General features: G+C 71.4%; 204 protein-coding genes, 1 tRNA gene and 2 riboswitches (2 of these 207 running past the window's edge). Of the genes, 73 read left to right on the top strand and 132 right to left on the bottom strand.

Features of this window, described 5'->3' with window-relative positions; genetic code table 11:
- Together DWB77_RS28605 and DWB77_RS28600 are read left to right on the top strand one after the other, a co-directional pair.
- A protein-coding gene (locus DWB77_RS28605; RefSeq protein ID WP_120724443.1) for a methylated-DNA--[protein]-cysteine S-methyltransferase crosses the window boundary here: on the top strand, positions 1–277 show its 3' portion. It extends 275 nt beyond the left edge of the window; 277 of the gene's 552 nt are visible here — the last part of the coding sequence; the start codon falls outside the window, past its left edge; it ends in the stop codon at positions 275–277.
- Between the two features lie 61 nt (positions 278–338).
- Positions 339–1,637 (top strand): MFS transporter, encoded by a 1,299-nt coding sequence (locus DWB77_RS28600; RefSeq protein WP_174248637.1) that lies wholly within the window; start codon positions 339–341, stop codon positions 1,635–1,637.
- Here DWB77_RS28600 and DWB77_RS28595 read toward each other — a convergent pair.
- Entirely contained in the window at positions 1,627–2,040 is a 414-nt protein-coding gene (locus tag DWB77_RS28595) for a cupin domain-containing protein (protein ID WP_246033672.1), read from the bottom strand. The genes DWB77_RS28600 and DWB77_RS28595 overlap by 11 nt on opposite strands.
- A 182-nt stretch (positions 2,041–2,222) precedes the next feature.
- On the opposite strand from DWB77_RS28595, the gene DWB77_RS28590 reads away from it, so the two are divergent.
- Positions 2,223–3,137 carry a pseudouridine-5'-phosphate glycosidase gene (locus DWB77_RS28590; RefSeq protein WP_120724439.1) on the top strand — a complete coding sequence of 305 codons (915 nt, stop codon included), beginning with the start codon at positions 2,223–2,225 and terminating at the stop codon, positions 3,135–3,137.
- The gene (locus DWB77_RS28585) at positions 3,134–4,054 is read left to right on the top strand and encodes a carbohydrate kinase family protein (RefSeq protein WP_246033671.1); all 921 of its coding nucleotides are present in this window, start codon (positions 3,134–3,136) and stop codon (positions 4,052–4,054) included. Before DWB77_RS28590 ends, DWB77_RS28585 begins: the two co-directional genes overlap by 4 nt.
- A gap of 110 nt (positions 4,055–4,164) precedes the next feature.
- On the opposite strand, the gene DWB77_RS28580 is transcribed toward DWB77_RS28585, so the two are convergent.
- The 3 genes from DWB77_RS28580 to DWB77_RS28570 form a co-directional block, all read right to left on the bottom strand.
- A complete protein-coding gene (locus DWB77_RS28580; RefSeq protein ID WP_120724437.1) occupies positions 4,165–4,827 on the bottom strand; it encodes a uridine kinase in 663 nt (220 codons plus the stop codon).
- Positions 4,828–4,973: 146 nt separating this feature from the next.
- Positions 4,974–5,782, bottom strand: a protein-coding gene (locus tag DWB77_RS28575; RefSeq protein ID WP_246033784.1) for an IS5 family transposase whose coding sequence is annotated in 2 segments (ribosomal slippage) — positions 4,974–5,434 and positions 5,434–5,782 — 810 coding nt in all. Because the reading frame shifts where the segments join, the coding sequence is not laid out codon by codon here.
- 317 nt (positions 5,783–6,099) lie between these two features.
- A complete protein-coding gene (locus tag DWB77_RS28570; RefSeq protein WP_120724435.1) occupies positions 6,100–6,831 on the bottom strand; it encodes a hypothetical protein in 732 nt (243 codons plus the stop codon).
- A gap of 82 nt (positions 6,832–6,913) precedes the next feature.
- On the opposite strand from DWB77_RS28570, the gene DWB77_RS28565 reads away from it, so the two are divergent.
- From DWB77_RS28565 to DWB77_RS28555, 3 genes are all read left to right on the top strand, one after another.
- Entirely contained in the window at positions 6,914–7,714 is an 801-nt protein-coding gene (locus DWB77_RS28565; RefSeq protein WP_120724433.1) for a DUF2293 domain-containing protein, read from the top strand.
- 71 nt (positions 7,715–7,785) lie between these two features.
- Positions 7,786–8,328, top strand: a complete 543-nt coding sequence (locus DWB77_RS28560) for a hypothetical protein (protein ID WP_120724431.1) — start codon at positions 7,786–7,788, stop codon at positions 8,326–8,328.
- Between the two features lie 201 nt (positions 8,329–8,529).
- Entirely contained in the window at positions 8,530–10,647 is a 2,118-nt protein-coding gene (locus DWB77_RS28555; RefSeq protein ID WP_174248730.1) for a TerD family protein, read from the top strand.
- A gap of 90 nt (positions 10,648–10,737) precedes the next feature.
- Here the strand turns inward: DWB77_RS28555 and DWB77_RS28550 are convergent, their stop codons facing one another.
- The 5 genes from DWB77_RS28550 to DWB77_RS28530 form a co-directional block, all read right to left on the bottom strand.
- The gene (locus DWB77_RS28550; protein ID WP_120724427.1) at positions 10,738–11,982 is read right to left on the bottom strand and encodes an SWIM zinc finger family protein; all 1,245 of its coding nucleotides are present in this window, start codon (positions 11,980–11,982) and stop codon (positions 10,738–10,740) included.
- On the bottom strand, positions 11,979–14,954 hold the full coding sequence (locus DWB77_RS28545) for a DEAD/DEAH box helicase (RefSeq protein WP_120724426.1): 2,976 nt from the start codon (positions 14,952–14,954) through the stop codon (positions 11,979–11,981). Before DWB77_RS28545 ends, DWB77_RS28550 begins: the two co-directional genes overlap by 4 nt.
- Before the next feature lie 116 nt (positions 14,955–15,070).
- On the bottom strand, positions 15,071–16,525 hold the full coding sequence (locus DWB77_RS28540) for a carboxylesterase/lipase family protein (protein ID WP_120724424.1): 1,455 nt from the start codon (positions 16,523–16,525) through the stop codon (positions 15,071–15,073).
- Positions 16,525–17,580 (bottom strand): alpha/beta fold hydrolase, encoded by a 1,056-nt coding sequence (locus tag DWB77_RS28535; RefSeq protein WP_120724422.1) that lies wholly within the window; start codon positions 17,578–17,580, stop codon positions 16,525–16,527. Before DWB77_RS28535 ends, DWB77_RS28540 begins: the two co-directional genes overlap by 1 nt.
- 10 nt (positions 17,581–17,590) lie before the next feature.
- The gene (locus tag DWB77_RS28530) at positions 17,591–18,895 is read right to left on the bottom strand and encodes an esterase/lipase family protein (protein WP_216826869.1); all 1,305 of its coding nucleotides are present in this window, start codon (positions 18,893–18,895) and stop codon (positions 17,591–17,593) included.
- Between the two features lie 271 nt (positions 18,896–19,166).
- Here DWB77_RS28530 and DWB77_RS28525 point away from each other — a divergent pair, with 271 nt between their 5' ends.
- Entirely contained in the window at positions 19,167–19,544 is a 378-nt protein-coding gene (locus DWB77_RS28525; RefSeq protein WP_120724421.1) for a hypothetical protein, read from the top strand.
- Positions 19,545–19,647: 103 nt separating this feature from the next.
- Here DWB77_RS28525 and DWB77_RS28520 read toward each other — a convergent pair whose 3' ends face one another.
- The gene (locus DWB77_RS28520) at positions 19,648–20,544 is read right to left on the bottom strand and encodes an acyltransferase domain-containing protein (RefSeq protein WP_120724419.1); all 897 of its coding nucleotides are present in this window, start codon (positions 20,542–20,544) and stop codon (positions 19,648–19,650) included.
- Positions 20,545–20,752: 208 nt separating this feature from the next.
- Between DWB77_RS28520 and DWB77_RS28515 the strand changes: the two genes are divergently transcribed.
- Positions 20,753–21,022 carry a DUF6343 family protein gene (locus tag DWB77_RS28515; RefSeq protein WP_120724417.1) on the top strand — a complete coding sequence of 90 codons (270 nt, stop codon included), beginning with the start codon at positions 20,753–20,755 and terminating at the stop codon, positions 21,020–21,022.
- Between the two features lie 63 nt (positions 21,023–21,085).
- Here DWB77_RS28515 and DWB77_RS28510 read toward each other — a convergent pair whose 3' ends face one another.
- The 4 genes from DWB77_RS28510 to DWB77_RS28495 all read right to left on the bottom strand — a co-directional run bounded on the left by DWB77_RS28510 (position 21,086) and on the right by DWB77_RS28495 (position 23,964).
- Complete coding sequence (locus DWB77_RS28510) at positions 21,086–21,457, bottom strand: tetratricopeptide repeat protein (RefSeq protein ID WP_120724415.1); 372 nt, start codon at positions 21,455–21,457, stop codon at positions 21,086–21,088.
- 95 nt (positions 21,458–21,552) lie between these two features.
- On the bottom strand, positions 21,553–21,939 hold the full coding sequence (locus DWB77_RS28505) for a DUF3592 domain-containing protein (protein ID WP_120724414.1): 387 nt from the start codon (positions 21,937–21,939) through the stop codon (positions 21,553–21,555).
- Positions 21,940–22,213: 274 nt separating this feature from the next.
- Positions 22,214–22,813 (bottom strand): dephospho-CoA kinase, encoded by a 600-nt coding sequence (gene coaE, locus DWB77_RS28500; RefSeq protein ID WP_120724412.1) that lies wholly within the window; start codon positions 22,811–22,813, stop codon positions 22,214–22,216.
- Positions 22,814–23,025: 212 nt separating this feature from the next.
- Positions 23,026–23,964: a PAC2 family protein gene (locus DWB77_RS28495; protein ID WP_120724411.1), complete on the bottom strand. Its 939-nt coding sequence runs from the start codon at positions 23,962–23,964 to the stop codon at positions 23,026–23,028.
- Positions 23,965–24,299: 335 nt separating this feature from the next.
- Here DWB77_RS28495 and DWB77_RS28490 point away from each other — a divergent pair, with 335 nt between their 5' ends.
- Positions 24,300–25,262: a right-handed parallel beta-helix repeat-containing protein gene (locus tag DWB77_RS28490; RefSeq protein ID WP_120724410.1), complete on the top strand. Its 963-nt coding sequence runs from the start codon at positions 24,300–24,302 to the stop codon at positions 25,260–25,262.
- Positions 25,263–25,359: 97 nt separating this feature from the next.
- On the opposite strand, the gene rpsA is transcribed toward DWB77_RS28490, so the two are convergent.
- Positions 25,360–26,859 carry a 30S ribosomal protein S1 gene (rpsA, locus tag DWB77_RS28485; protein ID WP_053729297.1) on the bottom strand — a complete coding sequence of 500 codons (1,500 nt, stop codon included), beginning with the start codon at positions 26,857–26,859 and terminating at the stop codon, positions 25,360–25,362.
- Positions 26,860–27,233: 374 nt separating this feature from the next.
- Between rpsA and DWB77_RS28480 the strand changes: the two genes are divergently transcribed.
- Positions 27,234–28,073: a class I SAM-dependent methyltransferase gene (locus tag DWB77_RS28480; RefSeq protein WP_120724408.1), complete on the top strand. Its 840-nt coding sequence runs from the start codon at positions 27,234–27,236 to the stop codon at positions 28,071–28,073.
- A 126-nt stretch (positions 28,074–28,199) separates the two neighbouring features.
- Positions 28,200–30,692 (top strand): ATP-dependent helicase HrpB, encoded by a 2,493-nt coding sequence (gene hrpB / locus DWB77_RS28475; protein WP_120724406.1) that lies wholly within the window; start codon positions 28,200–28,202, stop codon positions 30,690–30,692.
- A gap of 39 nt (positions 30,693–30,731) precedes the next feature.
- Here the strand turns inward: hrpB and DWB77_RS28470 are convergent, their stop codons facing one another.
- From DWB77_RS28470 to polA, 4 genes are all read right to left on the bottom strand, one after another.
- Positions 30,732–31,727 (bottom strand): DUF3068 domain-containing protein, encoded by a 996-nt coding sequence (locus DWB77_RS28470; protein WP_120724404.1) that lies wholly within the window; start codon positions 31,725–31,727, stop codon positions 30,732–30,734.
- Between the two features lie 36 nt (positions 31,728–31,763).
- Positions 31,764–31,919: an SPW_0924 family protein gene (locus DWB77_RS28465; RefSeq protein ID WP_120724403.1), complete on the bottom strand. Its 156-nt coding sequence runs from the start codon at positions 31,917–31,919 to the stop codon at positions 31,764–31,766.
- 137 nt (positions 31,920–32,056) lie between these two features.
- A complete protein-coding gene (locus DWB77_RS28460; protein ID WP_120724401.1) occupies positions 32,057–33,754 on the bottom strand; it encodes a lytic transglycosylase domain-containing protein in 1,698 nt (565 codons plus the stop codon).
- Between the two features lie 343 nt (positions 33,755–34,097).
- On the bottom strand, positions 34,098–36,809 hold the full coding sequence (gene polA / locus DWB77_RS28455; RefSeq protein WP_120724399.1) for a DNA polymerase I: 2,712 nt from the start codon (positions 36,807–36,809) through the stop codon (positions 34,098–34,100).
- A 210-nt stretch (positions 36,810–37,019) separates the two neighbouring features.
- Here polA and DWB77_RS28450 point away from each other — a divergent pair, with 210 nt between their 5' ends.
- From DWB77_RS28450 to DWB77_RS28415, 8 genes are all read left to right on the top strand, one after another.
- Positions 37,020–39,320, top strand: a complete 2,301-nt coding sequence (locus DWB77_RS28450; RefSeq protein ID WP_120724397.1) for an FdhF/YdeP family oxidoreductase — start codon at positions 37,020–37,022, stop codon at positions 39,318–39,320.
- A 79-nt stretch (positions 39,321–39,399) separates the two neighbouring features.
- The gene (locus DWB77_RS28445) at positions 39,400–39,867 is read left to right on the top strand and encodes a PaaI family thioesterase (RefSeq protein ID WP_120724395.1); all 468 of its coding nucleotides are present in this window, start codon (positions 39,400–39,402) and stop codon (positions 39,865–39,867) included.
- A gap of 235 nt (positions 39,868–40,102) precedes the next feature.
- Positions 40,103–40,555 (top strand): hypothetical protein, encoded by a 453-nt coding sequence (locus tag DWB77_RS28440; protein ID WP_162952637.1) that lies wholly within the window; start codon positions 40,103–40,105, stop codon positions 40,553–40,555.
- A 410-nt stretch (positions 40,556–40,965) separates the two neighbouring features.
- Positions 40,966–42,180, top strand: coding sequence for a branched-chain amino acid ABC transporter substrate-binding protein (locus tag DWB77_RS28435; protein ID WP_120724391.1), 1,215 nt, complete (start codon positions 40,966–40,968; stop codon positions 42,178–42,180).
- A gap of 100 nt (positions 42,181–42,280) precedes the next feature.
- Positions 42,281–43,210, top strand: a complete 930-nt coding sequence (locus DWB77_RS28430) for a branched-chain amino acid ABC transporter permease (protein ID WP_120724389.1) — start codon at positions 42,281–42,283, stop codon at positions 43,208–43,210.
- Between the two features lie 5 nt (positions 43,211–43,215).
- On the top strand, positions 43,216–45,015 hold the full coding sequence (locus DWB77_RS28425; RefSeq protein WP_120728356.1) for a branched-chain amino acid ABC transporter permease: 1,800 nt from the start codon (positions 43,216–43,218) through the stop codon (positions 45,013–45,015).
- 5 nt (positions 45,016–45,020) lie between these two features.
- The gene (locus DWB77_RS39330) at positions 45,021–45,884 is read left to right on the top strand and encodes an ABC transporter ATP-binding protein (protein ID WP_428985201.1); all 864 of its coding nucleotides are present in this window, start codon (positions 45,021–45,023) and stop codon (positions 45,882–45,884) included.
- Positions 45,881–46,597 (top strand): ABC transporter ATP-binding protein, encoded by a 717-nt coding sequence (locus DWB77_RS28415; protein WP_120724385.1) that lies wholly within the window; start codon positions 45,881–45,883, stop codon positions 46,595–46,597. The genes DWB77_RS39330 and DWB77_RS28415 overlap by 4 nt, the downstream gene beginning before the upstream one ends.
- A 75-nt stretch (positions 46,598–46,672) precedes the next feature.
- Here the strand turns inward: DWB77_RS28415 and DWB77_RS28410 are convergent, their stop codons facing one another.
- Entirely contained in the window at positions 46,673–47,326 is a 654-nt protein-coding gene (locus DWB77_RS28410; RefSeq protein ID WP_120724383.1) for an ANTAR domain-containing response regulator, read from the bottom strand.
- Positions 47,327–47,420: 94 nt separating this feature from the next.
- Between DWB77_RS28410 and DWB77_RS28405 the strand changes: the two genes are divergently transcribed.
- Positions 47,421–47,503 (top strand) — tRNA-Leu (locus DWB77_RS28405).
- A gap of 83 nt (positions 47,504–47,586) precedes the next feature.
- Complete coding sequence (locus DWB77_RS28400; protein ID WP_120724382.1) at positions 47,587–48,375, top strand: helix-turn-helix domain-containing protein; 789 nt, start codon at positions 47,587–47,589, stop codon at positions 48,373–48,375.
- Between the two features lie 55 nt (positions 48,376–48,430).
- Here the strand turns inward: DWB77_RS28400 and pyk are convergent, their stop codons facing one another.
- Both pyk and DWB77_RS28390 read right to left on the bottom strand, forming a co-directional pair.
- Positions 48,431–49,867, bottom strand: coding sequence for a pyruvate kinase (pyk, locus tag DWB77_RS28395; RefSeq protein WP_120724380.1), 1,437 nt, complete (start codon positions 49,865–49,867; stop codon positions 48,431–48,433).
- 156 nt (positions 49,868–50,023) lie between these two features.
- Entirely contained in the window at positions 50,024–50,719 is a 696-nt protein-coding gene (locus DWB77_RS28390; RefSeq protein ID WP_120724378.1) for an SIMPL domain-containing protein, read from the bottom strand.
- Between the two features lie 182 nt (positions 50,720–50,901).
- On the opposite strand from DWB77_RS28390, the gene DWB77_RS28385 reads away from it, so the two are divergent.
- Positions 50,902–52,728 (top strand): bifunctional metallophosphatase/5'-nucleotidase, encoded by a 1,827-nt coding sequence (locus DWB77_RS28385; RefSeq protein ID WP_120724376.1) that lies wholly within the window; start codon positions 50,902–50,904, stop codon positions 52,726–52,728.
- Positions 52,729–52,746: 18 nt separating this feature from the next.
- On the opposite strand, the gene DWB77_RS28380 is transcribed toward DWB77_RS28385, so the two are convergent.
- The 5 genes from DWB77_RS28380 to DWB77_RS28360 form a co-directional block, all read right to left on the bottom strand.
- Complete coding sequence (locus DWB77_RS28380; RefSeq protein ID WP_120724374.1) at positions 52,747–54,153, bottom strand: lysine N(6)-hydroxylase/L-ornithine N(5)-oxygenase family protein; 1,407 nt, start codon at positions 54,151–54,153, stop codon at positions 52,747–52,749.
- Positions 54,150–55,544, bottom strand: a complete 1,395-nt coding sequence (locus DWB77_RS28375; RefSeq protein ID WP_120724372.1) for a pyridoxal phosphate-dependent decarboxylase family protein — start codon at positions 55,542–55,544, stop codon at positions 54,150–54,152. The genes DWB77_RS28380 and DWB77_RS28375 overlap by 4 nt, the downstream gene beginning before the upstream one ends.
- Positions 55,545–55,828: 284 nt before the next feature.
- Positions 55,829–58,345: an aminopeptidase N gene (gene pepN / locus DWB77_RS28370; protein ID WP_120724370.1), complete on the bottom strand. Its 2,517-nt coding sequence runs from the start codon at positions 58,343–58,345 to the stop codon at positions 55,829–55,831.
- 88 nt (positions 58,346–58,433) lie between these two features.
- The gene (locus tag DWB77_RS28365) at positions 58,434–58,736 is read right to left on the bottom strand and encodes a chorismate mutase (protein ID WP_120724368.1); all 303 of its coding nucleotides are present in this window, start codon (positions 58,734–58,736) and stop codon (positions 58,434–58,436) included.
- Positions 58,737–58,747: 11 nt separating this feature from the next.
- Positions 58,748–59,635, bottom strand: coding sequence for a helix-turn-helix domain-containing protein (locus tag DWB77_RS28360; RefSeq protein WP_120724366.1), 888 nt, complete (start codon positions 59,633–59,635; stop codon positions 58,748–58,750).
- A gap of 127 nt (positions 59,636–59,762) precedes the next feature.
- Here DWB77_RS28360 and DWB77_RS28355 point away from each other — a divergent pair, with 127 nt between their 5' ends.
- The gene (locus DWB77_RS28355) at positions 59,763–61,556 is read left to right on the top strand and encodes a glycoside hydrolase family 35 protein (protein ID WP_120724364.1); all 1,794 of its coding nucleotides are present in this window, start codon (positions 59,763–59,765) and stop codon (positions 61,554–61,556) included.
- Between the two features lie 527 nt (positions 61,557–62,083).
- Here the strand turns inward: DWB77_RS28355 and DWB77_RS28350 are convergent.
- From DWB77_RS28350 to DWB77_RS28340, 3 genes are all read right to left on the bottom strand, one after another.
- Positions 62,084–63,232 (bottom strand): sensor histidine kinase, encoded by a 1,149-nt coding sequence (locus DWB77_RS28350; RefSeq protein WP_120724362.1) that lies wholly within the window; start codon positions 63,230–63,232, stop codon positions 62,084–62,086.
- 25 nt (positions 63,233–63,257) lie between these two features.
- Positions 63,258–63,911 carry a response regulator gene (locus DWB77_RS28345; RefSeq protein WP_120724360.1) on the bottom strand — a complete coding sequence of 218 codons (654 nt, stop codon included), beginning with the start codon at positions 63,909–63,911 and terminating at the stop codon, positions 63,258–63,260.
- 91 nt (positions 63,912–64,002) lie between these two features.
- Positions 64,003–64,788 carry a S1 family peptidase gene (locus DWB77_RS28340; protein ID WP_120724358.1) on the bottom strand — a complete coding sequence of 262 codons (786 nt, stop codon included), beginning with the start codon at positions 64,786–64,788 and terminating at the stop codon, positions 64,003–64,005.
- A 240-nt stretch (positions 64,789–65,028) separates the two neighbouring features.
- Between DWB77_RS28340 and DWB77_RS28335 the strand changes: the two genes are divergently transcribed.
- On the top strand, positions 65,029–65,922 hold the full coding sequence (locus DWB77_RS28335) for a hypothetical protein (protein WP_120724357.1): 894 nt from the start codon (positions 65,029–65,031) through the stop codon (positions 65,920–65,922).
- A gap of 90 nt (positions 65,923–66,012) precedes the next feature.
- Here the strand turns inward: DWB77_RS28335 and DWB77_RS28330 are convergent, their stop codons facing one another.
- The 3 genes from DWB77_RS28330 to DWB77_RS28320 all read right to left on the bottom strand — a co-directional run bounded on the left by DWB77_RS28330 (position 66,013) and on the right by DWB77_RS28320 (position 68,275).
- Positions 66,013–66,432, bottom strand: a complete 420-nt coding sequence (locus DWB77_RS28330) for a ribonuclease domain-containing protein (protein ID WP_120724355.1) — start codon at positions 66,430–66,432, stop codon at positions 66,013–66,015.
- A gap of 129 nt (positions 66,433–66,561) precedes the next feature.
- Positions 66,562–67,476, bottom strand: coding sequence for an SDR family oxidoreductase (locus tag DWB77_RS28325; RefSeq protein WP_120724353.1), 915 nt, complete (start codon positions 67,474–67,476; stop codon positions 66,562–66,564).
- Positions 67,477–67,504: 28 nt separating this feature from the next.
- Positions 67,505–68,275: an SDR family oxidoreductase gene (locus DWB77_RS28320; RefSeq protein ID WP_120724351.1), complete on the bottom strand. Its 771-nt coding sequence runs from the start codon at positions 68,273–68,275 to the stop codon at positions 67,505–67,507.
- A gap of 56 nt (positions 68,276–68,331) precedes the next feature.
- On the opposite strand from DWB77_RS28320, the gene DWB77_RS28315 reads away from it, so the two are divergent.
- From DWB77_RS28315 to DWB77_RS28295, 5 genes are read left to right on the top strand one after another with little or no spacing between them, the layout of a single operon-like run.
- Positions 68,332–69,111, top strand: coding sequence for an enoyl-CoA hydratase family protein (locus tag DWB77_RS28315; protein ID WP_120724349.1), 780 nt, complete (start codon positions 68,332–68,334; stop codon positions 69,109–69,111).
- A complete protein-coding gene (locus tag DWB77_RS28310; RefSeq protein ID WP_120724347.1) occupies positions 69,108–69,950 on the top strand; it encodes a CoA transferase subunit A in 843 nt (280 codons plus the stop codon). The genes DWB77_RS28315 and DWB77_RS28310 overlap by 4 nt, the downstream gene beginning before the upstream one ends.
- Positions 69,947–70,693 (top strand): CoA-transferase subunit beta, encoded by a 747-nt coding sequence (locus DWB77_RS28305; RefSeq protein ID WP_120724345.1) that lies wholly within the window; start codon positions 69,947–69,949, stop codon positions 70,691–70,693. The genes DWB77_RS28310 and DWB77_RS28305 overlap by 4 nt, the downstream gene beginning before the upstream one ends.
- A gap of 41 nt (positions 70,694–70,734) precedes the next feature.
- Positions 70,735–71,784 (top strand): NAD(P)H-dependent flavin oxidoreductase, encoded by a 1,050-nt coding sequence (locus tag DWB77_RS28300; RefSeq protein ID WP_120728355.1) that lies wholly within the window; start codon positions 70,735–70,737, stop codon positions 71,782–71,784.
- Positions 71,785–71,815: 31 nt separating this feature from the next.
- Entirely contained in the window at positions 71,816–72,769 is a 954-nt protein-coding gene (locus tag DWB77_RS28295; RefSeq protein ID WP_246033669.1) for a tyrosine-protein phosphatase, read from the top strand.
- An 18-nt stretch (positions 72,770–72,787) separates the two neighbouring features.
- Here DWB77_RS28295 and DWB77_RS28290 read toward each other — a convergent pair whose 3' ends face one another.
- The 5 genes from DWB77_RS28290 to DWB77_RS28270 all read right to left on the bottom strand — a co-directional run bounded on the left by DWB77_RS28290 (position 72,788) and on the right by DWB77_RS28270 (position 77,701).
- Positions 72,788–74,566 carry a DEAD/DEAH box helicase gene (locus DWB77_RS28290; RefSeq protein WP_428985159.1) on the bottom strand — a complete coding sequence of 593 codons (1,779 nt, stop codon included), beginning with the start codon at positions 74,564–74,566 and terminating at the stop codon, positions 72,788–72,790.
- Positions 74,567–74,687: 121 nt separating this feature from the next.
- Complete coding sequence (locus DWB77_RS28285) at positions 74,688–74,891, bottom strand: cold-shock protein (protein WP_053727847.1); 204 nt, start codon at positions 74,889–74,891, stop codon at positions 74,688–74,690.
- 204 nt (positions 74,892–75,095) lie between these two features.
- Positions 75,096–76,253 carry an acetyl-CoA C-acetyltransferase gene (locus tag DWB77_RS28280; protein WP_120724341.1) on the bottom strand — a complete coding sequence of 386 codons (1,158 nt, stop codon included), beginning with the start codon at positions 76,251–76,253 and terminating at the stop codon, positions 75,096–75,098.
- A 26-nt stretch (positions 76,254–76,279) separates the two neighbouring features.
- The gene (locus DWB77_RS28275; RefSeq protein ID WP_120724339.1) at positions 76,280–76,894 is read right to left on the bottom strand and encodes a TetR/AcrR family transcriptional regulator; all 615 of its coding nucleotides are present in this window, start codon (positions 76,892–76,894) and stop codon (positions 76,280–76,282) included.
- Between the two features lie 18 nt (positions 76,895–76,912).
- Positions 76,913–77,701 (bottom strand): SDR family oxidoreductase, encoded by a 789-nt coding sequence (locus DWB77_RS28270; RefSeq protein ID WP_120724337.1) that lies wholly within the window; start codon positions 77,699–77,701, stop codon positions 76,913–76,915.
- Between the two features lie 54 nt (positions 77,702–77,755).
- On the opposite strand from DWB77_RS28270, the gene DWB77_RS28265 reads away from it, so the two are divergent.
- Both DWB77_RS28265 and DWB77_RS28260 read left to right on the top strand, forming a co-directional pair.
- Positions 77,756–78,925 (top strand): acyl-CoA dehydrogenase family protein, encoded by a 1,170-nt coding sequence (locus tag DWB77_RS28265; protein WP_120724335.1) that lies wholly within the window; start codon positions 77,756–77,758, stop codon positions 78,923–78,925.
- Positions 78,922–79,902, top strand: a complete 981-nt coding sequence (locus DWB77_RS28260) for an acyl-CoA dehydrogenase (RefSeq protein ID WP_120724333.1) — start codon at positions 78,922–78,924, stop codon at positions 79,900–79,902. The genes DWB77_RS28265 and DWB77_RS28260 overlap by 4 nt, the downstream gene beginning before the upstream one ends.
- A 53-nt stretch (positions 79,903–79,955) precedes the next feature.
- Here the strand turns inward: DWB77_RS28260 and DWB77_RS28255 are convergent, their stop codons facing one another.
- The 7 genes from DWB77_RS28255 to DWB77_RS28225 form a co-directional block, all read right to left on the bottom strand.
- A complete protein-coding gene (locus tag DWB77_RS28255; RefSeq protein WP_120724331.1) occupies positions 79,956–80,675 on the bottom strand; it encodes an SDR family oxidoreductase in 720 nt (239 codons plus the stop codon).
- A gap of 116 nt (positions 80,676–80,791) precedes the next feature.
- Complete coding sequence (locus tag DWB77_RS28250) at positions 80,792–81,328, bottom strand: HutD/Ves family protein (RefSeq protein WP_246033668.1); 537 nt, start codon at positions 81,326–81,328, stop codon at positions 80,792–80,794.
- Positions 81,325–82,044, bottom strand: coding sequence for a vWA domain-containing protein (locus tag DWB77_RS28245; RefSeq protein WP_120724326.1), 720 nt, complete (start codon positions 82,042–82,044; stop codon positions 81,325–81,327). Before DWB77_RS28245 ends, DWB77_RS28250 begins: the two co-directional genes overlap by 4 nt.
- A 149-nt stretch (positions 82,045–82,193) precedes the next feature.
- A complete protein-coding gene (locus tag DWB77_RS28240) occupies positions 82,194–82,817 on the bottom strand; it encodes a LysE family translocator (RefSeq protein WP_120724324.1) in 624 nt (207 codons plus the stop codon).
- A 329-nt stretch (positions 82,818–83,146) separates the two neighbouring features.
- Positions 83,147–84,607, bottom strand: a complete 1,461-nt coding sequence (locus DWB77_RS28235; protein ID WP_120724322.1) for a glutamate synthase subunit beta — start codon at positions 84,605–84,607, stop codon at positions 83,147–83,149.
- Positions 84,600–89,183 (bottom strand): glutamate synthase large subunit, encoded by a 4,584-nt coding sequence (gltB, locus tag DWB77_RS28230; protein WP_120724320.1) that lies wholly within the window; start codon positions 89,181–89,183, stop codon positions 84,600–84,602. Before gltB ends, DWB77_RS28235 begins: the two co-directional genes overlap by 8 nt.
- A 375-nt stretch (positions 89,184–89,558) precedes the next feature.
- On the bottom strand, positions 89,559–90,290 hold the full coding sequence (locus tag DWB77_RS28225; protein WP_120724318.1) for a VIT1/CCC1 transporter family protein: 732 nt from the start codon (positions 90,288–90,290) through the stop codon (positions 89,559–89,561).
- Between the two features lie 213 nt (positions 90,291–90,503).
- Here DWB77_RS28225 and rbsK point away from each other — a divergent pair, with 213 nt between their 5' ends.
- A complete protein-coding gene (gene rbsK / locus DWB77_RS28220; protein WP_120724316.1) occupies positions 90,504–91,391 on the top strand; it encodes a ribokinase in 888 nt (295 codons plus the stop codon).
- Positions 91,392–92,075: 684 nt separating this feature from the next.
- On the opposite strand, the gene lgt is transcribed toward rbsK, so the two are convergent.
- From lgt to hisI, 11 genes are all read right to left on the bottom strand, one after another.
- Positions 92,076–92,996 (bottom strand): prolipoprotein diacylglyceryl transferase, encoded by a 921-nt coding sequence (gene lgt / locus DWB77_RS28215; RefSeq protein ID WP_120724314.1) that lies wholly within the window; start codon positions 92,994–92,996, stop codon positions 92,076–92,078.
- 80 nt (positions 92,997–93,076) lie between these two features.
- Positions 93,077–93,901, bottom strand: coding sequence for a DsbA family protein (locus DWB77_RS28210; protein ID WP_120724312.1), 825 nt, complete (start codon positions 93,899–93,901; stop codon positions 93,077–93,079).
- 84 nt (positions 93,902–93,985) lie between these two features.
- Positions 93,986–94,801 (bottom strand): tryptophan synthase subunit alpha, encoded by an 816-nt coding sequence (gene trpA, locus DWB77_RS28205; protein WP_120724310.1) that lies wholly within the window; start codon positions 94,799–94,801, stop codon positions 93,986–93,988.
- Positions 94,798–96,087, bottom strand: a complete 1,290-nt coding sequence (gene trpB / locus DWB77_RS28200; protein WP_120724308.1) for a tryptophan synthase subunit beta — start codon at positions 96,085–96,087, stop codon at positions 94,798–94,800. Before trpB ends, trpA begins: the two co-directional genes overlap by 4 nt.
- Positions 96,088–96,224: 137 nt before the next feature.
- The gene (gene trpM / locus DWB77_RS39655) at positions 96,225–96,395 is read right to left on the bottom strand and encodes a tryptophan biosynthesis modulator TrpM (protein ID WP_428985158.1); all 171 of its coding nucleotides are present in this window, start codon (positions 96,393–96,395) and stop codon (positions 96,225–96,227) included.
- Positions 96,396–96,402: 7 nt separating this feature from the next.
- A complete protein-coding gene (trpC, locus tag DWB77_RS28195; protein WP_120724306.1) occupies positions 96,403–97,212 on the bottom strand; it encodes an indole-3-glycerol phosphate synthase TrpC in 810 nt (269 codons plus the stop codon).
- 165 nt (positions 97,213–97,377) lie between these two features.
- Positions 97,378–97,857: a DUF2752 domain-containing protein gene (locus DWB77_RS28190; RefSeq protein ID WP_428985157.1), complete on the bottom strand. Its 480-nt coding sequence runs from the start codon at positions 97,855–97,857 to the stop codon at positions 97,378–97,380.
- 81 nt (positions 97,858–97,938) lie between these two features.
- Positions 97,939–98,208 carry an HGxxPAAW family protein gene (locus tag DWB77_RS28185; protein WP_120724303.1) on the bottom strand — a complete coding sequence of 90 codons (270 nt, stop codon included), beginning with the start codon at positions 98,206–98,208 and terminating at the stop codon, positions 97,939–97,941.
- A 154-nt stretch (positions 98,209–98,362) separates the two neighbouring features.
- Positions 98,363–99,019, bottom strand: coding sequence for a TIGR02234 family membrane protein (locus DWB77_RS28180; protein ID WP_120728351.1), 657 nt, complete (start codon positions 99,017–99,019; stop codon positions 98,363–98,365).
- Positions 99,020–99,261: 242 nt separating this feature from the next.
- Entirely contained in the window at positions 99,262–100,746 is a 1,485-nt protein-coding gene (locus DWB77_RS28175; protein WP_120724301.1) for an anthranilate synthase component I, read from the bottom strand.
- Between the two features lie 2 nt (positions 100,747–100,748).
- Positions 100,749–101,099, bottom strand: a complete 351-nt coding sequence (hisI, locus tag DWB77_RS28170; RefSeq protein WP_100574534.1) for a phosphoribosyl-AMP cyclohydrolase — start codon at positions 101,097–101,099, stop codon at positions 100,749–100,751.
- Positions 101,100–101,182: 83 nt separating this feature from the next.
- On the opposite strand from hisI, the gene DWB77_RS28165 reads away from it, so the two are divergent.
- On the top strand, positions 101,183–101,815 hold the full coding sequence (locus DWB77_RS28165) for a TIGR03085 family metal-binding protein (RefSeq protein WP_120728349.1): 633 nt from the start codon (positions 101,183–101,185) through the stop codon (positions 101,813–101,815).
- On the opposite strand, the gene DWB77_RS28160 is transcribed toward DWB77_RS28165, so the two are convergent.
- From DWB77_RS28160 to hisD, 10 genes are all read right to left on the bottom strand, one after another.
- On the bottom strand, positions 101,812–103,068 hold the full coding sequence (locus DWB77_RS28160) for an MFS transporter (protein ID WP_120724299.1): 1,257 nt from the start codon (positions 103,066–103,068) through the stop codon (positions 101,812–101,814). The genes DWB77_RS28165 and DWB77_RS28160 overlap by 4 nt on opposite strands.
- Positions 103,069–103,078: 10 nt before the next feature.
- On the bottom strand, positions 103,079–103,666 hold the full coding sequence (locus DWB77_RS28155; protein WP_120724297.1) for an ArsR/SmtB family transcription factor: 588 nt from the start codon (positions 103,664–103,666) through the stop codon (positions 103,079–103,081).
- Between the two features lie 113 nt (positions 103,667–103,779).
- Positions 103,780–104,535 (bottom strand): imidazole glycerol phosphate synthase subunit HisF, encoded by a 756-nt coding sequence (gene hisF / locus DWB77_RS28150; RefSeq protein ID WP_120724295.1) that lies wholly within the window; start codon positions 104,533–104,535, stop codon positions 103,780–103,782.
- Positions 104,532–104,933, bottom strand: a complete 402-nt coding sequence (locus tag DWB77_RS28145; RefSeq protein ID WP_120724293.1) for a RidA family protein — start codon at positions 104,931–104,933, stop codon at positions 104,532–104,534. The genes hisF and DWB77_RS28145 overlap by 4 nt, the downstream gene beginning before the upstream one ends.
- Positions 104,930–105,670 (bottom strand): bifunctional 1-(5-phosphoribosyl)-5-((5-phosphoribosylamino)methylideneamino)imidazole-4-carboxamide isomerase/phosphoribosylanthranilate isomerase PriA, encoded by a 741-nt coding sequence (priA, locus tag DWB77_RS28140; RefSeq protein ID WP_120724291.1) that lies wholly within the window; start codon positions 105,668–105,670, stop codon positions 104,930–104,932. The genes DWB77_RS28145 and priA overlap by 4 nt, the downstream gene beginning before the upstream one ends.
- Positions 105,670–106,314, bottom strand: a complete 645-nt coding sequence (gene hisH / locus DWB77_RS28135) for an imidazole glycerol phosphate synthase subunit HisH (protein ID WP_120724289.1) — start codon at positions 106,312–106,314, stop codon at positions 105,670–105,672. The genes priA and hisH overlap by 1 nt, the downstream gene beginning before the upstream one ends.
- Positions 106,311–106,475: a hypothetical protein gene (locus DWB77_RS38010; protein WP_162952636.1), complete on the bottom strand. Its 165-nt coding sequence runs from the start codon at positions 106,473–106,475 to the stop codon at positions 106,311–106,313. The genes hisH and DWB77_RS38010 overlap by 4 nt, the downstream gene beginning before the upstream one ends.
- Before the next feature lie 2 nt (positions 106,476–106,477).
- Positions 106,478–107,071, bottom strand: a complete 594-nt coding sequence (gene hisB / locus DWB77_RS28130; protein WP_120724287.1) for an imidazoleglycerol-phosphate dehydratase HisB — start codon at positions 107,069–107,071, stop codon at positions 106,478–106,480.
- On the bottom strand, positions 107,068–108,246 hold the full coding sequence (locus DWB77_RS28125; protein ID WP_246033667.1) for a histidinol-phosphate transaminase: 1,179 nt from the start codon (positions 108,244–108,246) through the stop codon (positions 107,068–107,070). Before DWB77_RS28125 ends, hisB begins: the two co-directional genes overlap by 4 nt.
- A complete protein-coding gene (gene hisD, locus DWB77_RS28120; RefSeq protein ID WP_120724285.1) occupies positions 108,243–109,574 on the bottom strand; it encodes a histidinol dehydrogenase in 1,332 nt (443 codons plus the stop codon). Before hisD ends, DWB77_RS28125 begins: the two co-directional genes overlap by 4 nt.
- 135 nt (positions 109,575–109,709) lie before the next feature.
- On the opposite strand from hisD, the gene DWB77_RS28115 reads away from it, so the two are divergent.
- The 4 genes from DWB77_RS28115 to ybaK all read left to right on the top strand — a co-directional run bounded on the left by DWB77_RS28115 (position 109,710) and on the right by ybaK (position 113,912).
- On the top strand, positions 109,710–111,314 hold the full coding sequence (locus tag DWB77_RS28115) for an oxidoreductase (protein ID WP_120724283.1): 1,605 nt from the start codon (positions 109,710–109,712) through the stop codon (positions 111,312–111,314).
- 207 nt (positions 111,315–111,521) lie between these two features.
- Positions 111,522–112,598, top strand: coding sequence for a hypothetical protein (locus DWB77_RS28110; protein ID WP_246033666.1), 1,077 nt, complete (start codon positions 111,522–111,524; stop codon positions 112,596–112,598).
- A 5-nt stretch (positions 112,599–112,603) separates the two neighbouring features.
- Positions 112,604–113,383 (top strand): LON peptidase substrate-binding domain-containing protein, encoded by a 780-nt coding sequence (locus DWB77_RS28105; protein WP_120724281.1) that lies wholly within the window; start codon positions 112,604–112,606, stop codon positions 113,381–113,383.
- A 34-nt stretch (positions 113,384–113,417) separates the two neighbouring features.
- Entirely contained in the window at positions 113,418–113,912 is a 495-nt protein-coding gene (gene ybaK / locus DWB77_RS28100) for a Cys-tRNA(Pro) deacylase (RefSeq protein WP_120724279.1), read from the top strand.
- 206 nt (positions 113,913–114,118) lie between these two features.
- Here the strand turns inward: ybaK and DWB77_RS28095 are convergent, their stop codons facing one another.
- The 3 genes from DWB77_RS28095 to DWB77_RS28085 are packed head-to-tail and all read right to left on the bottom strand — an operon-like array spanning position 114,119 to position 116,647.
- Complete coding sequence (locus tag DWB77_RS28095) at positions 114,119–114,769, bottom strand: hypothetical protein (RefSeq protein ID WP_120724278.1); 651 nt, start codon at positions 114,767–114,769, stop codon at positions 114,119–114,121.
- Positions 114,770–114,803: 34 nt separating this feature from the next.
- Positions 114,804–115,643 carry an ABC transporter permease gene (locus DWB77_RS28090; RefSeq protein ID WP_120724276.1) on the bottom strand — a complete coding sequence of 280 codons (840 nt, stop codon included), beginning with the start codon at positions 115,641–115,643 and terminating at the stop codon, positions 114,804–114,806.
- On the bottom strand, positions 115,640–116,647 hold the full coding sequence (locus DWB77_RS28085) for an ABC transporter ATP-binding protein (protein ID WP_120724274.1): 1,008 nt from the start codon (positions 116,645–116,647) through the stop codon (positions 115,640–115,642). Before DWB77_RS28085 ends, DWB77_RS28090 begins: the two co-directional genes overlap by 4 nt.
- Positions 116,648–116,979: 332 nt before the next feature.
- Here DWB77_RS28085 and DWB77_RS28080 point away from each other — a divergent pair, with 332 nt between their 5' ends.
- Positions 116,980–118,188: an IS110 family transposase gene (locus DWB77_RS28080; RefSeq protein ID WP_120720370.1), complete on the top strand. Its 1,209-nt coding sequence runs from the start codon at positions 116,980–116,982 to the stop codon at positions 118,186–118,188.
- 49 nt (positions 118,189–118,237) lie between these two features.
- On the opposite strand, the gene DWB77_RS28075 is transcribed toward DWB77_RS28080, so the two are convergent.
- A complete protein-coding gene (locus DWB77_RS28075) occupies positions 118,238–119,485 on the bottom strand; it encodes an NYN domain-containing protein (RefSeq protein ID WP_120724272.1) in 1,248 nt (415 codons plus the stop codon).
- A gap of 265 nt (positions 119,486–119,750) precedes the next feature.
- Between DWB77_RS28075 and DWB77_RS28070 the strand changes: the two genes are divergently transcribed.
- Positions 119,751–119,930, top strand: a complete 180-nt coding sequence (locus DWB77_RS28070; protein ID WP_120724270.1) for a hypothetical protein — start codon at positions 119,751–119,753, stop codon at positions 119,928–119,930.
- Between the two features lie 86 nt (positions 119,931–120,016).
- Here the strand turns inward: DWB77_RS28070 and dnaE are convergent, their stop codons facing one another.
- Positions 120,017–123,562: a DNA polymerase III subunit alpha gene (gene dnaE, locus DWB77_RS28065; RefSeq protein ID WP_174248636.1), complete on the bottom strand. Its 3,546-nt coding sequence runs from the start codon at positions 123,560–123,562 to the stop codon at positions 120,017–120,019.
- 228 nt (positions 123,563–123,790) lie between these two features.
- Here dnaE and DWB77_RS28060 point away from each other — a divergent pair, with 228 nt between their 5' ends.
- The 3 genes from DWB77_RS28060 to DWB77_RS28050 are packed head-to-tail and all read left to right on the top strand — an operon-like array spanning position 123,791 to position 126,711.
- On the top strand, positions 123,791–125,119 hold the full coding sequence (locus DWB77_RS28060) for a DUF2252 domain-containing protein (RefSeq protein WP_120724266.1): 1,329 nt from the start codon (positions 123,791–123,793) through the stop codon (positions 125,117–125,119).
- A 54-nt stretch (positions 125,120–125,173) separates the two neighbouring features.
- Positions 125,174–125,848: a hypothetical protein gene (locus DWB77_RS28055; protein WP_120724264.1), complete on the top strand. Its 675-nt coding sequence runs from the start codon at positions 125,174–125,176 to the stop codon at positions 125,846–125,848.
- 53 nt (positions 125,849–125,901) lie between these two features.
- Positions 125,902–126,711 carry a thioredoxin domain-containing protein gene (locus DWB77_RS28050; RefSeq protein ID WP_120724263.1) on the top strand — a complete coding sequence of 270 codons (810 nt, stop codon included), beginning with the start codon at positions 125,902–125,904 and terminating at the stop codon, positions 126,709–126,711.
- Positions 126,712–126,778: 67 nt separating this feature from the next.
- Here the strand turns inward: DWB77_RS28050 and DWB77_RS28045 are convergent, their stop codons facing one another.
- Positions 126,779–127,360 (bottom strand): dienelactone hydrolase family protein, encoded by a 582-nt coding sequence (locus DWB77_RS28045; protein ID WP_120724261.1) that lies wholly within the window; start codon positions 127,358–127,360, stop codon positions 126,779–126,781.
- Between the two features lie 82 nt (positions 127,361–127,442).
- On the opposite strand from DWB77_RS28045, the gene DWB77_RS28040 reads away from it, so the two are divergent.
- Positions 127,443–128,558 (top strand): mechanosensitive ion channel family protein, encoded by a 1,116-nt coding sequence (locus DWB77_RS28040; RefSeq protein WP_120724259.1) that lies wholly within the window; start codon positions 127,443–127,445, stop codon positions 128,556–128,558.
- Between the two features lie 123 nt (positions 128,559–128,681).
- Here the strand turns inward: DWB77_RS28040 and DWB77_RS28035 are convergent, their stop codons facing one another.
- The 4 genes from DWB77_RS28035 to DWB77_RS28020 form a co-directional block, all read right to left on the bottom strand.
- Positions 128,682–130,268 carry a Na+/H+ antiporter gene (locus DWB77_RS28035; RefSeq protein WP_120724257.1) on the bottom strand — a complete coding sequence of 529 codons (1,587 nt, stop codon included), beginning with the start codon at positions 130,266–130,268 and terminating at the stop codon, positions 128,682–128,684.
- 152 nt (positions 130,269–130,420) lie between these two features.
- Positions 130,421–131,362: an RluA family pseudouridine synthase gene (locus DWB77_RS28030; protein WP_120724255.1), complete on the bottom strand. Its 942-nt coding sequence runs from the start codon at positions 131,360–131,362 to the stop codon at positions 130,421–130,423.
- A 68-nt stretch (positions 131,363–131,430) separates the two neighbouring features.
- On the bottom strand, positions 131,431–131,997 hold the full coding sequence (lspA, locus tag DWB77_RS28025) for a signal peptidase II (RefSeq protein ID WP_120724253.1): 567 nt from the start codon (positions 131,995–131,997) through the stop codon (positions 131,431–131,433).
- A gap of 61 nt (positions 131,998–132,058) precedes the next feature.
- Positions 132,059–133,126 carry a TraR/DksA family transcriptional regulator gene (locus DWB77_RS28020; protein ID WP_120724251.1) on the bottom strand — a complete coding sequence of 356 codons (1,068 nt, stop codon included), beginning with the start codon at positions 133,124–133,126 and terminating at the stop codon, positions 132,059–132,061.
- A gap of 562 nt (positions 133,127–133,688) precedes the next feature.
- Between DWB77_RS28020 and ileS the strand changes: the two genes are divergently transcribed.
- Complete coding sequence (gene ileS, locus DWB77_RS28015) at positions 133,689–136,829, top strand: isoleucine--tRNA ligase (RefSeq protein WP_120724249.1); 3,141 nt, start codon at positions 133,689–133,691, stop codon at positions 136,827–136,829.
- Positions 136,830–137,688: 859 nt separating this feature from the next.
- On the opposite strand, the gene DWB77_RS28010 is transcribed toward ileS, so the two are convergent.
- From DWB77_RS28010 to rsmH, 15 genes are all read right to left on the bottom strand, one after another.
- Positions 137,689–138,906, bottom strand: coding sequence for a DivIVA domain-containing protein (locus DWB77_RS28010; protein ID WP_120724247.1), 1,218 nt, complete (start codon positions 138,904–138,906; stop codon positions 137,689–137,691).
- A gap of 49 nt (positions 138,907–138,955) precedes the next feature.
- A complete protein-coding gene (locus tag DWB77_RS28005) occupies positions 138,956–139,240 on the bottom strand; it encodes a YggT family protein (RefSeq protein ID WP_120724245.1) in 285 nt (94 codons plus the stop codon).
- A gap of 71 nt (positions 139,241–139,311) precedes the next feature.
- Entirely contained in the window at positions 139,312–139,929 is a 618-nt protein-coding gene (locus DWB77_RS28000) for a cell division protein SepF (RefSeq protein WP_120724243.1), read from the bottom strand.
- A gap of 139 nt (positions 139,930–140,068) precedes the next feature.
- Positions 140,069–140,788 carry a YggS family pyridoxal phosphate-dependent enzyme gene (locus DWB77_RS27995; RefSeq protein WP_120724242.1) on the bottom strand — a complete coding sequence of 240 codons (720 nt, stop codon included), beginning with the start codon at positions 140,786–140,788 and terminating at the stop codon, positions 140,069–140,071.
- A 6-nt stretch (positions 140,789–140,794) separates the two neighbouring features.
- Entirely contained in the window at positions 140,795–141,502 is a 708-nt protein-coding gene (gene pgeF / locus DWB77_RS27990; RefSeq protein WP_428985156.1) for a peptidoglycan editing factor PgeF, read from the bottom strand.
- A 52-nt stretch (positions 141,503–141,554) separates the two neighbouring features.
- Positions 141,555–142,763, bottom strand: a complete 1,209-nt coding sequence (ftsZ, locus tag DWB77_RS27985) for a cell division protein FtsZ (RefSeq protein ID WP_120724238.1) — start codon at positions 142,761–142,763, stop codon at positions 141,555–141,557.
- Positions 142,764–143,040: 277 nt separating this feature from the next.
- Positions 143,041–143,856 (bottom strand): cell division protein FtsQ/DivIB, encoded by an 816-nt coding sequence (locus tag DWB77_RS27980; RefSeq protein WP_120724236.1) that lies wholly within the window; start codon positions 143,854–143,856, stop codon positions 143,041–143,043.
- Positions 143,857–143,880: 24 nt separating this feature from the next.
- The gene (gene murG, locus DWB77_RS27975; protein WP_120724234.1) at positions 143,881–144,966 is read right to left on the bottom strand and encodes an undecaprenyldiphospho-muramoylpentapeptide beta-N-acetylglucosaminyltransferase; all 1,086 of its coding nucleotides are present in this window, start codon (positions 144,964–144,966) and stop codon (positions 143,881–143,883) included.
- A 6-nt stretch (positions 144,967–144,972) separates the two neighbouring features.
- A complete protein-coding gene (gene ftsW / locus DWB77_RS27970; RefSeq protein WP_120724232.1) occupies positions 144,973–146,355 on the bottom strand; it encodes a putative lipid II flippase FtsW in 1,383 nt (460 codons plus the stop codon).
- Between the two features lie 59 nt (positions 146,356–146,414).
- A complete protein-coding gene (gene murD, locus DWB77_RS27965; RefSeq protein ID WP_120724230.1) occupies positions 146,415–147,854 on the bottom strand; it encodes a UDP-N-acetylmuramoyl-L-alanine--D-glutamate ligase in 1,440 nt (479 codons plus the stop codon).
- Positions 147,836–148,906: a phospho-N-acetylmuramoyl-pentapeptide-transferase gene (gene mraY, locus DWB77_RS27960; protein WP_120724228.1), complete on the bottom strand. Its 1,071-nt coding sequence runs from the start codon at positions 148,904–148,906 to the stop codon at positions 147,836–147,838. Before mraY ends, murD begins: the two co-directional genes overlap by 19 nt.
- Complete coding sequence (locus tag DWB77_RS27955) at positions 148,903–150,309, bottom strand: UDP-N-acetylmuramoyl-tripeptide--D-alanyl-D-alanine ligase (protein ID WP_120724227.1); 1,407 nt, start codon at positions 150,307–150,309, stop codon at positions 148,903–148,905. Before DWB77_RS27955 ends, mraY begins: the two co-directional genes overlap by 4 nt.
- 4 nt (positions 150,310–150,313) lie before the next feature.
- A complete protein-coding gene (locus DWB77_RS27950; RefSeq protein WP_174248635.1) occupies positions 150,314–151,981 on the bottom strand; it encodes a UDP-N-acetylmuramoyl-L-alanyl-D-glutamate--2,6-diaminopimelate ligase in 1,668 nt (555 codons plus the stop codon).
- Positions 151,982–151,996: 15 nt separating this feature from the next.
- The gene (locus tag DWB77_RS27945) at positions 151,997–153,916 is read right to left on the bottom strand and encodes a peptidoglycan D,D-transpeptidase FtsI family protein (RefSeq protein WP_120728341.1); all 1,920 of its coding nucleotides are present in this window, start codon (positions 153,914–153,916) and stop codon (positions 151,997–151,999) included.
- Positions 153,917–154,428: 512 nt separating this feature from the next.
- The gene (rsmH, locus tag DWB77_RS27940) at positions 154,429–155,415 is read right to left on the bottom strand and encodes a 16S rRNA (cytosine(1402)-N(4))-methyltransferase RsmH (RefSeq protein WP_120724225.1); all 987 of its coding nucleotides are present in this window, start codon (positions 155,413–155,415) and stop codon (positions 154,429–154,431) included.
- 378 nt (positions 155,416–155,793) lie between these two features.
- Here rsmH and DWB77_RS27935 point away from each other — a divergent pair, with 378 nt between their 5' ends.
- From DWB77_RS27935 to DWB77_RS27920, 4 genes are all read left to right on the top strand, one after another.
- Positions 155,794–156,360 carry a beta-class carbonic anhydrase gene (locus DWB77_RS27935; protein ID WP_120724223.1) on the top strand — a complete coding sequence of 189 codons (567 nt, stop codon included), beginning with the start codon at positions 155,794–155,796 and terminating at the stop codon, positions 156,358–156,360.
- 217 nt (positions 156,361–156,577) lie between these two features.
- The gene (locus DWB77_RS27930) at positions 156,578–157,588 is read left to right on the top strand and encodes an AAA family ATPase (protein WP_120724221.1); all 1,011 of its coding nucleotides are present in this window, start codon (positions 156,578–156,580) and stop codon (positions 157,586–157,588) included.
- Positions 157,588–158,955, top strand: coding sequence for a DUF58 domain-containing protein (locus DWB77_RS27925; protein ID WP_120724220.1), 1,368 nt, complete (start codon positions 157,588–157,590; stop codon positions 158,953–158,955). The genes DWB77_RS27930 and DWB77_RS27925 overlap by 1 nt, the downstream gene beginning before the upstream one ends.
- Positions 158,952–161,360, top strand: coding sequence for a transglutaminaseTgpA domain-containing protein (locus DWB77_RS27920; RefSeq protein ID WP_120724218.1), 2,409 nt, complete (start codon positions 158,952–158,954; stop codon positions 161,358–161,360). Before DWB77_RS27925 ends, DWB77_RS27920 begins: the two co-directional genes overlap by 4 nt.
- A gap of 639 nt (positions 161,361–161,999) precedes the next feature.
- On the opposite strand, the gene DWB77_RS27915 is transcribed toward DWB77_RS27920, so the two are convergent.
- From DWB77_RS27915 to DWB77_RS27905, 3 genes are all read right to left on the bottom strand, one after another.
- Positions 162,000–162,389: a DUF3040 domain-containing protein gene (locus DWB77_RS27915; protein WP_120724216.1), complete on the bottom strand. Its 390-nt coding sequence runs from the start codon at positions 162,387–162,389 to the stop codon at positions 162,000–162,002.
- Between the two features lie 307 nt (positions 162,390–162,696).
- Complete coding sequence (locus tag DWB77_RS27910) at positions 162,697–163,455, bottom strand: class I SAM-dependent methyltransferase (protein ID WP_120724214.1); 759 nt, start codon at positions 163,453–163,455, stop codon at positions 162,697–162,699.
- A gap of 161 nt (positions 163,456–163,616) precedes the next feature.
- Positions 163,617–164,156, bottom strand: a complete 540-nt coding sequence (locus DWB77_RS27905) for an SAV_6107 family HEPN domain-containing protein (RefSeq protein ID WP_120724212.1) — start codon at positions 164,154–164,156, stop codon at positions 163,617–163,619.
- 227 nt (positions 164,157–164,383) lie between these two features.
- On the opposite strand from DWB77_RS27905, the gene DWB77_RS27900 reads away from it, so the two are divergent.
- The 5 genes from DWB77_RS27900 to DWB77_RS27880 all read left to right on the top strand — a co-directional run bounded on the left by DWB77_RS27900 (position 164,384) and on the right by DWB77_RS27880 (position 170,310).
- Positions 164,384–165,163, top strand: coding sequence for an ATP-binding cassette domain-containing protein (locus DWB77_RS27900; protein WP_246033664.1), 780 nt, complete (start codon positions 164,384–164,386; stop codon positions 165,161–165,163).
- Positions 165,135–167,219 (top strand): YhgE/Pip family protein, encoded by a 2,085-nt coding sequence (locus DWB77_RS27895; protein ID WP_120724210.1) that lies wholly within the window; start codon positions 165,135–165,137, stop codon positions 167,217–167,219. The genes DWB77_RS27900 and DWB77_RS27895 overlap by 29 nt, the downstream gene beginning before the upstream one ends.
- Before the next feature lie 11 nt (positions 167,220–167,230).
- A complete protein-coding gene (locus tag DWB77_RS27890) occupies positions 167,231–167,839 on the top strand; it encodes a TetR/AcrR family transcriptional regulator (RefSeq protein WP_120728338.1) in 609 nt (202 codons plus the stop codon).
- Between the two features lie 310 nt (positions 167,840–168,149).
- Positions 168,150–168,767: a DUF4126 domain-containing protein gene (locus DWB77_RS27885; protein ID WP_120724208.1), complete on the top strand. Its 618-nt coding sequence runs from the start codon at positions 168,150–168,152 to the stop codon at positions 168,765–168,767.
- A 31-nt stretch (positions 168,768–168,798) separates the two neighbouring features.
- The gene (locus DWB77_RS27880) at positions 168,799–170,310 is read left to right on the top strand and encodes a phytoene desaturase family protein (RefSeq protein WP_120724206.1); all 1,512 of its coding nucleotides are present in this window, start codon (positions 168,799–168,801) and stop codon (positions 170,308–170,310) included.
- Positions 170,311–170,340: 30 nt separating this feature from the next.
- Here DWB77_RS27880 and DWB77_RS27875 read toward each other — a convergent pair whose 3' ends face one another.
- The 5 genes from DWB77_RS27875 to DWB77_RS27855 form a co-directional block, all read right to left on the bottom strand.
- Entirely contained in the window at positions 170,341–171,186 is an 846-nt protein-coding gene (locus tag DWB77_RS27875) for a hypothetical protein (protein WP_120724204.1), read from the bottom strand.
- A gap of 62 nt (positions 171,187–171,248) precedes the next feature.
- Complete coding sequence (gene metF / locus DWB77_RS27870) at positions 171,249–172,166, bottom strand: methylenetetrahydrofolate reductase [NAD(P)H] (protein WP_120724202.1); 918 nt, start codon at positions 172,164–172,166, stop codon at positions 171,249–171,251.
- 111 nt (positions 172,167–172,277) lie between these two features.
- On the bottom strand, positions 172,278–172,928 hold the full coding sequence (gene thiE, locus DWB77_RS27865) for a thiamine phosphate synthase (RefSeq protein ID WP_120724200.1): 651 nt from the start codon (positions 172,926–172,928) through the stop codon (positions 172,278–172,280).
- A gap of 115 nt (positions 172,929–173,043) precedes the next feature.
- Positions 173,044–173,409, bottom strand: coding sequence for an Rv2175c family DNA-binding protein (locus DWB77_RS27860; protein WP_120724198.1), 366 nt, complete (start codon positions 173,407–173,409; stop codon positions 173,044–173,046).
- 694 nt (positions 173,410–174,103) lie between these two features.
- Positions 174,104–175,327 (bottom strand): NAD(P)/FAD-dependent oxidoreductase, encoded by a 1,224-nt coding sequence (locus DWB77_RS27855; protein WP_120724196.1) that lies wholly within the window; start codon positions 175,325–175,327, stop codon positions 174,104–174,106.
- Positions 175,328–175,446: 119 nt separating this feature from the next.
- Positions 175,447–175,559: riboswitch (TPP riboswitch) on the top strand.
- Here DWB77_RS27855 and thiO point away from each other — a divergent pair.
- The 5 genes from thiO to DWB77_RS27830 all read left to right on the top strand — a co-directional run bounded on the left by thiO (position 175,557) and on the right by DWB77_RS27830 (position 180,690).
- On the top strand, positions 175,557–176,738 hold the full coding sequence (gene thiO / locus DWB77_RS27850; protein WP_120728336.1) for a glycine oxidase ThiO: 1,182 nt from the start codon (positions 175,557–175,559) through the stop codon (positions 176,736–176,738). (Overlaps the previous riboswitch by 3 nt.)
- Positions 176,735–176,935, top strand: a complete 201-nt coding sequence (thiS, locus tag DWB77_RS27845; RefSeq protein WP_120724194.1) for a sulfur carrier protein ThiS — start codon at positions 176,735–176,737, stop codon at positions 176,933–176,935. The genes thiO and thiS overlap by 4 nt, the downstream gene beginning before the upstream one ends.
- Positions 176,936–176,937: 2 nt before the next feature.
- On the top strand, positions 176,938–177,732 hold the full coding sequence (locus DWB77_RS27840; protein ID WP_120724192.1) for a thiazole synthase: 795 nt from the start codon (positions 176,938–176,940) through the stop codon (positions 177,730–177,732).
- Between the two features lie 88 nt (positions 177,733–177,820).
- A complete protein-coding gene (pknB, locus tag DWB77_RS27835; protein ID WP_162952635.1) occupies positions 177,821–179,827 on the top strand; it encodes a Stk1 family PASTA domain-containing Ser/Thr kinase in 2,007 nt (668 codons plus the stop codon).
- Positions 179,828–179,838: 11 nt separating this feature from the next.
- The gene (locus tag DWB77_RS27830; RefSeq protein ID WP_120724188.1) at positions 179,839–180,690 is read left to right on the top strand and encodes a deoxyribonuclease IV; all 852 of its coding nucleotides are present in this window, start codon (positions 179,839–179,841) and stop codon (positions 180,688–180,690) included.
- An 18-nt stretch (positions 180,691–180,708) separates the two neighbouring features.
- Here the strand turns inward: DWB77_RS27830 and DWB77_RS27825 are convergent, their stop codons facing one another.
- Positions 180,709–181,341, bottom strand: coding sequence for a sulfite oxidase-like oxidoreductase (locus DWB77_RS27825; RefSeq protein WP_120724186.1), 633 nt, complete (start codon positions 181,339–181,341; stop codon positions 180,709–180,711).
- A 153-nt stretch (positions 181,342–181,494) separates the two neighbouring features.
- Here DWB77_RS27825 and bfr point away from each other — a divergent pair, with 153 nt between their 5' ends.
- The gene (bfr, locus tag DWB77_RS27820; RefSeq protein ID WP_120724184.1) at positions 181,495–181,974 is read left to right on the top strand and encodes a bacterioferritin; all 480 of its coding nucleotides are present in this window, start codon (positions 181,495–181,497) and stop codon (positions 181,972–181,974) included.
- A 19-nt stretch (positions 181,975–181,993) separates the two neighbouring features.
- Here bfr and DWB77_RS27815 read toward each other — a convergent pair whose 3' ends face one another.
- The gene (locus tag DWB77_RS27815; RefSeq protein ID WP_120724182.1) at positions 181,994–182,251 is read right to left on the bottom strand and encodes a (2Fe-2S)-binding protein; all 258 of its coding nucleotides are present in this window, start codon (positions 182,249–182,251) and stop codon (positions 181,994–181,996) included.
- Between the two features lie 187 nt (positions 182,252–182,438).
- Positions 182,439–183,779 (bottom strand): class II 3-deoxy-7-phosphoheptulonate synthase, encoded by a 1,341-nt coding sequence (locus DWB77_RS27810; protein ID WP_120724179.1) that lies wholly within the window; start codon positions 183,777–183,779, stop codon positions 182,439–182,441.
- A gap of 178 nt (positions 183,780–183,957) precedes the next feature.
- On the opposite strand from DWB77_RS27810, the gene DWB77_RS27805 reads away from it, so the two are divergent.
- The 3 genes from DWB77_RS27805 (at position 183,958) to DWB77_RS27795 (ending at position 188,013) form a co-directional block, all read left to right on the top strand.
- The gene (locus DWB77_RS27805; protein ID WP_246033662.1) at positions 183,958–185,949 is read left to right on the top strand and encodes an N-acetylmuramoyl-L-alanine amidase; all 1,992 of its coding nucleotides are present in this window, start codon (positions 183,958–183,960) and stop codon (positions 185,947–185,949) included.
- Between the two features lie 53 nt (positions 185,950–186,002).
- On the top strand, positions 186,003–186,059 hold the full coding sequence (locus DWB77_RS39650; protein ID WP_078516689.1) for a trp operon leader peptide: 57 nt from the start codon (positions 186,003–186,005) through the stop codon (positions 186,057–186,059).
- Positions 186,060–186,162: 103 nt separating this feature from the next.
- Complete coding sequence (locus DWB77_RS27795; protein ID WP_120724175.1) at positions 186,163–188,013, top strand: anthranilate synthase family protein; 1,851 nt, start codon at positions 186,163–186,165, stop codon at positions 188,011–188,013.
- A 23-nt stretch (positions 188,014–188,036) separates the two neighbouring features.
- Here the strand turns inward: DWB77_RS27795 and DWB77_RS27790 are convergent, their stop codons facing one another.
- The 5 genes from DWB77_RS27790 to DWB77_RS27770 all read right to left on the bottom strand — a co-directional run bounded on the left by DWB77_RS27790 (position 188,037) and on the right by DWB77_RS27770 (position 193,038).
- A complete protein-coding gene (locus tag DWB77_RS27790) occupies positions 188,037–189,035 on the bottom strand; it encodes a 2-hydroxyacid dehydrogenase (RefSeq protein ID WP_120724173.1) in 999 nt (332 codons plus the stop codon).
- A gap of 111 nt (positions 189,036–189,146) precedes the next feature.
- The gene (locus DWB77_RS27785) at positions 189,147–190,175 is read right to left on the bottom strand and encodes a 6-phosphofructokinase (protein ID WP_120724171.1); all 1,029 of its coding nucleotides are present in this window, start codon (positions 190,173–190,175) and stop codon (positions 189,147–189,149) included.
- 141 nt (positions 190,176–190,316) lie between these two features.
- Positions 190,317–191,006: a response regulator gene (locus tag DWB77_RS27780; protein ID WP_120724169.1), complete on the bottom strand. Its 690-nt coding sequence runs from the start codon at positions 191,004–191,006 to the stop codon at positions 190,317–190,319.
- On the bottom strand, positions 191,003–192,208 hold the full coding sequence (gene macS, locus DWB77_RS27775) for a MacS family sensor histidine kinase (protein WP_120724167.1): 1,206 nt from the start codon (positions 192,206–192,208) through the stop codon (positions 191,003–191,005). Before macS ends, DWB77_RS27780 begins: the two co-directional genes overlap by 4 nt.
- Positions 192,209–192,258: 50 nt before the next feature.
- Complete coding sequence (locus tag DWB77_RS27770; RefSeq protein WP_120724165.1) at positions 192,259–193,038, bottom strand: 1-acyl-sn-glycerol-3-phosphate acyltransferase; 780 nt, start codon at positions 193,036–193,038, stop codon at positions 192,259–192,261.
- 154 nt (positions 193,039–193,192) lie between these two features.
- On the opposite strand from DWB77_RS27770, the gene DWB77_RS27765 reads away from it, so the two are divergent.
- Together DWB77_RS27765 and DWB77_RS27760 are read left to right on the top strand one after the other, a co-directional pair.
- On the top strand, positions 193,193–193,972 hold the full coding sequence (locus DWB77_RS27765; protein WP_120724163.1) for an alpha/beta hydrolase: 780 nt from the start codon (positions 193,193–193,195) through the stop codon (positions 193,970–193,972).
- Positions 193,965–194,567 (top strand): hypothetical protein, encoded by a 603-nt coding sequence (locus tag DWB77_RS27760; RefSeq protein WP_120724161.1) that lies wholly within the window; start codon positions 193,965–193,967, stop codon positions 194,565–194,567. Before DWB77_RS27765 ends, DWB77_RS27760 begins: the two co-directional genes overlap by 8 nt.
- A 326-nt stretch (positions 194,568–194,893) precedes the next feature.
- Here DWB77_RS27760 and DWB77_RS27755 read toward each other — a convergent pair.
- From DWB77_RS27755 to DWB77_RS27725, 7 genes are all read right to left on the bottom strand, one after another.
- A protein-coding gene (locus DWB77_RS27755; protein WP_246033784.1) for an IS5 family transposase occupies positions 194,894–195,702 on the bottom strand; the annotation gives its coding sequence in 2 pieces (ribosomal slippage) (positions 194,894–195,354 and positions 195,354–195,702; 810 coding nt in all).
- Positions 195,703–195,995: 293 nt separating this feature from the next.
- Entirely contained in the window at positions 195,996–196,745 is a 750-nt protein-coding gene (locus DWB77_RS27750; protein WP_120724159.1) for an endonuclease/exonuclease/phosphatase family protein, read from the bottom strand.
- Between the two features lie 84 nt (positions 196,746–196,829).
- Positions 196,830–197,783: an ROK family glucokinase gene (locus tag DWB77_RS27745; protein ID WP_120724158.1), complete on the bottom strand. Its 954-nt coding sequence runs from the start codon at positions 197,781–197,783 to the stop codon at positions 196,830–196,832.
- A 129-nt stretch (positions 197,784–197,912) separates the two neighbouring features.
- On the bottom strand, positions 197,913–198,389 hold the full coding sequence (locus DWB77_RS27740; RefSeq protein ID WP_120724157.1) for a DUF5304 domain-containing protein: 477 nt from the start codon (positions 198,387–198,389) through the stop codon (positions 197,913–197,915).
- 69 nt (positions 198,390–198,458) lie between these two features.
- Positions 198,459–199,589: an ArsA family ATPase gene (locus DWB77_RS27735; RefSeq protein ID WP_120724156.1), complete on the bottom strand. Its 1,131-nt coding sequence runs from the start codon at positions 199,587–199,589 to the stop codon at positions 198,459–198,461.
- Positions 199,590–199,591: 2 nt separating this feature from the next.
- Entirely contained in the window at positions 199,592–200,071 is a 480-nt protein-coding gene (locus DWB77_RS27730; RefSeq protein ID WP_120724155.1) for an SRPBCC family protein, read from the bottom strand.
- Between the two features lie 126 nt (positions 200,072–200,197).
- Positions 200,198–200,959 (bottom strand): metallophosphoesterase family protein, encoded by a 762-nt coding sequence (locus DWB77_RS27725; protein WP_120724154.1) that lies wholly within the window; start codon positions 200,957–200,959, stop codon positions 200,198–200,200.
- Between the two features lie 275 nt (positions 200,960–201,234).
- On the opposite strand from DWB77_RS27725, the gene DWB77_RS27720 reads away from it, so the two are divergent.
- On the top strand, positions 201,235–203,031 hold the full coding sequence (locus DWB77_RS27720) for an AMP-dependent synthetase/ligase (protein WP_120724153.1): 1,797 nt from the start codon (positions 201,235–201,237) through the stop codon (positions 203,029–203,031).
- Positions 203,032–203,541: 510 nt separating this feature from the next.
- Here DWB77_RS27720 and DWB77_RS27715 read toward each other — a convergent pair.
- On the bottom strand, positions 203,542–204,684 hold the full coding sequence (locus tag DWB77_RS27715) for a glycosyltransferase family 4 protein (RefSeq protein WP_120724152.1): 1,143 nt from the start codon (positions 204,682–204,684) through the stop codon (positions 203,542–203,544).
- Positions 204,685–204,843: 159 nt separating this feature from the next.
- Between DWB77_RS27715 and DWB77_RS27710 the strand changes: the two genes are divergently transcribed.
- Positions 204,844–206,070 carry a glycosyltransferase 87 family protein gene (locus DWB77_RS27710; RefSeq protein ID WP_120728332.1) on the top strand — a complete coding sequence of 409 codons (1,227 nt, stop codon included), beginning with the start codon at positions 204,844–204,846 and terminating at the stop codon, positions 206,068–206,070.
- On the opposite strand, the gene DWB77_RS27705 is transcribed toward DWB77_RS27710, so the two are convergent.
- The gene (locus tag DWB77_RS27705; RefSeq protein WP_120724151.1) at positions 206,031–207,359 is read right to left on the bottom strand and encodes an MATE family efflux transporter; all 1,329 of its coding nucleotides are present in this window, start codon (positions 207,357–207,359) and stop codon (positions 206,031–206,033) included. The genes DWB77_RS27710 and DWB77_RS27705 overlap by 40 nt on opposite strands.
- 89 nt (positions 207,360–207,448) lie before the next feature.
- On the opposite strand from DWB77_RS27705, the gene DWB77_RS27700 reads away from it, so the two are divergent.
- Positions 207,449–207,976 (top strand): PadR family transcriptional regulator, encoded by a 528-nt coding sequence (locus DWB77_RS27700; protein WP_120724149.1) that lies wholly within the window; start codon positions 207,449–207,451, stop codon positions 207,974–207,976.
- A gap of 21 nt (positions 207,977–207,997) precedes the next feature.
- On the opposite strand, the gene DWB77_RS27695 is transcribed toward DWB77_RS27700, so the two are convergent.
- From DWB77_RS27695 to DWB77_RS27675, 5 genes are all read right to left on the bottom strand, one after another.
- Positions 207,998–209,230: a hypothetical protein gene (locus DWB77_RS27695; protein ID WP_120724147.1), complete on the bottom strand. Its 1,233-nt coding sequence runs from the start codon at positions 209,228–209,230 to the stop codon at positions 207,998–208,000.
- A gap of 16 nt (positions 209,231–209,246) precedes the next feature.
- Positions 209,247–210,275 carry an NlpC/P60 family protein gene (locus DWB77_RS27690; protein ID WP_120724145.1) on the bottom strand — a complete coding sequence of 343 codons (1,029 nt, stop codon included), beginning with the start codon at positions 210,273–210,275 and terminating at the stop codon, positions 209,247–209,249.
- A 239-nt stretch (positions 210,276–210,514) separates the two neighbouring features.
- Positions 210,515–211,540: an NlpC/P60 family protein gene (locus tag DWB77_RS27685; protein WP_120724144.1), complete on the bottom strand. Its 1,026-nt coding sequence runs from the start codon at positions 211,538–211,540 to the stop codon at positions 210,515–210,517.
- A gap of 274 nt (positions 211,541–211,814) precedes the next feature.
- The gene (locus DWB77_RS27680) at positions 211,815–213,176 is read right to left on the bottom strand and encodes an NYN domain-containing protein (RefSeq protein WP_120724142.1); all 1,362 of its coding nucleotides are present in this window, start codon (positions 213,174–213,176) and stop codon (positions 211,815–211,817) included.
- Between the two features lie 46 nt (positions 213,177–213,222).
- Positions 213,223–213,477, bottom strand: coding sequence for a hypothetical protein (locus DWB77_RS27675; protein WP_120724140.1), 255 nt, complete (start codon positions 213,475–213,477; stop codon positions 213,223–213,225).
- A gap of 157 nt (positions 213,478–213,634) precedes the next feature.
- Here DWB77_RS27675 and DWB77_RS27670 point away from each other — a divergent pair, with 157 nt between their 5' ends.
- On the top strand, positions 213,635–214,384 hold the full coding sequence (locus DWB77_RS27670) for a rhomboid family intramembrane serine protease (protein ID WP_120724138.1): 750 nt from the start codon (positions 213,635–213,637) through the stop codon (positions 214,382–214,384).
- The gene (locus DWB77_RS27665; RefSeq protein WP_053727718.1) at positions 214,381–214,662 is read left to right on the top strand and encodes an Lrp/AsnC family transcriptional regulator; all 282 of its coding nucleotides are present in this window, start codon (positions 214,381–214,383) and stop codon (positions 214,660–214,662) included. The genes DWB77_RS27670 and DWB77_RS27665 overlap by 4 nt, the downstream gene beginning before the upstream one ends.
- Before the next feature lie 563 nt (positions 214,663–215,225).
- Here DWB77_RS27665 and DWB77_RS27660 read toward each other — a convergent pair.
- The 6 genes from DWB77_RS27660 to ctaE all read right to left on the bottom strand — a co-directional run bounded on the left by DWB77_RS27660 (position 215,226) and on the right by ctaE (position 222,543).
- Positions 215,226–216,632: an aminotransferase class V-fold PLP-dependent enzyme gene (locus DWB77_RS27660; RefSeq protein WP_120724136.1), complete on the bottom strand. Its 1,407-nt coding sequence runs from the start codon at positions 216,630–216,632 to the stop codon at positions 215,226–215,228.
- A gap of 246 nt (positions 216,633–216,878) precedes the next feature.
- A riboswitch (SAM riboswitch) is annotated at positions 216,879–216,996 on the bottom strand.
- Between the two features lie 139 nt (positions 216,997–217,135).
- Positions 217,136–218,200, bottom strand: a complete 1,065-nt coding sequence (trpD, locus tag DWB77_RS27655; protein WP_120724134.1) for an anthranilate phosphoribosyltransferase — start codon at positions 218,198–218,200, stop codon at positions 217,136–217,138.
- Positions 218,201–218,379: 179 nt separating this feature from the next.
- Positions 218,380–220,005, bottom strand: a complete 1,626-nt coding sequence (qcrB, locus tag DWB77_RS27650) for a cytochrome bc1 complex cytochrome b subunit (protein ID WP_120724132.1) — start codon at positions 220,003–220,005, stop codon at positions 218,380–218,382.
- Positions 220,002–221,051 (bottom strand): cytochrome bc1 complex Rieske iron-sulfur subunit, encoded by a 1,050-nt coding sequence (gene qcrA / locus DWB77_RS27645; RefSeq protein WP_120724130.1) that lies wholly within the window; start codon positions 221,049–221,051, stop codon positions 220,002–220,004. The genes qcrB and qcrA overlap by 4 nt, the downstream gene beginning before the upstream one ends.
- A complete protein-coding gene (gene qcrC / locus DWB77_RS27640; protein ID WP_120724128.1) occupies positions 221,048–221,857 on the bottom strand; it encodes a cytochrome bc1 complex diheme cytochrome c subunit in 810 nt (269 codons plus the stop codon). Before qcrC ends, qcrA begins: the two co-directional genes overlap by 4 nt.
- 65 nt (positions 221,858–221,922) lie before the next feature.
- Complete coding sequence (ctaE, locus tag DWB77_RS27635; RefSeq protein ID WP_120724126.1) at positions 221,923–222,543, bottom strand: aa3-type cytochrome oxidase subunit III; 621 nt, start codon at positions 222,541–222,543, stop codon at positions 221,923–221,925.
- Between the two features lie 187 nt (positions 222,544–222,730).
- Between ctaE and DWB77_RS27630 the strand changes: the two genes are divergently transcribed.
- Entirely contained in the window at positions 222,731–223,132 is a 402-nt protein-coding gene (locus DWB77_RS27630) for a hypothetical protein (RefSeq protein ID WP_120724125.1), read from the top strand.
- A 2-nt stretch (positions 223,133–223,134) separates the two neighbouring features.
- Here the strand turns inward: DWB77_RS27630 and DWB77_RS27625 are convergent, their stop codons facing one another.
- From DWB77_RS27625 to ctaC, 4 genes are all read right to left on the bottom strand, one after another.
- Positions 223,135–224,388, bottom strand: a complete 1,254-nt coding sequence (locus tag DWB77_RS27625) for a L,D-transpeptidase (protein WP_120724123.1) — start codon at positions 224,386–224,388, stop codon at positions 223,135–223,137.
- Between the two features lie 114 nt (positions 224,389–224,502).
- Positions 224,503–224,901, bottom strand: coding sequence for a cytochrome c oxidase subunit 4 (locus tag DWB77_RS27620; RefSeq protein WP_120724121.1), 399 nt, complete (start codon positions 224,899–224,901; stop codon positions 224,503–224,505).
- Positions 224,898–226,640 carry an aa3-type cytochrome oxidase subunit I gene (gene ctaD / locus DWB77_RS27615; protein WP_120724119.1) on the bottom strand — a complete coding sequence of 581 codons (1,743 nt, stop codon included), beginning with the start codon at positions 226,638–226,640 and terminating at the stop codon, positions 224,898–224,900. The genes DWB77_RS27620 and ctaD overlap by 4 nt, the downstream gene beginning before the upstream one ends.
- A complete protein-coding gene (gene ctaC, locus DWB77_RS27610; RefSeq protein ID WP_428985155.1) occupies positions 226,637–227,635 on the bottom strand; it encodes an aa3-type cytochrome oxidase subunit II in 999 nt (332 codons plus the stop codon). The genes ctaD and ctaC overlap by 4 nt, the downstream gene beginning before the upstream one ends.
- Positions 227,636–227,908: 273 nt before the next feature.
- Between ctaC and DWB77_RS27605 the strand changes: the two genes are divergently transcribed.
- Entirely contained in the window at positions 227,909–229,297 is a 1,389-nt protein-coding gene (locus DWB77_RS27605) for a cysteine desulfurase/sulfurtransferase TusA family protein (protein ID WP_120724116.1), read from the top strand.
- 169 nt (positions 229,298–229,466) lie between these two features.
- Here DWB77_RS27605 and DWB77_RS27600 read toward each other — a convergent pair whose 3' ends face one another.
- Positions 229,467–230,441 carry a carbohydrate kinase family protein gene (locus DWB77_RS27600; protein ID WP_120724114.1) on the bottom strand — a complete coding sequence of 325 codons (975 nt, stop codon included), beginning with the start codon at positions 230,439–230,441 and terminating at the stop codon, positions 229,467–229,469.
- A gap of 142 nt (positions 230,442–230,583) precedes the next feature.
- On the opposite strand from DWB77_RS27600, the gene DWB77_RS27595 reads away from it, so the two are divergent.
- Positions 230,584–230,686, top strand: partial view of a hypothetical protein gene (locus tag DWB77_RS27595; protein WP_120724112.1) — the start only. The gene runs 104 nt beyond the window's last position; the window shows 103 of its 207 coding nt (coding positions 1–103); the start codon lies at positions 230,584–230,586; its stop codon lies off the right edge, out of view.

Here is a 230,686-nt window from a genome sequence, read left to right as displayed (position 1 = left end):
GCTCTCGTCCGGCTTCAACCGGCAGGTGCTGCAAGAGCTCGCCTCCGCGGTCCCGTACGGGACGGTGGTGGGGTACGGCGATCTGGCCCGCCGGGTCGGCCGGCCGGGGGCGGCGCAGGCGGTCGGCGCGGCCATGGGCTCGAACCCGCTGCCCGTGGTGGTGCCCTGCCACCGGGTGGTGGAGAGCCACGGCGGCCTGGGCGGATTCGGCGGCGGCCTGGAAACCAAGCGGGACCTGCTCGCGCTCGAAGGGGTGCTTCCGAGCCCCCTGTTCTAAGCACCGGGGTTCCTTGCGCCCGACTGTTTCCCGGCCGTACACGGGCTGGCACACTGCGCCGGTGACCACACTCCCCGACGCCACCGGAACCGGCCACGCGGCGCCCGATCCGGCGGCGCTGCCCGCGCTGCGGCGCCGCATAACCGCCGTGCTGATCGCGAGCCAGATACTCGGCGGGCTCGCGAACGCCACGGGCATCGCGCTCGCCGCCGTGCTGGCCGCCGAGGTCAGCGGCAGCCAGGCCCTGTCGGGGCTCGCCTCGGCCTCCATGGTGGCGGGGCCCGCGCTCCTCGCGATGCCGCTGGCCGCGCTGATGACCAGGCGCGGCCGCCGGCCCGGCCTGGTGCTCGCCTATCTCCTCGGGGTGGTGGGCGCCGCCGTCGTGGTCACCGGCGCGGTGCTGAAAAGCTTCCCGCTGCTGCTCTTCGGCATGGCCGTCTTCGGCGCGGGCTCCCTGGGCAACCTCCAGGCCCGGTACGCGGCCGCCGACCTCGCCGAACCGGGGCGCCGCGCCCGTGCCATCTCCACCGTCGTCTGGGCGACGACGATCGGCGCGGTGCTCGGCCCGAACATCGCCGCACCGGCCGGCCACAGCGTCACCGGCCTCGGCATACCGGCGACGGCGGGCCCGTTCGTCTGGGCGGCCGGGGTGTTCCTGCTGTCGGCCGTGCTCGTCGGCGTACTGCTGCGGCCGGACCCGCTGCTCACCGCCCGGGCCCTCGACGGCGGCGCGGCGCATCCCCCGGCGGCCCGCTCCCTGCGGGCCGGGGTCACGGCGGTCCGGGAGTCGCCACGGGCGCGCCTGGCGCTCGTCACCGTCGCCGTGTCGCACACCGCCATGGTGTCGATCATGTCGATGACGCCGGTAGCACTCACCCGGCACGGCGCGGACATCCAGCTGATCGGCCTCGTCATCAGCGTGCACATCGCGGGGATGTACGCGTTCTCGCCGGTGATGGGCTGGCTCGCCGACCGGCTCGGTCGGCTCTCCGTGATCGGTCTTGCGGCCGGACTGCTGTGCTGCGCCGCCCTGTTGGCGGGCACGGCGGGCACGAGCCACGGCCAGACCATGGCCGGCCTCTTCCTGCTCGGCCTCGGCTGGTCGGCGGGGCTCGTCTCCGGCTCGGCGCTGCTCACCGATTCGGTGCCGGGTCCCGCGCGCGCCGCCGTGCAGGGCCTGTGCGATCTGACCATGAACGTTGCGGCCGGCCTAGGCGGCCTCACGGCCGGCCTGATCGTGGCCCGCGCCGGCTACGGCTGGCTGAACGCGGCGGGCGCCGCGCTGCTGCTGCCGATGGCGGGCCTCGCCCTGTTCACCTCGCGACGGCACGGGACGCGCGAGGGCGCCGCTACAGGCTGATGTGGTAGGCCTTGCGCAGCGTTTCGTGGACGGTCCAGGTGGTGCGGTCACCGGCGCGCAGCACGCACGCGTCGCCGGGGCCGATCTCCAGGGTGTCGCCGCCTTCCACCTCGACGGTGGCGCGTCCCTCGACGACCACGAAGAGCTCATCGGCCTCGGTGTCGGTCACCACACCCGGCGTGATCTGCCAGATCCCCCGGATCTGCTTCCCGTCGGCCGACTCCCACAGCACTTTCCCGGTCACCCGCGGAGTGCCGGAGACGATCTGTGCCGGGTCGAGCGGCTCCGGCTCCAGCTCGGCGTCGCGGACGCGCACGGCGAACGAGGCGGGCCCGAGCCGCGCACTCCGATCGTGCGGTGCGGGGCTCGTGGGAGCGGCAGGGGGCTGGTCCGTGGTGCTCATGACCGGTCAATCTAGCCGCGCCCGGCCAGGACCGTGACCGACAGTGCGCCCAGGTCGGGGCGTCCCGCCACGACAGTCTGTCCAGCGCGTCTCCCCGCCCGGCTTCCGGCCCGCGAATCGGCGTGGCACGGCGCGGAGTTGAGGAACGTTTACCCGGCTTCCGCAGGTGCCAGGGATGGGGCATGCCCTTTGACGACGTATCCGCTGAGTCCACGGTGTCGGAAGAAGTACGGACGGCTCTTGACGAGGGCCGCCCGGTCGTCGCTCTGGAGTCGACGATCATCTCGCACGGCCTTCCCCGTCCGCGCAATCTGCGGGTCGCCCGCGAACTGGAGCAGTCGGTACGCGACCGGGGCGCCGTGCCCGCGACGATCGCCGTACTCGACGGACGGCCCCGGGTGGGCCTGGACAAGGCGCAGTTGGAGCGGGTGGCCACCGAGGAGCTGCGCAAGCTCGGGCACCGGGATCTGCCGATGGCGCTGGCGGCCGGGGCGAGCGGGGCCACCACCGTGTCGGCCACCGCTTTCCTGGCCGCGCGGGCGGGCCTGCGCGTCTTCGCGACCGGCGGCCTCGGTGGCGTACACCGCGAGTGGACCGAGACCCAGGACGAGTCCGCGGATCTGCGCCTGCTGGCCAGGACGCCGATCGCGGTGGTGTGCGCGGGCGTGAAGTCGATCCTCGACGTACCGGCCACGCTCCAGCGCCTGGAGACACTCGGGGTGTCCGTGGTCGGTTACGGCACGGACCGGTTCCCGGGGTTCTATCTGTCCAGCTCCGGCGAGCCCGTCGACTGGACGGTGCGCTCGCCGCAGGAGGCCGCGGATGTGCTGCGCGCCCACCGTTCGCTCGCGCTCGACTCGGCGGTGATCGTCGCCAACCCCGTACCGGAGGCGGAACAGCTCGATCCGCGGCTGCACGACACGGTGCTCGCCTCGGGTCTCGCCGCGTGCCGCGCCGCGGGCGTCACCGGTCAGGCGGTCACCCCCTTCCTGCTGCACTACCTCGTCGAGCACACGGACGGTGCTTCCCTCGAGGCGAACGTGGCGGCGGTACGCGGCAACGTCCGGCTCGCCGCGAACATCGCGGCCGCGCTGTGATCGAAGCGGGTCACGGCCGCGCGGGCGGGGGGCTTCTGGTCGTCGGGGACGTGGTCACCGATGTGGTCGCGCGCCACCGCGGCCCCCTCGCCAGCGCCACGGACACGGTCGCCGACATCCGTACGGTGCCGGGCGGCGCGGGCGCCAACGCGGCGTGCTGGGCGGCGCGTTCGGGCTGCCAGGACGTGCGGCTGCTCGCCCGGGTCGGCCGGGACGCGGCCGACTGGCACGACCTTCAGCTGCGCCGCTCCGGCGTACGCCCCTCGCTGATCCCGGACGACGACGCCCCGACCGCGACCGTGATCGCCCTGGTCGACACGGCGACGGCGGAACGCACCTTCCTCACCGACAGCGGCGCCGTCCACCGCATGTGTCCCGCGGACTGGTCACCGGCTCTCCTCGACGGCGTCGCCCATCTCCATCTGTCGGGCTATCTGTTGTTCGCCGACCAGAGTCGTCAACTAGCGCTCGCGGCACGGGAGTCAGCGCGCGAGGCGGGCGTCGGCGTGAGCCTGGATCCGGCCTCGACCGGGTTCATCACCGGCCTCGGCATCGAACGTTTTCTGGCCCTGACCGAGGGCATCGACGTGCTGCTCCCCAACGCCGACGAGGCGTCGTTCCTCACCGGTCTGCCCGAACCGGCGGACGCGGCCGCCAAGTTGAGCCGCCAGTTCCCTTGGGTGGCGGTCACGCTCGGCGCGGCCGGAGCGCTGGTGGCCACCGCCGGGGAGGTCGTCGCGAGGGTCCCAGCGTCGGAGGTGACTGCGTTGGACTCGACCGGCGCGGGCGATGCCTTCACGGGCGGCTTCCTCGCCGCCCGCCTGCGCGGCACGTCCCCCAGGGAGGCCGCCGAGGCGGGGTGCCGGGCGGGGGCGCTCGCGGTGGGGGTGGTGGGAGGGCGGCCGCCGACGGAATAGGGGGTGGTGGGAGGGCGGCCGCCGACGGAATAGGGGGTGGCGGGCGTCGGCGGAGAAGGGGTTGGCGGGCGCCGGCGGAGTAGGAGGTGGCGGGCGCCGTCCCCACGCCCTCACCCGCTCCCTCCCCCGCCCCCTGCCGCCCCCACCTGCCAGGCCGGGTGCCGAGGGTCGTCGACCCGCACCACGACGTCGGCCGTCTCGGCCGGTCGCACCTCGGCCTCGTACCGCTCGAAGGCGGGCAGCGTCCAGCGGGCGTCCTCGTCGGTCCGGCGGCGCAGCGCCGACGGTGAGAGACGCAGGTGCACGGTGAGGTCGAGCGGGAACCAGCGGCCCAGGAGCAGGGGCCCGTGCACGAGCAGCACTCCGCCCTCGGGGAGTGCCTGATAGGGGCTGCGGGTCGCCCGGTCCCTCGCCGGGTCCCACAGGTCGGGCAGGACCCGTCCCGTGCCGCCCGGCTCCAGCGGGCCGAACACCTCCCGCCACAGAGCGCCCGTGTCGAACCAGCCGTCGTAGTACGTGTACGCGTCCTGGTGGCCGTATTCGAAGCGCAGCGACGCGGGCCGCAGAAAGCCCTCGGTGGAGACGGCGAGGACGGATCGGCCCCGCAGCCGGAGCGCGTCCGCCAGGAGCCGTGCCAACGCGTCGGGCCGGGCGGCGGGGGCGCCGTCGATGCCGATGCGCAGCCAGGGGCCGCCGTCGGCCGTCTTCGTCTCCATGGCCCGTTCGGCGAGGGCGTCGGTCAGGCGTTCCCAGGTGATCGCTTCGAATCGCACGCCCCCATGATGCGCGGTGGCGGAGCGTTCGGGCCGGAAACGGGAGCGGGCCCGGAGGCGTAGCCGGCCCCCGGGCCCTGAGTGGTGCCACCGCTCCTGCACACGCCGGTCCGCTTGAGGACCCAGGTCAGTCTTAAGAAGTCATCTCATTTGGCGAGTCGGCGGTAGCAGATGAGGGTGCAGGCGATGCTGGTGAAGGCGAGGAAGTGGTCGGCCTTGCGTTCGTAGCGGCGGTGGAGTCGTCGGCAGCCGGCGAGCCAGGCCATGGTGCGTTCCACGGTCCAGCGGTGGCGGCCCAGCCGTTGCGAGGACTCGACTCCCTTGCGGGCGATGCGGTGGGTGATGCCGCGTTCGCGTAACCATTGCCGCAGGTGGGCGTAGTCGTAGCCCTTGTCGGCGTGGAGTTTGCTGGGCTTGCGGCGGCGCGGGCCGCGGCGCGAGCGGATCGGCGGGATGCCCTTCACGAGCGGGATCAGGGCCTGACTGTCGTGCAGGTTGGCCCCGGAGATTCCGACGGATATGGGCAGACCGGACCGTTCGGTGATCAGGTGGATCTTCGAGCCGTACTTGCCCCGGTCGACAGGATTCGGACCCGTCAGGTCCCCCTTTTCAGGGCCCGCATGTTCACCGAGTCGATCGCGCACCTAGACCAGTCCAGTTCGCCGCGGGCGCCGAGTTCGTCGAGGACCAGGCGGTGGAGCTTGGCCCACACTCTGGCCTTCGACCACTCCGAGAACCGCCGGTGGGCGGTCGCTCCGGACGGCCCGAACGACGCCGAAGGCAGCTGCTGCCAGGTACAACCCGACGTGGCCACGAAGACAATCGCGGCCAGCACCTCCCGGTCCCCGTGCCGACGCCGACCACCGCCCTGCGGCCTCGACGGCGCCTCCGGCACCACCCGCTGGAACAACTCCCACAACTCGTCCGGCACCAGACGCTCAACGATCCCCACCATGACTCACAGAATACCGAGTCGCCCAAATGAGATGGCTTCTAAGCCGTCGCGTCCTGCCTTTGGACCACCGCGGATCGGAGGGAACTGAACTGAAGCTCCGCGGGCCGGACTTGAACCGGCAATTCGACGCACAGGGGCCTGGGCCCGGTTGGTTCCGGCGTTCGGTGGCGGATGCTGAGTCTGGAGCGAGAGTCTGAGATTGATCGCGACCCGCTCATACGGGCCGCACCGTCACGACAAGCTTCAGTTTCAGCTTTGCGCTCCTCGCGCACCCGGCCGTGCTGACGCACGACCGGGAGTCTTGGGTTGTTGCGTACTCAGCCGAAAAGGTAGCCGAATACGGCGTCTCCGACCCTCTGGTCGGTGACGTCTATGCCATTGGCCTCCTCGCGCGCGAACTTCACGGCCTGCTGCACCTTCTCCACGCGGCCGATGAGTTCGTTGACGCGCCGGGCGGGCAGCGCACCGGAGAACTTCACGGTCGTCCAATAGCCGACCGGAACGTCCTCGTAGTACACCTCGACCTGCGCCGGGTGTTTGTCGGTGGCCTCCGCCTTGACGTGGTTGCGCGGCACCTTCTTCGTACGCAGCGTCCGTACCGGCTCGGTCTTCCAGGAGTCGGTGGAAGGGTCCTGCACCCATGACTCGGCGGCGTCGAGCACGGGCAGACGGCGCACAAAGGCATTCAGGTCCGTCAACTGCTTCTCCAGGAAGAGGAGATAGGAGACCGGCACGGCGGTCACGAGGACCCGCCCGTCGACCGTGACGTCGGCCCGCGCCTCGCAGTTCGCCCAGTCCTTGGTGGCGGTCACGTCGAACAGCCGGGTCAGCGTCTCGGCCGTGTCACGCAGCACGTCCTCCGACCTGACCTGCACCCGGGTCGACTCGGGCGGCAGCTGCTCGCCCTCCTCGTCCTTGGGCTGGTAGGTGCGCGCGATACCTGCCAGCAAGGCGGGCTTCTGCAAACCGTGTTGAGCGGCCGTCAGGTCCTGGTGGGACTTCGCCTTGATTCCCTTTTCGACTGCGATGATCTGATTGAGTTTCGCCACACGAAAGAACGTAGCAACACCAATCCGGCTTGTTCCACCGGTTATTGGGCGGGGAATCACCGAAGGGAACGGAACACCATCCTTGCAAGCCCCGGGCAAGGAGGGCAGGCCCATTCTCGTCATACAACCCCGGCGCCATCACCACTGCGCCGACTGCGACCGCTCGCCGCTGCGGGAACTCGTCCTGGTGGGTGGGTCTCCGCTCTGCCTGGACTGCGCGGACCTGGGCCATCTGGTCTTCCTGCCGCGCGGCGACACCGCCCTCACCCGGCGCGCCCGCGCGGCCAGTTCGCTGTCCGCGGTCGTGGTTCGCTTCAACCGGCGCCGTCGGCGTTATGAGCGGCAGGGCGTGTTCGTCGAGGAGGCCGCGCTCGCCGCGGCCGAGGCCGCCTGCCTGGCGGATGCCGAGGCCCGCGCCCGCCGGCGCGTCCGGGACGCCGAGCGCCGGGCGGCCGAGGACGTGCGGTTCACGGCAGCGCTGGCCGCCGAGATCCTGCGCCTTTTCCCAGGTTGTCCGCCCGCTCGGGCCCGAGACATTGCCGAGCACGCCTCGGTGCGGGGCAGCGGCAGGGTGGGGCGGTCGGCGGCGGGGCGGGCCCTGGACGAGGCGGCGGTGACGGCCGCCGTGCGGGCGTCCGTGCGCCATCTGGACACGGAGTACGACGCGCTGCTCATGGCGCGCGTGCCGCACAACCGGGCGCGGGCGCGGGTCGCCGCCGCGATCGACGCGGTCATGTCCGCCTGGGCGGCGGGCCGGGCCGACGTCTCACCGGCCGAGCCGACGCCCCGACTTCCGCAGGGCCCGCCGTGCACGGCGCCCGGGGAAGGCGGGACCGCCCATCCGCAGGCACGACGACGCCACACCGACGCACCCAGCACCTAACAACTGACGACTAACAACTAGCCATGACTGTACGGAACTTGACCGCCCTGCGGCGTGGGTATCCCTTCCGCATGACGACTGCGCCCGACCGCCCCCTGCTGCTCCTAGACGTGGACGGCCCCCTCAATCCCTACGCCGCCCGCCTGCCCCATCTGCGCGGCTACCGCACCCATCGGCTCCGCCCCTCGAACTGGCTCTCCCGCCAGGCCCCGGGTTCCCGTCCGCACCGGCGCGGCCTGCGCGTCTTCCTCAACCCCACCCATGGCCCGCTCCTGCGTTCGCTGCCCTACGACCTTGCGTGGGCCACCACCTGGATGAACGAGGCCAACGAGATGATCGCCCCCGTCATCGGCCTTCCGCCGGACCTGCCCTTCATCGCCTGGCCCGAACTGTTCGCCACCGACCCGGACGGCCTGTACTGGAAGACCAGACCCCTGCTGGCGTGGGCCGCGGGCCGACCCTTCGCCTGGGTCGACGACATGATCACCGATTTGGACGAGGCGTATGTGCGCGCCCACCATGACGCACGCGCCCTGCTGGTGCGCGTACACCCACGGCGGGGCCTGCGGGACGCCGACTTCACCAGACTGACCCACTGGGCGACGAGCGCCTAAGGGGGCGCACGCCACACCTGGTCACGCCCGGGCTGCCGTTGCCGCTCCTCGGCCTTTCCCCTTTCTCCCCGGGGGCGAGCATCTCGGCGTATAGGCTCCATTCCGCGCTCTTGGGGAGGGCATCAACTTTTCCGTGAACAGAGGGCAGTTCGGCCATGCCCGTGCAGCCCTCCATCCCGTGGGGGGACATCTATGCACGACATGGTCAAGGGCGCCAATGTGGGCCTGGCGACGCTCAGCGAGAACGCCGGATCCGTCATGGTCAGTCTGAGCTGGAGCAGCCCGAGCGGCGAGGGCGACGCCGATGTCTCCGTGCTTCTGCTCGGCACCGACGGCAAGGTCCGGGACAACGCGGACTTCTACTTCTACAACAACCCGGCCGCGGCCGACGGCACGGTGCAGCTCCTCGGGCCGGCCCCGACCGAGAACGGCAGCGAGGACCGGATCCGGCTCGACCTGACGGCATTTCCCGATGAGGTCGACCGGATCGTCATCGCGGCAAGCCGCCATCAGCGAGCGCATTTCGGTGAGTTGGAGAACATTCGCCTGACCCTGGCGGACGGTTCCGGCGAGGCCATGCTCGGCTTCTCCATCATCGACGCCGACACGGAGAGCGCGTTCGTCTTCGGTGAGATCTACCGGCGCGCGGACGCCTGGAAGTTCCGGGCCATCGGCCAGGGCTACGACTCCGGCCTGGCCGGCCTCGCCACCGACTACGGCATCGGAATCGACGAGGACGACGACCAGGACGGTCGTCAGGACACGGCGACCGGCACCCCCGACGCCGTGGACGCCGGAGGCGCCGTGGACGCCGTAGACGTCGGCAATGTCGAGACGGCGGTCGAAGTCGCCGCCGCCCCAACTGCCGCACCCGATACGCCCGTTACTGCCCAGGCCGCCGCTCGTGCGGCCGCCCTCGTGTCCGTGCCCGCTCCCCGCTCCGCCGAGCCCGCCCCGGCGGAGCCGGTCGCCGCCGGGCCCGCGCGGCGACTGCGTACGGCCAAGAAGAAGGTCACGCTACCGAAGGCGCCCAAGCCGTCGCTCGCCGAGAACGACGCGTGGCGCGGCGCCCGTCTGTTCCCCGCGTCCTCGCTCAAGAGCGACCGGGAACGCGAGATGCGGGCCACCTCCGTCCTGCTCGCCGTGATGACCCAGGTGCCAGAATTCGGGCGCCGCCTCACCGCGGGATTCGGCGCGCCCGCCGGGCGGATGGAGACCTTCACCGAGGTCACGCTCCCGCACGGCGACAGCCCGAAGCGGCCCGACGGAGTGATCCGGGTGGAGCGTGCGGGAAAGCTGTGGACGGCCCTCGTCGAAACCAAGACCAACGGCAACCCTCTCAAGGGCGAGCAGATCCAGGCGTATATGGACATCGCCGCGCGCCGGGGCTACGAAGCGGTCATCACCCTCTCCAACGACGTGGCCCTGGAGGGGAGTTCCCTGGTCGAGGTGAAGACCGACGGGCGGCGCAAGCACAAGGTCGCCCTGTGGCACCTGTCCTGGGCCGAGGTGACGCACCAGGCGCAACTCCTCATCCGGCACGAGGGCGTACGCAACGAGGCGCACGCCTGGCTCCTCCAGGAGCTGCTGCACTACCTCCAGCACGACAACTCCGGCTGCCACGGCTTCCAGAACATGGGGCCCGCCTGGGTCCCGGTGCGCAACGGGATCGACGAGGAGACCCTGTCGCCGGACGACCCGCGGGCCGTGCAGGTCGTCGAGAGCTGGGAGCGGCTGATCCGCCAGGTGTGTCTGCGGCTCGGCGGAGAGCTCGGCACCAAGGTGGTGCCCGTGCAGCGCGCCAAGCGGGGCACCGACCCGCAGTCGCGCCGCGCCGAACTGGCAAGCCGGCTCTGTGTGGACGGACAGCTGCGGGCCGAGATCCGGATCGAGGGCACGCCCGGCATCCTGGGCGTGGTCGCCGATCTGCGGATGGGGCGGCTCAGGACCTCCATCGAGATCGCCGCGCCCGAGCAGGGCTACCCGCTGAGCTGGGTGAAAAGGCTGATGAAGCAGCTCGGCGAGGCGCCGGCCGACCTGCATGTGCAGACCCTCCTCGGCGGAGAGACGGTCGGCCCGCGCGGCACCCTGGAGAAGCTGCGCCCCGAGCCGGGGGACCTGCTGCCGAAGGGTTCGGAGCGGATCACCGGGTTCCGGCTGTCGCTCTCCAAGGGCGTCGGCAGTACCCGCGGCAACGCGGAGACCGGGTTCATTCGCGGGGTGGACGCGGCTGTCGACCTGTTCCACTCCGGCGTGGTGACGCATCTGGAGCCGCCGCGTCCGGCGCAGCGTGCCACGGCCGTCACCGCATCCGTCTGACGGCCCCGGTCGGCCCCCCGGCCGCCCCTCCCGGGGGCCCCGCCCGACCGCCCCGCCCAGTCGGCCCCCTTCCAGCGGGGCGCTCCGCCGTCAGCCGCCGAGGCGGGCGGTGAGCGCCCCCACCGGGTCCGCGTCGGGGGTGCCGCGCGGCCACCAGTCGTCCCGGCCGGCGTCCGACTCGTAGCCGTACCAGAGGCCGTCGCGGCCGTAGCGGAGCTGGACGGTGGGCGTGGACAGGCGGTTGCGGTGGGGGCGGAAGCCGGGGAAGCCCGCGGCGCTCAGCGCCGGACGGGCCCGGTCGAAGGGGCCGGCCGGTGGGTCCCAGGGCGATTCGAGGACGGCGAGCGCCTCGATGCCGCCCTGGCGCCAGGCGGCCACCGCGCGGGCCAGGTCGGTGGGGGTGCGGTCGGTGGCCCGGGTCAGCGCGGTGTAGAGGGCTCGGGTGGCCGAGGTGAGGCCGGAGCCCGGGTGCGCGGCGGCGAGACGGACCGCGTCCTGCCAGGTGGTCAGCGGGGCGATCGGGTCCTGTCCGGTGGTCAGCAGGGTGTGGGCGCGGATGGCCGCCTCGGTGGCGAGGAGGTCCAGGGAGAGCGGGTCGGGGCCGCCCCGCACATCGGGGAAGGCGGGCGGGTGGCCCGGCCGGGCGGGTGTGGGGAAGGGGGGTGGGAGGGGCGGCAGCGTGCGAGGCTGGACGGCCATCCGGGCCTGGACGGTGGGGAGTTGGGGCGGCGGGGCGGGACGCTCCACCGCCATGCGGGTGGCGTTGCGCCGGGTGAGCGCGGCGAGGACTTCCTGCTCGCCCCGCCCGCGCATCAGCAACAGCACGAACGGATCCTCGTCCAGCAGGCGGGCGGCCTGATAGCAGAGCGCCGCCGCGTGCTTGCAGGGAAAACCGTCGTCGGGGCACGAGCAGTCGGGGATCAGATCGCCCGACCCGGGCAGCAGCGCCGCCTCGTCGGCCAGGGCCTGCGGCAGATCCTTGTCGAGCAGGGCCGCGATGTGGGCCGGCTCCCCGGCCGCGGTGTCGAGGAAGTCCTCCCACGCCTGCTCGGGCAGGGTGCGCAGCCGCAGCTCCGTACGGTAGGGGCGGGGCCTGGAGCCGTGGACGTAGGCGGTGATCCGGCCCGGGGTGACGGTGATCGCGTCGACCTGGCCGGCTTCGGCGTAGGCACGCCCGCGGGCGAGCCGGGCGGGGTCGAGGGCGAGGTCCTCCAGGGCCTCCACCCAGGCGTCGCCCCACCAGGTCCCGGTCCGCTCCGAGCGGGCGCCGAGCGCGGGGTAGGTACGGCGGCGGTCGTCGTGGCGCGGGGTGCGCAGAGGTGCGCGGGGGTTCACGGTGCCCTCCGCAGGGAGATCAGGTCGGCCAGTTCCCGGTCGGTGAGTTCGGTCAGGGCGCTCTCCCCGGTGCCGAGAACCGCCTCCGCCAGCCGGCGTTTTTGTTCCAGCATCTCGGCGATGCGCTCCTCCACCGTGCCCTCCGCGATCAGTCGGTGGACCTGGACCGGCTGGGTCTGACCGATGCGGTAGGCGCGGTCGGTGGCCTGTTCCTCGACCGCCGGGTTCCACCAGCGGTCGTAGTGGATGACATGGCCGGCGCGGGTGAGGTTGAGGCCGGTGCCGGCGGCCTTGAGGGACAGGATGAACACGGGGACCTCGCCGTCCTGGAAGGCGTCGACCAGCCGGTCCCGTTCGGCCACCGGCGTTGCGCCGTGCAGCAGTTGGGAGGGCACACCGCGGGCGGTGAGATGGCGGGCGAGCAGCCGGGCCATCGCGACGTACTGGGTGAAGACGAGGACCGAGCCGTCCTCACTGAGGATGGTGTCGACCAGTTCGTCGAGCAGGGCCAGCTTGCCCGAGCGGGACGCCAGGCGCGGGGCGTCCTCCTTCAGATACTGGGCGGGGTGGTTGCAGATCTGCTTCAGGGCGGTGAGCAGCTTCATGATCTGGGCGCGGCGCGCGATGCCTTCGGATGCCTCGACCGCCGCCATCACCTCGCGGACCACCGCCTCGTAGAGGGCGGCCTGTTCACGGGTCAGCGCCACCGGATGGTCGGTCTCGGTCTTGGGCGGCAGTTCGGGCACGATGCCCGGGTCGGACTTCTTGCGGCGCAGCAGGAACGGGCGCACCAGGCGGGAGAGGCGGGCCGCCGCGTCGTCGTCCTCGCCGTTCTCCACCAGGCGGGCGTGCCGGGCCCGGAACGCCTTGAGGGGGCCGAGCAGCCCGGGGGTCGTCCAGTCGAGCAGCGCCCACAGTTCGGAGAGGTTGTTCTCCACGGGGGTGCCGGTGAGGGCGACCCTGGCCGGGGCGGGGATGGTGCGCAGCGCCTTGGCGGTCGCCGAGAACGGGTTCTTGACGTGCTGCGCCTCGTCGGCGACCACCATGTTCCAGGTGTGCTCGGCCAGTTGGGGCGCGCTGCCGCGCATGGTGGCGTACGTGGTGAGGACGAAGCCGCCGGCGCTGCCCTCGAGACTTCGGCTGTTTCCGTGGAAGCGGCGCACCGGGACGCCGGGCGCGAACCGGGCGATCTCGCGTTGCCAGTTGCCGAGCAGGGAGGCCGGGCAGATGACGAGGGTGGGCTCGGTGCGGGCCCGGCGCAGATGCAGGGCGATCACGGTGATCGTCTTGCCAAGGCCCATGTCGTCGGCGAGGCAGCCGCCGAGCCCCATCGACGTCATCATGTCGAGCCAGGCCAGGCCCCGCAGTTGGTAGTCGCGCAGGGTCGCGTCCAGACCCGGTGGCTGTTCGGCCGCCGCGGGTCCCTCCAGGAGCCGGTCGCGGAGCAGGGCGAGCGCGCCGGCCGGGACCGCCTGGACGCTCTCGCCGTCGACCTCGGCGGTGCCGGTGAGCGCGACGGACAGCGCGTCCACGGGGTCGAGCAGGCCCAGGTCGCGCTTTCTGGCCTTGCGGACGAGCTCGGGGTCGGCGACGACCCACTGGTCGCGCAGCCGCACGATCGGGCGGTGGGACTCGGCGAGCACATCCATCTCGGCGTTGGTGAGGGGTTCGTCGCCGAGCGCCAACTGCCAGTTGAAGGCGAGGAGTTCTCCCGCGTCGAAGAAGGAGGTGCCGTCGGTCGCCGAGCCGGGGGCCGGCCGTACCACGGCGGTGGCGCTGAGGGTGCGGGCCAGCTCGCGGGGCCAGTGGACGGTGACGCCCGCCGCCGCCAGCCGCGCGGATGCCTCGCCGAGCAGTTCGTACAGCTCGTCCTCGGTGAGCGGCAGCACATCGGGGACGCCGCGCTCCAGGAGCAGCCCGAGCGGGGGCCAGACGCGGGCGGCGCGGCGCAGGGCGAGCAGCGCGTCGATCCGGGCGCGCGGCCCGAAGGCCTCGACTCCGCTTCCGGCGGCGGCCGTTGTGGCCCGGGAGCCGGGGTCGGGCGTGTCGTCCGACCAGAGGGCGGCAGCGTCGACGACCAGGGTGGGGTCGGCGAGGCTGTGCACCTGGACGATGGCCGAGCCCGCCCGTCGCGCCTCGCCCTCCTCCTCGGACGCCGTGTCGAACAGCTCGTAGCCGGAGAGGTCAAGACGCAGCGAGACCCGGACGCCCGCGTCCATCCCCGCTGCCGCCTCGGCGGCCCAGGCGCGGGCGGCCGGCAGGTGCTGGGCGGCGGTGGCCGCGAAGGGCGCCCCGGCGGCGTGGGCGGCGGCCGGAGTGCGCGGCAGGGTGTCGGCGACCGCGTCGAGGAAGGCCCGCACCAGGGCCTCGGGTTCCGGCAGTTGGAGTGCGCCGCGGCCGGGGACGGGCACGCCGTACGCCTCGTACGGCATGGCGGCGGCGATGGCGCGGAGCTGGGCGATGTCGTCGGCGTCGAGGGGGCCCGCGCGCCAGGCGTCGTGGTGCGTGGAGGTCAGGCCCGGCAGCAGTCTGCCGCGCGCGACGAGGTGCAGGGCGTGCAGCGCGGCGGCGCCCCAGCAGGCCGCCGCCGGGTGCGCGGCGGGGTGGTGGCGGGCTTTGACCAGCAGCGGGAGCGCTTCGGCGACCGGCAGGACGACGGCCGCGACCTTGCGGCTGCGGGCGCCCCCGCCGTGGCGGCGCACCACGGTCAGCTCGGTCACTTCGGCGCCGGGCGGCCCCTGGGGCAGCGGACCCTGGTTTGGATCCCAGAACGCGACCTTGCCCTCGCGGGGCAGCCCGGCGGGCAGGAACACCGCGGCGGCCGACACCGCGGGCCGCGGTGCGACCGGGTCGTCGTGCGGCCGCGCGGGGTTCTGGCCGGGCCCCGGCGGCCGGTGGACGTGCGCGGACCGCTCGCGGCGGGCGGGGGCTGGGCCCGAGGAGGGCGCGGGCCGGGGCTCGGGGTGCCACATCGGTGTCGGCCGGTTCACCGCCGGTCACCTCCTTCGTCCGCACGGTCGGGTCCGTCGCGTGATCCGCGACTGGTCTACGACCTTACGGGCGAGGTCTGACAATGGGCCCCACGACCTCAGCGCACTCCCTCCCACAAGGCACGTTCCTCGGCGCGGGGATCCGACTCGACCCCGCTGACGGTGTCGAAGACCCGGGTGGTGCGGGTCTCGCGGTCATACGGCGCCCAGCCGGGGTCACCCGTCTTCGCGAAGGCCACCCAGGCGCTGTGCATCGCGTCCGCGAGGGGCTGCCAGGGCTGGTCGCCGATGATCGGCGCGTAGGTGGGGTCGTCGAGCCGGTCGAAGACATACGCGAGCTCGGAGGCGTGGCAGGCGCCGAGCCGGCCGCCGACGGCCGGGGAGCGCCGGGCGAACTCGTACACATGGGTGCCGGGCACGGCCTCCGCCACGCGCAGGGCGGGGATCCGGTAGAACCAGTCGGTGGTGACCGCGTCGAACAGTTCACCCGGCGACGCGTCCGGGCGGTTGCCCGCGTACACGGGCAGCGTCTTGTCGGGGTCGAGGCCGTAGGCCGTGGTGGCCGCGCGCAGCCTGTCCTGCGACAGGACGTCCAGGCGCCGGGTCGGCACCAGGAAGAGGCGGTACTCCTCGAGGTTGCTGCCGGTCATGAAGTCCACATCGCACTCCGCCGACGGCAGCGGCAGCTCGTCCAGGACGGGCTCGAACGGCATCATGTTGAGCGCCGCCTCGCCCCACAGGGCGGGGTCCGGGCGCGCGCCGATCTCGCCGCGCAGCTCGGCCTGGGCGGGCAGCAGGGCCTCCAGGGGGACGGCGGCGAACTCCTCGGCCGTCGCCTCGATGCCCAGCTTCTCCGCGAGCCGGGCGGTGATCAGATCGGCGGAGGCCGGTCGCAGGAAGTGGTGGGCGGCGCCGCTCTGGAGGATCGCGCGGCGGAACAGGCCGCGGGCGCGCGGCATCGACAGCAGCGCGCCGATGCTCATGGCGCCCGCCGACTCGCCGAAGACGGTCACCTGGCCGGGGTCGCCGCCGAAGGCGTCGATGTTGTCGCGGACCCATTCCAGGGCGGCGATCTGGTCGAGCAGTCCGCGGTTGTCCGGCCGGTCGGGCAGCCTCAGGAAGCCGTCGGCGCCGAGCCGGTAGTTGATGCTGACGTACACCACGCCGTCGCGCGCGAAGGCGGTTCCGTCATAGCCGGAGGCCGATCCGGAGCCGTTGGCGAAGGCCCCGCCGTGGATCCACACCATCACCGGCAGGCCGCCCCCGGAGGCCGGGTGCGGCGTCCAGACGTTGAGGTTGAGGCAGTCCTCGCCCTGCGGCCCGTCGTCGGGGAGCAGGACGTCGAAGGGCGGCACGTAGGGGGCTCGGGGCACGCCCGGGCCGTAGGAGAGCGCGTTGCGTACGCCGTCCCAGGGGGTGGCGGGTCCCGGTGCGCGAAAGCGTGCCTCCCCGAAGGGGGGAGCGGCGAACGGTATGCCGAGGAAGGCGGCCACGTCATCGGTGACGAGCCGCCCTCGCACCGCGCCCTGGCGGGTCGTACGGATGGGTTCCATCAGGTGCGTGCGCCTTCCGACAGCGTTTCGAGCAGTGCCGCGCCGAATTCCCGGGGGCGTTCGACATGGACCGCATGCCCGGCTCCGGGCACCACAACCTCTCGTACCCTGCCGCCGGCCCGGGCGTAAAGGCCCAGCGCGTGGCGGGTCTGGGCGAGCATCGGCTGGGCGGGGGTGCCGTCCCAGCCGGGCACCACGCCGAGCGCGCCGAGGTGGGCGAGGTCGAAGAGGGAGGTGTCGGAGACGATGATGTCGTCCTCCCCGCGGATCCAGGTCACCGGCGGCAGGACGGGCAGGGTGTGCAGGTCGTCGAGGCGGAAGTGGGTGGGGGCGAGGCAGTTGAGCACGCCCCGGTCGCCGGGTGCCACGCCGGGCCAGGTGTCGCACACCGTGCTGTCGCCCGGATAGTGGTCGTCGCCCACATGGGTCGTCAGCATGGCGGCCACCAGTTCGTCCTCACGGGCCGGGCGCAGCGGAGGCTTGACGTAACAGGTGGCCAGGACCTGGCGGGGCGAGAGCGGGGAGTCGTCGCCCCGGTCGCCCTCGCGCAGCAGCCGGACGAAGTCCGCGTTGGCGGCGCCCCCGCCGGAACCGGCCCCGTCGGGCGAGTTGAGCTGTCCGTCCTCGCCGCGGGTGCCGCCGAATCCATAGGGCGAGACCGGGTTGACGAGGGTGAGGGAACGCACCGAGGACGGCCGGTCCCGCAGCTGCTGGAGCACCACGCCTCCCCCCAGGGACCAGCCCACCAGATGTGCGCTGCCCACATGGAGGGCGTCGAGCAGTGCCGCGAGGTCGTCCGCGTAGTCGCGCAGCCCCCGGGTCGCGTCGACGGGCAGCGGGTCGGTGCCGCCGAAACCGCGCAGGTCGACCGCGATCGCCCGGTAGCGCTCGGGCAGGTCGAGCAGGGTGTCCTGCCAGAACGCCGAGGACGAGACGTTGCCGTGGACGAACACGACGGTCTCGTCCGGGTCCTGGGGCCCCGCGCCGGGCCCGGTCTCCAGGATCTGCTGGGTGAGGCGGGCCGTGGCCACGCGGCGGGTTCGCAGAGTGCGCATCGACGGTTCCTCAGGGGAGTGCGAGCCAGGCGGCGACCTGGGCGGTGGATGTGCCGTTCCAGCCGAGTTCGAGGTGGTTGGCGTCGGCGATGGTGGCCGTGGCGCCCACGGTGGCGATCCCGGTCGTGTCCAGCGCGCTGGAGATGAAGACGACTCCGTCGCTGGGGCCCCGGTTCTCGTTGACGATGCCGATGACGTCGGGGGCGGCTCCCGCCAGCAGATAGGTGGTGACGGTCGCGGGAACCCCCGCCCGCCGCAGAGGCGCCACCAGGGAGCCGCTGTCCAGCGCTTTTTGGATGCCGTCTCCGGCGGTGTAGAAGCCCTGGCCTCCGTAGTAGGTGGTGTACCAGTCCTGGGCGCTCTGGTCGACGCCGTACACCGCGTCCCAGCGGGCCAGCATCTGGCGCTGTCCCGGGTAGTCGTCGTAGCCACCGGACGGCGTCATCGAGTACTCGGGGTGCGCGGTGTAGGTGCCGTAACAGGTCATCCTGGAGTGCGGGGACGGCGCGTTGATCTTGCCGCCGCACTCGGGCCAGATGGAGAAGTCGTGGGCCCAGCCGTGGGCGTACGGGTAGTCGTAACCGCCGTTGGGGCCGCCGAGCGTGATCAGCTTCCGTACGTCACCGGCGTAGGCCCGCCCCCAGGCGGGCTTCAGCGACGAGACATAGGCGCGGGCCGACATCTCGCCCTTGCTCCAGCCGACCAGGTCGACCTTGGCGACGCCCAGCTTGGCCTTGATGGCGGCGACCGCGTCGCCGACGGCTTGCGCCTGCATGAGGTTGTCGCCCTGTTTGTGGGCGAAGCCGATGGCGAAGACGCGCCGGCCACGGGCGGCCAGGTACTGCATCAGGCCGGTGGAGGGGCAGGACATGGCGCCGCAGCCGTAGCCGCCGGACTCCCCCGGGTTGGCCCAGGCCCGGTCCGCGGTGTCGTTGGCGCCGTGCACGAGCAGCACGGGAACGCTCTGGGCGCCGGTGTTCCAGCCGGGCGCCGAGTACAGCAGGAAGCGGTCGGAGGCCGGCCGCGCGACACCGCCGAAGTACGTCACGCGCACCCCGTCCTGGTCGCCGCGGCCGTCCGGCGGATAGCCCTCGGCGGCGCTCGCGGCGAAGCCCGTTGTGGTGTCGCGGAAGCGCTCGACCCTCTCCCAGCCGTTGGTGACGGTGCCCGCGCCGTAGCTCGCCTCCAACGACAGGTGGGCCGGGTAGGCGGTGGCCCCGGCCGCGTCAGCTACGCCGCCTCCGCCCAGCAGCCCCGCCACCACCGCCACGACGGCGGCGATCACTCCCCATCCGGCACGCTGTCCGTAACGCACGACCCGGTCCCCCCTGCCTCGGCACCACCGCGAAAGCCCGCCCCTGTCGGGTAGACGCTATGCAGCGCGTGGCTCAGCAAGTGATGTGTGCGGACCACATAAGACGGGACGATTCTGTGGAGCCTCATAAGACGAGGCGATTCTGTGGATAGTCGACGCTTCCTCGCCCGGGCGGACTAGCCGGGGCCCACACCGGATGCCGGAAGCGCGACCAGAGGGCAGGCTGACGACACAGACCGCCGCAGTCATGCCGTACAGACGAGGACCGCTCATGTCCGTGCCCGCGTCCCAGTCCCCCACCCCGACTTCGCGCCGCCGTCGCCGTCGCCGGACGCGGATCGTCGGCGGGGCGATGCTGCTGATCCTCGCCACCACGGCCTGCTCCAGCCTCGGGCGGACGGCCGTCGGCACCATCTCGTACACGATCGGACCCGAGACGTCCGTCAAGCTGACCAGCCCGAAGGTGCGGGGCTGCCACCGGCTTCCGCCGGCCGGCACGACCGAGGTCTACAACAACACCCTGGTCGACATGGTCATGTACCGGACGCCCGACTGCACCGGCAAGGACACGACGTATCTCGGCAGCAGACTCGCCAACAACACGGCACCGCGGGCCGCGCCCTGGCGCAGCTACAGCTTCGTGCACTGAGCCGGTTCACCCGGACAGGAGGAGCGGGGCCGGCCCCAGCATCTGTCGGTGGTGTGCAGCGTGACGCCCCACGGCTGCTGCCGCCCGGAGGTCCCTGCGGTTCCTACAGCTCCAGCCAGCCGTGCCCCACATACCAGTGGCCTCCGTCCAGGAGGTGCCGGGTGACGGCGCGTTGCAGGGTGGTGCGCTGCGGCAGTTCCGCCACCGGGAGTTCCCGATTGCCGAAGACGAAGCCGACGGGTTCGCCGTCGGCAGGCTCGTCGTCTTTGTGGGCGACGCGGAACAAACCCTGGAAGCGCACGATGTTGGAGTCTTCGGGAAGGTAATCGCGCAACTGCTCGTCGAGCAGCCAGGAGTGGCAGACACCCAGCCGATACCCCTCCTCGGGGAAGTGGCGCGCGAAGAACGCCTTGGCCCGGGCGATGGAGTCGGCGCACGCCCGGGGCGTCAACGGGCCCCGGAAGTCCGGGACATGGAGGTCGAGACAGCGGTCGCCGGGTTCCGCGTCGAAGCCTCCTGCCCGAATGCCCCGGCCCGTACGCTCGCCGAGCCGCGAGCGCTGGAACTGGAGCCGGCCGAGCTGGTAGATCTCACCCCGGGAGTGCAGCCGCAGCCATCCGGGCACGGTCAGCCCGCCCTTCCCGCGCCGCTTGTGGTGCAGCGCGATGTGCCGCCCTAGGTCGGCGAGCGTACGGCGGGAGACGTCGTCGGAAATGCCGCGCTCGCGGTGGTAGGCCCTGGTGTACGGCAGCGCGGCGACCGCGACATACACCGGGAACCAGCGCTCCAGATCGCCCAACCCCGCGGGCAGGGGCGGCAGTTCGGGCCGGACGTCCACGTTCCCGATGTCGTGCACGAGCGCCCGCACGGAGTCCTCCAGGAGGTCGCGCAGCGCGGGCTCGGCACTGAACCGGGGGGCCAGGGAAGTGAGTTGGTTGATGTCCTCGTGCGGCACGGCGAGGTCGAGCAGCGTCTCGGGCAGGTCGTCGGGGAGCGCCATGCGCGCCACCCTAGCCAGCGCGCCCCCTTCGCGCCGCAGGATGCGCGCCCACTTTGCGCCGCAGGATGCGCGCGGCCTTCGCGCCCCAGGGTGCGCGTCCCCCTGGTGAACGTGGCTCGCGGGCCCCGGTCAGCCGTCCCACAAAGACAACGCGGTCCGTGCTTTCACCTGCGCCCCGGCGGGTACACCCTCTATAGAGGCGATCACCATGCCGCGTACGGGTAACGAACCGATCACCGCCCGCAGTCCCCTGCGGATGCGGCTCTGGCTGAGCGTCTGGGGCCTGATCTGGGCCCTCGGCGGCACGGTCGGCTTCGCGCTGGAGGGACGGCCGGGGTGGATGGCGGCCTGCGCGGTCCTGGCTGCGGTGATCGTCGTCGATCTGTTCATGATCGTCCGCCATATCCGGCAGGGCCCCCACTATCAGCCGGGCCGAGACGTCCCGCCGTACGAGCCGCTGCGCAAACGCCGGCCGTGAGCCCCTAGCACCCCGCAGCGCACGACCCCGCGAGGCGTGCGCCGCCGGGGCCCGGGGCCCCGGCTAGTCCCCCTCCTCCTCGAAGCGCGCCGCCGCCAGATAGTCCGGCTTCGGGTCGAGGGCCGCGGCCAGGCGGAAGTGGCGTTTGGCCTGGTCGGGGCGGGCCTGGCGTTCATAGGTGCGGGCCAGGGCGAAGTGGGCGAAGGCGTTGTCCGGCTCGCGCTCCAGGACCAGCTGGAACTCCAGTTCGGCCGAGCGGAGCTGCGCCGAGGCGAAGAAGGCGCGGGCCCTGAGCAGCCGGGCCGCGGTGTTCTCGGGATGGGCCGCGATGACCGAGTCGAGGAGTTTCACGGCACCACGCGGATCCCGGGCGGCCAGGAGTTGCTCGGCCGCGCGGTAGTCGATGACGTGGGTCTCGGGAGTGCTTTCGGCCACGTGCCTGTTCCTTTCCCTCGCTGCGCGATGTCAACGCCATGCCCGGCTCCGGTATTCCGTACGCCTGTGAACGCGCTCGCGTCCGACGCCACGGCTCAGAGCGCGACCGCCGCGAGGGTCAGCCCGAGCGCCACGAGAACTCCGCCCGCCACCATGAACGCCCGGTCCAGCAAGGTGCGTTGGCGGCCGAGGAGGACGATGGTGCGTGGATCCTCCGGGTCGTAGGAGAGCCGGACGCCGACGCCCGGCGGGAGCGGCTCGCGGCGGCTCGGCGGGACGGGCGAAGGGAGTTCGAGGACGTGACCGTCGGCCGTCTCGAACTGGAGGAGAGGGCGCGTCGAGCCCTGCGGCGCCGCCTTCACGAGCGCCCACGCGGGCTCGCCCGCCCGCTCGACGCGCCGCGTCTCCCGCAGCCCGTACGCCCCGGCGAGCAGCGCCACCAAGCCGCCCATAGCCGTAAAACCCGCCAGTACGAAAAGCACGGTCGGATGCTATTCCGCACCGGCCGCGAGCGGCGGGGCGAGCCGGGGAAACCCAGCATGATGAGGGAAATCCGTACGCGTCGCTTACACCTTCCCGTCGTTACGCCCTCGCAGCGCCGGTGGGCGGCGGGGCGCCCGCCTTTGAGTCCCTGAGGGGCCCGCATATGGCTTCCGGCCCGCCCGGCATGGCGGCGCTGGGGCGAGGGTGGGCGCCTGGAATGCCCTGCGCCCCGGCCCACCCCGCCTACCTACACCTACAGCCCTACCGCCCTACCTACCGTGCGGCTCGCTCCAGCAGCGCCGCCCACACCTTGCGCACCTGCGGTTCAAGCGCTTCCAGCGGGCCGTCGTTGTCGATGACGAGGTCGGCGACGGCCAGGCGCTGGGATCGGTCGGCCTGGGCGGCCATGCGGGCGCGGGCTTCGTCGGCCGTCATGCCGCGCAGACGCACCAGGCGGTCCAGCTGGGTCTCGGGGCTCGCGTCGACGACGACCACCAGGTCGTAGAGGGCCGCCAGACCGTTCTCGGTCAGGAGGGGCACGTCGTGGATGACGACGGAATCGGGGCCGGCCGCCGATTCCAGCTCGGCGGAACGCGCGCCCACCAGCGGATGCACCAGGCCGTTGAGGGTCGCCAGCTTCTCCGGGTCGGAGAAGACGATGCCCCCCAGCCGGGGACGGTCGAGGGTGCCGTCGGCGGACAGGATCTCGGTGCCGAATGCCTCGACGACCGCCGCCAGGCCCGGAGTTCCGGGCTCGACGACCTCCCGGGCGATCCTGTCCGCATCGATCAGCACGGCTCCGTAGGAGACGAGCAGCCGTGACACTTCGCTCTTGCCGGCGCCGATACCGCCGGTCAGGCCCACCTTCAGCATGGGCGAAAGCTTAGGCGCCGACCGCTAGGGCCTGTCCGGCGGATCTTGTCTGGGACGCGGGGGGCCGGCACGCCCATCTGCGGCGTTGTCGTCGGTTGCCGACGCTCCGCGTCGCCGCCCTCCTCCGCCTTGCAGCTGGACGCACCAGCCCCCCGCTCACCAGCACCACAAAGCCAAGGCACCCGACAGCGACCAGATCCGCCGAACAGGCCCTAGGCGTCGCCCTCCCGCTCCGCGAGGAAGCGCTCGAACTCGCGGCCCAGCTCCTCCGCCGAGGGGATGTCGGCCGGCTCGGCGACGAGGTTGCCGCGCGTTTCGGCGCCCGCCACCGCGTCGTACTGGTGCTCAAGTCCCTGCACCAGGCTGACCAGTTCCTCGTCGCCCTCGCCGATCTGTCGCTCGATCTCGGTCTGGGTGCGCTGCGCCTCCGTACGGAGGGTGTGCGCAACGCTCGGCAGGACCAGGCCCGTTGCCGCGGTGACCGCCTCCAGGGCGGTCAGGGCCGCGTCCGGGTAGGAGGAACGCGCCACATAGTGCGGCACATGGGCGGCGACGCCCAGGACGTCGTGGCCGGACTCCATGAGGCGGTACTCGATCAGCGACTCGGCGCTGCCGGGCACCTGCGCCTCGTCGAACGGCGAACGGTGGCCGGGCATCAGGTCGGTGCGGTTGCCGTGCGGGGTGAGGCCGACGGGGCGGGTGTGCGGCACGCCCATCGGGATGCCGTGGAAGTTGACCGAAAGTCGCACACCGAGGCGCTCCACGATCTGGCGGACGGCGAGCGCGAAGCGCTCCCACTCCACGTCCGGCTCGGGGCCCGACATCAGCAGGAAGGGCGCGCCCGTGGCGTCCTGCACCAGGCGCACCTCCAGCGCGGGCACCTCGAAGTCGGTCCAGCGGTCGCGCCGGAACGTCAGCAGGGGGCGGCGGGCGCGGTAGTCGACGAGTCGGTCGTGGTCGAAGCGGGCAACCACCTGGTGGGGCAGTGCGTCCAGCACCTTCTCGACGATCTGCTCGCCGGTTTCACCCGCGTCGATGTAGCCGTCGAAGTGGTACAGCATGACCAGGCCCGCCGACTCCTGCGCGAGCGCCATGTCGACGACGGCGAGGCCCTTCGGCTCCCATTCGTACAAACTCTGCGGATCAAGCACGATTACCGCTCCTCCTCGTGTTCATCAGGAAGAACGACCGCCGGGACGCGAGCATTCCCGTCCTCGCCGCTTTCCCCCAAAGCGGTACTCGCCGGAGAGGGCTGAGCAACTGCTGGTGCACGGAGGCGCGCGTCACAAGCCGCTCACGACCGACGCGTCGGTCAACCCGCTTGCGGGGCAGCCGAGTTGGGCCGAGACGCCTCCCGCCGGATGCCCACTGGTCCAGACCTTGACATGCCCACACGGCCACCCTAGGTTCACCGAGCGATACGCAGTTCAGGTTCTCACCCCACATTCATGTACCAGAACATGACGTAGACGCGGAGGATCCCCCCATGCGCACTCGCCCGCTGCTTCTCGCCCTGCTGACCACCGCCCTCGCCATGGGCGCACCCGCCCTCGCCACCGCCCACGCCGATACCGCGGCGGTCATCAATGTGGCCACGGCCGCTCAGCTCAAGTCCGCCCTCACCGCGGCCAGGCCCGGCGACACGATCAAGCTGGCCGACGGCACGTACAGCGGCAACTTCAAGGCGACGACCGCCGGCACCACCTCGGCGCGGATCACGCTGGCCGGCTCGTCCAAGGCCGTGCTCACCGCAGGCGGCGGCTATGGGCTCCACCTCAACGGCGCCTCGTACTGGACCGTTCAGGGCCTGACGGTCACCGGAGGCCAGAAGGGCATCGTGATGGACACGGCCGTCGGCGTCGTCCTGGACTCCGTCACCGTGCACGGCCTCACCATGGAGGGCGTGCACTTCCGCAAGTCCAGCAAGAACGGCCTCATCAGAAACTCGCGGATCTACGACACCGGCCGGGACGGCAGCGGCATGGGCGAGGGCGTGTATGTCGGCACGGCCGGCGATCTTTCGGACCGCAGCGACCAGGTGGAGATCCGCGACAACACCATCGGACCCGGCGTCGGCGGCGAGAACGTCGACGTCAAGGAAGGCACCACCGGCACCCGCATCGTGGGCAACCACTTCGACGGCAGCGGGTTGACCAACGCCAACTTCGACGACTCCTGGGTCGACGTGAAGGGAAACGGCGTCCTGGTGGAGGGCAACACCGGGGTGCACACCCTGAACAACGGCTACGAGACCCACACCCAGCAGTCCGGGTGGGGCTGCGGCACGGTCTTCCGCGCCAACACCTCGGACCTGAGCGACTCCCCCGGCGCGCTGCGGCTCGCCGTCAACGTCACCAACTACAGCGCGGCCACCTGCCCCACGACCGTCTACAGCAGCAACACCGTCACCGGCGGCAAGGGGCTGACCAACATTCCCGTCACCCCGTAGGGGCGCGCGTTCCGTCCGGCGCCGGACATGAAGTAAGGCCCGCCCCCCAAGGGGAGCGGGCCTTACTTTCAGCTATCTACCGGCTGGGGTCGGAGCGTCAGCTCTGGCCGCCCGCCAGCTTCTCGCGCAGGGCAGCCAGCGCCTCGTCCGACGCCAGGGCGCCGGAGTTGTCGTCCGACTCCGAGGAGTACGAACCACCGGAGACGCCCGCCGGGGCACCGGCCGGAGCGGCAGCGCCCTCGGCAGCGGCGGCCTCGTCGGCCTCGCGGGACTTGATGACCTGGGCCTGGTGCTGCTCGAAGCGCGACTGCGCCTCGGCGTACTGGCCCTCCCACGCCTCGCGCTGGGTCTCGTAGCCCTCGAGCCAGTCGTTGGTCTCGGGGTCGAAGCCCTCGGGGTAGATGTAGTTGCCCTGGTCGTCGTAGGACGCGGCCATGCCGTACAGGGTCGGGTCGAACTCGACCGACGCCGGGTCGGCACCGAAGGACTCGTTGGCCTGCTTCAGGGACAGCGAGATCCGGCGACGCTCGAGGTCGATGTCGATGACCTTGACGAAGATCTCGTCGTTGACCTGGACGACCTGCTCCGGGATCTCCACGTGGCGCTCGGCCAGCTCGGAGATGTGGACCAGGCCCTCGATGCCCTCGTCGACGCGCACGAACGCACCGAACGGAACGAGCTTGGTGACCTTACCGGGGACGACCTGCCCGATCTGGTGCGTACGGGCGAACTGCTGCCACGGGTCTTCCTGCGTCGCCTTCAGCGACAGGGAGACACGCTCGCGGTCCATGTCGACGTCGAGGACCTCGACGGTGACTTCCTGGCCGACCTCGACAACCTCGGACGGGTGGTCGATGTGCTTCCAGGAGAGCTCGGAGACGTGCACGAGACCGTCGACGCCACCCAGGTCCACGAAGGCACCGAAGTTGACGATCGAGGAGACGACGCCGGAGCGGACCTGACCCTTCTGAAGGGTGGTGAGGAACGTCTGGCGAACCTCGGACTGGGTCTGCTCGAGCCAGGCGCGGCGGGACAGGACCACGTTGTTGCGGTTCTTGTCCAGCTCGATGATCTTCGCCTCGAGCTCCTTGCCCACGTAGGGCTGGAGGTCGCGGACACGACGCATCTCGACGAGAGAGGCCGGCAGGAAGCCACGGAGGCCGATGTCGAGGATGAGACCACCCTTGACGACCTCGATGACGGTACCGGTGACGATGCCGTCTTCTTCCTTGATCTTCTCGATCGTGCCCCAGGCACGCTCGTACTGAGCGCGCTTCTTGGACAGGATCAGACGGCCTTCCTTGTCCTCCTTCTGGAGAACCAGGGCCTCGATCTCGTCGCCGACCTTGACGACCTCGTTCGGGTCGACGTCGTGCTTGATCGAGAGCTCGCGGCTCGGGATCACGCCTTCGGTCTTGTAACCGATGTCGAGCAGGACCTCGTCCCGGTCGACCTTCACGATGACGCCGTCGACGATGTCGCCGTCGTTGAAGTACTTGATCGTCTCGTCGATCGCGGCGAGGAAGGCTTCCTCGTTACCGATGTCGTTGACCGCTACCTGCGGAGTGGTAGAGGTGGTCTCGGTGCTGCTCGTCATGTGGGAAAGGGCTCCGGTTACGGACAGAAAGTCGTAGGTACTGCCACGCCGAAAGCCCGTATCGCCTCTGCATAAGCCGGACAGCCTGGGAAGCGCCGATCCGGGTCGGTCCGGATGGCGCCTCGACAACCGAGGGGACATACAACAGATGGAAGCGCGCCTGCTAGGTCTGAGGTGCGCAGGCTCGCAGCGCAACTTGTAGCATACGGGGGCAGCCGGACAGGGTCAATGCGCGAAGGCGCACACCCGGGGCGGATCCCCGCAATCCCGGCACAACTAAGGTTCCCCGAGGCCCCGATGGGCCCCGCAGACCTCTTTCGAGAACCTTCGAGAACACGGGGTCGCGTTCCGCGCAAACTACAACGACGGACACGATGAGCCAAGAGATCCAAGCGTACGAGTCCGAGAACGGCTCCGATGCCGAGCCCGAGGCGACCCGGCGTACCGCCGGGGACACGGAGAGCAGCCGGGCCAGCCGGGGCTGGTGGGACCGCAACGCCGACGAGTACCAGACCGACCACGGGGCGTTCCTCGGGGACGACCGGTTCGTGTGGGGACCCGAGGGCCTGGACGAGGCGGACGTGCGGCTGCTCGGCCCGGCCGGCTCCCTCGCGGGCCTGGACGTCCTGGAGATCGGCGCGGGCGCGGCCCAGTGCTCGCGGTGGCTGGCCGCGCAGGGCGCGCGCCCGGTGGCCCTGGACCTCTCGCACCGCCAGCTCCAGCACGCGCTGCGCATCGACGGCGGCGCCTTTCCCCTGATCGAGGCGGACGCGGGTGCCCTGCCCTTCCAGGACGGCTCCTTCGATCTCGCGTGCTCGGCGTACGGCGCGGTGCCGTTCGTGGCGGACCCGGTGAAGGTCTTCCGCGAGGTCCGCCGGGTGCTGCGCCCCGGCGGGCGCTGGGTCTTCTCGGTCACCCACCCGATCCGCTGGGCCTTTCCCGACGAGCCGGGCCCCGAGGGCCTGTCCGTGGCCGCCTCCTATTTCGACCGCACTCCCTATGTCGAGCAGGACGAGAACGGTGACGCGGTCTATGTCGAGCACCACCGCACGCTGGGTGACCGGGTGCGGGACGTGGTGGCGGGCGGCTTCCGCCTGGAGGACCTGGTCGAGCCCGAGTGGCCGGCCTGGAACGCCCAGGAGTGGGGCGGCTGGTCCCCGCTGCGGGGCAATCTGATCCCCGGTACGGCCATCTTCGTGTGCGTACGGGACTGAGCTCGCGCGGCCGGCGGGCCCGCCCGGGACGGTAGCGGCCCACGCCGCCCAGCATCAGTCATACAAACGCACCGCCCCTGTGGACAGAGCGTCACGCCGCCCGGCGCGACGTACGACACTGAGCGCATGATCCGAACCGCCGCACTCGACGCCCTCCCCGTACGCGAGGCCGTGCCCGAGCTGCTCGCCGCCCTCGACGGGCACGGCACGGCCGTGCTGTGCGCCCCGCCCGGCACCGGCAAGACCACCCTCGTGCCGCTCGTCCTCGCGGGGCTGGTCGGGGGCGGCCCGGCGCGCCGGGTCATAGTCGCCGAACCCCGCCGGATCGCGGCACGGGCGGCCGCGCGCCGCATGGCGTGGCTGCTCGGCGAGCGGACGGGCGGCCGGGTCGGCTTCACCGTGCGCGGCGAGCGTTCCGTGGGCGCCGAGACCGTCGTGGAGGTCGTCACCACGGGCGTACTGCTCCAACGCCTGCAACGCGACCAGGAGTTGACCGGGGTCGACGTCGTGGTGCTCGACGAGTGCCACGAGCGCCATCTCGACGCGGACACGGTGGCCGCCTTCCTTCTCGACGTACGGGCCGCCCTGCGACCGGAGCTGCGCCTGCTCGCGGCCTCCGCGACGACGGACGCCGAGGGCTGGTCCCGGCTGCTCGGGGACGCCCCGGTGGTGCAGGCCGCGGGGGTCTCCCATCCGGTGGAGGTGGTGTGGGCGCCGCCCGCACAGCCGGTGCGGCCGCCGCACGGCATGCGGGTGGACCCGGCGCTGCTCTCGCATGTGGCCGCCACCGTGCGCCGGGCACTGGCCGAGCGGACCGGCGACGTGCTGTGCTTCCTGCCGGGGGTGGGTGAAATCGCCCGGGTGGCACGGCAGTTGGGCGAATTGGTCGGCGTCGAGGTGCTCCAGGTGCACGGCCGGGCCCCGGCCTCCGTGCAGGACGCGGTGCTCGCCGGTTCCGACGGGCGGCGAGTGGTGCTGACCACCTCGGTCGCCGAGTCCTCACTGACGGTGCCCGGGGTGCGGGTGGTCGTGGACTGCGGCCTGGCCCGCGAACCGCGCGTGGACCACGCCCGGGGCCTGGGCGCGCTGACCACGGTACGGGCCTCGCAGGCGGCCGCCCGCCAGCGAGCGGGCCGCGCCGGGCGCGAGGCACCGGGCACGGTGTACCGGTGCTGGACCGAGGCGGAGAACATCCGCCTGCCGCGCTTCCCCGCCCCCGAGATCAAGGTCGCCGACCTGGCCGCGTTCGCGCTGCAAGCCGCCTGCTGGGGCGACCCCTCGGCCGAGGGCCTCGCGCTGCTCGACCCGCCGCCGGCGGGCGCGATGGCCGCGGCCCGTTCGGTGCTGACGGCGATCGGCGCGGTCGACGACCAGGGGCGCGCCACCGACCGGGGCACCCGCATGGCCCGGCTCGGCCTGCATCCCCGGCTCGCGCGGGCCCTCCTGGACGGCGCTTCGGAGGTCGGTGCCCGCAGGGCCGCGGAGGTGGTGGCCCTGCTCAGCGAGGAGCCGCCACGGGAGTACGGGGACGACCTGGCGGCTGCCTGGCGCACCGCGCGCCGGGGCGGGGACGGGTACGCGGCGCGCTGGCTCCAGGAGGTGCGACGCCTCGCCTCGTTCGCCGGCACCCATCCCGAGCGGGGCTCGGCCGAGGCCGCCGCCGGTCTGGTCGCCGCCCTGGCGTTCCCCGAACGGGTGGCGCGGGGTCGTGGCGGCGGCTCGTTCCTGATGGCGTCCGGCACCGGCGCCGAGGTGGCGCAGGGCTCCGGGCTCGGCACGGCGGGCTGGCTCGCGGTGGCGGTCGCGGACCGGCCGGTGCAGGCGGCGTCCGCCCGGGTCCGCCTCGCGGCCGTCATCGACGAGTCGACCGCCAGGCTCGCCTCGGGGCACCGGCTGTCCGAGGGCGAGGAGGTGCACTGGGAGGACGGCGACGTCGTGGCCCGCCGGGTGGCCAGGCTCGGCGCGATCGAGCTGTCCGTACGCCCACTGAAGAACGCCGACGCCACGCTCGTGCGGGAGGCGCTGCTCGACGGCCTGGCCCGAGAAGGGCTCGGCCTGCTGCGCTGGACCCGGGACGCGCAGGGACTGCGGGAGCGGCTCGCCTTCTTGCACCGGGTGCTCGGGGAGCCGTGGCCCGATGTGGCTGACGCGGCGCTGCTCGCGCGGGCTTCCCACTGGCTGGAGCCGGAGCTGTCACGGGCACGTCGCCGGTCCGACCTCGGGCGGATCGAGGCGGGGGCCGCGCTCAACCGGCTGCTGCCGTGGGCGACCGGGGAGGCGGCCCGGCTCGACGAGCTGGCACCGGAACGCATCCAGGTCCCCAGCGGGTCACGGATACGGGTGGAGTACGGGGGTGAACAGCCGGTCCTGGCCGTCAAGTTGCAGGAGATGTTCGGCCTGGACGGCACGCCCGAGGTGGCCGGGGTGCCCGTCCTGGTCCATCTGCTCTCCCCCGCGGGGCGGCCCGCCGCCGTCACCGCCGACCTCGCGAACTTCTGGCGCGACGGATACCGCGCGGTCCGTGCCGAGCTGCGCGGGCGCTACCCCAAACACCCCTGGCCCGAGGATCCGACGGCGGCGCAGCCGACCCGGTTCACCAAGGCGCGGCTCGAACGATAGGGAGGCGATCAGGCGCAGGCGCAAGCAGTCGGGACGTGATCAGGCGAGGGCCGGGTCGAGGTGCTCGCTGACGGCGGGCGGCGGATCGCTGGGGCGGCGGGCGCGGGCCTCCAGCCAGAGGGAGAGGGCGAGCAGGGCGATACCGAGCCCGAGGAATCCCCAGGGGAGGTAGGAGGTGAGCAGCAGGATCAGGACGCGGTTCTTCTTGACCAGGTCGACGGTGTAATTGACGTAGTCGTCGCGCATCTTGACGTCGCCGGCGAACACGGTGACCTTGTCGCGGCCGCCGAGGAGGGTACCGCCGCGCATCTCCTCCTGGTTGAGCTCCTCGCCGTTGACGGGGGCGCCGGTGACCGGGTCGATCCAGAACTTCCGGGTGGTGGTGTACCAGAGGGAGGTGCCGGTGGACTTCTCCAGGGTGCTGGAGTCGATGCCGGGCAGCGGCATCTTCTTCGGGTAGGGCACCTTCGTCCACGGAATGGTCTGCTCGAAGTAGTACACGTCGAGGCCGTGGAACTTCCGGGTGCCCTGGTAGTGGATGGGCGCGGAGGTGCGGGCCTGGAAGTCGAAGTACTCGTAGTCCCGCTTCTCGGTCAGGAAGGGCCACTTGAACTCGATGCCCTTGCGCTGGACCGGGTCGCCGTCGACCATCTCGCCGGTGGCGTGGACGGGGGCCTGGGTGTGCGCGTCGAAGATGTAGCGCTCGGGGATCTGGGAGACCATCTTGCCGTCGGGGCCCTGCACATAGGCGAGGGTGTCCCACACCACCACATCACGGCCCGCGCTCTTCTCGATCTCCTTGGCCGCCTCCACATTGCCTTTGAGCGTCTGGACGACGGTCACCTTGGGGACGGTTGTGGACTGCATGGTGCCGTAGTCGATGAGGGTGGCGTTCTTCGCTTCGAGAACCGCCTCCTGGTACTGGCTGGGCGGGATCTTCGCCAGCCGGGGGAAGGCGTACCAGCGCAGCAGGGGCGACAGGGCGGCGAAGAACACGGCGAGGGCGAGCAGGACGAGACTGGCTTTGCGTCGCATGGACCTGCTCTCCCTCTCCTTGGTCTGAGTGATCTTCTACTTGGTCTGGGTGATCTTTCCCGGGGCGCTGGGCACGGTGGTGAGCAGCGGGTGGGGCGAGGTCGTGCCCTCGGGAGCGCCGATGGCCGAAACCGTCAGGACGAGGGCGAGGGCGGCGACCAGGCCGATGGCGGCGGCTATCAGGGCACGCATGCTCGGCCTCCGGGAACTGATGGACCGTCAGGAAAAGGCACCGTAGCAACGCCCGGCGCAGATGAGAACACGTCGAACAGCCCCTCTGCCGTCGTGCGGCAGAGGGGCTGCTGAGAAAGGCGCGACCGGAAGGCCGCTCAGGAGGCGGCGGCCACCTTGAGTTCGAGGGTGAGCGTGGCGCCGCCCTCGGTGGTGACGCGGAGCAGGAACGTGCCGACCTGACCGTCCGCGTACATCTTCGGCAGCATCAGGGCGCCGTTCGCGTCGGTCTTCAGGTCCTTCAGTTCACGGACCGGGTTGCCCTTGGCGTCCTTGAAGTACGGGCCCTTGTCGTTGACCTTGGGCGCGGCCTTCGAGTCGGCGCCGGCGGCCGGCGCCTGGACCATGGCCGCGGACGCCGTCACGCCGGAGGCGACCGCACCCTTGTACGTCGCCTTGAGGGACACCTGCGCGGCGAACTCGCCGCTCGCCACGGCCGTCAGCTCCTTGGCGTCGGAGCGCAGCAACGCGTCGGCCTGGCGGGCGACGACCGTCGCCTTCCACTCGATGGCGGGCAGTGAGGCCGTGGAGACGGTGGCCCGCACGGTGAACGTGCCCGTCTTCTCACCCGACGCGAGGGCCGGCGCGGTCGCGGTGCCGTCGGCCGCGGTGGTCACGGTCGCGGAGGTCGCGGCGCCGGGGAAGCGGGTGTCGGTGTCGCCGACGATCTCGAACTTCACCGACACCTTCGCCATCGCCTTGCCGGAGGCGTCCTTCACCCGCGCCGTCGGCTGCCCGGCGAACGCACCGCCGGTGAACGCCGTGAGCTCCTTGGCGCCGGTGTTCTCGAACGTCGTCGGCCGGGGCGTCGTGGGCTTCGGGGTCGTGCCACCGCCGTTGGGCTTGGTGGGCGGCACCGGGGGCTTGACCGGCGGGACGGTCGGCGTCGGGGCCGGCTTCGTGCTGGGCGGCGTCGTCGGCGTGGCCGGCGGCTGCTTGCCGATGGTCCGGGGGGTGGGGGTCTGGTCGCTGCGGCGGACGGGCAGCGAGCCCGTGCCGTCGGGGACCTCGTGGCTGCCGCGCCGGTAGAAGTCGAACCACGTCGTGACCGTGGTCAGGTACTCCTGCGACTGGTTGTAGCTGAGGATCGCCTTGTCCAGGTCGGCCTTCACCGCGAGGTCTCGGCTGCCTCCGCAGAGGTAGAAACCGGCGGCGAGGGACGCGTCGTAGACGTTGTTGGGGTCCTTGACGCCGTCCCCGTTGCCGTCCCGGCCCGAGGACGCCCACGTCGACGGGATGAACTGCATCGGGCCGACGGCCCGGTCGTGCACCTTGTCGCCGTCGTACGCGCCGCCGTCGGTGTCGGTGATGTTGGCGAACCCGGCGCCGTTGAGCACCGGGCCGAGGATCGGGGTGAGCGTCCTGCCGTTGACATCGACGCGGCCGCCATTGGCGTGCCCCGACTCGACCTTGCCGATGCCGCCGAGGAGTTGCCAGGGGAGGTGGCAGTTCGGCCGGTCCGTCGCGAGCGCGGCCTGGGCCCGCTTGTACGCGTCGAGAACCGTCGCCGGTATGCCCTGCTCGTCACCGCCGGGAAGCGTTCCGGTCGACGCGTTGGGCGGCGGCGTCGGCGACACGAGCGGCGGAAGGTCCGTGTAGTACGGCGAGTTGCCTGAGGCCGGGGCGTCGGGGGTGGACGACGGGGTCGGCGTCGCATCCGAAGCCGCCTGGTCGATCGGGCTGTTCGCGTGCACGACTCCCGGCGCCTGCGATGCGGACAGCGCCGCCACCGCCAGCGCGGCCACCGCCGTGGTTCCCGCTCCCTTACGCAGTCGTCGGCCCATGTGCGGTGCCATACGTCAAGTCCCTCCCCGTACTCGGCTGTCCGCGCTCCCCAGCGCGAGACTCACGTGACACTACGGCAACCGGGGGTTCCAGGACACCGTGGGCTGACCGGTTTTCACCGTTTCGCCATCTGCGGGTCGCCGGCCGACGGCGGGGAGAGCGGATCCGAATACCGAACGCTGATGATCGCTGACGGGATATCGGTCTCTGTCAGCTGAAGATTGAAATCACCAACCACCCAACCGCTACCGGCTAACGGCCGACTAACGCCCCACCCCGCACCCGCCCCCGGCTCCCCCGCCGTCCCCCGGCACCGCCCCGCCCCCAGGTCCCGGCGGTGCCGGACCCGCTGACCTAGTGCGCCGCCGACTCCCAGTCGTGGCCCGAGCCCACCGATACGTCCAGCGGCGCCCGGAGTTCGACCGCTCCCGCCATTTCGCGGCGCACCAGTGCCTCGACCTGCTCGCGCTCCCCCGGTGCGATCTCCAGGACGATTTCGTCGTGGACCTGGAGCAGCAGTCGGGAGGTGAGGCGGGCGTCCGTCAGGGCGCGGTCCACGTTCAGCATCGCGACCTTGACGATGTCCGCCGCCGTGCCCTGGATCGGGGCGTTGAGCGCCATCCGCTCGGCCATTTCGCGGCGCTGGCGGTTGTCGCTGTTGAGGTCCGGCAGGTAGCGGCGCCGGCCCAGCATCGTCTCCGTGTAGCCCGTGGCGCGGGCCTCTTCGACGGCGCGCTGCAAATAGTCGCGTACGCCGCCGAAGCGCTCGAAGAAGGTGTCCATCAGGCCGCGCGCCTCGCCCGCCTCGATGTTCAGCTGCTGCGAGAGGCCGAAGGCGGACAGGCCGTACGCCAGGCCGTACGACATGGCCTTGATCTTGCGTCGCATCTCCGGGTCGACCTGGGTCTTGGAGACGCCGAAGACCTGGGAGGCGACCGTGGTGTGGAGGTCCTCGCCCGAGGCGAACGCCTCGATGAGGCCGGCGTCCTCGGAGAGGTGGGCCATCACGCGCAGTTCGATCTGGCTGTAGTCGGCGGTGAGCAGCGACTCGTAGCCCTCGCCGACGACGAAGCCGCGCCTGATCGCCCGGCCCTCGTCGGTGCGGACGGGGATGTTCTGCAAGTTGGGGTCGGTGGAGGACAGGCGTCCGGTCGCGGCGACGGTCTGGTTGAACGTGGTGTGGATGCGGCCGTCCGCGGCGATCGTCTTGATCAGGCCCTCGACGGTGACCCGCAGCTTCGCCTGCTCGCGGTGGCGCAGCATGATGACGGGCAGTTCGTGCTCGGTCTGGGCGGCCAGCCAGGCCAGCGCGTCGGCGTCCGTGGTGTAGCCGGTCTTGGTCTTCTTCGTCTTGGGCAGGGCCAGTTCACCGAAGAGGACTTCTTGGAGCTGCTTGGGCGAGCCGAGGTTGAACTCGTGGCCGACCGAGGCGTGTGCCTCCTTCACGGCCTGCTGCACGGCGCCGGCGAACTGCTGCTCCATCGCTTCCAGATGGGCGCGGTCGGCGGCGATGCCGTACCGCTCCATGCGGGCGAGCAGGAGGGAGGTGGGCAGTTCCACGTCGTGCAGCAGGTCCGTCGCGCCGACCTCCTTGAGGCGCTCGGTGAAGGCGGCGCCCAGGTCGAGCACGGCTCGCGCCTGCGTCATGAGGGCGGCCGCCTCGGCCTCGTCGTCCGCGCCGAAGGCGAGCTGCCCGTCGGCGGCGCCGGCCGGGGCCAGCTCGCGCCCGAGGTACTCCACCGACAGGGCGTCCAGCGCGAAGGAGCGGCGGCCGGGCTTGACCAGGTAGGCGGCGAGCGCGGTGTCCATGGCGACGCCGGCGATGCTCCAGCCGTGTTCGGGGAAGACCCGCATCGCGGCCTTGGCGTTGTGCATGATCTTCGGTTGGGCGGGGTCCGCGATCCAGGCGGCGAAGGCCTGTTCGTCGGCCGCGTCGATCAGCGCGGGGTCGAACCAGCCGGCCGCGCCGTCCGCCGCGGCGAGCGCGATCTCGGTGACGCTTCCGGAGCCCAGTGCCCAGGTGTCGACGGTGGCCATGCCCAGGGGCTGTCCGCCGTGTTCGGCCAGCCAGGGCGCGAGCTCTCCGGCGCCGAGGACCGTGCCGTCGACCTCCACCCCGGCGGCCGGGGCGGGGGCCTGGGCCTCGCCGGCGCCCGGGTCGACGGCGAGGAGCCGCTCGCGCAGTGAGGGGTTGCGGATCTCCAGGACGTCGAGGACGCCGGTGACCGCGCTTCGGTCGTACGGGGCGCGCTCCAGCTCCGCCGGGCCCTTGGGCAGCTCGACGTCCTTGATCATTTCGGTGAGACGGCGGTTGAGCTTCACCGCGTCCAGATGGTCGCGGAGGTTCTGTCCGGCCTTGCCCTTGACCTCTTCGGCGCGCTCCACGAGCTCCGCGAACGAACCGAACTGGTTGATCCACTTCGCGGCGGTCTTCTCGCCGACGCCGGGGATGCCCGGCAGGTTGTCGGAGGGGTCGCCGCGCAGCGCCGCGAAGTCGGGGTACTGCTGCGGGGTCAGGCCGTACTTCTCCTCGACCTTCTCCGGGGTGAACCGGGTCAGCTCGGAGACGCCCTTGGTGGGGTAGAGGACGGTGACGTGGTCGGAGACCAGCTGGAAGGAGTCCCGGTCGCCGGTGACGATCAGGACCTCGAAGCCGGCGGCCTCGGCCTGGGTGGCCAGGGTGGCGATGATGTCGTCGGCCTCGAAGCCGTCGGTGGCGAACCGGTCGACGTGCATCGCGTCGAGCAGCTCGCCGATCAGCTCGACCTGGCCCTTGAACTCGTCCGGGGTCTTCGACCGGTTCGCCTTGTAGTCGGGGAACTCGGTGGAGCGCCACGTCTTGCGGGACACGTCGAACGCGACCGCGAAGTGGGTGGGCGCCTCGTCACGCAGGGTGTTCGCCAACATGGACATGAAGCCGTAGACCGCGTTGGTCGGCTGGCCCGTCGCGGTCGTGAAGTTCTCCGCGGGCAGCGCGAAGAACGCCCGGTACGCCAGGGAGTGGCCGTCCATGAGGAGCAGGCGCGGTCGGTTGTCCGGGGTCTTCTTCGATGCTGTCTCAGCCATGACCCCGATCCTGCCACGCCCCACTGACAATCCCCGCCAGTCCCCGCCCGCCCCCGGTCCGCCCCGGGCCCGCCCCCGGGTCTGACCCCGCGTCCACCGCGCGCCCGCCCCGCGCCCGCCCCGGCCGGGGCGTGGGCCGCACGGCTGTCGGTGCGGCGTGACAGGATCGAAGGCGTACGCATCTCGTGTTCGCTCGAAGGGGAGCAGCGCATGGCCAGCAAGCCGCCCGCAGGTGATCCGGTTCAGGACGCGCCGCAGGTCGAGGCGCCCAAGCACGCCGCCGCCGGCCTCCCCGCCATCGGTCACACACTGCTCATGGCCCAGCAGCAGATGGGGCTGCGCCGCACGGCGCGGACGCTGCTGAAGGTCAACCAGAAGGACGGCTTCGACTGTCCGGGCTGCGCCTGGCCCGAGGGCGACAAGCGGCACACCGCGGAGTTCTGTGAGAACGGGGCGAAGGCCGTCGCCGAGGAGGCGACGCTGCGCCGGGTCACACCCGACTTCTTCGCCGCGCACCCGCTCGCCGACCTCGCCACCCGCAGCGGGTACTGGCTGGGTCAGCAGGGCCGGATCACCCAGCCCATGTATCTGCCGCCGGGCACCGACCGGTACGAGGCGATCACCTGGGAGCGGGCCTTCGAGATCATCGCCGAGGAGCTGAACGCGCTGGCCTCCCCCGACGAGGCCCTCTTCTACACCTCGGGCCGCACCAGCAACGAGGCGGCGTTCCTGCTTCAGCTCTTCGCGCGCGAGTTCGGCACCAACAACCTGCCGGACTGCTCCAACATGTGCCATGAGTCGTCGGGTTCGGCGCTCACCGAGACCTTGGGCGTCGGCAAGGGCAGCGTCTCCCTGGAGGACCTCCACCAGGCCGACCTGATCGTGGTCGCCGGGCAGAACCCGGGCACCAACCACCCCCGGATGCTGTCCGCCCTGGAGAAGGCGAAGTCCGCCGGAGCGAAGATCATCTCGGTGAATCCGCTGCCGGAGGCGGGTCTGGAGAAGTTCAAGAACCCGCAGACACCCCAGGGCATGATCAAGGGCGCCGCCCTCACCGACCTGTTCCTCCAGATCCGCATCGGCGGCGACCAGGCCCTCTTCCGCCTCCTGAACAAGCTGATCGTGGAGACCGAGGGCGCCGTCGACGAGCTGTTCGTGCGCGAACACACCCATGGATACGAGGAGTTCAGGGCCGCGGCCCTCGAGGCCGACTGGGACAGCACCCTCGCCGCGACCGGCCTGACCCGCGCCGAGATCGAAGAGGCCCTCGCGATGGTGCTCGCCTCCAAGCGCACCATCGTGTGCTGGGCCATGGGTCTGACCCAGCACAAGCACTCCGTGCCGACCATCCGCGAAGTCGTCAACTTCCTTCTGCTGCGCGGCAACATCGGCCGCACCGGCGCCGGAGTCTGCCCCGTGCGCGGCCACTCCAATGTGCAGGGCGACCGCACCATGGGCATCTTCGAACGCCCGGCTCCCGCCTTCCTCGACGCCTTGGAGAAGGAGTTCGGCTTCGCTCCGCCGCGTCACCACGGCTATGACGTGGTGCGTTCCATCGAGGCGCTGCGTGACGGCAGGGCCAAGGTGTTCTTCGCCATGGGCGGCAACTTCGTGGCCGCCACCCCCGACACGGAGGTCACCGAGGCCGCGATGCGCCGCGCCTCGCTCACCGTGCACGTCTCCACCAAGCTGAACCGCTCGCACGCGGTGACCGGGCGGCGCGCTCTGATCCTGCCGACGCTTGGCCGTACCGACAAGGATGTGCAGCGCGGCGGCCGCCAGTTCGTGACGGTCGAGGACTCGATGGGGATGGTGCACGCCTCGCGTGGCAACCTTTCCCCCGCGAGCCGCCATCTGCTGTCCGAGCCGGCCATCGTGGTCCGCATGGCGCAGGCCACCCTCGGCGCCAAGTCCACGGTGGAGTGGGCCGAGTTCGAGAAGGACTACGCCACGATCCGCGAGCGCATCGCCCGCGTGGTGCCCGGCTTCGACGACTTCAACGCGAGGGTCGCCCGCCCCGGCGGCTTCCAGCTGGCCCACGCCCCGCGCGACGAGCGCCGCTTCCCCACCGCGACCGGGAAGGCCAACTTCACGGCCGCGCCCGTGGAGGTCCCCGAGCTCCCCGAGGGCCGGCTGCTGCTCCAGACGCTGCGCTCGCACGACCAGTACAACACCACCATCTACGGCCTCGACGACCGCTACCGCGGCATCAAGGGCGGGCGCCGTGTCGTCCTGGTCAACCCCGAGGACGCCCGCCAACTGGGCCTGGCCGACGGCTCGTACACCGATCTGGTCAGCGAGTGGAAGGACGGCGTGGAGCGTCGCGCGCCGGGCTTCCGCGTCGTGCACTATCCGACCGCGCGCGGCTGCGCGGCCGCCTACTACCCGGAGACCAATGTCCTGGTGCCGCTGGGTGCGACGGCCGACGTCAGCAACACCCCGGCCAGCAAGTCGGTGGTGGTCCGCTTCGAGGGCCCGCGCCAGGGGGCGGGGGCCGGGAATGAGAGCTGAGTCCTAAGCGTTTGCTCAGGCATCTGGTATGACGGTGCGGACACAGCAGTGCGAGCGCAGATGAACGGAGCCGGAGCCCATGGGCGAGCAGCGCAGCGTGAAGTTTCCGCAGGAAGTCCTCGATGAGTACGCGGCCCTCGGCGTCGACCTGCCCGCCATGTTCTCCGCCGGCCATCTGGGCACCCGCATGGGGGTGCAGATCATCGAGGCCTCGGCGGACAAGGTCGTGGGCACCATGCCCGTCGAGGGCAACACCCAGCCGTACGGGCTGCTGCACGGCGGGGCCTCCGCGGTGCTCGCCGAGACGCTCGGCTCGGTCGGCTCCATGCTGCACGGCGGCAGCACCAAGATCGCTGTCGGGGTCGACCTGAACTGCACCCACCACCGGGGGGTGCGCAGCGGCCTGGTCACCGGCGTCGCCACCCCCGTGCACCGGGGCCGCTCCACGGCGACGTACGAGGTCGTCATCACCGACGAGCAGGACAAGCGGGTCTGCACGGCCCGGCTGACCTGCCTGCTGCGTGATGCGCAGGGCCTCGCGGGCTGAGCACCCGCGAGACGCGCCCGGCGCGCGGGGCGGCGCGGCGCCCGCGCGACGCGGGCCACCCGACCGCGGTAGGGACCCCGCCACGGAGCGGACCACCCGAGCGTCGGTGCGGCCCCCGCCGCGTGCGGATCGACCAACTCCGGTACGTACAAGCCGAGTTGAGGAAGCGATGGCCGGTCGAGTCGAGGACTCACCGGCCATTGTCAGCTCACGGGCCGCGCCTTAACGTCGTGTCATGACACCCCGAGCGCGGCCCCGGGCACGGTGGACACTGATGGGCGCGCTCGCCGTATCGGCCGCCCTGGCGGGCTGCTCGACCACCGCGGCGCCCCCGCGCGGCACCCCCTCCACCACCGCCCCGAGCATCAACTCGCCCTCCCCGCACGTCACTTCACCCGCGGAACTCTGCGCCCACCTGGTCACGTACTGGGCGGAGCAGGAGCTGGACCAGGGGCAGGGCTCGGGTCTGGACTACCAGGAGAAGGGCCTGTCGGACGGGCAGAACGCGATCCTTCTGACGGCGCTGGCCGCGGCGCGCACCGAGCGCGCGGCCCACGGGGCGGCGGCCGGTGACCGCGTCATCGAGCAGCGGGCCAAGCAGGGTTGCGACGAGCGCTATCGCAACGGCACCCCGACGACCGACCCTTGGGCGCAGACGAAACAGCCCGAGCAGCCCACCTCCTCGTAACACAGCGTAACGATCATGGCGAGGGTCAAGATCGCAAACCGGCCACCGGAACGCACCCGCCCGGCCACCGACCGGGTTCCGGACGCACCGGGCCCTGTCAGCACCATGATCCCCTCAAGCCCCTTAGCGGAACAGGGCGTTCTCATCATGCGAGAAATCCCCACGCCCCAAAATGTACAAATTGTCAGCCCTGTGCCCTCAAGGTTTGGCCTTGGCATAACAAGAAAGTCACATCCTGTCCCGGCCGCTCCCCACCCCCCTCAGCTGCGCCTAGAGTCACGGCCAGTCACCGCGCCGCCGGGTGCGACTACTGCACGGCCTTCACCACTCAGTACGGCCCGGCGACCGACACGGCACCTCGCCACGAGGAGGCCGCGCCAGGGAAAGGACCCACCGTGCGACACCGTTCCTTGCTCATCCTCACCACAGTGCTCACCACAGGCGCACTCACACTCACCGCCTGCGGCTCGCGCGACAAAGGCGGCGACGACAGCAGCGGCAAGAAGCAGACCGTCGTCATAGGCGTCGACGCACCCCTCACGGGTGACCTGTCCGCCCTCGGCCTCGGCATCAAGAACTCCGCCGACCTCGCCGCCCAGACGGCGAACAAGCAGAACCTCGTCCCCGGCGTCGAGTTCAAGACCCAGCCGCTCGACGACCAGGCCCAGCCCTCCGTCGGCCAGCAGAACGCCACCAAGTTCATCGGCGACAAGAGCGTCGTCGGCGTCGTCGGCCCCCTGAACTCCAGCGTCTCGCAGTCCATGCAGAAGCCGCTCAACGACGCCGGCCTCACCCAGATATCCCCCGCCAACACGGGCACCGAGCTGACCCAGGGCGACGGCTGGAAGACCGGCACCAAGAAGCGCCCCTACAAGACCTTCTTCCGCACCGCCACCACCGACCAGGTCCAGGGCGCCTTCGCCGCCAAGTACCTGTTCAACAACGCCAAGCTCGACTCGGTCTACCTCATCGACGACCAGAAGACCTACGGCGCCGGCCTCGCCGCGTCCTTCAAGGACACCTTCACCAAGCTCGGCGGCAAGATCGTCGGAAGCGACCACATCAACCCCGACGACCGCGACTTCAACGCCATCGTCGCCAAGGTCAAGGCCACCGGCGCCAAGGCCCTCTACTACGGCGGCGAATACCCCGCCGCCGGCCCCCTGTCCCAGCAGCTCAAGGACAGCGGCACCAACATCCCCCTCATGGGCGGCGACGGCATCTACAGCGCCGACTTCATCAAGCTCAACAAGAAGGCCACCGGCGACCTCGCCACCTCCGTCGGCAAGCCCGTCGAGCAGCTCGACTCCGCGAAGAACTTCATCGCGAACTACAAGGCCGCCAACTACAAGGACGCCTACGAGGCCTACGGGGGCGGCACCTACGACGCCACCTGGGCCATCATCCAGGCCGTCAAGGACGTCGTCACCGCCAACAACGGCAAGCTCCCCGACAGCGACCTGCGCGCCAAGGTCCTCGACGCCGTCGGCAAGGTCAAGTTCGACGGAGTCACCGGCCCCGTCTCCTTCGACGAGTACGGCGACACCACCAACACGATGATGACCGCCTACAAGGTCACCGACGGCGCCTGGAAGCCCGAGCTCAGCGAGGCCTACAAGCCGTAACCCGGCGAATCCCGCCACGCCGCAACCCAAGGACCGCGCGGGAGCGCCACCAGCGCTCCCGCGCGGTGCCATATCTGCTCACATCCACGGAGGCCCCGCGGTGCACGAACTGCCGCAACAGCTGGCCAATGGACTCATCCTCGGCGCGATGTACGGACTCATCGCGATCGGCTACACGATGGTCTACGGCATTGTCCAGCTCATCAACTTCGCCCACGGCGAGATATTCATGGTCGGGGGCTTCGGGGCACTCACCGTGTTCCTCGCACTCCCCTCAGGCTTCTCCCTCCTCGCCGCCATCCCGCTCATGATCATCGGCGGCGTCATCGTCTCCGTACTCGTCGCCACCGCAGCCGAGCGCTTCGCCTACCGGCCCCTGCGCGGCGCCCCCCGCCTCGCCCCGCTCATCACCGCGATCGGCCTCTCCCTCGCCCTCCAGCAAGCCGTATGGAAGTGGTACCCGGACGCCAAGAAGGACCGCTCCTTCCCGCAGTTCGACGGCAGCCCCTTCCACGTCCTCGGCGCCAACATCCAACGCGGCGACCTCTTCATCCTCATCGCCGCCCCCGTCTGCATGATCGCCCTCGGCTTCTACGTCACCAAGACCCGCACCGGCCGCGGCATGCAGGCCACCGCCCAGGACCCCGACACCGCCAAGCTCATGGGCATCAACACCGACCGCATCATCGTCATGGCCTTCGCCATCGGCGCCGCGTTCGCCGCCGTCGCCGCCGTCGGCTACGGCCTCCACAACGGCCAAGTCGGCTTCCGCATGGGCTTCATCATGGGCCTCAAAGCCTTCACCGCAGCCGTACTCGGCGGCATCGGCAACATCTACGGAGCCATGCTCGGCGGCATCGTCCTCGGACTCGCCGAAGCACTCGCCGTCGGCTACATCGGCAACATCCCCAGCATGGAACTCTTCGGCGGCGGCGCCTGGAAGGACGTATGGGCCTTCGTCCTCCTCATCGTCGTCCTCCTCGTGCGACCCCAAGGCCTGCTAGGCGAACGCGTCGCGGACAGGGCGTGACCACCATGACCAACATCAACACCCCCGCCGCCACCGACAGCGCGGCCCCCCTCATCCCGCTGCCCACCACCCTCGCCCGGCACACCGTCACCGCCGGCGCCACCACCGCCCTCATCGGCACCTTCCTGGCATGGACCTGGACCAGCGACTTCCCCGGCGACCTCACCGTCACCGGCTACCCCGGCGGCCTCCAACTCCTCACCCTCACCACCGCAGCCCTCACCATCCTCTTCGCCCTCTCCACCTACGGCGTCCCCGGACTGCGCTGGCTCACCCCCGGCGGCACCTACGCCCCCCTGCGCCTCCTCGCCCTCGCCACCTTCGGCACCACCGGCTACACCCTCGGCGCGATCTCCGCCGACCTCGGCGGCATCGTCAACCTCGAACCCGGCGCCTACGTCTCCGGCCTCGGCTCCCTCATCGCCCTCATCGCCGCCTTCGCCCTCCCCGGCGACACCCCCGGAACCGACACCACCGGCGACAACACCTGGCAACGCATCCGCCACACCCTCGCCGCCCCCAGCCCCCGCCCCGCCCGGGCCATCCCCGACTGGGCCGGCATCCTCATCATCGTCGCCGCCTTCGCCATCGGCCTCTACGTCTTCGCGTACGGCATCGACACCGCCTACACCGAACTGTTCATCGGCTTCCTCATCACCGCCGTGTTCACGTTCGCCGCCATCACCCAAGCCGGCCTCATCGCCCGCCTCTCCGCACTCACGGCACACCACCGCACCGTCACCCTCAGCGCCGCCTTCGTCGCCGCGATCTGCTTCCCCTTCACACAATCCAGCGACGAATACGCCCTCATCGGCGCCAACATCCTCATCTTCGCCACCGTCGCCCTCGGCCTCAACGTCGTCGTCGGCCTCGCCGGCCTCCTCGACCTCGGCTACGTCGCCTTCCTCGGCGTCGGCGCCTACGCCGCCGCCCTCGTCTCCGGCGCGAGCACCTCCAGCATCGGCGTCCACTTCCCGTTCTGGGCCGCCATCCTCGTCGGCGCCGGCGCATCCCTCATCTTCGGCGTCCTCATCGGCGCCCCCACCCTGCGCCTACGCGGCGACTACCTCGCCATCGTCACCCTCGGCTTCGGTGAGATCTTCCGCATCACCATGAACAACCTCAACGGGAACAGCGGACCCAACGTCACCAACGGCTCCCGCGGCATCCCCGCCATCCCCGACATCACGATCTTCGGATACGACCTCGGCATCAGCCACGACGTCGCCGGCTTCACCCTCGGCAAACCCGGCAACTACTACCTCCTGATGCTCGTCATCACCCTCATCGTCGTCACCGTCTTCCGACGCAGCGCCGACTCCCGCATCGGCCGCGCCTGGGTCGCCATCCGCGAAGACGAAACCGCCGCCACCGCCATGGGCATCAACGGCTTCCGCGTCAAACTCATCGCCTTCGCACTCGGCGCCACCCTCGCCGGACTCGCCGGCACCGTACAAGGCCACCTCACCAGCACCGTCACCCCCGAGCAATACCAATTCGCCGGCTCCGTACCCCCCAACTCCGCCTTCCTCCTCGCCGCCGTCATCCTCGGCGGCATGGGAACCATGAGCGGACCCCTCATCGGCGCCTCCCTGCTCTACCTCATCCCGGCCAAACTCCAATTCATGCAGGACTACCAACTACTCCTCTTCGGAATAGCCCTCATCGTCCTCATGCGCCTGCGCCCCGAAGGCATCATCGCCGACCGCAGGAAAAAGCTCGAATTCCACGAAACCGGCCAACTCGACACACCCGACACCACCCTCACCGACACACCCGTCGGCGTCACCAAGGCGGGGGCGTGACCAGCATGACCACCACGACCAACACCGTCCTCCACGCCAGCGGCGTCACCATGCGCTTCGGCGGCCTCACCGCCGTACGCAACGTCGACCTCACCGTCAACAGCGGCGAAATCGTCGGCCTCATCGGACCCAACGGCGCAGGCAAAACCACCTTCTTCAACTGCCTCACCGGCCTGTACGTCCCCACCGAAGGCAAAGTCACCTACAAAGACACCGTCCTTCCCCCCAAACCCCACCTCGTCACCCAAGCCGGCGTCGCCCGCACCTTCCAGAACATCCGCCTCTTCCCCAACATGACCGTCCTGGAAAACGTCCTCGTCGGCCGCCACACCCGCACCAAAGAAGGCCTCTGGTCCGCACTCCTGCGCCTCCCCGGATTCAAAAAAGCAGAAAACGCATCCCGCGAACGAGCCATGGAACTCCTCGAGTTCACAGGACTCGCCGCAAAAGCAGACCACCTCAGCCGCAACCTCCCCTACGGCGAACAACGCAAGCTCGAAATCGCCCGCGCACTCGCCAGCGAACCCGGACTCCTCCTCCTCGACGAGCCCACCGCCGGCATGAACCCCCAAGAAACCCGCGCCGCCGAAGAACTCATCTTCGCCATCCGCGACCAAGGCATCGCCGTCCTCGTCATCGAGCACGACATGCGCTTCATCATGAACCTCTGCGACCGCGTCTCCGTCCTCGTCCAAGGCGAAAAACTCGTCGAAGGCACCCCAGACATCGTCCAAGCAGACGAACGCGTCATCGCCGCCTACCTCGGCACCCCCTTCGAAGGCGCCCCCGGAGAAGAAGAACTCGCCGAAGTAGAAGCCGCCGAAACAGCGCAGAGCAGCACCACAAGCACCGAAGGAGACACCCCGTGACCGCACTCCTCGAAGTCGAGGACCTCCGGGTCGCCTACGGCAAAATCGAAGCCGTCAAAGGCATCTCCTTCAGCGTCGACGCAGGACAAGTCGTCACCCTCATCGGCACCAACGGCGCCGGAAAAACCACCACCCTGCGCACCCTCTCCGGCCTACTCGAACCCCTCGCCGGAACCATCACCTTCGACGGCAAACCCCTCAAAAACGTCCCCGCACACAAAATCGTCGCCCTCGGAATGGCCCACTCCCCCGAAGGCCGCCACATCTTCCCCCGCATGACCATCGAGGACAACCTCCGCCTCGGCGCCTACCTCCGCGACGACAAAACAGGCATCGAAAAAGACATCCAACGCGCCTACGACCTCTTCCCCATCCTCGGAGAACGCCGCAAACAAGCAGCCGGCACCCTCTCCGGCGGCGAACAACAAATGCTCGCCATGGGCCGCGCACTGATGTCCCAGCCCAAACTGCTGATGCTGGACGAACCCTCCATGGGCCTCTCCCCCATCATGATGCAGAAAATCATGGCCACCATCAGCGAACTCAAAGCCCAAGGCACCACCATCCTCCTCGTCGAACAGAACGCCCAAGCCGCGCTCTCCCTCGCCGACCACGCCCACGTCATGGAAATCGGGAAAATCGTCCTCTCCGGAACCGGACAGGACCTCCTCCACGACGAATCCGTCCGCAAGGCCTACCTCGGCGAAGACTGAACCCCCGGTACACATATGGGAGTGGCCCGCACCCGGAACCCCGGATGCGGGCCACACTCATTCACATGCGCGGGGTTACTCCCCCTTCGCCGCCTTCTTCTCCTCGGCATCCTCAATAACCGCCTCAGCCACCTGCTGCATCGACATCCGCCGATCCATCGACGTCTTCTGAATCCACCGGAACGCCGCCGGCTCCGACAACCCGTACTGCGTCTGCAACACCGACTTCGCCCGATCCACCAACTTCCGCGTCTCCAAACGCTGCGACAGGTCCGCGACCTCCCGCTCCAGCGCCTTCAACTCCGTGAACCGCGACACCGCCATCTCGATCGCCGGCACCACATCGCTCTTCGAGAACGGCTTCACCAGATACGCCATCGCACCGGCGTCCCGAGCCCGCTCCACCAGGTCCCGCTGACTGAACGCCGTCAGCATCAACACCGGGGCGATCGACTCCTTCGCGATCAGCTCCGCCGCGGAAATCCCGTCCAGGACGGGCATCTTCACGTCCAGGATGACGAGGTCCGGGCGGTGCTCACGAGCCAGCTCGACGGCCTTCTGCCCGTCACCGGCCTCGCCCACGACCGCGTAGCCCTCTTCTTCGAGCATCTCTTTGAGATCGAGGCGGATGAGGGCCTCGTCCTCGGCGATGACGACGCGGGTCGTCAGCGGGGGGACGTGCGACGCGTCGTCGTCTGCGGTGGGCTGGGGCGACTCGGGGGCGGTCACGGGGGCTCCTCGGTGCGGGGCAGATACTGCTCCCCAGAAGGGTACCTAGCTGCTGGCGCCGCGCGTGAGCGGGTACACTCCCACCAGCAGCCTTGCCGGGTTGGCGGAACGGCATACGCGGATGTCTCAAACACATCTGTCCGAAAGGGCATGCGGGTTCGAATCCCGCACCCGGCACACTCCGTAAGCGGAGGTTCACGTTCGCGTGGATCTCCGCTTTTTACTACGCGGAGCGACGATCCGTCACGCAGGGTTGCCGTATGAACCTTCACGGCACAGAGGTGCGACAGAAGGCGCTCACGCTGCTGCGGGACGGGAAGAGGAACGCGGACGTGGCGCGCCAGTTGAACGTGCCGGTCGGCACCGTCTCGTACTGGCTCCATATGGACCGCTCCAAACGGGGCGAATGCCCGGGCTCCCACGACCCGAAGTGCCCCCGCTGCGATGGCCGCCCGTTGGACTTCGCGGCGTATGCATACCTGCTGGGCCTCTACCTCGGCGACGGTCACATCAGCCATTACTCGGCACACCGGGTGCCGAACCTCATGATCACGCTCGATGACGCGTGGCCCGGTATCCAGACCGAAGCCGAGGCCTCGATGCGCGCGGTCTTCCCCGACAACGCCACGTGCCGAGTTCGCAAAGTCGGTTGCCACAACATCAAGGTCTACTCGAAGCACCTGCACTGCCTGTTTCCTCAGCACGGACCCGGCAAGAAGCACGACCGTCCCATCGCCCTCGAACCCTGGCAACGGGACATCGTCGAGGCGCACCCCTGGGAGTTCATACGCGGCCTCATCCACTCCGACGGCTGCCGCATCACCAACTGGACCGAGAAGGTCGTCGGCGGGGTACGCAAGCGGTATGAGTACCCCCGGTACTTCTTCGCGAACAAGTCGGACGACATCCGCAGGCTGTGCGGTGACGCCCTCACCTCTGTGAGCGTCCAGTGGACCACCCTCGCGCGCGGTAGCGACCCGTTCAACATATCCGTCGCCCGCAAGGCATCCGTCGCGTTAATGGACCAGCACATAGGCCCCAAGTACTGACCGGACGGCACGGCGGCCCCCTGCGAGGGGTGGGGCAAGGGGCCGGGGTCCAGGGTTACTTGGGGCTGTCGTCCTCGCCGATGTGGTGGACGCGGACCAGGTTCGTCGAGCCGGCCACTCCCGGTGGGGAGCCCGCCGTGATGACGACCACGTCGCCCTTCTGGCAGCGGCCGACCTTCAGGAGCATCTCGTCGACCTGCGCCACCATCTCGTCGGTGGATTCGACGTGGGGGCCGAGGTAGGTCTCGACGCCCCAGGTGAGGTTGAGTTGGGAGCGGGTGGCCGGTTCGGGGGTGAAGGCGAGGAGGGGGATGGGGGAGCGGTAGCGGGACAACCGTTTCACCGTGTCGCCGGATTGGGTGAAGGCGACGAGGAATTTGGCGCCGAGGAAGTCGCCCATTTCGGCGGCGGCTCGGGCGACGGCGCCGCCTTGGGTGCGGGGTTTGTTGCGGTCGGTGAGGGGCGGCAGGCCTTGGGCGAGGACGTCTTCCTCGGCCGCTTCCACGATGCGGCTCATCGTTTTGATGGTTTCGATGGGGTGTTTTCCGATGCTGGTTTCGCCGGAGAGCATGACGGCGTCGGTGCCGTCGATCACCGCGTTGGCGACGTCGCTGGCTTCGGCCCTGGTGGGGCGGGAGTTGTCGATCATCGAGTCGAGCATTTGGGTGGCGACGATGACGGGTTTGGCGTTGCGCTTGGCGAGTTTGATGGCGCGTTTTTGGACGATGGGGACTTGTTCGAGGGGCATTTCGACGCCGAGGTCGCCGCGGGCGATCATGATGCCGTCGAAGGCGGCGACGATGTCGTCGATGTTGTCGACGGCTTGGGGTTTTTCGATTTTGGCGATGACGGGGAGGCGGTGGCCTTCTTCGTCCATGATGCGGTGGACGTCTTCGATGTCGCGGCCGCTGCGGACGAAGGAGAGGGCGATGATGTCGGCGCCGGTGCGCAGGGCCCAGCGGAGGTCTTCTTGGTCTTTGTCGGAGAGGGCGGGGACGGAGACGGCGACGCCGGGGAGGTTGAGGCCTTTGTGGTCGGAGACCATGCCGCCTTCGGTGACGAGGGTGGTGACGCGGGGGCCGTCGATGCCGGTGACTTGGAGGGCGACTTTGCCGTCGTCGATGAGGATGCGTTCGCCGGTGGTGACGTCGCCGGCGAGGCCGGTGTAGGTGGTGCCGCAGAGGTGGCGGTCGCCTGGGGTGTTCTGTTCGGTGGTGATGGTGAAGGTGTCGCCGCGTTCAAGGAGTACGGGGCCTTCTTGGAAGCGGTCGAGGCGGATCTTCGGGCCTTGTAGGTCGGCGAGGATGCCGACGTTGTGGCCGGTTTCTTGGGATGCGGTGCGGACGTGGTGGTAGCGCTGTTCGTGTTCGGCGTAGGTGCCGTGGCTGAGGTTGAAGCGGGCTACGTCCATTCCGGCTTCGATGAGGGCTTTGATCTGGTCGTATGTGTCGGTGGCGGGGCCCAGGGTGCAGACGATTTTGGCTCGGCGCATGGGGTGAGCCTAGGGCTTACCGGTGGGTAGGGATTTGATCCTGGGTGTCTGCTCAACGTCCTTTGGCTGTGCGGTGGTTGACAACTTCTGAAGTGTGCGCGGGGGCGCTCCGATGAGCGGTGTGGGGCGCCCGGCGCGGGTGGGTGGTGGGGGGTGTCAGAGGCGTGGTGGGGTCATGATGAAGCGGGCGTTGACGCGGGCGTGGACGGTTTGGCGTTGGGGTTCGAGGTCGAGGGTGGGGGCGGGTTCGGGGGTGCCGGGGGCCATGGAGCGGAAGGCCATGCCGCCGCCGGGGTGGCCGTAGCCGGGGGTGGGTTGGTGGTCGGCGCCGGGGTCGGAGAGTTCGACGAGGGCGGTGAGGGTGGCGCCGAGGGCGTCGGCGTATTCGCGGGCGCGGGTGACGGCTTGGTGGACGGCGCGGCGGCGTACTTCGCTGTGGGCGGGTGAGTCGTGGCGCAGGGACCACCAGGGGCCGTCGACGCGGGTGAGTTCGAGGTCGGCGAGGCGGGTGGTGAGTTCGCCGAGGGTGGTGAAGTCGGTGAGTTCGGTGGTGATGTGGACGGTGCCGTGGTAGGTGCGGATGCGTTCGCCGCGGCCGTGGCGGGTGAGTTCGGGGGTGAGGGTGAAGGCGCTGGTTTCGAGTTTTTCGATGGTGTCGCCGTAGCTTTTGATGAGGTCGAGGGTGTGGGTGTTGCGGCGGGTGAGGTCGTCGAGGGTGGTGCGGTGGTCGGGGCCTCGGGTGGCGATGGTGATGGTGAGGCCGGCGATTTCGGGGTCGACGTCGAGGTGGGCTTCGCCGTGGACGGCGAGGCGTGGTTGGTCGGGGGTTCCGTAGGGCTGGGTGTCGGTCATGGTTCCACTGTGGCATTGGTGGGTGGGGTGTGAGGGTGGGTGGTTCTGTCAGGGGCTGGTCATCGAATAGAAACCTGCGGGGGGTGTTGCGGGTGGCTTGTTCTGGGTCAGAATCCGGGGGTCTACGCGCGTCGCCGTCCCGCTCAACTTCTACGCGCGTCACACGACTTCAGGGAGAGAGCATGCCGCTGAACCGCAGGACGTTCCTTGGCACTACGGCCGCCGCCGGCGCCGGTGTGGCCGTGGCCGGGGGTGTGGCGTCGCCGGCCGCCGCCGAGGGCCGGGATCCGGGCCATGGGCACGATCATGGGCAGGGGCGTGGGCCGAAGCGGTACGCGTTCTCGGTGATGGGCACGACCGATCTGCATGGTCATGTCTTCAACTGGGACTACTTCACGGACAAGGAGTACGACGACGCGGCCCACAACGACGTGGGTCTGGCGAAGATCTCGACGTTGGTGGATGCGGTCCGCAAGGAGAAGGGCCGTCACAACACGTTGTTGATCGACGCGGGTGACATCATCCAGGGCACCCAGTTGTCGTACTACTACGCGCGGGTGGAGCCGATCACGGGTTCGGGCGGCAGGCGGGGCCCGGAGCATCCGATGGCGCTGGCGATGAACCACATGCGGTATGACGCGGCGGCGCTGGGCAACCACGAGTTCAACTACGGGATACCGACGCTGCGGGCGTTCCAGGAGCAGTTGGACTTCCCGCTGCTGGGGGCGAACGCGCTGGACGCGAAGACGTTGAAGCCGGCGTTTCCGCCGTATGCGGTGCGGCGGTTGAGGGTGCCGCACGGGCCGGATGTGAAGGTGGGGATCCTGGGTCTGACCAATCCGGGGATCGCGATCTGGGACAAGGCCAATGTGCAGGGGAAGATGACGTTCCCGGGTCTGGTGGAGCAGGCGAAGATCTATGTGCCGAAGTTGCGGGCGCTCGGTTGTGACGTGGTGATCTGTACGGATCACTCGGGTCTTGACGGGGGTACGTCGTACGGGGACGCGCTGCCGTATCCGGAGAACGCGTCGTCGTTGGTGGCGGAGCAGGTGCCGGGGATCGACGCGATTTTGGTGGGTCACACGCACAAGGAGGTGGCGTCGCGGACGGTGGTGAACAAGGAGACCGGCAAGTCCGTGGTGCTGTCGGAGCCGTATATGTGGGGGATGCGGCTGAGTGTCTTCGACTTCGAGCTGGAGTTCTCGCGGGGTCGCTGGCAGGTGGTGTCGGTGACGGCTGAGGTGCGCAATGCCAATGCGGTGGCCGAGGATCCGGTGGTGAAGCGTCTGGTGAAGGCGGAGCACGACAAGGTCGTGGCGTATGTGAACCAGGTGGTGGGGACGAACGCGGCGGAGATGCGGTCGACGGAGGCTCCGTACAAGGATGTGCCGATCATCGATCTGATCAACCGCATTCAGTCGGAGACGGTGAAGGCGGCGTTGGCGTCGTCGGAGTATGCCGCGTTGCCGGTGTTGTCGCAGGCGGCGTGTTTCTCGCGGTCGGCGGTGATCCCGGCGGGCAAGGTGACGATCCGCGATGTGGCGGGTCTGTATGTGTACGAGAACACGCTGGAGGCACGACTTTTGACGGGTGCTCAGGTGCGCGCGTATCTGGAGTTCTCGGCCAACTACTACGTGCAGACGACGGGTGCGGTGGACCCGGCGAAGATCACCAACGCGAACGGTACGCCGGACTACAACTACGACGTGGTGAGCGGTGTGTCGTATGAGATCGACATCGCGAAGCCGGCGGGATCGCGGGTGTCGAAGGTGATGTTCGACGGGAAGCCGTTGGACGACTCGGCGCGGTTCGTGCTGGCGGTGAACAACTACCGGGCCAATGGTGGCGGTAATTTCCCGGGGGTGGCGGCCGCCAAGCAGCTGTGGGCGAACTCCGACGAGATCCGTAACACGATGATCGCGTGGGTGAAGGCGAAGGGTGTCATCGACCAGAAGGAGTTCGCTTCGGTGGAGTGGAAGCTGACGCAGAACGGTGTGCCGGTGTTCTGATCGGGCGTCTGCTCGGCTTCATGGTTGTTCGACGAGTGGTACCAGGCCCTCCGGTTGTCGGACCGGGTGGGCCTGGTTTTTTCTGTCCAGGCCGAAGGTGGTGAAGGCGGTGCGAGTGGGCTGGGGGTAGGGCTCTTTGCCGGTGAGGGAGTTGAGGATGGTGGCGCTGCGCCAGGCGGCGAGGCCGAGGTCGGGGGCGCCGACGCCGTGGGTGTGTTGTTCGGCGTTCTGTACGTAGACGTGGCCGGTGACGGAGGCGTCGAGGACGAGCCTGAAGTCGCGGTCGATGCGGGGGCGTTGGGCGCTGTCGTAGCGCATGTAGGGGTCGAGGCCGGCGAGCATGCGGCCGAGGGGGCGTTCGCGGTAGCCGGTGGCGAGGACGACGGCGTCGGTGGTGAGGCGTTCGCGTACGCCTTGTTGGATGTGTTCGAGGTGGAGTTCGACTTTGGTGGTGGCGACGCGGCCGGCGGTGCGGACGCGGACGCCGGGGGTCATGGTGACGTCGGGCCAGCCGCCGTGCTGGGTGCGGCGGTAGAGCTCGTCGTGGATGGCGGCGATGGTGTCGGCGTCGATGCCCTTGTGGAGTTGCCATTGGCGGGGCAGGAGTTGGTCGCGTACGGGCTCGGTGAGGGCGTGGAAGTAGCGGGTGTAGTCGGGGGTGAAGTGTTCGAGGCCGAGTTTGGAGTACTCCATGGGCGCGAACGCTTCGGTGCGGGTGAGCCAGGTGATCTTCTCGGCGCCTGCGGGGCGGTTGCGCAGGAGGTCGAGGAAGACTTCGGCGCCTGACTGGCCCGAGCCGATGACGGTGATGTGGCCGGCGCTCAGCAGGCGGGGGCGGTGGTCGAGGTAGTCGGCGGAGTGGATGACGGGGACGGCGGGGGCGTCGGCGAGGGGGTGGAGGGGTTCGGGGATGTGGGGCTCGGTGCCGACGCCGATGGTGAGGTGGCGGGTGTAGGAGCGGCCGAGTGCTTCGGCTTCGCCGTGGAGGTCGAGTTGGGTGAAGTCGATCTCGAACAGGGCGCGTTCGGGGTTCCAGCGGACGGCGTCGACCTGGTGGGAGAAGTGGAGGTCGGTGAGGTTTTCGCTGACCCAGCGGCAGTAGGCGTCGTATTCGGTGCGCTGGATGTGGAATTTTTCGGCGAAGTAGAACGGGAAGAGCCGTTCGCGGTGCTTGAGGTAGTTGAGGAAGGTCCAGGGGCTGGTGGGGTCGGCGAGGGTGACGAGGTCGGCGAGGTAGGGGACTTGGAGGGTGGCGCCTTCGATGAGGAGGCCGGGGTGCCAGTGGAAGGCGGGGCGTTGTTCGTAGAAGGCGGTGTCGAGTCCGCCGGGTACGCCGTGGGCGAGGGCGGCGAGGGAGAGGTTGAAGGGGCCGATGCCGATGCCGACGAGGTCGTGGGGTTGGTCTTCGGCGGTGGTGGGGGTCATCGGGGGGTGCCTTTCGTGGGGGGTGGTGGGGTGCGGGCGTTGAGGGTGGTGGCGAGGAGGGTGTGGAGGTCGTGGGGGGTGAGGTGGGGGTTGAGGAGGGTGGCTTTGAGCCAGAGGCGGCCGTCGGCGCGGGCGCGGCCGAGGACGGCGGTGCCGTGGGTGAGCAGGGTGCGGCGGATGTGGGCGACGGTGTCGTCGTCGGCGTCGCGGGGGCGGAACAGGACGGTGGAGATGTCGGGGTGGCGGTAGAGCTCCAACTGGGGTTCTTCGTCGATGAGTTGGGCGAGGTGGTGGGCGCTTGCGCAGACGCGGTCGATGAGGTGGGCGAGCCCGTCGCGGCCGAGTGCGCGCAGGGTGACGGCGATTTTGAGGGCGTCGGGGCGGCGGGTGGTGCGCAGGGAGCGGCCGAGGAGGTCGGGGAGGCCCGCTTCGGTGTCGTCGTCGGCGTTGAGGTAGTCGGCGGTGTGGGTGAGGGGGGTGAGGTGGTGGGGGTCGGCGACGGCGAGGAGGCCTGCGGCTACTGGTTGCCAGCCGAGTTTGTGCAGGTCGAGGGTGACGGTGTGGGCGCGTTCGAGGCCGGTGAGGCGGGGGCGGTGGCGGTCGCTGAACAGGAGGGGTCCGCCGTAGGCGGCGTCGACGTGGAGTGCGGCGTGGTGGGTGGCGCACAGGTCGGCGATGGCGGGCAGGGGGTCGATGGCGCCGGTGTCGGTGGTGCCGGCGGTGGCGACGACGAGGAGGGGGTGGGGGTGGAGGCGGGTGAGGGTGTCGTCGAGGGCGGTGAGGTCGGTGGTGCCGGTGGGGGCGGGGACGGTGACGGGTCGGGGCAGGCCGAGGAGCCAGGCGGCGCGGTGGATGGAGTGGTGGGTGTGGGCGCCGCACACGATCTGGACAGGGCCGTGGTGTTCGCGGGCGAGGAGCAGGGCGAGCTGGTTGGATTCGGTGCCGCCGGTGGTGACGAGGGCGTCGCCGTGGGGCCAGATCTCGTGGGCGATGGTCTGGGTGACGAGGGTTTCGAGGGTGGAGGCGGCGGGGGCCTGGTCCCAGGAGTCCAGGGAGGGGTTGAGGGCGGCGGCGGCGAGGTCGGCGGCGGTGGCGACGGCGAGGGGCGGGGTGTGGAGGTGGGCGGCGCAGTGGGGTTCGGCGGGGTCGGCGGCGCCTTCGGCGAGGGTGCGTACGAGGGTGGTGAGGGCTTCTTCGGCGCCGGTGCCGTGGGCCGGGAGGATGCTGGGGGCGGCGGCGCGTACGCGCTGGGCGACCGCTTGGGGGCCGCCTCGGGGCAGCGGGCCGCCGCGGGTTTTCGCCCCGTCGTGGAGGGCGTCGAGGACGACGTCGAGCAGGGGGCGCAGGGCGGCGGGTCCTGCGGTGCCTCCGGCGAGGGGCGGGCTGTGCATGGGGTTCCTTCGGGGGTGCGGGCAGCGACTTCACCAGCGTGGTCCCGTGGGGGTCGGTGAAGCCGCTGTGCACAACGATCGCAACCCGAAAGTGGTACTGCCGTGCGGTGGGGACGAGTTGGGGTGGGTGGTTGCTGCTATGGCCGTGCGGGCCGGGAGCCCAACTCGCCGTGCGGCGCGCCGAGTTCAGCCGGTGCGAGCCGGGCGCCCAACTCGCTGTGCGGCGCGCCGAGTTCAGCTGCGTTCGGCCGGGGTGGGGGTGCGCGGCGGGGCGCCGCCGGGGTTCAGCCGCGTACGTTCAGGGCCCTGCGCAGGTCGTCGACCTGGTCGATGAGTTTGCGGCGCAGCGCGGGCAGCAGGTCGGTCCGGGCGAGGAACGTCTCGCCGAGGCGGAGTGCGTCGGCGTCGACGGGGGTCGGGAAGGCGTAGCGGCCGACGGCTTCGGCGATGGCGGGGCCGCGGCGGTCGGCGAGGGGGCCGGCGTCCTGGTAGTAGCGGGCGACGTACGGCTGGAGGAGGTCGCTCTGTTCGGGCTGCCAGAAGCCTTGGGCGGTGGCCGTGAACAGGTAGTTGGACAGGGTGTCGCTCTGGAACATGGCGCTCCAGGCGGCTTCCTTGGCGGTGGGGGTGGGCAGGGCGGCGCGGCAGCGGGCGGCGCCTTCTTCGCCGGTGGCGCTGGGGTCGGCGGCGAGGTGGTCGGCGATCTCGGCCTCGGTGGTGGCGCCGAGGACGGCGAGGCGGGTCAGGACGCGCCAGCGCAGTTCGGGGTCGAGTGCGGGGCCGCCGGGGACGTGGCCTTCCTCCAGCCAGCCGCGCAGGGTGTCGGGTTGGGCGGCGGCGTCGATGAAGTGGCGTACGGCGGTGAGGCGCAGGCCGGGGTTGGTGCCGTCCTCGGTGCGGCGGATGAGGTCGCGGGTGAGGTCGGTGAGCAGGGTGAGGGCGGCGGGGCGCTGGTCGCCGGTGAGGTAGCGGTCGGCGATGTGGGTGGCGGCGAAGGCGAGGACGCCTTGGACGATGGCGAGGTCGGCTTCGTGGCCGAGGTGGGTGCGGGCGGTCTCCAGGTAGGTGGTGGGGGCGAGTTCGCCGTCGCGGACCAGGTCGCGCAGGGTGTTCCACAGGACGGCGCGGGTGAGGGCGTCGGGGACGCCGGACAGGCGGCGCAGGGTGGTTTCGGCGGAGGTGTCGTCGAGGCGGACCTTGGCGTAGGTGAGGTCCTGGTCGTTGAGGACGATCAGGGCGGGGCGCCGGCCGGGGCGTGCGGTCGCGGTGTCGCCCTGGGGTACGTCGAGGGCGAAGTGTTCGCGCCGCACCAGGGCGGTGGTGTCGTGGGGGTCGTGGTCGTAGGCGCCGACGGTGAGGTGGTGGGGGCGGTCGCCGTGCTGGGTGACGGTGAGGTGCCAGGCTCCGTCGGCTTCGCGGACGGTGGGGGTGAGGGTGTCGGCTCCGGTGGTGGTGAGCCATTGCCGGGCCCAGGTGTGGACGTCGCGGTCGGTGGCGGCGTCGAGGGAGTCGATGAGGTCGGCGAGGGTGGCGTTGGCGAACTTGTGCCGGGTGAAGTGGGTGTTGATGCCGGCGAGGAAGTCCTTCTCGCCGAGCCAGGCGACGAGTTGGCGCAGCGCCGAGGCGCCCTTGGCGTAGGAGATGCCGTCGAAGTTGAGCAGGGCGGACGCGGTGTCGGGGACGTCGTCGGGGGCGGGCGCTACGGGGTGGGTGGAGGGGCGCTGGTCGGCGTCGTAGCCCCAGGACTTGCGGGCGATGCCGAACTGGACCCAGGTGTTGGTGCCCCTCCAGCCGGGGGGTCGCCCTCCGGGCCCTTCGAGGGCGACTTCGTTGAGGGTCTGGTAGCCCATGTATTCGGCGAAGGACTCGTTCAGCCAGATGTCGTCCCACCACTGGAGGGTGACGAGGTCGCCGAACCACATGTGGGCCATTTCGTGGGCGATGACCATGGCGCGGGTCTGGCGTTCGGTGTCGGTGACGGCGGAGCGGTAGACAAACTCGTCGCGGAAGGTGACGAGTCCGGGGTTCTCCATGGCGCCGGCGTTGAATTCGGGGACGAAGGCCTGGTCGTAGGAGTCGAAGGGGTAGGGCTCGTCGAACTTCTCGTGGTAGCGGTCGTAGCACTGCCGGGTGATGTCGAAGAGTTCGTCGGCGTCGGCGTCGAGGTGGGGCGCGAGTGAGCGCCGGCAGTGCAGGCCGAAGGGGAGGCCGGCGTGTTCGGTGGTGATGGAGTGCCAGGGGCCCGCGGCGAGCGCTACGAGGTAGGTGGAGATGAGGGGGGTGGTGGCGGCTTTCCAGCGGCCGTCGTCCTGCTGTGCGGTGATGCCGTTGGCGAGGACCGTCCAGCCGTTCGGGGCGGTGACGGTGAGGTCGAAGGCCGCTTTGAGGTCGGGCTGGTCGAAGGCGGCGAAGACGCGCTGGACGTCTTCCATGAAGAGCTGGGTGTAGGTGTACGTCTCGCCGTCGGCGGGGTCGGTGAAGCGGTGGAGTCCTTCGCCGGTGCGGGAGTAGTCCATGATGGCGTCGATGTGCAGTTCGTGGGGGCCGGCGGCCAGGCGCAGCGGGAGCCGGTTGCCGGTGAGCGTCTCGGGGTCCAGGGGTGCGCCGTCGAGGGTGGCCGAGCGCAGGGCCGCGGGTTTGACCTCGACGAAGGTGTCCCCGGCGGTGCGTGCGGTGAAGTGGATGGCGGTACGGGAGGTGAAGGTGGACTCGCCGGTGGTGAGGTCGAGGTCGATGGCGTACCGCTGTACGTCGAGGAGTCGGGCTCGGGTCTGCGCTTCGTCGCGCGTCAGTACGGACATGGGGCCATGCTGCCCGAACGGGGCGGGCGGGCACAGGGCGGAGGGGGGTGCGGGGTGGGGGGCGGCGCGCCGGCGGGCGGGCTCGGTGTCAGGCGGACTTGGCGATCGTCTCGTGGTGCCTGATGACCTCGGCGATGATGAAGTTCAGGAGCTTCTCGGCGAAGGCCGGGTCGAGTTTGGCGCTCTCGGCGAGGCGGCGCAGCCGGGCGATCTGTTCGGCTTCGCGCGAGGGGTCGGCCGGGGGCAGCTGGTGTTCGGCCTTGAGGTGGCCGACCTGCTGGGTGCATTTGAAGCGCTCCGCCAGTATGTGCACGACAGCGGCGTCGATGTTGTCGATGCTGTCGCGGAGCCGGGACAGCTCTGCCTGTACGGAGGGGTCGATCGTGCTCATGGTCGTCGAGCTTACGTGGCGGGGCCGGCGATCATCGGGGGGTGTTCAGGATCCGGGATCCGGTCGCTCCAGCCGCCGGGCACGGTACGGGCCTGCTGCTCGCGGAAGCGTATGGGCGCGATGCCGACCCGGCGGGTGAACAGGCGGGAGAAGTAGGCGGGGTCGTCGTAGCCGACGCGGCGGGCGACGGCGGCGACCGGCAGTTCGGTGGCGGCGAGGAGTTCCTTGGCGCGGCCCAGGCGGATGCCGAGGAGGTAGTCCTTGGGGCTGCATCCGGCGCCCCGGCGCACCGCGGTGCGCAGTTCGGCGGGGGTCATGCCGTGCCGGGCGGCGTGTTCGGCCACCGACAAGGGCTCGAAGGCGTCGCGGGCCAGGGCGTCGAGGACGGGGTCCCCGTCGGGGGCGACGTCGGCGCGGGCGCGGCGCAGCGCGACGAGCAGTTCGTGGACGGCGGCGGCGGTCTCGACCTCCAGGAGCGGGTTGCCGCGGCGGGCGGCCCTGGCGATGCGGCCGACGGCGGCGCGGGCGCCGACGGTGTCGCTGAGCGGCACCACGGGACGGTCGGGTTCGATGTAGCCGAGTTCGGTGTACGTGGCGGCGGCGGGCCCGGCGAAGTCGACGAACGACTCGTCCCAGCCGGTGGCGGGGTCGGGCCCGTAGTGGTGGGGGACGCCGGGGGTGAGCCAGATCAGGGCGGGCGCGGTGACGGGGACGTCGTGGCCGTCGGCGCCGCGGAACCAGCCGGAGCCGGCGCCGATGACGACGGCGACGTAGTGGTCGAGGGTGCGGGGGCCCACGGTGGGCAGGGTGCCGTGCTGGAGTCCCACACCGAGACAGACCAGGCCGAGCCGGTGGTGGGCGGGGCTGGGGGTGAAATACCGCATCCAGGTGTGATACATGCCGGTTTCCGTTCTTGGCCGTCCCCCTTGTGTCCAATCAGCGCCGATCTTTGTCCATGGACCGGCGGCGCGCCAGGGGCGAGAGTGGGCCGGGCGTAGTGGCCGAGACAGAGGGGCGGGGCGACCGGTGGGCGAGTTCACCGTGGGGGACGAGGACTTTCTGCTCGACGGGCGCCCGGTGCGTCTGCTGTCGGGCGCGCTGCACTACTTCCGGGTGCATGAGTCGCAGTGGGGGCACCGGCTCGCGATGCTGCGGGCGATGGGTCTGAACTGCGTCGAGACGTATGTGCCGTGGAACCTGCACGAGCCGCGTCCGGGCGGGTACGAGGACGTCGGGGCGCTGGGGCGGTTCCTGGACGCGGCGCGGGCGGCCGGGCTGTGGGCGATCGTGCGGCCGGGGCCCTACATCTGCGCCGAGTGGGAGAACGGGGGCCTGCCGCACTGGCTGACCGGTCCGCTGGGGCGGCGGGCGCGTACCTGTGACGCGGAGTACCTGGAGCACGTGGACCGCTGGTTCCGGGTGCTGCTCCCCCAGGTCGCCGAGCGGGGGATCGACCGGGGTGGTCCGGTGGTGATGGTGCAGGTGGAGAACGAGTACGGCAGTTACGGCACCGACCGGAGCTATCTGGAGCACCTGGCGGGGCTGGTGCGATCGTGCGGCATCACGGTGCCGCTGTTCACCTCGGACGGGCCCGAGGACCACATGCTGAGCGGGGGTTCACTGCCGGGTGTCCTCGCCACGGCGAACTTCGGCAGCGGGGCGCGCGAGGCCTTCGAGGTGCTGCGCCGCCACCAGCCGTCGGGGCCGCTGATGTGCATGGAGTTCTGGTGCGGGTGGTTCGACCACTGGGGTACGGACCATGTGGCGCGGGACGCGGGCGACGCGGCGGCGACGCTGGAGGAGATCCTGGCGTGCGGGGCGTCGGTGAACATCTACATGGCGCACGGCGGCACCAACTTCGCGGGCTGGTCGGGCGCGAACCGGGCCGGTGAGCTGCATGTGGGGGCGCTGGAGCCGACGGTCACGTCGTACGACTACGACGCGCCGATCGACGAGGCGGGGCGGCCGACGGAGAAGTTCTGGCGGTTCCGGGAGGTGCTGGCGAAGTACCAGGAGGGGCGCCCGCTGCCCGAACTCCCGCCGGAGCCGGTGGAGTTGACGGGTCTGTACGTGGCCTCCGGGGGCGGGGGCGTCGGCGACGGGCCTGCGGGGGCGTGCGGGGTCGTCATGGACGGCTGGGCGGGGCTGGGTGAGGTGCTGGACGTGCTGGGGGGTGCGGAGCGGGAGTCGCCGATGCCGCCGACGTTCGAGGAGCTGGACGTCGACCGGGGCCTGGTCCGCTATCGGCTCGACGTGCCCGCGCCCCGGCAGCCGTACCCGCTCGGGGTGCTCGGGCTGCGGGACGTGGCGACGGTGTACGTCGACGGCGTACGCGCCGGGGTGCTGGACACCGAGGATGCCGCGTTGCCCGATCCCGTGCCGGGGGGTGTGGTGGTCGAGCTGTGGGTGGAGTCGCTCGGGCGGGTCAACTACGGGCCGCGCGGCGGGGAGTCGAAGGGGATCACGGGTGGGGTGCTGCACGAGCGGCAGTATCTGCACGGGGTGCGGGCGCGGGGGCTGCGGCTGGATGCCTTCGCCTCCCCGGAGGCGGTGGGGCGGGTTCCGTTCGGGCCGGCGGGGGTGGCGGGGGCGGTGGGGCTGCACCGGGGGTGCGTGGAGCTGCCGGCGGGGGTGCCCGGGGCCGACGCCTACGCCTGGCTTCAACTGCCGGGGTGGGGGCGGGGGTTCGTGTGGGTGAACGGGTTCTGTCTGGGGCGGTATTGGGGGGTTGGGCCGCGGCGGGGGTTGTATGTGCCGGGGGCGGTGTTGCGGGGTGGGGGCAACGAGGTGTGGGTCCTCGAACTAACGGGCCCGGCCTGACCCCGCCCCTCCTTTTTCCCACCCACCCACCCGTGCAGGGGGCTGAAGGGTTCGGCCCCTGGGGCTCCGCCCCAGACCCCGTTCGCGCCTTAAGGGCGCTCGTCCTCAATCTCCCCCAAGGCCTTAAGGGCCAGGGGGGACCCCCATGACAGGCTGAGGTGCTGACCAGCACCGAGTAGTTAGGGGCGCGGGGAACTGCGCGACCAGCCACCCACGGCCCGCAGACGAAAACGGGTTTCTTGGGGGCGCGAGGAACTGCGCGAGAAGCGAGCACGGTCCGCAGGATCGAGAGGGTTTCAGGGGCGCGGGGAACTGCGCGACCAGCCACGCACGGTCCGCACGGTGGAGCGGGGTTAGGGGCGCGGGGAACTGCGCGGCCAGCCACCCGCGGCCCGCAGATGAAAACGGGGTTTCAGGGGCGCGGGGAACTGCGCGAGGCGCGGGTGCGGGTCGGGAGGGGGCCGGGGTGGAGGGAAACGGGCGGGCCGGCCGTCTCGGGGGGGGCGAGTTGCAGCCCCTCCCCCGAGTCACCCCGCATCCAGCGGCACCCGTACCACCACCTGCCACCCCCCCTCCGCCGCCGGCCCCGCCGCAAGCTCGCCCCCCATCGCGGTGACCCGCTCCGTCAGGCCCGCGAGGCCGAAGCCCCCGCCGCGGGCCTGTTCCGCGAGCGCGACCCCGCTCGATCCGTCGTCGGCGACCCGCACCTCCAGGGCGTCGGTGGTGGCGCGGATGCCGATGCGTACGGCGCTGGCGTCCGCCGCGTGTTTGCGGACGTTGGTCAGGGACTCCCGCACCACCCGGTGGGCGAGCGCCGCGGCGTCCCCGGGCAGCCTCTCCTCCAGGCCCGGCTCGATGGTCAGGACGGCGGGGGGCCCGGCCCGGGAGAAGCGGGCGGCGAGTTCGCGGATCTGGGCGACGCCGGCCACCGGTTCGGTCTCCGCGGCGCCCTCGCGCAGCACCCGTACCAGTCGCCGCATGGCGCCCAGCGCCTCGCCACCCGCCTCCTCGATGCGGGCGAACGACGCCGCGGCGTGCTCGCCCGACCGGGCGGTGAAGCGGGCGGCCTGGGCCTGTACGACGATGCCGGTGACATGGTGGGCGACCAAGTCGTGGAGTTCGCGGGCGAGTTCGATGCGTTCGGCGGCCCGTACCGCCTCCAGGTCACGCATCCGCTGGCTGGACTGGGCGCGCAGCAGCAGGGAGTACGCGCTGACGACGACCGCGAGGGCGGCGAAGAGCAGGGTGAAGCGGCCGGGATGCGCATCACGTACCGGCGCCGCCATGCAGCCGAGGGCGAGGAGCGGGCCGAGGACGGCGGTGGTGCGGGCCGGGGCGTACAGCAGGACGGAGGACAGCAGCACCAGGAGGGCGATGGCCTCGCCCATGCCCCAGACGGCGTCGGGGCGGCCGCTGACGAACAGGGCCACGGTGGCGGTCCAGCTCACGGCGGCCGCGGTCCAGGCGCGCGGCACCAGCGCCACCTTCGCCCAGGGCACCGCGCACACGCACACCGCGATCCCGGCGCTCCACACGATGGCGTGCGGCCGGGTGGGCTGGCGGGCGAGGGCCACGCCTTCGTAGGTGACCAGGGCGACGAGGACGGCGGCGAGCAGGGGCCGCCCCGTGGCCGCGGCCCGGGGGTGGCGAAGGAGCCATCCCCGTACGGGGCTCACGGGCGCCGCCGGGCGGTTCGGCGTCTCACGCCGTGCCCGCCGTGAGCCCGCTCTCCCATGCCCACGCCGCGATCTCCACCCGGTTGCGGGCGCCGAGTTTGGCCTGGACGTTGGCGAGGTGGGTCTTCACGGTGGACAGCGAGACGTACAGTTCGCCGGCGATCTCGGCGTTGGTGGCGCCTCTCGCCAGACAGCGCACGACGTCGCGTTCGCGGTCGGTGAGGGGTTCGGAGGGGGTGCGGGCGCCGTCGGTGGGGCGGGCGGCGGCGAGTTCCTTCAGGAGCCGGACGGTGATCGCGGGTGAGACGAGGGAGTCTCCGGCGGCCGCGGCGCGTACGGCCTCGACGAGCATTTCGGGGCTGGCGTCCTTGAGGAGGAAGCCGCAGGCGCCGCCGTGCAGCGCGGCGTGGACGTATGCGTCGAGGTCGAAGGTGGTGCAGATGACGATGCGGGGCCGTTCGCGGCCGGCCAGGCGGCGGGTGACGTCCAGGCCGTCGAGGCCGGGCATGCGGATGTCGAGGAGGAGGACATCGGGCTGGAGGCGTTCGACGGCTTCGAGGGCGGCGTATCCGTCGACGACGTCGGCGAGGACCTCGATGTCGCTTCTGCTCTCCAGGATCATGCGGAATCCGGTTCGGACCATTTCCTGGTCGTCCGCGATGACCACTCTGATCGACATGTCCCTATATGAGCAGGTTCGGCCGGGCCCCCGCAAATGCGGGCGCCCGGCCGGGCAGCGGTGATCGGGGCGCCGGGTCGAGGGCCGTGCCCTACAGCGTCGACGCGGCCTGGGCTATCGCGGAGGCGAAGGTGGAGACCTCGGAGTAGACGCCGGGGTAGCCGGGCTCGGCGCAGCCCTGGCCCCAGCTGACGATGCCGACCTGGATCCAGGCGCCGGCGTCGTCCTTGCGGAACATCGGTCCGCCGGAGTCGCCCTGGCAGGTGTCGACGCCGCCCTGGGCGACGTAGCCGGCGCAGATCTCGTCGCTGGGGACGAGATCACTGCCGTACGCCTGCTGGCACTGCGCGTCCGAGACGAAGGGGACGTTCGCCTTGTAGAGGTAGCGCTGCTGGCCGCCGCCCTCGCTGCGGGCGCCCCAGCCGGCGATGGTGAAGGTGCCGTTGTTGTACGCGGTGGTGGTGGCGATCTTGAGGGTGGGCTGGTTGATGGGCTTGGCCAGTTTGATCAGCGCCCAGTCCTTGCCCTTGCCGGTGTAGCCGGGGGCCTGGAGGACCCGGGTGGACTTGACCTTGATCGCGCTGGAGCTCTGGAGGTCGACGACGCCGCCGGTGGCGGTGATCGAGGTGTTGGCGCCGCTGCCGTCGACGCAGTGGGCGGCGGTGAGCACGATCTGCTGGGTGTACAGGGCGCCGCCGCAGCCCATGGAGAGCCGGACCATGAACGGGAACTCGCCCTGGGCGGCCCGGGTGCCGCCGACCACGGGCCGGGGTGTGGCGGGCGAGGCGAGGGCGTCGGTGGCGGGCAGGCTGATCGCGGCGGCGAGGACGGCCGTGACGGCCAGGCATCTGCGCAGGGCTCGCATGATCTTCTTCAACTGACTGCCTCTCGTGGGGGGGTTGGCTGTCATGTGCGCCTGGGGGGACCGCACCCCGCCGAGCATTGATGTCATGGGCGCGTCAAGGCGCGTTCGGATTATGCGGAGCCCGCGACGGCCCCCACAAGGGACACTTTCCGGCCAGTTCACGGGCGGGTCGGCCGCGGTCGGGGGCGGGCCGGCAGCGGCCCGGCGCGCTTACAGTGGAAGCCGGTCCGCGGTCGGAACGGGGGTGGCAGCGTGGGCGCGTCGAGCCCGGTCGTGCACGGCTATCCGCACCTCGCCACGGTGCGCGCGGCCATCACCGCGCTGCACCGGCGCCTGACCTACGACGGCCTGCACGGGTACGCGACCAGCGTGCTCCCCGCCGACGTGGCCTTCGCCGACCAGGACGACCTGCACCTGGGGACCCAGCGGGTGGCCCGCGCCCTCGTCCAGCACCTGCGACTGCCCGAGGCACGGATGATCGTGGGCTTCCGCGAGATGCGGCACGCCGCCAATGTCGAACTGGCCGCCGGGCCCGAGTACTTCATCGAGCTGAACGACCGCTTCCGGGACCACCGCCGGGACATCGGGGCCGCCCTCGCGCACGAGATCACCCATGTCCTGCTGCACCGCCTGGACCTGACGTTCCCCGGGACCCGCGACAACGAGATCCTCACCGACACCGCGACCACCTATCTGGGCGCCGGCTGGCTGCTGCTCGACGCGTTCCGCGAGGACGGGGTGTCCAGTCAGAAGCTGGGCTATCTGACGCCGGAGGAGTTCGGGTACGTCCTGGCCAAGCGGGCCGAGCTGTTCGGCGAGGACCCCTCGCCCTGGTTCACCAGCCCGCAGGCGTACCCCGCGTACACGGCGGGCGCCGCCCTGGCGCGCCGGGACGGGCAGCGGCCCCCGCTCACCGCGGCCGGCTGGGCGGGCCGGCGGCGTTACGCCAAGGACCGCCGCGAGGCCCGGGAGCGGGGCGGCGACTGGGCCGGGCCGGGCTCCCCGTACTCCTTCGAGTCCGCGCCGGACGGGCCGCGGGTGCGCTTCGCCTGCCCGACCTGCCAGCAGCGGATCCGGGTGCCCGTGCGCGGCCGGGTCAGGGCCCGCTGCGGGCTGTGCCGCACGGTCCTGGAGTGCGACACCTGACCCCGTGGGCCCCCTCGTCCGCACGACGCGGGCCCGCCCGTCCGCTGAGGACGTGCGGGCCCGCAGTGGCGGTGAGCGCCAATTACCGTGTCAGCAGCCGAAGTTGACGAGGCGGAAGGTGGCGTAGTGGTCGGCGGTGTAGTAGTCCTCCTGGGACTTCTCACCGGTGATGATCCGGCGGGTTCCGCGCGTCGGGGCGCCCGGGGTGATCACGGTGTACTCGTGGTAGTAGCCGCTGCTCTGCTGGGCCAGCACCCCTTCGCGGTTCTGGAAGACGACACCGTCCTGGGAGTACGGGAACGGGCCGCCCTGGTCGATGAGGCGCAGGGTGTCGTGCGCCTGGGAGGGCAGTGCGGAGTAACAGACGCTGCCGACCGAGGAGACGGACACCGCGGAGGCGGCCGGGGCCGTGGGGGTGGCCGAGGCGGCGCCGGCGACCGGGCCGGTGAGGAGGGCGGCGGCGATGGCGAAGGCGCCACCGAGGGCTTTGAGGCGTGGGGGGATGCTCATGCGGCCATGATGACGCGCGTAGAGCGGCGGCCGTCAACGCCAACTCCGTTGAATTTTCTTCTTGTTCACTCAGCCCGTCGATGTGTTCACCCAACCCCCCGATCGTGTAAGCCCAACAGCCCCTCCCGCCTAGCGTGATCCGTACACCGCTCCCGGAGTCTGCGCCTCGGTGAGGAGTTTCAGGGCCGCCGTGCCGGCCTCGCGCGGGGTCCAGCGGGCCCCCTTGTCGATGGTCGGGCCGGCCCGCCAGCCCTCCATGACGGTGATGCGGCCGGCCTCCGTCTCGAAGACCCGCCCGGTGACGCCCTCGCTCCCGGCCGAACCCAGCCACACCACCAGGGGCGAGACGTTCTCGGGGGCCATCGCGTCGAAGGCGGCGTCCTCGCCGGGTGCGGCCATCGCGTCCGCGAAGGTGGTCTCGGTCATCCGGGTGCGGGCCGACGGCGCGATGGCGTTGACCCGCACTCCGTAGCGGCCAAGCTCGGCCGCCGCGACCAGGGTGAGCCCCACGATCCCGGCCTTCGCGGCGCTGTAGTTGCCCTGCCCGACCGAGCCCAACAGGCCCGCTCCGGAGCTGGTGTTGACCACCCGGGCCGCGACCTCGCGGCCCGCCTTGGCTTCGGCGCGCCAGTACGCGGCGGCGTGTTTGAGGGGCAGGAAGTGGCCCTTGAGGTGGACCCGCATCACCGCGTCCCAGTCGTCCTCGTCGAGGTTGACCAGCATCCGGTCGCGCAGGAATCCGGCGTTGTTGACCAGCGTGTGCAGCGCTCCGAACCTCTCCACGGCCGTCGCGATCAGGGAGGCCGCGCCCTCGGTCGTGGCGATGTCGCCGTCGTGCGCCACGGCTTCGCCGCCCGCCGCGCGGATCTCGTCGGCCACCGACTGTGCCGGGCCGCGGGACCGGCCGGCCCCGTCCGGTGCGACGCCGAGGTCGTTGACGACGACCCGGGCCCCCTGTTCGGCGAAGGCCAGGGCGTGGGCCCGGCCAAGACCGCGCCCCGCGCCGGTCACGATCACGACGCGCCCCTCGCACAACCCGCTCATCTTCCGTTCTCCTCACGCTCGTTGACGGTCAGCTTCGGTCGCCGCGGTTGACGGTGGCCGCGTCCAGGAAGGCGGGGCGTTCACCGCCGCCGTGGACGAGCAGCGAGGCCCCGCTGATGTAGGCCGCCCGCGCGCCGGCGAGGAAGACGGCCGCCGCGCCGACGTCCTCGGGTTCGGCGAGCCGGCCGAGCGGCACGGTCGCGCCGACGCGGGCGACGCCGTGCGCGTCGCCGTAGTGCAGCTCGCTCAATTCGGTACGGACCATGCCGAGGACCAGCGTGTTGACGCGGACCTCGGGTGCCCACTCCACCGCCATGGAACGGGCGAGGCTGTCCAGGCCGGCCTTGGCCGCGCCGTAGGCGGCCGACCCCGGCGAGGGCCGCACCCCGCTCACGCTGCCGATCATCACGACCGATCCCCGGGCGGCCCGCAGATGGGGCCGGGCGGCGAGCGAGGCCGTGAGGGGGGCCACCAGATTCAGCTCGACGACGCGTGCGTGGCGCTCGGCCTCGCCCTCCTCCAGCAGCCGGTAGGGGGTTCCGCCCGCGTTGTTGACCAGGGTGTCCAGACGCCCGTAGTCCGTGGCGAGCGCCGCGAAGAAGTCCCGTACGGCGTCGGGTTCGCGCAGGTCGAGCGGGCGGAACTCGGCCGTGCGGCCGCCCGAGGCGACGGGCGTTTCGGGCGGTCTGCGGGCGCACACCACGACGTCCGCGCCCGCGTCGAGGAACGCCCTGGCGATGCCCGCGCCGACGCCCCGGGTGCCACCGGTGACGACGACTGCCTTCCCGGCCAGCTCCATCCGCTGCTACCTTCCTGACCTAACAAATGTTTGGTGGAAAGGTAGCTGATCCGCCCATGGGTGTCTCCACCGCAAGCCCCGAGAAGGGCATTCGCCTCGTCACGGTCGACTTCCCGCCCGTCAACGCCCTTCCCGTGCGGGGCTGGTACGAGCTCGCCGACGCGGTGCGCGCGGCGGGCCGTGACCCCGAGAACCGCTGTGTGGTGCTCGCCGCCGAGGGCCGCGGTTTCAACGCCGGCGTCGACATCAAGGAGGTGCAGCGCGACAGCGGCCACAGCGCGATCCTCGGCGCGAACCGCGGCTGCGCCGAGGCGTTCGCCGCGGTGTACGAGTGCGAGGTGCCGGTCGTCGCGGCGGTGGGCGGGTTCTGCCTGGGCGGCGGCATCGGCCTGGTCGGCAACGCGGACGCGATCGTGGCGAGCGAGGACGCCGTCTTCGGCCTGCCCGAGCTGGACCGGGGTGCGCTGGGCGCCGCCACCCACCTGGCCCGTCTGGTCCCGCAGCATCTGATGCGCGCGCTCTACTACACCTCCCGCACGGTGTCGGCGCGGGAGCTGCACGCCCACGGATCGGTGTGGAAGGTGGTGGAGCGGGCCGAACTCCTCGCACAGGCACTGGAGTTGGCGCGCGAGATCGCCCGCAAGGACGGCATGCTCATCCGCCTCGCCAAGGCCGCCATCAACGGCATCGACCCCGTCGACGTACGCCGCAGCTACCGCTTCGAGCAGGGCTTCACCTTCGAGGCCAACCTCAGCGGCGTCGCCGACCGCGTCCGCGACACGTTCGCGCCGGGCGGGGCGCCTCCACCGCCGGCCACCGAGGAGGCCTCGCCGTGACGGACAAGACCATGACGCCCGAGGACGTCGTACGGCGGCTGCGCAGCGGCATGACCGTCGGCATCGGCGGCTGGGGTTCGCGCCGCAAGCCGATGGCCCTGGTGCGGGCCCTGCTGCGCTCCCCCGTCACCGATCTGACGGTGATCTCCTACGGCGGACCCGACGTCGGGCTGCTCGCCGCCGCGGGCCGCATCCGCACACTGATCGCGCCCTTCGCCACGCTCGACTCGATCCCCCTGGAGCCGCACTTCCGTGCGGCCCGCCAGGCCGGCGCCTTCGAGCTGATGGAGATCGACGAGGCGATGTTCATGTGGGGCCTGCACGCCGCCGCGAACCGGCTGCCGTTCCTGCCGGTGCGGGCGGGCATCGGCTCGGACGTGATGCGGGTCAACCCGGGCCTGCGCACGGTCACTTCGCCCTATGAGGACGGCGAGACGTTCGTGGCGATGCCCGCGCTGCGCATGGACGCGGCGCTCGTCCACCTCAACCGCGCCGACCGGCTCGGCAACGGCCAGTACCTGGGCCCGGACCCGTACTTCGACGACCTGTTCTGCGAGGCCGCCGACAGCGCGTACCTCTCGTGCGAGCGGATCGTGGACGGCTTCAAGGGCGCTCCCGCACAGTCCCTGCTGGTCAAGCGGTATGCGGTCACCGGCGTCGTGGAGAGCCCCCACGGCGCCCACTTCACGTCCTGCGCCCCCGACTACGGCCGTGACGAGCCGTTCCAGAAGCTGTACGCGAGCACGCCCTGGGCCGAGTTCGCCGAGCGGTTCCTGTCCGGGCCCGACGAGAAGTCCTATCAGTGCGCGGTGCAGAGCTGGCACGAGGAGCGAACGTGACGACGAACGCCGTGCGGGTGACCCGCGCCGAGTACTGCGTGATCGCGTGCGCCGAGGCGTGGCGCGACAACGGGGAGGTGCTCGCGAGCCCCATGGGGCTCATCCCGTCGGTGGGGGCCCGTCTCGCCCGGCGGACCTTCTCCCCCGATCTGCTGCTCACCGACGGCGAGGCGATGCTGGTCGGCCCCGACGGGGAGCCCGAGGGGTGGCTGCCGTACCGCCACCACCTCACGATGGTCACCGGCGGGCGGCGGCACGTCATGATGGGCGCGAGCCAGATCGACCGGTTCGGCAACCAGAACATCTCCTGCATCGGCGCCTGGGACCGGCCCGCCCGTCAGCTCCTCGGCGTACGCGGGGCGCCGGTCAACACCCTGAACAATCCGGTGAGTTACTGGGTGCCGAAGCACTCCACCCGGGTCTTCGTGCCGAAGGTCGACATGATCTGCGGGGTCGGTTACGACAGCGCGGCGGCCGCGGGCCCCTCCGCCACCCGCTTCCACCGCATCCCGCGGGTGGTGAGCGACCTCGGCGTCTTCGACTTCGCGACGCCGGACCACGCGATGCGGCTGGTCTCGCTGCACCCCGGGGTCACGTTGGAGGAGGTGCGCGGGGCGACGGGGTTCGAACTGGCCGGCTGCGAGGAGGCGGCGTACACCCGGGAGCCCACCACCGAGGAGCTGCGCCTCATCCGCGAGGTCCTCGACCCGGACGGGCTGCGCGAGCGCGAGGTGGCGCGTTGACGCCCGCACACGCGACGGCTCCGGCGGGTGAGGGGCCGCGCATCGAGACGGCCCTGACGAAACTGGTCGGCGTACGGCACCCGATCGTGCAGACCGGCATGGGCTGGGTCGCGGGCCCCCGACTGGTGTCGGCCACCGCGAACGCGGGCGCGCTCGGCATCCTGGCCTCCGCGACGATGACGACCGACGAACTGCGCCGGGCGGTCCGGGAGGTCGCCTCCCGTACGGACGCGCCGTTCGGGGTCAATCTGCGGGCGGACGCCGCCGACGCGCGCGAGCGGGTGCGGATCATCGTCGACGAGGGCGTGCGTGTGGCGTCGTTCGCGCTGGCCCCCTCCCGCGACCTCATCGCCGAGCTGAAGGAGGCGGGGGTCGTCGTGATCCCTTCCATCGGGGCCAGACGGCACGCGGAGAAGGTCGCGGCGTGGGGCGCGGACGCGGTGATCGTGCAGGGCGGCGAGGGCGGCGGCCACACCGGGGAGGTCGCGACCACCGTGCTGCTTCCGCAGGTGGTGGACGCCGTGGACATCCCGGTGATCGCGGCGGGCGGCTTCCACGACGGGCGGGGCCTGGTGGCGGCGCTCGCCTATGGCGCCGCGGGCGTGGCGATGGGCACCCGCTTCCTGCTCACCGCCGACTCGACGGTCCCCGACGCGGTGAAGGCGCGCTATCTGCGCGCCACGGTGCAGGACGTCACGGTGACCACGGCCGTGGACGGCCTGCCGCACCGCATGCTGCGCACCGAGCTCGTCGCCCTGCTGGAACGAGCCGGTCGCGCCAGGGCGTTCGCGTATGCGGTGCGCCACGTCTCGGGCTTCCGAGAGGTGTCCGGCCTGACGTGGCGTCAACTGGTCAGGGACGGAAGGGAGATGAAGCACGGAAAGGACCTGACCTGGAGTCAGATGCTTCTGGCGGCGAACACCCCGATGCTGCTGAGGGCGTCGATGGTCGAGGGCCGCACCGACCGGGGAGTGATGGCCTCGGGCCAGGTAGCCGGGCTCATCGAGGATCTCCCGAGCTGCGCCGAGCTGGTCGCCCGCGTGATGGACGAGGCCGCGCACGTGCTCGCCGCTCTGCCCCCTGCCCAGTGAATCCCCTTTGGACACACGGGAGTTGACCCCCATGAACCGAAGAAGCGGCCGCACGGTGACACGTGCCAGGGCGATGCGTGCCGGGGCGGTGACCGCCGCCCTCGCCGCGACCCTGGCGCTCGGCCTGCCCGCCACGGCATCGGCATCGGCGTCGGCGCCGCCCACCACCCAGGGCATACACCGCCAGGACGCCCCCGCGATCCGTCAGGTCGTGCTCCAGGGCGCGGTGAACGTCCGCGACCTGGGCGGCTACGGAACGTATGACGGCGAGCCGGTCCGCTACGGGCTCGCCTACCGGGCCGACGCGCTGAACAGGACGACGGACGGGGACCTTTCGACGCTGGCCCGGCTCGGCCTGCGGGAGGTGGCCGACTTCCGGACGCCCCTGGAGCTCCAGTACGACGGCCCCGACCGGCTGCCGGCCGGGCTCGCCCCGGCCTCGCACCCGGTCACCGACAGCGGCCTGTACGCGCAAATGCTGGCCGCGATCGGCTCGAGGGACCCGGCGACGCAGGACGCGATGCTGGGTCACGGCAGGGCGGAGGCGCTCATGCGCGCCGAGTACCAGGCGTTCGTCTCGGACCCGGCGGCCCGCGCCGAGTTCGGGGCGGTCCTCAAGGACCTGGCCTCGGCGCGCGGCCCGCTGCTCTTCCACTGCACCTCCGGCAAGGACCGCACCGGCTGGGAGAGTTACGTCCTGCTGCGCGCGCTGGGCGTGCCCGCCGCGACGGCCCAGCAGGACTACCTGGCGTCCAACGGCTTCCGGGCGGCGGCCGACGCGGCGCTGCGGGCGGCCCTGAAGCAGTCCGGCACGATGCGGGACCCGGATCTGCTGATCCCCCTCCAGGAGGTACGCCTCGACTACCTGGACGCGGCCCTGGACCAACTCACCGCGCTCTACGGCGACTTGTACGGGTATCTGACCCAGGGGCTCGGGCTTGACCTGCGCGACCTCGCGGCGCTGCGGGCCCGGCTCGTGACCTGAGGGCCGGTAGGGGCCGGGTCAGCCCCGGCCGCGCCCCGCGCCCGCCGCGCCACCCTGGCCACGGCCGCGACCACCCTGGGAACGGGAGGACGGAGCGCCCTGACGGGAGCTCGCAGCGCCTTGACGGGAGGGTGCCGAGCCCTGACGGGAGGGTGCAGCACCTTGACGGGAGCTCGCAGCGCCCTGACGGGTGGGTGCCGAGCCCTGGCGGGAGGCCGGAGCGCCCTGGCGGGAGGTGGCCGCGCCCTGCGTCCGTCCGCCCTGGGAGCGGGGGGCCGCGCCTTGGCTCGAACCCTGGGTGCGCGCACCCTGCGAACGGGGCGCGGACGGCTGGGTCGAGCCCTGGCCGCCGCCCCGGCGGCCCCGGCCGCGTCCGCCGGAGGAGGCCCGCTTGGGTTCCGGCTGGGCCGGGACCTCGATGACCACGGGGACGCCCGACGGCTCCCGCGCGCCCGTGACCTGGACGAGCTCCTCGGAGCTCGACTTGATCTCGGCCGTGCGCGGGCGGATCCCGGCGAACGACATGAGCTTGGTCATCTCGCGCTTCTCGTCGGGCAGGACGAGCGTGACGACGCTGCCCGACTCCCCCGCCCGCGCGGTGCGCCCGCCGCGGTGGAGGTAGTCCTTGTGGTCGGTCGGCGGATCGACGTTGACGACCAGGTCCAGGTCGTCGATGTGGATGCCGCGCGCCGCGACGTTCGTCGCGACCAGCGCCGTGAGCTGGCCGTTCTTGAACTGGTCCAGGGTGCGGTTGCGCTGCGGCTGGGACCGTCCGCCGTGCAGGCCGCCCGCCCGGACGCCGCTGGCGAGCAGCCGCTTGACCAGCCGGTCCACGGAGCGCTTGGTGTCCAGGAACATGATCACGCGGCCGTCGCGGGCCGCGATCCGCGTGGTGACGGCCTTCTTGTCGGTCTCGTCCATGACGTACAGGACGTGGTGTTCCATCGTGGTGACGGCGCCCGCCGAGGGGTCGACGGAGTGCACCACCGGGTCGGTGAGGAACATCCGGACCAGGCGGTCGATGTTGGCGTCCAGGGTGGCCGAGAACAGCATCCGCTGCCCGTCCGGCTCGACCTGCTTGAGCAGCGCCACGACCTGCGGCATGAAGCCCATGTCGGCCATCTGGTCGGCCTCGTCGAGCACGGTGATGCTCACGTTCTCCAGCGAGCAGTCACCCCGCTCTATGAGGTCCTTCAGCCGGCCCGGCGTGGCCACCATGACCTCGGCGCCGCGGCGCAGCGCGTTCGCCTGCTTGGTGAGGGAGAGCCCGCCGACGACGGTGGTGAGGCGCAGGTTGACGGCCGTCGCGTACGGGGTGAGCGCGTCGGTGACCTGCTGGGCGAGCTCGCGCGTCGGTACGAGGACCATCGCGAGCGGCGCCTTGGGCTCGGCGCGCCGGCCCGCGGTGCGGGCGAGCAGGGCGAGGCCGAAGGCGAGGGTCTTGCCGGAGCCGGTGCGTCCGCGGCCGAGGATGTCCCGGCCGGCGAGCGAGTTCGGCAGGGTGGCGCCCTGGATGGGGAACGGCTCGGTCACGCCGTGCGCGTCGAGCGTCTTGAGCAGCGCCGCGGGCATGTCCAGGTCGGCGAACGCGTCGACGGCCGGCAGCGCGGGGGTGAGGGTCTCGGGCAGGGTGAATTCGCCCTGCGGCGCCATGGTCCGGCCCTTGGCGGGCTTCGCGGACTTGGCGGCGGGCCGGCCGGAGGCCCTGCGGGCGCCGGAGGTGGAACCGGAACCGGAACGGGAGCCGGTACCCGTACCAGAACCGGTACCGGAGCGCTTGCTGGTCATGCGCGTCATGCGGAATTTGCCTTCCTTGACAAGACAGCACAAGCCGGGACCCGCACCTGAGGGTGCGGGCCCCGGCTGCGAAATTCGCGAGCCGCTGAAGTCGCGGCTGCAAAATACGCCTCGTCGGCGATTAGGCGGGGAGGATGTTCTCCGCCTGAAGGCCCTTCTGGCCCTGGGTGACCTCGAAGGAGACCTTCTGGCCCTCGAGGAGCTCACGGAAGCCGGAGGAGGCGATGTTGGAGTAGTGGGCGAAGACGTCGGGGCCGCCGCCGTCCTGCTCGATGAAGCCGAAGCCCTTTTCCGAGTTGAACCACTTAACGGTGCCAGTAGCCATGTCATTTCTCCTAAGACAGGGGCAGTTCCGGAAATCCGCGGAATTACGGATTCCTCGTCGCCGCATTGAGCCCATCCGGAGAAACCCGGAAAACAAATATGCGCCTGAGGAGCATTCCCGTCAGGCGCACATAAAGTATATGGGTACCAAAACTGCAACACGCCCACAGTAGCATGCCGCGGCTGAGGCCCACCGTGACGGCGGTTACAGGCGTTCGACGATGGTCACGTTGGCCTGGCCGCCGCCCTCGCACATCGTCTGGAGGCCGTAGCGGCCGCCGGTGCGTTCCAGTTCGTGCAGCAGGGTCGTCATGAGTTTCGCGCCGGTCGCGCCCAGGGGGTGGCCCAGCGCGATCGCGCCGCCGTTGACGTTGACCCGGTCCGGGTCGGCGCCGGTCTCCTTGAGCCATGCGAGCGCCACCGGCGCGAAGGCCTCGTTGATCTCGACGAGGTCGATGTCCTCGATCCGCAGGCCGGTCTTCTTCAGGGCGTGGGCGGTGGCGGGGATCGGCGCGGACAGCATGCGGATGGGGTCCTCGCCGCGTACCGAGAGGTGGTGGATGCGGGCGCGCGGGGTCAGTCCGTGCTCGGTGACGGCTCGCTCGGAGGCGATGAGGAGGGCGGCCGCGCCGTCGGAGACCTGGGAGGAGCAGGCCGCGGTGATGGTGCCGCCCTCGACGACGGGTTTCAGGGCCGCCATCTTCTCCAGGGTGGTGTCTCTGCGCGGCCCCTCGTCCGTGGTGACGCCCGCGCAGGCCACGCTCTCGCGGGCGAAGCGGCCCTCGTCGATGGCGCGCAGGGCGTTTCGGTGGGAGCGCAGCGCGAACTCCTCCATGGCGCGGCGCGTCACGCCCCACTTCTCGGCGATGAGCTGGGCGCCGTGGAACTGGTTGACGGGGGCGTCGCCGTAGCGCGCCCGCCAGCCCTCGCTGCCGAGGAAGGGGCCCTCGGTCAGGCCGAGCGGTTCGGCGGCCTGGCGGGAGGCGAAGGCGATGGGGATCATCGACATGTTCTGGGTGCCGCCCGCCACCACCAGGTCCTGGGTGCCGGAGAGCACGGCCTGGGCGGCGAAGTGCAGGGCCTGCTGGGAGGAGCCGCACTGGCGGTCGACGGTCACGCCGGGCACTTCCTCGGGCAGGCCGGCCGCCAGCCAGGAGGTGCGGGCGATGTCGCCGGCCTGGGGGCCCACGGTGTCCAGGCAGCCGAAGACGACGTCGTCGACGGCGGCGGGGTCGATGCCGCTGCGTTCGACGAGCGCCTTGAGCACATGGGCGCCGAGGTCGGCGGGGTGGACCGCCGAGAGCCCTCCTTTGCGCCGGCCCACCGGGGTGCGTACCGCTTCGACGATGTAGGCCTCGCTCATGCCAACTCCCCAATTCTGTGCGCCGGTTACACGCGTACGGCGATTCCGTCCAGGACCATCGAGAGGTACTGGCGGGCGATCTCCTCCGGGCTGTGCCGGCCGCCCGGCCGGTACCAGGACGCGGCGACCCACACCGTGTCCCGTACGAAGCGGTAGGTGAGGCGGATGTCCAGGTCGGCGCGGAAGGCCCCGGAGCCGACTCCGCGCTCCAGCGTCCCCAGCCATGCCTTCTCGAACTTCTGCTGGGAATCCGTCAGGTAGTGGAAGCGGGGCAGTACGGCCAGGTGCTTGGACTCCTTCTGGTAGATCGCGACGGCGGCGCGGTGCCGGTCGATCTCCCGGAAGGACTCGGTGACCAGGGCCTCGATCGTCTCGCGGGGCCCGAGGCCGGAGGCGAGCACGGCGTCGTAGCCCTCCCAGAGTTCGTCGAGGAAGGCCGAGAGGATCTCGTCCAGCATCGACTCCTTGGAGTCGAAGTGGTAGTAGAGGCTGCCCGCGAGCAGGCCGGCCTCGTCGGCGATCCTGCGGACGGTGGTGGCGTTGTACCCGTGGGCGGCGAACACCTCGGCCGCCGTGGCGAGGAGTTCGCGCCGCCGCTCGGGCGAGGCGGTCACCTGGGTCTTCTTCTTGTTCGTCGGCACCCGGCCATTGTGCTGCCCTCAGGGGTGCTGGCTGCTGACGGAGACGACCTCGCCGGTCAGGTACGAGGAGTAGCCGCTGGCCAGGAAGACGATGACGTTGGCGACCTCCCAGGGCTCCGCGTACCGCCCGAACGCCTCGCGGGCGGTGAGTTCTTCGAGCAGTTCGGCGGAGGTGACCTTCGCCAGGTGCGGGTGCATGGCGAGGCTGGGTGCGACCGCGTTGACCCGTACGCCGATGGCGGCGGCCTCGATCGCGGCGCACCGGGTGAGCGCCATGACGCCGGCCTTGGCGGCGGCGTAGTGGGCCTGGCCGGCCTGGGCGCGCCAGCCGACGACGGAGGCGTTGTTGACGATGACGCCCGGGCGGCCGCTCTCCTGGAAGGCGCGCAGGGCCGCGCGGGTGCAGCGGAAGGTGCCGCCCAGGGTGACGTCGAGGACCTTCGACCAGGACTCGTCGGTCATGTCGATGAGGGAGCAAGTGCCGCCGAGGCCCGCGTTGTTGACGACGATGTCGAGTCCGCCGTGTTCGGCGGTGGCGAGCGCGAAGAGCGCCCGGACCTGCTGCTCGTCGGTCACGTCGCACGGCAGGGAGGCGATGTGGTGCGCACCGAACTCGGCGGCGAGTGCCTGCTCGGTCTCTTTCAGACGGCGGGCGTGGGCGTCGCCGATGACGACGCGGGCGCCTTCTTCGAGGAGCCTGCGGGCGGTGGCGCCGCCGATCCCGGCGCCGGCCGCGGCGGTGACGACGGCGGTGCGGCCGTCGAGGAGGCCGTGGCCCGGCACGTACTGAGCCTTGTTGTCCGTCACGGCGCCACGTTAACCTACCAAACACTTGTTAGGGAAGGATGGTGCTCCGCCCCCATGGACCTGGATCCCACACCCGATCAGCAGGCCTTCCGGGCCGAGGCGCGCGACTGGCTCGCGGCCCACGTCCCGGCCGCTCCGCTCCCGTCCCTGGAGACCGCGGCCGGTTTCGCCGCCCACCGGGAGTGGGAGGCGCGCCTGTGCGCGGACCGCTGGTCGGTGGTGTCGTGGCCCGGGGAGTACGGGGGCCGGGGCGTCGACATCTTCGGGTGGCTGATCTTCGAGGAGGAGTACTTCGCGGCGGGCGGCCCCGGCCGCGTCTCGCAGAACGGCATCCATCTGCTCGCGCCCACCCTGTTCGACCACGGCACCGCCGAACAGCGGGCGCGGATCCTGCCGGACATGGCGAGCGGCGCGACGATCTGGGCGCAGGCCTGGTCCGAGCCGGAGGCCGGTTCCGACCTCGCCTCGCTGCGCTCCAAGGCCGTGCGCACCGACGGGGGTTGGCTGCTGACGGGGCAGAAGACCTGGTCCTCGCGGGCCGCGTTCGCCGACCGCGCGTTCGGCATCTTCCGCACCGACCCGGACGCGGCCGAACCCCACCGGGGGCTGACGTATCTGATGTTCGACCTGCGGGCGCCCGGCGTGACGGTGCGCCCCATCGGCCGCCTCGACGGCAAGCCCGCCTTCGCCGAGCTCTTCCTCGACGGCGTGTTCGTACCGGACGAGGACGTCATCGGCGAGGTCGGCGCGGGCTGGCGGATCGCCATGTCGACGACCGGCAACGAGCGCGGTCTGATGCTGCGCTCCCCCGGCCGCTTCCTCGCCTCGGCGGCGCGTCTCGCGGAGCTGTGGCGCGCCGTGGGCGACCCGGCGGACACCGCGCTGCGCGACCGGGTCGCGGACGCGGTGATCGGGGCGCGCGCCTATCACCTCTTCACCTGCGCCAACGCCTCACGCTTCGCCGCCGGCGAGAGCATCGGCGCCCGGTCCAGCCTCAACAAGGTGTTCTGGTCGCAGTACGACATCGCCCTGCACGAGTGCGCGCTCGATCTGCTCGGCCCCTACGGGGAACTGTCGGACGACGCCGACGAGGCGCCCGCGCACGGCAGTTGGGCCGAGAGCCACCTCTTCTCGCTGGCGGGTCCGATCTATGCCGGGACGAACGAGATCCAGCGCGACATCATCGCCGAGCGTCTGCTCGGTCTCCCGAAGGGACGCCGATGAGGTTCCTGCTCACCGCGGAGCAGCGCGACTTCGCACGCTCCCTGGACGCGATGCTCACCGCCGCCGACACCCCCGCGACGGTACGGGCCTGGAGCGCGGGGGACGCGGGGCCCGGGCGCGCCCTGTGGTCGCGCATCGCCGAGGCGGGGGTGTTCGCGCTCGCCGCGCCCGAGGAGTACGAGGGGCTCGGCCCGCTCCCCGTCGAACTGGGCCTGGCGTGCGTGGAGTTGGGGCGCCACGCCGTGCCGGGCCCGCTGGTGGAGACGGTGGCGGCGGCCGCGCTCCTGGCCCGGCTCGCGGAGCTGGGCCAGGAGGGTCCGGCCAAGCGGCTGCTGCCCGCGATCGTGTCGGGCGCGTGCGCGGCGAGCGTGCTGTTCCCGGGGGCGAGCCCTTACGCGCTCGACGCGGACACGGCGGACGCGGTGCTCGTCGTGAGCGGCAAGGAGCTGCGGCTCGCCCCCGGTCACGGGCCCGTCCAGCGCTCGGCCGATCCCGCACGGCGTCTGTCCCGGCCGCTCGGCGGCGGTGAACTCCTCGCGGCGGGACCCGAGTTGACCCGGGCCCTCGTCCACGCCACGGTCCTGGGGCGGCTCGCGGCGGCCGGGCAGTGCCTCGGGGTCGCCGAGGCCCTGCTGCACCGGACGGTGGCGTACGTCAAGCAGCGCACCCAGTTCGGGGTGCCGATCGGCTCGTTCCAGGCCGTCAAACACCGGCTGGCGGACACCCTGGTCGCGGTGGAGTTCGCCCGGCCGCTGCTGTACGGAGCCGCGCTCACCCTCGCTCCCGGCGACGTCGCGGCCGCGAAGGTGACGGCCGGGGAGGCCGCGTACGCCGCCGCCCGCACCGCGCTGCAACTGCACGGCGCGGTCGGCTACACCCAGGAGCTCGACCTGTCGCTCTGGCTGCGCAAGGCGCGCCCGCTCAGGGACGCGTGGGGGACGCCGGGCGAGTGCCGGGCGCGGGTGCTGGCGGGCTGAGCGGGGCGGGGGCTGGTCCCTGGTGGGGGCGGCGGCGCGGGCGCCGGCGGGGGTCAGTGGAGCTGGCCGGTGGGGCGGACCACCACTTGGTTGACCTCGACCCCGGCCGGCTGGGCCAGCGCCCAGACGACGGCCTCGGCCACCTGGTCGGGGGTCATCGCGGGGCCGTCGGGGACGACGCCGGTGGGATGGCTGGACCAGAACGGGCTGTCCACCCGGCCCGGGGCGACGAGGGTCACCCCCACGCCGGAGCCGGTGACAAGGACCCGGGTGTTCTCCGCGAGCGAGGTCAGGGCGCTCTTGCTGACCGAGTACATGTTGCCCGGGGTGTTCTTGATGCCCGCGGTGCTGCCCACCATCACGACGCGGCCCTTGCTCGCGGTGAGCGCGGGCAGCGCCGCCTTCACCAGGACGGCGGGGCCGAGCACATTGACCAGGAGCATCTCGCGCCAGTGGTCGGGGTCGCCGTCGGCGAGGTTGTCGTGGGTGGAGAACCCGGCGTTGGCGACGACGTGGTCGAGCCGCCCGAACGTCTTGACCGTCGCCTCGACCGCCGCGCCGATCGACGCCAGATCGGTGGTGTCCGCCGCGACCGCCAACACCCGCTCAGGGGCGTCGAGTTGGGCCACGAAGGCGTCCAGCTTCGCCTGGTCGCGGCCGGTGACGGCGACCCGGTGGCCCGCGCCCAGGAGCCGCTGGACGGTCGCCGCCCCGATTCCGCTCGCGCCGCCGGTGACAAGAGTGACCGCGCCGTTGTCGTGCTCCCTGTTCATGAACTCCCCTGGCTCCTCGAACGCGTCGAATGACCAGGTGACTGTAGCTTCCGGCGGCCCGGGCGTCCGGGGGTTCGCGAGGGCGCGCGCCCGCTCGGTGACGCCCGGCTCGCGGCCTACCGCGTCGGCAGGGTGACGACGGCCGTGTGGCCTTCGGCCCGCACCCTCACCGGCTGCGCCTCGGTGAGCACCGCGTCGTAGCAACCCAGGCGTACGCCGTTGACGTGGGCGGGGGCGTCCAGGGCGACGACCAGGGCGGGTCCGGCGATGGTCACATCGCCCCGCACCACGGCGACCGAGGGCGCCGCGTGGCCCCGGCGGTACATCACGTTGAAGTTGACGACGGGGCCGGCCAGGAGCCGGCAGTCGGTGGGGGCGTCGCCCGGGAAGCGCTGCGGCACGAACTTCTCGTCCACCAGGCGCCGTTGACCGCCCACCGTGAGGTCCATTCCGGCGCCCTCGACGACGGTGAGGATCCGGTCCACGCCGGGGAACCCGGAGAACGGCCCGTCCGCGCCGACGTCCGCGAGGCTGACCCGCCAGATGAAGTCAGCGGTGCCGGCGCCCTCGGGGTGGGCGGCGATGCTCCGGGTGACCCCGCCGCCGTTCCTCCACGGCACGGCCCCGCGCGCGGCGGCCCGCAGGACCCTCACCGTACGATCCCTCGCGCCCGGGCCGCGCGCAGCCACTGCGGGAACTCGCCCAGCAGCCGGTCGTAGAGCTGGGCGTCGTTCACCTTGCGGGGGTCGGTGCCCGCGGCGAAGAACCCGGCGTTGTCGACGCATCGGCGCTCGGGGACGGCCAACTCGTCCAGCCTGCGCAGGAAGTCGAACTGGTGGCTGCGGGGGTTGCCGAACCCGATGAACTGCCAGAACATCGGCAGGGTGGCCGCCTTGCAGACGTAGCGCTCGGCCGCGAGCCGGCTGCTGGGGCCGCCGTCCGTCTGGAAGACGACCAGGGCGGGGGCGCTCGCGCCGCTCTCCAGGTAGTGGTCGATGACGGCGTCCATTGCCACGTGGTAGTTGGTGCGGCCCATGTGGCCGAGGTTGGCCACGATCCGCCCTATGCGGCCCTGGTGGTTCTCCAGGGCGATCTCCGTCTCGGCGTCGATGTCGGTGGAGAAGAACACCACCGGGACGCGGCCGTCGTCGTCGAGGTGGGCGGAGAGGCCCAACACCCGGTCGGCGAGCGCCTGCACGCTGCCGTCCTTGAAGTACGGGCGCATCGAGCCGGAGTGGTCGACGACGAGGTAGACCGCGGCCGTCTCGTCGTCGAGCCCGTGTCTCTCCAGGGAGGCGGCGGCGCTCTTGTAGAGGGAGACGAGTGCGGGGGCGCTCTCCTCCACCTTCTGGAGGGACAGTGCGGGCATGCGCCTCTCCGTTCGCTCGCCGTCCGACGGGTCGGGAGTGCCGAGGGTACGCCACCTCATGGGCGCGCAGTGGCCTTGCCCCGGCCCCGGCCCTGCCCTGGCCCTGCTCTCAAGGGCCGCGCGGCCGTTGGAGGCGCGCGGCCCGTGGGTCAGCGGCTGGCGTCGGCCAGTTTCAGGCCGAGGCCCACGAAGGCCACGGCGAAGGTCCGGCGCATCCAGGCCAGCACCTTGGGGCGGGAGATGATGCGGTCGCGCACGCCGGCCGCGAAGGCACCGTAGACCACGAAGACGACGAACGTCATGGCCATGAAGACGGCGGAGAGTTCGAGCATGGGCACGAGCGAGTGGGCGCTGTCGGCCGGGACGAACTGGGGCAGGAACGCCAGGAAGAACATGGACAGCTTCGGGTTGAGGAAGTTGATCAGGATGGCCGTCCAGGTGACTTGCGCCGACGAACGCTCCTGCGGCTCGCCGCCGTCCTGCACGTCGATTCTCATCGCGCCCTTCTCACGCAGGGTCGCCCAGGCGAGATAGAGCAGATAGCAGACGCCGGCCCACTTGAAGCTCGCGAAGGCCACGGCGCTGGTGTGCAGGACGGCGGCGAGGCCCGCGATCGCGGCGGCCAGGTGCGGGACGATGCCGAGGGTGCAGCCGAAGGCTGCCACCACGGACATGCGGAACCCGCGGGTCAGGCCTGTGCCGACGGTGTACACCGCGCCGGTTCCCGGCGCGACCACGATGATGAACGCGGTGATCAAGAACTCAACACCCATGAGACGAGGCTCCCTTGACGGACGGGCCGGCCGGTCCGGCCCCTGCCGCCACCACTGTGCCACCAGCACCCCTCCCGAGCGGGGGCTCCGCCCCCTGCACCCCCGTTCGCGCCTAAAGGGCGCTCGTCCTCAATCGCCGGACGGGCTAGGTATGCCCATGCTGACCAGCACCGGGCAGTTAAGGGGCGCGGGGAACTGCGCGGGCGGCCACGTGTGGGCTGGGGGTAAGGGCGGCCGTGCGCGCCGCGACGCCCGCCCAGTCGTCCGGTCGGGGACAGTGGGGCGGGCGTCGGTCAGTTCCGCACGTCGTTGTACGGGACGTCGTGGGGTCAGACCGTCAGGGCACGGTCCGTGGGGCGGATCGGCGCGGGCAGGTCGCTCGCACCGGTCAGGTAGCGGTCGACACCGCGGGCCGCGGAACGGCCTTCGGCGATCGCCCAGACGATCAGGGACTGGCCGCGGCCCGCGTCACCGGCGACGAAGACGCCGTCGACGTTGGTCGCGAAGTCCGCGTCACGGGCCACGTTACCGCGCGCGTCCAGTTCGAGGCCGAACTGCGCCACGAGGCCGTTGGCCTGGTCGGTACCGGTGAAGCCCATGGCCAGGGTGACGAGCTGGGCGGGGATGGACCGCTCGGTGCCGGGCTTGGGGGTCAGCTTGCCGTCGATGAACTCGACCTCGGTGAGGTGCAGCGACTGCACGTTGCCGTCCTCGTCGCCCTCGAAGTGGGTGGTCGAGACGGAGTAGACCCGCTCGCCGCCCTCCTCGTGCGCGGAGGTCACCTTGTAGAGCATGGGGAACGTCGGCCAGGGCTGGCCGGGGTTCCGCTCGTCGCCCGGCCTCGGCATGATCTCCAGCTGGGTGACGGAGGCAGCGCCCTGGCGGTGGGCGGTGCCCACGCAGTCCGCGCCGGTGTCGCCGCCGCCGATGACCACGACGTGCTTGCCCTCGGCGGTGATGGGGGGCGCCACGAAGTCGCCCTCCTGCACCTTGTTGGCGAGCGGCAGGTACTCCATCGCGAAGTGGATGCCGTTCAGCTCGCGGCCCGGTACCGGCAGGTCGCGCGAGACGGTGGCGCCGGCCGCGATGACGACCGCGTCGTAGCGCTTGCGCAGCTTGGCGGCGTCGATGTCGCGGCCGATCTCGATCTCGGTGCGGAACTTGGTGCCCTCCGCGCGCATCTGCTCGATGCGGCGGTTGATGTGCACCTTCTCCATCTTGAACTCGGGGATGCCGTAGCGCAGCAGGCCGCCGATGCGGTCGGCGCGCTCGTACACGGCGACCGTGTGGCCCGCCCGGGTCAGCTGCTGGGCGGCGGCCAGGCCCGCCGGGCCCGAGCCGATGACCGCGACGGTCTTGCCGGACAGGCGCTCGGGCGCCTGCGGCTTGACGTCACCCGTGTCCCACGCCTTGTCGATGATGGAGACTTCGACGTTCTTGATGGTGACGGCGGGCTGGTTGATGCCGAGCACACACGCCGACTCGCACGGGGCCGGGCAGAGCCGTCCGGTGAACTCGGGGAAGTTGTTGGTGGCGTGCAGCCGCTCGGAGGCGGCCCCCCAGTCCTCGCGGTAGGCGTAGTCGTTCCACTCGGGGATCAGGTTCCCCAGCGGACAGCCGTTGTGGCAGAACGGGATGCCGCAGTCCATGCAGCGCCCGGCCTGCTTGCTGATGATCGGCAGCAGGGAGCCGGGAACGTAGACCTCGTTCCAGTCCTTGAGGCGCTCGCCCACCGGGCGGGTCTTGGCGACCTCGCGGCCGGTGGTCAGGAAGCCCTTGGGGTCAGCCATTGGTCGCCGCCTCCATCATCTTCTCGGTGGTCTCCTGCTCGGAGAGACCGGCGAGCTCAGCGGCGTCCTTGGCGGCGAGCACTGCCTTGTAGGTGGTGGGGATGATCTTGCTGAAGCGGTCCACGTTCACGGACCAGTCGGCGAGCAGCCTCTCGGCGACCGTCGAGCCGGTCTCCTCGAAGTGGCGGCGCACGACGTCGTGCAGCCACTGCTCGTCGGTGTCGCTCAGACCCTCGATGGCGCCCAGGTTCCCGGAGTTGACGTTGTCCCGGTCGAGGTCGATGACGTAGGCGATGCCACCGGACATGCCGGCCGCGAAGTTGCGCCCGGTCTCGCCGAGGACGACCGCGTGGCCGCCGGTCATGTACTCGCAGCCGTGGTCGCCCACGCCCTCCGAGACGACGGTGGCACCCGAGTTGCGGACGCAGAAGCGCTCGCCGGTGCGGCCGCGCAGGAACAGCTCGCCGCCGGTCGCGCCGTAGGCGATGGTGTTGCCCGCGATCGTGGAGTACTCGGCGAGGTGGTCGGCGCCCCGGTCCGGGCGGACGATGACGCGTCCGCCGGAGAGGCCCTTGCCGACGTAGTCGTTGGCGTCGCCCTCCAGGCGCAGGGTCACACCGCTCGGCAGGAACGCGCCGAAGGACTGTCCGGCCGAGCCGGTGAAGGTGATGTCGATGGTGTCGTCGGGCAGGCCCGCACCGCCGAACTTCTTCGTCACCTCGTGGCCGAGCATGGTGCCCACGGTCCGGTTGATGTTGCGGATCGCGATCTGCGCGCGGACCGGCTGGGCGGCCTCGGCGCTGTCGGCCTCCAGGGCGTCGGCGGCGAGCTTGATCAGCTCGTTGTCCAGCGCCTTCTCCAGGCCGTGGTCCTGCTCGATCACCGCGTGGCGCACGGCGCCCTCGGGCAGCTCGGGCACGTAGAACAGCGGCTTCAGGTCCAGGCCCTGGGCCTTCCAGTGCGTCACGGCCCGGTCGGTGTCGAGGAGTTCGGCGTGGCCGACGGCCTCCTCGATGGTGCGGAAGCCGAGCTCGGCGAGGATCTCGCGGACCTCTTCGGCGATGAACTCGAAGAAGTTCACGACGAATTCGGGCTTGCCGGAGAAGCGGTCGCGAAGGACCGGGTTCTGGGTGGCGATGCCGACGGGACAGGTGTCGAGGTGGCAGACGCGCATCATGACGCAGCCGGAGACGACGAGCGGCGCGGTCGCGAAACCGAACTCCTCGGCGCCGAGCAGTGCGGCGATGATCACGTCGCGGCCGGTCTTGAGCTGGCCGTCGGTCTGCACCACGATGCGGTCGCGCAAGCCGTTGAGCAGCAGCGTCTGCTGGGTCTCGGCGAGGCCGAGCTCCCAGGGGCCGCCCGCGTGCTTGAGCGAGGTCAGCGGCGAGGCGCCGGTTCCGCCGTCGTGGCCGGAGATGAGGACGACGTCCGCGTGCGCCTTGGAGACACCGGCGGCCACGGTTCCGACGCCGACCTCGGACACGAGCTTCACATGGATGCGCGCGGCCGGGTTGGCGTTCTTGAGGTCGTGGATCAGCTGAGCCAGGTCCTCGATGGAGTAGATGTCGTGGTGCGGCGGAGGCGAGATCAGACCGACGCCCGGGGTGGAGTGCCGGGTCTTGGCGACCCACGGGTAGACCTTGTGGCCGGGCAGCTGGCCGCCCTCGCCGGGCTTGGCGCCCTGCGCCATCTTGATCTGGATGTCGTCCGCGTTGACCAGGTACTCGCTGGTCACGCCGAAGCGTCCGGAGGCGACCTGCTTGATCGAGGAGCGGCGCGCCGGGTCGTACAGGCGGTCCGCGTCCTCGCCGCCCTCACCGGTGTTGGACTTGCCGCCCAACTGGTTCATGGCGATGGCGAGGGTCTCGTGGGCCTCGCGGGAGATCGAGCCGTACGACATGGCGCCGGTCGAGAAGCGCTTGACGATCTCGCTGACCGGCTCGACCTCGTCGACGGAGATCGACGGCCGGTCACTCTTGCCGTTCTCATTTGTCTTCAGGGCGAACAGACCGCGCAGCGTCATGAGCCGCTCGGACTGCTCGTTCACGCGGCCGGTGTACTGCTTGAAGATGTCGTACCGCTTGGTGCGGGTGGCGTGCTGGAGGCGGAAGACCGTCTCGGGGTCGAACAGGTGCGGCTCGCCCTCGCGGCGCCACTGGTACTCGCCGCCGATGTCCAGGGCGCGGTGCGCCGAGGGAACACCGGAGGCGGGGTACGCCTTGGCGTGCCGGGCGGCGACCTCCTTGGCGACGACGTCGAGGCCGGCGCCGCCGATCTTGGTGGCGGTGCCGATGAAGTACTTCTGCACGAAGGCCTCTTCGAGGCCGACGGCCTCGAAGACCTGGGCGCCCCGGTAGGAGGCGACCGTGGAGATGCCCATCTTGGACATGACCTTCAGGACGCCCTTGCCGAGCGCGTGGATCAGATTGCGGATGGCCTGCTCGGGCTCCAGGCCCTCGATGAAGGTGCCGGCCCGGACCAGGTCCTCGACGGACTCCATCGCGAGGTAGGGGTTGACCGCCGCGGCACCGTAGCCGATGAGCAGCGCGACGTGGTGCACCTCGCGGACGTCACCGGCCTCGACGAGCAGACCCACCTGGGTGCGCTGCTTGGTGCGGATGAGGTGATGGTGGACGGCGGCGGTGAGCAGCAGCGAAGGGATCGGCGCGTGCTCGGCGTCGGAGTGCCGGTCGGAGAGCACGATCAGGCGGGCGCCGCCCTCGATCGCGGCGTCCGTCTCCTTGCAGATGGCCTCGATGCGGGCGGCGAGCGCGTCGCCGCCGCCGGAGACCCGGTAGAGGCCGGAGAGCGTCGCGGCCTTCATCCCCGGCATGTCGCCGTCGGCGTTGATGTGTATCAGCTTCGCCAGCTCGTCGTTGTCGATGACCGGGAAGGGCAGCGTGACACTGCGACACGAGGCGGCGGTCGGCTCCAGGAGGTTGCCCTGGGGGCCGAGCGTGGAGCGCAGGCTGGTGACGAGCTCTTCGCGGATCGCGTCCAGCGGCGGGTTGGTGACCTGCGCGAACAGCTGCGTGAAGTAGTCGAAGAGCAGCCGGGGGCGGGCGGAGAGCGCGGCGATCGGCGAGTCGGTGCCCATGGAGCCGAGCGGCTCGCCGGCGGTGCGGGCCATCGGCGCGAGGATGACGCGGAGCTCTTCCTCGGTGTAGCCGAAGGTCTGCTGGCGGCGGGTGACCGAGGCGTGGGTGTGCACGATGTGCTCCCGCTCGGGCAGGTCCTCCAGCTCGATCTCGCCGGCTTCCAGCCACTCCTGGTACGGGTTCTCGGCGGCGAGGGACGCCTTGATCTCGTCGTCCTCGATGATGCGGTGCTCGGCGGTGTCGACCAGGAACATCCGGCCGGGCTGGAGGCGGCCCTTGCGGACGACCTTCGCGGGGTCGATGTCGAGCACGCCGACCTCGGAGGAGAGCACCACGAGACCGTCGTCGGTCACCCAGTAGCGGCCCGGGCGCAGGCCGTTGCGGTCGAGGACCGCGCCGACCTGGACGCCGTCGGTGAAGGTGATGCAGGCCGGGCCGTCCCAAGGCTCCATCAGCGTGGAGTGGAACTGGTAGAAGGCGCGGCGGGCCGGGTCCATCGACTCGTGGTTCTCCCACGCCTCGGGGACCATCATCAGGACCGAGTGCGGCAGCGAGCGCCCGCCGAGGTGGAGGAGTTCCAGCACCTCGTCGAAGGAGGCGGAGTCGGAGGCGTCCGGGGTGCAGACGGGGAAGATCCGGTCGATCTTTCCGGCGCCGGAGTTGAACAGGTTCGAGGCGAGCTGGGACTCGCGGGCCACCATCCAGTTGCGGTTGCCCTTGACCGTGTTGATCTCGCCGTTGTGCGCGACGAAGCGGTACGGGTGGGCCAGCGGCCAGCTGGGGAAGGTGTTGGTGGAGAACCGCGAGTGCACGAGGGCGACGGCGGTGGCGCAGCGGCGGTCGGAGAGGTCCGGGAAGAACGGCTCCAGCTGGCCGGTGGTCAGCATGCCCTTGTAGACGACGGTCCGGGCGGAGAGCGACGGGAAGTAGACACCGGCCTCCCGCTCGGCGCGCTTGCGCAGCACGAAGGCCTTGCGGTCGAGCGCGATGCCGGACGTGGCTCCGTCGCTCACGAAGAGCTGGCGGAAGGCGGGCATGGTGGCGCGGGCGCCGTTGCCGAGCAGCTCGGGGGTGACGGGAACCTCGCGCCACCCGAGGACGGTGAGGCCCTCCTCGGCGGCGATCGTCTCGATGGCCGAGACGGCCTCCGTGGTCTCCTCCAGGGGCAGGAAAGCGATACCGACGGCGTACGAGCCCGCCTCGGGCAGCTCGAAATCCGTGACCTCGCGCAGGAACGCGTCCGGGACCTGGAGCAGGATGCCGGCGCCGTCGCCGGAGTCCGGCTCGGAGCCGGTGGCACCGCGGTGTTCCAGATTGCGCAGTACGGTCAGGGCCTGCTCGACCAGCTCATGGCTGGCAACCCCGGTGAGGGTGGCCACGAACCCGACGCCACAGGCGTCGTGCTCGTTACGGGGGTCGTACATCCCCTGCTGGGCGGGGCGACCGTCCATGGGCGACCAGGCGTCGGAACGCATCGGCTCTCCCGTCGTCGTCGTGGCATGTGCTTGCCGAGGGACGACGTTGGCCCTCTGCGAAATTTGGTGCAGGTTACATGATGGAACGTATCTCGGGAACCGGATAGTGCATTCCAACATGCGGACACCCGGCTGCGGGCTTCGTTGCCCACGGGGGCGCACAGGAGTGCGGTTCTCGGGTGTGTACGGCCTATGCCCGGCGGTTACAGGTGTGAAACCGCCGAGTAACGATTAGTTATGTGGGCCTCTGCATACTCCGTCATTCTACGGCCCAGGGGGCCGCGACGCGCAGGACGTATGTCACACGGGGCGGCGCCGAGTGGCGCCGCCCCGTGTGCTGTCCCCGCGTGAAGCCCCCGAGCGAGGGGCCGTTCGTCAGCCGATGGCGGTCCCGAAGAAGGTGCCGATCCCGAAGGTGAGGGCGGCCGCCGCACCGCCGAGGGCCAACTGGCGCACGCCGCTGAACCACCACGAGCGGGCCGTCACCTTGGCCACCACCGCGCCGCACCCGAAGAGACCCACGAGCGCGAGCAGCACCGCCGGCCACAGCGCGGACGCGCCGAGCAGGTACGGCAGCAGGGGCAGCAGCGCGCCCAGCGCGAAGGAGGCGAAGGAGGAGACCGCGGCCACCGTGGGCGAGGGCAGGTCGGAGGGGTCGATGCCGAGCTCCTCGCGGGCGTGGATCTCCAGCGCCTGCTCGGGGTCGCGCGACAGCTGCCGGGCGACCTCGCGGGCCAGCTCCGGCTCGACGCCGCGCGACATGTACAACTCGGCGAGCTCGCGCTCCTCGTCGGCCGGGTGCTTGCGCAACTCCCGCCGCTCGACGGCGAGTTCGGCCTCGACGAGCTCGCGCTGCGAGGCGACCGAGGTGTACTCGCCGGCCGCCATCGAGAAGGCGCCGGCCGCGAGGCCTGCGAGGCCGGTGATGACGATCGTGCGGTGCGAGACCTCGCCACCGGCGACACCCGTCATCAGGGCGAGGTTGGAGACCAGGCCGTCCATCGCGCCGAACACGGCCGGGCGCAGCCAACCACCGTTGACATCGCGGTGGGTGTGGTTGTCGCGGTGCGCCTCGTGCAGCGTGGCGTCGGTATCGATGATGGACACAGCTATCCCCTTGCTTCCAGCAGCGGGCACCGTTGGCGTCCCGCGCCCCCTCAACACCCTCGAAACTACGCTCGATGTAAGGGCCGCGCCAGCAAGCAAGGCCTTACTTAGTGAGGTTGGGCTCACCTGGGACGGGCTTCGGGGGCCGCCCCGACCAACGCGCCGGGCCGCTCGCGGTCACATGACCGGCCCCCCTCGGGAGACAATCCCGGCATGACCCGGATCACCGTGCTCGGCAGCACCAACATGGACCTCGTCGCCTACGTCACGACCGCGCCCCGCAGCGGCGAGACCGTCACGGGACACGAGTTCCGCACCATCCCCGGCGGCAAGGGCGCCAACCAGGCCGTCGCCGCCGCCCGGGCCGGGGCGGAGGTCGCGATGATCGGGGCGGTCGGCACGGACGACTTCGGCCGGCGGCTGCGCGCCACGCTCGAAGGCTCCGGCGTCGACATCGATCTGCTGCGCACCACCGAGGGACCCACCGGCACCGCCCACATCGTGGTCGACCGCGACGGGGCGAACTCGATCGTCGTCATCCCCGGCGCCAACGGATCGGTCACCTCGCTCAGCCACGCCGACCGCGCGGTGATCGCCGAGGCCCGGTCCCTGCTGCTCCAGCTGGAACTGCCGATGAGCGCGGTCCTTGAGGGCGCCGAGGTGGCCCGGCGCAACGGGGTCCGTACGATCCTGACCCCCGCGCCCGCCCAGCCGCTGCCCTCCCAACTCCTCGCCGCCACCGACCTGTTGGTGCCCAACGAGCACGAGGCCGCCACCCTCACCGGCATCTCGGGCGACCCCCAGCGCGCGGCCGAGGCGCTGCTCGCGCAGGTGCCGGAGGTCGTGATCACGCTGGGCGCGCGGGGCTGCCTGTACGCGTCCCGGGCGCAGTCGGAGCCGGTGGCCGTGCTGGCGCCGCCGGTCACCGCGGTGGACACGACGGGTGCGGGTGACACCTTCGTGGGCGCCCTCGCGGTGGCCCTCGCCGAGGGCCGCCCGATGATCGACGCGCTCACCTGGGCGTCCAGTGCGGCGGCGCTGTCGGTGCAGCGGGCGGGGGCGGCGACGTCCATGCCGTATCGGGGGGAGATCGACGCGTAGCCCCTCCGGGGGGTGGGGGGTTTTTGGGGCGGGCCGGGGTTGTTCGTGCCGACCGGGACCGCGGGGGCGCGGCCCCCGAACCCCCGCTCCTCAAACGCCGGAGGGGCTGCTTCTCGGCTGCGGGCCGTGCGTGGCTGGTCGCGCAGTTCCCCGCGCCCCTGAAACCCGACGTCGTGTGCGGACCGTGCCCGCGTCTCGCGCAGTTCCCCGCGCCCCTGAACCCTCTCGATCCTGCGGACCGTGCTCGCTTCTCGCGCCGTTCCTCGCGCCCCCAAGAAAACCCGTTTTCGTCTTCCGGTCGTGGGTGGCTGGGCGCGCAGTTCCCCGCGCCCCTAACTACTCGGTGCTGGCCAGCACCTCAGCCTGTCATGGGGGTCCCCCTGGCCCTTAAGGCCTTGGGGGAGATTGAGGACGAGCGCCGTTCAGGCGCGAACGGGGGTGCAGGGGGCGGAGCCCCCGCAGGGGTCTGGGGCGCAGCCCCAGGGGCCGAACCACCCAACCCCGTCACGGGCGGGCGGGTGGGCAAACCCTCGGGGTCTGGGGCGCAGCCCCAGGGGCCGAACCCTTCAACCCCCGTCACGGGCGGGTGGGTGGGCAAACCCGTGGGGTCTGGGGCGGAGCCCCAGGGGCCGGGCCATCCAATCCCCGTCACGGGCGGGTGGGTGGGCAAGGGGCCTCGGCGGGTCAGGCCTCCTTGGGGTCCGGGTTCGCGACCAGCGAGTCCGCCTTCGGCTCGTCCGGGGAGCTCGAAGGGGCGTCCTTGTCCAGGGACACCGGCTTCTCGTCGTCCTGGGCGCCGGGCTCGATGATCTCCTCCCGGCCCGGCCGCAGCTTCGTGGAGATCACGATGTAGGCCACGGCCAGCAGGAACAGGAGGCCCGCCGTCCAGTCGTTCAGGCGCACGCCGAGAATGTGGTGGGCCTCGTCCACGCGCATGGCTTCGATCCAGAACCGGCCCACGCAGTACGCCGCGACGTACAGCGCGAAGGCGCGGCCGTGGCCGAGCTTGAAGCGGCGGTCGGCCCAGATGACCAGGAAGCCGACGCCCACGCACCACAGCGACTCGTACAGGAACGTCGGGTGGTAGGTGCCCGCGATCCGGTTCGGGCCCTCGCTGATCTTCAGCGCCCAGGGCACGTCGGTGGGCCGGCCGTACAGCTCCTGGTTGAACCAGTTGCCCCAGCGCCCGATGGCCTGGGCGAAGGCGAGGCCGGGGGCCAGCACGTCGGCCCAGGCGGGCAGCGGGATGCCGCGGCGGCGGCAGCCGATCCAGGCGCCGACCGCGCCGAGCGCGACGGCGCCCCAGATGCCGAGGCCGCCCTCCCAGATCTTGAAGGCGCCGACCCAGTCCTCACCCTCGCCGAAGTACAGCTGGTAGTCGGTGATGACGTGGTAGAGCCGGCCGCCGACGAGCCCGAAGGGCACCGCCCACACGGCGATGTCGGCGACGGTGCCGGGGCGGCCGCCGCGGGCGACCCACCGCTTGTTGCCGTACCAGACGGCGACGAAGACACCGATGATGATGCAGAAGGCGTAGCCGCGCAGCGGGATCGGTCCGAGGTGGATCACACCGGTCGACGGGCTGGGGATGAAGGCAAGTTCCATGGCAGGGACGACGCTACCGTGCCGGGCGGGCGCAGCGGCAACCCGCCCGGCAACTTATGAGTAACGAGAGGCCCCCGCGCTCAGGAGGCCGGGCTCGCCTTGCCGGCCTTCTTGCCCTTGTTGGCCTGGGCCACCCACTTCTTGAAGGCGGCCGGGGAGATCTGCTCGCTGCCCTTGGTGGGGAAGATCGATTCGCCGTTGAGCTGCACGGTCGGCGTCCCGTTGAAATGGCCCGCCTGGAACGCCTCGTTGGACTTCACGACCCAGCTGTTGTGCGTCCCGTTCTCGACGCAGGAGCGGAAGGCGGGCGTGTCCAGGCCCGGCACCTTCGTGGCCAGATCGAGCAGCTTGGCGTTCTTCGCGTACGCGTCGTCCATCTCGTCGGGCTGGTTGGTGTAGAGGACGTCGTGGTACGCGGGGAACTTGCCCGCGTCCTGCGCGCAGCCCGCCGCGTTGGCCGCGTGCAGCGAGCCGCCGCCCCGGGTCTTGTCGTCGATGAGGGTGGCCAGGTGGTACTGGACGCGGATCTGGCCCTTGGTCTCCAGCTCGTGAATGGTGGAGCGCATTCCGTTCTCGAACGCGGCGCAGGCCGGGCAACGGAAGTCCTCCCACACGGCGAGCGTGGAGGGGGCGTCGACGGCGCCGACCGGGATGGCCAGGGCGTCCTTGCCGTCGGCCCCGGTGGGGGCCACGACGGGGCCCGCGGTGCTCGCGCCCTTGGCGTTGTCGTTGCCGCCCGCGTTGGCGGCGATCACGCCGATCACGGCGGCCAGGGCCAGCACGCCGACCACGGCGCCGGCCACGATCAGCTGCCGTCGGCGGCGCTCTCCCGCCTTGTGCTGTTCGCGTTCTTGGATGAGCCGGTCGCGCGCGGCCCTTTTCGCATCGGGGTTGTTGTCACTCACACCCGCAGCAACGAACCGGGGAGGCACGCTCGTGCCTCCCCGGTCCGACTTCCACCCGTACGGGTGAGCTGTGCGACGAGCGCGCTACGACGTCCTGCGAACGCCCTCGGCGAGCTCGGCCGCCAGTTCCCGTACGGCGGTGAGGCCCGCCGTGTGGTCGGGGGCGTCCAGCATGAGCTTGACGAACGCCGAGCCGACGATGACGCCGTCGGCGAAGGCGGCGACCTCCTTGGCCTGGACCGCGTTGGAGACGCCCAGGCCCACACAGACCGGGAGGTCGGTGGTGGCGCGGGTGCGGCCCACCAGGTTCTCGGCCGAGGCGCCGACCGACTCCCGGGTGCCCGTGACGCCCATCAGGGAAGCCGCGTAGACGAAGCCGGAGCCTGCCGCCGTGATCGTGGCGAGGCGCTCGTCCCGGCTGCTGGGCGCGACCACGAAGACCGTGCCCAGACCGTGCTTCTCGGCGTGTTCGCGCCACACTCCGGCCTCCTGGACCGGCAGGTCGGGCAGGATGCAGCCGGCGCCGCCGGCCTCGGCGAGCTCGGCGGTGAAGCGCTCCACCCCGTAGCGGTCGACGGGGTTCCAGTACGTCATGACCAGGACCGGCTTGCCGGTGGCCGCGTGGGCCTCGCGGACCGTGCGCAGCACGTCGGCGATCCGCACGCCGCCCTTGAGGGCGATGTCGTCGGCGGTCTGGATGACCGGGCCGTCCAGGACCGGGTCGCTGTGCGGCAGACCCACCTCGACGATGTCGGCGCCGCCCTCGAAGACGGCCTTGACCGCTTCGATGCCGCCGTCGACGGTCGGGAACCCGGCGGGCAGATAGGCGATGAGGGCTGCGCGGTCCTCGGCCTTGGCTCGGGCGAGGGTGTCGTCCAGCAGGGTCAGGTTCCCGCTCACTTGGCGTCTCCCTCGATCTCGGCGAGGCCCGCGGCGTCGGCGGCCACCTCGGCGTCGGTGCCGTACAGGCCGAAGTAGCGGGCGGCCGTGTCCATGTCCTTGTCGCCGCGGCCGGACAGGTTGATGACGATCAGGCCGTCCTTGCCGAGCTCCTTGCCGACGTCGAGCGCGCCCGCGAGCGCGTGCGCCGACTCGATCGCCGGGATGATGCCCTCGGTGCGCGAGAGCAGCCGCAGCGCCTGCATCGCGGCGTCATCGGTGACCGCGTGGTACTCGCCGCGGCCGATGTCCTTGAGGTAGGAGTGCTCGGGGCCGATGCCCGGGTAGTCCAGGCCCGCCGAGATCGAGTAGGGCTCGGTGATCTGGCCCTCGTCGTCCTGGAGGACGTAGGAGCGTGAGCCGTGCAGGATGCCGGGCTCGCCCGCGGTCAGGGTCGCCGCGTGCTCCCCGCTCTCCACGCCGTGCCCGGCGGGCTCGCAGCCGATGAGGCGTACGGAGGCGTCCGGGATGAAGGCGTGGAAGAGGCCGATCGCGTTCGAGCCGCCGCCCACGCAGGCGACCGCCGCGTCGGGCAGCCGGCCCGCGCGCTGAAGGATCTGGCGGCGGGCCTCGACGCCGATCACCCGGTGGAAGTCGCGCACCATCGCGGGGAAGGGGTGCGGCCCGGCGACCGTCCCGAAGAGGTAGTGGGTGCGGTCGACGTTGGCGACCCAGTCGCGGAACGCCTCGTTGATGGCGTCCTTCAGGGTGCGGCTGCCGGAGGCGACGGGGATGACTTCAGCGCCGAGCATCCGCATCCGGGCGACGTTCAGGGCCTGGCGCTGGGTGTCGATCTCGCCCATGTAGATGGTGCAGTCGAGGCCGAACAGGGCGCAGGCGGTGGCGGTGGCGACGCCGTGCTGGCCCGCTCCGGTCTCGGCGATGACGCGGGTCTTGCCCATGCGCTTGGTGAGCAGCGCCTGGCCGAGCACGTTGTTGATCTTGTGCGAGCCGGTGTGGTTGAGGTCCTCGCGCTTGAGGAACACCCGGGCGCCGCCCGCGTGTTCGGCGAAGCGGGGCACCTCGGTCAGGGCGCTGGGCCGGCCGGTGTAGTTGACCATGAGCTCGTTGAGCTCGGCGGCGAAGGCGGGGTCGTGCTTGGCCTTGTCGTACTCGACGGCGACCTCGTCGACCGCGGCGACCAGCGCCTCGGGGATGAATTTGCCGCCGTACGCGCCGAAGTACCCTTCGGCGCTGGGGACTTGACCCTCTGGGTCGGGTACGAAGAACTCGTTCTCGTGAGACATGCGGATACCTCGCGGGGGCGTCGCGGCCCCGGGTCCTGGGTTGGCTGGGTGAGCGGATGCGCCCGAGCGCCGCAGGTGATGAGGTGGATGCGCGGCCACAGGTTTGACTGTGGCCGGTCGCGCACTTCCTCGCGCCCCTAAGGGGCGCTCACACAGGCGGCACCGGGGCCGCCGCGCCATCGCATGCCGTTGACCTGGCCCGGCTCCGAGCCGATCACATACCGCACGCGCCGTCCGTGCACCCGGCGCGCCGGAGCGCGGCAGCCGCGGGGGCGGCAGCCGGGTGCGAGGCGGACGGCAATGGACATCTCCGGGTCAGCTCCGGCCGTGGCGCAGGGCCGGGTGGGCGCCGGCGGCGACCAGGTCGGCGACGGCGACGCGGGGGTCCTTGCCGGTGACCAGGGACTCGCCGACCAGCACCGCGTCGGCGCCGGCGTTGGCATACGCGATGAGGTCGTGCGGGCCGCGGACGCCGGACTCGGCGATCTTGACGATGTGGTCCGGGATCTCCGGGGCGACCCGGTCGAAGGTGGTGCGGTCGACCTTGAGGTCCTTCAGATTGCGCGCGTTGACGCCGATGATCTTGGCGCCGGCGTCCACGGCACGCTTGACCTCGTCCTCGTCGTGCACCTCGACCAGCGGGGTGAGCCCGATCGACTCGGCGCGCTCGATCAGCGACACCAGGGCCGGCTGGTCCAGGGCGGCCACGATCAGCAGCACCAGGTCGGCGCCGTACGCACGGGCCTCCCACAGCTGGTAGGCCGTGACGATGAAGTCCTTGCGCAGGATCGGGGTGTCGACCTTGGCGCGCACGGCCTCCAGGTCGGCGAGCGAGCCGCCGAAGCGGCGCTGCTCGGTCAGCACGGAGATGACGGACGCGCCGCCCGCCGCGTAGTCGGCGGCGAGCGCGGCTGGGTCCGCGATGGCGGCGAGCGCACCCTTGGAGGGGCTGGAGCGCTTGACCTCGCAGATGACCTTCACGCTGTCACCGCGCAGGGCCGCGACGCCGTCACGGGCCGGGGGCGCCTTCTCGGCGCGCTCCTTCAGCTCGTCGAGGCTGACACGCGCCTGCCGCTCCCCGAGGTCGGCGCGGACGCCTTCGATGATCTCGTCGAGCACACTCACGCGAGCGGCCCCCTTCCGGGACGGTGATGTCGGTCAGGACGAGGGTGACCCTCCCAAGCGGTCACGATCAGCCATGACGATGGTATCCGCACCGGGGCGAAGGCATCGCATCCGGTTGTGCTGCGTCCCAATAATTGGGACGTCACCTGCGGGTTTGTCGTTGCGTCATGGCGCGAGCACGGAGCCGAACGGCAGGTTCCGGACCACCGAGAAGATCAGTACGGCCGCTCCGACGAGCCACCATTGGCGGTCGCTGAGCGCGATCCTCAGGGGCAGACCGCGGGCCGAGCGCACGGCCCACAGGACCCAGACCGCGGCGAAGACCAGATAGCCGGCGACGGCCAGCGCGTTGGAGTGGACGGCGGCCGCGAAGTGCCCGGTGACGAAGTCGTGGGCGCTGCGCAGCCCGCCGCAGCCCGGACAGTAGACGCCGGTGAACCGCAGCAGCGGGCAGACCGGGTAGTGGCCCGGCTCATTGGGGTCCACCAGGCCCACGTACGCGAAGGCCGAGGCCACCGCGGCGAGCGTGCCCAGCGGCACCAGGAGGCGGCGGGCCGCGGTGGCGGGCCGGGCGGTGGCGGGCGCCGGCACGGGGTGTGCCCGGGCGGGCTGTGCCGGGGCGGGGTTCGGCTGGGCTGCGGTCACTGGGTGATTGTCCCCGTTCACAGGGAAAGGCGCAGCCCGTACGGGGGCTGCGCCTTAGCGCGGTGGTGGTGGCTTTCGGGGTCAGCCGGCCTGGGCCTCGAGGCGGGCGCGCACCTTCGTGGCGGCCTCCTCGCGCATGCGCGCGATCTCGGGGGTGTCCTTGGGGGTGCCGAGGCCCGCCATCTTCATGACGCCGCCGACGACGGCGGCGATGGCGAGGAGCGCGATGCCCACCCAGAAGCCCACCGGGTTGGCGGCCACTATGAAGACGCAGGTCACGCAGAATCCGATGAAGGCAATGATGACACCGGTCCAGGCTGCCGGGGTGTGGCCGTGGCCGCTCTTCGCCATGGGGGTTGCTCCTCGTAGGTGTTTTCCGTGTTGTCGTCGTCGCTGTCGCCGTCGCCCGCGGTCTGTCGCCCGCGAATGCCGCCGCCACCGCTGTCGTCGTACCCGACGCTCCACGCCATTGTCCCGCACCGGGAGGCGTGGGTGAGTGCGGGGGTCAGCTCTCGCGCGTCGGATCCTCGCCGCGGTCGAGCGCCTTCCAGAGTTCCTCGGGGCGCTCGGGGTCGGGCGTGGTGCGCGCCTTGCGCGGGCGGGGGGTGCCGTCGCGCTCGTAGCGGCCGCCCATCGCGGGCCAGGCCGCGCCGAAGCGGAGCGCGAGGAGCCCGGCGAGCAGCAGCAGGACGCCGCCCGCGACGGCGACGTAGGGCCAGCCGGTGTGGGTGAGCGCGCCGACGGTGGCGGCCGCGTCGCCGCTGGCCTTGGCGGCCTTCTCGTCCAGGGCCGCGCTGTCGCCGACGCCGAGCCAGGCGGTCGCGGCGGCTCCGGCGCCGCTGAGCGTGAGCAGCCCGGCGACCACGAGGCGGCCCGCGCCGCGCACGGCGAAGACCGCGACGAGGGCGGCGAGTCCGACGATCGCGAGCGCGGAGGGCACCCCGGTGATGTCGCCGCCGGAGGCCTTCAACGGGAGCGCGCCGCCGCCGACGGCCGCGTCGCCGTGCGCCCAGGTCTGCCCGGAGGCCATGAGGACGACGGCGGCGCCGACGGCGCCGGCGAGCAGTGCGGCGGCCAGGCTGCGGCGCCCGCCGCCGCGGGCGGACGGCGCTGCGGCTTCGGCACGGGGCTGGGGTACGGATGCGGCACTCACGTACTCCACTATCGCCTGCGCGCGGGGCGAGGTCCCACCCGGGGCCATCTACCGCGCCGTTCCCCGCGCCCCCCACCCCCGGTCGGCTGCGGGCCGTGGCCCCTTCCCGCGCGGTTCCCCGCGCCCCTGGGGAGCCTGCCGGGTCGTTCCGCGTGAACCCCCTGGGGAGCGCGGGGAACTGCGCGAGACGCCAGTACGGGCCGCGGACGGACGGGGAGTTGGGGGCGGCCCAAGGCGCGGCAGGGGCGGCGTCAGGGCGCGAGCCGGTTGGCCGTGTTGACCGCGCGCAGGACGGCGGCCGCCTTGTTGCGGCACTCGTCGTCCTCCGCGGCCGGGTCCGAGTCGGCGACCACGCCGGCCCCGGCCTGCACATAGGCGGTGTCGCCCCGCAGCAGTGCGGTGCGGATGGCGATCGCGGTGTCCAGGTCCCCGGCGAAGTCGAGGTAGCCGACACAGCCCCCGTAGAGCCCCCGGCGGCTGGGCTCCAGCTCCTCGATGATCTGCATCGCGCGGGGCTTGGGGGCGCCGGAGAGCGTGCCGGCCGGGAAGCACGCCGTCAGGACGTCGAACGCGGTGCGCCCCGGGGCGACCTTGCCGGTGACCGTGGAGACGATGTGCATCACATGCGAGTACCGCTCGATCGACATGAAGTCGACGACCTCCACCGAGCCGGGTTCGCAGACCCGGCCCAGGTCGTTGCGGCCGAGGTCGACGAGCATGAGGTGTTCGGCGCGCTCCTTGGCGTCGGCGAGCAGCTCGTCGGCAAGGGCCTGGTCGCGCTGCGGGGTGGCGCCGCGCGGCCGGGTCCCGGCGATGGGGTGCAGCAGCGCCCGGCCGTCCTCGACCTTGACGAGGGCCTCCGGGCTGGAGCCGACGACGTCGAACCCGTCGAAGCGGAACAGGTACATGTAGGGCGAGGGGTTGGTGGCCCGCAGCACCCGGTAGACGTCCAACGCGCTTGCGCGGCACGGGGTTTCGAAGCGCTGCGAGGGCACCACCTGGAAGGCCTCGCCGGCCCGGATCCGCTCCTTGATGTCCTCGACGGCGTCCCGGTAGGCCTTGCCGCCCCACAGCGCGGTGTACTCGGGCAGTTCGGAGGGGGGCAGCGCGACCGGCGCGTACTCGGTGGGCCCGGCCAGATCGGCCTCCATGGCGTCGAGCCGGGCCAGGGCGTCCTCGTACGCCTCGTCCACTCCGGTGTCGAGGTCGTTGTGGTTGATCGCGTTGGCGATCAGCAGGACCGAGCCGTCCCAGTGGTCGAGCACCGCGAGGTCGGAGGTGAGCAGCATGGTCAGCTCGGGGAGGTGGAGGTCGTCGCCCCCGTGCTCGCCGATCTTCTCCAGCCTGCGCACGATGTCGTAGCCGAGGTAGCCGACCATGCCGCCGGTGAAGGGCGGCATCTTGGCGTCCGGGTCGCGCGGGGTGTGCAGGGTCTCCACGGTGGCCTTCAGGGCCGCCAGAGGATCACCCGAAGTGGGGACGCCGACCGGCGGCGTACCGATCCAGTGGGCCTCGCCGTCGCGGACGGTGAGGGTCGCGGCGGAGCGTACGCCGACGAAGGAGTACCGGGACCAGGAGCGCCCGTTCTCGGCCGATTCCAGGAGGAAGGTGCCGGGCCGTTCGGCGGCGAGCTTGCGGTAGAGGCCGACCGGGGTGTCGCCGTCCGCGAGGAGGCGGCGGTGCACGGGGATGACGCGGCGGTCGACGGCGAGCTTGCGGAAGGTGTCCAGGTCCATGGCTACTTCCCGAGGTCGAGTACGTCGGCGTCGAAGCAGGTGCGGTCCCCGGTGTGGCAGGCCGCGCCCACCTGGTCGACCTTGACCAGGACCGTGTCCGCGTCGCAGTCCAGGGCGACCGACTTCACGTGCTGGACGTGCCCGGAGGTATCGCCCTTGACCCAGTACTCCTGGCGGCTGCGCGACCAGTACGTGCAGCGGCCGGTGGTCAGGGTGCGGTGCAGGGCCTCGTCGTCCATCCAGCCGAGCATGAGCACCTCGCCGGTGTCGTACTGCTGCGCGATGGCCGGGACCAGACCATCCGCGCCGCGCTTGAGGCGGGCGGCGATGGCGGGGTCGAGATTGCTGGTCATGCCGCCATTGTGCCGTGGCCGGCGTGCCGCCCGGGCGCCACGTCCACTGTCCGGACGTGCCCGCCGGCCGTACGCTGGCGGGCATGTCGACCCATGCCAAGCGTGAACGGCTTCTGCTCGCCGACCTGTTGGAGGCGGCGGGCCCGGAAGCGCCGACCCTCTGCGAGGGCTGGACCGCCCGCGAACTCGCGGCCCATGTCGTGGTGCGCGAACGGCGTCTGGACGCGGCGGGCGGGATCGTGATCCCGCTGCTGAAGAACCGCCTGGAGCGGGTCCAGGCGGAATTCGCGGCGAAGCCGTACGAGGAACTGATCCAGCTCATCCGCACCGGCCCCCCGAAGTACTCCCCGTACAACCTCAAGCAGGTCGACGAGGCGGCCAACGCGGTGGAGTTCTACATCCACGCCGAGGACGTCCGCCGGGCCCAGGGGGACTGGACGCCCCGCGCGCTCGATCCGGTCTTCGCGGACGTGCTGTGGTCCCGCCTGGAGCGGGCCGCCCGGATCACCGGCCGCAGGTCGCCGGTGGGGCTCGTGCTGCGACGGCCCGACGGCCGCACGGTGGTGGCGCACAAGGGCACCCCCGTCGTGACGGTCACCGGCGAGCCGGGCGAGCTGACGCTGTTCGCGTACGGGCGTCAGGAGGCGGCGCAGGTCGGGATCGAGGGCGACAAGGAGGCGTCGACGCGGGCGCTCGAGGCGAAGCTCGGCATCTAGTTCGAGCGGGCCCGGCGCGGGAGTTCGGCGCGGCGCAGGGGGCGGGAGGCGAGCCCGATCACCGCGCCCGTCGCGCACACCCCCGCGCCGGCCAGGAAGACCGGTGTGGTGCCCCAGGCGCCGATGGCGGCGCCCGCCAGCGGATAGCCGAGCGGTGCGACGCCCATGGTGAACAGGGAGGCGACCGCCGTGACCCGGCCCAGATAGGCGGGCTCGGTGGCGGTCTGCGTCAGCGCGCCGCACAGGGCTCCGCTGAGCCCCGCGAGCAGCCCGACGAAGACCCCGGCGACGGCGGCGTACGCCACCGAGGGGGCGTATGCGAGGGCCGCGATGGCCGTGGTGCCGCCGAGCAGGGAGAGCGGCAGGACGAGTCCGGCCCGCGGGATGCGGCCGCGCAGGGAGAGCAGCAGGGAGGCGGCTCCGGCGCCCGCCCCGAAGGCCGCGACGATCCACCCCATGCCGGCCGCGCCCCAGGCCCGTTCCTTGGCGAGCAGGGCGAGCCCGATGTTGAGGGGGGCCGCGAAGCCCAGTTCGCCGACGGCTATGACCAGCATCAGGGGGGCGAGCAGCCGGTGGCCGCGGATGTAGCGCAGCCCGTCGGCGAGGTCGCGCAGTGGGGGCTTTCGGGTCCGCTCCCCCTCGTCGTCGAGCCGGGCGATGCGCACCCGTACGAGCAGCGCGGTCGAGGCCGCGAACAGGGCGCCCGCCACGGCGAAGGTCGCGGCGGTGCCGCCGAGCGCGACGGCGAGCCCGCCGAGCGGGGCGCCGGTGATGTTGGCGATCCGGGCGGCGAGGCCCTTGAGGCCCTGGACCCGGGCGAGTTCGTCCGGCCCGGTGATCCTGGGCGGCAGCGCGCCGAGCGCGGGCAGCAGCACCGCGTCGACCGCGCCGAAGACCAGGGCGAGCACGATCAGCAGCCACAGCTGGGGGCCGGTGACGACCAGCGCGGCGGCCATGCCCAGGATGATCACGCTGCGGGCGGCGTCACTGCCGATGACGACCCGGCGCGGCCCGAACCGGTCGGCGACCACTCCCCCGCCGAGCATCAGCAGGGCCCTCGGCACGGCGCCGACCGCGAGCACCAGACCGGCCTGCCCCGGGCTCCCGGAGCGGGCGGCGGCCCAGGCCAGCGCCATGTAGTACACGCTGTCGCCGACGAGCGAGAAGGTGTATGCGGCGAGCCAGCGCAGGACGTTGGCGTCGCGGTGGGCGGGGCGCGCGGGGGCCGGCGGTATGCGGGTGGTCAGGGTCATGGCGGGCTCCTCAGACGCGGAAGGGGAAGCCGTACAGATGGACCGCCACGTTTTCGCGGCCCTCGGTGTCGCCCGCCTTCGTCGCGGCCTCGGCCCGCTCCTTGAACTTGCCGAGCACGGCGTCGAGTTCGCCCTCCAGCTCCCGCACCTCGGCCGGGGTCAGACGCGCCGCGTACTCACTGCTGAAGGCGGCGCCGGTCCACTCGGCGCTCCAGGCGGACATCTGGTCGAGGAAGGTGCGGTAGAGCTCGATGCGCTGCTCCACCAGGAGGCGGGTGACGGAGGCGTGCGCGGCCACCCGCTCGGGGGCGTCGCTGAAGTCCTCGTGGCGGTAGCTGATGCCGTCCGACGCGGGCCGCCACCAGCGCTCCCGCCCGTCCTTGCCCTGGCCCTCGGCCTCCTCGATCAGGCCGTGGTCGGCGAGCTTGCGCAGGTGGTAGCTGACCAGCGAGACGGCCTCGTCGACCTGGTCGGCGAGCTGGGAGGCGGTGGCGGTACGGGCGATGTAGAGCGCGCGGTAGAGCTTCATGCGCAAGGGGTGGCCGAACGCCTTGAGCGTGGCGACATCGGTGATCCTGCGATTTCCCCTGGGTGCCATGAGAGCCACGCTAGAAGGGAAAGGAAACTTGCGCAATAAAAGTTGCGCAACTAATGCCGCGCATCCGGGACGCAGAAGGGCCCGGGGGCGCACCCCCGGGCCCTTCTCGCAGGTCAGCGGATCGGGTGGCCCGCTTCCCGCAGGGTCTGCTTGACCTCCGCGATGCGCAGGTCGCCGAAGTGGAAGACCGAGGCGGCGAGGACCGCGTCCGCGCCCGCTTCGATCGCCGGCGCGAAGTCCTCCAGGCGGCCCGCGCCGCCGGAGGCGATCACCGGCACGGTGACATGGCGGCGGACCGCCGCGATCATCTCCGTGTCGTAGCCGTCCTTGGTGCCGTCCGCGTCCATGGAGTTGAGCAGGATCTCCCCCGCCCCCAACTCGGCGGCGCGGTGCGCCCATTCGACCGCGTCGATCCCGGTGCCCGTACGGCCGCCGTGGGTCGTCACCTCGAAGGAGCCGGACGCGGTGCGGCGTGCGTCCACGGACAGGACGAGCACCTGGCGGCCGAAGCGCTCGGCGATCTCACGGATCAGCTCGGGACGGGCGATGGCGGCGGTGTTCACCCCGACCTTGTCCGCACCGGCCCGCAGCAGCTTGTCGACGTCGTCGGCGCTGCGCACCCCGCCGCCGACGGTGAGCGGGATGAAGACCTGCTCGGCGGTGCGGCGCACCACGTCATAGGTGGTCTCGCGGTTGCCGGACGACGCCGTGATGTCGAGGAACGTCAGCTCGTCCGCGCCCTCGGCGTCGTACAGCTTGGCCATCTCCACCGGGTCGCCGGCGTCACGCAGGTTCTGGAAGTTGACGCCCTTGACGACCCGGCCGTTGTCCACGTCCAGGCAGGGAATCACGCGTACCGCGAGCGTCATGCCTGCGCACCTCCCCGGTACGCCTCGACCTCGACCTCGACGACCAGACTCGGGTCGACGAAGCCCGACACGATCAGCATCGTGGTGGCCGGGCGCACCTCGTCGAAGAGCTCCTTGTGGGCGCGGCCCACCTCTTCGACATCGCGGGCGTGGGTGAGGTACATACGGGTCCGGACCACGTCCTGGCGGCCGAGCCCCAGGGACTCCAGCGCCTTGATGGCGACGCCGAACGCGGTGACCGTCTGCTGGTAGGGGCCGCCCTCGTCGATGCGGCCGTTGACCATCGACGTACAACCCGCCACCAGGACCAGGCCGTTGGGCAGTTCCACGGCGCGGGAGTAGCCGAAGCGCTCCTCCCAGGAACCGTCGGAGGAGACCTTGCGCACCGCCTCGCTCATGCCGCCGCCACCGCCTTGAGCGCCTCTTCGAGCGTGAAGGCCTTGGCGTACAGGGCCTTGCCGACGATGGCGCCCTCGACGCCCAGCGGGACGAGTGCCGAGATGGCCCGCAGGTCGTCCAGGGAGGAGACACCACCCGAGGCGACGACCGGCTTGTCGGTGGCCGCGCAGACGTTCTTCAGGAGTTCCAGGTTGGGGCCCGTGAGCGTGCCGTCCTTGGCGATGTCGGTGACGACGTAGCGCGCACAGCCCTCGGAGTCCAGGCGCGCCAGGGTCTCGTACAGGTCGCCGCCGTCCCGGGTCCAGCCGCGGCCGCGCAGCGTGGTGCCGCGCACGTCCAGGCCGACCGCGATTCTGTCGCCGTACTCGGCGATGACCTTGGCGACCCACTCCGGGGTCTCCAGGGCGGCGGTGCCGAGGTTGACGCGGGTGCAGCCGGTGGCGAGGGCGGCCGCCAGGGAGGCGTCGTCGCGGATGCCGCCGGACAGCTCGACCTTGATGCCGTCGCCCGCGAGGCTCCCGGCGACCTCGGCGATCAGCGCCCGGTTGTCACCGGTGCCGAAGGCGGCGTCCAGGTCGACCAGGTGCAGCCACTCGGCGCCGGAGCGCTGCCAGGCGAGGGCCGCCTGGAGGGGCGAGCCGTAGGAGGTCTCGGATCCGGACTCGCCGTGGACAAGGCGTACGGCCTGGCCGTCGCGGACGTCGACGGCGGGGAGGAGTTCGAGGGTGGGGGCCATCACAGGGTTCCGATCCAGTTGGTGAGCAGCTGGGCTCCGGCGTCGCCGGACTTCTCGGGGTGGAACTGGGTGGCCCACAGCGCACCGTTCTCCACCGAGGCGACGAACGGCTCGCCATGGGTGGCCCAACCGACCCTCGGGGCGCGGATCTTGGGGTTGGTCACTTCGAGGCTCCAGTCGCGCACGGCGTAGGAGTGCACGAAGTAGAAGCGGGACTCGGCGCCCAGACCGGCGAACAGCTCGCTGTCCTCGGGTGCCTTCACGGTGTTCCAGCCCATGTGCGGCACGACGGGCGCGTTCAGCGGCTCGACCACGCCGGGCCACTCGTCGAGGCCCTCGGTCTCCACGCCGTGCTCGATGCCGCGCTCGAAGAGGATCTGCATACCGACGCAGATGCCCATCACCGGACGGCCGCCGGAGAGCCGGCGCCCCACGATCCAGTCGCCGCGGGCGTCGCGCAGACCCTTCATGCAGGCGGAGAAGGCGCCGACGCCGGGCACGAGCAGCCCGTCGGCGTTCATCGCCAGGTCGTAGTCGCGGGTGATCTCCACGTCCGCGCCGACATGGGCCAGGGCCCGCTCGGCGGAGCGGACGTTGCCGAACCCGTAGTCGAAGACGACGACCTTCTTGGCGGGTGCGCTCATGACCACACGTCCAGTCGCAGGATGCCCGCGGCCAGGCACATCACGGCGCCGATGGACAGGAGCACGATCAGGCTCTTGGGCATCCCCTGCTTGACGAAGGAGATGATTCCGCCGATCAGGAAGAGGCCGAGCACGATCAGGATGGTGTTGAGACCGTTCATGCTTACAGGGCACCCTTGGTGGAAGGAAGGATTCCGGCGGCGCGCGGGTCACGCTCACTGGCGTAGCGCAGCGCCCGGGCGAGCGCCTTGAACTGGCACTCCACGATGTGGTGCGCGTTGCGTCCGTAGGGGACGTGGATGTGCAGCGCGATCTGCGCCTGGGCGACGAAGGACTCGAAGATGTGCCGGGTCATCGTCGTGTCGTACGCGCCGATCATCGGCGCCATGTTCTCCGGCTCGGTGTGCACCAGGTAGGGGCGGCCCGACAGGTCGACGGTCACCTGGGCGAGCGACTCGTCCAGCGGGACGGTGCAGTTGCCGAAGCGGTAGATGCCGACCTTGTCGCCGAGCGCCTGCTTGAAGGCGGCGCCGAGCGCGAGCGCGGTGTCCTCGATGGTGTGGTGGGTGTCGATGTGCAGATCGCCGTCGGTCTTGACCGTGAGGTCGAACAGGCCGTGCCGGCCGAGCTGGTCGAGCATGTGGTCGTAGAAGCCGACCCCGGTCGACACATCGACCTTTCCGCTGCCGTCGAGGTCGATCTCGACGAGGACGGACGTCTCCTTGGTGGTGCGTTCCACCCTGCCCACGCGGCTCATGCGCTCTGCTCCTTCTTGAGTTGACGGACCGCGTCGAGGAACGCGTCGTTCTCGGCCGGGGTGCCGGCGGTGACCCGCAGCCATCCCGGTACGCCGTTGTCCCGGACCAGGACGCCCCGGTCGAGGATTCGCTGCCAGACGGTGTGGCTGTCGTCGAAGCGGCCGAACTGGACGAAGTTGGCGTCCGACTCGGTCACCTCGTAGCCGAGTCCGCGCAATTCCGTGACCAGCCGGTCCCGCTCGGCCTTGAGCTGTTCGACATAGCCGAGCAGCGTGTCGGTGTGCTCCAGGGCCGCCAGCGCGGTCGCCTGGGTGACGGCCGACAGGTGGTAGGGAAGGCGCACCAGCTGGACCGCGTCGACCACCGCGGGGTGCGCCGCGAGGTAGCCGAGGCGCAGCCCGGCCGCGCCGAAGGCCTTGGACATGGTGCGCGAGACGACCAGGTTCGGGCGGCCCTCGATGAGCGGGAGCAGCGAGTCGCGGTGGCTGAACTCCACGTACGCCTCGTCCACGACCACCATCGACGGCTTCGCCGCCTGGGCCGCCTCGTACAGCGCGAGGACCGTCTCGGCGGCGACCGCGGTGCCGGTGGGGTTGTTGGGCGAGGTGATGAAGACGACGTCCGGGGCGTGCTCGGCGATGGCCCGCTCGGCGGCGGCCACGTCGATGGTGAAGTCCGCGTGGCGCGGCCCGGAGATCCAGCCGGTGCCGGTGCCGCGGGCGATCAGGGCGTGCATCGAGTACGAGGGCTCGAAGCCGATCGCGGTGCGGCCGGGCCCGCCGAAGGTCTGGAGCAGTTGCTGGAGGACCTCGTTGGAGCCGTTGGCTGCCCACACGTTCTCGACGGCGACCGGGTGCTTGCCGGTGCGGGTGAGGTAGCGGGCCAGCTCGGTGCGCAGCTCGATCGCGTCGCGGTCCGGGTAGCGGTTGAGGTTCCTGGCCGCCGCGCGGACCCGCTCGGCGATCCGCTCGACGAGCGGCTCGGGCAGCGGGTACGGGTTCTCGTTGGTGTTCAGCTGGACGGGGGTGTCCAACTGGGGCGCTCCGTAAGGGGACTTGCCGCGCAGCTCGTCCCGTACGGGGAGGTCGTCGATGCTCGTCGCGCGTTCGGCCCGCGGTGTGCGTTCGGCTCGCGTCGTGCGTTCGGCTCGCGTCGTGCGTTCGGCGTTCGTCATGCGTTCGGCACCTTCCACTCGAAGCGTGCCTTCAGGGCCGCCCCGTGTGCGGGCAGGTCCTCGGCCTCGGCGAGCGTCACCACGTGGTGGGTGACCTCGGCGAGCGCGTCACGCGTGTAGTCGACGATGTGGATGCCGCGCAGGAAGGACTGCACGGACAGGCCCGAGGAGTGGCAAGCGCAGCCGCCGGTGGGCAGCACGTGGTTGGAGCCCGCGCAGTAGTCGCCGAGCGAGACCGGCGCCCAGGGCCCGACGAAGATCGCGCCCGCGTTGCGGACCCGGTCGGCGACGGCCGCGGCGTCGGCGGTCTGGATCTCCAGGTGCTCGGCGCCGTACGCGTCGACGACCTTGAGGCCGTCCTCCAGGGAGCCGACCAGGACGATCGCGGACTGGCGTCCGGCGAGCGCCGGCTTGATCCGGTCCTCGATGTGCTTGGTCGCCGCGACCTGCGGCTCCAGCTCCTTCTCGACCGCTTCGGCGAGCGCGAGCGAGTCGGTGACCAGGACGGCGGCCGCGAGCGGGTCGTGCTCGGCCTGGCTGATCAGGTCGGCGGCGACGTGCACCGGGTCGGCGGTGTCGTCGGCGAGGACCGCGATCTCGGTCGGGCCCGCCTCGGTGTCGATGCCGATGCGGCCGGTGAAGTAGCGCTTGGCGGCGGCGACCCAGACGTTGCCGGGGCCGGTCACCATGTTCGCGGGTGCACATCCGTCGGGGCCCGTGGTGCCGTAGGCGAACATCGCGACGGCCTGGGCGCCGCCCACCGCGTACACCTCGTCGACGCCCAGCAGCGCGCAGGCCGCCAGGATCGTGGGGTGCGGAAGGCCGCCGAAGTCCGCCTGCGGCGGGGAGGCCAGCGCGATCGAGCCGACGCCCGCCTCCTGCGCCGGGACCACGTTCATGATCACGGAGGACGGGTACACCGAGCGGCCGCCCGGCGCGTACAGGCCCACGCGATCGACCGGCACCCACTTCTCGGTGACCGAGCCGCCGGGCACGACCTGGGTGGTGTGGGCGGTGCGGCGCTGGGCGCGGTGGACGGTCCTGGCGCGCCGGATCGACTCCTCCAGAGCGGCCCTGACCTGCGGGTCGAGCTGTTCCAGGGCCTCCTTGAGGGCCTCGGCGGGCACCCGGACCCGCTCCAGGCGCACGCCGTCGAACCTCTCCGCGTACTCGATCAGCGCCGCCGTGCCGCGATGATGCACGTCCTCGCAGATGGGCCGCACCTTCTCCAGGGCGGCTTCCACGTCGAACTCGGCACGGGGCAGCAGGTCGCGCAGGGCTCCACCCTCGGGGAGGGTGTCACCGCGCAGGTCGATTCGGGAGATCACGTATCCAATTCTCTCAGACGGCTCCGCGGCACTGGACGCCTGTATCAGTGGCTGATACGCGCCACGGACCTCACCCGCTGTCACCCGTGACCACTAGCGTTCCTCCCGTCAGGGTGGACGGCGAGGGGGACGGCATTGACCGAGGCGCCCGATCCGGGTGAGGCTCCGGACTGGCTCAGTCCGGCGGAGCTGGGGATGTGGCAGGCGTTCCGCAACGGCAGTACCTACGATCTGCGCACCCGCAATCCGGTACGCGACGATCCGTTCGCGGTCCGCCCCTGGGGCCCCGGGCGCAGCGTACGGGCGAGGGTGGTGGCGCTGCTCCTGCTGAGCGGGCCGCCCGCGCTGCCCGGCCGGGTCGCGGCGCTGAAGCTGAACGGGGTGCAGATCACCGGCACCCTCAATCTGTCCGGCGGCACGATCACTCCGTACGTCGAGCTCAACAACTGCCGGTTCGAGAACGAGGTTCTGCTTCCCGAGGCCCACTTCACCACCGTGCGCATGGTGAGCTGTGCGATACCGCGTCTGGAGGCGGCCCGCCTCACCACCGAGGGCGATCTGCATCTGCCGCGCTGCCGGGTGGCCGGCGGCATCCGGCTGACCGACGCGCACATCGGCACCGACCTCCTGCTCAGCCAGGTCGTGGTGCACGGCGACCGCAACGGCCGCTCGATCGCGGCCGACGGGCTGTCGGTCGCCCAGGACCTCCAGGCCGATCTGATCGAGTCGTACGGGGAGCTGAGCCTGCGGGCCGCGAAGATCGGCGTGACCCTCAGCCTGCGCGGCAGCCGGCTGATCAACCCGGACGGCCAGCGCGCGCTCAACGCCCCGCAGCTGACCGTCGAGCGCACCCTGTATCTGACCTCGGCGGCCGTCTATCCGAGCGGCAACCAGGCGGGCACCACCCCGCCGTATGGGACGAACTACACCAACACGCCCGTGCGGGGCACCCTTATCCAGCCGTTCGAATGCCAGGGCGGACTCCGCCTGGACGACGGGCGGTTCGGGGACGCCGTGGACCTGGCCCAGTCCCGGGTCGTGATGACCGACACCCAGGAGCTGTCGCTGCGCCGCATCCAGGCGCCGGAGCTTCGCTTCACCGGACAGCACCCCGAGCGCGGCAAGGTCGTGCTGTCCGGGGCCCGGGTGGTCAACCTGGTCGACACGGCGGACAGTTGGCCCGGCCCCGGCCATCTGACGATGAACGGCTTCACCTACGAGAACCTCATCCCCATCGGCCCGTTCACGCTGGCCGAGCGGCTGGAGTGGGTGACGGCGGCGACCCCCGAGTACGCGCCCGAGCCCTATGAGCGGCTCGCCGCGGTGCTGCGCGGCAGCGGTGAGGACGCGGACGCCCGGGCGGTGCTGCTGGCCAAGCAGCGCAGGCGGCGCGAGACGCTGCCGCTGGCCGCCAAGGCGTGGGGGGTGCTCCAGGACCTGACGGTGGCCTACGGCTACCGGCCGGGCCGGGCCGCGCTGTGGATGGCCGTCCTGTGGGCGGCCGGCGCCCTCGCCTTCTCGCACTACGACCCCCGGCCGATCAAGGCCGACGAGCACCCCGACTGGAACGCGGCGCTCTACTCGCTCGACCTCCTCATCCCGGTGGTCAACCTGGGCCAGGACGGGTACTGGAAGCTCTCCGGACCCTGGCAGTGGGCGGCGGCCCTGCTGATCATGCTGGGCTGGATCCTGGCGACGACCGTGGCGGCGGGCGCCTCACGGCTGCTGCGCAGGGGCTGAGGGCGGGGGCGGCGTCAAGGCCTTCCGGGAGGGTTCCGGGCGCGGTCCGCAGGGTTTTCGCGGGCCCCGCCCGAGGTCTTCACCGGACCCCCGCGAGGCCCGGAACGGGCGAATTTGCCGGGCCTTGACCCCGCGCCGTACAACCCTCACCACCGATACAGAAGCTTCACAGCGGCCCTCTGGCGCGGTCCTCACCTGCGGATTTCAATGGTCCACACCATGACATTCGTATCCGCGCTGTTCCGCACCGCACGGCGGGCCAGGCACTTCCCCAGGCTCGCGGCTCCGGTCGCGCAGGAAGGGCCCCTGTCGGCTCTCGCCCCGGGTCTGTCCGACGGCCGGGACGTGCTGCTGGACGCCCCCGACGCCCGGCTCGCCCCCGCGCTGGTCGCGGCGGCGCTCGGCGAGTACGAGGCGGCGGCGCACCTGCTGGCCGCCACCCGCGAGCTGGCCGAGTGGGAGAACCGCGACCGCTACACGGTCCGCCTGGCCGCCTTCGCGGTCAGCCGACCGGAGTGGCTGGCCCGCTGGCTGGCCGACGCGCCCCGCGACCCGGACGCGCTGCTCGTCAAGGCGGAGCTCGCGATCGTGCGGGCCTGGGGTTCGCCCGCGCGGGCCGAGCGGCTGCGCGAGGTGGCCCCGCTGATCCACTCGGCGGCGCAGGGCGAGCCGGCGGACCCGGTGCCGTGGCGGATCGCCCTGGACCACGCCCGCGGCACCCATGCGCCCCACACCGTCTTCGAGGAACTGTGGGGCGAGGCCATACACCGCTCCTCGCACCACTACGGCTGCCATGTGGCTGCGCTCCAGTACCTCTCCGCGCAGTGGTACGGCTCGCACCGCGAGTGCTTCGACTTCGCCGAGCGCGCCGCCGAGGACTCCCTGCCGGGCTCCCTGATCCGCGCGCTCCCGGCCCGCGCGGCCTTCGCCTATCTGGTGGGCGGGGGCGGCCACAGCATCCCGTACGAGCGGATCGACGCGGCGGCCGATCTCGGCATCGAGGTGTCCGCGGCCTACGAGCCCGGCGATCCCTGGCCGGCCGAGGTCCGCAATCTGCTCGCCTACGTCCTGGTGGTGCGCCGGCGCTGGCCGGAGACGCTGGAGGAGTTCCGGCGCATCGGGCCGTACGCCACGTCGTTCCCGTGGCTGCATCTGGCCGCCGATCCGCTGGGCCAGTTCCTGGAACTGCGTGAGTTCGTGCGCTCGGAGGTCGCCGGAAGCACCTCCTGGGGGCGGGAGCGCCAGAAGCCAGGACGAGCCCGCTCCGGTGGCCATTACGCTTGAGCGTTGTGACCACCGCACGCCTACCACTCTTCCCGCTCAACTCGGTCCTGTTCCCCGGCCTCGTCCTGCCGCTGAACATCTTCGAGGAGCGTTATCGCGCCATGATGCGCGATCTGCTGAAGACGGGCACCGACGCATCCGGCTCCTTGGGCTCCGAGGGCGAGGCCGGCGACGAGCCGCGCCGTTTCGCCGTCGTGGCGATCCGGGACGGGCGGGAGGTGGCACCGACCGCCCCCGGACTGCCCGACCAGACCGCCCAGCCCGAGAAGGGACCCGCGGCCGGCTTCGGCGCCGACCCGATCCAGGCCTTCCACCGGGTGGGCTGCGTCGCGGACGCCGCCACCATCCGGGAGCGCTCGGACGGCAGCTTCGAGGTCCTGGCCACCGGCACCACCCGCATCCGCATCCTGTCGGTCGACGCGACCGGGCCGTATCTGACGGCCGAGGTCGAGGAGCTGCCGGAGGAGCCGGGCGAGGAGGCGGGCGCGCTCGCCGAGGGCGTGCTCCGCGCGTTCCGCGCGTACCAGAAGCGGCTCGCGGGCGCCCGTGAACGCTCCCTGGCCGGCACCGCCGACCTCCCCGACGAGCCCTCCGTCGTGTCCTATCTGGTCGCCGCGGCGGCCGTCCTGGACGTCCCGGCCAAGCAGCGGTTGCTCCAGGCCCCCGACACGGCGACCCGGCTGCGCGAGGAGCTGCACCTGCTGCGCGCGGAGACCGCCGTCATCCGGCATCTGCCGTCGCTGCCCGCGGTGGAGCTGACCCGGGCGCCGACCAGCCCCAACTGACCGACCGGCCCAACTGACCCACCGGAGGGCCGTCTTGGCCAAGAAGAAGCAGCAGAGCGGGGGCACCCCGGCGACGGTGGCCCTGACGGCGGCCGGTACCGCGTTCACCGTGCACGCCTACGCGCACGACCCGGCCTCGCCCTCCTACGGCGAGGAGGCGGCGCGGGCGCTGGGGGTGAGCGCGGAGCGGGTGTTCAAGACGCTGGTCGCCGACGTGGACGGCGAGCTGACGGTGGCGGTGGTCCCGGTGGCGGGATCGCTCGACCTGAAGGCGCTGGCCACGGCGGTCGGCGGCAAGCGGGCCACGATGGCCGACCCGGCGGCCGCCGAGCGCACCACCGGCTATGTGCGGGGCGGCATCTCGCCGCTCGGTCAGCGCAAGAGGCTGCGTACCGTCCTGGACGACTCGGCCTCGGCGCACGCCACGATCTGCGTCTCGGCGGGCCGGCGCGGCCTGGAGGTCGAGCTGTCCCCCGAGGACCTCGCCGCCCTCACCGGGGCGCTGCTCGCCCCCATCGGGCGGGGCTAGCGCCGGGAGCGGGGGTCCGGCGGATTGTGGCCACCGGAGCCCGTCGGGGCTGACCGGGGCCTTCCCGGGGGCTCGACGCGTGCCGCGTCCTCGGCTAGAACCCGAGGGCGGGAGGTACGCCCATGTCGAAGCGGACCCGCAAGCGCAAGTGGCGCGTCAGGAAGGGCCGGGCCAACCACGGGAGGCGCCCGGCCTGACCCCGCGCGTCAGAGGCCGGCCGAGTCCGGCTTTCCCAGGCCCGGGTCGAGCGGCGGCACCTGCCACACCGGATCCGGGTCCCGGGGCCCGAACAGGGCCGTGAGGCCCAGGTGGACGGCCATCGCGGCGACCGGCCAGGCCAGCAGCGCGCCCTTGGCGTCGAGTTTCAGCGGGGCGTCGAAGGTGACGCCCTGGCCGGCCGCCTTCGCGGCGGCCACCACATCCTGTTCGGGGCCCAGCCAGATGCCCAGGCGCCAGGCGAGCACCGAGCCGAGCAGGCCACCGAGCGCGAGCGCGACCACGGGGGCGATACCGCCGTTCCTGCGGAACAGGAAGACCGCGGCGGCGCTCAGCACGCCGAGCCCGAGCGCCAGCAAGATGAACGTTCCGTCACCGCCGATCGCCTCCTCCCCCTCGGTGTCCTTGAGGAAGACGGCCTTGTCGTCGGCGATCAGGGGCACCCGGGGCGCCAGCCACAGCCACAGCAGGCCCAGCGCCACTCCGGCCACCGTCACCGCGAGGGCGATGAGCACCGCGTCCCGCACTTCCTTCTTCAAGGCGGGCGCCTCCTCGACGGTTCCGGGATGCGAGCCCCCGGCGTGCGTCTGCCACGGGTCGTCGCCCGGCTGTTGATGGGGCGGTGTCAGAGGTGCGGTCACCCTGACATCGTGCCAGGCGTGACTTCGGGCTGCCTCACCGGACCGCCGCCCGGCGGTAGGCCCACGCCGCGACGGCCAGCGAGACGACGCCGACGGCCGCGCAGACCCCGAGGTCGAGGCCGACCAGGGCCCAGTCGGGGTGGGTGTCGAAGCTCCGCGCGAGGGCCTCCACGCCATAGGTGGAGGGCAGCAGATCACGGGCGTAGGCGATGGGTCCGGGCAGCCGGCCGGCCGGCAGCACCCCGAGCAGCAGCGCCGCCGACATCCCCAACTGGCCGAAGAGGGTGGCGAGTTCCTGACGCGGCGCGAGCAGCCCGAGGGCCGCGCCGAGGCCGGACAGCGCGGCCCCGGCGAGCGGGATCACCGCGGCCAGGACCCACAGGTGCCCCATCGGAAGCCCGAAGAGGAGGCAGCCGAAGACGGCCGTGACGGCGGTGCCCGGCACGGTGAAGGAGGCGTACGCGGCGGCCGTGCCGAGTACGACCGACGCCGCCGGCACCGGCAGCGTCGCGTAGTGGTCGAGGCCGCCGCCGGCCCGTAGCTGACCGAAGTACTGGGCGAGCAGGTTGAGCGCGACGAAGGCGACGACGAGCACGCTCGACCCGGCGACCACCGCACGGGCCTCGCTCCCGCCGTCGACCACCCCCCGCATGAGGATCATGATGCCGACGGACTGGAACGTCGCGACGAAGAGCAGCGGGATCCGGGCGACCCGGGCCCGCGAGAGCTGGGCGCGGTAGACGGCGGCGAGCGCGGGCAGCAGCCGGGCGCGGGGGGCCAGGGGTGCGGCGAGGGAGACGTCGGGGTGCTGGGCGGCACCGCGGGCCGGGGCCGGGTCGGCCGCGACCCCGCTCTCCACGGGAATGGCGCTCATGCCTTCACAAGCCCTTCCGTGCGGCCGCCGAGGGCGAGGTAGACGTCTTCCAGGCTCGGCGTGGCCAGGGTGAAGTCGTCGAGGGCGGCGAAGGCGGGGCCCCCGGTGACGGTGGCGACGGCGGCCCTGGCCCGCTCCGGGCTGAGCCGCAGCGTCCAGCGCCGCCCCGACTCCTGGGCCGCCGCGCGCAGCGCCGCGACCTCGGGGACCTCGACGGGGGCGCGGTCGCGCCACACCAGCTCGACCCGCACCTCGTCGGCGACCCGCGCCTTGAGCCCGGCGGGGGTGTCGCAGGCGATGACCCGGCCGCGCTCGATCACGGCGACCCGGTCGAGGACGGTCTCGGCCTCGATGACGTTGTGGGTGACGAGCAGTACGGTCGCGCCGCGTTCGGCCCGGCGTCGGTCGACGGCCGCCCACACGGCGCGCCGGGCGACCGGGTCCATGCCGGTGGTGGGTTCGTCCAGGACGAGCACGGGCCGCTCGCCGACCAGCGCGGCGGCCAGACAGGCCAGTCGGCGCTGGCCGCCCGAGAGCTTCTTGAGCGGCCGTCCGGCGAGGTCGTCAAGACCGAGTTCGGCCAGCACGGCGTCGCGTTCGGCGCGGGCCTCGCGCAGGGTGAGGCCGCGCAGCCGGCCGGTGGTCTCGGCGGCCAGCGCGACGGTGAGCTCGTCGAGCGCGGTGGACTCCTGGCCGAGGTGGGCGATGAGGCGGGCGGCGCGTTCGGGGTGGCGCACCAGATCGTGTCCCAGCACCTCGACGGAGCCGGCGTCGGGCCGCATGAGCCCGGTGAGCTGGCGTACGAGGGTGGACTTGCCGGCGCCGTTGGGCCCGAGCAGACCGAAGATCTCGCCGCGCCCCACCTCCAGGCTGATCCCGTCGGTGGCGCGGACCTCGGGCGTACCGGGCGCACCTCGTCGGCCCCTGGTCGCGGGGTACGTCTTGACCAGGCCCCGCACCGCGCAAACGGTGTCGGCCCGGGCCGCTGCTGTGCCGGTACTCACGGGGAACGAGCCTAAGGGGTCGAAGGACCGGTCCGGTCCCGGGGGCGGCTTTGCGCGCTGCCCGAGCCGCCCCGTTATCTTCTTCGCGGTCCTGCAAGAGGGCCGCTGGCCTCCGGGCCCGGCATGACTGTTGCCCCCTGTCGAACGGATGACCTGGGGGGTGGTGTCACCGGGCCCGGGAGGTGCCGTCGGAGACGCTGATGAGAGGTCCGGCCACCACCCGGTCCGGCGCAATGCCGGACAGCTCGCGGGCGGCAGGTCTGCATAACGTGGATGCGCGCGTACGACACCACTGCCAAGGCCGGCACGTTCAACTCTGCTGGAAGGGCACGATGTTCGACACCGAAGACGTAGGCGTGTTCCTCGGCCTGGACGTCGGCAAGACCGCTCATCACGGCCATGGGCTCACCCCGGCCGGGAAGAAGGTCTTCGACAAGCCGATGCCCAACAGCGAGCCGAAACTGCGGGCCGTCTTCGACAAGCTGACCGCGAAGTTCGGCACCGTCCTGGTGATCGTGGACCAGCCCGCCTCCATCGGAGCCCTCCCGCTGACCGTGGCCCGGGACGCGGGCTGCAAGGTCGCCTACCTGCCCGGACTCGCGATGCGCCGCATCGCCGACCTCTACCCGGGCGAGGCCAAGACCGACGCGAAGGACGCCGCGGTGATCGCGGACGCCGCCCGCACCATGCCGCACACGCTGCGCTCTCTGGAGCTGACCGACGAGATCACCGCCGAACTCACCGTCCTGACCGGCTTCGACCAGGACCTCGCCGCCGAGGCAACCCGCACCTCCAACCGGATACGCGGCCTGCTCACCCAGTTCCACCCCTCGCTGGAACGCGTCCTCGGCCCCCGCCTGGACCACCCCGCCGTCACCTGGCTGCTGGAACGCTACGGCTCCCCGGCCGCCCTGCGGAAAGCCGGCCGCCGCAGACTCGTCGAACTCATCCGGCCCAAGGCCCCGCGCATGGCTACCCGGCTGGTCGACGACGTCTTCGACGCCCTGGACGAACAGACCGTGGTCGTTCCCGGCACCGGCACCCTCGACACGGTCGTGCCCTCCCTGGCCCGATCGCTCGCGGCGGTCCACGAACAACGCCGGGCCCTGGAAGCCCAGATCAAAGCCCTGCTGGAGGACCACCCTCTTTCCAAGGTCCTGACCTCGATGCCAGGGGTCGCGGTCAGGACCGCCGCAGTTCTGCTGGTCACCGTCGGCGACGGCACCAGCTTCCCCACCGCCGCCCACCTGGCCTCCTACGCCGGCCTCGCCCCGACAACGAAGTCCTCGGGGACCTCGATCCACGGCGAACACGCACCACGAGGCGGAAACCGGCAGCTCAAACGCGCAATGTTCCTGTCCGCGTTCGCAGCCCTGCACGATCCCGCCTCCCGCACCTACTACGACAAATGCCGGGCCCGGGGAAAGACCCACACCCAGGCCCTGCTCCGCCTCGCCCGCCACCGCATCAGCGTCCTGTTCGCCATGCTCCGCGACGGCACCTTCTACGAACCACGCGTCCCTGAAGCAGCCGTCGCATGACCAGCTCAGGCTTGACGAAGGACATAGAGGCACCCCCCCGAGCGCCGTGCTACTCGCCGGCGGGCTGGCGCTCGGCGGCGGCCCGTACGTCGATCTCGCGCCAGAAGCCGGCCCGGATCGCATACCGGTCGTGCTCGTCGATCTGGTCGTCCTTGTGCGCCAGGAGGCCGAACCGGGCGGCGTAGCGCAGGAGTTCACCGTCGATGCGGTGCGGGATGCGGGGGTACATCGTGGACAGCTTCTGTACGTGCGAGGGCTCGGGGAGGCGTTCCATCCAGCGCCGCGCGAAGACCTGGCCCACCTCGTAGGGGTCGCCGCCGACCGTGGTGATGTCCTCCTCGCGGTCCGCCCAGCGCTGCTCGGCGCTGGTGAGCTGGGCCAGGGTGGGCAGCGAGGCGGTCTCGGGCGACTCCCCGAGCGCGGAGCCGGGCCGCTCCACCCACCCCTTGTCGGAGGACCAGCGCAGGGTGGCCGCGGGCACGGGGGCCGCGGCCGGGGTGCTGCCGGGGCCGCGCAGGGAGGCGAGGTCCTTCGGGGTCGGCACGCCCTTGACGCCGCTGGGGGCGGGCACGGGGGCGCCGTTCTTGGCGGGGTCCTCGGGGGGCGCGGTGCCGTTGCGGGCGGCGGCGGCCTGGGCCTCGGCGGCCCGCTCGGCGGAGGCGGCCAGCGCCGATTCGGGCAGCGGCGCGGAGAGGATCGCGGCGATCTCGGGGCGGGGCGCGGGTGCGGGGGCGCAGATGCCGGTGAGGTCGCGGGCGCGGACCGCCTGGGTGATCCAGGCCCGGTCGAGCACTCGGCGTTCGTCGGCCTCGGCGACGAGGTCCTCGGACTGGTTGTAGTCGCCGTCGGCGGCCTGGACGGCCCAGAGGTGGACGGCGACGCCGTGTTCCTTGGCGGACATCAGGCCCGGCAGCAGATCGCCGTCGCCGGTCACCAGGACCACGTCCGAACAGGCCCGGTTGCGGGCGAGTTCGGTCAGCTCGGCGTGCATCGCCGCGTCCACGCCCTTCTGTGCCCAGCGGCCGTCGCTGCGGGTCAAAGCGCCCAGGCGGACCGTCACCCTGGGCATCACGCGCAGCCGGCGGTGTTCGGGCTGGGGCACCCGGTCGGGCGCGCCGTCGAACCAGTAGATGCGCAGCAGCGGTTGCTGGGTGTCGGCCTCGGCGCGCTCGCGGAGCCCCTGAATCAGGGCGGCGTGGTCGACGGTGATGCGGGAACGGGCCGGTTCTCCGGCGAGCAGACTCGCGGCGGCACCGAGCAGGTAGCCGGCGTCCACCAGGACGACGCAGCGGTCCATGCGTTCCACCCTCTTTCGGGAACGGAAAAGCCGAAGACATAAGAAATCAGGAGCGGAAAATCGGGAGATCACCGAACGAGATTCGGGTTTCCTTCGAGTCTGCCCGACCGTGCGGGGGTTGAGCACCGGAACTCGATCATCGGCGTGGCGGATTGGGGCGTCACACCCCGCTCACGCACGGTAATGATCCGAAATGCGTTCTTTGTCCGCGTGTGTGAGTCTGACAGCGGCCCTGGCCCCGAGTTCCCCCACAGGAGGCAGCACCATGGCCAAGAACAAGAACCGCAAGTCGGACAGTCAGCAGGACCGCTCCAGCGCCGCAGAGCGCGGCGAGCAGCAGGCGAAGTCCTCCGCGATGGAGGCCCAGGCCATGCCCCAGGCACAGGCCCAGGGCAGCCCGGCGGATGTTGCGCGTAAGCACCAGCGTCGCTTCGGTCATAACTAGCCGTCATTGCGAGCGAAAGAAGGGGCGCACCCGATGGGGTGCGCCCCTTTCTCGTACGTCTTCCCCCGCGCGGGGTGTGCCGTGGCTCAGCCGGCCAGGCAGGACGGGCCGAGCAGCACCTTCAGGTCGCCGAAGAGGGCCGGGTCCGGCTGGACCCGGTGGCGGTCGAGCCGCAGCACGGTGGTCGAGCGCGGCCCCTGGAGCTTGATCCGCACCTCGGTGTTGCCCCGGTGGTGGCCCAGGATCTCGCCGAGCCTGCTGACCATCGGCGGGGTGACCTTGACGGTCGGGATGGTCAGGACGACCGGGGCGTTGGTGCCCGCCGAGGAGAGGTCGGGGACCATCAGCTCCATCGCGACCAGGCGCGGGATGTCCTCGCGCTTGTCGAGCCGGCCCTTGACGAACACCACGGCGTCCTCGACGAGCTGTGTCGAGACCAGCTGGTAGGTGGCCGGGAAGAACATGCACTCGATCGAGCCCGCCAGGTCCTCGACCGTGGCGATCGCCCAGGCGTTGCCCTGCTTGGTCATCTTGCGCTGGAGGCCCGAGATGATGCCGCCGATGGTGACGATCGAGCCGTCCGAGTAGTCCCCGCCGGTGAGCTGGCCGATGCCCGCGTCCGCCTTGTCGGACAGGACGTGCTCAAGACCGAAGAGCGGGTGGTCGGAGACGTACAGGCCGAGCATCTCGCGTTCCTGGGCGAGCAGATAGGACTTCTCCCACTCCACGTCGCCGAACTCGACGTCGAGGCCGAAGCCCGGCTCGCTGCTGTCCTCGTCCATCCCGCCGAAGAGGTCGAACTGGCCCTCGGCCTCCTTGCGCTTGACCTGGACCACGTTGTCGATCATGGGCTCGAACTGGGCGGTCAGGCCCTTGCGGGTGTGGCCCATCGTGTCGAAGGCGCCCGCCTTGATGAGGGACTCCGTGGTGCGCTTGTTGCAGGCGGCCGCCTCGACCTTGTCCAGGTAGTCGGGGAAGGAGGCGAACTTCCCCTTCGCCTTGCGGGAGCGGATGATCGAATCCACCACGTTGGTGCCGACGTTGCGCACGGCCTCCAGGCCGAACAGGATCACGTCGTCGCCCTGGGCGGCGAAGTTGTGCACCGACTCGTTGACGTTGGGCGGCAGCACCTTGATCCCCATGCGCCGGCACTCGTTGAGGTAGACGGCCGACTTGTCCTTGTCGTCCTTCACCGAGGTGAGCAGCGCCGCCATGTACTCGGCCGGGTAGTTCGCCTTCAGATACGCGGTCCAGTAGGTGACCAGGCCGTACGCGGAGGAGTGCGCCTTGTTGAAGGCGTATCCGGCGAACGGGACCAGCACGTCCCACAGCGCCTGGATCGCGGCGTCCGAATAGCCCTTCTCCTTGGCGCCCGCCTGGAAGAGGACGAAGTTCTTCGCCAGCTCCTCGGGCTTCTTCTTGCCCATCACGCGGCGCAGGATGTCGGCCTCGCCCAGCGAGTACCCGGCGACGATCTGGGCGGCCTTCTGGACCTGCTCCTGGTAGACGATGAGGCCGTAGGTGAGGCCCAGGGTCTCCTTGAGCGGCTCCTCCAGCTCCGGGTGGATCGGAGTGATCTCCTGGCGGCCGTTCTTGCGCTCGGCGTAGTTCGTGTGCGAGTTCATGCCCATCGGGCCCGGCCGGTACAGGGCCGAGACGGCGGAAATGTCCTCGAAGTTGTCGGGCTGCATCTGGCGAAGCAGCGAACGCATGGGGCCGCCGTCGAACTGGAAGACGCCGAGGGTGTCGCCTCGGCAGAGCAGTTCGAAGGTCTTCGGGTCGTCCAGCGGGAGCGAGAGCATCTCCAGCTCGATGCCCTTGTTGGCCTTCACCATCTTGACGGCGTCGTCCATGATGGTCAGGTTCCGCAGGCCCAGGAAGTCCATCTTCAGCAGGCCGAGCGACTCGCACTGCGGGTAGTCCCACTGGGTGATGGTCACGCCATCGGTGTGCCGCACCCAGATCGGGGCGTGGTCCACGATCGGCTCGCTGGACATGATGACGCCGGCCGCGTGGACGCCCATCTGCCGGACCAGGCCCTCGACGCCCTTGGCGGTGTCGATGACCTTCTTCACGTCCGGCTCGTTCTCGTACATCCCCCGGATCTCGCCCGCCTCGCTGTAGCGCGGGTGCTTGGGGTCGGTGATGCCGGAGAGGTCGATGCCCTTGCCGAGGACGTCGGCGGGCATCGCCTTGGTGAGGCGGTCGCCCATCGCGTACGGGTAGCCCAGGACGCGCGCGGAGTCCTTGATGGCGTTCTTCGCCTTGATCTTTCCGTAGGTGCCGATCATGGCGACCTTGTCGGAGCCGTACTTCTCCGTCACGTACCGGATCACCTCGACGCGCCTGCGCTCGTCGAAGTCGATGTCGACATCGGGCATGGAGACGCGCTCGGGGTTGAGGAACCGCTCGAAGATCAGGCCGTGGGTGATCGGGTCGAGGTCGGTGATGCCCATCGCGTACGCGACGATCGAGCCGGCCGCGGAGCCTCGGCCGGGGCCGACCGCGATGCCGTTGTTCTTGGCCCACATGATGAAGTCGGCGACCACCAGGAAGTATCCGGGGAACCCCATCTGGATGATGATGTCCATCTCGTACTCCGCCTGCTTCTGGCGGTCCTCGGGGACACCACCCGGGTAGCGGCGCTCCATGCCGGCCCGGACTTCCTCCTGGAACCAGGTGACCTCGGTGTACCCCTCGGGGATGTCGAACTTCGGCATGAGGTTCTTGGCCTCGAACATGCCGGTCGTGTCGATCTGTTCGGCCACCAGGAGGGTGTTGCGGCACCCCTCCTGCCAGGCGTCCGAGGAGTCGATGGCGTACATCTCGTCGGTGGACTTGAGGTAGTAGCCGGTGCCGTCGAAGCGGAAGCGGTCCGGGTCCGAGAGGTTCTTGCCGGTCTGGATGCACAGCAGCGCGTCGTGCGCGGTCGCCTCGTGGGCGTAGGTGTAGTGCGAGTCGTTGGTGACCAGCGGCGGGATGCCGAGCTTCCTGCCGATCTCCAACAGGCCGTCGCGGACCCGGCGTTCGATCTCGATGCCGTGGTCCATCAGCTCCAGGAAGTACTTGCCCTCGCCGAAGATGTCCTTGTAGTCGGAGGCCGCCTTCAGCGCCTCGTCGAACTGGCCGAGTCTGAGCCGCGTCTGGACCTCGCCCGAGGGGCAGCCGGTGGAGGCGATGAGCCCCTCCGACCACTGCGAGATCGTCTCCTTGTCCATCCGGGGCCACTTCTGGAGCCAGCCCTCGGCGTACGCGTCGGAGGAGAGCCGGAACAGGTTGTGCAGGCCCGTCTTGTTGTGCGCCCAGATGGTCTTGTGCGTATAACCACCCGAACCGGACACGTCGTCGCGCTTCTGGTGCGGCTGTCCCCACTGGATCTTGCGCTTGTTGCGCCGCGACTCGGGGGCCACGTACGCCTCGATGCCGATGATCGGCGTGACGCCCGCCTTCTTCGCCGAATGGAAGAAGTCGTAGGCCCCGTGCAGGTTGCCGTGGTCGGACATCGCGATGTGCGTCATGCCCATCTCGTTGCAGGCCTCGAACATGTCCTTGAGCCGCGCGGCACCGTCCAGCAGCGAGTACTGGGTGTGGACGTGAAGGTGCGTGAACGGTGTCTTGGACGTGCCAGTCACGGTTGGGGCCTCCAACGGCAAAGGGGGGGGTCTCGCGGAGCGGGGGGACAGCCTCGGAGTCTACGTCGCCCCGCTGACAGTCGAGGGGGGAACCACGGCGCGCGGCACCTCGACGGCAGACGGCGCCGGGGCGGCGAACGGGCACTTTCGGGGTACGGTCGCGCGTTGGAAGGGGCACACCCCGTCCCGCACGTGACGCAGGCAGTACGCACCAGGAGGCACCCAGCGATGTCGGTCCCGCAGCTCAGCGCTGAGAGGCGCGGCGAAGAGATACTCGCCGTTTTCGAGACCGCGTTCGGCGAGCTCCTGGCCGCCGACCCGGCCGCGTTCCGGGTCAAGTTCCGCAAGATGGCGGCCTCCGCGTTCGCCTTCTACCGGGGCACGGCCTGCCTGTTCTACGCCGACCTGGAGAAGGAGCGGCACGGCGGTCCCTACCTGGACGAGCGCACCGGCCGGGTCTGGATCCACGGCGATCTGCACGCCGAGAACTTCGGCACCTACATGGACGCCAACGGGCGGCTGATCTTCAACGTCAACGACTTCGACGAGGCGTACGTGGGCCCCTTCACCTGGGACCTGAAGCGGCTCGCCGCCTCGCTGGCGCTGATCGGCTACACCAAGGCGCTCGGCGACGAGCAGATCACCTCCCTGGTGCGCACCTTCGCCGCCGCCTACCGCGAGCGCATCCACGCGCTGGCGTCCGGCGCCAAGGACGACGAGGTGCCGCCCTTCACCCTGGACACGGCGGAGGGCCCGCTGCTCGGCGCGCTGCGCGACGCCCGCGCCCGGACCCGGTTCGCGCTGCTCGACTCGATGACCGAGATCCGCGACTACGAGCGCCGGTTCACCGAGGGCGACGGCTCGATCGAGCTGGACGCGGCGACCCGCTACAAGGTCCTCGCGGCCTTCGACGGCTATCTGGAGACGCTGCCCGAGGAGAGCCTGGTGCGCCCGGACTCCTACCGCGTCAAGGACGTCGTGGGGCGGCGCGGCATCGGCATCGGCTCGGCCGGGCTGCCCTCGTACAACATCCTGCTCGAAGGGCACAGCGACGCCCTGGAGAACGATGTGGTGATCTACATCAAGCAGGCGCAGACCCCGGCGGTGTCCCGGCACATCACGGACCCGGCGGTGCGCGGCTACTTCGAGCACGAGGGGCACCGCACGGTGATCTCCCAGCGCGCGCTCCAGGCCGCCGCCGACCCGTGGCTCGGCTGGACCGAGCTGGACGGCGCGGGCCAGCTGGTCGCCGAGGTCTCGCCGTACGCGGTGGACCTGGACTGGTCGGACATCGACGACCCCGACGAGATCGCGGCGGTCGTCGCCGACCTCGGCCGGGCCACCGCCACGATGCACGCGGCGGCGGACGACGAGAGCGGCCACTCCGAGCTCGTGCCCTTCTCCACCGAGCGCGCCATCGACGCGGCGATCGCCGCCGACGAGGAGGGCTTCGGCGACCTGCTCGTGGACTTCGCGCACTCCTACGGGGCGCGGGCCAGGGCGGATCACCAGATCTTCGTCGACCTGTTCCGTAACGGTCGGATCCCGGGTCTGTAGTCTCACCGAACTCTTAGGCACGGCATACGGCCGGACATGGCACACTCACCCGCGATGGACATATCCGGGACGCAGCTCAGGGCGGCACGCGCGGCGCTTTTCACGGCGCTCGTCGTGACGCTCTCCGCCGCGTCCCACGTGCTGCTCTCGCGGGTCCCGCTGCCGCTCTCGCTGGTGTCGGCGGCGGCCGGCGCGGTCTTCGTCCTCGCGTACGCGCTGGCCGGCCGCGAGCGCGGCTTCTGGGCGATCGCGGGCGCCCTCGTCCCGCTGGAACTGGCCGTCGACACGCTGTTCACCACCGGCCAGCACGTCTGTTACGGCCCGGCGGGCGGGCCCGTCGCGGGCGCCTTGCGCGCGGTCGGCTTCGACGTGCTGTGCGGCGGCGGCACCCTGGGCGCGATGTCCGCCCCGGCCGACGCGGCGACGATGCTGACCCACCCGGGGCCCGCCGTGCCCTGGCTGCTGCTCGCCGCCCATCTGACGCTCGGCCTGCTCGCCGCGGTGTGGCTGCGCCGCGGTGAGGCGGCGCTGGCCCGGCTGCTGCGCGTGGTCGGCGCGTTCGCCTTCCGGCCGCTCCTGGTGGCCGTCGCCGTGGTGCGGGCCGCCGCCGACCGTTCGGGCCCGCTCGCGCGCCCGGCCCACCGCGGGCCCGGCCCCTCGCCCACCCGCCTCCTGGTGCACTCCGTGGCACGAAGGGGACCGCCCCGCAGGGCGCTCGGCACCGTCTGAGCCCCGAGCACCGCAGTCCCCCGTTTCCCCTCTGCCATCCGGAGAAGAAGATCATGAGTTCCCGCAACAGCCACGCCAACAAGGCCGCCGCCCGCGAGCGGCTGCGAGCGGAGCGCGAGCGCGAGGCGAAGAGGGCCAAGACCCGTCGCCAGGTCATCGTGGCCGTGTCCGTCGTCGGTGTCCTCGCCGTCGCGGGCGGCGCCGGCTACGCGATCATGCAGGCCATGAAGCCCAGCGCGTGGGAGGCCGCCAAGGACAAGGCGCTGGTGAAGCCCGCCAACTCGGGCAGCGACGGCACGACCGTCGTCATCGGCAAGCCCGAGGCGAAGAAGACCCTCGAAATGTACGAGGACCCGCGCTGCCCGATCTGCTCGCAGTTCGAGCAGGCCGTCGGCCCGACCGTCAAGAAGGACATCGACGCGGGCAAGTACAAGATCCAGTTCATCGGCGCCACGTTCATCGACAACGGCAGCCCGGGGACCGGCTCCAAGACCGCGCTGAGCGCGCTGGGCGCGGCCCTCAACGTCAGCCCCGAGGCGTTCCTCGAGTACAAGTCGGCGCTCTTCTCGGCGAAGTTCCACCCCGAGGAGACCCAGGACAAGTTCAAGAGCCGCGACTACCTTCTCGAGATCGCCGACACCGTTCCGGCGCTCAAGGGCAACGCGGCCTTCGCCAAGGCGGTGAAGGACGGCACCTACGACAAGTGGGCGCTCGTCATGTCGGACAAGTTCAACGACAGCGGTGTCCAGGGCACGCCCACCCTGAAGATGGACGGCAAGAAGGTCACCGCGGAGGGCTCGGACAACGCGCCGTCCGACCCGGCCTCCTTCACGGCCGCGATCGACAAGGCGCTCAAGGGCTGACCCGCCCCGAGCCACCCGCCGAGCGGGCCGTCCGAACTCCCGCTTCCGGACGGCCCGTTCGGCGTTCCTACGCCTGGGGCGCGAGACTGTCGAGGAAGCCGAGCGCGGTGCGCCAGGTCAGCTCGGCGGACGCCTCGTCGTAGTCCGGCAGCCCGGGGTCGGTGTAGAGGTGGCCGGCGCCCGGGTAGCGGTAGATCTCCACGTCCGCGCCGGCCCGCCGCATCTGGAGGTACCAGGAGTTGAGCCAGTCCGCCGACTCGAACGGGTCCGGGTCGGCGACGTGCAGCTGGACCGGCAGCTCGTCCACGGCCGTGTTCTCCGCCATGTCCGAGGTGCCGTGGAAGAGCAGCAGCCCGCGGGCCTTCTCGTCGCCGAGCGCCAGGGTCTGCGCGATGGATCCGCCGAGCGAGAAGCCCGCGTAGACGAGCCCGCGCTCCGAGTAGGGGGCGGCGGCGAGAACGGCCCGCTTCAGGAGCTCCTCCTTGCCGATCTCGTCCTTGAGCCGGGCTCCCTCCTCGGCGGTCTCCGCGGTGCGGCCCTCGTACAGGTCGGGGACGTGCACCTCGTGACCGGCGGCCCGCAGCCGCTCGGCCGCCTCCCGCACGGCGGGGCGCATGCCGTGGACGGAGTGGAAAAGCATGATGTTCATGAGGCCATCGTGCCAGCCGGGGCGGAGTGGACGGTCAGGGTGCCGTGTCCGGTGGTCGCCGGCGGCGCGTTACGGTCGGGGCATGGAGAACGTACTGCGTCCGTTGATCGTCATCGGCGGCTCGGTCGTGCTCACGCTAGCCGTAGGGTGGCTCGCCGACCGACTGTTGCGCCGAACCGACACCCGTCACCGGGACACCCCGCTGTGGGGTCTGCTGCGGCGTTGCCGGATACCGCTGAACCTCGTCCTGCTCACCGCGATCCTGCGGGGCTCCTACGACGAGATCAAGTGGCATCCGGTGCAGGAGCACAGAGCGGGCCTCGGGCAGTGTCTGACGCTGGTCCTGATCGGCGCGAGTTCCTGGCTGGTGGTGCGGATCGCCACGGCCGTCGTGGAGTCCTCGTACACCCGCTACGCGAGCTCGACGCGCGATCCCGCCCGGGTGCGCCGGGTCCGCACCCAGGTCACGCTCATCCAGCGGGTGGTCAGCGCGATCGTCATCGTGGTGGCGGTCGCGGCGATGCTGCTCACCTTCCCCGCGATGCGGGCGGCGGGCGCGTCCCTGCTGGCCTCGGCGGGCATCGTCGGCATCGTCGCCGGTGTGGCCGCCCAGTCCACCCTCGGCAACCTCTTCGCCGGGCTCCAGATCGCCTTCGGCGACATGGTGCGGATAGGCGACACCGTGGTGGTCGACGGGGAGTGGGGCGTGGTCGAGGAGATCACGCTCACCTATCTCGCCGTCCGCACCTGGGACGAGCGCCGGCTGACCATGCCGGTGTCGTACTTCACCAGCAAGCCGTTCCAGAACTGGTCGCGCGGCGGTGTCCAGATGACCGGCACGGTCTTCTTCCACCTGGACCACTCGGCGCCGCTGCCCCTGATGCGTGAACGGCTCACCCTGATCCTCAAGGAGTGCCCGGCGTGGGACGGCCGGGACTTCTCGCTCACCGTCACCGACACCACCCCGTCCACGATCGAGGTGCGGGCCGTGGTGACCGCCAAGGACGCGGACGACATCTGGACGGTGCGCGTCACCGTCCGCGAGCAGATGGTGGCGTGGCTGTGCGCCGAGCACCCGTACGCACTGCCGAGGATCACGACGTCCTCGCGGCCGCCCCGGACCGAGGACCGCGACGGGTTCGGAGACGAGCGTCCCCCGTTCCGTCCGGCGATCGAGGACGGGCGCGAGCGGCCCTGAGGCCGGCCGGGCGCCGGGAGGTCGCTTCAGGGCCCGGTGGCGCCGGAAGGTCACCTGAGCTTCAGGCTCCGGTGGGCGCCGGAAGGTCACCTGAGCTTCAGGCTCCGGTGGGCGCCGGAAGGTTCACCGCAGGCTGCGGACGTCCAACTGCCGCAGCACCCGGTCCACGACCTCCGGATCCGCCCCCGGCTCGCTGCGCGCGGACAGCACCTCGTGGCGGGCGGCGGACATCATCTCGCGCTGGATGCGCTGCACGGCCCGGATCCGCTCGACCCGCTTCGCGTACGCCTCGCGCCGCTCCTCGTCGACCATGTCGGGGCTGATCTTCGCGCCCACGTCGAAGGCGCGCCGGTGGAGCTGCTCCATGACCTCCTCGGGCAGCTCCTCGACGTCCTGGATCTCCTTCAGACGCCGCTTCGCGGCCTTGGCGGCCCGGATCGCCAGGTCCCGCGCCAGCACCCGCTCGACGTCCGTGTCAGCCCGTACGCCCAACTTCCTGACCAGCCAGGGCAGGGTGAGCCCCTGGAAGACCAGGGTGGTCATGATCACGGCGAAGGCGATGAAGACGATCTCGTCGCGGTCGGGGAAGGGCGAGCCGTCGTCCGTCTTCAGCGGGATGGCGAGCGCGAGCGCCACCGAGGCCACGCCCCGCATCCCGGCCCACCACATGATGATCGTCTCGCGCCAGGACGTGGGGATGTCCTCGTCGTAGTCGCGCTTGTGGTGCAGCCGCTTGGCGAGCCAGGTGGCCGGGAGCAGCCACAGCAGCCGTACGCCCACGACGACGCCGACCACGACCGCGGCCCAGCCGAACATGTGCGTCTCGTGGCCGGTCGCGGTGCCGAACACATGGTGGAGTTCGAGCCCGATCAGGCCGAACGCCACCCCGGTGACCAGGGTGTCGACGATCTCCCAGAACGTCGCCCCGGCGAGCCGGCCCTGCACGTCGTCGGCGTCCATCGTGTGCTCGGCGAGGAACAGCGCCACGGTCAGCACGGCGAGCACCCCGGAGCCGCCGAACTCCTCGGCCAGTACGTAGCCGACGAAGGGGACCAGGAGGGTGAGGCCGATCTGGAGGGTAGGGTCGCCGAGCAGGCTCATCAGCTTGTTGGCGGCCCAGCCGAGCGCGAGGCCCACGGCGACGGCGACCACGGCGGAGAGCACGAGTTCACCGGCGGCCGACGCCCACGAGAAGCTGCCGCTCACGACGGCCGCGATCGCCACGTGGTAGAGCACGATCGCGGTGACGTCGTTGAACAGGCCCTCGCCCTCCAGGATCGACACCAGCCGGCGCGGCAGCCCGAGCGAGCCCGCCACCGCGGTCGCGGCGACCGGGTCGGGCGGCGCGACGAGGGCGCCGAGCGCGACGGCGGCGCCGAGCGGCAGGCCGGGCACGATGGAGTTGGCGACGGCCGCGACGGCGGCGGTGGTGACGAAGACGAGCGCCACGGCGAGCAGGAAGATCGGCCGCACATTGGCCGTGAACTGCCGCCAGGAGGTGCGCTGTACGGAGGCGTAGAGCAGCGGCGGAAGCACCAGCGGAAGGATGAGTTCCGGCTCGATGGAGACATTGGGCACGAACGGCAGCAGCGCCATGACGATCCCGCCGATCGTCATCAGCACCGGCGCGGGCAGCTTGAGCCGCTCCCCCAGCGGGACCGTCACCACCGCTCCGAGCAGGAGCACGAGCAGCAGGGCGAGCTGGTCCACGAAGTTCCCCTCCGGGCGGTGCGGGCCTGGGCGGCCTTGACGATCAAGACCTCAAGCGTGCCACGCAACCCACCCCAACCGCCCATCGGGGAGCAAAGGGCTCGGGCGGCGGCCTGGGCCACGCCCGTCGCGGCGCCCGGACCGGTAAGGGGCTACTCGCTCTCGGCGCGGATGGCGTCCAGGGCGTAGCGCAGATCGGCCGGGTAGTCGCTCTCGAACTCGACCCAGCGGCCGTCGGAGGGGTGCTCGAAGCCCAGCTTCACCGCGTGCAGCCACTGGCGGGTCAGCTTGAGGCGCTTGGCGATGGTGGGGTCGGCGCCATAGGTGAGGTCGCCGACGCACGGGTGGCGGTGGGCCGACATGTGGACGCGGATCTGGTGGGTGCGCCCGGTCTCCAGCTTGATGTCGAGCAGCGAGGCCGCGCGGAACGCCTCGATCAGGTCGTAGTGCGTGACCGACGGCTTGCCCTCGGCGGTCACGGCCCACTTGTAGTCGTGGGTGGGGTGGCGCCCGATCGGGGCGTCGATGGTGCCGCTCATCGGGTCCGGGTGGCCCTGGACCAGCGCGTGGTAGCGCTTGTCGACGACCCGCTCTCGGAACTGCGCCTTGAGCGAGGTGTAGGCCCGCTCGGACTTCGCGACGGCCATCAGGCCCGAGGTCCCGACGTCGAGGCGGTGCACGATGCCCTGGCGCTCGGCGGCGCCGGAGGTGGAGATGCGGTATCCGGCGGCGGCGAGGCCGCCGATGACCGTGGTGCCGGTCCAGCCGGGGCTGGGGTGGGCTGCGACACCGACCGGCTTCATGATCACGACGATGTCGTCGTCGTCGTGGACGATCTCCATCCCCTCGACGGGCTCCGCGACGATCTGCACGGGGGCCGGTGCCTGCGGCATCTCGACCTCCATCCAGGCCCCGCCGTGCACCCGCTCGGACTTGCCGACCACGGCGCCGTCGACCTGGACCTTCCCCGTCGCGGCGAGCTCGGCCGCCTTGGTGCGGGAAAACCCGAACATGCGGGAGATGGCGGCGTCGACGCGCTCGCCTTCGAGGCCGTCGGGAACGGGCAGGGTGCGGATCTCGGGAATCGTACTCACCCGTCGAGTATGCCTTGCCGCACCGTTCCCGCCCGCCGCGCGTCCGGTGGGCGGGCCCCCGGACCGGCTCAGTCCTTGTGCAGGGTGCCGTCCGGGTCGAGGCCGCGGAAGGAGAGGATCACGATGAGGATGCCGCCGCAGACGATCGCCGAGTCCGCCAGATTGAAGACGGCGAAGCCCTTGGGGGCGATGAAGTCGACGACCTCGCCCTTGAAGATGCCGGGCGAGCGGAAGATGCGGTCCGTGAGGTTGCCGAGCGCGCCGCCGAGCAGCAGCCCGAGGGCGATCGCCCAGGGCAGGCTGTAGAGCTTGCGCGCCAGCCGGGCGATCACCACGATCACGGTCGCCGCGATGATCGTGAAGATCACCGTGAACGCCTCGCCGATCCCGAAGGCGGCGCCCGCGTTGCGGATCGCGTTCAGCTGGAGCAGGTCACCGATCACCTCGATCGGCTCGTGGTCCTCCAGCCGGGCCACCACGAGCATCTTGCTGCCGAGGTCGAGAAGGTAGGCGACGACCGCCACCGCGAACAGCACGGCGATCTTCCGCTTGCCCTTCGGCCGCTCGGCAGGGGCCGCCTGCCCGTCGGCCCCTTCCACATCCGGCGTACCGATGATGCGCTCCGCCTCTGCCACGTGAGTCCCTCGCGACTAGGTTCCTGACTGAGCACGAGGGTACGGCACACCTGTGCGGGGCTCAGCCCCGCCGTTCCTGCTTCTGCTTGTCCTCCACGCACAGAGTGGCTCGCGGGAAGGCCTGCATTCTGGCCTTGCCGATCGGCTTCCCGCAGACCTCGCAGTACCCGTACGTCCCGGCGTCGAGCCGCTCCAGGGCGTGTTCGGTCTGCTCCAGGGTCTCGCGGGCGTTGGCGGCCAGCGCCATCTCGTGCTCGCGGGTGATGTTCTTGGTGCCGGTGTCGGCGTCGTCGTCACCGGCGCCGTCGCCGGAGTCCCGCATCAGGCCGGCCAGCGCCGCCTCCGAGGCCTCGATCTCGCTGCGCAGCCGCAGCACCTCGCTGGACAGCTCGTTGCGGGCCTCGGCGACCTCCGCCGGGGTCCAGGGATCCTCGCCCGGCCGGACGGGAAGCTCCCCCGGGGCGGCCGTGGCGACGGCACGGGCCGTCGGCACCGCCGACGCCTCGGCGGTCTCGGCCGCCGTCGCCCCACCCGCAGTCTTCTTCGCAACCACCTTGTCGGCTCCCGTCTGTTCCGCGGCCGCAGCCGCCCCCTGGGCCGCGGTCGCGGCCTTCTTGGCGCCCGCTCCGGCAGACCTCGCCGGAGCCGTCTTGCCGGTCGCCCTGTCGGACGCGGTCCGGGCCGTCCCGGTTGCCTCGCCGGACGCGGTCTTCTTGGCGGCGGCCTTCTTCGCCGTCGCCTTCTTCGCCCCGGCAGCCTTCTTGGAGCCCACTGCCCCGGCGCCCTCAGCCGTCGCGCTGCCCGGGTCCGCGTCCTTGGCGGCGGCCTTCCCGGTGGACGCCTTCCGAGGGGCGGCCCTTTTGGCGGTGGTCTTCTCGGCAGTCGCTTTCCCGGCGGCCGTCTTCTTGGCGGAGGTCTTCTTGGCGGAGGTCTTCTTGGCGGAGGTCTTCTTGGCGGAGGTCTTCTTGGCGGCGCTCTTGTCACCAGAGTTCCCGGTGTCGCCGGGGTCGCCGGAGTGGCCGGTCGTGTCCTCGGCCGCCGAGCCCGTGGTGGCACCTGCGACAGCACGGGTGGCACTGGGTGTCCTGGACGCCGTTGTGGTCTCTACGGCGGTCTTCTTCGCCACCATGGCCGCGGCCCCTTCACATATTGTGATCTTGCTCGCGAATCGTGCTGGGACGATAAATCGACCCCAGGCCCGCGGCAACGGGGCACGCCGCCGGTTCGCCCCGCCCGGGACCCGCGGAAGGACGAACCTGCCTCGGTTGTGCCCAGCTCCCGCCCCGGTAATCCGCCGGACGGCGCGGCGCCGCGGTCCGCCGCGCCCCGTGTGGCCATTCGGGTCATGCGCACCCCCGGCCCGCGGCCCGCCGAAAACCGGTCGGCCACCGTTCGCCGGGCCCCGTACACTGGCCGCAGCGAGAGGCGTGGACGGGACGAGTAGCGGCGTACGCAGCCCAGAGCGATCCGGGGACGGTGGGAGCCCGGAGGCGAGCGCGCGGCGAAGATCACCCCCGAGCCGCCGGAAGAACGACCCCGTGTCCCGGGGTCCAGTAGAACCGGCTTCGCGACCCCAATGAGGGGGCGGTGTGCGCGAGCACCACCGCCAAGGAGGGTGGTACCGCGGGAGCGCGCACAGGGCTCTCGTCCCTCCGACGGAACCGCACGACGATCCGCCGGAGGATGACCGGATGTCGCAGTACCGCCAGGTGCCCGCCCAGGTAGACCTGCCCGCCCTTGAGCACGCCGTGCTCGATTTCTGGGAGCGGTCCAAGGTCTTCGCCAAGAGCCTCGAAGCGTCCGAGGGCCGCCCCGAGTGGGTCTTCTACGAGGGCCCGCCCACCGCCAACGGCATGCCGGGCGCCCACCACATCGAGGCCCGCGTCTTCAAGGACGTCTTCCCCCGCTTCCGCACGATGCAGGGCTACCACGTGGCCCGCAAGGCCGGCTGGGACTGCCACGGCCTGCCCGTCGAGCTGGCCGTCGAGAAGGAGCTCGGCTTCACCGGCAAGAAGGACATCGAGGCGTACGGCATCGCCGAGTTCAACGCCAAGTGCCGCGAGTCGGTGACCCGCCACACCGACGCCTTCGCCGACCTGACGACCCGCATGGGCTACTGGGTCGACCTGGACGACGCCTACCGCACCATGGACCCGCAGTACGTCGAGTCCGTGTGGTGGTCCCTGAAGGAGATCTTCAACAAGGGCCTGCTTGTCCAGGACCACCGCGTCGCCCCCTGGTGCCCGCGCTGCGGCACCGGCCTCTCGGACCACGAGCTGGCGCAGGGCTACGAGACGGTCGTCGACCCCTCGGTCTTCGTCCGCTTCCCGCTCACCTCCGGCCCCCTCGCGGGCGAGGCGGCCCTCCTGGTGTGGACGACGACGCCGTGGACCCTGGTGTCCAACACGGCGGTCGCCGCCCACCCCGAGGTCACCTATGTCGTCGCCACCAACGGCGAGGAGAAGCTCGTCGTCGCCGAGCCGCTCCTGGCGAAGGCCCTCGGCGAGGGCTGGGAGGTCACCGGCGAGCGCTTCACCGGCGCCGAGATGGAGCGCTGGACCTACCAGCGCCCCTTCGAGCTCGTCGAATTCCCCGCGCCCGCGCACTACGTGGTCAACGCCGAGTACGTCACGACCGAGGACGGCACCGGTCTGGTCCACCAGTCCCCCGCCTTCGGCGCCGACGACCTCCTGGTCTGCAAGGCGTACGGGCTTCCGGTGGTGAACCCGGTCCGCCCCGACGGCACCTTCGAACAGGACGTCCCGCTCGTCGGCGGCGTCTTCTTCAAGAAGGCCGACGAGAAGCTGACCGAGGACCTGGCGGAGCGCGGCCTGCTCTTCCGCCACGTCCCGTACGAGCACAGCTATCCGCACTGCTGGCGCTGCCACACGGCGCTGCTGTACTACGCGCAGCCGTCCTGGTACATCCGCACCACCGCCGTCAAGGACGCGATGCTGCGGGAGAACGAGAAGACCAACTGGTTCCCCGACTCGGTCAAGGAAGGCCGCTTCGGTGACTGGCTGAAGAACAACATCGACTGGGCGCTGTCCCGCAACCGCTACTGGGGCACCCCGCTGCCCATCTGGGCTTGCGAGGAGAACCACCTCACCTGCGTCGGCTCGCGCGCCGAGCTGACGGAGCTGACCGGCACCGACCAGTCCGCGCTCGACCCGCACCGCCCCTACATCGACGACGTCACCTTCACCTGCACCCACGAGGGCTGCTCCCTGGACGCGGTGCGCGTGCCGGAGGTCATCGACGCCTGGTACGACTCGGGTTCGATGCCGTTCGCGCAGTACGGCTACCCGCACCAGAACAAGGAACTGTTCGAGTCCCGCTACCCGGCGCAGTTCATCTCCGAGGCCATCGACCAGACCCGCGGCTGGTTCTACACGCTGATGGCCGTCGGCACCCTGGTCTTCGACAAGTCGTCGTACGAGAACGTGGTGTGCCTGGGCCACATCCTGGCCGAGGACGGCCGCAAGATGTCCAAGCACCTGGGCAACACCCTCGACCCGATCCCGCTGATGGACCAGCACGGCGCCGACGCGGTGCGCTGGTTCATGGCGGCCGGCGGCTCCCCCTGGGCGGCCCGCCGGGTCGGCCACGGCACCATCCAGGAGGTCGTCCGCAAGACCCTCCTGACGTACTGGAACACGGTCGCCTTCCAGGCCCTGTACGCCCGCACCAGCGGCTGGGCGCCCAGCACCGCGGACCCGGCCCCGGCCGACCGCACGGTCCTGGACCGCTGGCTGCTCTCCGAGCTCAACTCCCTTGTGGAGGGCGTCACTTCGGCCCTGGAGGCCTACGACACCCAGAAGGCGGGCAAGCTGCTCTCCTCCTTCGTCGACGACCTCTCCAACTGGTACGTACGCCGCTCGCGCCGCCGCTTCTGGCAGGGCGACAGGGCGGCTCTGCGCACCCTGCACGACGTGGTCGAGACGATCACCCGCCTGATGGCGCCGCTCACCCCGTTCATCACCGAGCGGGTCTGGCAGGACATGGTGGTGCCGGTGACCCCGGACGCCCCGGAGTCCATCCACCTCTCGTCCTGGCCGAAGGCGGACCGGACGGCGATCGACCCGGCGCTGTCGCGGCAGATGGCGCTCGTACGCCGCCTGGTGGAGCTGGGCCGCGCCACGCGTGCGGAGTCCGGCGTCAAGACCCGCCAGCCGCTGTCGCGCGCGCTGATCGCGGTGGCGGGCTTCGAGACCCTCTCCCCGGAGCTGCGCGCGCAGATCACGGAGGAGCTGAACGTGACGTCCCTGGCCTCGCTCTCCGAGGTCGGCGGCTCGCTGGTCGACACCACGGCCAAGGCCAACTTCCGGGCCCTTGGCAAGCGGTTCGGCAAGGGCGTCCAGGACGTGGCGAAGGCGGTGGCGGCGGCGGACGCGGCGGCCCTGTCCGCGTCGCTGCGCGACACGGGCTCGGCGTTTGTGGAGGTGGGCGGCGAGCAGGTGACGCTCGCCCCCGACGAGGTCATCATCACCGAGACCCCGCGCGAGGGGTGGTCGGTGGCCTCCGACTCCGGCGCCACGGTCGCCCTCGACCTGGAGATCACCCCGGAGCTGCGGCTCGCGGGCCTCGCCCGGGACGCGATCCGGCTGATCCAGGAGGCGCGCAAGAACAGCGGGCTCGATGTCGCCGACCGGATCGCGGTGCGCTGGTCGTCCACCGACCCGGAGGTGTCCTCGGCCCTGAGCGCCCACGCGGGGCTCATCGCGGACGAGGTCCTGGCCACGGACTACGCCTCCGGCTCGGCCGGGGTGGGCTATGGCGAGCCCTTCACCGACGAGGGCCTCTCCCTCACCTTCCACCTCCGCAAGGCGTAACCGCCCCCCTGCCCGCCCCCAACCACCCCGGGGGCGGGCCCTTGGGGCTCCGCCCCAGCCCATCCGCCCACCCACCCGTGACGGGGGTTGGATGGCCCCGGGCCCTGGGGCTCCGCCCCAAACCCCAACGCGTTTACCCACCCACCCGCCCGTGCAGCGGGTGGGTGGGTTCCGGCCCCCTGGGGCTCCGCCCCAGACCCCGAGGCACCTCGCCCACCCACCCGCCCGTGACGGGGGTTAGATGGCCCCGGGCCTCCTGGGGCTCCGCCCCAGACCCGAGCACCTTTGCCCGCCCACCCGCCCGTAAGCGCAGGGTTGGATGGCCCCGGCCCTTCCTGGGGCTCCGCCCCAGACCCCGTATCGCGCCTGAAGGGCGCTCGTCCTCAATCGCCGGACAGGCTGAGGTGGCCTGCACTGACCGGCCCCGAGCACTTAAGGGGCGCGAGGAACTGCGCGAGAAGCGGGCACGGTCCGCAGACCGAAGGGCCTTTAGGGGCGCGGGGAACTGCGCGACCAGCCACCTGAAGCCCGCAGACGAAAACGGGTTTCCAGGGGCGCGGGGAACTGCGCGACGGGGCGCAGCCCCGTTCAGGGGCGCGGGGAACTGCGCAAAAACGACCACCACCCGCAGGCGACACCCGGCCCCAGCACAACCGGGCCGGGGGCGAAGCCCCAGGGCGGCGGGGGTGGGGCGAGCCCCCGGGCAGCTCAGGGGCGGGGGCGAGACCCAGGGCAGCCAGCGCGCGGGGTCAGGGACGTAAGGGCCCCGCATGGCAAAGGGCCGGTGCTGGGGGTTGCCCCCCAACACCGGCCCCGCCGCCTGCCGACGGCTACGCACGCGTCACGCGCGTAGACCCCGTCAGTTGTCGTCCTCGTCGATCAGAAAGCCCCGCATGGGCGACGGTGCCTGCTGCATCGGCGACGGCCCCTGCGGCCGCACCGGCGCCATCGGCTGGGTCATGGCCGGCGACATCTGCTGCTGACCGCCGTAGGACGGTCCGCTCGGCATGGACTGCTGGCCGCCCATCGACTGCTGGCCACCCATGGGGTGCCCCATCGCACCGGCACCGGCCGACGCCATGGATCCGCTCATCTGCGGAGCCGGCGGCAGCGAGGCGGTCGCCGGGGTGCGCGGCGGCGCGAGCGAGTCGTCGGCCTGGGTCTCCAGCTGGCGCAGCTGCGACTCCAGGTAGGACTTCAGACGCGTGCGGTACTCGCGCTCGAAGCCCCGCAGGTCCTCGACCTTGCGCTCGAGCGTGGCGCGGGCGGACTCCAGGGAGCCCATCGCGACACGGTGCTTCTCCTGCGCGTCCCGCTCCAGGGCGTCCGCCTTGGCACGGGCGTCGCGCTCCAGGCCCTCGGCGCGGGACCGAGCCTCGCCGACGATCTTGTTGGCCTCGGAACGGGCCTCCGCGATCGCCTGGTCGGCGGTCTGCTGCGCGAGGGAGAGCACCCGGGCGGCGCTGTCGCCACCGGGAGCCTGGGCCGGCTGGCCCATCTGCTGGTGGCCGCCCATGGGGCCGCCCATCTGCTGGCCCATGGGGCCCTGACCGAGCTGGTTCTGGCCCATGGGGCCCTGACCCAGCTGGTTCTGGCCCATCTGGTTCTGACCCATGGGGTTCTGGCCCATGGGGTTCTGGCCCATGGGGTTCTGGCCCATCGGACCCTGACCCATGGGGCCCTGGCCCATCGGACCCTGGCCGTGCTGGCCCTGCGGGCCGTGGCCGCCGGGGCCCGCGGGCAGCTGCGGCGCGCCGCTGGGCAGCTGGGGCGGGCCGCCCATCTGCTGCTGCTGCTGGACCTGCGGCGGACCTGATATGGCGGCGGGTACGGGCGCGCCCGGGCCTCGGCCGTCCTGCGGCTCCGGCTTGCGCATGCCCTGCTGCTGCTGGTTCTGTGCGGCGGCACGGGTCGCGGCGGCCAGCTTGGCGCGCAGATCCTCGTTCTCGCGCAGCAGTCGCGTCAGCTCCGACTCGACCTCGTCGAGGAAGGCATCGACCTCGTCCTCGTCATAGCCTTCTCGGAGGCGGACGGTCGTGAACTGCTTGTTCCGCACGTCCTCGGGGGTCAGCGGCATCTCTTCTTCACCTCTACGTAGTCGTCGGCAGTCGGCAGGACCGAATCGTTCACAACCTGACCACGATGCTGATCAGGATGTAGACGATGATCATCAGAACGAAGAAGGACAGGTCGAGTGCCACGCCCCCGAGACGCAGCGGCGGAATGAACCGCCGCAGAAGCTTGAGCGGTGGATCGGTGACAGTGTAGGTGGCCTCAAGAACGACCACCATCGCCTTACCGGGTTGCCATGAACGGGCGAACTGGAAGACGTAGTCCATGACGAGCCGGAAGATCAGCACGATGAGGAAGCACATCAGCGCGATGTAGACCACCTGTAGTGCGACGCTCATCCCGCGCTTCCCTCTCCCCTTGCTTCAAAGCTCCGGCCTGGTCTCGGCCGGTTCGTTCCCGGTGTCGTGTCTCAGCTCTGGTTGAAGAATCCGCCCTCTGCGATGCGGGCCTTGTCCTCCGCCGTGACATCGACGTTAGCAGGAGACAGCAGGAACACCTTCTGCGTCACGCGTTCAATGCTGCCGTGCAGGCCGAAGACGAGACCGGCGGCAAAGTCGACAAGTCGCTTCGCGTCGGTGTCGTCCATCTCGGTGAGATTCATGATCACCGGAGTGCCCTCGCGGAAGTGTTCCCCGATGGTACGGGCCTCGTTGTAGGTCCGCGGGTGCAGCGTGGTGATGCGGTACGGCTCCCGCTCGGACACGACCTTGGGCATGATCACCGGTGCGTTCTTCTCCAGGCTCGGACGTTCAGGTGTGATGGACGCCACGGGTGCGATTCGCGCCGGTCGTCCGCTTTCAACCGATAGCTGAACCGGTTCTCTTGGCGCCGGAGGCTGTGTGATCCGCACCGGTTCGTCCCGTTCGTCCTGGAGCGAGGACTGGTGCGGGGGCTGATGCCGCCGACGGTCGCGCTCCGGTTCGGGCTCGGGTTCGAAATCGTCGTCGGGGTCGAACCCCCGGCCGTCGTACCCATCGTCCTCCACGAGGCCGAGGTAGACCGCCATCTTGCGCATCGCGCCGGCCATGCTCAGATTCCTCCGCTCTGTGGTGGATCGCTCCTGTCGCCAAGTGGCAGCGTCACCAAGGGCCCACGATCCACGCGGTCTGCCCACCGAAGAGTGGGAATGACCATATTTTCTGCTGTGGTCCGACTTCTTCGCGACGTTACCCGAGCCGGGGTCGGTCTCCGAGTACCGCCGTTCCGACGCGTACATGTGTCGCTCCGGCCGCGACGGCCTCCTCGAGGTCCGCACTCATCCCTGCTGACACCATGTTCGCAGCCGGATGGTCCGCGCGCAGGCGGGATGACAATTCCAGCAGCCGCTCGAAGGCGGCCCGTTGCCGGCCGGCGTAACCACCGGCCAGCGGCGCCACCGTCATCAGACCGTCGAGCCGGAGCCCGGGCGCCTTCTCGAGCAGTGCGGCCAACTCCCCGATGCCGCCCGGGGCGACGCCTCCGCGCTCTCCCCGCTCGCCGGACTCCGCGTCGAGGGCGACCTGGATCAGACAGCCCAGTTCGCGTTCGGCCCGGACGGCCGCGGTGGAGAGCGAGGCGATCAGTCTGGCCCGGTCGACCGACTGCACCGTATCGGCATAACTCGCCACGGAACGAACCTTGTTCGTCTGCAACTGGCCCACGAAGTGCCAGCTCAGATCGAGGTCGGCGCAGGCGGCGGCCTTGGGGGCCGCGTCCTGGTCCCGGTTCTCCGCGACATGGCGTACGCCCAGTTCGTGCAGGAGCCGGACATCGCTCGCGGGGTAGGTCTTGGTGACCACGATCAGGGTCACGTCGCTCCGCTCGCGCCCGGCCGCGGCGCAGGCGGAGGCGATACGTTCCTCCACCTGTGCGAGGTTCGCGGCGAGTTCGGTCTTGCGATCCGTCATGAGTCGTCAGTCCAGCCAGACATATCCGGCGAGCCGCCCAGTGGTGCGGTCGCGGCGGTACGAGAAGTGGTCGAGCGATTCGAGCGTGCAGACCGGGGAGGCCTCGAGGTCGGTGACGCCGAGGGCGGTGAGCTGGGCGTGCACCCCGGCCGTGACGTCCACCGCGGGCGTGCCCCAACTGGTCTCGGACCAGGCGGCGGGCTCGACCCCGGCGACCTCGGCGCGCATCGCCTCGGGGACTTCGTAACACCGGCCGCAGACGGCGGGTCCGGTACGGGCCACGATCCGGGCCGGGTCGGCGCCGAGCGAGACCATCGCCTCGACGGCGGCCGGCACCACGCCCGCCACCATCCCGGGCCGGCCCGCGTGCGCGGCGCCCGCGACCCCCGCCACCGGATCGGCGAGAAGGACCGGGGTGCAGTCGGCGGTCAGTACGGCGAGCGCGGTCCTGCGGCGGCTCGTCACCACCGCGTCCACCGCGGCCGGGTCGCCCGGGGCGAAGGGGCCGTCGACGACGGCGACCTCGCGCCCGTGCACCTGGTTCATCCAGACCACCCGGGCCGGGTCGAGCCCCAGCTTCCCGGCGGCACGCTCCCGGTTGGCGCGGACCGAGCCGGGGTCGTCGCCGACCGCCCCGCCGAGGTTGAGCTGCTCGTACGGAACGGCGCTCACCCCGCCCCACCGGTCGGTGAAGGCGAAGTGCGCGCCGCTCACAGTGCCCTGCTCTCGTATCACTTCAAGAGACCGCTTCGGAAGGTCACTTCGCTCACTTGAGGAAGTCCGGAACGTCCAGCTCCTCGGCCTGGCTGTCCGGGTAGGGGCGGGCCGTCGGGATGGCCGAGGGGGCCGGGGCCTCGTTGACCGGCGCGGGCTCGACCGGAGCCGGGGCCGGGGCGGGCGCCTCCTCGCGGGTGCCGACCGTGCCGAGTCCGCCGAGCGGACGGGCGGTCTCGGAGGCACGCGAAGGGGCGGGCTCGTCACGCTTGGTGGAGGCGGCGCCGAGCACGGTGTCCCGGCGGGCCGGCGGCTGGCCGCCGTCGAAGCCGGCCGCGATGACCGTGACGCGCACCTCGTCGCCGAGGGCGTCGTCGATGACCGCGCCGAAGATGATGTTCGCCTCGGGGTGGGCGGCCTCGCTGACCAGCTGGGCCGCCTCGTTGATCTCGAAGAGACCGAGGTCCGAACCGCCGGAGATCGAGAGCAGCACACCGCGGGCGCCGTCGATGGACGCCTCCAGGAGCGGCGAGGAGATCGCCATCTCGGCGGCGGCCACCGCGCGGTCGTCGCCGCGGGCCGAGCCGATACCCATGAGCGCCGAACCGGCCTCGGACATCACCGACTTGACGTCGGCGAAGTCGAGGTTGATGAGGCCCGGGGTGGTGATCAGGTCCGTGATGCCCTGGACACCGCTGAGCAGCACCTGGTCCGCGGACTTGAACGCGTCCAGGACGCTGACCTGGCGGTCCGAGATGGAGAGCAGCCGGTCGTTGGGGATGACGATGAGGGTGTCGACCTCTTCGCGGAGCTCGGCGATGCCGTCCTCCGCCTGGTTCGCCCGGCGCCGGCCCTCGAAGGTGAACGGGCGGGTGACCACACCGATCGTCAGAGCGCCGAGCGAGCGCGCGATGTTGGCGACGACGGGCGCGCCGCCGGTGCCGGTGCCGCCGCCTTCGCCTGCGGTGACGAAGACCATGTCGGCCCCCTTGAGGACCTCCTCGATCTCCTCACGGTGGTCCTCTGCCGCCTTGCGTCCGACCGCCGGGTTGGCTCCGGCCCCGAGGCCGCGGGTGAGTTCACGGCCGACGTCGAGCTTGACGTCGGCGTCGCTCATCAACAGTGCTTGTGCGTCAGTGTTGATCGCGATGAACTCGACGCCCTTGAGACCGACCTCGATCATTCGGTTGATGGCATTGACACCACCGCCGCCGACACCGATGACCTTGATGACTGCGAGGTAGTTCTGCGGTGCTGCCACGTCGAAGGCCTCTCGCCTCGAGTTACGGGTCGTCACTTAGCGGTTGCCGCAAGGTGACGACGAATGCCGATTGGGACGGTCCGTATCGCCGACCCGAACCCTAACGTTGAAGTTTAGGGTTACCAGTGTGTCTGTTCGCTGGACTCTTCCGAACAGGACACTAAGTCGACAAGTGGCGCGCGTTCAACGAACACGCCGAACCTCCCGTTTTTCTTTTCACCCTATGTGATCACCCGTGTCGCTGACCAACCAGGGTGCTGGCCAGCGCATATGTCCGTCAACTACCCGATGCCGCAGGGGCGGTGGGGGCGCTCACATCGAAGCGGACCGCCTTCGGCCGCGCTTTCATCAGTGCACTGAGGGTACGTCCCTTCAGCTCACCCTCCTCGTCACTTCCCCATCGGACGGCTCGGCCGCCGGTCAACTCCAGCGTGACGGAGTCGTACGAGGAAATCCTGACGGAGTGCGTCTCCTTGGCGACGGCGGGCGGGAGTTCGCCCGTGATGCGCACCGCTTCCAGGACCAGACGCTCGGTGCCGAAGCGGCGCAGACTCGGTGACTGCGAGACCGTCAATTCGAGCTGCGGGACGCCCTTCGACGGCTGGGCGACCGTGGCGAAACGCACACCCTTCACGTCCACTTCGTCGAACTTCGCACCGTTCTTCATGACCAGCACGGGCCTGCGTTCGGTCACTTTCAGACCGATTCCGTGCGGCCATGAACGAACGACCTCGGCCGAGTCGATGCGCGGCAGTTTCTGACGCAACCGGGCCTCGATCGCGTCCGTGTCGACGGAAATCAACGGCGAACCGATCGGCACCGCGGCGACCGCCTCGACCTCACCGGTCGTCAGAACCCGCGTCCCCGTGGTCTTCACGTGCTCGGCGCGCAGCCAGGTGGAGCCGTACAACAGCCAGATGACGCCGGCGCCGAGCACGACCGCGGTGACGGCGAGGACGAGCAGACCGCGGCGGCGGGGCAGCCGGAAGCGGCGAACGCGCGAAGGACGGGGGCCGGGCCGGCCGGACTTCGCGGATTTCGCCGACTTCTCCGCCTGTCCGCCACCGCGCTGAGCGGTCGCCTGTCCGGCCACGGTCCCTACCCTTCCGTCGGTTGATCAGCGTCCTGCGACGGCCTCGTACACCATCTGGACGAGGAGTTGGTCGGCGTCGCGCCGCCCGAACTCGGCGGCGGAGCGCGACATCTCGTACAGCCGGTGCGGGTCGGCCAGTACCGGCAGGACGTTGCCCTGCACCCACTCGGGAGTGAGTTCGGCGTCGTCGACGAGGAGTCCGCCGCCCGCCTTGACCACCGGCTGGGCGTTCAGCCGCTGTTCGCCGTTGCCGATCGGCAGCGGTACGTAGGCGGCGGGCAGCCCGACGGCGGAGAGTTCGGCGACGGTCATCGCACCCGCGCGGCAGAGCATCATGTCGGCCGCGGCGTACGCGAGGTCCATCCGGTCCACGTACGGTACCGGGACATACGGCGGCATTCCCGGCATGTTGTCGACACGCGGCACTTCGTTCTTCGGGCCGACCGCGTGCAGGATCTGGATGCCGGAGCGCTGGAGCACCGGAGCGATCTGCTGGATCACCTCGTTGAGGCGGCGGGCGCCCTGCGAGCCGCCGGAGACGAGCAGCGTCGGCAGGCCGGGGTCGAGGCCGAACGCGGCACGCGCCTCGGGGCGGACCCGGGCCCGGTCGAGCGTCGCGATCGAGTAGCGCAACGGGATCCCGATGTAGCGGGAGTTGCGCAGTTTGCTGTCCGGGGTGGCCACGGCCACCGAGGCCGCGTACCGCGAGCCGATCTTGTTGGCGAGGCCGGGGCGGGCGTTGGCCTCGTGGACCACGATCGGCACCCCGAGCCGCTTGGCGGCGAGGTAACCGGGCAGGGCCACATAGCCGCCGAAGCCGACCACGCAGTCCGCCTTGGTGCGCTCCAGGATCTGCTCGGCGGCCTTGATGGTGCCGCGCAGCCGCCCGGGGACGGTGATCAGTTCGGGGGTGGGCCTGCGGGGCAGCGGGACGGCCGGGATGAGCGCGAGCTCATAGCCGCGCTCGGGCACGAGCCGGGTCTCCAGACCCTTCTCCGTGCCCAGTGCCGTGATCCCCACGGTGGGGTCCTGCCTGCGCAGGGCATCCGCGAGGGCGAGCGCGGGCTCGATGTGGCCGGCGGTCCCCCCACCGGCGAGTACGACATGCACCGAAATTCACCGCTCTCCGGACGGACGCTTCTTGACGCGCCGTCTCATCGACTTCCAACTCACCCGAGGCTGCCGCATGGCCAGCGCCGCCCGCGCCGCGGGGTCGTCGCGCGCGAACGCGATCAACAACCCCACCGCGAACATGGTCGGCAGCAGCGCGGACCCTCCGTAGGAGAACAGCGGGAGAGGGACACCGGCGATCGGCAACAGGCCGAGCACCGCACCGATGTTGATCACGGCCTGGGCCACGATCCAGGTGGTCACACCTCCCGCGGCGTACCTCACGAAGGGGTCCTCCGTGCGTCCGGCCACGCGGATACCCGCATAGCCTAGAGCCGCGAAGAGGGCGACGACCGACAGCGTCCCCGCCAACCCCAGTTCCTCGCCGGTGACGGCGAAGATGAAGTCGGTGTGGGGCTCGGGGAGTTGACCCCATTTCTCCACACTCGCACCCAGGCCGGATCCGAACCAGCCGCCCGAGGCGAGCGCGTAGATTCCGTGCACGGCCTGCCAGCACTGGTCCTGCGGGCCCGGGTCGGTGGCGCCGATGCAGTTGAGCCGGCCCATCCGGTGCGGGCTGATCTTGATGAAGAGGGCGGCGAGCGTGCCCGCGATCGCGAGCACCCCCGCGAAGAGCCGGGTGGGGGCCCCGGCCAGCCAGAGCAGGCCGAACAGGATGGCGGTCAGGATGATCGTGGTGCCCATGTCACCGCCGAGCATGATCAGCCCGAGCAGCACGAACGCCATCGGCACGAGCGGCACCAGCATGTGCTTCCACTCGGTGAGCAGCCGCCTGTCCTGCTTGCGGGCGAGCAGGTCCGCGCCCCACAACAGCAGCGCCAGCTTGGCGAATTCGCTGGGCTGGAGCTGGAAGGGGCCGCCCAGATAGATCCAGTTCTGGTTGCCGTTGACCGATTTCCCTATCCCGGGGACCTGCACCAGGATCAGCAGGAAGACCGTGCCGGCCAGTATCGGGTAGGCGAGCGCCCGGTGGAGCTTGGCGGGCATCCGGGCCGCGACGATCATCAGGGCTCCGCCGATCAGCGCCGCGAGGAACTGCTTGCGGAAGAAGTACGAGCCCGGGAGCGACAGTTCGAGCGCCTTGATCACCGAGGCGGAGTAGACCATCACGAGGCCGAGCACGGTGATGAGCAGGGCGCTGCCGAGGATCAGGTAGTACGCCGTCAGCGGCCGGTCCCAGGCCCTCCTGGCCTGCTCCACCAGACGCCTGGGGCCCCGTGGGCCGGAGCTGCGGGGAACGCCGGTGGAGCGGCCGCGGACGGCCGGGCCGCGCACGGGTCCCGCGGTGCGGCTGCGCAGCAGGAGACCGGCGAGTGCGGGCACCCCGCGCGCGCCGTCCCCGGAGCCGCCAAGAACATCGGCCGCCATGTGTGCAGTCCCCTCCAGTCGTGCCCGGCGCCGGCCGGTCCGTGGAACGGGTGGTCCGGCTAGGCGCGCCCTGCGGTGAGTCCGCGGACCGCTTCCGCGAAGGCCTCGCCGCGCTTGTTGTAGTTCGCGTACATGTCCATCGAGGCGCAGGCCGGGGCCAACAGGACGGTGTCCCCCGGCCGGGCGAGCCCCGCCGCCTCGCGGACCGCCGCCGACATCGCCCCAGTGTCGGTCCGGTCGAGGTCGACCACCGGGACCTCGGGGGCGTGTCGCGCCAGGGCTTCGGCGATGAGGTGGCGCTCGGCGCCGATCAGGACCACGCCCCGCAGCCGCTTCGCGGAGCGCTGGACGAGCTCGTCGAAGGAGGCGCCCTTGGCAAGTCCCCCGGCGATCCAGACGATCGGGTCGTACGCCGCCAAGGAGGCCTCGGCGGCATGGGTGTTGGTGGCCTTGGAGTCGTCGACGTAGGCGACCTCGGCGACGTCCGCGACGTGCTCGATGCGGTGCGCGTCGGGGCGGAAGGCGCGCAGTCCGTCGCGTACGGCCTTGGGCTCGACGCCGAAGGCGCGCGCGAGCGCGGCGGCCGCGAGGGCGTTGGCGATGTTGTGCGGGGCGGGCGGGTTGACGTCCGCGACCTCGGCGAGCTCCTGGGCGTTCTTCTGCCGGTTCTGCACGAAGGCCCGGTCGACGAGGATGCCGTCGACCACGCCGAGCTGGGAGGGGCCGGGGGTGGCGAGGGTGAAGCCGATCGCCCGGCAGCCCTCCTCCACATCGGCCTCACGCACCAGGTGTTCGGTCGCCTTGTCCTCGGCGTTGTAGACGCAGGCGACGGTGTTGCCCTCGTAGATCCGGCCCTTGTCGGCGGCGTACGCCTCCATGGAGCCGTGCCAGTCGAGGTGGTCGGGCGCCAGGTTGAGCACGGCGGCCGAGTGGGCGCGCAGCGAGGGCGCCCAGTGCAGCTGGTAGCTGGAGAGCTCGACGGCGAGGACGTCGTACTGCGTCTCGCCGAGGACCACGTCGAGCAGCGAGACGCCGATGTTGCCGACGGCCGCGGTGCGCAGACCCGCCGCCTCCAGGATGGAGGCGAGCATGCGGGTGGTGGTGGTCTTGCCGTTGGTGCCGGTGACCGCGAGCCAGGGGGCCGGGGTGCGGCCGTCCAGGTCGCGCAGGCGCCAGGCCAGCTCGACGTCTCCCCAGACGGGCACGCCCGCCTTCGCCGCCGCCGCGAACAGCGGCTTGTCGGGGCGCCAGCCGGGCGTGGTGACGATGAGCTCGGTGGACTCGGGCAGGGTGGCCCCGTCGCCGAGGCGCACGGTGACGCCCTGCGCCTCGAGCTCCGCGGCCTGCGCGCGGGAGCGCTCGTCGGCGCCCTCGTTGACGGCGGTGACGACGGCGCCGAGCCCGGCCAGGACCTTGGCCACCGGCATTCCGGAGACGCCGAGCCCGGCCACCGTCACGCGCTTGCCCTGCCAGGTGGTGCTCACTTGTCGGCTGCCCATCCCGCGTAGAAGAGTCCGAGTCCCACGATCACGCACATGCCCTGGATGATCCAGAACCGGACCACGACGAGGACTTCGGACCACCCCTTGAGTTCGAAGTGGTGCTGGAGCGGCGCCATCCTGAAGACCCGCTTGCCGGTCATCTTGAACGAGCCGACCTGGATGACCACCGACATCGTGATCAGCACGAACAGGCCGCCGAGCAGCGCGATCAGGAACTCCGTGCGGGAGCAGATCGCCAGACCGGCGAGCGCGCCGCCGAGGGCGAGCGAGCCGGTGTCGCCCATGAAGATCTTGGCGGGCGAGGTGTTCCACCACAGGAAGCCGAAGCAGGAGCCCATCAGGGCCGAGGCGACGACCGCGAGGTCGAGCGGATCGCGCACCTCGAAACAGGCGTTGGGGTTGGTCAGGGTCTGCGCGTTGGCGCAGGACTCCTGGAACTGCCACAGGCCGATGAAGGTGTACGCGCCGAAGACCATCACGGAGGCGCCGGTGGCCAGGCCGTCCAGACCGTCCGTCAGGTTCACGCCGTTCGACATGGCGAGGATCATGAACAGCGCCCACACCACGAAGATGACCGGCCCGACCGACCAGCCGAAGTCGTTGATGAACGACAGCTTGGTGGAGGCGGGCGTGTTGCCCCGGGCGTCCGCGAACTGGAGGGCGAGCACCGCGAAGGCGATGCCCACGATCAGCTGTCCGGCCATCTTCGCCTTGGCCCGCAGGCCCAGCGAACGCTGCTTGACGATCTTGATGTAGTCGTCGAGGAAGCCGACCAGACCCATGCCCGCGGTGAGGAACAGCACCAGCAGACCCGAGAAGGTCGGGTCCTCACTGGTGATCACCTTGGTCAGGGCGTACGCGATCAGCGTGGCCAGGATGAAGGCGATGCCACCCATGGTGGGTGTGCCCTTCTTCCCGGCGTGGCCGCGCGGACCGTCGTCCCGGATGAACTGGCCGTAGCCCTTGCGGGCGAGGAGCTTGATGAGCAGCGGGGTACCGACCAGGGTCAGGAACAGACCGATGGCTCCCGCGAAGAGGATCTGCCTCATCGGGCGGCGACCTCACCCTCGGCGGCGCCATCGAGCAGCGCGAACGCCACCCGCTCCAGACCGATCGACCTGGATGCCTTCACCAGCACGACGTCACCCGGGCGCAGTTCACTGCGCAGCAGGTCGACGGCCGCCTGTGCGTCGGACACGTGCACCGACTCCTCACCCCACGAACCCTCGTTATATGCGCCCAGTTGCAGCCAGGACGCCTCCCGGCCCCCGACTGCCACGAGCTTGCTGACGTTGAGCCGGACGGCGAGCCGTCCGACCGCGTCGTGCTCGGTGAGCGACTCGTCGCCGAGCTCGGCCATCGGACCGAGCACCGCCCACGTCCGGCGCCCCTTGCCCATGGCCACGAGCGCGCGAAGAGCGGCTCGCATGGATTCGGGGTTCGCGTTGTAGGCGTCGTTGACGACCGTCACACCGTCCGGACGCTCGGTGACCTCCATACGCCAGCGGGAGAGGGTGCCCGCCTCGGAGAGCGCGCGGGCGATCTCGTCTGCGGACATGCCCAGCTCATGGGCGACGGCGGCCGCGGCGAGCGCGTTCGACACGTGGTGCTCACCGTACAGGCGCAACGTCACATCGCCGCACCCGGAGGGTGTGTGAAGGCTGAAGGAGGGCTGTCCGGCCGCTGTGAGCCGCACGTTCTCGGCCCGTACGTCGGCGTCCTCGGCCTCGCCGAAGAGCAGCACCCGCGCCTTGGTGCGGGACGCCATGGCGCGTACCAGCGGGTCGTCCGCGTTCAGGACGGCGCATCCGCCCTCGGGCAGGGACTCCACCAACTCGCCCTTGGCGAGGGCGATTTGCTCCCGGCCGCCGAACTCGCCGATGTGGGCGCTCCCGACGTTCAGGACGAGACCGATGGTCGGCGGGGTCAGACCCGTCAGATAGCGGATGTGGCCGACGCCACGCGCGCCCATCTCCAGGACCAGGTGCCGGGTTTCCGGGCCGGCCGTGAGCGCGGTCAGCGGCAGCCCGATCTCGTTGTTGAGGGAGCCCGGCGTGAAGACGGTGGGCGCGTGGCGCTGGAGCACCTGCGCGATCAGGTCCTTGGTGGACGTCTTGCCGGACGAGCCGGTCAGCGCGACGACATCGGTGCCGAGCCGGCGTACGACATCGCGGGCCAGCGCCCCGAGGGCGCCCTGCACGTCGTCGACGACGATCGCGGGCACGCCGACCGGGCGGGCCGCCAGGACCGCCACCGCGCCCGCCTCGAAGGCGCGCTGCGCGTAGTCGTGGCCGTCGACGTGTTCGCCGGCGAAGGCCACGAAGAGCGAACCGGCCGCCACCTGGCGGGAGTCGATGACGACGGGTCCGGTGACCGTGACGGACGGATCCGGTATGTCGTGCGGCTGCCCGCCGACGATTGCGGCGATCTCGGCGAGGGAGAGGGCGATCACTACTTCATCCCTGACTTTTCTGGATGGCGGCGCGGAGGACGAGGCGGTCGTCGAAGGGGCGTACCACTCCGTGGATGTCCTGGCCCTGTTCATGGCCCTTGCCCGCGACGAGCACGGTGTCACCGGGTTCGGCGCGGGCGACCGCGGAGGCGATGGCGGCGGCGCGGTCCTCGAAGACCTGGACCTCACCGCGCTCGTGGGCCGGCACCTCGGCGGCGCCCGCCAGCATCGCGGCGAGGATCGCGAGGGGGTCCTCGGAGCGGGGGTTGTCGGAGGTCAGTACGGCGGTGTCGGCGAGCCGGGCGGCGGCGGCGCCCATCGGGGCCCGCTTGGTCTTGTCGCGGTCGCCGCCGCAGCCGAGCACGATGTGCAGCTTGCCCTCGGTGACCTTGCGCAGCGAGCGCAGGACCGACTCGACGGCGTCCGTCTTGTGCGCGTAGTCGACGACGGCGAGGTAGGGCTGGCCCGCGTCCACCCGCTCAAGACGGCCCGGCACGCCGGGTACGGCGGCCACTCCGTCGGCGGCGGTCTGCGGGTCGAGGCCGGCGACGGCGAGCGTGACGACGGCGGCGAGGGTGTTCGCCACGTTGAACGGGCCCGGCAGCGGGGCGGTGGCGGAGATCCGCTCGCCCTGCGGCGTCACCACGGTGAAGGTGCTGCTGTCCTGGCGGACCTGGACGTCCTCGGCCCGCCAGTCGGCGTCGGGGTGGCCCTCGGCGGAGAAGGTGGTGATCTCGATGCCGGCCTCCTTCACCAGCCTGCGGCCGTACTCGTCGTCGAAGTTGACGACGCCTCGCTTGGCCCGCCGGGGCGTGAACAGCTGCGCCTTGGCCTGGAAGTAGTCCTCCATGTCGGAGTGGAACTCCATGTGCTCCGGGCTGAGGTTGTTGAAGACGGCGACGTCGAAGACGCAGCCGTCGACCCGGCCCAGCACCAGGGCGTGGCTGGAGACCTCCATGGCGACCGAGTCGACGCCGCGCTCGCGCATCACCGCGAACAGCGCCTGGAGGTCGGTGGCTTCGGGCGTGGTGCGCTCGGACTTGATGCGCTCGTCGCCGATGCGCATCTCGACCGTGCCGATCAGGCCGGTCGCGTGCCCGGCGCCGCGCAGCCCGCCCTCGACGAGGTAGGCGGTCGTGGTCTTGCCGGAGGTTCCGGTGATGCCGAGCTGGAGGAGGTCACGCCCGGGGTGGCCGTAGATCTCGGCGGCGAGTTCGCCCATGCGGCCGCGCGGGTCCCCGGCGACCAGGACGGGCAGGCCGGTCGCGGCGGCCCGCTCGCGGCCGGCCGGGTCGGTCAGCACGGCGACCGCGCCGAGGCTCGCGGCCTGGGCGGCGAAGTCGGCGCCATGGGTGTTGGCGCCCGGCAGCGCGGCGTACAGGTCTCCGGGGCGTACCGCCCGGGAGTCGTGGGTGATGCCGGTGACCTCTCCCGATCCGGGACTGTTCGTCCCCAGGCGCTCGGCCAGCTCGCCGAGCGGGGTCGGACGGGCCTGTTCCGGTCGGGGCGCTCCCGGCTGTTTCGCGGGGGCGTCCTGCTGGGCGGTTCGGTACTGATCAGCGTGTGGCACGGCGGTGAGCGTACCGGGCGCACCCGTCGGGTCGCCAAAAGAGGGGGGCACGGCGTCCTGGGTCCCGTCCTGGTTCCCAGGGCCGCGGGTGATGGTTGTCACTGAGGCTTCCGGATTTCAGTCGTTGCCGCCGAAGGTGACGGGCAGGTTGGGAGGCTGGGCTCCGCTGGGCGGGATCTGGAGGGTCTTGAGGGCGAACTCCATGACCTGCTTGTAGATGGGTCCGCAGATCTGACCGCCGAAGTAGCTGCCCCTGGTGGGGTTCTGGATGGCGCAATAGACGGTGATCTTGGGGTTGTCGGCGGGCGCGAAGCCCGCGAAGGAGGCGGTGTAGCCCTTGTAGGTGCCGGTCTTGGGGTCGACCCGGTTGGCGGTGCCGGTCTTGCCCGCGACCCGGTAGCCGGGGATGGCCGCCTTGGTGCCGGTGCCCTCGGCGTCGCCGACGACCGATTCGAGCATCTGGGCCAGCGTCTTGGCGGTCTTCTCGCTGACCACCCGGGTCTGCCGGGGCGGCGGCGCCGGGGTGAACCGCCCGTCCGGCCCCTTGGTGCCGCGCACCAGGGTCGGTTCGATGCGGACCCCGCCGTTGGCGATGGTCGAGTACACGGAGGCGGCCTGCATGGCGTTGAGCGAGAGGCCCTGGCCGAAGCGGACCGTGTACTGCTGCGAGGTGGACCACTTGTTCGCCGGGGCGAGGATGCCGGGTGTCTCGCCGGGGAAGCCGAGGCCGCTGGGCGAGCCGATGCCGAACTTGCGCAGGTAGGAGTACAGGACGCCGTCGGCCTGGGCGTCGGTCTTGCCCAGCTGCTCGACGGCGAGGATGGTGCCGATGTTGCTGGACTTGGCGAGCACGCCGTTGAGGGTCAGGTTCCAGGTGGCGTGATCGACGTCGTCCTTGAAGAGCCGGTCGCCGCGCTGGAGCCGGTTGGGCACCACCACATGGGTGTCGGGGGTGGCGACGCCCTCCTCCAGGACCGCGGCCATGGACATGACCTTGGCGGTGGAGCCGGGCTCGAAGGCGTCCTGGAGCGCCGCGTTGCCCATCGCCGCGGCGTTGGCCTGGGCGATGTTGTTCGGGTCGAAGCCGGGCGCGTTGGCCATCGCGAGCACCTCGCCGGTGTCGGACCGCTGCACTATGACGTAGCCACGGTCGGCGCGGGACTCGGCGACCTGGTCGGCGATGGCCTTCTGCGCCATCCACTGGATGTCGCGGTCGATGGTCAGCTCGACGTCGGAGCCGGGCACGGCCGGGGTCTCGCGGGTACCGGCGGTGGGCACCCGCCGGCCGCCGGACTGGGCGTAGGAGATCTTGCCGTCGGTGCCGGCCAGCTCCTTGTTCAGGGACGACTCCAGGCCGCCGCCGCCCTTGCCCTCGGCGTTGACGTAACCCAGTATCCCGGCGGCGAGATCGCCGTTGGGGTACACCCGCTTGGTGCTGGACTCGTTCAGGACGCCAGCCAGCACATTGGCGCCGGGGCCGCCCTTGGCGCGGTCGGCGGCCGCCTTCTCGCCGAGGACCTTCTTGAGGTCCTTGATCTGGTTCCAGACCTGCGGGGTCTGTCTGCGGGCGAGCACCACATAGCGGGTCCTGGGCGTCTTGAGCTTCTTGGCGAGCTCTGCCTGGCCCTTGCCGATCAACGGCGCGAGCAGCGCGGCCGCCTGCTCCGCGGCGTCCGGGATCTTGGCGCTCTCGGGGGTGAACAGGGTGGGGTCGGCGGTGATGTCGTACGCGTCGACGCTGGTGGCGAGCGCGATGCCGGCCCGGTCGGTGATCCTGCCGCGTTCGGCGGGCAGCGCGTAGCTGGCGTACCGGTTCTTGTCGGCCTTGGCGGCGTACGCACTGGCGTCGACGGCCTGCACCTGGAGGAGCCGCACCACGAAGGCCAGCATGACCAGGGTGAGCCCGAGGCTGACCAGGCGCAGGCGGGGCCGGTGGCTGCCGAGCTTGAGCTTCTTGGCGGCCGGGGGGCGGCGGGCCGGCGGGCGGGAGCGCGCGGGCGGGGGCACCCGGCGGCGCGGGGGTTCCTTGGGGCTCACTGCGTCACCTGCCGGGGGTCGGGGAGGTCTTCGCCGGCCGGCCGGGCTGGGGGCCGGGGTGTGGCGCTGCTTGGGGCGCGGTGCGGGGGCCTGGCTCGGCGCCCCGGGCAGCGGCGCGGGCTCGGCGGCCTCGGCGGGCGAAGGGTCGCCCGCGGTGCCGGGGACGCCCTTGACGGTGCCGTCGGGGCCGAGGAAGACGGGGTTGCCGCCGGGGACCATGCCGAGGTCACCGGCCCGGCGGGAGAGTGCGTCGGGGGCGGACAGGTCGTCCACGTCGCGCTGGAGGGCCTGCTGTTCGTCGGTGAGTTCGGTGGTCTGCCTGCGGTACTCGCTGAGCTTGAACGAGCCCTCGTTGAGTGCCGAGTTCAGGACCAGGAGCGTGATGAGCCCGCCGCCGAGCAGGGCGACGACGAGGAGCACGAAGGGGGTGCGGGCGGCGCTGTTGGCCCCCTGCGACGGCATCAGCCTGCCGAGCCGCGCGGCGGTGCCGCGCAACTGCATGGCCGGTTTGCTCACACGTCCTCCCTGATCCGCTGGACCCCGCGGAGCCGGGCCGGGGCCGCGCGGCGGTTCTCGGCGACCTCCTCCTCCGTGGGGAGTTCGGCGCCGCGGGTGAGGAGCTTGAGCCGCGGCTGGTAGCGCTCGGGCACCACCGGGAGCCCGGGCGGCGCGGTGTTGGCGGCGCCGGCCGCGAACACCTGCTTGACGATGCGGTCTTCGAGGGACTGGTAGGAGAGCACCGCGACCCGGCCGCCGAGCGCGATGGCGTCGACCGCGGCGGGGATCGCCCGCTCCACGCTGGCGAGTTCGCCGTTGACCTCGATGCGCAGCGCCTGGAAGGTGCGCTTGGAGGGGTTGCCTCCGGTGCGCTTGGCGGCCTGCGGCAGCGCGTCGCGGATCAGCTCCACGAGCCGGGCACTGTTGCTGAACGGCTCCTTCTCGCGCTCGCGCACGATCGCCGAGACGATCCGCTTGGCCTGCTTCTCCTCGCCGTACGCCCGCAGGATCCGCACGAGTTCACCGGGCGGGTAGGTGTTGAGCACCTCGGCGGCGCTCATGCCCGTCGACTGGTCCATACGCATGTCCAGGGGCGCGTCCTGGGCGTAGGCGAACCCTCGGTCGGCCTCGTCGAGCTGCATCGAGGAGACGCCGAGGTCGAACAGGACGCCCTGGACGCGGGGCGTGCCGAGACGTTCCAGCACGTCGGGGAGCTCGTCGTAGACGGCGTGCACCAAGGTGGCGCGCTCCCCGAAGGGGGCCAGGCGCTCAGCGGACAGGCGCAGTGCTTCCTTGTCGCGGTCGAGGGCGATCAGGCGCGCCTCGGGGAACCGGGTGAGCAGGGCTTCGCTGTGGCCGCCGAGGCCGAGGGTGCAGTCGACGACGACCGCACCCGGCTCGGTCAGGGCCGGGGCCAACATGTCCAAGCATCGCTGGAGCATCACCGGGACGTGTCGCTGGCTCAAAGCCGCCCTCTCAAGGTCCGGCGCACCGCCGCGCATACGGGCCGGTTCCCGCTCTCTGCCCGGAGGCGAACGGCTGGCGCCGGGGAAGGGGCGTCAGCCGACCGGAGGGCGGGAGGGGGCCGAGCCGTACGCGCGCCGGGCACGCGGGTAAACGTATGGTCCGGGAGGACGTGCTTCCCGGAGGCCTGGGGTTCCGCACAGGGGAGACCAGCTGTCACTGCTCCCGCTTCGCGTCACTTTAGTCCACCGGTCCTGCGGGTCAATCAACCCTCCAGCGCGCCGCGAGGCACTTTAATCACTCGTTCGGGTGAACACCGGTGAGGTCTGTGGGTTACCTCACAGGCGCCCGAGTTGACGCTCTTTTTCCGACTCCACGACAAGACTCCGAGATCAGCGGCGGCTACCGTCATACATATGTCGACTCCTGCGCACATACCCGCAGAGCCTCCCGCTCGCAGGCCCCGTCTGACCGTCCGCAGCGGAGGGACGGTGACGGACCGGCTGGTCGAGGCGAACCGCCAGTACGCCGCCGCCTTCACCGACCCCGGCATGGACGCCCGCCCCGTCCTGCACGTCGCCGTCGTGGCCTGCATGGACGCGCGCCTCGACCTGCACGCCGCGCTCGGCCTCGAACTCGGCGACTGCCACACCATCCGCAACGCGGGCGGCGTGGTCACCGACGACGTGATCCGCTCCCTCACCATCAGCCAGCGCGCGCTCGGCACCACCAGCGTCATGCTGGTGCACCACACGGGCTGCGGCATGGAGACCCTGACCGAGGACTTCCGGCACGCGCTGGAGCAGGAGGTGGGCCAGCGCCCGGCGTGGGCCGTCGAGTCGTTCCGCGACGCCGACCAGGACGTACGCCAGTCGATGCAGCGGGTGCGGACCTCGCCGTTCCTGCCGCACGTCGACGACGTCCGCGGCTTCGTCTTCGATGTGACGACGGGTCTGCTGCGCGAGATCGACCCGGTGGCCTGACCGCTCAGGCCGGCTGAGAGCTCAGGAACGGAAATAGGGGGACAACTCACCATGAAGACCCCCCAGTTGTCCACAGGCGAGTGACACGACGCGGCAACGGCAACAAGAATGCGGATGTGACAGAGGGCCGAACCGTTCGGCCGCGCTGTCCGTACTTCGGGGTGGGCCGTGCCGTGCGCAGTGCGTCGGCCCGTATGCAAGGGCCGAGGAGGGCCGGGTGACGACCTATGACGATCGAGCGAGCCTCAGCGATCTGACCGCCACGGCGGAGCGTGTCCGCGGGTCGGTGGAGCGTGTGATCGAGGGCAAGCCCGAGGTCGTACGGCTTTCGCTGACCGTACTGCTCGCCGAAGGGCACCTCCTGATCGAGGACGTGCCCGGCGTGGGCAAGACCATGCTGGCCAAGACCCTGGCCAGATCCATCGACTGCTCGGTCCGGCGCATCCAGTTCACGCCCGACCTGCTGCCCTCGGACATCACCGGGGTGTCGATCTACGACCAGCAGCGGCGGGACTTCGAGTTCAAGCCCGGCGCGATCTTCGCCCAGATCGTGATCGGCGACGAGATCAACCGCGCCTCGCCCAAGACCCAGTCCGCGCTGCTGGAATCGATGGAGGAGCGCCAGGTCACCATCGACGGGCAGACCTACGAACTGCCCAGTCCTTTCATGGTCGTCGCCACCCAGAACCCGGTCGAGATGGAGGGCACCTACCCGCTGCCCGAGGCCCAGCGCGACCGGTTCATGGCCCGGGTGTCGATGGGCTACCCCACCCCCGAGGCCGAGCTCCAGATGCTCGACGTGCACGGCGCGGTCTCCCCGCTCGACGACCTCCAGCCGGTGGCGCACGCCCACGAGATCGTCAAGCTGATCGACGCGGTCCGCGGCGTGCACGTCGCGGACGCGGTGCGGCGCTACGCGGTGCAGCTCGTCGGCGCGACCCGCAACCACCCGGATCTCAGACTCGGCGCCTCGCCGCGCGCCACGCTCCATCTGCTGCGCGCCGCGAAGGCGTCCGCCGCGCTGAGCGGCCGGGAGTACGCGCTCCCCGACGACGTGCAGGCCCTGGCCGTCGCGGTGCTCGCCCACCGGCTGCTGCCCACCGCGCAGGCCCAGCTCAACCGGCGCACCGCCGAACAGGTCGTCCTGGAGATCCTCCAGCACACGCCCGTTCCGCAGGCCGGGAACCCGCTGTACGGCCAGCAGCCGCCCGGCGCCCGGCGGCTGTGATGGAGGCCGGGGGGCTCCCCGCCGAGTCCGCCGACGAACAGGCGCGCGGCGGCCTCTGGGCCGCCCTGGCCGGCCTCACCACCCGGGGCCGCTCCTTCCTGGCCGCCGGCGTCGCCGCCGCGATCTGTGCCTTCGTCCTCGGCCAGGAGGACCTGCTGCGGGTCGGTCTGCTGCTCGCCGTGCTGCCGCTGGTCTGCACGGTGGTGCTCTACCGCACCCGCTACCGGGTCGCGGGCAGCCGCCGCCTGGCCCCCGGCCGGGTCCCGGCCGGCTCCGAGGCGCGGGTCCATCTGCGGCTCGACAACGTCTCGCGGCTGCCCACCGGCCTGCTCATGCTCCAGGACCGGGTGCCCTACGTCCTCGGCCCGCGCCCGCGTTTCGTGCTCGACCGGGTCGAGGCGGGCGGCAAGCGCGAAGTGTCCTACCGGGTCCGCTCCGACCTGCGCGGACGCTATCCGCTCGGCCCGCTGCAACTGCGCCTCACCGACCCGTTCGGGATGTGCGAGCTGACCCGCGCCTTCAGTGCGTACGACACGTTGACCGTCATCCCCAGGACCGAGCCGCTGCCGCCGGTACGGCTCTCGGGCGAGGCCGCCGGGTACGGCGACGGGCGGCACCGCTCGCTCGCGCTCGCCGGTGAGGACGACGTGATTCCGCGCGGCTACCGGCACGGGGACGATCTGCGCCGGGTGCACTGGCGCTCGACCGCGCGCTACGGCGAACTGATGGTGCGCCGCGAGGAGCAGCCGCAGCGGGCCCGCTGCACGGTGCTGCTCGACACCCGGGACATCGCGTACGCGGGAGCCGGCCCCGACTCGGCCTTCGAATGGGCGGTGTCGGGCGCGGCCTCGGCCCTCACGCACATGCTGGAACGGGGCTTCTCCGTACGCCTGTTGACCGACACCGGCAGTTCCGTGCCGGGTGACGGCGCGGGCGGGTTCGCCGGTTCGACCCAGGACTCCTCGGACTCGGCCGGGCTGATGATGGACACCCTCGCCGTCGTCGACCACTCCGACGGCGGCGGCCTCTCCCGCGCGTACGACGTGCTGCGCGGCGGCAACGAGGGGCTGCTCATCGGCTTCTTCGGGGACCTCGACGAGGAGCAGGCGGCGGTCGCGGCGAAGATGCGGCGGCGCAGCGGCGCCGCGGTCGCCTTCGTGCTCGACAGCGGTCTGTGGACGCACGGCTCCCCCGAGCGCGGCCCGGTCGAGGAACGGCTGCGGCTGCTGCGCGAGGCGGGATGGACCGCGCTCCAGGTGAGCCCGGGCGCCTCGCTGCCCGAGCTGTGGCGCCAGGCAGGACGGGAACGCGGCGTCACGGGGGCGGCGTCCGGTGGCGCGGTCGGCACGGCAGGGGGATGGTCATGAGCGGGCGCGGACGTCTGGCGCTGTGCGCCTATCTCGCCACGGTGCTGGCGGCCTGCTCGATGCTGCCGCTGGTCGACCCGGCGAGCTGGATCCTGCAAGCGGCCTTCCTGCTCGCGCTCGTGGCCGGGGTCGGCGCGCTGGCCCGGCGGGTGCCGCTGGCCCGGCCGCTGACCGTGCTCGCCCAGTTGGTCGTGGCCCTTCTGCTGCTGACCCTGGTCTTCGCGCGGCATCAGGCACTCGGCGGGGTACTGCCGGGCCCCGACGCCGTGGAGCGGCTCAACTCCCTTCTCCAGCAAGGCACTTCGGACGTCGGGCAGTACGCGATCCCGGCGCCCGCCACCCCGGGCATCCGGCTCATGATGGTCGGCGGGGTGCTGATCATCGGCCTCGCGGTGGACGCGCTCGCGGTGACGTTCCGCAGCGCGGCCCCGGCGGGTCTGCCGCTGCTCGCGCTGTACTCGGTGGCCGCCGGGCTCTCCTCGGGCGGCGCGAGCTGGCTCTGGTTCGTGCTCGCGGCCGCGGGCTATCTGCTGCTCCTGCTCGCCGAGGGCCGCGACCGGCTCTCGCAGTGGGGGCGGGTCTTCGGCGGCGCGGCCCGCGCTCCGGGCCGCGCCCAGCAGGGCGTGTTCGACAACGCGGCGCCGCTCGCCCCGGTCCGTACCGGACGGCGCATCGGGGTGCTCGCGCTCGGCATCGCGCTGGTGATCCCGGCGCTGCTGCCCGCGCTCGACGGCGGCCTGCTCGGCGCGGCCGGCGGCGGTGGGGGCGGCGACGGCAGCGGCGGGACGATCTCGGCGGTCAACCCGCTGGTGTCGCTCCAGAACAGCCTGAACCAGCCCGAGGACCGCGAGGTGCTGCGGTACAACACCAACGCCGAGGACACCAAGGAGCTGTATCTGCGCATCGTCGCGCTCGACGAGTTCGACGGGGCCTCCTGGAAGTCCTCGGAGCGGCACATCAAGGACGTGCCCGATCCGCTGCCGCGGCCCGACGGGCTGAGCCCGGTGGTCGCCACCACCGAGGTGCAGACCAGCGTCTCGGCGGCCGGCTGGTACGCGCAGAGCTGGCTGCCGATGCCGTTCCCCGCGACCCAGGTGAAGATCAAGGGCGACTGGCGGTTCGAGCCGGTCGGGCGGACCCTGGTCGGCGACCGCAAACAGACGACCCGCGGCGCGCAGTACACGGTCGGCAGTCTCCTGATCCGGCCCACGGCCGCCCAGTTGGCGAACGCCGCGGCCCCGCCGGCGGAGCTGCTGAAGGAGTACACGCGCGTTCCGGACTCGCTGCCCTCGGTGGTGAGCGCCACCGCGCGCCAGGTCACCGGCGGCGCCTCGAACAACTACGAGAAGGCCGTCAAGCTCCAGGACTGGTTCTCCACCAACGGCGGCTTCACCTACAACACGCGCGTCCAGTCGGGCAGCGGCACCGAGGCGATCGCCAACTTCCTTCAGGAGAAGGAGGGCTTCTGCGTCCACTTCTCCTTCTCGATGGCCGCGATGGCCCGCACCCTGGGCATCCCGGCCCGGGTCGCGGTGGGCTTCACGCCCGGCACCCCGCGCGCGGACGGCACGATGTCGGTGGGCCTGCGCGACGCGCACGCCTGGCCCGAGCTGTACTTCCAGGGCGTGGGCTGGACGCGCTTCGAACCGACGCCGACCCGGGGCACGGCCCCCGACTACACCCGCCAGCAGGCCCCCGCGGGCAGCCCGAGCAGCCCGGCCGAGCCGTCCAAGCGGGCCTCCGCCGAGCCCTCGGCGGCGCCCTCCGTCGCCGACTCCTGCCCGCCGGCCGCACGCCGTCTGGGCGACTGCGGCCCCTCCGCCGCGGCGGGCGTCGCGGCCCCGACGGACGGCGGCCCCTCGGCCTCGGCCCTGCTCGGGGTGGCCCTGGGCGCGGTGGTACTCCTCGCCCTGCCGCTGCTGCCCCTGCTGTGGCGCACGCGGATACGGGCCCGACGGCTCGGCTCCGGCGGGCGCACCCCGGCCGACGCGGTGGCCCGGACGCTCGCCGCCTGGCAGGAGATCACCGACACGGCCTGGGACCACGGCATCCTGCCGGACGAGTCGCAGACGCCCCGCAAGGCGGCGGCCCGGGTGGTGCGTCTGGGCGGCCTGGACGGCGCGGCGGCCGAGTCCGCGCACCGGGCGGCGAGCGCGGTGGAGCAGGTCCTGTACGCCCCGGTCCCCCAGCCCACCCCCGGCCTGGTCGACGACGTGGCCCGCGTGACGTCCGGCCTACGCGCCCGGGCGACCCGCCGCCAAACCCTCCGGGCGATTCTCGCGCCGCGCTCAGCCGTGCGGGTGATCTGGGCGGGGGCGCTCCGCTGGGGGCGGGTGCGGGGGGCACTCTCAGGCTTCGCCCGAACCACGGGCACGCGCCTACGCCCCGGCTCCCCGAGAGGCTAGACCCCCCCCTCGCCCTCGGCCCGGGGCGGGCGGGGCCCCCTGCCCCCGGGTGCGGGTGGTTCGGGGTTGCGTTGGCTTTCGGGTGCGGCCCGTGCGGCGCTGGTCGCGCAGTTCCCCGCGCCCCTTAACCCTCTCGACCCTGCGGACCGTGGTCGCTTCTCGCGCAGTTCCTCGCGCCCCTGAAAACCCGTTTTCGAGTGCGGGTCGCGGGTGGCTGGTCGCGCAGTTCCCCGCGCCCCTAACTACTCGGTGCTGGGGCACCTACAGCCCGTCCGGCGATTGAGGACGAGCGCCGTTCAGGCGCGATACGGGGTCTGGGGCGGAGCCCCAGGAACCCCGATGTTCGGCTGCGGACCGTGGTCGCTTCTCGCGCAGTTCCCCGCGCCCCTAGCTACTCGGTGCTGGCCAGCATCGGCCACCTCAGCCCGTCCGGCGATTGAGGACGAGCGCCCTTAAGGCGCGAACGGGGTCTGGGGCGGAGCCCCAGGGGGCCGGAACCAACCAACCCGCTGCACGGGCGGGTGGGTGGGCAAAAGGGCTCGGGGTCTGGGGCGGAGCCCCAGGGAGGGGGGATAGCTAAGGGGCGGGCACCTTGGTTAGGTGGGCCGCCCCTTTGGTGCAGGTCAGAACGGGGCGGGGCTAGCGCCCCTCATCGCGGCGCCGCTGCCACCGCTGCTCGATCCGGTCCATCACAGAACGCCGCTGCCGCACCTGCCGAGGCCCCGCGGCACCACCCGGCCGCACCTGTTCCCCCGGCCGAGGCGCCTTGCGCCAACCGGTCACCGCGAGCACCGCACATCCGAGCATGACGAGGAAACCCACCACGCTGATCCAGATCTGCTGCGCGACCATTCCTGCCATGAGGAGCGCGATACCCACCAGGAAGCCGGCGACCGCCTGGTAGACCCGTCGCCGGGTGTACGTACGCAGCCCGCTTCCCTCAAGCGCTGTCGCGAACTTGGGATCTTCGGCGTACAGCGCTCGCTCCATCTGCTCGAGCATGCGCTGCTCGTGCTCCGAGAGCGGCACGGAGTCCTCCTACTCGTCGGTCGCGGGGGGCGACCGGATGCGGCCCCTTCAGGATAGGCAGGGAATCGCCCCCGTGAAACCCGCCCTCTACGCCAAATCACCAACCCGGCCGCCACAGCGAATCGGCTGTGGAGATTCAATTCCCCAAGAGTCGATCCGTCATGCCGGACGGTGTCCCCCGATCATACGGGGCGAAGTCGCCGATCGGGGGGCCTGTGGCGTACTCCATGCGGCACAGCGTCGCTGATCAGCCCGCCGGAGGCCGGCCGAGCGGAACAGGGACGCGGGAGCGGCCGCGGGGCGGAGGTCAGCCGCGCTTCTCGCCGAGGACGTGCAGCTGGGTGGCGATGGCGTGGAAGGCGGGGAGTTCGGCGGCGGCCGCCTCCAGCTTGAGGAGCGCGTCGAGGGCGCCCGGCTCGGTGTCCACGAGGACGCCCGGGACCAGGTCGGCGAAGACCCGTACGCCGTGGACGGCCCCGGCACTCGCCCCGGCCGCGGCGACGAGCTCGGTGAGGCGCTCGGCGGTGAACCGGTGCGGCACGGGGTCGCCGGCGCCCCAGCGGCCGGCCGGGTCGGAGAGCGCGTGCTGGGCCTCGGTGAAGTGCCCGGCGAGCGCGCGGGAGATCACCGCGCCGCCGAGCCCTGCGGCGAGCAGGCTGAGCGCGCCCTCGGGCCGCAGCGCGTCCACCGCGTTGCGCACGCCTTCCGCCGGGTCCTCGACGTACTCCAGGACGCCGTGGCACAGCACCGCGTCGTAGCCACCGCGCTCGACCACGTCGAAGAGGCCGAGCACGTCGCCCTGGACGCCCTGGACCCGCTCGGCCACCCCGGCCTCGGCGGCCCTGCGCTCCAGCGCGAACAGCGCGTTGGGGCTGGGGTCGACCACGGTGACGCGGTGGCCGAGGGCGGCCAGCGGGACCGCGAAGTTGCCGGAGCCGCCCCCGGTGTCCAAGACGTCCAGGGCCGCGCGCCCGGTCGCCTGGACCCGGCGGTCGAGCGCTTCCTTCAGGACCTCCCAGACCACGGCGGTACGGAGGGAGGCGCGGGGGCGCATGGGGTCCGACACGGCAGTTGACTCCTCGGCGCGGTGCCGCCGCGGACGCGGCGTGGGAAGGGTGAAGACCCGTCCACCCTAATGGGATGTGGTGAACGGCCCGTCATCCCTTGTACCTCCCCGACCAGCATCCGAAGCATCCGGTCGGCGCGGGCCGCCGCGCCGGGGCGCCGTCAGCCCTTCCTCCTTTCCGCCTCCGGCTCGCCCGGCCTCGCCTGGGGCAGCACGGGCTGGAGGACGAGCAGGCGCTCGACGAGGCGCAGGAACATCGCCGCGTCGCGGAGCAGGTCGTCGGCGTCCCGGGTGGTGGCCGCGCCCGGGATGCCGGCCTCGGCGCGGGCCCGCCGGTCCGCCCCCGAGGCGAACAGGGCGCTCCACTCGGCCAGTTCGGGCGCTATCTCCGGCAGCACTTCCCAGGCGCTGCGGATGCGCCGGCGCCGGCGCGGGGTGGTCTCGGGCCGGCCGCGGGCGGCCAGCACCGCGGCGGCGGTGCGCAGGGCGGCCAGATGGGCCGTGGCGTACCGCTCGTTGGGGGCGTCCAGGACGGCCGCCTCGTCGAGGCCGCCGCGGGCCTGGGCGAGCAGGTCCAGGGCGGCGGGGGGTGCGCCGGCCCGGCGCAGCACGGGGTGGACGTCGGTTGCGGCACCGTTCAGTGAGGGGGCAGGGCTGCTTGCGCGGCGCCGGGGTACAGCTGCTGCGTGGGAGCTGGCCATGACGAACCTCCTGTCGTCGTGTGACGGCACTGTGGCCGTATGTGTCCATCGTGAGGGGCACCACTGACAATCGGCCGGGATACGTGGCTGACCTGCTGCTTTGCCTCGCATAGGGGTTCGGGCTATCTTTTGTACTGACCAGTCAGTTCAAAAAGGGCCGGGTCGGGTTCTCCGGCCCGGGGACGCGCAGAGCAGGGGGAGACGTGGCGCGCAGAGCAGGGGGGAATGTGGAGAGTTCGCACGCGGACGTGACCGGCGCCGCGATCCATGCCGAGGGCTTCGGGCTCAAGGGGCCGCGCGGCTGGGCCTTCAGAGGGGTCGGCGTCGACGCCGAGCCCGGTTCGCTGGTCGCGGTCACGGGCCCCTCCGGCTCCGGCCGCACCTGTCTGCTGCTCGCCCTCACCGGCCGCATGAAGCCCGCCGAGGGCCGGGCCCGGGTGGCCGACCAGCCGCTGCCCCGCAAGATGGCGGCCGTGCGGCGGATCAGCGCGCTCGCCCACGTGCCCGGTGTCAGCGAGCTCGACCCGGCCTTCACGGTCGCCGAGCACCTGCGCGAGCGCGTGATGCTCAAGCGTCGCTACGGCGGTTCGGTGCGGGCGCTGCTGCGCTCCCCCGCCACCCGCCGGGCCGAGTCCCGCGCGTTGATCGACGACGCGCTCGCCGCGGCCGGACTCGACCTCGCCTCGCTGCCCAAGCGCGGGGCCACCGCCGTACGCGACCTCGAACGCCTGGAGGCGCTGCGGCTCACGGTGGCGCTCGCGCTGATCCAGGAGCCGCGGCTGCTCGCGGTCGACGACACCGACATGAAGCTCTCGGACGAGGAACGGGCCGCCGCCTGGGCGCTGCTGCGCTCGGTCGCCGACTCGGGCATCACCGTCCTCGCGGTGTGCAGCGAGTCGCCCGCCGAGGCCGACACCACCGTACGCACGACAGGATCCGGCGCCGGGGACGGGGCCACGGACGAGGAGGGGGCGGCGGATGCGTTCGCCACGACTGGCAGCGCTTGAGCTGAAGCGGTTCGGCAGGGGGAAGCTGCCGCGGGCCGCTCTGGTGGCGCTGCTCCTGCTGCCGCTGCTGTACGGCGCTCTCTACCTGTGCTCGTTCTGGGACCCCTACAGCCGGCTCGACCGCATACCGGTGGCCCTGGTCAACGACGACAAGGGGGCCGAGGCCGCCGGGCAGAAGCTCCAGGTGGGCGACGAGCTCAGCAAGAAGCTCCGCGACAGCAAGACCTTCGAATGGCACGAGGTCAGTGACGCCGCGGCGCGCGAGGGGCTCGAAAAGGGCACGTACTTCCTGTCGTTGACGGTGCCGTCGGACTTCAGCCAGAGGATCGCGTCCAGCTCCGGGGAGTCTCCCGAGACGGGCGCGCTCCAGGTGCACACCAACGACGCGAACAACTACATCGTGGGCTCGATCTCCCGCACGGTCTTCGCCGAGGTGCGCGCCGCCGCCTCCACCAAGGCCTCGCGCTCCTTCCTCGACAAGATCTTCATCTCGTTCGGCGACCTCCACGACCAGACCGAGAAGGCGGCCAAGGGCGCGGGCGACCTCAAGGACGGGCTCGGCAAGGCCAAGGACGGCTCCAAGCAGCTCGCCGACGGCCTCAAGGACGCCAAGGACGGCAGCGGCAAGCTGGCGGGCGGCATCACCCTGCTCGACACCGGCGCGGGCACCCTCGCCGGCGGCGCCCAGCAGGTCGCCGACGGCACCCAGCGCCTCGCGGACCAGGCCAACGCGGCGGCCGGGCAGGCGCGTCCGTACCTCAAGGACAACGGCAAGACGGTCGGGGACGCGGCGAAGCTGCTCGCCGACTCGATCCAGCCCGTGCGGGACAACCTCAAGAGGATCATCGAGCTGGCCCCCGAGGCGGCGGCCGGCACCCGTAAGGCCTCGCAGGACGTCAACGCACTCCACCAGCAGCTCTGCGTGGACCAGCCCGCCGACGGCAAGGTCTGTCCGGTGCTGAGCAAGGCCAAGAAGGCGATGGCCACCGGGGCAACCCTTACCGCGGACGTCAACAACCTCGTCAAGGACCAGGGCGGTGACTTCAAGAAGCTCGACAAGAGCCTCGAAGACCTCCAGACCCAGGCCCGTGCCCTGGCCGCGAAGGCACCGCACCTCGCCGGCGACCTGGACCAGAAGATCGCCGACGTCAACAAGCTCAACAAGGGCGCGCACGACGTCGCCAAGGGCGCGCGCGACATCCACACCGGCCTCGGCAAGGCCAAGACCGGCGCCACCGACCTCGACACGGGTGTGGGCAAGCTGAAGAAGGGTGCGGGCGCGCTCGACGGCGGGATCGTCAAGCTCTCCGACGGCTCGGTCCAGCTGTCCAACGGCCTGCACGACGGCGTCGGGAAGATCCCCGACTACGACAAGCAGCAGCGCGACCAGCGCACCGAGGTGATGGCCGACCCGGTCAAGCTGGCCTCCCAGGCGATGCACAAGGCGCCCAACTACGGCACCGGCTTCGCCCCGTACTTCATCCCGCTCTCCCTGTGGGTGGGCGCGATGGTCGCGTACATGCTGATCGCGCCGCTCAACCGGCGCGCCCTGGCCGCCGGGGCCTCGGCCTGGCGGATCGCCCTCGCGGGCTGGCTGCCGGTGGCGGCCATCGGGCTGCTCCAGATCGCCGCGCTGATGTCGGTGCTGCACTTCGGGCTCGGCCTCGAAATGGAGCGGACCGCGGGGACGCTGGGCTATCTGGCGCTGGCCTCCTGCTGCTTCACCGCGATCGTGCAGTGGCTGAACGCCAAGTTCGGCGCGGCCGGACGCATCCTGGTGCTCGCCCTGCTGATGCTCCAGCTGACCTCGGCGGGCGGCACCTACCCCGTCCAGACCAGCCCGGCCTTCTTCAACGCCATCCACCCCTATCTGCCGATGAGTTACGTCGTGGACGGGCTTCGCCGGCTGATCACCGGCGGCGATCTGGGCGTGGTCTGGCAGGGTTGCGCGGTCCTCGCGGCCTTCACCGCGGGCGCCCTCGCCCTCACCGCGCTCTCCGCCCGGCACAAGCAGGTCTGGTCGCTCGACCGCCTGCATCCGGAGCTGAGCCTGTGAGAATCGACGCCATGGACAGCAGCAGCACCAGACGGCAGGCGACCCGGCAGAAGCTGTACGAAGCCGCCGTGACGCTCATCGCCGAGCAGGGCTTCTCGGCCACCACCGTCGACGAGATCGCCGAGCGGGCCGGCGTCGCCAAGGGCACGGTCTACTACAACTTCAAGAGCAAGACCGAGCTCTTCGAGGAGCTGCTGCGCCACGGCGTGGGTCTGCTGACCGCGTCCTTGCAGGCGGCCGCGGACGAGACCGACGAGCGGGGCGGCACCAAGGTCGAGGCCCTGGACGCGATGATCCGGGCCGGCCTGGGCTTCATCCACCGCTACCCGGCCTTCACCCAGCTCTACGTCGCCGAGCTGTGGCGCACCAACCGGGCCTGGCAGTCGACGCTCCTGGTGGTGCGCCGCGAGGCGGTGGCCGTGGTGGAGACGGTCCTTCGGGACGCGGTCGCCGAGGGCGAGCTGAGCGAGGAGATCGACATCCCGCTCACGGCGGCGGCCCTGGTCGGCATGGTCCTGGTGGCCGCGCTCGACTGGCAGGCCTTCCAGAGCGAGCGCTCCCTGGACGACGTCCACGCGGCGCTCTCCCGGCTGCTGCACGGCCGGGTCGGCGGGCGCTAGCCGAACGCCCCGCAACGCGCGGACGCCGGGCCGGTGCGGTTCAATCCCCCTTGAACCACACCGGCCCGGCGCTTCCCCCGTACGTCCCCCCGGGTCTCCCCCACCCCCGTCACGTCCGGGGAGCCGCGCCGGTTCCGCCGCCCCGTGTCGGCGGTGCCGGCGCCGCGCCCCTTCCGTGGCCTCCACCTTCCCTTCTGCGCAGGTGGGAGCCCATCCGTGCGGGTACTCATCTCGCCCTCTAGGTACGGATACTCAGAGGTCCGCGCACAACCCCGGACCCGGCCCCGCGCGACTGACTACGATCACGTCCGTGTCCGTACTCCCCCTCGTGTTCACCAGCGGCTGGGCGAGCGGAATCAACGCGTACGCGGTGGTCCTGCTGCTCGGCATCTTCGGCGCCACCGGACTCACCGACGAGGTGCCCGAGGCGCTCCAGCGGCCCGATGTGCTGATCGTGGCCGGCGTTCTCTTCCTCTGTGAGGCGGTCGCGGACAAGATCCCGTACGTGGACTCGGTCTGGGACTCCGTGCACACGGTGATCCGGCCGATCGCGGGCGCGGTCGTCGGCGCGCTGCTCGCCGGGCAGAACGGTTCGCTGCCCGATCTCGCGGCCGGCGCGGTGGGCGGTTCGACGGCGCTGCTGAGCCATCTGGTCAAAGCCGGGACGCGGATGGCGGTGAACACCTCGCCCGAGCCGTTCAGCAACATCGCGCTGAGCACGGCGGAGGACCTCGGGGTCGCCGGGATCATCAGTTTCGCGATCTTCCATCCGCTCGCGGCGGCCGTGATCGCGGGCGTCCTGCTGCTCCTGGGCGTCGTGATACTGGTCGTGCTGTGGCGGAAGATCCGCCGGTTTCGGCGGCGCAGGGCGCAGCGCCGGGAGGAGAAGCGGCTGGCCGCGGCGGGGGTCGTCCGGCCTCCGGAGTGAGCTGTCAGTGGCGGCGGATAAAGTCGCCGGCATGGCACGGATTGTGGTGATCGGCGCCGGCATGGGCGCCATGGCGGCTGCCGCCCGGCTGGCCGTAGCAGGCCACCGGGTGACGGTGTACGAGCGCTCGGCGACCTACGGCGGCGCTCTGGGACGGTTCGAGCGGGACGGGTTCGTCTTCGACACCGGCCCCGGTCTGCTGCGGCTGCCCGCCGTCTACCGCGACCTGTTCGTGAAGACCGGCAAGGAGCCGCTGGAGAGCGTCGTGGAGCCGGCCCCGGTGGATCCGGCCGTGCGCCATGTGTTCGCCGACGGCACCGAGGTCGCGCTGCCCAACGCCTCGCGCGCGGGCGTGATGTCCGCGCTGGACGACGCCCTGGGCGCGGGGGCGGGCGAGCGCTGGGGGGCCTTCCTGGTCCGGGCCCGCGAGGCCTGGGACCGCACCCGCAGGCCGCTCCTCGAGGAGCCGCTGTGGCCCAACTGGGAGGTGCTGGCCCGCGAGCCCTACCCCGCGCTCAAGCAGCGCCGGCTGCTGCGCGCGCCCCGCCAGGCGGCCACGCTCGGCGAGGTCGCCGCGTGGGAGCTGGGCGGCGGCCGGCTCGGCGCGCTCCTGGAGAGCTACGCCCTGGAGTACGGCCTGGACCCGAGCACGGCCCCCGCCTCCGCGGCCGTGCTGCCGTACATGGAGCAGACCTTCGGCAGCTGGTATGTGCGCGGCGGCATGCGGGAGTTGGCGCGGGCGGTGTACGAGCGCTGCCTGGCCAGGAAGGTGGAGTTCGTCTTCGGCGCCGATGTGCGGCTGGTCCGCGAGAAGGACGGCCGGGCCGCCGGTGTCGAGCTGGCCGACGGCGCCGTCATCGAGGCGGACCACGTGGTGTGCGGCGCGGATCCGCGCGGCCTCCAACGGATGCTTGTGGAGCGGGAGTTGTGGGGTGCGGACCGGGTGCGGCCCGCGGCCGCGCTCGGGCCGAGCCGCTTCACCGTGCTGCTCGCGCTGCGCGGTGGGCGCCCCTCGACCGCCGCGCACCGCACGGTGGTGCACTCCCCGGACGCCGCCGCCGAGGCCCGCACGGCCTTCGCGGGCCCGGGCACCGAACGGCCCACGGTCACGGTGCTGCGCCCCGACGACCCGGCGGTGCGCCCGGACGAGGACCACGAGGCGGTGACGCTGACGGCGACGGTCGCCCCGCACGGCCCGGTGGACTGGACGGACGAGCGCCTTGTCCTGCGGTACACGGAGGAGCTGATCGCGGCCGCCGAGCCGGCCGTGCCCGACCTTCGGGAGCGGCTGCTGTGGCACGAGACGCGCACCCCGGTCGATCTCGCGCGGGCGACCGGCGCCGAGGGCGGTTCAGTGCCCGCGCCCTCCCTCGCCGGGGCCGGAGCCGCGTTCCTGCACCCGGCGAACACGACGGCGCTGCCGGGGCTCTACACGGCGGGCGGCTGGGCGCACCCCGGGGGCGGGCTCGCGCACGCCGGGATGTCGGGCGCGCTGGTGGCCGGTCTGATCGTGGAGGGGGACGACTTCCGCGGCTCGCAGTGAGCCCGGCCCGGGCCCGTCGACAGCGGCGCGTCAGTAGCGGTAGGGCTGCTGCTCGGGGTGGTGCGGCAGGTCTGTGTGGTTCGGGTGGTTCGGGTCGTAGGGCGGCTGGGCCTGCTGCTGCTCATAAGGGGCGTACTCACCGTCGCGCTGCTGGGGCACCCAGACACCTCCGGGCGGGGTGTCCGTGCCGTACTGCGCGGCGAGCGGATCGGGATAGGAGTGCTGGCCGCCGAAGCTGTCGTAGGCGCTGTAGGTGCCGTACGCCTGGCCCCCGTTGCCGATGTACGGATCCGAGTAGGCGGCGTACTGCTGCTGTCCCGTGCCCGTCTCGTCGTACGGCGGGGCGTAGGGGTCGGCGTAGGGCTGGTGCGGGTCGTACGCGCCGTACTGGGCGGGGCCCTCGCCCTCGCTCTGCTGGGCGGGGCGGTAGATGCCGTACTGGCCGGTCTCGTCGGGCATCGGCAGCGGCTCGTAGACCGAATCGGCCGGTGCCGCGGACCCGTTGGGGTCGAAGGGGTCGGCCTCGGCGGGCTCCCCGTACTGGAGGTCGGAGACTTCCAGGACCGGCTCCGGCGCGGCGGCGCCCCTGCGGCCCGCCTTGCGGCGGCGGCTCGCGCCGGGCCTGCCGCCCAGCGCCCAGCCGGTGGAGAAGCCGCGCCGGAAGGAGAGGGTGACATACACCTGGCCGACCGCGAAGGCGATCGCACCCACGATGATCACGAGGACGGACGGGATGAGGACGCCGAGGACCACACCGAGGAATCCGGTGAAGGCCAGCAGCCTCCAGCGCAGTCGCGCCTTGTACTGCAACAGCACTTCGCCGAGCAGCCACAGTGCGACGACTCCGAACGCGATGTAGAGGACCGTCCAGCCCATGTACGCCCCTCATTCTCCTGTCCCGGGTACAGCTGTCCCCTGACCCGGGTACCGGTCTCCGGCTACGCCTGCTGGTGCAGACCGAGATTCTCGTAGATTTCGAGCGTCGCCGTGGAGTTGTTGAGGGTAATGAAGTGCAACCCGGGAACGCCATCGGCGAGCAGCCGTGAGCAGAACTCGGTGGCGAACTCGATGCCAATGGAGCGTACAGCGGCCGGATCGTCCTTGACCGCAAGCATCCTGGCCCGAAGCTCCTCCGGGAAGACCGCGGTGCTGAGTTGGGGCAGGCGCTCCAACTGCTTCACGCTGGTCACGGGCATGACCTCGGGGATGATGGGGGTTTCGCAGCCGGCCGCCGCGACCCGGTCGCGCAGCCGCAAATAGTTCTCGGGCTCGAAGAACATCTGCGTGATGGCGTAATCGGCGCCCGCGCGGCACTTGTCCACGAAGTTCCGGATGTCGGAATCCCAGTCGGTGGAGCGGGGATGCATCTCGGGGAAGGCCGCGACGCCCACGCAGAAGTCGCCCGACTCCCGGATGAGCGAGACCAGTTCGGCCGCGTAGGTCACGCCCTGGGGGTGCTTGACCCACTCCCCCATCGGGTCGCCCTTCGGGTCGCCGCGCACCGCGAGGATGTTGCGGATCCCGGCATCGGCGTACTGGCCCACCGTGTGGCGCAGTTCGGCGACCGAGTGCCCGACGGCGGTGAGGTGGGCGACCGGGGTGAGGGTGGTGTCCTCGGTGATCTGCTGGGTGGCCTCGACGGTGCCGGTACGGGTGGTGCCGCCGGCGCCGTACGTCACGGAGACGAAGTCGGGGGCGACCGCTTCGACCCGGCGCAGCGCGTTCCAGAGGTTCCGTTCGCCCTTCTCGGTCTTGGGGGCGTAGAACTCGAAGGAGTACGTGGTCTCGCCGGTCGCGAGCATGTCGCGCACGGTTCGTGCGCGATCAGTCCTGGTGGAAGCAGTGCCAAGGGCCATACTGGCAGGTTAGCCACGGGGCGTCGGCACCCCAAGCAAACGGGGTGGATTGTCTCGATTGCCGGACTTCTGTCCACCCCTCGGACAGCGGGACCCGCGCCCGACCCGGGACTAGCCGAGCCGCTCGCGGACCCGCTGGGCGAGGTCGGCGGCGGCCGCGGCCGGGTCGTCGGCCTCGGTGATCGCCCGTACGACGACGACGCGGTCCGCGCCGGCGTCCAGGACCTCGTCCAGGTTGCCCGCGTCGATCCCGCCGATCGCGAACCAGGGCCGGTCGGTGGCGAGCGCGGCGGTGTGGCGCACCAGGTCCAGGCCCGGCGCGTACCGGCCCGGCTTGGTGGGGGTGGGCCAGCAGGGGCCGGTGCAGAAGTAGTCGACGCCGGGCTCGACGGCGGCCGCGGCGGCCTCCGTCGGCGCGTGGGTGGAGCGGCCGATCAGCACGTCCGGGCCCAGGATGGCGCGGGCGGCGGGGACCGGCAGGTCACCCTGGCCCAGGTGCAGCACATCGGCGCCGATGGCGTGCGCCACGTCGGCCCGGTCGTTGACGGCGAGGAGCTTGCCGTGGCGCCGGCAGGCGTCCGCGAGCACGGCCAGGTGCTCCAGCTCCTCGGCGGCCTCCATGCCCTTGTCGCGCAGCTGCACGATGTCCACGCCCGACGTCAGGACGGCGTCCAGGAACGCGGGCAGGTCGCCCTGGCGCTTGCGCGCGTCGGTGCACAGATAGAGCCGGGCGTCGGCGAGCTGCTCACGGGCCGTGGGCATGGAAGGTCCCCCGTCGGTTCGTCTTCGGCCGGGCCGCGCGGTGTACGGGCCGGGTGGACCGGACCGTACACCGCGCCGTCGTGGCACGGTCGGGTGGGCTCTTTCGACGTTCGGCTCAGAGGGCGAGCGCCTGGGCGCGGCGCTTCACCTCCGTGCCGCGATTCTCACTGAGGGCCTCGGCGGGGGTGCCGGGCAGGCTCGGGTCGGGGGTGAAGAGCCACTCCAGCATCTCCTCGTCGGAGAAGCCGTCGTCCCTCAGGAGCGTCAGCGTTCCCACCAGGCCCTTCACCACCTTGTCGGTGTCGATGAAGGCGGCCGGCACCTGGAGTGCCCTGTTCTCACCGCGTCGTACGGCGATGAGCTGGCCCTCCTTGACCAGCTGCCGTACCCGGGTCACCTCCACGTCCAGCATCTCCGCGATGTCGGGCAGGTAGAGCCAGGCGGGGACGAGAGCATCAATCTTTGCGTCAATCTCGGTCACGGTCCAAGCGTGCCATCTCGCGGGGGCGGTCGGTACCGGGGTGGCCTTTCGGAGGCTCCGCCCCCGCCCCCCCCCGCACTGGGGGCGCTGCCCCCCGGCCCCCGCTCCTCAACCGCCGGAGGGGCTACTTTTCGCCTGCGGACCGTGCTGGGCTGATCGCGCAGTTCCCCGCGCCCCTAACCCCCTTTTGCCTGCGGACCGCGGCCGCGTCTCGCGCAGTTCCCCGCGCCCCTGAGCCCGCTTTCGCCTGCGGACCGTGCCCGCGTCTCGCGCAGTTCCCCGCGCCCCTGAGCGGCACCGGTGCTGGCCCGCACCTCAGCCTGTCCGGCGATTGAGGACGAGCGCCCTTCAGGCGCGAACGGGGTCTGGGGCGGAGCCCCAGGGCCTTCACCTGCGGACCGTGCCCGCGTCTCGCGCAGTTCCCCGCGCCCCTAACTACTCGGTGCTGGCCAGCACCCCAGCCCGTCCGGCGATTGAGGACGAGCGCCGTTCAGGCGCGAACGGGGGTGCAGGGGGCGGAGCCCCCGCCCGGGGTCTGGGGCGCAGCCCCAGGGGCCCGGAACCCTCCAACCCTGCGCCTACGGGCGGGTGGGTGGGCAAAGGGGCTCGGGGTCTGGGGCGGAGCCCCGGGGGCCGAACCGTCCAACCCGCTGCACGGGTGGGCGGGTGGGCAAGGGGGCTGGGGGACTTGCACCTACGGCAGGGTCGCTGACTTCAGAGGGGTTCCCGGGTCCGCCACCTTCGCGGGGGCCATCGGCGCCGCGGATGCGATCAGTTTGCGGGCCTGGGCCAGGTCTCGGGGACGGCCCACCGCGAGGATCGCGACCAGCGCGCCGTCCCTGAGCCAGCAGACGGACCAGGGGGTCGAGGAGGGATCACCGCGGTGGATCAGCTCGTCGGCGTCCGTGTGGTGGCCCGCGTACTGGACGAAGCGCCCGAACTGCTCGGACCAGAAGTACGGGACCGGGTCATAGTCGGTGGGCGCCTCGCCCACGATGTCCGCGGCGACCGTGCGCGGCCCCTGCAAGGCGTTGTCCCAGTGGTGGACCAGCAGCCGTTCGCCGAAGCGGGCCGAGGGGAAGGAGGCGCAGTCGCCCACCGCGTACACGTCGGGCAGCGAGGTGCGCAGGCGGGCGTCGGCCGTGATCGCGCCCTCGGGGCCGAGCGCGATGTCCGAGCCGGCCAGCCACCCCGTCGCGGGGCGGGCGCCGATGCCGATGACCACCGCGTCGGCGGGCAGCCGGCGGTCGTCGGCGAGCAGCACCTCGCCCGGCTCGACCGCCCGGACCCGGGCCCCGGTGATCAGTTCGGCGCCGCACTCGGCGTACCAGGTGGCCATGGGGGCCGAGACCTCGGCGGGGAGCACCCCGGCCAGCGGGCGGTCGGCGGCCTCCACGACGGTGACCTCGCAGCCCGCGTCGCGCGCGGCGGTGGCGAACTCCGCGCCGATCCACCCGGCCCCCACCACCACGATCCGGTGCCGCTGGTCGAGGACCGGGCGCAGGCGCCGGGCGTCGTCCAGGGTGCGCAGCAGATGGACGCCGGGCACTCCCCCGCTGCCGGGCAGCGTGAGCGGTTCGGCTCCGGTGGCGATGACGAGGGTGTCGTAGCCGACCTCGCCCGCCTCGGTCACCACGCGGTGCTCGGCCGGCCGCACCCCGGTGACCTCGAGGCCCAGGCGCAGCTCCACGCCGAGCGCTTCGAAGTCCACCTCGAAGGCCGAGCCCTCGGACGTGCCGAGCAGCACCGCTTTGGACAGCGGCGGCCGGTCGTAGGGCTGGTGGGGCTCGGCGCCGATGAGGGTGATGGCTCCGGTGAAGCCCTGTTCGCGCAGGGCCACCGCGGTCTGGACGCCGGCCATGCCCGCGCCGACGACGACCACGTGCCGCGTTTCGGAATGCGTCTGCTGTTCGCTCACCCGGTCACCATAAGCACCTGACTGATCGTCAGGTAAGGGCCGGGGGCCGCGCGCCCGCCCCCCGGCCACCCGGACGCTCCCTTACTGCGGGCCGACGGCTCGGGCTATGGTGGCTGGCGTAAAGCACTCGCGGGAGCCCGGACGCACCGGGCTGAGAGGGAGGCTGGGCGGCCTCCGACCGTACGAACCTGATCCGGGTCATGCCGGCGAAGGGAGGGGCTGGACGCCCATGCGTTCTTCACGAAACGGGCCCGGGAACGGGTCCGACGTCCTGGTGGTCGGCGGCGGCATCATCGGGCTCGTCACCGCCTGGCGGGCCACGCAGCGCGGCCTCGACGTCGTCCTCGTCGACCCCGAGCCGGGGGGCGGGGCCGCCCAGGTCGCGGCCGGGATGCTCGCCGCCGTCACCGAACTCCACTACGGCGAGCAGACCCTGCTCGCGCTCAACGTCGAATCCGCCCGGCGCTATCCGGCTTTCGCGGCCGAGCTGGGCGAGGCGAGCGGCCTCGACACCGGCTACCGCGCCTGCGGCACCCTGGCCGTGGCGCTCGACTCCGACGACCGCGCCCACCTGCGCGAGCTGCACGCCCTCCAGGTCCGCTGCGGCCTGGAGTCCGAATGGCTCTCGGGCCGCGACTGCCGCCGCCTGGAGCCGATGCTCGCACCGGGGGCACGCGGCGGGCTTCGCGTCGACGGCGACCACCAGATCGACCCGCGCCGCCTGGCCAAGGCGCTGGTCGCCGCCTGCACGCGGGCCGGGGTCCGGTTCACCCACGGCTGGGCCGAGCGTCTCTCGGTCGTACGGGAGCGGGCGGCCGGCGTCGTCCTCGCCGACGGCACCGCGCTCGCGGCCGACCAGGTGGTGCTCGCCGCGGGCAGCCTCAGCGGACGCCTCGCGGGCGTACCGGCCGAGCTCCTTCCTCCCGTACGCCCCGTGAAGGGGCAGGTGCTTCGGCTGAGCGTGCCGAGCGCCTACGCGCCCTTCCTGTCCCGGACCGTGCGGGCGCTGGTGCGGGGCAGCGACGTCTATCTCGTACCGCGCGAGAACGGCGAGCTCGTCGTCGGCGCGACCAGCGAGGAGCTCGGCTGGGACACCACGGTCACCGCGGGCGGCGTCTACCAACTGCTGCGCGACGCCCATGAGTTGGTGCCGGGCATCACCGAACTGCCGCTCACCGAGACCCGGGCGGGACTGCGCCCCGCATCGCCCGACAACGCGCCCCTGCTCGGTCCGACCGCGCTGCCCGGACTGCTGCTCGCCACCGGGCACTACCGCAACGGCGTGCTGCTCACGCCGGTCACCGGCGACGTCATGGCACACGTCCTGGCCACCGGTGAACTGCCCGACGAGGCACGCCCGTTCACCCCCCGACGCTTCACCTCCGCACCACGGGAGCTGACGACCGCATGACCATCTCCGTCAACGGCGAGCCGCGCGCGCTCGCCCCCGGGACCACCCTCGACGCCCTCGTCGCCACCCTCACCCCGGCCCGCTCCGGGGTCGCCGCCGCCGTCAACGAGACGGTCGTGCCGCGCGGCGCCTGGCCGACGACCACGCTCGGCGACGGCGACCGCGTCGAGGTCCTCACCGCCGTGCAGGGGGGCTGACCATGGCCGACGACCGTCTGACCATCGCCGGCACCACCTTCGACTCCCGTCTGATCATGGGCACCGGCGGGGCGCCGAGCCTGGACACCCTGGAGCGGGCGCTCGTGGTGTCCGGCACCGAACTCACCACGGTCGCGATGCGCCGCCTCGACCCCACCGTGCAGGGCTCGGTCCTGTCGGTGCTCGACCGGCTCGGCATCCGCGTCCTGCCCAACACCGCCGGCTGCTTCACCGCGGGCGAGGCCGTGCTCACCGCGCGCCTGGCCCGCGAGGCGCTCGGCACGCACTGGGTGAAGCTGGAGGTGGTGGCCGACGAACGCACCCTGCTGCCCGACCCGATCGAACTGCTCGACGCCGCCGAGGTGCTGGTCGACGACGGGTTCACGGTGCTGCCGTACACCAACGACGACCCGGTCCTCGCCCGCAGGCTGGAGGACGTCGGCTGCGCGGCGATCATGCCGCTCGGCTCCCCCATCGGCTCCGGGCTCGGCATCCGCAACCCGCACAACTTCGAGCTGATCGTGGACCGGGCGGGCGTCCCGGTGATCCTCGACGCGGGCGCCGGCACCGCCTCCGACGTGGCGCTCGCGATGGAGCTCGGCTGCGCCGCGGTGATGCTGGCCTCGGCGGTCACCCGGGCCCAGGAGCCGGTCCTGATGGCGGAGGCGATGCGGCACGCGGTCCAGGCGGGCCGCCTCGCCCACCGCGCGGGCCGCATCCCGCGCCGCCACTTCGCCGAGGCGTCCTCGGCGATGGAGGGGCGGGCCGCGCTGGACCCCGAGCGCCCCGCGTTCTAGCGGGTCCGCGTCACAGCTCGGCTTCAGTCCGGCCCCCACCGCGCCCGCGGCGTGAAGGGGGCCGGACGGCGCTCGTAAACTCTCCTGCGTGGATACGACCCTTCATGACCCCCTCGTCGGGCAGGTGCTCGACGGCCGCTACCGCGTCGACGCGCGCATCGCCGTCGGCGGTATGGCCACGGTCTACCGGGCCGTCGACACCCGTCTCGACCGCGTCCTCGCCCTCAAGGTGATGCATCCGGCGCTCGCCGCCGACGCCTCCTTCGTGGAGCGTTTCATCCGGGAGGCCAAGTCGGTCGCCCGGCTCGCGCACCCCAATGTGGTCGGCGTCTTCGACCAGGGCGCCCAGGACCAGTACGTCTATCTCGCGATGGAGTACGTCGCGGGGTGCACCCTGCGTGATGTGCTGCGCGAGCGCGGAGCGCTCCAGCCGCGCGCGGCCCTCGACATCCTGGAGCCGGTGCTCGCGGCGCTCGGCGCGGCCCACCGGGCCGGCTTCGTCCACCGGGACATGAAGCCCGAGAACGTCCTGATCGGCGACGACGGCCGGGTCAAGGTCGCCGACTTCGGCCTGGTCAGGGCCGTGGACTCGGTGACGAGCAGCACCGGCTCGGTCCTCGGCACGGTCTCCTACCTCGCGCCCGAGCAGATCGAGCACGGCACCGCGGACACCCGCGCCGACGTGTACGCGTGCGGGGTCGTCCTGTACGAGATGCTCACCGGCGCCAAGCCGCACGGCGGGGACACCCCCGCCCAGATCCTCTACGCCCACCTCCACGAGGGGGTGCCCGCGCCGTCCGCGGCCGTGCCCGGGCTCGCCCTGGAGCTGGACGAGCTGGTCGCCTCGGCGACCGCCCGCAACCCCGACGTCCGCCCCGACGACGCGGTGGCCCTGCTCGCGCAGACCCTCGTGGCCCGCGCGGCCCTGGACGAGGAACAGCTGGACGCCGTCCCGCCGGGCGCCCGCTCCGGCTCCGGCCGGGCCGGCGCCGAGGACCGTACGAGCGTGATCCCGCGCGCCCTGCCCACCCCGGCCGGGGCCGCCGCCGTGCGGCTGCCGCAGGACGCCGTGCCCGAGACCGGCGCCCACCGCACGACCCGGCTGAGGAGCGACGGGCCCGTCCAGCACACCAGCCGGCTGATCATGCCGCAGCGCATCGAGGACGAGCCCGAGCCGCCGCGGCGCGCGGTGCGAAGCCGCCTGAACAACCGGCGCGGCCTCATCGCCCTGGTGACCGCGCTGCTGCTCGTCTTCGGCGTCGGCGCGGGCGTCTGGTACATCAACTCCGGGCAGTTCACCCACGTTCCGGCCCTCATCGGGCAGAGCGAGGACGCGGCGAAGAAGAAGCTTCTCGACGCGGGCCTCGGCGTCGAGAAGGTCGACCGGCAGTTCAGCGACACCGTCGAGCGGGGCCAGGTCGTCTCGACCGACCCGGCCACCGGCGCCCGCATCCGCGGCAACGGCTCGGTGACGCTGGTCGTCTCGCGCGGCCCCGAGACCGCACAGGTGCCCCAACTGAACGGAATGGCGCTGGAGAAGGCCAGGGACGAGCTGCGCAAGGCGGGCTTCGCGCCCGGCGACACCTCCAGCGAGTTCAGCGACGACGTCGAGCAGGGCGCGGTGATCCGCACCGACCCGCCCGCCGGCGTCAAGCGCCACACGGACACCGCCGTCGCGCTCGTCCTCAGCAAGGGCGCCCCCGTCGAGGTGCCCGGGGTCGTCGGCGACTCGGTGGCCGACGCCACGGCCGCCCTCCAGGACGCGGGCCTCAAGGTCACCGTCGCGCCCGAACAGGTCAACTCGCCCCAGGACGCGGGCAAGGTCGCGGCCCAGTCGGCCGCCGAGCACGCGCGCCTGGCCAAGGGCGACAGCGTCACCCTGACCGTGTCCAAGGGGCCCCGGCCGGTGACCGTGCCCAAGGTGACCGGGCAGAAGGCGTCCGACGCCCAGAAGGCGCTGGAGGCGGCCGGCTTCAAGGTGAAGGTCGACCGCAGCTTCCCGTTCCTGAGCGACGAGGTGTCCAGTCAGTCCGTGGCCGCCGGTGCGCAGGCCCCCGAGGGCTCCACCATCACCATCACCACCAAGGGACTGTAGGTAGCCACCCCATGCGCAACCCCATCGGCGGCCATGTCCCCGTGGCCGGCGGCCTCGCCACGACCGGGCTCGCCTTCGCGCGCGACATCGGCGCCGAGACCGTCCAGGTCTTCGTGGCCAATCCGCGCGGCTGGGCCACCCCCGCCGGCAACCCGGCCCAGGACGAACGGTTCCGGGCCGAGTGTGCCGAGGCCTCGATCCCGGCGTACGTCCACGCCCCGTACCTGATCAACTTCGGCTCCGGCACGGAGGCGACGGTGGAGCGGTCGGTGGAGTCGCTGCGGCACTCACTGCGCCGGGGCCGTGCGATCGGCGCGCTCGGCGTGGTCGTGCACACCGGCTCGGCGACCGGCGGACGCACCCGCAAGGAGGCACTCGCCCAGGTGCGGGCGCGTCTGCTGCCGCTCCTGGACGAACTCACCCACGACGACGACCCGTTCCTGCTCCTGGAGTCGACCGCCGGGCAGGGTTCGTCCCTGTGCTCGCGCACCTGGGACTTCGGCCCCTACTTCGAGGCCCTGGACGCCCACCCCAAGCTGGGGATCTGTCTCGACACCTGTCACATCTACGCGGCCGGCCACGATGTGGCGGGGCCCGGCGGGATGAAGCAGACCCTGGACCTCCTGGTGGAGACGGTCGGCGAGGGCCGGCTGAAGCTGATCCACGCCAATGACTCCAAGGATGTGGCCGGCGCACACAAGGACCGTCACGAGAACATTGGCTCGGGACACATCGGCCAGGAGCCGTTCCGTGAGCTGCTCGGGCATCCGGCGACCGAGGGCGTACCGCTGGTCATCGAGACGCCCGGCGGCAAGGAGGGCAACGCGGCGGACGTGGCCCGGCTCAAGTCCCTGCGGCCGTAGGTCGTCCCGCCGACGGACTCAGAGCTCGGGGCCGTCCCCGGGCTCCTCCTGGTAGGAGTAGCGCTGCTCGCGCCAGGGGTCACCGATGTTGTGGTAACCCCGCTCCTCCCAGAAGCCACGGCGGTCGGCGGTCATGTACTCGATGCCGCGGACCCACTTGGGGCCCTTCCAGGCGTAGAGGTGCGGCACCACCAGGCGCAGCGGGAAGCCGTGTTCGGCGGTGAGGAGTTCGCCGCCGTTGTGGGTGGCGAACAGGGTCTGGTCGGAGAGGAAGTCGGCCAGGCGCAGATTGGAGCTGAAGCCGTATTCGGCCCACACCATCACATGGGTGACCTCGGGTGCGGGCGGCGCGAGTTCGACGATCGTGCGGGTGGCGACCCCGCCCCATTCGGCCCCGAGCATCGAGAACTTGGTGACGCAGTGCAGGTCGGCGACGACGGTCTCGAACGGCAGCGCCGAGAACTCCTCGTGGTTCCAGCAGTGCTTGTCGCCGTCGGCGGTGGCCCCGAAGACCCGGAACTCCCAGCGCTCCGGCTTGAACTTGGGCACCGGGCCGTAGTGGGTCACCGGCCACCCGCGCTGGAGGCGCTGACCCGGCGGAAGCTCCGACTGCGCTGCTCCCTGCCGCTCCCGGCTCTCCGGCTGACCCATGACTCCATGGTGACAGACCCCGGGGGGTGGTGTTGACCAGGGACGTCCCGATTCGGGCAACTCCTACTAAGCATGCACTTACTGGACGGTCCCTGATCACGGTGCGAGGATGCGCGAAACCTGCCCAGTTACCGCTTGGAAGGAGCCTCTGCGATGCAGGGCGACCCCGAGGTCATCGAATTCCTGAATGAGCAGCTGAGTGCCGAGCTGACGGCGATCAACCAGTACTGGCTGCACAGCGCGATGCAGGCCAACTTCGGCTGGACGAAGCTGGCCAAGTACACGCGTCATGAGTCGATCGACGAGATGAAGCACGCGGAGGTGCTGACCGACCGGATCCTGTTCCTGGACGGTCTGCCGAACTTCCAGCGCCTCTTCCACGTGCGCATCGGGCAGACGGTCACCGAGATGTTCCAGGCGGACCGGCAGATCGAGGTCGAGGCGATCGACCGCCTCAAGCGGGGCATCGAGGTGATGCGGGCCAAGGGCGACATCACGTCGGCGAACATCTTCGAGTCGATCCTGGCCGACGAGGAGCACCACATCGACTACCTCGACACCCAGCTGGAGCTGGTCGAGAAGCTCGGGGAGCCGCTCTACATCGCGCAGCTCATCGAGCAGCCCGAGAGCTAGGGACGGCGGGGCCGCGGCCTCAGGCGGCGTCGTCGAGGACGGGCGCGAACTCGGGGGCCACGGCGGTGAGCGCGGGCCGGCCCTGTTCCACCAGCTCGCGCCGGGGGCAGGCGCCGCGTCCGAGCAGCGACTGGATGCGGCGCACGCACGAACCGCAGTCGGTGCCGGCCTTGGAGGCGGAAGCTATCTGGCGGGGGGTGCAGGCACCGCCCTCCGCGTGCTTCTTGACCTGCTCCTCGGTGACACCGAAGCAGTTGCATACGTACACGCGGTTCACCTCCCGGGGGGAACGACGGGGGTCGAATGAGGCCCTTCCCGATCGGCCGTGTCCCGCTCCGTCGGTGAGGCAACCCTAACCTTACCTGTCGGCCCGGGTACGGAGAAGACCGGATACGCCAGTGGGGCGCGGATCACATGGATCCGCGCCCCACCGCTGTGCGTACGCCGTCTGCCGGCCGCCGGGCCTACTGGTCGCGGTACATCTCGGCGACCAGGAACGCCAGGTCCAGGGACTGGCTGCGGTTCAGGCGGGGGTCGCAGGCCGTCTCGTAGCGCTGGTGCAGGTCGTCGACGAAGATCTCGTCGCCGCCGCCCACGCACTCGGTGACGTCGTCACCGGTGAGCTCGACGTGGATGCCGCCGGGGTGGGTGCCGAGGGCCTTGTGGACCTCGAAGAAGCCCTTGACCTCGTCCAGGACGTCGTCGAAGCGGCGCGTCTTGTGGCCGGAGGCCGCCTCGAAGGTGTTGCCGTGCATCGGGTCGGTGACCCAGGCGACGACCGCGCCGGAGGCGGTGACCTTCTCGACCAGCTCGGGGAGCTTGTCGCGGACCTTGTCGGCGCCCATGCGGACGACGAAGGTCAGCCGGCCCGGCTCGCGGTCCGGGTCGAGGCGGTCCACGTAGGTGAGCGCCTCGTCGACGGAGGTCGTCGGGCCGAGCTTGATGCCGATGGGGTTGCGGATCCGGGAGGCGAACTCGATGTGCGCCCCGTCGAGCTGCCGGGTGCGCTCGCCGATCCAGACCATGTGGCCCGAGGTGTCGTAGAGGTTGCCGGTGCGCGAGTCGACGCGGGTGAGCGCCGACTCGTAGTCGAGCAGCAGCGCCTCGTGCGAGGCGTAGAACTCGACGGCCTTGAACTCGGCCGGGTCGGTCCCGCAGGCCTTCATGAAGTTCAGCGCGTTGTCGATCTCGCGGGCGAGCTGTTCGTAGCGCTGGCCGGACGGCGAGGACTTCACGAAGTCCTGGTTCCAGGCGTGCACCTGGCGCAGGTCGGCGTAGCCGCCGGTGGTGAAGGCGCGCACCAGGTTGAGCGTGGAGGCGGAGGCGTTGTACATCCGCTTCAGGCGCTCGGGGTCCGGCACGCGGTCCTTCTCCGTGAAGGCGAAGCCGTTCACGGAGTCACCGCGGTAGGTGGGCAGGGTCACGCCGTCGCGGGTCTCGGTGCCCTTGGAGCGGGGCTTGGAGTACTGGCCGGCGATGCGGCCGACCTTCACCACGGGCACGGAGGCCGCGTAGGTGAGGACGGCGCTCATCTGGAGGAGCGTCTTGAGCTTGGCCCGGATGTGCTCGGCCGAGACGGCGTCGAAGGCCTCGGCGCAGTCACCGCCCTGGAGCAGGAACGCCTCGCCCCGGGCGACGGCTCCCAGACGGGCGCGCAGCTGGTCGCACTCGCCCGCGAAGACGAGCGGCGGATACGATTCGAGGTCCGCGATCACATCGCGCAGAGCCTCGGCATCGGGGTACTCGGGCTGCTGCGCCGCGGGAAGGTCACGCCAGGTGTTTACGTTCACGGTCACCGCACCCACATTACGGGGTCGACCCACCCGTCCACCCTGGCGACCACCAAATGAGACACCGCTCACGCGTCCGTGACCGAAAGGGCAGTCCTGCCGTCCCGGAGGTCCTCAGCCGCACCTGTTCATGATCATCCCCGGTAATCTCACCGCCGTCATGCAATCCGGACAAAGGTGACCAGGGGTGGGCGTGAGCCGAAGCAGGGTCGGAATCCAGCGAATACACACGAACAGGAAGCTGCTGGGGTACGGGCTGGCCGGGGCGCTGGCCCTCACGGCGCTCGGTCCCCAGGCGCTCGCCGCGCCGGGCGTGGCCACCCGCGACAACGGGTCGGCCCCCTCGGCCCGACAGGCCCAATTCGCCCGCGCAGCCGAGGAGTTCAAGGTTCCGCAGAGCGTTCTGATGGCGGTCTCCTACCGTCAGACGCGCTGGGAGGACCACGACGGGCGGCCCAGCACCTCGGGCGCGTACAACGTCATGGGCCTGACCCGGGTCCTGCCCGGCGATGTGGTGCGGCCCGGCGCCCAGGAGCGGCTCGCCCATCTCGATCTGAGCGGCGACCCGGCCGCCATGAAGAGGTTCGACGCCCGGCGGGCGCCGCTCGCCACGCCCTCCGCCTCCGTCGACACCGACGACCCGCGTCTGCACACCCTGGACGAGGCCGCGCGGCTGATCGGCAAGCCGGTGGACGCGGTCCGCGACGACGCCGGGCAGAGCATCCTGGCGGGCGCCGCCCTGCTCGCCCGCTACCAGCGCGCGGCCACCGGCACGCTGCCGGCCGACCCCGGCGCCTGGTACCCGGCGGTGGCGCGCTACAGCCAGGCGCCCGACGCCCGGGGCGCCGATGCCTTCGCCGAGCGCGTCTTCGACTCGGTACGCACCGGCGAACGCCGGGTCACCGAGGACGGCCAGTCCCTCGCGCTGCCCGCCGACCCCGGGGTGAAGCCGGCCGCGCCCGCCACCACGCCCTCGGCCCAGTCGGCGGCCCCGGAGTGCCCGGCCGGACTCAACTGCGACGTGAAGCCCGCCGACCCGAACAACTACAACGTGGCGAATCGGCCCGAAGGCGGCTTCGCCATCCGCCAGATCGTGCTCCACGACACCGAGGCCTCCTACGACAGCACGATCAAGACCTTCCAGGACCCCAAGAGCTCCGCCAGCACGCACTACGTCGTCAAGGACGACGGCAGTCTGGTCACCCAGGTGGTGGCCACCAAGGACGAGGCGTACCACGCGGGCAACAAGTCGGTGAACATGCACGCGCTCGGCGTCGAGCACGTGGGCTTCGCGATGAAGCAGGGCAGCTGGTACGGCGAGCCGCTCTACGACGCGTCCGCCCGGCTCGTGTCGTACCTGGCCGACCGGTTCTCCATCCCGCTGGACCGCGAGCACATCCTCGGCCACGACGAGGTGCCGGGCCCGCTCGACGGCTATGTGGCCGGGCAGCACTGGGACCCGGGCCCGTTCTGGGACTGGAACCACTACATGACGCTGCTGGGCTCCCGCGACTGCACGGGCCGGGGGATGCCCGAGGCCGGGCAGGTCGTGAAGGTCGTCCCGTCGTTCACGCCCCGCACGACGACGTACTACGACCCGGCCACCAAGGTCCGCACCACCTTCGACCAGCCCGTCAACTTCACGTATCTGTACGCCGCCCCGTCCACCGACGCCGCCCCGCTCGCCGACCCCTACCTGGGGACGCAGATCGCGACCGAGGGCCCGAACTGGGCCAACAAGCTCGTCGCGGGCGGCCGCTATGTCGTCGCGGACCGGCAGGGCGAGTGGACGGCCGTCTGGTACGGCGGACAGAAGGCCTGGTTCCACAACCCGGGCGGCCGCTTCACCTCCCGCGTGCCGGACTCGTCGGCCCCGGTCGTCCTGAAGGCCAAGGGCTCCGACACGGTCCAGGTGTACGGGCGCTCCTACCCCGAGGACGCGGCCTACGCGGGCACCGGGGTGCCGGTGCAGGGCAACAACTCCGCGCCCCTGACCAAGTACGCCATCCCGGCCGGCCAGGCCTATGTGGCCGCGGGCGGCCCGGTCGCGGGTGACTACTACTACGGCGGGACCACGCTCGGCACCCTGGTCAAGGGGGCCCAGAGCTTCTACCCGATCCGGTACAACCACCGGATCGCCTGGGTGCGGGCCGCCGACGTCCAGCAGATCAGCCCGGCCGGCTAGGCCCCTGCCGACGGCGCCGCCACCCGGTGGCGCCGTCGGGTAGAGTGCCCGCCATGTTCGCGCACTCGACCCAGAACTGGTGGTGGACCGCTCATCCGGCGGCCCGCTGATCTCTGCGCGTACACAGACTCGCGAAGGCCGCCCCGAGGGGCGGCCTTCCGCGTTTTCCCGGGGCCGTTCCTCCCTCGCACCACCGGAAGGAACCCCCAACTCATGTTCATCCAGAGGCTGTTGGACGAGAACTGCCCGCCGTTCGCGCTGCTGCGCCGGCGCACCCCGGGCCACGACCACGACACCGTCGAGCTGTTGATCGGCGAGGTCCACGAGGTGGAGCGCCTCGCCGACCTGCCCGTCGGGGACCGGCCCGCGCTCGCCCTGGTGCCGTTCCGGCAGATCAGGGAGCGCGGTTTCGACGTCCGCGACGACAAGACCCCGCTCGCGGTGCTGGTCGCCGACGAACGGCACGAGCTGCCGCTCGCCGACGCGCTCGCCGAGCTGCCCGCACACGAGGTGCGGGTCGAGGGCGGCGGCTTCGACGTCGGCGACGAGGAGTACGCGGGGATCGTACGGCGGGTGATCGACGACGAGATCGGCCGCGGCGAGGGCGCCAACTTCGTCATCCGGCGCACCTTCACCGGCGAGATCCCCGGCTTCGGCCGGGCCGACGCGCTCGCCCTGTTCCGCCGGCTCCTCGCGGGCGAGCGGGGCGCGTACTGGACGTATGTGGTGCGTACCGGTGACCGCACCCTGGTGGGGGCGAGTCCCGAGGTGCATGTGCGGATGTCCGGCGGCACGGTCGTCATGAACCCGATCAGCGGGACCTACCGCTACCCGGCCTCCGGCCCCACCCCCGAGGACCTGCTCGGCTTCCTCGCCGACCCCAAGGAGACCGACGAGCTGTCGATGGTCGTCGACGAGGAACTCAAGATGATGTGCACCGTCGGCGACATGGGCGGCGTGGTGATCGGCCCCCGCCTCAAGGAGATGGCCCATCTCGCCCACACCGAGTACGAGTTGAGGGGACGCTCCTCCCTGGACGTGCGCGAGGTCCTGAAGGAGACGATGTTCGCGGCGACGGTCACCGGCTCGCCCGTGCAGAACGCCTGCCGTGTCATCGAACGGTACGAGGACGGCGGGCGCGGCTACTACGCGGGCGCGCTCGCCCTGCTCGGCCGGGACGCGGGCGGCGCCCAGACGCTCGACTCCCCGATCCTGATCCGCACCGCGGACATCTCCCCCGAGGGGCACCTCAGGGTTCCGGTCGGCGCCACCCTCGTGCGCCACTCCGACCCGGCGGGCGAGGTCGCCGAGACCCATGCGAAGGCCGCCGGTGTCCTCGCGGCGCTCGGTGTGCGGCCCGGCCGCCCGGCCACCGACGCGGTACGCCCCCGGCTCGCCGACGACCCCCGGGTGCGGGCCGCCCTGGACGCCCGGCGGGCCGACCTCGCGCCGTTCTGGCTGCGGATGCGGGAGCGGCCGGCCGCGCCGAGCGGTTCGGCGCTCGTGGTGGACGCGGAGGACACGTTCACGGCGATGCTCGCGCATGTGCTGCGCTCGGCGGGCCTCGACGTCTCGGTGCTGCGCCACGACACCCCCGGGCTGCGGGAGCGGGCGCTCGCCCATCGGGGCCCGGTGGTCCTCGGCCCGGGACCCGGCGACCCCTCGGACGCGGCCGACCCGAAGATGGCGCTGCTGCGTCCGCTGGCCGCGGAGTTGCTGGGCTCGCACCGGCACGGGCTGCTCGGCGTGTGCCTGGGCCATGAGCTGATCGCCGCCGAGCTCGGCCTGGACATCGTGCGCAAGCGGGAGCCCCACCAGGGCGCGCAGCTGCGGATCGACCTGTTCGGGCAGGCCGAGACGGTCGGGTTCTACAACAGCTTCGCGGCGCGGTACGAGGGCGAGCTGCCCGGCGTGGAGATCGCGCGGGACCCGGTGACGCACGAGGTGCACGCGCTGCGCGGCCCCGGCTACGCGGGCGTCCAGTTCCACCCGGAGTCGGTACTGACCCTGCGCGGACCCGAGCTCGTCCACGAACTCCTCGCGGGGGTGGCGGCGGCGCGCTGAACCCGCGCCGCCTCACCGCCGCCTCACCAGGGGGCGGGGACCAGCACGTTCTCGGTGTGACGGCCTTCGACGTAGGCCGTCACGTTCTCAGCCGTGGCCGCGACGATCTGGCCCACCGCCTCCTGGGTGAAGTACGCCTGGTGCGAGGTGACCACCACGTTGGGGAAGGTCACGAGCCGGGCCAGCGTGTCGTCCTCGACGGCCTCCAGGGACTTGTCGAGGAAGAACAGGCCCGCCTCGGCCTCGTACACGTCCAGGCCCACCCCGGCGAAGCGGCCCTTGCGCAACTCGCCCACCAGCGCGTCGGTGTCGATGAGACCGCCGCGGCTGGAGTTGACCAGGATCGCGTCGTCCTTCATCGAGGCGAGTTCCGCGCGCCCCACGATGTGCTGGGTGGAGGGCAGCAGCGGCACATGCAGGCTGATCACGTCGGCGCGTGCGAAGAGTTCGTCCTTGTCGACGTAGTTCATGCCGAGCTCGACGCAGGACGGGTTGTGGGCCACGTCCCAGCCGAGCAGGTACATGCCGAAGCCGTGCGCGATCCGGGTGAACGCCTCGCCGATCTTCCCGGTGCCGAGCACCCCGACGGTGCGGCCCCGAAGGTCGCGCCCGAGCAGCCCGTCGAGGCGGAAGTCGAAGTCGCGGGTGCGGTTGGAGGCCCGCACGATGCGCCGGTTGACGGCCATCGCCAGGGTCCAGGCGAATTCGGCGACCGAGTACGGGGAGTAGCTGGAGACCCGCGCGATGGTGAGGCCGAGGCGGGCGGCCGTCTCCAGGTCGATGTTGTTGAAGCCGGTGGAGCGCTGGGCGATCATCCGCGTGCCGCCCGCGGCGAGGCTCTGGAGCACGCGGGCGTCCAGACGGGCGTTGACGCTGGTGGAGATCGCCTCGTACCCGGCGGCGATCGGGGCGGTGTCCTCGCTGAGGAAGACGTCCAGGCAGCGCACCGGGTGGCGGCCCGCGAAGGCGCGCTCGATCAGCGGCTTCTCGTCGGCCTGCACGCCGAACGCGAGGATGTCCACGACTCTCCCTGAAGGGGCGAAGGGGCGCTTTCCCACCCCATCGACCGTGGTGAGGGCTATGGGCCGGATAGCGCGAATATACGGCCCACAGCCTCGCCCCGCCCGGCCGGATCAGCCGAAGAAGACACCCACCTCGGCGTAGAGCGCGGGGTCGACGGTCTTCAGCTTGGCGGTCGCCTCCGAGATCGGCACCCGCACGATGTCGGTGCCGCGCAGCGCGACCATCGTGCCGAAGGCGCCGTCGCGCACCGCCTCGATGGCGTGCAGTCCGAAGCGGGTCGCCAGCCACCGGTCGAACGCGCTCGGGGTGCCGCCGCGCTGCACATGGCCGAGGACGGTGGTCCTGGCCTCCTTGCCGGTGCGCTTCTCGATCTCCTTGGCGAGCCATTCGCCGACGCCGGAGAGGCGTACGTGCCCGAAGGAGTCGAGGGTGCCGTCCTTGAGGATCATCTCGCCGTCCTTGGGCATGGCGCCCTCGGCGATGCAGACGATCGGGGCGTAGGAGGCCTTGAAGCGGGAGGTGACCCACGCGCAGACCTGGTCGACGTCGAAGCGCTGCTCGGGGATGAGGATGACGTTGGCGCCGCCGGCCAGACCGGAGTGCAGCGCGATCCAGCCCGCGTGCCGCCCCATGACCTCGACGACGAGGACCCGCATGTGGGACTCGGCCGTGGTGTGCAGCCGGTCGATGGCCTCCGTCGCGATGCCGACGGCGGTGTTGAACCCGAAGGTGTAGTCGGTGGCGGACAGGTCGTTGTCGATCGTCTTGGGGACGCCGACGCAGGGGATGCCGTACTCGTCGCTGAGGCGGGCCGCGACACCCAGGGTGTCCTCGCCGCCGATCGCGATCACGGCGTCGATCTCGTACTTGGTGAGGTTCTCCTTGATGCGGCGGACCCCGTTCTCCGCCTTGAGGGGGTTGGTGCGCGAGGAGCCGAGGATGGTGCCGCCGCGCGGCAGGATGCCGCGCACCGCCGGGATGTCCAGCTTCACGGTGGCGCCCTCCAGGGGCCCGCGCCAGCCGTCCTTGAACCCGGTGAACTCGTATCCGTACTCCTGCACACCCTTGCGGACGATGCCCCGGATGACGGCGTTGAGCCCGGGGCAGTCACCGCCTCCGGTCAGTACTCCGACCCGCATGGAATGGTCCCTTCACCTGGGAGTGACGTACGCCGTCCACGCTAGTGGTGACGTACGTCACTCCGGGATGGGGCGGAAGGTCAATTCCCTTGATCGGTACGGGAGTTGACGAACCGTCGATCACTCGTACGGGGGATGCGCTCAGGCGTCGTCGAGACCGGCCTCGATCGCGTACCGCACCAGCTCCACCCTGTTGTGCAACTGGAGCTTGCCCAGGGTGTTCTGGACGTGGTTCTGCACGGTGCGGTGCGAGATGACCAGGCGCTCGGCTATCTGCTTGTAGCTCAGGCCCTTGGCGACCAGGCGCAGCACCTCGGTCTCGCGCTCGGTGAGCCGGGGCGCGTTCGGTTCGTCGGCGGCCGCGGGTGCGGGATCGCGGGCGAGCCTGCGGTACTCCCCGAGGACGAGGCCGGCCAGGCCGGGGGTGAACACCGGGTCGCCGACGGCCGTGCGGCGCACCGCGTCGATCAGCTCCTCGGTGCTGGCCGACTTGAGGAGATAGCCGAGCGCGCCCGACTTGACCGCCTCCAGCACGTCCGCGTGCTCGCCCGAGGCCGACAGGACCAGCACCCTCAACGCCGGGTTGGCGGCGACCAGTTCCTTGCAGACCTGGGCGCCCGGCATGCCCGGCAGATTGAGGTCGAGGACCAGGACGTCGGGCGCCGCGGCCCGGGCCCGGCGCACCGCCTGGGGGCCGTCACCTGCCGTGGCGACCACCTCGAACCCGGCGGCGGCGAGATCGCGGGCGACCGCGTCGCGCCACATCGGGTGGTCGTCGACCACCATCACCCTCACCGTCGCGTCCGCCCGCGGCGTGTGCTGCTGCGTCATCCGTTCCGTCCTGCCTTCCCCCGTGGGACCTTCAGTTCTACTTCTGTGCCCTGGCCCGGCACGGAGATCAGCTCCGCCGTGCCGCCCAGGTCGCGCAGCCGGCCGCGGATCGAGAGGGCGACGCCCATGCGTCCCTCCCCCTCGGCCTTCTCCAGCCGGCCCGCCGGGATGCCGGGCCCGTCATCCCGTACCGTCACAATCACGTCGTCCCCCCAGTCCTCGACGAGGATCCAGGCCTGGGCCGACTCCCCCGCGTGCATACGCACATTGTCCAGGGCGGCACTGACAGCCGCCGCGAGCTCCCGTGCCGCGGGGGCCGCGAGGAGCACCGGGGCGCCCGGCTCCGCGAAGGAGATCCTCGATCCGGCGTGCCGCGCGAGCAGCGAGCGCAGGTCCACGTCGGCGGGGTCGTCGTCGACCTCCACCGCCCGCACGACGGCGCCGTTGGCGACGTCCTCGGAGGCGCGGGTCGGCGCCACCAGACCGCTGGAGACCAGGGTGCGCAGGGCGACCTCCTGCTCTCCGGCGAGCCGGCCCAGCTCCGCGGCCTCCCCGCCCAGGGCGGTGCCGCGGCGCTGCACCATGGCAAGCACCTGGAGCACGCTGTCGTGGATGTCGCGGGCCAGGCGCTCGCGCTCGCGGGTGGCCGCCTCGATCTCCAGGGCGCGGGCGAGTGTGGCCTCACTGGCCCGGGCCACCTCGACGATGTAGCCGATCGCGATCGAGGCGATCCACACCAGAGCCACGTTGTGGAAGGTGTCCCGGGTGGGGTGGGCGCGCTCCACGATGTTGGCGACGGCCACCAGCGAGGAGGCGAACCCGGCCCAGCGCCAACCGCCCTTGATCGCGTACGCGAGGACCGCCCCGGCCGTCGCTATGGTCGGCAGGGTGGGGCCGTCGACGTGCTGGGCGTCCAGGTCCGCGAGCGGGGTCAGCAGGATGCCGGTCAGCATCACGGCCAGGTCGACGGCGAGGAAGGGTCTGGTGCAGGCGGCCGCGTTCGCCACCCTCGGCAGGGTCGCGAAGGTCCACACGGTGAGCACCGCGAGGTAGCCGATGCCGACCCAGGGCCGTTCGAACTTCTCGTAGCCGCTGGCGAAGATCGCCAGCGCGTACAGCGTGGTGAGCACCCGGTAGCCGGTCAGCGCCCGCCACAGGGGCAGCTCCACCGACATCCGGACGACTCGTTCGCGCTTCGCCATCTCCCCACCCCCTGGCCAACACCCCGGCCGCCGCCCCCGGAGGGACGCGGCTAGTCGCCGGGCCGTTCCGCCCGCTTGGCCTGCTCGATCTCGCGGGCCTTCTCCGCCCGCTCGGCGGCCCTGTGCTCGTCGGCGACGCGCTTGGCCTCGTCGGCGATCTGCCGCTTGGCGGCCGTCGCGTAGATGTCGACGTACTCCTGGCCGGAGAGCTTCATGATCTCGTACATGACCTCGTCGGTCACCGAGCGCAGGATGAACCGGTCGTTCTCCATGCCCTGGTACCGGCTGAAGTCGAGCGGCTTGCCGATCCGGATGCCGGGCCGCATCAGCTTCGGGACGACCTTGCCCGGCGGCTGGATCTTCTCGGTGTCGATCATGGCGACCGGGATGACGGGAGCGCCGGTGGCCAGGGCGACCCTCGGGAGGCCGCCCGGCTTGCCGCGGTAGAGGCGGCCGTCGGGCGAGCGGGTGCCCTCCGGGTAGATGCCGAACAGGCCACCGGCCTTGATGACGTCGATGCCGGCCTTGATCGCCGCGTCGCCGGCCCCTCGGGCGCCGGAGCGGTCCACCGGGAGCTGGCCGACGCCCTTGAAGAAGGCGGCCGTCAGCTTGCCCTTGACCCCCGGGGAGGTGAAGTACTCGGCCTTGGCGATGAACGTCACCTTGCGGTCGAGGACGGCCGGCAGGAAGAAGGAGTCCGAGAAGGAGAGATGGTTGCTCGCGAGGATCGCGGGACCCTCGGCGGGGATGTTCTCCAGGCCCTCCACCCACGGCCTGAAGGCGAGCTTCAGCGAGCCGCCGATGGAGAACTTCATAGCGCCGTAGATCAACTCGGATGCCTTCCTGTGCTTGTCGAACAGACCTTAACCCGTGCCGGACCCGGCCTCCGGCGCGACGGCCCTGGTCGGTGTCGGTCCGGTCGCGTACCGTGAAGTACGACTCCCCCGCACACACCCCGCCCCGCTGATGAACAGGAGACCCCTGGTGCCGGTCCTCCCTGGAGCCGAGCCGTTCCGCCACGAGGGCGGAGAGGTCGGCGTCCTCCTCTGTCACGGTTTCACCGGTTCCCCGCAGTCGCTGCGGCCCTGGGCCGACCACCTCGCCGAGCGCGGCCTCACGGTCTCGCTGCCGCTCCTTCCCGGTCACGGCACCCGCTGGCAGGACATGCAGCTCACGGGCTGGCAGGACTGGTACGCGGAGGTGGACCGCGCCCTGTGCGAGCTCCTGGAGCGCTGCACCCAGGTGTTCGTCTTCGGGCTGTCGATGGGCGGCGCGCTGGCGCTGCGGCTCGCCGCCAAGCACGGGGACGCGGTCAGCGGGCTCGTGCTCGTCAACCCCGGCAACAAGGTGCACGGCGTGGCCGCCCGCGCCCTTCCGGTGGTGCGCCACTTCGTGCCGTCCACCAAGGGCATCGCCAGCGACATCGCGCTGGAGGGCTCCCAGGAGGTCGGCTACGACCGGGTGCCGCTGCACGCGGCGCACTCGCTGCGCACCTTCTTCAGGATCGTCGACGGTGAACTGCCGCAGGTGACCCAGCCGTTGATGGTCCTGCACAGCCCGCAGGACCACGTCGTGCCGCCCGCCGACTCGGCGCGGATCCTCAGCCGGGTCTCCTCCACCGATGTCGAGGAGATCCTGCTGGAACAGAGCTACCACGTGGCGACGTTGGACCACGACGCGGAGCGGATCTTCGAGGAGAGCTACTCGTTCATCGGCCGCCTCGCTCCGAGCCTCGGGAAGAAGGGGAGCACGACCGGTGGCTGAACACGACGCGGACCGCGAGCCGCAGCCGATCGACGAAGAGGCTGCCTGGGCGGCGATCGTGGCGGGGTACGGCGAGGAACCGGCCGACCCGCCCGGCACCAGACCCTTCAGATCCGTGGAGGATCTCGCCCTGATCGAGGACGAGACGGCCGAGGAGGGCGAAGGGCCCGACCCGGCGGTCAAGACGAAGGGACCCGGCAAGGGCCTGGACAAGCCCGCTCTCGGCAGCTCGGTGGTGTTCGCGCCGGGGGTCGGCGGGCCCCGGGACTTCACGCCGGCGGATCCGGCGGGCGACGGCGCGGGCGCCCCGGATCCGTCCGACCCCTCGGACCCCTCGGACCCCTCGGACGAGGGGCACTTCGTACCGCCGGAGCCGCCCCCGCTGCCGGAGGCCGACGCCGCGGCGAAGTTCGCGTGGCTCGGGGTGATCGGCGGGCCGCTCCTGCTGATCCTCGCCGCGATCTTCGGGTGGGACATGACGTGGTGGCTCACCACGCTGGGCGTGGGCGGATTCCTGGGTGGGATCGCGACGTTGTTCGCCCGGATGCAGCCGGACGAGGACGACGACGACCCCGGCCGAGGCGCGGTCGTCTAAACCCGGCTCCGCCCCAGCCCCCCGTCCTCAATCGCCGGCCGGGCTGAGGTGGCCCGCACTGGCCAGCACCGAGCACTTAAGGGGCGCGGGGAACTGCGCGCCCAGCCACGCACGGCCCGCAGCCAAAGCCCCTGGGGCTCCGCCCCAGACCCCGTTCGCGCCTAAAGGGCGCTCGTCCTCAAACGCCGGACGGGCTGAACATGCTCATGCGGGCCAGCACCGATCCTGCCAGGGGCGCGGGGAACTGCGCGACCAGCCACGCACGGCTCGCGGCCCAAGACCCTGGGGCTCCGCCCCAGACCCCGTATCGCGCCTAAGAAGTCATCTCATTTGGCGAGTCGGCGGTAGCAGATGAGGGTGCAGGCGATGCTGGTGAAGGCGAGGAAGTGGTCGGCCTTGCGTTCGTAGCGGCGGTGGAGTCGTCGGCAGCCGGCGAGCCAGGCCATGGTGCGTTCCACGGTCCAGCGGTGGCGGCCCAGCCGTTGCGAGGACTCGACTCCCTTGCGGGCGATGCGGTGGGTGATGCCGCGTTCGCGTAACCATTGCCGCAGGTGGGCGTAGTCGTAGCCCTTGTCGGCGTGGAGTTTGCTGGGCTTGCGGCGGCGCGGGCCGCGGCGCGAGCGGATCGGCGGGATGCCCTTCACGAGCGGGATCAGGGCCTGACTGTCGTGCAGGTTGGCCCCGGAGATTCCGACGGATATGGGCAGACCGGACCGTTCGGTGATCAGGTGGATCTTCGAGCCGTACTTGCCCCGGTCGACAGGATTCGGACCCGTCAGGTCCCCCTTTTCAGGGCCCGCATGTTCACCGAGTCGATCGCGCACCTAGACCAGTCCAGTTCGCCGCGGGCGCCGAGTTCGTCGAGGACCAGGCGGTGGAGCTTGGCCCACACTCTGGCCTTCGACCACTCCGAGAACCGCCGGTGGGCGGTCGCTCCGGACGGCCCGAACGACGCCGAAGGCAGCTGCTGCCAGGTACAACCCGACGTGGCCACGAAGACAATCGCGGCCAGCACCTCCCGGTCCCCGTGCCGACGCCGACCACCGCCCTGCGGCCTCGACGGCGCCTCCGGCACCACCCGCTGGAACAACTCCCACAACTCGTCCGGCACCAGACGCTCAACGATCCCCACCATGACTCACAGAATACCGAGTCGCCCAAATGAGATGGCTTCTAAAGGGCGCTCGTCCTCAATCGCCGGACGGGCTGAGGTCCTGGCCAGCACCGAGTAGTTAAGGGGCGCGGGGAACTGCGCGACCAGCCACCTGCGGCCCGCAGCCGAAAGCGGGTTTTTGGGGGCGCGGGGAACTGCGCGACCAGCCACCTGGGGGCCGCAGACGGAAACGGGTTTTTGGGGGCGCGGGGAACTGCGCGAACGGCCGCGGCGGCCCGGGCCTGGGGCGGGCCAGCGCCGCGGGGCGGACCCGGTCAGGCCCCGGGGACGCGGAGGGCGGCCAGCACCGGCAGGTGGTCCGTGGCCGTGCGCAGGTCGGCCGGGGCCGCGAGGCCCAACGGGACGCCGCAGCCCAGGACTTCGACCCCCGCCGTCGCGAAGATCGCGTCGATGCGCTGATGGGGATCGGCCGGCGTGGAGGTGAACTCCCCACCCCACGGCGCCACTTCCCAGCAGTCCTGGAGCGCCCCGGCGAGCCGCCGGAAGCCGCGTCCGTCGGGCCGTTCGTTCAGGTCGCCGCCCGCGATCGCATGGTCCACCCCCATCCCGGCGAGCCGGTCGAGCAGCGCCCCCGTCTGCTCGTACCGTTCGGCTTCCTGGAGGCTGAGGTGGGCGCTCAGCACGCCGATCCTGGCCCCGCCGATCCGTACCACCGCGGTGGCGAAACCGCGCCGGTGCAGGCCGGGGGTGAGCGGGAGCAGCACGTCCTCGGTTTGTTCGACGGTGGCCCGCAGCGAGCACAGCAGCATCGGGCCCGCCGCCGTGGCCCCGCCCCCCAGGATCACCAGATCGGTCGCCGCCGCGAGGCGCGCCGCGGCCTTGCGCCAGCGGAAGAAGCGGGGCGCCTCCTGGATCAGGACGAGATCCGGCGCGCAGGCGCGGATCACCCGGGCCAGCGCCGCGTTGTCGTCGCGCATCGAGCGGATGTTGTAGCTGAGGACACGGATCACGGCCGAGCCGCTCTCCGTCGCGGACGCGGGCAGCCCGCCGTCGGGGGTGGTCATGGTCCCCAACGTATGACAGCGCCCGCCGGTCCGGGGTGGACTCGGCGGGCGCCGTCGGTGGTACGGGTCCTGCGGGTACGGCTCCTACATGATGGGGTCGGGCTGGCGCGCGAGGTCGGCCGCGCCGACCAGGCCGGCCTTGTTGCCGAGCTGGGCCGCGATCACATCGGCGACCGGGCGCCAGTTCCCGCCGACCAGCCAGCGCTTGTAGGACTTGCGGATGGGGTCGAGCACCAGCTCGCCCTCGTCCGAGAGCCCCCCGCCGACGATGAACGCGGACGGGTCGAAGAGCGAGGCCAGGTCGGCCAGGCCCGCGCCCGCCCAGCGCGCCAGCTCGCGGTAGGAGTCGACCGCCACCGGGTCGCCCTGGCGGGCGGCCATCGAGATGTGCTTGCCCTCGATCCCCTCGGGGGTGCCGTCGCCGAGCCCGAGCAGGAACTCGGCGCGCTCGGGCGTGGCGTTGGCGCGCTGCTTGGCGTAGCGCACCAGGGCGCGGCCTGAGGCGTACTGCTCCCAGCAGCCCTGGCTGCCGCAGCCGCACAGCAGGCCGTCCGGCACCATCCGGATGTGGCCGAACTCGGCGGCCACGCCGAAGTGGCCGCGGCGCAGCTTGTTGCCGATGATGATGCCGCCGCCGAGGCCGGTGCCGAGCGTGATGCAGATGACGTTGCGGTGGCCCTTGCCGGCGCCGAAGCGGTACTCGCCCCAGGCGGCCGCGTTGGCGTCGTTCTCGACGACGACCGGAAGGCCGACGCGCAGCTCGACCTTCTCCTTCAGCGGTTCCTGACGCCAGTCGATGTTGGGCGCGAAGTAGACGGTGGACCGCTGACGGTTGACGTAACCGGCGGCCCCGATGCCCACGCCCACGATCTCGTGTCCGACGCGCGCGCCGTCGACGGCCGAGGCGATCGCGTCCACGATGGCATCGGGCGTGCCGGGAGTCGGCACCTTGTGGGTCGAGAGGATGTTGCCCTCCTCGTCGACCACGCCCGCCGCGATCTTCGTGCCGCCGATATCGACACCGATGGTGAGTCCCATGAATCCCTCAGTTCGGTCGAGCCCCGCTAGGGCCAACCGTACCCGAGCCGGGGCGGCACCCAGCGTGCCGAGCCCGGGTTGGTCCGGGGGGTGGGACGGGGGCGGCGCTCCGTCCGTACCGGTCGGGTCTCAGTCGAGGTCGATGTGCTCGGTGGGGCCGGGGCCCTGGTCGCCGTCGCGGCCGGTGCCGTCGGGGCCGGTGCCCTTGCCGCCCGGGCCCGTGCGGCCGGCGTCGGACGTCCAGCGCTTCTCGTGGCCCTCGACGGCCGAGCGGTAGGCGGCGAGCAGTTCGCCGCCGGCCGCGGCGAGGTGGTCGAAGACCTCGGGGTTGCGCTCGATGACGGGCTCGACGGCGGCCTTCGCCTGGCTGATGAGCTGCTGCACGGCGCCCTGGGCCGCCATGCCGGACAGGCCCGAGGGGCCGTCGAAGAGCCCGGCGAACTTGTCGGTGACGGCGCCCAGCAGCTTGCGCAGCTCCTCGGCGGCGGACCCCGGCTCGGGGCCGTACTGGGCGCGTCGGCGTTCCTGCTCGGCGGCCAGGTCCTCGGCGCAGGCGTCGGCCCAGGCATCCGCGTCGGGGGCGGGGCGCTCGGTGGCTTCGCTCATGGCGGACTCCAGCCGCTGGTTTCCTACGGTGTCGTTTCTCTCGACGTTACCCGAACGGAGGTATCGCGTTCACTGCCCGCGGGGCCACAGCTCGGGATCGGGCGCGAAGCGGATGTCCAGCACGCCGTCGTGCAGCCCGGCTCCGGTGACGGTGCAGCGGCGCAGCGCCGAGGGCAGCGGCACGATCCGCCGGAACGGGCCGACGGTGAGCAGGAGTTCGTCGCCGCGCCGCACCAGCGAGAGCCCGTCCTTGACGGCGCCGGGCAGCGGCAGGCTCCACACCAGGACGTCGTCCTCGGCGAGCCGGTCCCGGACGCTCCAGCGCGGGGGCGGGGGGACGCTCTCGTCGGGTCCGTATGCGGCGTCGAGCAGGTCGAGGTCGTCGTCGCCGCGCGGATCGCGGCCGAGGTGGGCGACCTCGCGGACGGCGGGGAACTCCCCGGCCAGCTCGTCCAGGTGCTTGCGCTGCTGGGCGACGAGCCCGGCGAGCCAGGGGTCGGGGGTCTCGGCGGGCAGCAGCCGGTTGGCGACCACCGCGTCGAGGGCGAGGCCGTGCACGGCGATGCCGAGCCGTGCGGTGCCCAGCGCCTCGGCCGCGGCGGGCCCCGGCTCCGCGACCAGCCGCACGGTGGTGCCCGCGTCCTCGATCACGGCCTGAACGGCGGCCAGTTCACGGTCCCAGCGGGCGGCGGTCTCGTACAGCCACTGCGCGGGCATGGGCACCCCGGCGAGCTGGGCGAGGACCGGGCGCAGCGAGCGGGCGGCCTGGCGCTCGGGCGGCAGGAGCCGGCGCAGATAGCGGCGCAGCTGCTCGGGCAGGGCGAGGGTGGCGAGCGCGCGGTCGGCGGGCGGCAGGTCGACGACGAGCAGGCCGGGTTCGTCGGCCGCCGCCTCGCGCAGGGCGGCGAGCAGGGCGAGCTGTTCGGCGCCGGGGAGTTCGGTGAGTTCCTCGGCGTCCAGGCGGGAGGCGCCGAGCAGGTCGAGGGCGGCGCCCGCGCGGTCCTGGAAGGCGAGGAGTTCGGCGCGGAAGTGGGCCGCCGCGTCGATGCGCCGGACGGTGACCCCGGCGAGTTCGCCGGGCAGCCGGTCCGCGGTCAGCAGGGTGACCCGGGTGCCGCGCCGGGCGGCGGCGCGCGCGGTCGCCGCCGCGACGGTGGTGCGGCCCGCGCCGCCGGGGCCGGTGACCAGGACCGTACGCACGTCTAGAGCTTCTTGGTCCCGTCGGCGGAACCGGCCTCGGCGCCGCCCGAACCGCTTTCGACGCGCTTCTTCAGGCCGGCCAGGGCGCGGTCGATGATGACCTTCTCGGCCTTGCGCTTGATCATGCCGAGCATGGGGATCTTGACGTCGACGGTGAGCCGGTAGGTGACCTCGGTCCGTCCGCCGGGGGCGTCCGCGAGGATGTACGAGCCGTCGAGGGTGCGCAGCATCTGGGACTTGACCAGCGTCCAGCTGACCGTGTTGCCGTTCCAGGTGTAGGCGAGGGTGTGGTCGTCCTTGATGGCGCCCGCGTCCAGCAGCAGCCGCACCTTCTCGGCGTGGCCGGCGGCGTCGGTGGCGAGCACCTCGGCCTCCTTCACCTCGCCGGTCCACTCGGGATAGCGGGCGAAGTCCGCGATCACCCCCATGACGTCGGCGGGGGTTGCCTCGATGGTGATAGACGAGCTGGTGTGTTCCGCCATCGTCGTGGCTCCTCCAGTGCGCGGTCCGGTGGGTCTGGGTCTCCCCCGCCCGGCGGGGCCGTCGTTGATGGGGAGATGTGCGTGCAGGCTATCGCGTGCGGGTCGGCGCCCACTCCAGTGGCCGGATCACCACTGGAGGGCGAAGGGGCGGGAGGTGGCCGCGAAGTGGCCGACGTTCACGCACTCGGTGCGGCCGATCCGCATCCGCCGGGCCAGCGGCTGGTGGACGTGGCCGAAGAGGGAGTAGCGGGGCCGGGTCTTCTCGATCGCCGCGAGCAGGGCGCGCGAGCCGCGTTCGAAGCGGCGGGCGACGGTGTCGTACACGAGCTCGGGGACCTCGGGCGGGATGTGCGAGCAGAGCACGTCGACCTCGCCGAGCGCCTCGACCTTGGCGGCGTACTCCTCGTCGGAGATCTCATGCGGCGTGCGCATGGGCGTGCGCAGCCCGCCGCCGACGAAGCCGAAGACGCGCCCGGCTATCTCCACGCGCTGCCCGTCCAGGACGGTGGTGCCCGGGCCCGCGTACTGCGGCCAGAGGTGCGGCAGGTCGACGTTGCCGTACGTGGCGTACGTCGGGGTGGGGAAGGCGGCGAACAGCTCGGCGTACTGGCGGCGGACCGCGGCCTCGATCGCGGCCTCCCGGTCCAGGCCGGCCCAGAGCGAACGCCCCAGCTCACGGGCCTCCTCGAAGCGCCGGGCGGTGCGCAGGGCGACGATCCGGTCGGCGTTGTCGACGCCGAAGAGGTCGGGGAAGATGCCGCGCGAGTGGTCGGCGTAGTCGAGGAAGAGGACCAGGTCACCGAGGCAGATCAGGGCATCGGCGCCCTCACCCGCCTTGGCCAGGCCCTCGGCGTTCCCGTGCACGTCACTGACCACATGAACTCGCATGCGGATCACCTTAGGCCGTCGGACCTGCGGTTACTTCCGGGTGGTCAAAGGTGTGGACTACTGTGCGCGAAGCAGTGTCAAACATGTGTGACGCACCGAACATCTGGCCAGAACCCCCTATCCGGAACCCACTACCGGTGGGTAACGTCCGGGCAGTCCAGTCGTGCTCGTCAGTTCCGCCCCCCACGGATCCGCCGGGCACCTGCCCGATCTTGGACCGCAGCCGGTGCGTCACACAGAGCCGTGGCACCGGCGCCCGATGAGGAGCAGCAGTCTTGCGCGAGTTCAGCCTTCCGGCCCTGTACGAGGTCCCTTCGGACGGCAACCTGACGGATCTGATCCGCCGCAATGCCGCTCAGCACCCCGATGTCGCGGTGATGGGCCGCAAGATCGCGGGTGCCTGGGCCGATGTCACCGCCCGCCAGTTCCTCGCCGAGGTGCGCGCCGTCGCCAAGGGCCTGATCGCCGCGGGCGTCGAGGCGGGCGACCGCGTCGCCCTGCTCTCGCGCACCCGCTATGAGTGGGTGCTGATCGACTTCGCGATCTGGAGCGCGGGCGCCGTCACCGTGCCGGTGTACGAGACCAGCTCGCCCGAGCAGATCCAGTGGATCCTCGGCGACTCCGCCGCGACGCTCGCCATCGTCGAGTCCCCGGCGCACGAGGCATCGGTGGAGTCGGTCCGGGCCGGGCTGCCCGCCCTCAAGGGCATCTGGCAGGTCGAGGCCGACGCCGTCGCCCGGCTCGCCGCGACCGGCGCGGACGTCCCGGACGCCGTGCTCGACGCCCGGATGTCCTCGGCGCACGCCGACGACCCGGCGACCATCGTCTACACCTCGGGCACCACCGGCCGCCCCAAGGGCTGTGTGCTGACCCACCGTGCGTTCTTCGCCGAGTGCGGCAACGTGGTGGAGCGCCTCAAGCCGCTCTTCCGCACCGGCGAGTGCTCGGTCCTGCTCTTCCTCCCCGTCGCCCATGTCTTCGGCCGGCTGGTCGAGGTGGCCTCGGTGATGGCGCCGATCAAGCTCGGCTGCGTACCGGACATCAAGAACCTCACCGATGAACTCGCCTCGTTCCGGCCGACGTTGATCCTCGGCGTGCCGCGCGTCTTCGAGAAGGTCTACAACTCGGCGCGCGCCAAGGCGCAGGCCGACGGCAAGGGCAAGATCTTCGACAAGGCCGCCGGCACCGCGATCGCCTACAGCAAGGCGCTCAGCACGGACGCCGGGCCGTCCATCGGGCTCAAGCTCAAACACAAGGTCTTCGACAAGCTCGTCTACAGCAAGCTGCGGGCGGTGCTCGGCGGACGCGGCGAGTACGCGATCTCCGGCGGCGCGCCGCTGGGCGAGCGGCTCGGCCACTTCTTCCGCGGCATCGGCTTCACGGTCCTGGAGGGCTACGGCCTCACCGAGTCCTGCGCCGCGACCGCCTTCAACCCGTGGGACCGGCCCAAGATCGGCACGGTCGGTCAGCCGCTGCCGGGTTCGGTGGTCCGGATCGCGGACGACGGCGAGGTGCTGCTCCACGGCGAGCACCTCTTCCAGAGCTACTGGAACAACGAGTCCGCGACCGCCGAGGCGCTGGCGGACGGCTGGTTCCACACCGGTGACATCGGCACCCTCGACGAGGACGGCTACCTCGCGATCACCGGCCGCAAGAAGGAGATCATCGTCACGGCGGGCGGCAAGAACGTCGCCCCCGCCGTCATCGAGGACCGCATCCGCGGGCACGCCCTGGTCGCCGAGTGCATGGTCGTCGGCGACGGGCGGCCCTTCGTGGGCGCGCTCATCACGCTGGACGAGGAGTTCCTCGGGCGCTGGGCGGAGGAACACGGCAAGCCCGTGGGGGCCACGGCGATCTCGCTGCGCGACGACGCGGAGCTCCTCGCGGAGGTGCAGCGGGCGGTGGACGACGGCAACGCAGCGGTCTCCAAGGCGGAGTCGGTACGCAAGTTCCGGATCCTCGGGGCACAGTTCACGGAGGAGGCGGGGCACATCACGCCGTCGCTGAAGCTCAAGCGGAATGTCGTGGCCAAGGATTTCGCGGACGAGATCGAAGCGATCTACACCCCCTAGCCCCCAGGGGCCCCCGGGCTCCGCCCCCGACCCCGCACCCCCTGGGGCTCCGCCCCAGACCCCGAGGCGCCTTGCCCACCCACCCGCCCGTGACGGGGGTTGGATGGTTCCGGGCCTCCTGGGGCTCCGCCCCAGACCCCGTATCGCGCCTGAACGGCGCTCGTCCTCAAACGCCGGACGGGCTGAGGTGGCCTGCACTGGCCAGCACCGAGCACTTAAGGGGCGCGAGGAACTGCGCGAGAAGCGAGCACGGTCCGCAGACCGAAGGGCTTTTAGGGGCGCGGGGAACTGCGCGACCAGCCAGCCACGGCCCGCAGACGAAAGCGGGTTTTCTTGGGGGCGCGGGGAACTGCGCGAGACGCGGGCACGGTCCGCAGGGTCGAGAGGGTTTAGGGGCGCGGGGAACTGCGCGAGCAGCCGCCCGTGGCCCGCAGACGCAGACGGGTTTCAGGGGCGCGGGGAACTGCGCAATGGCCTCGCCCGCAGTCGGCCGGGGGCCGAACGGGCCCGTTACAGCAAGCCGCGCAGCTTCCGCGCCAGGAGGTCCCAGCGCCAGCGCTCCTCCACCCACGCCCTCCCCCGCTCCCCCATCCGCCCCCGCAGCCCCGCGTCCTGGAGCAGGGTCACGATGCGGGCCGCCGAGTCCTCGGGGGAGCCGCCCCGTACGACGAAGCCCGTCTCGCCGTCCAGGACCGCGTCCGGCGCGCCGCCGGAGTCGCCGGCCACCACGGGCAGGCCGGTCGCGGAGGCCTCCAGGTAGACGATGCCGAGGCCTTCGACGTCCAGGCCGCCGCGCCGCGTGCGGCAGGGCATCGCGAAGACGTCCCCCGCCCCGTAGTGCGCGGGCAGCTCGGCCCACGGCACCGCCCCGGTGAAGCGGACCGAGGACGCGACCCCGGTGTCGGCCGCGAGCTTGCGCAGCTCCGCCTCGTAGGGGCCGCCACCCACGATGAGCAGGACCGCGTCCGGCACCTGCGCGAGGATCGCCGGGAGGGCGAGGATCAGCGTGTCCTGCCCCTTGCGCGGCACGAGCCGTGAGACGCAGACCACCACGGGCCGGTCGGTGAGCCCGAGCCGCTCGCGTACGGCGTCGCCGCCGGAGCCGGGGTGGAAGGTCTTCTCGTCGACGCCGGGCGGCAGTTGGACCATGCGGGCCGCCGCCTGCGGGGTGAGCGCGCCCGCGATCCGCGAGCGGGTGTACTCGCCGAGGTAGGTGATGGTGTCGGTGCCCTCACCGATGCGCCTCAACAGCTGCCGCGCGACGGGGAGTTGGGCCCAGCCGGCCTCGTGCCCGTGGGTGGTCGCCACGAGCCGCTCCGCGCCGGCCCGGCGCAGCGCGGGGCCCATGAGGCCGAGCGGGGCGGCCGCCCCGAACCACACGGAGGAGCAGCCGTGTTCGCGCAGCAGCCCGACGGCCCGCCGGGTGACCCGGGGCGTCGGGAGCAGCATCGTGGTGCGGTCCCGTACGACGGTGAAGGGCTGTTCGGCGTCGAACGCGGCGGTCGCCGCCGCGCCCTCCTGGCCGCGCTTCCACGTCGAGGCGTACACGACGACCTGTTCGGGGTCGAGTCGCAGCGCCATGTTGTGCAGGAACGCCTGGATCCCGCCCGGGCGCGGCGGGAAGTCATTGGTCACGATCAAGGTCTTGTGCATCGCCGCCGACAGTACCGAACCCGGCGCGCGCGGACGCGGCGGGCGGGCCCGGTCGGCGCCCCGCAACCGTCGGGCTCGGCCCCGCCTGACGCCGGACGGAGCGGGGCACCCGGCATCATGGCGGCTCCGGGCCCCCGAAACGAGGACGAGACGGACATCATGAGCATCCCCCGGCGCCCCCTCGCGGTGGCGGCCACCTGGGCCGTGACCCGCTTCCTGCTGTTGCTCTGCGCCTTCAGGGTGCTGCTGCTGCCGGGCCCGGACGTCACCAGCGACGTCCACGCCATCTACCAGGGCTGGTCCCAGGTGCTCGCGACCGGCACCTATCCGCTGGACGACGTCACCTGGCAGTACCCGCCGGCCGCCGCCCTGGCGATCCTCTCGCCCGCGGCCCTGCCGTTCCTCGACTACGCGACCGCGTTCTTCGCGCTCGTCTTCCTGGCGGACGCGGTGGTCTTCTGCCTCCTGATGTACGCGGCGGACCGGCCGGGCAGGTCCCTGAACGGCGCGTGGGTGTGGACGCTCGGGGTGGCGCTGCTCGGCCCGACCGCGTACGCCCGCTACGACCTGATGGTGACGGCCGTCGCGGTCGCCGCGCTGCTGGCGGGAGTCGGCCGGCCGCGCGTCCTGGGCGCGCTCGCCGCGTTCGGGGCCTTGTTGAAGGGGTGGCCCGCCCTGCTGCTGATCCGTGCGCCGAGGCGGGCCTGGACGGCGGCCGCGGTGAGCGCCGCCGCGCTGCTGACGGCGTGTGTGGCGGCGGCGCCCGGCGCGTTCGCCTTCCTCACCTTCCAGCGGGAGCGGGGCACGGAGGTCGAGTCGCTGGGCGCGCTGGTCTTCCATCTGGCCCGGCTGTTCGGCTGGCGGGGCACGGTCCAGCTCAACTACGGCTCGGTGGAGTTCCTCGGGCCCTATGTGCCGCTGGTGTCCGCCCTGTCGATGGCGCTGACCGTGCTCGCCTTCGGCTGGCTGCTGCTGTGGCGCGTACGGGCCGGGGGGCCGATGCGTCCGAGCACCCCCGCGGACGCGGCGTTCACGGCGGTGCTGCTGTTCACGACGACGAGCCGGGTCATCAGCCCCCAGTACATGCTGTGGCTGGTGGGTCTCGCCGCGGTGTGCCTGGTCCACCGACGCGGCCCGATGGCCCGCCCCGCGCGGCTCGTCCTGGCCGCCACGGGGGTGACGTTCCTGGAGTTCCCGATCTGGTTCTCGCACGTGGTCGCCGGCGACTGGCTGGGCCTGCTCCTGCTCACCGTACGCAACGGCCTGCTGGTCTGGGCCTCCCTCCTGGCCTGCCGCATCCTGTGGCGCACCACCGTCTCGCCGCGCACTCCCTCGGTCCTGTCACCTCAGCCCGCCCGCGCGGGCGAACCGTCGACGACGCGCTGAGCGCCCGTCCGCCGGTGGAGCCGGGCCAGGGCCGCGCACTGCACCCCCATCGCCAGCGCCATGGCCAGACAGATCCCCGGCAGCCCGAGCCCCGACAGGGCGTGGGCGAGCACCAGTTGCAGCGCCACCCCGCACCCGGTGATCCGCACCAGACGAGGACTGCCCCCGCCGCCCTCCACCACCCCGCCCCACCCGATGAAGCACGCGAGCAGCATCAAGTAGGGCCCCAGACACCGCAGTTGAAGCACCCCGGCGGTCGCGACGGCACCGTGCGCACCGAAGGCGGCCATGATCCAGGGCGCGGCGGCGAACAGCACGAGACCGGCCCCGGCCCCCAGCACGGCCGCGACGCGCAGGACCTCGCGCCCGACGGCCCCCCGCTCGTCCCGCCCGGCCCCGAGCAGCCGCGCGGTGTGGATGGCGGCGGCCTGGCGTACGGAGTAGAAGGCCATGGTCGCCCCGTACATCGCCTTGGTCGCGATGCCGTACGCGGCGACCTCGGCGACGCCGATCCGGGCGACGACGGCGACCACGGCGAGGGCGCCGCCCATGCGCGTGACGAAGTCGGCGGACAGGGGGAGCCCGGTGCGGACCGTGCGCCGCAGATCGGTGGTCCACGCGTGCGGTACGGGTCCGGCGGCGCGCAGCGCGGGGGTGCGGCGCAGCACCAGGAGCCCCCGCGCCAGCGCGACCGAGCGCCCGGCCACGGTGGCGAGCGCCGCGCCCCGCACACCGAGGCCGCAGCCCAGGATCAGCAGCGGGTCGAGGACGAGGATGAGCCCGTTGGACAGCAACGCCAGGCGCATCGGGGTGCGGGTGTCGCCGGTGCCCTTGAGGATGCCGTCGACGACGTTGGTGGCGAAGAAGACGGCGATGCCGGGCAGCGCTATGGAGAAGTAGCCGACGGCGAGCGGCAGGGCCCCGCCCGCGTCGGCGCCGAGCACAAGCCGGGCGATCGGCTCCCGTCCCAGGAAGGCGCCGATCGCGACGGCCGGGGCGAGCAGCGCCCACAGCGCCCAGCCACCCCGCACGGCCGCCCGCACCGCGCCCTGCTCTCCGGCTCCCCTGGCCCGGGCGAGCAGCACGGTCGTGCCGGAGCCGGCCATGAGGGCGATGCCGAGCAGCACGTTCTCGACGTTGGTCGCGACGGCGACCGCGGCCACGGCGTCCCCGCCGAGGCGGGTCACCCAGAGGGTGTTGATGATTCCGGCCGCGACCCCGGCCATGAGTTCGCCGTAGACCGGAAACGCGAGCGACACCAGCCGCCTGCGATGAGCGGTCGCCTCCATGGAGCTCTCCCCCGTTGCCAATACCTCGATTCGAGGTAACTCGATAAGAGGTACCATGGGCGCGGCAACCGGACAAGACGAGGGGCGCCATGCTGGAGCTGTCGATCCTGGGCTTCCTGTACGAGGAACCCCTGCACGGCTATGAGCTCAAGGAGCGGATCAAGGGGCTCAGCGGCCACATCCGCCCGGTCAGCGACGGGGCGCTCTACCCGGCGATCACTCGCCTGGTCAAGGCCGGCGTCCTGGAGCAGCGCACCGAGCCGGGCAGCGGGGCCGCCCCGCGGCGGACCCTGTCGCTCACCGACGCCGGCCGGGCCGCCCTCCTGGAGCGGCTGCGCCACCCCAAGGACGTCGAGATCACCGACGGGCAGCGCTTCTTCACCCTGCTCGCCTTCCTGCGGCACCTGCCCGACCCCGCCGAGCAGGCGGCCGTCCTCGCCCGGCGGCAGGCCTTTCTCCAGGCGCCCGCGAGCTTCTTCTACCGCGACGGCGAGCCCGTCACCGTCGAGCGGGCGCCCGATCCGTTCCGGCAGGGGATGCTGCGGATCGCGCGGGCCACCGGCAGGGAGGAGAAGGCGTGGCTGGCCGAGACGATCGAGGAGCTGGGCGGCGGCTGAGCCCGCCGGCGCGGACGACGATCAGGCCAGCTGGGAGCGTACGTACTCCCGCCACCGTGTCGTGAACTCCCTTAGGTTCAGGCCCAGTTGGTCGTCCATGGCCTTCTCCAGGGCGCCCTCGCGGTGGGGCTGGTCGCCGACCTCGGTGTAGAAGCGGGCCAGCGCGGCCTCGCCCCAGTTCGCGGCGATCATGCGGCAGGCCAGCCAGCCGCTCTCGTACGCCTTCGCCAGCCGGTCCGCGCCGCCGTCGAAGCCGAAGTCGGCGTCCGAGGGGAGGTCGGCGGGGAGGTCGCCCGCGCGGACGGCCTTGAGGAGTTCGGGGGCGGCCTGCGGCGCGGTACGGCCGGTGTCGCGGTAGCCGATCCAGTCCGCGTACCCCTCCGAGAGCCACAGCGGGGTGGCGGGCGAGGTGTGGGCGCGGGTGGCGACATGGGTGGTCTCGTGGGCGAGGACGACGCGGCGGCCCAGGTCGCCGAGGACCGCGTAGGCGTCCGGATTCACGATCACCCGGTCCGCCGGGGCGGCCCCCGCCCCGCCCACCTCGCCGGTGGTCACGGCCGCGATGCCCCGGTAGGAGGCGGCGGGCGCGCCGAGCAGCGCGGCCATGCCGTCCAGGGAGGCCGGTACGAGGACGACGACCCGGCGGGCCCAGACTCCCGGCCAGGCCGCCGACACCGCGGGCACGGCCGCGTCCTCGGCCGCCGCGATCCCCCGCAGCTTCGCCGCGTCCTGGCCCACCCCGAGGATCAGGCTGCGGGCGCCGCGCACGACGGTGACCGGGCCCTGCTGCCACAGCGGCTGCGCGGCGCCGCGCGCGGGCAGGTCGCCGGTGACGTACCAGGTCCCGCCGCGCCGGCCCAGGGTGAGGGTGCGGGCCGCCGTCACGGGCGCGGTGTCATAGCCCTGGATCCGGTAGCGCAGCTCGACCTGGGCGGTGGCCTGCGGGCCCTTGTGGTCCACGCCGGTGACGCGGTACGCCCAGGAGGCCAGCGGCACCTGTGCGAGGTTGGTGAACTCGGCGCCCTGGGACGCCCGCAGGGCGCTCGCCGCGGGGTCGAGCGCCGCCAGATAGCCGCTCGCGTCGTGCTTCAGGACCGCGGCCGCGCGCCGGTCCAGAACCTGCTGCACCTCGCCGGTGGTGGCGTCGGGCGCCGCCGCGGGCGCCGAGCAGGCCGTGGCGCACAGCAGCACCGCGAGCGCGCCCGCCGCCGCCCGGCCCCGCCGTCTCCCTCGCCCCTGCCCATCGCCTGCCACGCCGCCGATCGTACGGTCACACGCGGGTCACCGAGGAGACGGGCATCATCCCGACGGGGTCGTAGCGCACCGGCGCGCCGGGGTACGGCGCGTGCACCACCTGGCCGTTGCCCACGTACATGGCGATGTGGCTCGCGTCGTGCCGGTAGGCGACCAGGTCCCCGGGCTTGGCCTCGGAGAGCGGCACCTGGCGGCCGGCGTACCGCTGTGCCTGCGAGGTGCGCGGCAGGCCGACGCCGGCCCGGGCGTACGACCACTGCATCAGGCCCGAACAGTCGAACCCGGAGGGCCCGTTGGCGCCCCAGATGTACGGTTTGCCGATCGCGGAGCGGGCCGCCATGACGGCCGCGGCGGCGCGCGAGGAGGCGGGGGCGGAGTCGGAGAGCGGGGGCAGTTCGCCGCGCTCCGAGCGGGACGCGCGGTCGAAGGCGGCCCGGTCGGCGCTCGGCAGCGCGTTCAGGACGCGGCGCGCCTCGGCCAGCTTCGACTCGACGGTCCGCTTGTGCCGGGCCACGTCGGTGCGGCTGCGCTCCAGCTCGGCGAGTTTGCGGCTCGCCTCGGCGCGCTGCTGGGCCAGGTGGCGCTGCTCGTGCCGCAGGTCCTGGAGCGCTCCCGACTGGCGTTCGCCCAGCCGGTCGAGGGTGGCGGCCTGGTCGAGATAGGTGGCCGGGTTCGAGGAGAGCAGCAGGGCGAGCGCGGGGTCGATGCCGCCCGACCGGTACTGGGCCCCGGCGATCGCGCCGAGCGCGCCCCGCATGCGGTTGATCTTCTCCTGGCCGCGCGCGACGCCGTCCTGTGCCTGTTTGACCTGGTCACGCAGGAGCTTGGCGTGCTCGTCCGCCTTGTCGAACTGCTCGGTGGCCCGCTCGGCCTCCTCGAAGAGGCGGTCGACCGCGGCCTGCCCGGACGGGCTCGGCTCCTGCGGGGCCGCGCTCGCCACGGTGGCCCCGAGCGCCGCCGCGGCCGTCGCCGCCGCGGCCGAAAGGACGGTGACGCGGGCGCTCTGGGTCAGGCCCGACTGCGAAGGCCGGCGATGGGACGCCACGGATGCCGTACTCCCTTGCACTGCGTGCGGCCCCTGCCGCCCGGGCGGGCGGCGAGTCACCGGGGGAACCGCACGCCGGACAGTAACCGGGCGAACACCCGGGGGCCAACGACCGTTTGGCGTACGCACAGTGACGCCCCACCGGAGAACACAGGTCACCGGCGGGGCGTCGCGTCAGCGGGAGGTGCGGCAATTCGCCCGTTTGGGCGGTGTCGACGGCTGACGGGGGCACAGGCGGATCAGCCGATGCGCACACCGAACTGGAAGGGCATGTTGTCCATGGACTCGTAGCGGACGACCGCTCCCGAGTGCGGGGCGTGCAGCACCGTGTTGTTGCCGGCGTACAGGCCGATGTGGTGCAGGTCGCCGAAGAAGAGCACCAGGTCGCCGGGCTTGAGGTCGCCGCGGCCGATCCGGGTGCCGCGAGTGGCCTGCTCCTGCGAGGTGCGCGGCAGGTGAACGCCCGCCTGCCCGTAGGCGTAGCCCGTGAGGCCTGAGCAGTCGAAGGTCGCCATGCCGGTCGTGCCGTAGCTGTACGGCTTGCCCAACTGGCCCTGGGCCGCGGCGAGGGCGGCGGCGCCGACGCCCGAGGCGGGCACGTCCTTGCCGAGGTTGGGGCGCTCGGTGGAGCGGTTGGCGCGGGCCTCGTCGGAGGCGAGCGCGGCCTTCTCCTGCGCGGTCAGCGTGTTGAGCAGCTTCTGCGCCTCGCCGAGCTTGCCCTGGACTTCCTTCTTCTTGTCGTCGAGCACCTGGCGGGTGTCGGCGAGGTCCTTCAACTTGTCCTGGGCTTCCTTGCGCTGCTGCGCGAGGGTGCGCTGCTTGCCCTGGATCTTCTGGAGCGCCTCGGTCTGGTTGGCGCTGAGCTGGTCGAGGGAGGACGCCTTGTCGAGGAAGTCGTCCGGGTTGGAGGAGAGGAAGAGGGCGAGCGAGGGGTCGATGCCACCGGAGCGGTACTGCGCGGAGGCCATCGAACCGAGGCCGCTGCGCAGGGTGTTGAGCTCCTGCTGGCCGCGGGCCACCTTGTCCTGGATCTCGCCGATCTGCTTCTCCAGCTGACCCTGCTTCTCCTTGGCGCCGTTGGCCGCCTCGGTCGCCTGCTCGGCCTCGTCGTAGAGCTTGTCGACCTTGCTCTTGACCTCGTCCTTGGTGGGCTTCGGGTCCGCCTGCGCGGCCTGCGAAGTGAGGGCGACGACAGCGGCGGCGGTCGCGCTGAGCACGGTCACGCGCGTGCGGCTCGCGGGCTTGGGACGACGGTGGGACCCCACGAAGGCGAGCTCCTTCTTCCTCAGCCGCCGAACAGAGCAGAATCGGCGGGCCCTTCACGGACACCCCGAACGAGTGATCAACCGCATGAAGGTACGAGCCCCGACCCTAGTGACCTTCCTGTGATCAGTTCAAATCCTGATGGGAAAAAGTCGGTCACTGAGAGGATTCTTTACTGTCATCCCACGCGCAGTAGTGGGCACTTGACGGAGTGCTCGTCGACGACCACCCGAATTCGGGCATTGAACACAGGAGTTGCAGAACGGCCTGAATGCCTCAGACGCGTGAAAGCCGCTTCAGGAGCAGCAGGGAGGCGACGGGGCGGGCGCCCGCCTTCGCGACGCCGTCCGCGACCTCCTTGTCCGTGGAGGCCACCACCACCGGCCGACCGGAGGGCTCGGCCCGCACCAGCTGGCGGATCAGCTCGTCCGCGGTCACCCCGGGCTTGGAGAACAGCACCCGTACGCCCCGGGGCGGGGCGAGCAGCACCGGGGCGGCCAGCTCCGCGCCGTCGAAGACACAGGTGACCTCGGCCCCGGTCTGCGCGGCGAGCACGGAGAGCCCGCCAAGGAGACGAAGGCGCTGCTTCTCCAACGGCATCGTCGGATAGCCGGTCTTGGTGACGTTGTAGCCGTCCACAAGCAGATGCACCTGGGGCAGCGCGAGCAGCTGGTCGAGCAGGGCCGGGTCGGTCTCCGAGAGGGCGCGGGCCGCGATGTCCTTGGGCGTCATGGTGCCCGGCGCGACCGCGTCCACGGTGTCGGCGGGGCGTACCGAGGCGGGCGGCAGGGCGAGTTCGCGCCGCAGTCCCTGGGCGCCTTCCAGGACGGTGTCGAGCAGCAGCCGCAGCCGCATGTCCTCGACGGAACGCCCCTCACGGGTCGCGCGCCGGCTCGCCTCCAGGCCGGACTCGGCCTCGCTCAGCCGCGTCTTGAGCCGGCGCGTCTCGCTCTCGGCGGCGGTGACGCGCGCGGCCGCCTCGGACTTGATGCCGTCGATCTCGGCGGTGGTCCTGCGCAGGGCGGCCTCGCCGCGCTTCACATCGCTCTGCGCACTGCGCAGCTTGCGCTGGAGCGTCTCGGCTTCCTTGCGGGCGGCGAGCAGTTCGGCGCGCAGGGTCTCGTTCTCGGACCTGATCCGTTCGCGCGCCTCGGCGAGTTCCTCCCGCAGGCGCTCCACCTCGCGCCGGCCCTCCTCCTCCGCACGCTCGGCGAACGCCCGCTGGGCCTCCTCGCCGGCCGCGGCCACCAGCTTCACCCAGCCGGCCGGGCGCAGCACATAGGCCGCGGCCGCCACGTCCACCGGGTCGGCGGCCGCGGGGGGCGAGCCCGCCTCGACGGCCCCGGCCAGCTCCGGCTGCGACTCCTTGAGCCGCTCGCCGATGCGCTGGCGGAAGACCGGGTCGCCCTCCAGGGCGGCGGCCATCGCGTTGCCCGCGAACTTGGCGCGCCGGGTCGGGGTGAAACGGGCGTACTGCCGCAATTGGGCGGGCAGTTCGGCGACGGTCAGGCCGCCGAACGCCTCCGAGACGAAGGCGACGACCCGGCGCCGCACCCCTTCGGGCAGCGGGCGGTCGAGCACCTCGGCGGGGCCGTCGCCGGCCGCAGCGGCCGGTTCAGCACCGCTTGCATGCTCCACAATCCGTCACCCCAACTGTCATCCGTACCGCGTGGGCGGCCGCCCCTCAGGAGGCGGTCGCGGTATCGGTACCCGGCCGGTCCACTAGCTCGATCTGGTCCACCGCGTTGCACCAGCGGCAGCGGACCGACTCGATGGTCTCACTGACCACCTCGCGTTCCTCCACCGTGGGCTCTCCCGCAAGGTCCAGATGGACGTACTCGACCACTTTCGACGAGCGGGTGACATCGAAACGGGTGAGGTTTCCGCAGAGCGAGCAGCGCCAGCGGGTCTCTGCGGTCATCCGGGGAACGGTGCTCATGGGGTGCCGTCCTCTTTCCACTTCTTCCATGGTCCAGGATCTCGCGGTGCGCCGTCGAACTGCGGGAGTACTGCCCGCAACCCTACGGCCTACCCGTCGGCCCCCGGCACGGCGAGGCGGTCTGTACCGAAAGCTCCCTTTGGGCCATTCTCTCCCCATGACCAAACGGCGGGCGACGGCGATCCTGAGCGGCGCGGTGCACGGCCCGACCGTGACGTACGGGCTGATCGCCGCGTGCTGTCTGCTCTTCCTGGTGAGCCCGGTCTCCGGCCTGAATCCGGTGTACGGCACGGGCGACGCGATCCTGAGCGCCCAGAGCGACCACTTCGCGCGCTGGGGCGTCATCCCCGCGGAACTGATGGCGGGGCGGCCGCACGCCCTGCTCACCCCCCTCACCGCCCTGTTCGTCCACGGCAGCTGGCTGCACCTGCTGGGCAACATGCTCTTCCTGTACGTCTTCGGCGCGATGGCCGAGGAGCGCCTGGGGTGGCCAGAGTTCGCCCTGTTCTACCTGGTGTCCGGCTATCTGGCGCTCTTCGCGTACGCGGCGGCGCACGCGGGCTCGCAGCAGACGCTGGTGGGGGCGTCCGGGGCGATCTCCGCCGTCCTCGGCGCCTTCCTCTACCTCTTCCCGCGGGCGAGGGTGACCAGCATCTTCCCCTTCCTCCTCTTCCTCCCCCTGCGCTTCCCCGCCTGGATCGTGCTCATCTTCTGGTTCGCCCTGCAATGGCTGGCGATCCAGGGCGCCTCGGCCGGGCCCGGGGTGGCCTACCTCGCCCATCTGGTCGGCTTCGGCCTGGGCTTCCTCTACGCGTGGGCCCGTTTCGGCGGGGCGGATAGAGTGAAACGCCGAAAGCCCGTGAAGACCGCGGGTCCGGCCGCCACCGAGGGAGAAAGCCAGCCGTGATCACCGCGATCGTGCTCATCAAGACCAGCGTGGACCGGATTCCCGAGATCGCGGAGTCCATCGCGGCGCTCGACAGCGTCAGCGAGGTGTACTCGGTGACCGGCACCTACGATCTGATCGCGCTGGTCAGGGTGGCCCGCCACGACGACCTCGCGGACATCATCCCCGGCAGCATCAGCAAGATCCCCGGGGTGGAGGGGACGGATACGCACGTGGCGTTCCGCACGTACTCCCAACACGACCTGGAAGCGGCCTTCGCCATCGGCCTGGACTCCTGACCCCCGCCCCTGCGGACCGTGCCCCTTAAATGCTCGGCGCTGGCCAGCACCTTCAGCCCGTCCGGCGTTTGAGGACGAGCGCCGTTCAGGCGCGAACGGGGTCTGGGGCGGAGCCCCAGGAGCCCTTTCGGCTGCGGACCGTGCGTGGCTGGTCGCGCAGTTCCCCGCGCCCCTTAAGTACTCGGTGCTGGTCAGCACCTCAGCCCGTCCGGCGTTTGAGGACGAGCGCCGTTCAGGCGCGAACGGGGTCTGGGGCGGAGCCCCAGGAGCCCTTTCGTCTGCGGACCGTGCGGGGCTGGGCGCGCAGTTCCCCGCGCCCCTTAAGCGCTCGGTGCTGGCCAGCACCTCAGCCCGTCCGGCGATTGAGGACGAGCGCCGTTCAGGCGCGAACGGGGTCTGGGGCGGAGCCCCAGGAGCCCCTCGGCTGCGGACCGTGCGGGGCTGGGCGCGCAGTTCCCCGCGCCCCTGGCAGGGGCGGTGCTGGCCAGCACCTCAGCCTGTCCGGCGTTTGAGGACGAGCGCCTCAAGGCGCGACACGGGGTCTGGGGCGGAGCCCCAGGGGGTTAGACGACGGGGACGCAGCGGCCCTGCTCCGTGTGGTAGCGCCACTTCGCTCCGTCCACCACCAACTCCCGAACCGCCCGCACAAACCGCTCCACGTGCTCATCCGGCGTCCCCGCCCCGAAGCTGACCCGGATCGCGTTCAGGGACCGCTCGCCCGGCTCCGCCTCGGGCGCCCCGCACTCGCCCGGGTCCTGGGGGTCGCTGCCGAGCAGGGTGCGCACCAGCGGGTGGGCGCAGAAGAGGCCGTCGCGCACCCCGATGCCGTACTCCGCGGAGAGCGCCGCCGCGAAGTGCGAGCTGTTCCAGCCGTCGACGACGAACGAGATGACGCCGACCCGGGGCGCGTCGTCCCCGAAGAGGGACAGGACCCGCACCTCGGGGACGGCCGCCAGACCCTCGCGGACCTTCGCGATCAGGTGCCGCTCCCGCGAGACGAGCGCGTCGAACCCCGCCTCGGTGAGCGCCTTGCACGCGGAGGCGATGGAGTAGACCCCGATGACGTTGGGCGAACCGGCTTCGTGGCGCGCGGCCGTGGTGTGCCACTCGACGTCCACGCCGCCGTCGGAACGCCGGGCGACCTTCTTGGACGCGCCGCCGCCCGCGAGGTACGGCTCGGCCTCCTGGAGCCAGTCCGCCCGCCCGGCCAGCACGCCCGAGCCGAACGGCGCGTACAGCTTGTGTCCGGAGAAGGCGATCCAGTCGACGTCCAACTCCCTTACGGACACGGGGTGATGGGGTGCGAGCTGGGCGGCGTCCAGGACGATGCGGGCGCCGTGGGCGTGCGCGGCGGCGGCGAGTTCGCCCACCGGCCAGAGCTCGCCGGTGACGTTGGACGCGCCGGTGACGCAGACCAGCGCGGGCCCGTAGGGGTCACGGTCGGCCAGCGCCCGCTCCAGCGTCTCGACGGCCTGGCGCGGGGTGCGCGGCGCGTTGAGGTAGGTGACGCGGGCGTCCTGCCACGGCAGCAGCGAGGCGTGGTGCTCGGTCTCGAAGACGAAGACCTGGCAGTCGGCCGGCAGCGCCTTGGCGAGCAGGTTGAGCGAGTCGGTGGTGGAGCGGGTGAAGACGACCTGGTCGTCGGCGCGGCAGTCGAGGAACTCGGCCACCGTGACGCGGCTGCTCTCGAACAGGTCGGTGGAGAGCTGGGAGAGATAGCCGGCCCCGCGGTGCACGCTGCCGTAGTAGGGGGCGTACGCGGCGACGTCGTCCCAGACCCGCTGGAGGGCGGGCGCGCTCGCCGCGTAGTCGAGGGCGGCGTACGTCACCTCGCCGCCGGTGACCAGCGGCACGGAGACATCGCGGCCGAGCACCGGCAGCGGCGCGGCACAGCAGGGGTCGGCGGACTCGACGGCGGCGGACTCGACGGTGACGGAGGTGGTCGCGGAGGCGGTGGGGCGTGCGGACATGGCGGTATCTCCCGGCAGGACAAGGCGAGTTGGCTTCGGACCCCGGGTACGGCGGAGCGGCCCCACACCAAAGGTGCGGGTTCAACTGCCGTGCTGTGTACCGGGGTTGACCTCGAACACGCAGCCCGAAGAAGGGTGCGCGGAGGTGGGAAGAAGGGGCGGTACGCCCTATCGCATTCGCTTGCTCACGAGACTGCTCCCTTGAGGACCAGGACCCCAGGGCTGTGACATCACGCGATGTCCAGGGGTCCGCGCTTGCCGTAGGCCTTGCTGCCTACGACCTGGTCTTCACCCGGGGCACCCCGCCACGGACGGAGGGTTGCCGGACAGCGAGCCGGGGCCTAAATCGCTGTCACTCATGACCTTGGAGAGCATCCTGCCACAGCTCCCGGCGGACGCAAGACGCAGTCCGCGATCCGGACTGCGCCCTGAGTCACACCCGTACGGCCGGACCCACCGCGCTCGGCGCGGATCGGCCCGGACCCGTACCGCCCCGCCCGCGCTCAGGCGTTGCTGGCCGCGACCCAGCGCTCCAGGGTGCGCTGGGCCGCCCCGGAGTCGATCCCCTCCGCGGCCCGCGCCATCGCGGCGCCGATCTGCTCGGCGAGCGGGCCCTCCCCCGGTTCGAGGGCGACGAGGGCGGCGGCCGCGTTCAGGAGCACCGCGTCCCGCACCGGCCCGCGCTCGCCCCCGAGGAGGCGGCGGGCGACATCGGCGTTGTACGAGGAGTCCGCGCCGCGCAGCGCCTCGATGGGCACGGTCTCGATGCCGACGTGACGCGGGTCGAACGCCTCCTCGCGGACCTCGCCCCCGCGCACCACCCAGATGCGGGAGGTGCCCGTGGTGGTCAGCTCGTCGAGGCCGTCGTCGCCCCGGAAGACCAGGGCGGAGGAGCCCCGCTCGGCCAGTACGCCCGCCACGATGGGCGCCATCCGCGCGTCCGCGACGCCGGTCGCCTGGGCGCGCACCCGGGCCGGATTGGTCAGCGGGCCGAGGAAGTTGAAAGTGGTGCGGATGCCCATCTCGCGCCGGGCGGCGGCGACGTAACGCAGCGCCGGGTGGAACTTCACGGCGAAGCAGAACGTGATGCCGGCCTCCTCGGCGACCTCGGCGACGCGCCGGGGCGTGAGGTCGAGGTTGACGCCGAGCTTCTCCAGGACGTCGGAGGCGCCGCTGGCCGAGGAGGCCGCCCGGTTGCCGTGCTTGACGACCTTGGCCCCGGTGCCGGCCACCACGATCGCCGACATGGTGGAGATGTTGACCGTCTTGGCGCCGTCGCCGCCGGTGCCGACGATGTCCACGCTGGGCCCCGGCACCTCGATGAGGTTGGCGTGCTCGTACATGGTGCGTACCAGACCGGTGATCTCGGCGACGGTCTCGCCCTTGGCGCGCAGGGCCACCGCGAAGGCCGCGATCTGGGCGTCGGTGGCCTCGCCGCGCATGATCCGGTCCATCGCCCAGGCGGTGACGTCCGCGCTCTGGTCGGTGCCGCTGAGCAGCGCGTCCAGGACGCCCGGCCAGGTGCGGGCCGCCACGGTGTCGCCTCCGGTGGGGGTAACAGCGCTCATGCTCGCTCCTGGTGGTCACGGGTCGTGGAATGCCGCCCGTCAGCCTATCGACAGCCGCGGGCCGGGCCGCGCGCGTGCCCGCAGTGCGGACGGCGGTACCGCGCGAAAGGCTCCGGCCCGGCTCCCGTGAGGGGGCCGGGCCGGAGCCTCGGTTGTGGCGACCGACAGGTCAGCGGGGATCAGTGGTGGCCGTGGCCGCTCGTGATCTCCTGGTACTCCTCGGCGGTCGGCTTGGGAATCTGGTTCCCCTCGCCGTAGTAGCCCTTGCTGAGCTTGGCGCGCAGCTTCTGCGTCCACGAGATCTTGCGGGCGACACCGTTCTCGTCGGTCTCGGGACCGAGTTCGACCGGCTTGTACTGGTCGTGCGCGGTGAGCTTGTAGCGCGCGGCCGGCTCAAGCGGCTCGTGGACCTCGATGAACTCACCGTGCGGCAGCCGCTTGATGATGCCGGACTCGCGTCCGTGCAGCACCTTCTCGGCGTCGCGACGCTGAAGGCCCAGGCAGATCCGCTTGGTGGCGATGAACGCGAGGACCGGAGCGACGAAGAACGAGATCCGTACGAACCAGGTGATCACGTTGATCGACAGGTGGAAGTGGGTCGCCCAGAGGTCGTTTCCACCACCGATCAGCAGCACCATGTACCAGGTGATCCACGCGACACCGAACGCGGTGCGGGTCGGCGCGTTGCGCGGCCGCTCGGCGATGTGGTGCTCGCGCTTGTCCCCGGTGACCCAGGACTCGATGAACGGGTAGACCGCGATGGTCGCCAGGACCAGCGGGAAGATCACCAGCGGGATGAACACACCCAGGACGAGGGTGTGGCCCCACAGGTTGATCTCCCAGCCCGGCATCACACGGATGAGGCCTTCGGAGAAGCCCATGTACCAGTCGGGCTGGGCGCCCGTGGAGACGTGGTCCGGCCGGTAGGGGCCCATCGCCCAGATCGGGTTGATCGAGGCGATCGCCGCGATGACCGCGATGACGCCGAAGACCAGGAAGAAGAACCCGCCCGCCTTCGCCATGTACACCGGGAGCAGCGGCATGCCGACGACGTTCTTGTTCGTGCGTCCGGCACCCGCGAACTGGGTGTGCTTGTGGTAGAAGACCAGGATCAGGTGCGCCACCATCAGGCCGAGCATGATGCCCGGCAGCAGCAGGATGTGCACCGAGTAGAACCGGGCCACGAAGTCCCCGCCGGGGAACTCGCCACCGAAGAGGAAGAACGAGAGGTACGTGCCGACGACCGGCACGGACAGGACCGCGCCTTCCATGAAGCGGACACCGGTGCCCGACAGCAGGTCGTCCGGGAGCGAGTAACCGGTGAAGCCGGTGAACATGCCCAGGACGAACAGCAGGAAGCCGAAGAGCCAGTTGACCTCACGCGGCTTGCGGAACGCGCCCGTGAAGAACACGCGCATCATGTGCACGAACATGCCGGCCAGGAAGACCAGCGCCGCCCAGTGGTGGATCTGCCGGATCAGCAGTCCGCCGCGCACGTCGAAGCTGATGTGCATGGTCGAGTTGAACGCCTCGGACATGTGCATGCCCTGAAGCGGTACGTACGAGCCGTCGTAGACGACCTCGTTCATGCTCGGGTGGAAGAACAGCGTCAGATACACACCCGTGAGGATGATGATGATGAAGCTGTACATGCAGATCTCGCCGAGCATGAAGGACCAGTGGTCCGGAAAGATCTTGCGCATGTTGGCCTTGGCCAGGGAGTAGATCCCGAGCCGGCCGTCCGCCCAGTCCGCGATCCGCTCACCGGCGGGCGCTTCGCGCCGTGCGTCTGTCGTGGTGCTCATCCGCGCTCCCAGAAGGCAGGACCGACGGGCTCTTCGAAGTCGCCGAGCGCTTCGAGGTAACCCTCGTCATTCACACCGATCCGCAGCTGCGGAAGGGCGTGGCCGGCCGGGCCGAAGATGACGCGGGCGCCGTCGGAGAGGTCGAAGGTGGACTGGTGGCACGGGCAGAGCACGTGGTGCGTCTGCTGCTCGTACAGGGAGATCGGGCAGCCGACGTGGGTGCAGATCTTCGAGTAGGCGACGATGCCCTGGTGCGACCATTCGAGCTCGCGCTTGTCCTTGATGTCCTCCGGCTTGATCCGGACGAGCATCAGGGCGGCCTTGGCGATCTGCGTCTGGAAGTCCTCGGCGTCCTCCTCCAGGCCCTCGGGCTTGGCGAAGGTGAGGGAACCGACCAGCAGGTCCTCGGGACGCAGCGGCTCGTTGGTGTTCATGTTGATCAGGGCCTTGCCCTTGGACCACATGGTGTGCCGCAGCTTGTCCTCGGGCAGCGTGCCCAGGTCGCGCAGGAGCATCACACCGGAGAGCGGCACCATGGCCAGCGCGCCGAACATGGTGTTGCGGATCAGCTTGCGCCGCCCGAAGCCGGACTCGGCCGCGCCCTGCCTGAAGTCGGCCAGGACCTGCGCCTTGACCTCCGGCGGAGCCGCGATCTCGTGCCGCTCGGCCGGCATCTCGACGTCCGACATCAGGGTGCGGGCCCAGTGGACCGCGCCCGCGCCGATGCAGAACAGCGCCACGCCCAGGGTCAGACCCAGAGCGAAGTTGAGGATGCTGACGTGCCCGAACGGGAAGATGAAGACGATCTTGTCGACCGGGAAGATCACGTACGAGGCGATGAAGCCGATCGTCGCGACCATGGACAGGAAGAACAGGAACGCGACCACGCGCTCGGAGCGCTTGGCCGCCCGCTCGTCGATGTCCTGGATGCGCGGCTTGTGGGCCGGCAGTCCGGGGTCGGCGAAGGGGTCGCCCGCGGTCTCTACCGCGCCGTGCGCGGTGGCCTGCGCTTCAGGCAGGCTCTCGGAATTCTCTTGGCTACTCATGACTTCTTGGCCTTAGCGGTGTGGGCCGCGACCCAGATGGCTACTGCGATGAGGGCACCCAGACCGAAGATCCAGCCGAACAGACCCTCGCTGACCGGGCCGAGCCCGCCGAGCTTGAGACCGCCGGGGCTGGCGGACTTGTCGCTGTTCACGGCGTGCAGGTACGCGATGATGTCCTGCTTCTGCTTCTGCGGCATCGTCGTGTCCGGGAAGGACGGCATGTTCTGCGGGCCGGTCTGCATGGCCTCGTAGATGTGCTTGGGGTCCACGTCCTCCAGGCTGGGGGCGAACTTGCCGTTCGTCAGGGCACCGCCCTCACCCGTGAAGTTGTGGCACTGGGCGCAGTTGGTGCGGAACAGCTCGCCACCCTTGGCGATGTCCGCACCGCTCGGGTTGTACTGCGATTCGGTCGGCACGCTCGGACCGGCGCCCAGCGACGCCACGTACGCGGCGAGCTGGTCGATCTCGGACTGGGAGTAAATGACCTTCTTCTTCGGCACCTGCGCGCCGGGCTGCTGCGCCGGCATACGGCCGGTGCCGACCTGGAAGTCCACCGCGGCGGCGCCGACGCCGACCAGGGAGGGGCCGTCAGAGGTTCCCTGACCGCCGGTTCCGTGGCAGCTGGCGCAGCCGACGGAGTAGAGCTTCTTGCCCTCGTCGATGGCGAGGGACTGGGCGGTTTCGTCAGCCTGAGCCTTGCCCGCGGGCGCGAACGCGGCGTACAGCCCCCCGGTGGCCGCCAGCGCGAGGAGTAGGACGACGACCGCCGCCAGCGGATGGCGTCGTCGTGCGGAGAGCTTTTTCACGGATTACCCCGGTGTCAGGATCTTCTGCGTCGATGCTGGATGTGGTGCGGACCTTCGGGCCCTGGTTACTTGATCAGATAGATCGTGGCGAAGAGGCCGATCCACACAACATCGACGAAGTGCCAGTAATAGGACACGACGATGGCTGCGGTCGCTTGCTCGTGGGTGAACCTCTTGGCCGCGTACGTCCTGCCGAGAACCAGCAGGAAGGCGATCAGGCCACCCGTCACATGCATTCCGTGGAAGCCCGTCGTCAGGTAGAAGACCGAGCCGTACGGATCCGAGGAGAGCGAGAGACCTTCCTCCTTCACTAGGGAGGTGTACTCGTAGACCTGACCACCGATGAAGATCGCACCCATCACGAACGTGATGATGAACCAGGTGCGCAGCTTCTTCACATCGCCCCGCTCCGCGGCGAAGACGCCGAGCTGGCAGGTGAGAGAGGAGAGCACCAGGATCGTGGTGTTGGTCGCCGAGAACGGAAGGTTCAGGGACGAGGCCATTTCTGACCAGTGCGCGGCACCCGTTACCGAACGCAGAGTGAAGTACATCGCGAAGAGGGCCGCGAAGAACATCAGCTCGGAACTCAACCAGATGATGGTTCCGACGCTGGTGAGGTTCGGTCGATTGACCGACGGGTGCGCGTGCCCGGTTTCTACTGTCGTTGCTGTCGCCACGACCGACATTATGTCGGTCGCTTATCCCGCCCTCACTCCGGGGGGTGCCGTTCGGTGTGTCAGGCGCGTATGCAGGGCCCGAACGGCCCATCGAAGGGCTGCCCGAACCGGTGTTGACGGGCAGTCGGACGGAGTAGCATCCGCGCATCGGTTCATGAGCCAACGTCGGCGACAAAGCCTGACCTTCGGAGGATCCATGCAGTCGAGCGCCACCGTTCTGGTCTACAGCGACGACGCGAACACCCGCGCCCAGGTGCGGCTCGCGGCCGGACGCAGGCCCGCCTCCGACGTGCCCCCCGTGGAGTTCCTGGAGTGCGCGACGCTGCCCGCGGTCCTCAAGGAGCTGGAACGCGGCGGGATCGACGTCTGTGTGCTGGACGGAGAGGCCGCCCCGGCGGGCGGCATGGGGATCTGCCGCCAGATCAAGGACGAGGTCTTCCGGTGCCCGCCGGTGCTGCTCCTCATCGGCCGCCCGCAGGACGCCTGGCTGGCCACGTGGAGCCGGGCGGACGCCGCGGTGACCCTGCCGGTGGAGCCGGTCGAGTTCGCGGACGCCCTGGCCTCCCTGCTGCGCAAGCGGCTCGCCGTGGGTGCCTGACCTCACACTCCCGGGCGCAGCCGGGCGGAGTTGACCCTGCTCTGCCCGGCCTTGGCGTCGGCCGCGAGAACACTGCCCGTGCGCCACTTGTCCCAGGACACGTTCCAGTCGCCGAAGCCGTTGTCGAAGGGCGTCATGTCGTCGCCGATGCTGTTGACGACCTTGACGATGTCGCCCTCGTTGATGGTCTCGAAGAACCACGCGGCGTTGCCCGTGCTCATGCCCGTACAGCCGTGGCTGACGTTGGCGGAGCCCTGTGAGCCCACCGACCAGGGCGCGGCGTGCACGTACTCACCGCTCCAGGTGACGCGGGTCGCGTAGTAGACGGGCAGGTCGTAGGCGTCCGCGCTGCTGGACGAGATGCCGACCGTCTCCCCGCGCATACGTACGAAGTACTGCTTGCCCAGGACCACCTTGACGCCGTTGCGGGTGGAGAAGCCGGGCTTCCCGGTGGTGACCGGAATGGTGTTGATCACTTCTCCGTTGCGCTTGACCGTCATGTAGTGCCCGGCGGCGTCGGTGATGGCCTCGATCTTGTCGCCCGTGGTGATCTTCAGGGGCTTGGCCGCGCCGCCGTACAGCTTGTCGGCGATCTTCACGCCCTGAAGGTTGGAGTGGACGTTGATGGTGGCGTGGGTGGGCCAGTACTCCTTGGGGCGGTAGTGCAGGACCTTGTCGTCCACCCAGTACCAGGCGCCCTCCACCGAGGGCGTGGACTCGACCTTCAGGGCCCGCTCCACCACCGCGCGGGCCGCCTTGTCCTTGACGGGCCTGCTGAGTTGCGCGGTGATGGGCTGTCCGACGCCGTACTTGCCCGCGTCGGGGCCGAACTCGACCTCCAGGGCGTCCTTGGCCGCCTCGGTGTCGAAGGTCAGCGTGCGCAGCCCCGGGGAGCCGTCCTCGTTCTCCGTGGAGACCTTGACGGTGTAGTGCGCGCCGGCCACCAGAGGGGCCGTGGAGTGCCAGCGGGTGCCGTCGGCGGCCAGTTCGCCGGCCAGGTAGCGCCCGTTGCCGTCGACGGCCGTGACGTCCGTGAGACGGCCGTCCTTGCCCTTGGCGGTGATCTCCAGGGGCTTGTCGGGATCGGCCTTCTGACTGCCCGCCGGGCCGTTGTACGCGACCTGCCCGGCCGCGTCGTACGGCTTCGCCGAAAGCGGGTTGCCGTCGGACCCGCCGCACCCCGTGACCCCCACACCGAGGGACAGGACAAGGAGGGTGCAGCTCACTACGGTGCGGATGCGCGGTGCGTGGCTCATGACCTCACGGTATGAAGATTCGTCAGGTACGGCGCGCGGGGTGACTGCAAACGAGGGGCCCCCCGTCCCGGAACGAGACGGAGGGCCCCTCTTGGCGCAGTGCGGCGTGCGAACCTACTGGTTCTGGTTCTCGCCGCGGTAGTACTCGAACACCCAGCCGTAGAGGCCGACCAGGATCAGCGGCGCCGAGAAGTACAGCAGCCACCAGCCCATGGCGATCGCGAGGAACGCCAGGGCGCCGCCGATGCCGAGCGCGAGCGGCTGCCAGGAGTGCGGCGAGAAGAAGCCGACCTCACCGGCGTCGTCCGCGACGTCGGCCTCCTTGTCGTCCTGGGCGCCCACGTCGACCCGCCGGGCCGTGAAGGCCAGGTAGAAGCCGATCATGACGCTCAGGCCGAACGCCATGACGAGCGCGGTGGTGCCGGCCGCCTCCTTGGACCACACGCCGTACACGACGGCCATGACCAGGATGAAGGCGGACAACCACAGGAACATCTTGCCCTGGATCTTCACTTCCCGGCCTCCTTGCCACCGGCGAGCATGTGGTCACCGTGGACGTCGCCGTGGTTCTCGAGCTGGTCGAGAGCCGCGATCTCCGGGTGGTGGAGGTCGAACGCCGGCGATTCGGAGCGAATGCGCGGCATGGTGAGGAAGTTGTGCCGCGGCGGCGGGCAGGACGTCGCCCACTCCAGCGAACGGCCGTAGCCCCACGGGTCGTCGACCTCGATCTTCTTGCCGTACTTGGCGGTCTTCCAGACGTTGTAGAGGAACGGCAGGATCGACAGACCGAGCAGGAACGAGGAGATCGTCGAGATCGTGTTGAGGGCGGTGAAGCCGTCGGCGGCCAGGTAGTCCGCGTAACGACGCGGCATGCCCTCGACGCCCAGCCAGTGCTGCACCAGGAACGTGCCGTGGAAGCCCACGAACAGCGTCCAGAAGGTGATCTTGCCGAGCCGCTCGTCCAGCATCTTTCCGGTGAACTTCGGCCACCAGAAGTGGAATCCGGAGAACATCGCGAAGACCACGGTGCCGAAGATGACGTAGTGGAAGTGCGCGACGACGAAGTACGAGTCGGAGACGTGGAAGTCCATCGGCGGCGAGGCCAGGATGACGCCGGTCAGACCGCCGAAGGTGAAGGTGATCAGGAAGCCGATCGCCCACAGCATCGGGGTTTCGAAGGACAGTGAGCCCTTCCACATCGTGCCGATCCAGTTGAAGAACTTCACGCCGGTCGGAACGGCGATGAGGAACGTCATGAAGGAGAAGAACGGCAGGAGCACGCCACCGGTGACGTACATGTGGTGCGCCCACACGGTCACGGACAGACCCGCGATCGCGATGGTGGCGCCGATCAGACCGCTGTAGCCGAACATCGGCTTGCGGCTGAACACCGGGATCACTTCGGAAATGATTCCGAAGAAGGGCAACGCGATGATGTACACCTCTGGATGCCCGAAGAACCAGAAGAGGTGTTGCCACAGCAACGCGCCGCCATTACTGGCGTCGAAGATGTGCGCACCGAACTTGCGGTCCGCCTCCAGGGCGAACAGCGCGGCCGCGAGGACCGGGAAGGCCAGCAGGACCAGCACACCGGTCAGCAGGACGTTCCACACGAAGATCGGCATCCGGAACATCGTCATGCCGGGGGCGCGCATGCAGATGATCGTGGTGATGAAGTTGACCGAGCCGAGGATCGTGCCGAAGCCGGAGAAGGCCAGACCCATGATCCACATGTCGGCGCCGACACCCGGCGAGCGGACCGCGTCCGACAGCGGGGAGTAGGCGAACCAGCCGAAGTCGGCCGCGCCCTGCGGGGTGAGGAAGCCACCGACCGCGATGGTCGAGCCGAACAGGTAGAGCCAGTAGGCGAACATGTTCAGCCGCGGGAACGCCACGTCGGGCGCGCCGATCTGAAGCGGCATGATCCAGTTCGCGAATCCGGCGAACAGCGGCGTCGCGAACATCAGCAGCATGATCGTGCCGTGCATCGTGAACGCCTGGTTGAACTGCTCGTTCGACATGATCTGCGTGCCGGGGCGGGCGAGTTCGGCGCGCATGAAGAGCGCCATGATGCCGCCGATGCAGAAGAACGCGAACGACGTGACCAGGTACATCGTGCCGATCGTCTTGTGATCAGTGGTGGTCAACCACTTGATGACGACGTTTCCCGGCTGCTTGCGCCGGACCGGCAGCTCGTTCTCGTACGAGTCGTCTGCTGCCGCGGCACCCTGAGATTCGTTGAGGATGCTCACAGTTTGTTCGTCTCCGCGTTCTTGGCGGGGTCGGTCTGAGCGATGCCCGCCGGCACGTAGCCGGACTGGCCCTTAGCCGCCAGCTCCTTGAGGTGCTGCTGGTAGCGCTCGGGAGAGACGACCTTCACGTTGAAAAGCATGCGCGAGTGGTCGACGCCGCAGAGCTCGGCGCACTTGCCCAGGAAGGTGCCTTCCTGGTTCGGCGTGACCTCGAAGGTGTTGGCACGCCCGGGGAAGACGTCCTGCTTCATCAGGAACGGCACCACCCAGAAGGAGTGGATGACGTCGCGCGAGGTCAGCACGAAGCGGACCTTCTCGCCCTTCGGCAGCCACAGGGTCGGGCCCGGGTTTCCGGTCTGCGGGTTACGGGTGCCGGGGATGCCGACGTCGTAGACACCGCCCGCGTTGGCGGGGAAGTCCTTCTTCAGCCGGTCCGGAATCGCTTCCAGGTTCTTGTCCGCCTTGGCGTCGCCCTTCACACCGGGCACGTCCTCGACGTAGTTGAAGCCCCAGCTCCACTGATAGCCGACCACGTTGACCGTGTGGGCGGGCTTCGGGGACAGAGCCAGGAGCTTCGTCTCGTCCCGTGCCGTGAAGTAGAAGAGCACGGAGACGATGATGAGCGGGACCACGGTGTACAGCGCCTCGATGGGCATGTTGTACCGGGTCTGCGCGGGTACCTCGACCTTGGTGCGGCTACGCCGGTGGAAGATGACGCTCCACAGGATCAGGCCCCAGACCAGCACGCCCGTGGCGAGCGCAGCCGCCCACGAGCCCTGCCAGAGGGACAGGATCCTGGGAGCCTCTTCCGTCACCGGAGTGGGCATACCAAGTCGAGGGAAGTCTTTCCAGTTGTACGAGCAACCGGATGCTGTCGCCAGGACCAGGCCCGCAGTCAGCACCTGCGGCAGCTTCCGCCGCATCGGGCGCCTCGACGTGGGGGAACCACCCGCGCCTTCCAGGCAGCGGGGGAGGTCGGAGCCGTTGGGACTCACGTAGCGCCTTCCCGAGAGTCTCGCCCGCGGTGGTCGGCTACGGCCGTCTCGCTGGTCGGTCGCCGCCCTGGCACACGGGCAGGGGTTTGGATGTTTATGCGGACCAAACCCTACTGGACGCTATTTGGGGTCGCGCGGGGAGGGTGCCCAACGCGCCGTCCGAGTCCCCGAAGGGGTGGAACCCGGGTGGAATCCCGGCCTCCGGGCGCCATCTGACGACCCCTCGCCCCGGCCGCCGCCGTGCGCGCGCCGGGCCGGGGTTAGCGTGACCGCGTGCCCTACTTCGACGCGGCCTCCTCGGCCCCCCTGCACCCCGTCGCCCGTCAGGCCCTGCAAGCCTCCTTGGACGAGGGGTGGGCGGATCCGGCCCGGCTCTACCGGGAGGGGCGGCGTGCCCGGCTGCTCCTGGACGCGGCGCGGGAAGCCGCCGCGGAGGCCGTCGGCTGCCGCCCGGACGAGCTCAGTTTCACCGGTTCGGGGACCCGCGCGGTGCACTTGGGAATTTACGGATCCTTGTCCGGGCGTCGGCGTGTCGGGCGGCACCTGGTGGTGTCCGCGGTCGAACACTCCTCGGTCCTCCATTCGGCCGCCTCCCACGAGTCGGACGGCGGTTCGGTGACCCGGGTCGCGGTGGACCGCACCGGCCGGGTCTCCCCCGACGCCTACGCCGAGGCGCTGCGCGGCGACACCGCGCTGGCCTGCCTCCAGTCCGCCAACCACGAGGTGGGCACCCTCCAGCCGGTGGCCGAGGTGGCCGAGGCGTGCCGGGCGGCGGGGGTGCCGCTGCTCGTGGACGCGGCCCAGTCGCTGGCGTGGGGGCCCGTGGAGGGCGCGTGGTCGATCCTGGCGGCGAGCGCCCACAAGTGGGGCGGCCCGGCGGGGGTCGGGCTGCTCGCGGTGCGCAAGGGCGTCCGGTTCGCCCCCCAAGGCCCCGTCGACGAGCGGGAGTCGGGGCGGGCACCCGGCTTCGAGAACATTCCGGCGATCGTGGCGGCGGCCGCCGCACTGCGGGCGGTACGGGCCGAGGCGGCGGCCGAATCGGTGCGCCTGCGGGCCCTGGTGGAGCGCATCCGCGCCCGGGTCGGGGAGCTGGTGCCGGATGTGGAGGTGGTGGGCGACCCGGTGCGGCGGCTGCCGCATCTGGTCACCTTCTCCTGTCTCTATGTCGACGGGGAGAGCCTGCTGCACGAGCTGGACCGGGCGGAATTCTCCGTTTCCTCCGGTTCCTCCTGCACCAGCAGCACCCTGACGCCCAGCCATGTGCTGCGTGCGATGGGGGTGCTGAGCGAGGGCAACGTACGGGTGTCGCTGCCGCTGGGCACGGCGGAGCGGGACGTCGAGCGGTTCCTGGAGGTGCTGCCGGGCGTGGTCGCCTCCGTACGGGCCAGGCTCGGGGCGCCGGCCGGGGCGTCCGGGGCGGCCGACCCGGCCGGCGCCGAGGAGTTCACCGTGGACTCGCTCGGCCGGCTCTGCCCGATCCCGGTCATCGAACTCGCCAAGGCGATCGGCCGGGTGCCCGTCGGCGGTGTCGTGACGGTGCTGGCCGACGACGAGGCGGCCCGGCTCGACATTCCGGCGTGGTGCGAGATGCGGGGCCAGGAGTACCTGGGCGAACACCCGGCGGAGCGCGGAGTCGCCTACCGGGTGCGCCGTACGGGCTGAGAGCCTGGGTCTGAACTCCGTCCGGATCAGACTGCGGCGTCTGGTGCGTGCGATCGCAAGGCGGCTGGAAGTCCTCGTAGCGGAGCTACTAGGGCTTTCGGGCCAACGCGGCGAGCGTGCGTGCCAGGCGCCGCGGGCCCGGGCGGGGTTCAGACCCAGGCTCTGAGGACTACTGGAGGTGGGACCGCACCTCGGCGGCGGCCTCGTCCCCGTACGCCTTGGTGAACCGGTCCATGAAGTTGGCCCGGCGCAGGGTGTACTCCTGGGTGCCGAGGGTCTCGATGACCAGGGTGGCCAGCATGCAGCCGAGCTGGGCCGCGCGCTCGTGGCCCACGCCCCAGGACAGGCCGGTCAGGAACCCGGCGCGGAAGGCGTCGCCCACGCCCGTCGGGTCGACCTTGGCCTCCTCTTCGGGGACGCCGACGACGATCGGCTCGGCGCCGACCTGCTCGATGCGCACCCCGCGCGAGCCGAGGGTGGTGACCCGGTGGTCGACCTTGGCGAGGATCTCCTCGTCGCTCCAGCCGGTCTTGGACTCGATGAGCCCCTTCTCGTACTCGTTGGAGAAGAGGTACGTGGCGCCTTCGAGCAGGGTGCGGATGTCGTCGCCGGACATGCGGGCGATCTGCTGCGAGAAGTCGGCGGCGAAGGGGATGCTCCGCGCCTTGCACTCCTCGGTGTGGCGGAGCATCGCCTCGGGGTCGTCGGCGCCGATCAGCACCAGGTCGAGGCCGCCGACCCGGTCGGCGACGGACTTCAGCTCGATCTGGCGGGCTTCGCTCATCGCGCCCGTGTAGAAGGAGCCGATCTGGTTGTGGTCGGCGTCGGTGGTGCACACGAAGCGGGCCGTGTGCAGGACCTCGGAGATCCGTACCGAGCCGGTGTCGACGCCGTGCCGGTCGAGCCAGGCGCGGTACTCGTCGAAGTCGGAGCCGGCCGCGCCGACCAGGATCGGCCGGCCGCCGAGCTGGCCCATCCCGAAGCAGATGTTGGGCCCGACACCGCCACGCCGTACGTCGAGGTTGTCGACCAGGAAGGAGAGGGAGACCGTGTGCAGCTGATCGGCGACCAGCTGGTCGGCGAAGCGGCCGGGAAAGGTCATGAGGTGGTCGGTGGCGATGGAGCCGGTGACTGCGATACGCACGGCGGGGGCGCTCCTGGTGGGAATACGGAGGGGCGGGCGTTGACAGTTCACGCTACCGGGTCGTCCCCGCCGGTCCGACCGGCGGAAACTACCCAATAGTAGGTCTTACTGCGCACGCCTCGTGATGCGTACGGTGCGAAGCATGGAAACCAAGGTGAGCGGCGGGCGAGCGGTGGCGAAGGATCCGGGTCTTGAAGAGCTGCGCGGGGACTGCGCACGGATGGCCCCGCACTGGGTGGTGCCGG

This window comes from Streptomyces hundungensis, from assembly GCF_003627815.1.
GTDB lineage: Bacteria > Actinomycetota > Actinomycetes > Streptomycetales > Streptomycetaceae > Streptomyces > Streptomyces hundungensis_A.
Note: the sequence above shows the minus strand (reverse complement) of the source record. Positions and strands in the feature narration are given on the sequence as shown.

Coding starts and splice junctions, on each gene's coding strand:
- lgt (WP_120724314.1), bottom strand. CDS start 92,996: ATGGAACTTGCCTTCATCCCCAGCCCGTCGACCGGTGTGATCCACCTC.
- DWB77_RS28070 (WP_120724270.1), top strand. CDS start 119,751: ATGGCCAAGAACAAGAACCGCAAGTCGGACAGTCAGCAGGACCGCTCC.
- DWB77_RS28555 (WP_174248730.1), top strand. CDS start 8,530: ATGGTCAAGGGCGCCAATGTGGGCCTGGCGACGCTCAGCGAGAACGCC.
- DWB77_RS28290 (WP_428985159.1), bottom strand. CDS start 74,566: ATGACGCGCATGACCAGCAAGCGCTCCGGTACCGGTTCTGGTACGGGT.
- DWB77_RS28345 (WP_120724360.1), bottom strand. CDS start 63,911: ATGTCGATCAGAGTGGTCATCGCGGACGACCAGGAAATGGTCCGAACC.
- ileS (WP_120724249.1), top strand. CDS start 133,689: ATGTCGCAGTACCGCCAGGTGCCCGCCCAGGTAGACCTGCCCGCCCTT.
- DWB77_RS28245 (WP_120724326.1), bottom strand. CDS start 82,044: ATGCCCGCACTGTCCCTCCAGAAGGTGGAGGAGAGCGCCCCCGCACTC.
- ftsW (WP_120724232.1), bottom strand. CDS start 146,355: ATGGCGGCCGATGTTCTTGGCGGCTCCGGGGACGGCGCGCGCGGGGTG.
- DWB77_RS28160 (WP_120724299.1), bottom strand. CDS start 103,068: ATGACCCTGACCACCCGCATACCGCCGGCCCCCGCGCGCCCCGCCCAC.
- hisB (WP_120724287.1), bottom strand. CDS start 107,071: ATGAGCCGCGTGGGCAGGGTGGAACGCACCACCAAGGAGACGTCCGTC.
- DWB77_RS27840 (WP_120724192.1), top strand. CDS start 176,938: ATGGCCGACGACCGTCTGACCATCGCCGGCACCACCTTCGACTCCCGT.
- priA (WP_120724291.1), bottom strand. CDS start 105,670: ATGGCCCCCACCCTCGAACTCCTCCCCGCCGTCGACGTCCGCGACGGC.
- DWB77_RS28385 (WP_120724376.1), top strand. CDS start 50,902: ATGCCGCTGAACCGCAGGACGTTCCTTGGCACTACGGCCGCCGCCGGC.
- DWB77_RS28515 (WP_120724417.1), top strand. CDS start 20,753: ATGCCGCGTACGGGTAACGAACCGATCACCGCCCGCAGTCCCCTGCGG.
- DWB77_RS27920 (WP_120724218.1), top strand. CDS start 158,952: ATGAGCGGGCGCGGACGTCTGGCGCTGTGCGCCTATCTCGCCACGGTG.
- DWB77_RS27750 (WP_120724159.1), bottom strand. CDS start 196,745: ATGACCACCCCCGACGGCGGGCTGCCCGCGTCCGCGACGGAGAGCGGC.
- bfr (WP_120724184.1), top strand. CDS start 181,495: ATGCAGGGCGACCCCGAGGTCATCGAATTCCTGAATGAGCAGCTGAGT.
- DWB77_RS28360 (WP_120724366.1), bottom strand. CDS start 59,635: ATGTATCACACCTGGATGCGGTATTTCACCCCCAGCCCCGCCCACCAC.
- DWB77_RS27730 (WP_120724155.1), bottom strand. CDS start 200,071: ATGGCGGAACACACCAGCTCGTCTATCACCATCGAGGCAACCCCCGCC.
- mraY (WP_120724228.1), bottom strand. CDS start 148,906: ATGAGGCAGATCCTCTTCGCGGGAGCCATCGGTCTGTTCCTGACCCTG.
- DWB77_RS27825 (WP_120724186.1), bottom strand. CDS start 181,341: ATGGGTCAGCCGGAGAGCCGGGAGCGGCAGGGAGCAGCGCAGTCGGAG.
- DWB77_RS28255 (WP_120724331.1), bottom strand. CDS start 80,675: ATGAACAGGGAGCACGACAACGGCGCGGTCACTCTTGTCACCGGCGGC.
- DWB77_RS39330 (WP_428985201.1), top strand. CDS start 45,021: ATGACCACCACGACCAACACCGTCCTCCACGCCAGCGGCGTCACCATG.
- DWB77_RS28055 (WP_120724264.1), top strand. CDS start 125,174: ATGGACATATCCGGGACGCAGCTCAGGGCGGCACGCGCGGCGCTTTTC.
- DWB77_RS28005 (WP_120724245.1), bottom strand. CDS start 139,240: ATGAGCGTCGCACTACAGGTGGTCTACATCGCGCTGATGTGCTTCCTC.
- DWB77_RS28535 (WP_120724422.1), bottom strand. CDS start 17,580: ATGCGCACTCTGCGAACCCGCCGCGTGGCCACGGCCCGCCTCACCCAG.
- rsmH (WP_120724225.1), bottom strand. CDS start 155,415: ATGCGCGGCGGTGCGCCGGACCTTGAGAGGGCGGCTTTGAGCCAGCGA.
- rbsK (WP_120724316.1), top strand. CDS start 90,504: ATGACCCGGATCACCGTGCTCGGCAGCACCAACATGGACCTCGTCGCC.
- DWB77_RS27830 (WP_120724188.1), top strand. CDS start 179,839: ATGCGCAACCCCATCGGCGGCCATGTCCCCGTGGCCGGCGGCCTCGCC.
- DWB77_RS28520 (WP_120724419.1), bottom strand. CDS start 20,544: ATGGCGCTCCCCGACGACCTGCCCGAGACGCTGCTCGACCTCGCCGTG.
- DWB77_RS28325 (WP_120724353.1), bottom strand. CDS start 67,476: ATGAGCGGGTTGTGCGAGGGGCGCGTCGTGATCGTGACCGGCGCGGGG.
- DWB77_RS27705 (WP_120724151.1), bottom strand. CDS start 207,359: ATGGAGGCGACCGCTCATCGCAGGCGGCTGGTGTCGCTCGCGTTTCCG.
- DWB77_RS28390 (WP_120724378.1), bottom strand. CDS start 50,719: ATGACCGACACCCAGCCCTACGGAACCCCCGACCAACCACGCCTCGCC.
- rpsA (WP_053729297.1), bottom strand. CDS start 26,859: ATGACGAGCAGCACCGAGACCACCTCTACCACTCCGCAGGTAGCGGTC.
- DWB77_RS28540 (WP_120724424.1), bottom strand. CDS start 16,525: ATGGAACCCATCCGTACGACCCGCCAGGGCGCGGTGCGAGGGCGGCTC.
- qcrB (WP_120724132.1), bottom strand. CDS start 220,005: ATGAGCACCACGACAGACGCACGGCGCGAAGCGCCCGCCGGTGAGCGG.
- DWB77_RS28080 (WP_120720370.1), top strand. CDS start 116,980: ATGTTCGACACCGAAGACGTAGGCGTGTTCCTCGGCCTGGACGTCGGC.
- DWB77_RS28480 (WP_120724408.1), top strand. CDS start 27,234: ATGAGCCAAGAGATCCAAGCGTACGAGTCCGAGAACGGCTCCGATGCC.
- DWB77_RS28280 (WP_120724341.1), bottom strand. CDS start 76,253: ATGAGCGAGGCCTACATCGTCGAAGCGGTACGCACCCCGGTGGGCCGG.
- qcrA (WP_120724130.1), bottom strand. CDS start 221,051: ATGAGTAGCCAAGAGAATTCCGAGAGCCTGCCTGAAGCGCAGGCCACC.
- DWB77_RS28010 (WP_120724247.1), bottom strand. CDS start 138,906: ATGCCGCTGACCCCCGAGGACGTGCGGAACAAGCAGTTCACGACCGTC.
- DWB77_RS28050 (WP_120724263.1), top strand. CDS start 125,902: ATGAGTTCCCGCAACAGCCACGCCAACAAGGCCGCCGCCCGCGAGCGG.
- DWB77_RS28090 (WP_120724276.1), bottom strand. CDS start 115,643: ATGAGCGCCATTCCCGTGGAGAGCGGGGTCGCGGCCGACCCGGCCCCG.
- DWB77_RS28000 (WP_120724243.1), bottom strand. CDS start 139,929: ATGGCCGGCGCGATGCGCAAGATGGCGGTCTACCTCGGCCTCGTGGAG.
- DWB77_RS28260 (WP_120724333.1), top strand. CDS start 78,922: ATGAGGTTCCTGCTCACCGCGGAGCAGCGCGACTTCGCACGCTCCCTG.
- DWB77_RS28560 (WP_120724431.1), top strand. CDS start 7,786: ATGACGACTGCGCCCGACCGCCCCCTGCTGCTCCTAGACGTGGACGGC.
- murD (WP_120724230.1), bottom strand. CDS start 147,854: ATGGGCAGCCGACAAGTGAGCACCACCTGGCAGGGCAAGCGCGTGACG.
- DWB77_RS27895 (WP_120724210.1), top strand. CDS start 165,135: ATGCGTTCGCCACGACTGGCAGCGCTTGAGCTGAAGCGGTTCGGCAGG.
- DWB77_RS28545 (WP_120724426.1), bottom strand. CDS start 14,954: ATGTGGCACCCCGAGCCCCGGCCCGCGCCCTCCTCGGGCCCAGCCCCC.
- DWB77_RS28450 (WP_120724397.1), top strand. CDS start 37,020: ATGGCCAGCAAGCCGCCCGCAGGTGATCCGGTTCAGGACGCGCCGCAG.
- DWB77_RS28060 (WP_120724266.1), top strand. CDS start 123,791: ATGTCGGTCCCGCAGCTCAGCGCTGAGAGGCGCGGCGAAGAGATACTC.
- DWB77_RS27725 (WP_120724154.1), bottom strand. CDS start 200,959: ATGCGAGTTCATGTGGTCAGTGACGTGCACGGGAACGCCGAGGGCCTG.
- DWB77_RS28185 (WP_120724303.1), bottom strand. CDS start 98,208: ATGGCGAAGAGCGGCCACGGCCACACCCCGGCAGCCTGGACCGGTGTC.
- DWB77_RS28020 (WP_120724251.1), bottom strand. CDS start 133,126: ATGGTGGCGAAGAAGACCGCCGTAGAGACCACAACGGCGTCCAGGACA.
- gltB (WP_120724320.1), bottom strand. CDS start 89,183: ATGCGTTCCGACGCCTGGTCGCCCATGGACGGTCGCCCCGCCCAGCAG.
- DWB77_RS28595 (WP_246033672.1), bottom strand. CDS start 2,040: ATGAGCACCACGGACCAGCCCCCTGCCGCTCCCACGAGCCCCGCACCG.
- coaE (WP_120724412.1), bottom strand. CDS start 22,813: ATGCTGAAGGTGGGCCTGACCGGCGGTATCGGCGCCGGCAAGAGCGAA.
- DWB77_RS28315 (WP_120724349.1), top strand. CDS start 68,332: ATGGGTGTCTCCACCGCAAGCCCCGAGAAGGGCATTCGCCTCGTCACG.
- DWB77_RS28490 (WP_120724410.1), top strand. CDS start 24,300: ATGCGCACTCGCCCGCTGCTTCTCGCCCTGCTGACCACCGCCCTCGCC.
- metF (WP_120724202.1), bottom strand. CDS start 172,166: ATGGCCCTTGGCACTGCTTCCACCAGGACTGATCGCGCACGAACCGTG.
- DWB77_RS27795 (WP_120724175.1), top strand. CDS start 186,163: ATGTTCATCCAGAGGCTGTTGGACGAGAACTGCCCGCCGTTCGCGCTG.
- DWB77_RS28525 (WP_120724421.1), top strand. CDS start 19,167: ATGTCCGTGCCCGCGTCCCAGTCCCCCACCCCGACTTCGCGCCGCCGT.
- DWB77_RS28175 (WP_120724301.1), bottom strand. CDS start 100,746: ATGGACCTGGACACCTTCCGCAAGCTCGCCGTCGACCGCCGCGTCATC.
- DWB77_RS27630 (WP_120724125.1), top strand. CDS start 222,731: ATGCAGTCGAGCGCCACCGTTCTGGTCTACAGCGACGACGCGAACACC.
- DWB77_RS28110 (WP_246033666.1), top strand. CDS start 111,522: ATGGTCCACACCATGACATTCGTATCCGCGCTGTTCCGCACCGCACGG.
- pyk (WP_120724380.1), bottom strand. CDS start 49,867: ATGCGCCGAGCCAAAATCGTCTGCACCCTGGGCCCCGCCACCGACACA.
- DWB77_RS27625 (WP_120724123.1), bottom strand. CDS start 224,388: ATGAGCCACGCACCGCGCATCCGCACCGTAGTGAGCTGCACCCTCCTT.
- DWB77_RS28330 (WP_120724355.1), bottom strand. CDS start 66,432: ATGAGCATCCCCCCACGCCTCAAAGCCCTCGGTGGCGCCTTCGCCATC.
- DWB77_RS27780 (WP_120724169.1), bottom strand. CDS start 191,006: ATGACGCAGCAGCACACGCCGCGGGCGGACGCGACGGTGAGGGTGATG.
- DWB77_RS28155 (WP_120724297.1), bottom strand. CDS start 103,666: ATGGCACCCAGGGGAAATCGCAGGATCACCGATGTCGCCACGCTCAAG.
- hisI (WP_100574534.1), bottom strand. CDS start 101,099: ATGACCAGCAATCTCGACCCCGCCATCGCCGCCCGCCTCAAGCGCGGC.
- DWB77_RS28470 (WP_120724404.1), bottom strand. CDS start 31,727: ATGCGACGCAAAGCCAGTCTCGTCCTGCTCGCCCTCGCCGTGTTCTTC.
- trpB (WP_120724308.1), bottom strand. CDS start 96,087: ATGTCTCACGAGAACGAGTTCTTCGTACCCGACCCAGAGGGTCAAGTC.
- DWB77_RS28445 (WP_120724395.1), top strand. CDS start 39,400: ATGGGCGAGCAGCGCAGCGTGAAGTTTCCGCAGGAAGTCCTCGATGAG.
- DWB77_RS27995 (WP_120724242.1), bottom strand. CDS start 140,788: ATGACGGATCGCAAGACCGAACTCGCCGCGAACCTCGCACAGGTGGAG.
- DWB77_RS27905 (WP_120724212.1), bottom strand. CDS start 164,156: ATGGCCAGCTCCCACGCAGCAGCTGTACCCCGGCGCCGCGCAAGCAGC.
- DWB77_RS27675 (WP_120724140.1), bottom strand. CDS start 213,477: ATGAGCACCGTTCCCCGGATGACCGCAGAGACCCGCTGGCGCTGCTCG.
- thiO (WP_120728336.1), top strand. CDS start 175,557: ATGCGTTCTTCACGAAACGGGCCCGGGAACGGGTCCGACGTCCTGGTG.
- DWB77_RS28295 (WP_246033669.1), top strand. CDS start 71,816: ATGAACCGAAGAAGCGGCCGCACGGTGACACGTGCCAGGGCGATGCGT.
- polA (WP_120724399.1), bottom strand. CDS start 36,809: ATGGCTGAGACAGCATCGAAGAAGACCCCGGACAACCGACCGCGCCTG.
- DWB77_RS27700 (WP_120724149.1), top strand. CDS start 207,449: ATGCTGGAGCTGTCGATCCTGGGCTTCCTGTACGAGGAACCCCTGCAC.
- DWB77_RS28590 (WP_120724439.1), top strand. CDS start 2,223: ATGCCCTTTGACGACGTATCCGCTGAGTCCACGGTGTCGGAAGAAGTA.
- DWB77_RS28375 (WP_120724372.1), bottom strand. CDS start 55,544: ATGCACAGCCCGCCCCTCGCCGGAGGCACCGCAGGACCCGCCGCCCTG.
- DWB77_RS28040 (WP_120724259.1), top strand. CDS start 127,443: ATGGAGAACGTACTGCGTCCGTTGATCGTCATCGGCGGCTCGGTCGTG.
- hisF (WP_120724295.1), bottom strand. CDS start 104,535: ATGACGCTCGCGGTACGCGTGATTCCCTGCCTGGACGTGGACAACGGC.
- DWB77_RS27925 (WP_120724220.1), top strand. CDS start 157,588: ATGGAGGCCGGGGGGCTCCCCGCCGAGTCCGCCGACGAACAGGCGCGC.
- DWB77_RS27880 (WP_120724206.1), top strand. CDS start 168,799: ATGGCACGGATTGTGGTGATCGGCGCCGGCATGGGCGCCATGGCGGCT.
- hisH (WP_120724289.1), bottom strand. CDS start 106,314: ATGAGCGCACCCGCCAAGAAGGTCGTCGTCTTCGACTACGGGTTCGGC.
- DWB77_RS28380 (WP_120724374.1), bottom strand. CDS start 54,153: ATGACCCCCACCACCGCCGAAGACCAACCCCACGACCTCGTCGGCATC.
- pepN (WP_120724370.1), bottom strand. CDS start 58,345: ATGTCCGTACTGACGCGCGACGAAGCGCAGACCCGAGCCCGACTCCTC.
- DWB77_RS27875 (WP_120724204.1), bottom strand. CDS start 171,186: ATGGGCTGGACGGTCCTCTACATCGCGTTCGGAGTCGTCGCACTGTGG.
- DWB77_RS27660 (WP_120724136.1), bottom strand. CDS start 216,632: ATGTCCGCACGCCCCACCGCCTCCGCGACCACCTCCGTCACCGTCGAG.
- DWB77_RS27890 (WP_120728338.1), top strand. CDS start 167,231: ATGGACAGCAGCAGCACCAGACGGCAGGCGACCCGGCAGAAGCTGTAC.
- DWB77_RS28460 (WP_120724401.1), bottom strand. CDS start 33,754: ATGGCACCGCACATGGGCCGACGACTGCGTAAGGGAGCGGGAACCACG.
- thiE (WP_120724200.1), bottom strand. CDS start 172,928: ATGCCCACGGCCCGTGAGCAGCTCGCCGACGCCCGGCTCTATCTGTGC.
- ctaE (WP_120724126.1), bottom strand. CDS start 222,543: ATGTCGGTCGTGGCGACAGCAACGACAGTAGAAACCGGGCACGCGCAC.
- DWB77_RS28145 (WP_120724293.1), bottom strand. CDS start 104,933: ATGAGCGAGGCGGTGCGCAAGGTCTCCTCCGACGGTTCCTGGGAGGAG.
- DWB77_RS28125 (WP_246033667.1), bottom strand. CDS start 108,246: ATGACGAACGCCGAACGCACGACGCGAGCCGAACGCACGACGCGAGCC.
- DWB77_RS28365 (WP_120724368.1), bottom strand. CDS start 58,736: ATGAGCACGATCGACCCCTCCGTACAGGCAGAGCTGTCCCGGCTCCGC.
- DWB77_RS28465 (WP_120724403.1), bottom strand. CDS start 31,919: ATGCGTGCCCTGATAGCCGCCGCCATCGGCCTGGTCGCCGCCCTCGCC.
- trpD (WP_120724134.1), bottom strand. CDS start 218,200: ATGAGCGCTGTTACCCCCACCGGAGGCGACACCGTGGCGGCCCGCACC.
- DWB77_RS27670 (WP_120724138.1), top strand. CDS start 213,635: ATGACCAAACGGCGGGCGACGGCGATCCTGAGCGGCGCGGTGCACGGC.
- DWB77_RS28440 (WP_162952637.1), top strand. CDS start 40,103: ATGACACCCCGAGCGCGGCCCCGGGCACGGTGGACACTGATGGGCGCG.
- DWB77_RS28235 (WP_120724322.1), bottom strand. CDS start 84,607: ATGGCTGACCCCAAGGGCTTCCTGACCACCGGCCGCGAGGTCGCCAAG.
- DWB77_RS28400 (WP_120724382.1), top strand. CDS start 47,587: ATGAACCTTCACGGCACAGAGGTGCGACAGAAGGCGCTCACGCTGCTG.
- DWB77_RS28320 (WP_120724351.1), bottom strand. CDS start 68,275: ATGGAGCTGGCCGGGAAGGCAGTCGTCGTCACCGGTGGCACCCGGGGC.
- DWB77_RS27710 (WP_120728332.1), top strand. CDS start 204,844: ATGAGCATCCCCCGGCGCCCCCTCGCGGTGGCGGCCACCTGGGCCGTG.
- DWB77_RS38010 (WP_162952636.1), bottom strand. CDS start 106,475: ATGAACGGTCTCAACACCATCCTGATCGTGCTCGGCCTCTTCCTGATC.
- DWB77_RS28425 (WP_120728356.1), top strand. CDS start 43,216: ATGACCAACATCAACACCCCCGCCGCCACCGACAGCGCGGCCCCCCTC.
- DWB77_RS27740 (WP_120724157.1), bottom strand. CDS start 198,389: ATGAGCGAAGCCACCGAGCGCCCCGCCCCCGACGCGGATGCCTGGGCC.
- DWB77_RS27745 (WP_120724158.1), bottom strand. CDS start 197,783: ATGGGACTCACCATCGGTGTCGATATCGGCGGCACGAAGATCGCGGCG.
- DWB77_RS28240 (WP_120724324.1), bottom strand. CDS start 82,817: ATGGGTGTTGAGTTCTTGATCACCGCGTTCATCATCGTGGTCGCGCCG.
- DWB77_RS28165 (WP_120728349.1), top strand. CDS start 101,183: ATGTCGACCCATGCCAAGCGTGAACGGCTTCTGCTCGCCGACCTGTTG.
- DWB77_RS27935 (WP_120724223.1), top strand. CDS start 155,794: ATGTCGACTCCTGCGCACATACCCGCAGAGCCTCCCGCTCGCAGGCCC.
- DWB77_RS27715 (WP_120724152.1), bottom strand. CDS start 204,684: ATGCACAAGACCTTGATCGTGACCAATGACTTCCCGCCGCGCCCGGGC.
- thiS (WP_120724194.1), top strand. CDS start 176,735: ATGACCATCTCCGTCAACGGCGAGCCGCGCGCGCTCGCCCCCGGGACC.
- DWB77_RS28075 (WP_120724272.1), bottom strand. CDS start 119,485: ATGGACCGCTGCGTCGTCCTGGTGGACGCCGGCTACCTGCTCGGTGCC.
- DWB77_RS28285 (WP_053727847.1), bottom strand. CDS start 74,891: ATGGCTACTGGCACCGTTAAGTGGTTCAACTCGGAAAAGGGCTTCGGC.
- macS (WP_120724167.1), bottom strand. CDS start 192,208: ATGGCGAAGCGCGAACGAGTCGTCCGGATGTCGGTGGAGCTGCCCCTG.
- DWB77_RS28045 (WP_120724261.1), bottom strand. CDS start 127,360: ATGAACATCATGCTTTTCCACTCCGTCCACGGCATGCGCCCCGCCGTG.
- DWB77_RS28265 (WP_120724335.1), top strand. CDS start 77,756: ATGGACCTGGATCCCACACCCGATCAGCAGGCCTTCCGGGCCGAGGCG.
- hrpB (WP_120724406.1), top strand. CDS start 28,200: ATGATCCGAACCGCCGCACTCGACGCCCTCCCCGTACGCGAGGCCGTG.
- DWB77_RS27785 (WP_120724171.1), bottom strand. CDS start 190,175: ATGCGGGTCGGAGTACTGACCGGAGGCGGTGACTGCCCCGGGCTCAAC.
- trpM (WP_428985158.1), bottom strand. CDS start 96,395: ATGTCCATTGCCGTCCGCCTCGCACCCGGCTGCCGCCCCCGCGGCTGC.